The sequence below is a fragment of the Nonomuraea sp. B12E4 genome (assembly GCF_039871825.1).
Lineage (GTDB): Bacteria > Actinomycetota > Actinomycetes > Streptosporangiales > Streptosporangiaceae > Nonomuraea.
In genome coordinates this window covers 169,291-381,992 of record NZ_JBDPME010000007.1, presented here as the reverse complement: position 1 = coordinate 381,992, position 212,702 = coordinate 169,291, and the positions used below count along the sequence as shown (strand labels likewise).

The 212,702-nt window shown below is 71.9% G+C and carries 194 protein-coding genes and 5 pseudogenes (1 of these 199 running past the window's edge); 88 read left to right on the top strand and 111 right to left on the bottom strand.

Annotated elements, in window-relative coordinates; all coding sequences use genetic code 11:
- The 4 genes from ABGB18_RS19540 to ABGB18_RS19525 all read left to right on the top strand — a co-directional run.
- Positions 1 to 841 (top strand): SLC13 family permease (locus ABGB18_RS19540; protein WP_347696948.1); only part of this gene is annotated, 841 nt, incomplete at its 5' end.
- 54 nt (positions 842 to 895) lie between these two features.
- Positions 896 to 1,078 (top strand): hypothetical protein, encoded by a 183-nt coding sequence (locus tag ABGB18_RS19535; protein ID WP_347696947.1) that lies wholly within the window; start codon positions 896 to 898, stop codon positions 1,076 to 1,078.
- 119 nt (positions 1,079 to 1,197) lie between these two features.
- Positions 1,198 to 2,679 carry an FAD-dependent oxidoreductase gene (locus tag ABGB18_RS19530; protein ID WP_347696946.1) on the top strand — a complete coding sequence of 494 codons (1,482 nt, stop codon included), beginning with the start codon at positions 1,198 to 1,200 and terminating at the stop codon, positions 2,677 to 2,679.
- A gap of 19 nt (positions 2,680 to 2,698) precedes the next feature.
- Positions 2,699 to 3,313: a TetR/AcrR family transcriptional regulator gene (locus ABGB18_RS19525; RefSeq protein WP_347696945.1), complete on the top strand. Its 615-nt coding sequence runs from the start codon at positions 2,699 to 2,701 to the stop codon at positions 3,311 to 3,313.
- Positions 3,314 to 3,759: 446 nt separating this feature from the next.
- On the opposite strand, the gene ABGB18_RS19520 is transcribed toward ABGB18_RS19525, so the two are convergent.
- Both ABGB18_RS19520 and ABGB18_RS19515 read right to left on the bottom strand, forming a co-directional pair.
- Positions 3,760 to 5,316, bottom strand: coding sequence for a hypothetical protein (locus ABGB18_RS19520; protein ID WP_347696944.1), 1,557 nt, complete (start codon positions 5,314 to 5,316; stop codon positions 3,760 to 3,762).
- Positions 5,313 to 5,588 (bottom strand): hypothetical protein, encoded by a 276-nt coding sequence (locus ABGB18_RS19515; RefSeq protein ID WP_347696943.1) that lies wholly within the window; start codon positions 5,586 to 5,588, stop codon positions 5,313 to 5,315. The genes ABGB18_RS19520 and ABGB18_RS19515 overlap by 4 nt, the downstream gene beginning before the upstream one ends.
- 83 nt (positions 5,589 to 5,671) lie before the next feature.
- Here ABGB18_RS19515 and ABGB18_RS19510 point away from each other — a divergent pair, with 83 nt between their 5' ends.
- From ABGB18_RS19510 to ABGB18_RS19490, 5 genes are all read left to right on the top strand, one after another.
- Positions 5,672 to 5,929 (top strand): hypothetical protein, encoded by a 258-nt coding sequence (locus tag ABGB18_RS19510; protein WP_347696942.1) that lies wholly within the window; start codon positions 5,672 to 5,674, stop codon positions 5,927 to 5,929.
- Between the two features lie 234 nt (positions 5,930 to 6,163).
- Complete coding sequence (locus ABGB18_RS19505) at positions 6,164 to 6,646, top strand: metallophosphoesterase family protein (protein WP_347696941.1); 483 nt, start codon at positions 6,164 to 6,166, stop codon at positions 6,644 to 6,646.
- A gap of 309 nt (positions 6,647 to 6,955) precedes the next feature.
- Positions 6,956 to 8,218 (top strand): FAD-binding oxidoreductase, encoded by a 1,263-nt coding sequence (locus ABGB18_RS19500; protein ID WP_347696940.1) that lies wholly within the window; start codon positions 6,956 to 6,958, stop codon positions 8,216 to 8,218.
- A 205-nt stretch (positions 8,219 to 8,423) separates the two neighbouring features.
- A complete protein-coding gene (locus ABGB18_RS19495) occupies positions 8,424 to 8,693 on the top strand; it encodes a hypothetical protein (protein ID WP_347696939.1) in 270 nt (89 codons plus the stop codon).
- An 88-nt stretch (positions 8,694 to 8,781) separates the two neighbouring features.
- Complete coding sequence (locus ABGB18_RS19490) at positions 8,782 to 9,327, top strand: hypothetical protein (RefSeq protein ID WP_347696938.1); 546 nt, start codon at positions 8,782 to 8,784, stop codon at positions 9,325 to 9,327.
- A 31-nt stretch (positions 9,328 to 9,358) separates the two neighbouring features.
- On the opposite strand, the gene ABGB18_RS19485 is transcribed toward ABGB18_RS19490, so the two are convergent.
- The 3 genes from ABGB18_RS19485 to ABGB18_RS19475 all read right to left on the bottom strand — a co-directional run bounded on the left by ABGB18_RS19485 (position 9,359) and on the right by ABGB18_RS19475 (position 13,828).
- Entirely contained in the window at positions 9,359 to 10,156 is a 798-nt protein-coding gene (locus tag ABGB18_RS19485) for an FHA domain-containing protein (RefSeq protein WP_347696937.1), read from the bottom strand.
- A 68-nt stretch (positions 10,157 to 10,224) separates the two neighbouring features.
- Complete coding sequence (locus ABGB18_RS19480) at positions 10,225 to 11,616, bottom strand: serine/threonine-protein kinase (protein ID WP_347696936.1); 1,392 nt, start codon at positions 11,614 to 11,616, stop codon at positions 10,225 to 10,227.
- Between the two features lie 13 nt (positions 11,617 to 11,629).
- Entirely contained in the window at positions 11,630 to 13,828 is a 2,199-nt protein-coding gene (locus tag ABGB18_RS19475) for a PQQ-binding-like beta-propeller repeat protein (protein WP_347696935.1), read from the bottom strand.
- Between the two features lie 350 nt (positions 13,829 to 14,178).
- On the opposite strand from ABGB18_RS19475, the gene ABGB18_RS19470 reads away from it, so the two are divergent.
- On the top strand, positions 14,179 to 14,673 hold the full coding sequence (locus ABGB18_RS19470) for a hypothetical protein (RefSeq protein ID WP_347696934.1): 495 nt from the start codon (positions 14,179 to 14,181) through the stop codon (positions 14,671 to 14,673).
- Between the two features lie 514 nt (positions 14,674 to 15,187).
- On the opposite strand, the gene ABGB18_RS19465 is transcribed toward ABGB18_RS19470, so the two are convergent.
- Together ABGB18_RS19465 and ABGB18_RS19460 are read right to left on the bottom strand one after the other, a co-directional pair.
- Positions 15,188 to 16,273 carry a lysophospholipid acyltransferase family protein gene (locus tag ABGB18_RS19465; protein WP_347696933.1) on the bottom strand — a complete coding sequence of 362 codons (1,086 nt, stop codon included), beginning with the start codon at positions 16,271 to 16,273 and terminating at the stop codon, positions 15,188 to 15,190.
- 50 nt (positions 16,274 to 16,323) lie between these two features.
- Complete coding sequence (locus ABGB18_RS19460; protein WP_347696932.1) at positions 16,324 to 17,055, bottom strand: GNAT family N-acyltransferase; 732 nt, start codon at positions 17,053 to 17,055, stop codon at positions 16,324 to 16,326.
- A gap of 400 nt (positions 17,056 to 17,455) precedes the next feature.
- Between ABGB18_RS19460 and fusA the strand changes: the two genes are divergently transcribed.
- A complete protein-coding gene (gene fusA / locus ABGB18_RS19455; RefSeq protein WP_347696931.1) occupies positions 17,456 to 19,528 on the top strand; it encodes an elongation factor G in 2,073 nt (690 codons plus the stop codon).
- A gap of 128 nt (positions 19,529 to 19,656) precedes the next feature.
- Here fusA and ABGB18_RS19450 read toward each other — a convergent pair whose 3' ends face one another.
- The 4 genes from ABGB18_RS19450 to ABGB18_RS19435 form a co-directional block, all read right to left on the bottom strand.
- Positions 19,657 to 22,221: a M14 family zinc carboxypeptidase gene (locus ABGB18_RS19450; RefSeq protein WP_347696930.1), complete on the bottom strand. Its 2,565-nt coding sequence runs from the start codon at positions 22,219 to 22,221 to the stop codon at positions 19,657 to 19,659.
- Between the two features lie 98 nt (positions 22,222 to 22,319).
- Positions 22,320 to 24,299 (bottom strand): M14 family zinc carboxypeptidase, encoded by a 1,980-nt coding sequence (locus ABGB18_RS19445; protein ID WP_347696929.1) that lies wholly within the window; start codon positions 24,297 to 24,299, stop codon positions 22,320 to 22,322.
- A gap of 125 nt (positions 24,300 to 24,424) precedes the next feature.
- Positions 24,425 to 25,225: an IclR family transcriptional regulator C-terminal domain-containing protein gene (locus ABGB18_RS19440; protein WP_347696928.1), complete on the bottom strand. Its 801-nt coding sequence runs from the start codon at positions 25,223 to 25,225 to the stop codon at positions 24,425 to 24,427.
- A gap of 93 nt (positions 25,226 to 25,318) precedes the next feature.
- Positions 25,319 to 26,779: an amidohydrolase family protein gene (locus tag ABGB18_RS19435; protein ID WP_347696927.1), complete on the bottom strand. Its 1,461-nt coding sequence runs from the start codon at positions 26,777 to 26,779 to the stop codon at positions 25,319 to 25,321.
- Positions 26,780 to 26,940: 161 nt separating this feature from the next.
- On the opposite strand from ABGB18_RS19435, the gene ABGB18_RS19430 reads away from it, so the two are divergent.
- The 5 genes and pseudogenes from ABGB18_RS19430 to ABGB18_RS19410 form a co-directional block, all read left to right on the top strand.
- Positions 26,941 to 28,107 carry a CoA transferase gene (locus ABGB18_RS19430; RefSeq protein WP_347696926.1) on the top strand — a complete coding sequence of 389 codons (1,167 nt, stop codon included), beginning with the start codon at positions 26,941 to 26,943 and terminating at the stop codon, positions 28,105 to 28,107.
- Positions 28,100 to 28,900 (top strand): citryl-CoA lyase, encoded by an 801-nt coding sequence (locus tag ABGB18_RS19425; protein WP_347696925.1) that lies wholly within the window; start codon positions 28,100 to 28,102, stop codon positions 28,898 to 28,900. Before ABGB18_RS19430 ends, ABGB18_RS19425 begins: the two co-directional genes overlap by 8 nt.
- On the top strand, positions 28,893 to 29,762 hold the full coding sequence (locus tag ABGB18_RS19420; protein WP_347696924.1) for an extradiol ring-cleavage dioxygenase: 870 nt from the start codon (positions 28,893 to 28,895) through the stop codon (positions 29,760 to 29,762). The genes ABGB18_RS19425 and ABGB18_RS19420 overlap by 8 nt, the downstream gene beginning before the upstream one ends.
- Positions 29,759 to 30,118 (top strand): hypothetical protein, encoded by a 360-nt coding sequence (locus ABGB18_RS19415; RefSeq protein ID WP_347696923.1) that lies wholly within the window; start codon positions 29,759 to 29,761, stop codon positions 30,116 to 30,118. Before ABGB18_RS19420 ends, ABGB18_RS19415 begins: the two co-directional genes overlap by 4 nt.
- A 737-nt stretch (positions 30,119 to 30,855) precedes the next feature.
- Positions 30,856 to 32,002: pseudogene (locus ABGB18_RS19410) on the top strand (rhamnogalacturonan lyase); the annotation flags it as partial.
- A gap of 49 nt (positions 32,003 to 32,051) precedes the next feature.
- Here ABGB18_RS19410 and ABGB18_RS19405 read toward each other — a convergent pair.
- From ABGB18_RS19405 to ABGB18_RS19390, 4 genes and pseudogenes are all read right to left on the bottom strand, one after another.
- Positions 32,052 to 32,134: pseudogene (locus ABGB18_RS19405) on the bottom strand (hypothetical protein); the annotation flags it as partial.
- A gap of 290 nt (positions 32,135 to 32,424) precedes the next feature.
- Positions 32,425 to 33,003 carry a site-specific integrase gene (locus ABGB18_RS19400; protein ID WP_347696922.1) on the bottom strand — a complete coding sequence of 193 codons (579 nt, stop codon included), beginning with the start codon at positions 33,001 to 33,003 and terminating at the stop codon, positions 32,425 to 32,427.
- Between the two features lie 99 nt (positions 33,004 to 33,102).
- A complete protein-coding gene (locus ABGB18_RS19395; protein ID WP_347696921.1) occupies positions 33,103 to 33,411 on the bottom strand; it encodes a hypothetical protein in 309 nt (102 codons plus the stop codon).
- A gap of 58 nt (positions 33,412 to 33,469) precedes the next feature.
- On the bottom strand, positions 33,470 to 34,054 hold the full coding sequence (locus ABGB18_RS19390; protein ID WP_347696920.1) for a helix-turn-helix domain-containing protein: 585 nt from the start codon (positions 34,052 to 34,054) through the stop codon (positions 33,470 to 33,472).
- 88 nt (positions 34,055 to 34,142) lie between these two features.
- On the opposite strand from ABGB18_RS19390, the gene ABGB18_RS19385 reads away from it, so the two are divergent.
- Both ABGB18_RS19385 and ABGB18_RS19380 read left to right on the top strand, forming a co-directional pair.
- Positions 34,143 to 34,775, top strand: coding sequence for an NAD(P)H-binding protein (locus ABGB18_RS19385; protein ID WP_347696919.1), 633 nt, complete (start codon positions 34,143 to 34,145; stop codon positions 34,773 to 34,775).
- A 2-nt stretch (positions 34,776 to 34,777) separates the two neighbouring features.
- A complete protein-coding gene (locus tag ABGB18_RS19380; protein WP_347696918.1) occupies positions 34,778 to 35,584 on the top strand; it encodes a GDSL-type esterase/lipase family protein in 807 nt (268 codons plus the stop codon).
- 390 nt (positions 35,585 to 35,974) lie between these two features.
- On the opposite strand, the gene ABGB18_RS19375 is transcribed toward ABGB18_RS19380, so the two are convergent.
- Positions 35,975 to 36,133, bottom strand: a complete 159-nt coding sequence (locus ABGB18_RS19375) for a hypothetical protein (protein ID WP_347696917.1) — start codon at positions 36,131 to 36,133, stop codon at positions 35,975 to 35,977.
- Between the two features lie 19 nt (positions 36,134 to 36,152).
- Between ABGB18_RS19375 and ABGB18_RS19370 the strand changes: the two genes are divergently transcribed.
- Together ABGB18_RS19370 and ABGB18_RS19365 are read left to right on the top strand one after the other, a co-directional pair.
- Positions 36,153 to 36,749 (top strand): hypothetical protein, encoded by a 597-nt coding sequence (locus tag ABGB18_RS19370; RefSeq protein ID WP_347696916.1) that lies wholly within the window; start codon positions 36,153 to 36,155, stop codon positions 36,747 to 36,749.
- Positions 36,750 to 36,842: 93 nt separating this feature from the next.
- A complete protein-coding gene (locus tag ABGB18_RS19365; RefSeq protein ID WP_347696915.1) occupies positions 36,843 to 37,010 on the top strand; it encodes a hypothetical protein in 168 nt (55 codons plus the stop codon).
- A gap of 58 nt (positions 37,011 to 37,068) precedes the next feature.
- Here the strand turns inward: ABGB18_RS19365 and ABGB18_RS19360 are convergent, their stop codons facing one another.
- Positions 37,069 to 37,641, bottom strand: a complete 573-nt coding sequence (locus ABGB18_RS19360) for a hypothetical protein (protein WP_347696958.1) — start codon at positions 37,639 to 37,641, stop codon at positions 37,069 to 37,071.
- Positions 37,642 to 38,103: 462 nt separating this feature from the next.
- Between ABGB18_RS19360 and ABGB18_RS19355 the strand changes: the two genes are divergently transcribed.
- Positions 38,104 to 38,766 carry a response regulator transcription factor gene (locus tag ABGB18_RS19355; protein WP_347696914.1) on the top strand — a complete coding sequence of 221 codons (663 nt, stop codon included), beginning with the start codon at positions 38,104 to 38,106 and terminating at the stop codon, positions 38,764 to 38,766.
- 90 nt (positions 38,767 to 38,856) lie between these two features.
- On the opposite strand, the gene ABGB18_RS19350 is transcribed toward ABGB18_RS19355, so the two are convergent.
- The 3 genes from ABGB18_RS19350 to ABGB18_RS19340 form a co-directional block, all read right to left on the bottom strand.
- Positions 38,857 to 39,840 (bottom strand): nucleoside hydrolase, encoded by a 984-nt coding sequence (locus tag ABGB18_RS19350; RefSeq protein ID WP_347696913.1) that lies wholly within the window; start codon positions 39,838 to 39,840, stop codon positions 38,857 to 38,859.
- 74 nt (positions 39,841 to 39,914) lie between these two features.
- On the bottom strand, positions 39,915 to 40,919 hold the full coding sequence (locus tag ABGB18_RS19345; protein WP_347696912.1) for a substrate-binding domain-containing protein: 1,005 nt from the start codon (positions 40,917 to 40,919) through the stop codon (positions 39,915 to 39,917).
- A 71-nt stretch (positions 40,920 to 40,990) separates the two neighbouring features.
- Positions 40,991 to 41,134 carry a hypothetical protein gene (locus tag ABGB18_RS19340; protein ID WP_347696911.1) on the bottom strand — a complete coding sequence of 48 codons (144 nt, stop codon included), beginning with the start codon at positions 41,132 to 41,134 and terminating at the stop codon, positions 40,991 to 40,993.
- A gap of 18 nt (positions 41,135 to 41,152) precedes the next feature.
- On the opposite strand from ABGB18_RS19340, the gene ABGB18_RS19335 reads away from it, so the two are divergent.
- Both ABGB18_RS19335 and ABGB18_RS19330 read left to right on the top strand, forming a co-directional pair.
- Positions 41,153 to 43,177, top strand: coding sequence for a beta-galactosidase (locus ABGB18_RS19335; protein ID WP_347696910.1), 2,025 nt, complete (start codon positions 41,153 to 41,155; stop codon positions 43,175 to 43,177).
- 206 nt (positions 43,178 to 43,383) lie between these two features.
- Positions 43,384 to 43,641: a hypothetical protein gene (locus ABGB18_RS19330; protein WP_347696909.1), complete on the top strand. Its 258-nt coding sequence runs from the start codon at positions 43,384 to 43,386 to the stop codon at positions 43,639 to 43,641.
- On the opposite strand, the gene ABGB18_RS19325 is transcribed toward ABGB18_RS19330, so the two are convergent.
- The 4 genes and pseudogenes from ABGB18_RS19325 to ABGB18_RS19310 form a co-directional block, all read right to left on the bottom strand.
- Entirely contained in the window at positions 43,634 to 44,401 is a 768-nt protein-coding gene (locus tag ABGB18_RS19325; RefSeq protein WP_347696908.1) for a class I SAM-dependent methyltransferase, read from the bottom strand. The two genes, ABGB18_RS19330 and ABGB18_RS19325, sit on opposite strands and share 8 nt — an antisense overlap.
- A gap of 88 nt (positions 44,402 to 44,489) precedes the next feature.
- Positions 44,490 to 45,392: pseudogene (locus ABGB18_RS19320) on the bottom strand (RNA polymerase sigma factor); the annotation flags it as partial.
- Between the two features lie 362 nt (positions 45,393 to 45,754).
- A complete protein-coding gene (locus tag ABGB18_RS19315) occupies positions 45,755 to 47,221 on the bottom strand; it encodes a wax ester/triacylglycerol synthase family O-acyltransferase (protein WP_347696907.1) in 1,467 nt (488 codons plus the stop codon).
- Positions 47,222 to 47,262: 41 nt separating this feature from the next.
- Positions 47,263 to 48,243 carry a winged helix DNA-binding domain-containing protein gene (locus ABGB18_RS19310; protein WP_347696906.1) on the bottom strand — a complete coding sequence of 327 codons (981 nt, stop codon included), beginning with the start codon at positions 48,241 to 48,243 and terminating at the stop codon, positions 47,263 to 47,265.
- Positions 48,244 to 48,324: 81 nt separating this feature from the next.
- Here ABGB18_RS19310 and ABGB18_RS19305 point away from each other — a divergent pair, with 81 nt between their 5' ends.
- From ABGB18_RS19305 to ABGB18_RS19295, 3 genes are all read left to right on the top strand, one after another.
- The gene (locus tag ABGB18_RS19305; RefSeq protein WP_347696905.1) at positions 48,325 to 49,584 is read left to right on the top strand and encodes a cysteine desulfurase-like protein; all 1,260 of its coding nucleotides are present in this window, start codon (positions 48,325 to 48,327) and stop codon (positions 49,582 to 49,584) included.
- A 247-nt stretch (positions 49,585 to 49,831) separates the two neighbouring features.
- Positions 49,832 to 51,487, top strand: coding sequence for an acetolactate synthase large subunit (locus ABGB18_RS19300; RefSeq protein ID WP_347696904.1), 1,656 nt, complete (start codon positions 49,832 to 49,834; stop codon positions 51,485 to 51,487).
- 40 nt (positions 51,488 to 51,527) lie between these two features.
- Positions 51,528 to 52,508, top strand: coding sequence for a tyrosine-type recombinase/integrase (locus tag ABGB18_RS19295; RefSeq protein WP_347696903.1), 981 nt, complete (start codon positions 51,528 to 51,530; stop codon positions 52,506 to 52,508).
- A 96-nt stretch (positions 52,509 to 52,604) separates the two neighbouring features.
- Here ABGB18_RS19295 and ABGB18_RS19290 read toward each other — a convergent pair whose 3' ends face one another.
- The 3 genes from ABGB18_RS19290 to ABGB18_RS19280 all read right to left on the bottom strand — a co-directional run bounded on the left by ABGB18_RS19290 (position 52,605) and on the right by ABGB18_RS19280 (position 56,024).
- Positions 52,605 to 54,227: a SulP family inorganic anion transporter gene (locus ABGB18_RS19290; protein ID WP_347696957.1), complete on the bottom strand. Its 1,623-nt coding sequence runs from the start codon at positions 54,225 to 54,227 to the stop codon at positions 52,605 to 52,607.
- Positions 54,228 to 54,512: 285 nt separating this feature from the next.
- A complete protein-coding gene (locus ABGB18_RS19285) occupies positions 54,513 to 55,109 on the bottom strand; it encodes a TetR/AcrR family transcriptional regulator (RefSeq protein ID WP_347696902.1) in 597 nt (198 codons plus the stop codon).
- Between the two features lie 54 nt (positions 55,110 to 55,163).
- Positions 55,164 to 56,024, bottom strand: a complete 861-nt coding sequence (locus tag ABGB18_RS19280; RefSeq protein WP_347696901.1) for a hypothetical protein — start codon at positions 56,022 to 56,024, stop codon at positions 55,164 to 55,166.
- A gap of 103 nt (positions 56,025 to 56,127) precedes the next feature.
- On the opposite strand from ABGB18_RS19280, the gene ABGB18_RS19275 reads away from it, so the two are divergent.
- Positions 56,128 to 57,207 (top strand): ATP-binding domain-containing protein, encoded by a 1,080-nt coding sequence (locus ABGB18_RS19275; RefSeq protein ID WP_347696900.1) that lies wholly within the window; start codon positions 56,128 to 56,130, stop codon positions 57,205 to 57,207.
- A gap of 87 nt (positions 57,208 to 57,294) precedes the next feature.
- Complete coding sequence (locus ABGB18_RS19270; protein ID WP_347696899.1) at positions 57,295 to 57,600, top strand: hypothetical protein; 306 nt, start codon at positions 57,295 to 57,297, stop codon at positions 57,598 to 57,600.
- A 132-nt stretch (positions 57,601 to 57,732) separates the two neighbouring features.
- On the opposite strand, the gene ABGB18_RS19265 is transcribed toward ABGB18_RS19270, so the two are convergent.
- Positions 57,733 to 57,993 carry a M24 family metallopeptidase gene (locus ABGB18_RS19265; protein WP_347696898.1) on the bottom strand — a complete coding sequence of 87 codons (261 nt, stop codon included), beginning with the start codon at positions 57,991 to 57,993 and terminating at the stop codon, positions 57,733 to 57,735.
- A 197-nt stretch (positions 57,994 to 58,190) separates the two neighbouring features.
- Positions 58,191 to 59,194, bottom strand: a pseudogene (locus tag ABGB18_RS19260) (transposase).
- A 22-nt stretch (positions 59,195 to 59,216) separates the two neighbouring features.
- Between ABGB18_RS19260 and tnpA the strand changes: the two are divergent.
- Positions 59,217 to 59,633: an IS200/IS605 family transposase gene (tnpA, locus tag ABGB18_RS19255; protein WP_347696897.1), complete on the top strand. Its 417-nt coding sequence runs from the start codon at positions 59,217 to 59,219 to the stop codon at positions 59,631 to 59,633.
- A 49-nt stretch (positions 59,634 to 59,682) separates the two neighbouring features.
- Here the strand turns inward: tnpA and ABGB18_RS19250 are convergent, their stop codons facing one another.
- The 6 genes from ABGB18_RS19250 to ABGB18_RS19225 form a co-directional block, all read right to left on the bottom strand.
- Positions 59,683 to 59,895 carry a hypothetical protein gene (locus ABGB18_RS19250; protein WP_347696896.1) on the bottom strand — a complete coding sequence of 71 codons (213 nt, stop codon included), beginning with the start codon at positions 59,893 to 59,895 and terminating at the stop codon, positions 59,683 to 59,685.
- 219 nt (positions 59,896 to 60,114) lie between these two features.
- Complete coding sequence (locus ABGB18_RS19245; RefSeq protein WP_347696895.1) at positions 60,115 to 61,002, bottom strand: MerR family transcriptional regulator; 888 nt, start codon at positions 61,000 to 61,002, stop codon at positions 60,115 to 60,117.
- A 52-nt stretch (positions 61,003 to 61,054) separates the two neighbouring features.
- Positions 61,055 to 62,629 carry a penicillin-binding transpeptidase domain-containing protein gene (locus tag ABGB18_RS19240; RefSeq protein WP_347696894.1) on the bottom strand — a complete coding sequence of 525 codons (1,575 nt, stop codon included), beginning with the start codon at positions 62,627 to 62,629 and terminating at the stop codon, positions 61,055 to 61,057.
- A gap of 30 nt (positions 62,630 to 62,659) precedes the next feature.
- Positions 62,660 to 63,412, bottom strand: a complete 753-nt coding sequence (locus tag ABGB18_RS19235; protein WP_347696893.1) for a lysophospholipid acyltransferase family protein — start codon at positions 63,410 to 63,412, stop codon at positions 62,660 to 62,662.
- Between the two features lie 253 nt (positions 63,413 to 63,665).
- Positions 63,666 to 64,262 (bottom strand): CoA pyrophosphatase, encoded by a 597-nt coding sequence (locus tag ABGB18_RS19230; protein WP_347696892.1) that lies wholly within the window; start codon positions 64,260 to 64,262, stop codon positions 63,666 to 63,668.
- Positions 64,263 to 64,632: 370 nt separating this feature from the next.
- Positions 64,633 to 64,911, bottom strand: coding sequence for a DUF3040 domain-containing protein (locus ABGB18_RS19225; protein WP_347696891.1), 279 nt, complete (start codon positions 64,909 to 64,911; stop codon positions 64,633 to 64,635).
- 134 nt (positions 64,912 to 65,045) lie between these two features.
- Between ABGB18_RS19225 and ABGB18_RS19220 the strand changes: the two genes are divergently transcribed.
- The 5 genes from ABGB18_RS19220 to ABGB18_RS19200 all read left to right on the top strand — a co-directional run bounded on the left by ABGB18_RS19220 (position 65,046) and on the right by ABGB18_RS19200 (position 70,968).
- Positions 65,046 to 66,077 carry an Rv2578c family radical SAM protein gene (locus tag ABGB18_RS19220; RefSeq protein WP_347696890.1) on the top strand — a complete coding sequence of 344 codons (1,032 nt, stop codon included), beginning with the start codon at positions 65,046 to 65,048 and terminating at the stop codon, positions 66,075 to 66,077.
- 307 nt (positions 66,078 to 66,384) lie between these two features.
- On the top strand, positions 66,385 to 68,250 hold the full coding sequence (locus ABGB18_RS19215; RefSeq protein ID WP_347696889.1) for a translation factor GTPase family protein: 1,866 nt from the start codon (positions 66,385 to 66,387) through the stop codon (positions 68,248 to 68,250).
- A gap of 88 nt (positions 68,251 to 68,338) precedes the next feature.
- On the top strand, positions 68,339 to 68,488 hold the full coding sequence (locus ABGB18_RS19210; RefSeq protein WP_347696888.1) for a hypothetical protein: 150 nt from the start codon (positions 68,339 to 68,341) through the stop codon (positions 68,486 to 68,488).
- A gap of 279 nt (positions 68,489 to 68,767) precedes the next feature.
- Positions 68,768 to 70,207: a glycosyltransferase family 4 protein gene (locus tag ABGB18_RS19205; protein ID WP_347696887.1), complete on the top strand. Its 1,440-nt coding sequence runs from the start codon at positions 68,768 to 68,770 to the stop codon at positions 70,205 to 70,207.
- 542 nt (positions 70,208 to 70,749) lie between these two features.
- Complete coding sequence (locus ABGB18_RS19200; protein WP_347696886.1) at positions 70,750 to 70,968, top strand: DUF1524 domain-containing protein; 219 nt, start codon at positions 70,750 to 70,752, stop codon at positions 70,966 to 70,968.
- Between the two features lie 18 nt (positions 70,969 to 70,986).
- Here ABGB18_RS19200 and ABGB18_RS19195 read toward each other — a convergent pair whose 3' ends face one another.
- A complete protein-coding gene (locus tag ABGB18_RS19195; protein ID WP_347696885.1) occupies positions 70,987 to 71,820 on the bottom strand; it encodes a GDSL-type esterase/lipase family protein in 834 nt (277 codons plus the stop codon).
- Between the two features lie 219 nt (positions 71,821 to 72,039).
- Between ABGB18_RS19195 and ABGB18_RS19190 the strand changes: the two genes are divergently transcribed.
- On the top strand, positions 72,040 to 73,269 hold the full coding sequence (locus tag ABGB18_RS19190) for an isochorismate synthase (protein ID WP_347696884.1): 1,230 nt from the start codon (positions 72,040 to 72,042) through the stop codon (positions 73,267 to 73,269).
- 13 nt (positions 73,270 to 73,282) lie between these two features.
- On the opposite strand, the gene ABGB18_RS19185 is transcribed toward ABGB18_RS19190, so the two are convergent.
- Positions 73,283 to 73,903, bottom strand: a complete 621-nt coding sequence (locus ABGB18_RS19185; RefSeq protein ID WP_347696883.1) for a YigZ family protein — start codon at positions 73,901 to 73,903, stop codon at positions 73,283 to 73,285.
- Between the two features lie 80 nt (positions 73,904 to 73,983).
- Here ABGB18_RS19185 and ABGB18_RS19180 point away from each other — a divergent pair, with 80 nt between their 5' ends.
- From ABGB18_RS19180 to ABGB18_RS19170, 3 genes are all read left to right on the top strand, one after another.
- Positions 73,984 to 74,334 carry a hypothetical protein gene (locus ABGB18_RS19180; RefSeq protein WP_347696882.1) on the top strand — a complete coding sequence of 117 codons (351 nt, stop codon included), beginning with the start codon at positions 73,984 to 73,986 and terminating at the stop codon, positions 74,332 to 74,334.
- 66 nt (positions 74,335 to 74,400) lie between these two features.
- Complete coding sequence (locus ABGB18_RS19175) at positions 74,401 to 76,428, top strand: hydantoinase/oxoprolinase family protein (protein WP_347696881.1); 2,028 nt, start codon at positions 74,401 to 74,403, stop codon at positions 76,426 to 76,428.
- Positions 76,425 to 78,053, top strand: a complete 1,629-nt coding sequence (locus tag ABGB18_RS19170; RefSeq protein WP_347696880.1) for a hydantoinase B/oxoprolinase family protein — start codon at positions 76,425 to 76,427, stop codon at positions 78,051 to 78,053. The genes ABGB18_RS19175 and ABGB18_RS19170 overlap by 4 nt, the downstream gene beginning before the upstream one ends.
- Positions 78,054 to 78,379: 326 nt before the next feature.
- Here ABGB18_RS19170 and ABGB18_RS19165 read toward each other — a convergent pair whose 3' ends face one another.
- From ABGB18_RS19165 to ABGB18_RS19125, 9 genes are all read right to left on the bottom strand, one after another.
- The gene (locus ABGB18_RS19165; protein WP_347696879.1) at positions 78,380 to 80,119 is read right to left on the bottom strand and encodes a helix-turn-helix domain-containing protein; all 1,740 of its coding nucleotides are present in this window, start codon (positions 80,117 to 80,119) and stop codon (positions 78,380 to 78,382) included.
- Positions 80,120 to 80,246: 127 nt separating this feature from the next.
- On the bottom strand, positions 80,247 to 81,281 hold the full coding sequence (locus ABGB18_RS19160) for a DUF917 domain-containing protein (RefSeq protein WP_347696878.1): 1,035 nt from the start codon (positions 81,279 to 81,281) through the stop codon (positions 80,247 to 80,249).
- On the bottom strand, positions 81,278 to 82,216 hold the full coding sequence (locus ABGB18_RS19155) for a hypothetical protein (RefSeq protein ID WP_347696877.1): 939 nt from the start codon (positions 82,214 to 82,216) through the stop codon (positions 81,278 to 81,280). The genes ABGB18_RS19160 and ABGB18_RS19155 overlap by 4 nt, the downstream gene beginning before the upstream one ends.
- A complete protein-coding gene (locus ABGB18_RS19150; RefSeq protein WP_347696876.1) occupies positions 82,213 to 82,335 on the bottom strand; it encodes a hypothetical protein in 123 nt (40 codons plus the stop codon). Before ABGB18_RS19150 ends, ABGB18_RS19155 begins: the two co-directional genes overlap by 4 nt.
- 385 nt (positions 82,336 to 82,720) lie before the next feature.
- A complete protein-coding gene (locus ABGB18_RS19145) occupies positions 82,721 to 83,476 on the bottom strand; it encodes an ATP-binding cassette domain-containing protein (protein WP_347696875.1) in 756 nt (251 codons plus the stop codon).
- Entirely contained in the window at positions 83,473 to 84,504 is a 1,032-nt protein-coding gene (locus ABGB18_RS19140; protein WP_347696874.1) for an ABC transporter permease, read from the bottom strand. The genes ABGB18_RS19145 and ABGB18_RS19140 overlap by 4 nt, the downstream gene beginning before the upstream one ends.
- Positions 84,501 to 85,475, bottom strand: coding sequence for a sugar ABC transporter substrate-binding protein (locus ABGB18_RS19135; RefSeq protein WP_347696873.1), 975 nt, complete (start codon positions 85,473 to 85,475; stop codon positions 84,501 to 84,503). Before ABGB18_RS19135 ends, ABGB18_RS19140 begins: the two co-directional genes overlap by 4 nt.
- Positions 85,476 to 85,760: 285 nt before the next feature.
- Positions 85,761 to 86,606: a CoA ester lyase gene (locus tag ABGB18_RS19130; protein ID WP_347696872.1), complete on the bottom strand. Its 846-nt coding sequence runs from the start codon at positions 86,604 to 86,606 to the stop codon at positions 85,761 to 85,763.
- Positions 86,603 to 87,790, bottom strand: a complete 1,188-nt coding sequence (locus ABGB18_RS19125; protein WP_347696871.1) for a CoA transferase — start codon at positions 87,788 to 87,790, stop codon at positions 86,603 to 86,605. The genes ABGB18_RS19130 and ABGB18_RS19125 overlap by 4 nt, the downstream gene beginning before the upstream one ends.
- Before the next feature lie 79 nt (positions 87,791 to 87,869).
- Here ABGB18_RS19125 and ABGB18_RS19120 point away from each other — a divergent pair, with 79 nt between their 5' ends.
- Positions 87,870 to 88,571: a GntR family transcriptional regulator gene (locus ABGB18_RS19120; protein WP_347696870.1), complete on the top strand. Its 702-nt coding sequence runs from the start codon at positions 87,870 to 87,872 to the stop codon at positions 88,569 to 88,571.
- Between the two features lie 66 nt (positions 88,572 to 88,637).
- On the opposite strand, the gene ABGB18_RS19115 is transcribed toward ABGB18_RS19120, so the two are convergent.
- Entirely contained in the window at positions 88,638 to 89,537 is a 900-nt protein-coding gene (locus tag ABGB18_RS19115) for a Scr1 family TA system antitoxin-like transcriptional regulator (protein ID WP_347696869.1), read from the bottom strand.
- Positions 89,538 to 89,791: 254 nt separating this feature from the next.
- Here ABGB18_RS19115 and ABGB18_RS19110 point away from each other — a divergent pair, with 254 nt between their 5' ends.
- From ABGB18_RS19110 to ABGB18_RS19065, 10 genes are all read left to right on the top strand, one after another.
- The gene (locus tag ABGB18_RS19110) at positions 89,792 to 90,475 is read left to right on the top strand and encodes an HAD family hydrolase (protein ID WP_347696868.1); all 684 of its coding nucleotides are present in this window, start codon (positions 89,792 to 89,794) and stop codon (positions 90,473 to 90,475) included.
- A gap of 47 nt (positions 90,476 to 90,522) precedes the next feature.
- A complete protein-coding gene (locus tag ABGB18_RS19105; protein WP_347696867.1) occupies positions 90,523 to 91,263 on the top strand; it encodes a GntR family transcriptional regulator in 741 nt (246 codons plus the stop codon).
- Positions 91,264 to 91,493: 230 nt separating this feature from the next.
- Entirely contained in the window at positions 91,494 to 93,527 is a 2,034-nt protein-coding gene (locus tag ABGB18_RS19100; protein WP_347696866.1) for a beta-L-arabinofuranosidase domain-containing protein, read from the top strand.
- Between the two features lie 16 nt (positions 93,528 to 93,543).
- Positions 93,544 to 95,232 (top strand): ABC transporter substrate-binding protein, encoded by a 1,689-nt coding sequence (locus ABGB18_RS19095; protein ID WP_347696865.1) that lies wholly within the window; start codon positions 93,544 to 93,546, stop codon positions 95,230 to 95,232.
- The gene (locus ABGB18_RS19090; protein WP_347696864.1) at positions 95,233 to 96,162 is read left to right on the top strand and encodes an ABC transporter permease; all 930 of its coding nucleotides are present in this window, start codon (positions 95,233 to 95,235) and stop codon (positions 96,160 to 96,162) included.
- Positions 96,159 to 97,157 (top strand): ABC transporter permease, encoded by a 999-nt coding sequence (locus ABGB18_RS19085; protein ID WP_347696863.1) that lies wholly within the window; start codon positions 96,159 to 96,161, stop codon positions 97,155 to 97,157. The genes ABGB18_RS19090 and ABGB18_RS19085 overlap by 4 nt, the downstream gene beginning before the upstream one ends.
- Entirely contained in the window at positions 97,154 to 97,966 is an 813-nt protein-coding gene (locus ABGB18_RS19080) for an ABC transporter ATP-binding protein (RefSeq protein ID WP_347696862.1), read from the top strand. The genes ABGB18_RS19085 and ABGB18_RS19080 overlap by 4 nt, the downstream gene beginning before the upstream one ends.
- The gene (locus ABGB18_RS19075) at positions 97,963 to 98,778 is read left to right on the top strand and encodes an ATP-binding cassette domain-containing protein (RefSeq protein ID WP_347696861.1); all 816 of its coding nucleotides are present in this window, start codon (positions 97,963 to 97,965) and stop codon (positions 98,776 to 98,778) included. Before ABGB18_RS19080 ends, ABGB18_RS19075 begins: the two co-directional genes overlap by 4 nt.
- Positions 98,775 to 100,070 carry an alpha/beta fold hydrolase gene (locus tag ABGB18_RS19070; RefSeq protein ID WP_347696860.1) on the top strand — a complete coding sequence of 432 codons (1,296 nt, stop codon included), beginning with the start codon at positions 98,775 to 98,777 and terminating at the stop codon, positions 100,068 to 100,070. The genes ABGB18_RS19075 and ABGB18_RS19070 overlap by 4 nt, the downstream gene beginning before the upstream one ends.
- Entirely contained in the window at positions 100,063 to 101,415 is a 1,353-nt protein-coding gene (locus ABGB18_RS19065; RefSeq protein ID WP_347696859.1) for an aminopeptidase P family protein, read from the top strand. Before ABGB18_RS19070 ends, ABGB18_RS19065 begins: the two co-directional genes overlap by 8 nt.
- Before the next feature lie 64 nt (positions 101,416 to 101,479).
- On the opposite strand, the gene ABGB18_RS19060 is transcribed toward ABGB18_RS19065, so the two are convergent.
- Genes ABGB18_RS19060 through ABGB18_RS19045 form a run of 4 tightly spaced genes read right to left on the bottom strand, consistent with a single transcriptional unit; the run spans position 101,480 to position 107,324 of the window.
- On the bottom strand, positions 101,480 to 102,664 hold the full coding sequence (locus ABGB18_RS19060) for a hypothetical protein (RefSeq protein WP_347696858.1): 1,185 nt from the start codon (positions 102,662 to 102,664) through the stop codon (positions 101,480 to 101,482).
- On the bottom strand, positions 102,661 to 104,496 hold the full coding sequence (locus ABGB18_RS19055; protein WP_347696857.1) for a ferritin-like domain-containing protein: 1,836 nt from the start codon (positions 104,494 to 104,496) through the stop codon (positions 102,661 to 102,663). The genes ABGB18_RS19060 and ABGB18_RS19055 overlap by 4 nt, the downstream gene beginning before the upstream one ends.
- A gap of 12 nt (positions 104,497 to 104,508) precedes the next feature.
- A complete protein-coding gene (locus ABGB18_RS19050) occupies positions 104,509 to 105,930 on the bottom strand; it encodes a radical SAM protein (RefSeq protein ID WP_347696856.1) in 1,422 nt (473 codons plus the stop codon).
- Positions 105,927 to 107,324, bottom strand: a complete 1,398-nt coding sequence (locus tag ABGB18_RS19045; RefSeq protein WP_347696855.1) for a hypothetical protein — start codon at positions 107,322 to 107,324, stop codon at positions 105,927 to 105,929. Before ABGB18_RS19045 ends, ABGB18_RS19050 begins: the two co-directional genes overlap by 4 nt.
- 164 nt (positions 107,325 to 107,488) lie before the next feature.
- On the opposite strand from ABGB18_RS19045, the gene ABGB18_RS19040 reads away from it, so the two are divergent.
- Positions 107,489 to 108,475: an NAD-dependent epimerase/dehydratase family protein gene (locus ABGB18_RS19040; protein ID WP_347696854.1), complete on the top strand. Its 987-nt coding sequence runs from the start codon at positions 107,489 to 107,491 to the stop codon at positions 108,473 to 108,475.
- A gap of 26 nt (positions 108,476 to 108,501) precedes the next feature.
- Here the strand turns inward: ABGB18_RS19040 and ABGB18_RS19035 are convergent, their stop codons facing one another.
- A complete protein-coding gene (locus ABGB18_RS19035) occupies positions 108,502 to 109,914 on the bottom strand; it encodes a pyridoxal-dependent decarboxylase (protein WP_347696853.1) in 1,413 nt (470 codons plus the stop codon).
- Positions 109,915 to 110,101: 187 nt separating this feature from the next.
- On the opposite strand from ABGB18_RS19035, the gene ABGB18_RS19030 reads away from it, so the two are divergent.
- Genes ABGB18_RS19030 through ABGB18_RS19015 form a run of 4 tightly spaced genes read left to right on the top strand, consistent with a single transcriptional unit; the run spans position 110,102 to position 114,527 of the window.
- Positions 110,102 to 111,184, top strand: coding sequence for a hypothetical protein (locus ABGB18_RS19030; protein ID WP_347696852.1), 1,083 nt, complete (start codon positions 110,102 to 110,104; stop codon positions 111,182 to 111,184).
- Between the two features lie 22 nt (positions 111,185 to 111,206).
- Positions 111,207 to 112,349 carry a toxic anion resistance protein gene (locus ABGB18_RS19025; RefSeq protein WP_347696851.1) on the top strand — a complete coding sequence of 381 codons (1,143 nt, stop codon included), beginning with the start codon at positions 111,207 to 111,209 and terminating at the stop codon, positions 112,347 to 112,349.
- Positions 112,346 to 113,920, top strand: coding sequence for a VWA domain-containing protein (locus ABGB18_RS19020; protein WP_347696850.1), 1,575 nt, complete (start codon positions 112,346 to 112,348; stop codon positions 113,918 to 113,920). The genes ABGB18_RS19025 and ABGB18_RS19020 overlap by 4 nt, the downstream gene beginning before the upstream one ends.
- The gene (locus ABGB18_RS19015) at positions 113,907 to 114,527 is read left to right on the top strand and encodes a hypothetical protein (RefSeq protein ID WP_347696849.1); all 621 of its coding nucleotides are present in this window, start codon (positions 113,907 to 113,909) and stop codon (positions 114,525 to 114,527) included. The genes ABGB18_RS19020 and ABGB18_RS19015 overlap by 14 nt, the downstream gene beginning before the upstream one ends.
- Here the strand turns inward: ABGB18_RS19015 and ABGB18_RS19010 are convergent.
- The 3 genes from ABGB18_RS19010 to ABGB18_RS19000 all read right to left on the bottom strand — a co-directional run bounded on the left by ABGB18_RS19010 (position 114,524) and on the right by ABGB18_RS19000 (position 119,712).
- On the bottom strand, positions 114,524 to 116,596 hold the full coding sequence (locus ABGB18_RS19010; RefSeq protein ID WP_347696848.1) for an alpha-galactosidase: 2,073 nt from the start codon (positions 116,594 to 116,596) through the stop codon (positions 114,524 to 114,526). The genes ABGB18_RS19015 and ABGB18_RS19010 overlap by 4 nt on opposite strands.
- Positions 116,597 to 116,993: 397 nt before the next feature.
- Positions 116,994 to 118,439 carry an RICIN domain-containing protein gene (locus tag ABGB18_RS19005; protein WP_347696847.1) on the bottom strand — a complete coding sequence of 482 codons (1,446 nt, stop codon included), beginning with the start codon at positions 118,437 to 118,439 and terminating at the stop codon, positions 116,994 to 116,996.
- Between the two features lie 505 nt (positions 118,440 to 118,944).
- Complete coding sequence (locus ABGB18_RS19000) at positions 118,945 to 119,712, bottom strand: hypothetical protein (RefSeq protein ID WP_347696846.1); 768 nt, start codon at positions 119,710 to 119,712, stop codon at positions 118,945 to 118,947.
- 705 nt (positions 119,713 to 120,417) lie between these two features.
- On the opposite strand from ABGB18_RS19000, the gene ABGB18_RS18995 reads away from it, so the two are divergent.
- Both ABGB18_RS18995 and ABGB18_RS18990 read left to right on the top strand, forming a co-directional pair.
- Positions 120,418 to 120,741, top strand: a complete 324-nt coding sequence (locus ABGB18_RS18995) for an STAS domain-containing protein (protein ID WP_347696845.1) — start codon at positions 120,418 to 120,420, stop codon at positions 120,739 to 120,741.
- 26 nt (positions 120,742 to 120,767) lie between these two features.
- Positions 120,768 to 122,189: an RNB domain-containing ribonuclease gene (locus ABGB18_RS18990; RefSeq protein ID WP_347696844.1), complete on the top strand. Its 1,422-nt coding sequence runs from the start codon at positions 120,768 to 120,770 to the stop codon at positions 122,187 to 122,189.
- A 64-nt stretch (positions 122,190 to 122,253) separates the two neighbouring features.
- Here the strand turns inward: ABGB18_RS18990 and ABGB18_RS18985 are convergent, their stop codons facing one another.
- Together ABGB18_RS18985 and ABGB18_RS18980 are read right to left on the bottom strand one after the other, a co-directional pair.
- Positions 122,254 to 122,829, bottom strand: a complete 576-nt coding sequence (locus tag ABGB18_RS18985; RefSeq protein WP_347696843.1) for a helix-turn-helix domain-containing protein — start codon at positions 122,827 to 122,829, stop codon at positions 122,254 to 122,256.
- A 230-nt stretch (positions 122,830 to 123,059) separates the two neighbouring features.
- Positions 123,060 to 124,898 (bottom strand): ABC transporter ATP-binding protein, encoded by a 1,839-nt coding sequence (locus ABGB18_RS18980; protein WP_347696842.1) that lies wholly within the window; start codon positions 124,896 to 124,898, stop codon positions 123,060 to 123,062.
- A gap of 345 nt (positions 124,899 to 125,243) precedes the next feature.
- On the opposite strand from ABGB18_RS18980, the gene ABGB18_RS18975 reads away from it, so the two are divergent.
- The gene (locus tag ABGB18_RS18975; protein ID WP_347696841.1) at positions 125,244 to 125,435 is read left to right on the top strand and encodes a hypothetical protein; all 192 of its coding nucleotides are present in this window, start codon (positions 125,244 to 125,246) and stop codon (positions 125,433 to 125,435) included.
- A gap of 18 nt (positions 125,436 to 125,453) precedes the next feature.
- Here the strand turns inward: ABGB18_RS18975 and ABGB18_RS18970 are convergent, their stop codons facing one another.
- The 6 genes from ABGB18_RS18970 to ABGB18_RS18945 all read right to left on the bottom strand — a co-directional run bounded on the left by ABGB18_RS18970 (position 125,454) and on the right by ABGB18_RS18945 (position 132,751).
- Positions 125,454 to 128,177, bottom strand: coding sequence for a DEAD/DEAH box helicase (locus tag ABGB18_RS18970; protein ID WP_347696840.1), 2,724 nt, complete (start codon positions 128,175 to 128,177; stop codon positions 125,454 to 125,456).
- A 93-nt stretch (positions 128,178 to 128,270) separates the two neighbouring features.
- A complete protein-coding gene (locus ABGB18_RS18965) occupies positions 128,271 to 129,167 on the bottom strand; it encodes a YegS/Rv2252/BmrU family lipid kinase (protein WP_347696839.1) in 897 nt (298 codons plus the stop codon).
- A gap of 16 nt (positions 129,168 to 129,183) precedes the next feature.
- Positions 129,184 to 130,038 carry a twin-arginine translocase subunit TatC gene (tatC, locus tag ABGB18_RS18960; RefSeq protein ID WP_347696838.1) on the bottom strand — a complete coding sequence of 285 codons (855 nt, stop codon included), beginning with the start codon at positions 130,036 to 130,038 and terminating at the stop codon, positions 129,184 to 129,186.
- Between the two features lie 94 nt (positions 130,039 to 130,132).
- Complete coding sequence (gene tatA / locus ABGB18_RS18955) at positions 130,133 to 130,489, bottom strand: Sec-independent protein translocase subunit TatA (RefSeq protein ID WP_347696837.1); 357 nt, start codon at positions 130,487 to 130,489, stop codon at positions 130,133 to 130,135.
- A gap of 227 nt (positions 130,490 to 130,716) precedes the next feature.
- Positions 130,717 to 131,688 carry a WYL domain-containing protein gene (locus tag ABGB18_RS18950; RefSeq protein ID WP_347696836.1) on the bottom strand — a complete coding sequence of 324 codons (972 nt, stop codon included), beginning with the start codon at positions 131,686 to 131,688 and terminating at the stop codon, positions 130,717 to 130,719.
- 100 nt (positions 131,689 to 131,788) lie between these two features.
- Positions 131,789 to 132,751, bottom strand: a complete 963-nt coding sequence (locus ABGB18_RS18945; RefSeq protein ID WP_347696835.1) for a WYL domain-containing protein — start codon at positions 132,749 to 132,751, stop codon at positions 131,789 to 131,791.
- Positions 132,752 to 132,789: 38 nt separating this feature from the next.
- On the opposite strand from ABGB18_RS18945, the gene ABGB18_RS18940 reads away from it, so the two are divergent.
- A complete protein-coding gene (locus ABGB18_RS18940; RefSeq protein ID WP_347696834.1) occupies positions 132,790 to 133,863 on the top strand; it encodes a DUF3866 family protein in 1,074 nt (357 codons plus the stop codon).
- Here ABGB18_RS18940 and ABGB18_RS18935 read toward each other — a convergent pair.
- The 9 genes from ABGB18_RS18935 to prcB form a co-directional block, all read right to left on the bottom strand.
- On the bottom strand, positions 133,809 to 134,297 hold the full coding sequence (locus ABGB18_RS18935; RefSeq protein WP_347696956.1) for a DUF3291 domain-containing protein: 489 nt from the start codon (positions 134,295 to 134,297) through the stop codon (positions 133,809 to 133,811). The genes ABGB18_RS18940 and ABGB18_RS18935 overlap by 55 nt on opposite strands.
- 23 nt (positions 134,298 to 134,320) lie before the next feature.
- A complete protein-coding gene (locus tag ABGB18_RS18930; RefSeq protein WP_347696833.1) occupies positions 134,321 to 135,001 on the bottom strand; it encodes a helix-turn-helix domain-containing protein in 681 nt (226 codons plus the stop codon).
- Between the two features lie 10 nt (positions 135,002 to 135,011).
- A complete protein-coding gene (locus ABGB18_RS18925) occupies positions 135,012 to 135,320 on the bottom strand; it encodes a hypothetical protein (protein WP_347696832.1) in 309 nt (102 codons plus the stop codon).
- A gap of 57 nt (positions 135,321 to 135,377) precedes the next feature.
- Positions 135,378 to 136,289: an FKBP-type peptidyl-prolyl cis-trans isomerase gene (locus tag ABGB18_RS18920; RefSeq protein WP_347696831.1), complete on the bottom strand. Its 912-nt coding sequence runs from the start codon at positions 136,287 to 136,289 to the stop codon at positions 135,378 to 135,380.
- Between the two features lie 76 nt (positions 136,290 to 136,365).
- Positions 136,366 to 137,298 carry an FKBP-type peptidyl-prolyl cis-trans isomerase gene (locus ABGB18_RS18915; protein ID WP_347696830.1) on the bottom strand — a complete coding sequence of 311 codons (933 nt, stop codon included), beginning with the start codon at positions 137,296 to 137,298 and terminating at the stop codon, positions 136,366 to 136,368.
- 289 nt (positions 137,299 to 137,587) lie between these two features.
- Positions 137,588 to 138,946: a Pup--protein ligase gene (gene pafA, locus ABGB18_RS18910; protein ID WP_347696829.1), complete on the bottom strand. Its 1,359-nt coding sequence runs from the start codon at positions 138,944 to 138,946 to the stop codon at positions 137,588 to 137,590.
- A gap of 153 nt (positions 138,947 to 139,099) precedes the next feature.
- On the bottom strand, positions 139,100 to 139,609 hold the full coding sequence (locus ABGB18_RS18905) for a hypothetical protein (protein WP_347696828.1): 510 nt from the start codon (positions 139,607 to 139,609) through the stop codon (positions 139,100 to 139,102).
- Between the two features lie 261 nt (positions 139,610 to 139,870).
- The gene (gene prcA / locus ABGB18_RS18900) at positions 139,871 to 140,671 is read right to left on the bottom strand and encodes a proteasome subunit alpha (protein ID WP_347696827.1); all 801 of its coding nucleotides are present in this window, start codon (positions 140,669 to 140,671) and stop codon (positions 139,871 to 139,873) included.
- Positions 140,672 to 140,692: 21 nt separating this feature from the next.
- Entirely contained in the window at positions 140,693 to 141,541 is an 849-nt protein-coding gene (gene prcB, locus ABGB18_RS18895; RefSeq protein ID WP_347696826.1) for a proteasome subunit beta, read from the bottom strand.
- A 196-nt stretch (positions 141,542 to 141,737) separates the two neighbouring features.
- Here prcB and ABGB18_RS18890 point away from each other — a divergent pair, with 196 nt between their 5' ends.
- The 3 genes from ABGB18_RS18890 to ABGB18_RS18880 all read left to right on the top strand — a co-directional run bounded on the left by ABGB18_RS18890 (position 141,738) and on the right by ABGB18_RS18880 (position 145,103).
- Positions 141,738 to 143,108, top strand: a complete 1,371-nt coding sequence (locus ABGB18_RS18890) for an extracellular solute-binding protein (RefSeq protein WP_347696825.1) — start codon at positions 141,738 to 141,740, stop codon at positions 143,106 to 143,108.
- 318 nt (positions 143,109 to 143,426) lie between these two features.
- Complete coding sequence (locus tag ABGB18_RS18885; RefSeq protein ID WP_347696824.1) at positions 143,427 to 143,954, top strand: TOBE domain-containing protein; 528 nt, start codon at positions 143,427 to 143,429, stop codon at positions 143,952 to 143,954.
- A gap of 72 nt (positions 143,955 to 144,026) precedes the next feature.
- Positions 144,027 to 145,103, top strand: a complete 1,077-nt coding sequence (locus ABGB18_RS18880; protein ID WP_347696823.1) for a DNA polymerase IV — start codon at positions 144,027 to 144,029, stop codon at positions 145,101 to 145,103.
- Here the strand turns inward: ABGB18_RS18880 and ABGB18_RS18875 are convergent.
- Complete coding sequence (locus ABGB18_RS18875) at positions 145,087 to 145,932, bottom strand: endonuclease domain-containing protein (protein ID WP_347696822.1); 846 nt, start codon at positions 145,930 to 145,932, stop codon at positions 145,087 to 145,089. The genes ABGB18_RS18880 and ABGB18_RS18875 overlap by 17 nt on opposite strands.
- Before the next feature lie 185 nt (positions 145,933 to 146,117).
- Positions 146,118 to 146,327, bottom strand: a complete 210-nt coding sequence (locus tag ABGB18_RS18870) for a ubiquitin-like protein Pup (RefSeq protein WP_347696821.1) — start codon at positions 146,325 to 146,327, stop codon at positions 146,118 to 146,120.
- A 145-nt stretch (positions 146,328 to 146,472) separates the two neighbouring features.
- On the opposite strand from ABGB18_RS18870, the gene ABGB18_RS18865 reads away from it, so the two are divergent.
- Positions 146,473 to 146,877, top strand: a complete 405-nt coding sequence (locus ABGB18_RS18865; RefSeq protein WP_347696820.1) for a hypothetical protein — start codon at positions 146,473 to 146,475, stop codon at positions 146,875 to 146,877.
- An 8-nt stretch (positions 146,878 to 146,885) separates the two neighbouring features.
- On the opposite strand, the gene dop is transcribed toward ABGB18_RS18865, so the two are convergent.
- From dop to ABGB18_RS18840, 5 genes are all read right to left on the bottom strand, one after another.
- A complete protein-coding gene (dop, locus tag ABGB18_RS18860) occupies positions 146,886 to 148,406 on the bottom strand; it encodes a depupylase/deamidase Dop (protein WP_347696819.1) in 1,521 nt (506 codons plus the stop codon).
- An 86-nt stretch (positions 148,407 to 148,492) separates the two neighbouring features.
- A complete protein-coding gene (locus ABGB18_RS18855) occupies positions 148,493 to 149,581 on the bottom strand; it encodes an acyltransferase (RefSeq protein WP_347696818.1) in 1,089 nt (362 codons plus the stop codon).
- 321 nt (positions 149,582 to 149,902) lie between these two features.
- On the bottom strand, positions 149,903 to 152,122 hold the full coding sequence (gene hypF, locus ABGB18_RS18850; RefSeq protein WP_347696817.1) for a carbamoyltransferase HypF: 2,220 nt from the start codon (positions 152,120 to 152,122) through the stop codon (positions 149,903 to 149,905).
- 191 nt (positions 152,123 to 152,313) lie between these two features.
- On the bottom strand, positions 152,314 to 154,077 hold the full coding sequence (gene arc / locus ABGB18_RS18845; RefSeq protein ID WP_090941012.1) for a proteasome ATPase: 1,764 nt from the start codon (positions 154,075 to 154,077) through the stop codon (positions 152,314 to 152,316).
- Positions 154,078 to 154,281: 204 nt separating this feature from the next.
- Complete coding sequence (locus tag ABGB18_RS18840) at positions 154,282 to 155,133, bottom strand: tRNA (adenine-N1)-methyltransferase (protein WP_347696816.1); 852 nt, start codon at positions 155,131 to 155,133, stop codon at positions 154,282 to 154,284.
- A 55-nt stretch (positions 155,134 to 155,188) separates the two neighbouring features.
- On the opposite strand from ABGB18_RS18840, the gene ABGB18_RS18835 reads away from it, so the two are divergent.
- The 4 genes and pseudogenes from ABGB18_RS18835 to ABGB18_RS18820 form a co-directional block, all read left to right on the top strand.
- Positions 155,189 to 156,283, top strand: coding sequence for a GNAT family protein (locus ABGB18_RS18835; protein WP_347696815.1), 1,095 nt, complete (start codon positions 155,189 to 155,191; stop codon positions 156,281 to 156,283).
- Positions 156,284 to 156,472: 189 nt separating this feature from the next.
- Positions 156,473 to 156,970: a hypothetical protein gene (locus tag ABGB18_RS18830; RefSeq protein ID WP_347696814.1), complete on the top strand. Its 498-nt coding sequence runs from the start codon at positions 156,473 to 156,475 to the stop codon at positions 156,968 to 156,970.
- A 950-nt stretch (positions 156,971 to 157,920) separates the two neighbouring features.
- Positions 157,921 to 158,067 carry a hypothetical protein gene (locus tag ABGB18_RS18825; RefSeq protein ID WP_347696813.1) on the top strand — a complete coding sequence of 49 codons (147 nt, stop codon included), beginning with the start codon at positions 157,921 to 157,923 and terminating at the stop codon, positions 158,065 to 158,067.
- A pseudogene (locus ABGB18_RS18820) lies at positions 158,046 to 158,450 on the top strand (NAD-dependent epimerase/dehydratase family protein); the annotation flags it as partial. The gene ABGB18_RS18825 and the pseudogene ABGB18_RS18820, both read left to right, overlap by 22 nt.
- A 63-nt stretch (positions 158,451 to 158,513) precedes the next feature.
- Here ABGB18_RS18820 and ABGB18_RS18815 read toward each other — a convergent pair.
- Together ABGB18_RS18815 and ABGB18_RS18810 are read right to left on the bottom strand one after the other, a co-directional pair.
- Positions 158,514 to 160,004 (bottom strand): FHA domain-containing protein, encoded by a 1,491-nt coding sequence (locus ABGB18_RS18815; protein WP_347696812.1) that lies wholly within the window; start codon positions 160,002 to 160,004, stop codon positions 158,514 to 158,516.
- A 338-nt stretch (positions 160,005 to 160,342) separates the two neighbouring features.
- Positions 160,343 to 161,479: a site-2 protease family protein gene (locus tag ABGB18_RS18810; protein ID WP_347696811.1), complete on the bottom strand. Its 1,137-nt coding sequence runs from the start codon at positions 161,477 to 161,479 to the stop codon at positions 160,343 to 160,345.
- Between the two features lie 116 nt (positions 161,480 to 161,595).
- On the opposite strand from ABGB18_RS18810, the gene ABGB18_RS18805 reads away from it, so the two are divergent.
- The 3 genes from ABGB18_RS18805 (at position 161,596) to ABGB18_RS18795 (ending at position 164,507) form a co-directional block, all read left to right on the top strand.
- The gene (locus tag ABGB18_RS18805) at positions 161,596 to 162,456 is read left to right on the top strand and encodes a RecB family exonuclease (RefSeq protein WP_347696810.1); all 861 of its coding nucleotides are present in this window, start codon (positions 161,596 to 161,598) and stop codon (positions 162,454 to 162,456) included.
- A gap of 195 nt (positions 162,457 to 162,651) precedes the next feature.
- Complete coding sequence (locus ABGB18_RS18800) at positions 162,652 to 163,827, top strand: sensor histidine kinase (protein WP_347696809.1); 1,176 nt, start codon at positions 162,652 to 162,654, stop codon at positions 163,825 to 163,827.
- Positions 163,824 to 164,507: a response regulator transcription factor gene (locus tag ABGB18_RS18795; protein WP_347696808.1), complete on the top strand. Its 684-nt coding sequence runs from the start codon at positions 163,824 to 163,826 to the stop codon at positions 164,505 to 164,507. Before ABGB18_RS18800 ends, ABGB18_RS18795 begins: the two co-directional genes overlap by 4 nt.
- A gap of 7 nt (positions 164,508 to 164,514) precedes the next feature.
- On the opposite strand, the gene ABGB18_RS18790 is transcribed toward ABGB18_RS18795, so the two are convergent.
- The 8 genes from ABGB18_RS18790 to metH all read right to left on the bottom strand — a co-directional run bounded on the left by ABGB18_RS18790 (position 164,515) and on the right by metH (position 175,582).
- Positions 164,515 to 165,513 carry a dipeptide ABC transporter ATP-binding protein gene (locus ABGB18_RS18790; RefSeq protein ID WP_347696955.1) on the bottom strand — a complete coding sequence of 333 codons (999 nt, stop codon included), beginning with the start codon at positions 165,511 to 165,513 and terminating at the stop codon, positions 164,515 to 164,517.
- A gap of 32 nt (positions 165,514 to 165,545) precedes the next feature.
- Positions 165,546 to 166,571, bottom strand: a complete 1,026-nt coding sequence (locus tag ABGB18_RS18785; RefSeq protein ID WP_347696807.1) for an ABC transporter ATP-binding protein — start codon at positions 166,569 to 166,571, stop codon at positions 165,546 to 165,548.
- A complete protein-coding gene (locus ABGB18_RS18780) occupies positions 166,568 to 167,581 on the bottom strand; it encodes an ABC transporter permease (protein ID WP_347696806.1) in 1,014 nt (337 codons plus the stop codon). Before ABGB18_RS18780 ends, ABGB18_RS18785 begins: the two co-directional genes overlap by 4 nt.
- Positions 167,582 to 167,666: 85 nt before the next feature.
- Positions 167,667 to 169,430, bottom strand: coding sequence for an ABC transporter substrate-binding protein (locus ABGB18_RS18775; RefSeq protein WP_347696805.1), 1,764 nt, complete (start codon positions 169,428 to 169,430; stop codon positions 167,667 to 167,669).
- A 50-nt stretch (positions 169,431 to 169,480) separates the two neighbouring features.
- Positions 169,481 to 170,473, bottom strand: coding sequence for an ABC transporter permease (locus tag ABGB18_RS18770; RefSeq protein ID WP_347696804.1), 993 nt, complete (start codon positions 170,471 to 170,473; stop codon positions 169,481 to 169,483).
- 240 nt (positions 170,474 to 170,713) lie between these two features.
- Complete coding sequence (locus ABGB18_RS18765) at positions 170,714 to 171,211, bottom strand: cellulose synthase (protein ID WP_347696803.1); 498 nt, start codon at positions 171,209 to 171,211, stop codon at positions 170,714 to 170,716.
- A gap of 186 nt (positions 171,212 to 171,397) precedes the next feature.
- Positions 171,398 to 172,042 (bottom strand): HAD family phosphatase, encoded by a 645-nt coding sequence (locus ABGB18_RS18760; RefSeq protein WP_347696802.1) that lies wholly within the window; start codon positions 172,040 to 172,042, stop codon positions 171,398 to 171,400.
- Between the two features lie 75 nt (positions 172,043 to 172,117).
- The gene (gene metH, locus ABGB18_RS18755) at positions 172,118 to 175,582 is read right to left on the bottom strand and encodes a methionine synthase (RefSeq protein ID WP_347696801.1); all 3,465 of its coding nucleotides are present in this window, start codon (positions 175,580 to 175,582) and stop codon (positions 172,118 to 172,120) included.
- A gap of 315 nt (positions 175,583 to 175,897) precedes the next feature.
- Here metH and ABGB18_RS18750 point away from each other — a divergent pair, with 315 nt between their 5' ends.
- Both ABGB18_RS18750 and ABGB18_RS18745 read left to right on the top strand, forming a co-directional pair.
- Positions 175,898 to 176,752, top strand: a complete 855-nt coding sequence (locus tag ABGB18_RS18750) for a PAC2 family protein (RefSeq protein ID WP_347696800.1) — start codon at positions 175,898 to 175,900, stop codon at positions 176,750 to 176,752.
- Positions 176,753 to 176,994: 242 nt separating this feature from the next.
- Complete coding sequence (locus ABGB18_RS18745; protein WP_347696799.1) at positions 176,995 to 177,507, top strand: hypothetical protein; 513 nt, start codon at positions 176,995 to 176,997, stop codon at positions 177,505 to 177,507.
- 110 nt (positions 177,508 to 177,617) lie between these two features.
- Here the strand turns inward: ABGB18_RS18745 and ABGB18_RS18740 are convergent, their stop codons facing one another.
- Together ABGB18_RS18740 and ABGB18_RS18735 are read right to left on the bottom strand one after the other, a co-directional pair.
- Entirely contained in the window at positions 177,618 to 178,439 is an 822-nt protein-coding gene (locus ABGB18_RS18740; protein WP_347696798.1) for a CbiX/SirB N-terminal domain-containing protein, read from the bottom strand.
- Entirely contained in the window at positions 178,436 to 179,602 is a 1,167-nt protein-coding gene (locus ABGB18_RS18735) for a uroporphyrinogen-III synthase (protein ID WP_347696797.1), read from the bottom strand. Before ABGB18_RS18735 ends, ABGB18_RS18740 begins: the two co-directional genes overlap by 4 nt.
- 268 nt (positions 179,603 to 179,870) lie before the next feature.
- Between ABGB18_RS18735 and ABGB18_RS18730 the strand changes: the two genes are divergently transcribed.
- Positions 179,871 to 180,383: a peptide deformylase gene (locus ABGB18_RS18730; protein WP_347696796.1), complete on the top strand. Its 513-nt coding sequence runs from the start codon at positions 179,871 to 179,873 to the stop codon at positions 180,381 to 180,383.
- Between the two features lie 13 nt (positions 180,384 to 180,396).
- Here ABGB18_RS18730 and ABGB18_RS18725 read toward each other — a convergent pair whose 3' ends face one another.
- From ABGB18_RS18725 to ABGB18_RS18715, 3 genes are read right to left on the bottom strand one after another with little or no spacing between them, the layout of a single operon-like run.
- Positions 180,397 to 180,642, bottom strand: coding sequence for a WhiB family transcriptional regulator (locus tag ABGB18_RS18725; protein WP_347696795.1), 246 nt, complete (start codon positions 180,640 to 180,642; stop codon positions 180,397 to 180,399).
- A gap of 30 nt (positions 180,643 to 180,672) precedes the next feature.
- Positions 180,673 to 181,593, bottom strand: coding sequence for a glycosyltransferase (locus ABGB18_RS18720; protein ID WP_347696794.1), 921 nt, complete (start codon positions 181,591 to 181,593; stop codon positions 180,673 to 180,675).
- On the bottom strand, positions 181,590 to 182,180 hold the full coding sequence (locus ABGB18_RS18715; protein ID WP_347696793.1) for an HAD-IIIA family hydrolase: 591 nt from the start codon (positions 182,178 to 182,180) through the stop codon (positions 181,590 to 181,592). Before ABGB18_RS18715 ends, ABGB18_RS18720 begins: the two co-directional genes overlap by 4 nt.
- Before the next feature lie 173 nt (positions 182,181 to 182,353).
- Here ABGB18_RS18715 and ABGB18_RS18710 point away from each other — a divergent pair, with 173 nt between their 5' ends.
- From ABGB18_RS18710 to ABGB18_RS18670, 9 genes are read left to right on the top strand one after another with little or no spacing between them, the layout of a single operon-like run.
- On the top strand, positions 182,354 to 183,994 hold the full coding sequence (locus ABGB18_RS18710) for a carbamoyltransferase C-terminal domain-containing protein (protein WP_347696792.1): 1,641 nt from the start codon (positions 182,354 to 182,356) through the stop codon (positions 183,992 to 183,994).
- Complete coding sequence (locus tag ABGB18_RS18705) at positions 183,991 to 185,001, top strand: glycosyltransferase (protein WP_347696791.1); 1,011 nt, start codon at positions 183,991 to 183,993, stop codon at positions 184,999 to 185,001. Before ABGB18_RS18710 ends, ABGB18_RS18705 begins: the two co-directional genes overlap by 4 nt.
- Positions 184,998 to 186,074, top strand: a complete 1,077-nt coding sequence (locus ABGB18_RS18700; RefSeq protein WP_347696790.1) for a glycosyltransferase family 9 protein — start codon at positions 184,998 to 185,000, stop codon at positions 186,072 to 186,074. The genes ABGB18_RS18705 and ABGB18_RS18700 overlap by 4 nt, the downstream gene beginning before the upstream one ends.
- Positions 186,071 to 187,258 (top strand): glycosyltransferase, encoded by a 1,188-nt coding sequence (locus ABGB18_RS18695; protein WP_347696789.1) that lies wholly within the window; start codon positions 186,071 to 186,073, stop codon positions 187,256 to 187,258. Before ABGB18_RS18700 ends, ABGB18_RS18695 begins: the two co-directional genes overlap by 4 nt.
- 2 nt (positions 187,259 to 187,260) lie before the next feature.
- Entirely contained in the window at positions 187,261 to 187,809 is a 549-nt protein-coding gene (locus tag ABGB18_RS18690; RefSeq protein ID WP_347696788.1) for an SIS domain-containing protein, read from the top strand.
- Positions 187,806 to 189,137: a PfkB family carbohydrate kinase gene (locus tag ABGB18_RS18685; protein ID WP_347696787.1), complete on the top strand. Its 1,332-nt coding sequence runs from the start codon at positions 187,806 to 187,808 to the stop codon at positions 189,135 to 189,137. Before ABGB18_RS18690 ends, ABGB18_RS18685 begins: the two co-directional genes overlap by 4 nt.
- Positions 189,134 to 189,817, top strand: a complete 684-nt coding sequence (locus ABGB18_RS18680) for an SDR family oxidoreductase (RefSeq protein ID WP_347696786.1) — start codon at positions 189,134 to 189,136, stop codon at positions 189,815 to 189,817. The genes ABGB18_RS18685 and ABGB18_RS18680 overlap by 4 nt, the downstream gene beginning before the upstream one ends.
- Positions 189,808 to 190,680, top strand: a complete 873-nt coding sequence (locus ABGB18_RS18675; RefSeq protein ID WP_347696785.1) for a glycosyltransferase family 9 protein — start codon at positions 189,808 to 189,810, stop codon at positions 190,678 to 190,680. The genes ABGB18_RS18680 and ABGB18_RS18675 overlap by 10 nt, the downstream gene beginning before the upstream one ends.
- The gene (locus tag ABGB18_RS18670) at positions 190,677 to 191,639 is read left to right on the top strand and encodes a UDP-glucuronic acid decarboxylase family protein (RefSeq protein WP_347696784.1); all 963 of its coding nucleotides are present in this window, start codon (positions 190,677 to 190,679) and stop codon (positions 191,637 to 191,639) included. The genes ABGB18_RS18675 and ABGB18_RS18670 overlap by 4 nt, the downstream gene beginning before the upstream one ends.
- Before the next feature lie 7 nt (positions 191,640 to 191,646).
- Here the strand turns inward: ABGB18_RS18670 and ABGB18_RS18665 are convergent, their stop codons facing one another.
- From ABGB18_RS18665 to ABGB18_RS18640, 6 genes are all read right to left on the bottom strand, one after another.
- Entirely contained in the window at positions 191,647 to 192,594 is a 948-nt protein-coding gene (locus tag ABGB18_RS18665; RefSeq protein ID WP_347696783.1) for an NAD(P)-dependent oxidoreductase, read from the bottom strand.
- A 157-nt stretch (positions 192,595 to 192,751) separates the two neighbouring features.
- Entirely contained in the window at positions 192,752 to 193,975 is a 1,224-nt protein-coding gene (gene mshC, locus ABGB18_RS18660; protein WP_347696782.1) for a cysteine--1-D-myo-inosityl 2-amino-2-deoxy-alpha-D-glucopyranoside ligase, read from the bottom strand.
- Positions 193,976 to 193,985: 10 nt separating this feature from the next.
- Positions 193,986 to 194,633 carry an NRDE family protein gene (locus tag ABGB18_RS18655; RefSeq protein WP_347696781.1) on the bottom strand — a complete coding sequence of 216 codons (648 nt, stop codon included), beginning with the start codon at positions 194,631 to 194,633 and terminating at the stop codon, positions 193,986 to 193,988.
- Between the two features lie 140 nt (positions 194,634 to 194,773).
- Positions 194,774 to 195,538 (bottom strand): SCO1664 family protein, encoded by a 765-nt coding sequence (locus ABGB18_RS18650; RefSeq protein WP_347696780.1) that lies wholly within the window; start codon positions 195,536 to 195,538, stop codon positions 194,774 to 194,776.
- Complete coding sequence (locus tag ABGB18_RS18645) at positions 195,535 to 196,083, bottom strand: DUF3090 domain-containing protein (protein WP_347696779.1); 549 nt, start codon at positions 196,081 to 196,083, stop codon at positions 195,535 to 195,537. Before ABGB18_RS18645 ends, ABGB18_RS18650 begins: the two co-directional genes overlap by 4 nt.
- 9 nt (positions 196,084 to 196,092) lie before the next feature.
- A complete protein-coding gene (locus ABGB18_RS18640) occupies positions 196,093 to 196,779 on the bottom strand; it encodes an MSMEG_4193 family putative phosphomutase (RefSeq protein ID WP_347696778.1) in 687 nt (228 codons plus the stop codon).
- Positions 196,780 to 196,843: 64 nt separating this feature from the next.
- Here ABGB18_RS18640 and ABGB18_RS18635 point away from each other — a divergent pair, with 64 nt between their 5' ends.
- A complete protein-coding gene (locus tag ABGB18_RS18635; RefSeq protein ID WP_347696777.1) occupies positions 196,844 to 197,791 on the top strand; it encodes an aldo/keto reductase in 948 nt (315 codons plus the stop codon).
- A gap of 127 nt (positions 197,792 to 197,918) precedes the next feature.
- Positions 197,919 to 198,752, top strand: a complete 834-nt coding sequence (locus tag ABGB18_RS18630) for a hypothetical protein (protein WP_347696776.1) — start codon at positions 197,919 to 197,921, stop codon at positions 198,750 to 198,752.
- A 172-nt stretch (positions 198,753 to 198,924) separates the two neighbouring features.
- Here ABGB18_RS18630 and fabI read toward each other — a convergent pair whose 3' ends face one another.
- Both fabI and ABGB18_RS18620 read right to left on the bottom strand, forming a co-directional pair.
- Positions 198,925 to 199,686, bottom strand: a complete 762-nt coding sequence (gene fabI / locus ABGB18_RS18625; protein WP_347696775.1) for an enoyl-ACP reductase FabI — start codon at positions 199,684 to 199,686, stop codon at positions 198,925 to 198,927.
- Positions 199,687 to 199,688: 2 nt separating this feature from the next.
- On the bottom strand, positions 199,689 to 200,384 hold the full coding sequence (locus ABGB18_RS18620) for a beta-ketoacyl-ACP reductase (protein ID WP_347696774.1): 696 nt from the start codon (positions 200,382 to 200,384) through the stop codon (positions 199,689 to 199,691).
- A 77-nt stretch (positions 200,385 to 200,461) separates the two neighbouring features.
- Here ABGB18_RS18620 and ABGB18_RS18615 point away from each other — a divergent pair, with 77 nt between their 5' ends.
- A complete protein-coding gene (locus ABGB18_RS18615; RefSeq protein ID WP_347696773.1) occupies positions 200,462 to 201,955 on the top strand; it encodes a TldD/PmbA family protein in 1,494 nt (497 codons plus the stop codon).
- A gap of 62 nt (positions 201,956 to 202,017) precedes the next feature.
- The gene (locus ABGB18_RS18610) at positions 202,018 to 203,373 is read left to right on the top strand and encodes a metallopeptidase TldD-related protein (RefSeq protein WP_347696954.1); all 1,356 of its coding nucleotides are present in this window, start codon (positions 202,018 to 202,020) and stop codon (positions 203,371 to 203,373) included.
- A 78-nt stretch (positions 203,374 to 203,451) separates the two neighbouring features.
- Here ABGB18_RS18610 and ABGB18_RS18605 read toward each other — a convergent pair whose 3' ends face one another.
- The 3 genes from ABGB18_RS18605 to ABGB18_RS18595 are packed head-to-tail and all read right to left on the bottom strand — an operon-like array spanning position 203,452 to position 205,318.
- Positions 203,452 to 204,027, bottom strand: coding sequence for a hypothetical protein (locus ABGB18_RS18605; protein WP_347696772.1), 576 nt, complete (start codon positions 204,025 to 204,027; stop codon positions 203,452 to 203,454).
- A gap of 10 nt (positions 204,028 to 204,037) precedes the next feature.
- On the bottom strand, positions 204,038 to 205,063 hold the full coding sequence (locus ABGB18_RS18600; RefSeq protein ID WP_347696771.1) for a linear amide C-N hydrolase: 1,026 nt from the start codon (positions 205,061 to 205,063) through the stop codon (positions 204,038 to 204,040).
- Positions 205,064 to 205,105: 42 nt separating this feature from the next.
- Positions 205,106 to 205,318 carry a dodecin gene (locus ABGB18_RS18595; RefSeq protein WP_347696770.1) on the bottom strand — a complete coding sequence of 71 codons (213 nt, stop codon included), beginning with the start codon at positions 205,316 to 205,318 and terminating at the stop codon, positions 205,106 to 205,108.
- A gap of 98 nt (positions 205,319 to 205,416) precedes the next feature.
- Between ABGB18_RS18595 and ABGB18_RS18590 the strand changes: the two genes are divergently transcribed.
- Positions 205,417 to 205,731: a DUF3099 domain-containing protein gene (locus ABGB18_RS18590; protein ID WP_347696769.1), complete on the top strand. Its 315-nt coding sequence runs from the start codon at positions 205,417 to 205,419 to the stop codon at positions 205,729 to 205,731.
- Positions 205,732 to 206,045: 314 nt separating this feature from the next.
- On the opposite strand, the gene ABGB18_RS18585 is transcribed toward ABGB18_RS18590, so the two are convergent.
- Together ABGB18_RS18585 and moaA are read right to left on the bottom strand one after the other, a co-directional pair.
- Entirely contained in the window at positions 206,046 to 206,303 is a 258-nt protein-coding gene (locus ABGB18_RS18585; RefSeq protein ID WP_347696768.1) for a DUF6457 domain-containing protein, read from the bottom strand.
- Between the two features lie 73 nt (positions 206,304 to 206,376).
- A complete protein-coding gene (gene moaA / locus ABGB18_RS18580; protein WP_347696767.1) occupies positions 206,377 to 207,366 on the bottom strand; it encodes a GTP 3',8-cyclase MoaA in 990 nt (329 codons plus the stop codon).
- Between the two features lie 139 nt (positions 207,367 to 207,505).
- On the opposite strand from moaA, the gene ABGB18_RS18575 reads away from it, so the two are divergent.
- Positions 207,506 to 207,802: a hypothetical protein gene (locus ABGB18_RS18575; protein WP_347696766.1), complete on the top strand. Its 297-nt coding sequence runs from the start codon at positions 207,506 to 207,508 to the stop codon at positions 207,800 to 207,802.
- 63 nt (positions 207,803 to 207,865) lie between these two features.
- On the opposite strand, the gene ABGB18_RS18570 is transcribed toward ABGB18_RS18575, so the two are convergent.
- From ABGB18_RS18570 to ABGB18_RS18560, 3 genes are all read right to left on the bottom strand, one after another.
- The gene (locus ABGB18_RS18570) at positions 207,866 to 208,339 is read right to left on the bottom strand and encodes a hypothetical protein (protein WP_347696765.1); all 474 of its coding nucleotides are present in this window, start codon (positions 208,337 to 208,339) and stop codon (positions 207,866 to 207,868) included.
- Positions 208,340 to 208,499: 160 nt separating this feature from the next.
- The gene (locus tag ABGB18_RS18565) at positions 208,500 to 209,564 is read right to left on the bottom strand and encodes a hypothetical protein (protein ID WP_347696764.1); all 1,065 of its coding nucleotides are present in this window, start codon (positions 209,562 to 209,564) and stop codon (positions 208,500 to 208,502) included.
- A 130-nt stretch (positions 209,565 to 209,694) separates the two neighbouring features.
- Positions 209,695 to 211,536, bottom strand: a complete 1,842-nt coding sequence (locus ABGB18_RS18560) for an AMP-dependent synthetase/ligase (protein WP_347696763.1) — start codon at positions 211,534 to 211,536, stop codon at positions 209,695 to 209,697.
- Between the two features lie 176 nt (positions 211,537 to 211,712).
- On the opposite strand from ABGB18_RS18560, the gene ABGB18_RS18555 reads away from it, so the two are divergent.
- Positions 211,713 to 212,321, top strand: coding sequence for a trimeric intracellular cation channel family protein (locus tag ABGB18_RS18555; protein ID WP_347696762.1), 609 nt, complete (start codon positions 211,713 to 211,715; stop codon positions 212,319 to 212,321).
- 60 nt (positions 212,322 to 212,381) lie between these two features.
- On the opposite strand, the gene ABGB18_RS18550 is transcribed toward ABGB18_RS18555, so the two are convergent.
- Positions 212,382 to 212,702, bottom strand: the end of a protein-coding gene (locus ABGB18_RS18550; RefSeq protein ID WP_347696761.1) for a PLP-dependent aminotransferase family protein. 1,110 nt of this gene lie beyond the right edge of the window; the window shows 321 of its 1,431 coding nt (coding positions 1,111-1,431); its start codon lies beyond the right edge, outside the window — the gene reads right to left on this strand; it ends in the stop codon at positions 212,382 to 212,384.

Genomic DNA, 212,702 nt, shown 5'->3' with positions numbered 1-212,702 from the left:
CGGCGCGGCCACCCTGGTCGGAGATCCGCCGAACATCATCATCGCCAGCCGTGCCGGGTTGAGCTTCAACGACTTCCTGGTGCACATGGCGCCGATGGTCATCGTGCTGATGGCGGTGTTCGTCGCCTTGTGCTGGCTGATGTTCGGCCGGACGTTCCGCTACGACCCAGAACGCGCCGCGGCCATCATGACGCTGAACGAGCGGGAAGCCATCGCCGACCGGCGGCTGCTGTGGCAGAGCCTGGCGGTTCTCGGATTGGTGATGGCGGCGTTCGTGCTGCACCCGGTGCTGCACTATGAGCCGTCGGTGGTGGCGCTGCTCGGCGCCGGGGTGCTGGTGGCGGTCACCAAGGTGACAACCGAGCAGGCGCTGGCCGAGGTGGAGTGGCCCACGCTGGTGTTCTTCGCCGGGTTGTTCGTCATGGTCGGCGCCCTGGTCAACACCGGCGTCATCGGCCAGTTGTCCCAGACTGCGGTCGCGGCGACCGCCGGACGGCCCGAGCTGACCACGATGGGGCTGCTGGGCGGCTCGGCGGTGTTGTCGGCCATCGTGGACAACATCCCCTATGTAGCCACGATGAGCCCGATCGTGGAGCAACTGGTGCAGTTCCAGGGCGGCCACGGGGGCGGGCAGGTGCTGTGGTGGGCGCTGGCCTTCGGCGCCGACCTGGGCGGTAACGCCACCGCCGTCGGTGCCGCCGCCAACGTGGTCGTGCTGGGCATCGCCGCCCGCAACGGCACCCCGATCAGCTTCTGGCAGTTCACCAAGTACGGCCTGATCGTCACCGCGGTCACCGTCGCCCTGGTCGCCCCGTACCTGTGGCTGCGCTACCTCATGTGATCTATCTCCGGCACCACACCTACATCCCTCCGGCAGACAGGCAGGCAGGAGACCATGATGGGCCGCGACATTGCCGTCCGGCCGGGGGTTTTCGCCGCCTTCGTCATTGGCTGGCTGGCCGCCGGCGGATCGGCGACGCTGCTGTGGCCGGCGGTCATCGTGGTCGCCGCCGGCCTGGCCCTGCACGCCTGGGCCAGGCACCGCTCGCGTAACGGCGTTGAAGGCGACCCCTCCTAGCTGAACCGCGCAGACGTGGGCGCTCGCTCGTAGCTCGGGCCGACCCCTCTGGACACGGGGGAGCGATCAAGGGCATTATTTGTTTACGATACCGTTTCGATAATTAAAGGAGGGTGAGCATGGAGAGCGATGTCCTGGTGGTCGGAGCCGGGCCGGTCGGCCTGGCGCTGGCGTGCGCCCTGCTGCAGCACGGCGTCTCGGTCCAGGTGATCGACAAGGCCGCGGGGCCGGCCACCACGTCCCGGGCGAACTTCGTGCACGCCCGTGGCTCGGAGGTGCTGGACCGCCTGGGCGCCCTCGGCGATCTGCCGCAGGAGTCGGTACGGGCCATGACGATCACCACCTATGCCGGAGACCGCCCGATGATGAAGATCCGGTTCGGCGACCCAGGCCTGGGCACCGCCGCCCCGCCGATGGTGATCTCCCAGGCCCGCGTCGAGGAACGGCTGCGTGCCCGGCTGGCCGAACTGGGCGGCCGGCCGGAATGGAGCGCCGGGCTGGTCAAGGCGCAGCAGGACCCCACCGGCGTCACCGCGACGCTCGCCGACGGCCGTACCATCCGGGCAGGCTGGCTGGTGGGCTGCGACGGGACCGCCAGCACGGTCCGCAAGCTGGCCGGCATCGGCTTTCCCGGCGTCAAGGTCAGCGAGCGGTTCCTGCTGGTCGACGGCAGACTCGACGGCGATCCGCCGCTGGACCGCTCGGGCACCAGCGGCTGGATGCACCCCGACGGCGTGTTGGGCGCGATGCCGATGCCCGGCGATCAGTGGCGGCTGCTCGCCTACGACGCCGCCTTCACGGGCGACAAGCCCGGTGAGGAACAGATCGCCGAGCGCATGCGGCGCATCCTGCCCGCGCGCACCGGCCTGACCGGCCTGCGCCTGACCGACGTCACCTGGGCGTCGCTGTTCAGCGTGCACCGGCGGCTGGCCGGCACCTACCGCAAAGAGCGCATCCTGCTGGCCGGGGACGCCGCCCACGTACACGCTCCGTTCGGCGGGCAGGGCATGCTGACGGGGCTCGGCGACGCCGAGAACCTTGCCTGGAAGCTCGCCCTGGTCGTGCAGGGCAGGGCCGGACAGGCGCTTCTCGACACCTACCAGGCCGAACGCCGCCCGCTGGCCACCGCGGTGTTGCGTGGCAGCACCGCCGCCACCAAGGTCAACATCGCGGGTAGCCCGCTCGGCCGGCTGCTGCGCGACCAGGTGCTGATGCGGGTGTTCAACCAGGCCTGGATTCAGCGCTGGACCACCTACACCACCTCGCAGCTGTGGGTGAGCTACCGGCGCGGCCCGCTCGGCGCAACGCTGGGTGGGCGCGGGCGCAAGCCCCGTCCCGGTGACCGCATCGACGACCTGGCCTGCGAGCGCCCCGACGGCAGCCGCACCCGGCTGCACGCCGAACTGCGCGGCCGTTGGGCCGTGCTCGGCGATCAGGCCGCCTTCGATGCAGCCGGGCAGCGGCTCGGCGACCAGGTGATCCGGCTCCGCGCCGCAGGGCCTGCCGCGGGGCCCGCTATGCTGCTGCGCCCGGACGCCCACGTGGCTTGCAAGGGCGGTCCTGCCGATATCACCCGCTGGCTGGACGGAGCCCTGCGATGACCGCCCCAGGACGACCGGGATGACCGCCGCCCGCGGTCGCGGACGCCCGCGCGACCCCGAGACCGATACCGCGATCCTTTCCGCCGCGCTGGCGTTGTTCGTCGAGCGCGGCGTGGAGGGCACCAGCATCGAACAGGTCGCCAAGCGCGCCGGGGTGGGAAAGCTGACCGTCTACCGTCGCTGGAGTACCAAGGAAGACCTGATCGCCCAGGCCATCGAGCAGTGGGTCAGCGCCGAGGTCACACCGTCTGCCGCCGACGTGTATGCCCTGCCTCCGCAGGACCTCGTCGAACACGTCCTGCCCGCGGCGGCCGAGATGACCGCGAGCCCCGACTTCCGGGCGCTGGTCGCCCGCATTATGGGCTCGGCGGTGAGCCATCCCGCTCTGATGGCCGTCTACTGGAAGCACTACATCCTGCCTCGCCGCGAGCTGGCCGCCGCGATGCTCCGACGCGCCCAGCAGGACGGCACGGTGGCCGCCGACGCTGACCTGGACGTGCTGATCGACATGATGGCCGGGGCGGTGACCTACCGCGTGCTGCAGCCTGATCCGCCGGACACCGCCGAGATGCTGCGCTACCTCACCGCCGTCTATCGCCAGGCTGGCCTGTATCCGCCGGCTGAGGAGGGCTGACCGCTCAGGTCGGAGGAGGCGGCCAGGAGCGCACCGGCAAGGCGGCCAGCGCCCGCTGCCGCCTCGGCCACCAGCCGAGCCGGTCGGTCGGCACGGCGACTTCCACCGCGGGCAAGCGGCGCAGTAGCGTTGTGAGCGCGATCCGAGGCTTTGCCCCGGGCAGGCGTGGCGCCCAGGTAGTAGTGAATGCCGTGGCCGAAGTCCAGGTGCGCGTTGTCCGCGCGGGCAGGGTCAAGGACATCCGGTCGAAGCGACACGGCCCGCGGTTGGCTGCGGCCTACACGACCTGACCCGCTCCGGCGTCGATCGCGCAAGGCTTCGAAGTAGGCAAGCTCTACTGCCGGGCGGTGGCCACCGAACCCGTCCCGGCCCTCGTCCGGCGTACGGCGGCCACCAGATTCGCGCAGTCGTCCACGACGCTCGGCGGTTCCCCCCGAGCCAGCGGGTCATAGGGCCAGATCGCGGCGGCGGAGCCCGTACAGGCCCACCGCCACAAAACCGGCCGCCACAAGGGTGAGGCCGAGCAGCGTGCCCGGTCCGGGGTCGGCCAGCGTGGAGTAATGGACGTGCGCGAACGGCGAGATCATGAAAAGCGAGTCGCTCACCAGGCCAACCTCCCAGCCGATTTCCAGGGCGATCGTCAGCGCCAATGCGGCCCACCCCACGACTGCTCCGGCCCGCTGGAACAGCCCGAATGCCGCCACGGCGATCCCGGCCATCACCCAGATACCGGGCAGGACGACCATGGTGAGGGCCAGGCCACCGGCGTAGTCCCCGCTGCCGAGGCCCAACGCCAGACCGGCGGTCACCAGCACGACGACGGGCACCGCCACCGCGAACACGAGATGGCTGAGTGCCCAGTACGCCCTGTTCACCGGGTGGGACAGGAAGAGTTCCGTGGCCACCTCGCCGCGCAGGCGGAGAACCGTCGTGATCGCGTACGGCGAGACGGAATAGACGGCCGGCTCGTACACGACGAGCTCGAAGAATATCTGGGCGGGATCACCTGTACCCGTCCGCCGGGCCCAGAAGGCCGGTCCTCCGCTCTGACCGAACTGTTCGAGAGCGCCCTGCCCGCCCAGCCCGATCGCCACACCGATGCAGGCTGCACCCGCAATCCACGCCAGCGCCATGCCCCGGTGAATCCGCCACGCCAGCCCGAGTGGTCCGCGCAGAACGTTCGGCGCATCGGAGGAACCGAGCCACGGGGGCACAAGGCCGGTGCCGATGTCCCGGCGGGCCGACAGTACGTAAGCCACTGCGACCAAGGCCGCGACGAACGCCGCAACCAGCAGGAACACCCACCACTGCTCGCCACCGAAGGCGCGGGCACGCAGCATCCAGCCGTTCGGCACGAGCCAGCCCAGCCAGTGCATGCCTGGGCCGCCCAGGTCGCTGAGGCCTCGGATCAGGTAAGCGGCGAAAAACACGGTGAAGGCCACGGCTCCGGCCACGCGGGCGCTCTGGGCCACCTGTACGGCGACCGCGGCCAGTGCCGCGCCGACCCAGCCGCCGGAGGCCGCCATCAGCCCCCAGGCGAGGGATCCAGCCAGGGGGAGTCCGGCGCTCACGCCGACCATGGTGATCAGCACGGCCAGTACGGCGTTGGCGGCCAGCACGACGATGAGGGCGGCGGTCAGCGGGGCGTGCCGCCCTACGGGGGCCGAGCCGACGAGTTCCCGCCGCCCCCTTTCCTCGTCGGAGCGGGTGTGCTTGACCAGGAGGATGACGCTGACCAGGGCGGCGAAGATGGTGGTGGCGGCGCCCCGCTGCTGTGCGGCGGCCGCGCCGAGGCTGTCGCCGTAGGTCGGTCCCTGCAGCAGCAGGATCACCGGATTATCCGCGATCTCGTCGGCGTAGTGCAGGCGTGCTTCGAAAGTCGGGAGCAGCTGCCCGATGGTGGCCACCGTGGTCGCGACGAAGAGGGTGACCGAGCCGATCCAAAGCGGCTGCCAGACGCGGTCGCGGCGCAGGATCAGCCGGATCAGTGCTGCGGTGTTCATCGGTAGTGCCTCATGAACAGCTCTTCCAGGGTGGGGGGCTGGGCGGTGATGTCGCGGACGCCGTATTCGGTCAGCCTGGTCAGCACGTCGCCGATGTGGTCGGTGTCGGCCTGGAAGCGCACGCGATCGCCGTCGATGGTGAGGTCGTGGACGTGGGGCAGGCCGTTGTCCGGAATTCTGGTGAGTGCGGCCGTGACCGAGGTGCGGGTGAGATGGCGTAGCTGCGTGAGCGTGCCGGCCTCCACGAGCCGGCCGTCCCGGATGATGCTCACCCGGTCGCAGAGCGCCTCGACCCAGGCGAGGATGTGGCATCTCGGGCGGCAAGAAAGGCCGAGCCCCAGGAGGAAAGGCGAACATGGATCGCCCCTACTCGGCGCGAACCCTGATGAGCACCGGCAAGGTGCACGAGATCGCAGAGGCCCGTACGGAGACCCAGGCCGCGGCGGTCGTGTTCGTCAACGACCTGACAACCAGGCAGCGAACCGTGCTGAGCGAGGCCCTTGGGTGCCCCGCATTGAGCCGCAGCGACCTGCCACGCTCACCAGCTTTTCCCTCGGCAAGGTGGCCCCTGGCCACCGGCTTGCGATGCCAGTCATACCAACTCCGCTGCTGACACCGACCCTGCACATCCTTGGACCGGGCCGAACTCAGTTGCCGTACAGCAGCCTGATACGGCAACGCCGACGCACCTGGGCGCGCGCTGCCAGCCACCATCTGCCGCGCACCTGCTGTTCGAGGAGGACGGCGGCCGGAAGCCGATCTGGCGGGCCCGCCTGGCGGACCTCTACGACTGAGGCCGTCACCTCCCCCAAGGTGAGGCCGCCGGCCGGCCGGGCAGGATGGCAGCGTGGAGATCGTCGTCCTGTCCGACACGCACGCGCCGCGGCGGTGGCGGTCGTGCCCGCCCCGGGTGGCCGAGCACCTGCGCGGCGCCGACGTCATCCTGCACGCGGGTGACGTCTGCGTCGCCTCGGTCCTCGACGAGCTGGCCGCGTACGCGCCCGTGCACGTCGTCAAGGGCAACAACGACGGCCCGGACGTGGTGGCGCCCGAAACCCTGGAGCTGACCCTGGACGGGCTGCGGATCGGCATGATCCACGACAGCGGCCCGGCCAAGGGGCGGCCGGCCCGCCTGCGGCGCCGGTTCCCTTACGCGGACCTGGTGGTCTTCGGCCACTCGCACATCCCGCTCGACGAGTCGGACGGCGGGCTGCGCATCTTCAACCCGGGCTCCCCCACCGACCGCCGCCGCCAGCCGCACGGCACGCTGGGCCTGCTCACCGTCGAACGCGGCACCCTGACCCGGGCCGAGATCGTCCCCGTGACGTGACGCGGCCGACCGGGCCCGTACCGCGGAGGGCGGCCCCCGGCACCTCATTCGCCCGCCCCTGATCGTCCACCTCTACGCCGGAGGGCGGTCCGGCACGTCATGCGCCCGGCCCAGAGGGTGGTGGCGGGCGGCGGAATTTACCACCGGCGGCGTACCCGGGACGGCGACGAGCGGCCGATGCCCGGGCACCGGTCGCGGCCGGATTCTGGGACCCGTAAGGAGCTTCAGGGCGACGGTAAGGCGACGGGAACATTGCCGTAAGCGCCCTCCAGCACAGTGATCTCAGATCGCACAGAGAAGGGCCTGACGATGAGCCAGCCGTACACCCTCCAGGACCAGATCACCCTCCCGGGTTTCGCCGGCACCACGCACCTGCCGGGCTCGGCGGGATACGACGAGCTGCGCCGGGCCGTGAACCCGGCCGTCGACTCCCGGCCCGGGGTGGTGGCCGAGGCGCACACGGTCGCCGGCGTACGGGCGGCGCTGCTGGCGGCGCGGCGGCACGGGGTGCCGTTCGCGGTGCAGGCGACCGGGCACGGCACGCACACCGCCTGCGACGGCGGTGTCCTGGTCAGGACGTCGCCGATGGCGTCGGTGCTGGTGGACCCGGCGCGCCGGATCGCCCGCGTGGGGCCGGGCGCGCTCTGGGGCGAGGTGCTCGCCGCCGCCGCGCCGTCCGGGCTGGCGCCGCTGTCGGGCTCGTCGCCCACCGTCGGCGTCACCGGCTACACGCTCGGGGGCGGGCTGGGGTGGCTGGCCCGCAAGCACGGCTTCGCCGCCGACAGCGTGGTGCGGGCCGAGGTGCTGCTGGCCGACGGTAGCAAGGTCACGGCGAGCGCCGACAGCCACCCGGAGCTGTTCTGGGCGCTGCGCGGGGGCGGCGGCGGGTTCGGGGTGGTCACCGCGCTGGAGTTCCGGCTGTACCCGGTGTCGGAGGTGTACGCCGGTTTCGCGTACTTCCCGATCGAGGCGGCGGGCGAGCTGCTGAGCGCGTACCGGGACTGGATCGAGGACGCGCCCGACGAGATCAGCACCGCCGTCGTGCTCAAGCGCGACGAGCGCGTGGCGATGGTCAAGGTCCTGCACGCCGGTCCGGCCGCCGAGGCCCGGCGGCTGCTCGCCCCGCTGTGGCGGGCCGCCGGCCCGGCGCTGAGGGACGAGACCGGACCCACCACGTACGCGGCCGCGGCCATGGGCGGCACGCCCAACCGTCACATGGACATGTTCGAGAAGGCCCCTGACGAGGTGCTGGACACGCTGGTGCGGGCCGCCGAGGTGGCGCGGACGGTGGAGATCCGGCACTGGGGCGGCGCGATGAGCCGCCCGGGCCCGGACGCCGGACCGGTCAGCCACCGCGACACCAAGCTGTCGGCCATCCTGGACACGCCGGTGCCGGGGCTGGCGGCGGCGCTGCGACCGCACGCCGGCGGCGGGGCGTTCCTGAACTTCCTGTCCGACCCCTCCCGCACGGCCGCAGCCTACTCGGCCGCGGACTACCGGCGGCTGCGCGCGGTCAAGCGCGCCTACGACCCGGACGGCTTCTTCCGCGTCGGCCACGTCATCCCCGCATGACGGCCCCGCATGCCAACCCTCTCGTTATCGCTCGGCCCCCGGCCCCGCGGAGTGGGTCGCCCTGCTCGGCGTCACCGGGTCATGACCGAGGCGGAACCGAAGAACCTCGCCCGCGAACCCGAGCGCGGCGTCCACGCGTCCAAGCAGACATCAAGAAAGCCACTCCAGCGGCGGTGAGCGTGTCGGGGCGGCCGTCGGCGGGACGGTGTGCGGGCTGAGGGCCCCGTCGCGGAGATCCCACGGCCCGAGCACGGCGAAGGAGCTCTCCACCACCGTCAACGCCAAGCGGACGCGGAGGGCCGACGGCGGGTGCCGGTCCGGCCGGGCTCCCTTCGCGCATCTCGTCTTCCGCTACGCCCAGGGCCCTCCCGCCGACGTCACGGTCTGGGGCGAGGAATGCGGCCTGGACAACCGGTACCTCGAGTCCGCCCTGCCGGCCGGACTCATGCGGGACCTGTCCCGGCTCCTCGGCTGAGCACGCGGGGAGACGCGCGGCCCCCGTCCGCGCGTCGCCCCCGGGCTGCCACCGCGATGCGGAGCGCCCCAACAGTAAAGTGCCCTGTATGCGGCGTTTGAGCAGTACGGTGGTCGTGGTGGCGGGAGACGGGGCCGCGGACGTGGTCGCGGGCCTGAGCGGGTTGCACAACGTACGGGCGATCCCGCGGGGTGAGCGCGGGCCGGCCGAGGTGATGGAGATCGCGGGGCGGTCCTCGGCGACGTACGTGGTGCACGACGCCGACCCGCTGGCCGAGGTGGCGGCGGCGTGGACGGCGTTCTTCGACGGCACGGGGGTGACCGGCGCCCTGGAGGTGGCCGTCGAGACCGCGCTGGGCGAGCTGCGCGCCGACCGGCTGGTGCTGCCCGACTACTACCTGGTGCTCGACCCCGACGGGATGGCCACGACGGTGCGGCACTGGTGGCTCGGGGTGCTGGCCGGGGCCGCGCCCGCCCGGGTCGTGCCGGTGCAGGCGGCGACGGTCGCCGAGGAGCTGGGGCGGCTGGCGGCCGGGCGGTGGTGGCCCGCGGACCTGGAGGGGTGGCTGCGGGGGCTGCCCCGGGTGGTACCGGACCAGGCCGGGCTGCCCGGTTCGGGCGCGGTGGTGGTCTAGCCACCGCGAGCTCGGCGGCTGACCTTCCGGTTCAGCCGGGGCCGTCGAGCAGCAGCAGATCTTCGGGGACGAGGGTGGCGGTGACCAGCAGCTCGGTGATCAGGTTGTGGTTGAGCGCGTTGCCCAGCGGCGGCGGGATCTCCTCCTCCAGGAGCCCGGCCACCGAGGCGCTGAGCCGCTTGCGCGTTTCGGTGACGATGTGGGCGGCACGCTTGGGGGTCCACTGCTCCCCCGGCCGCAGGCGGCCGAGGTCGTCGGCGACCTGCGCCCAGGTGACCGGCTGCGGCCAGGGCTCCTGGCGCAGGTAACGCTGGGCGAGGGAGACGAGCACCAGGCGCTCCACCGGGCTCAGGTCCCACGCCTCCGGATCGGGCGTCTCGACCTGGCACAGCTCCCCCGGCGGCCCGGCCGGCGCGCTCGCGGCCACCCGTACCTCCAGCAGGTGCTCGCGTTTCGGCCCGATGATGAACAGCGGCGAGTACGCCACCGGCAGCTCCGCCCAGTGCCCGCCGAGCACGAGGCGCGATCCGGGAAACCGGATGGCCAGCCGGCCGAGGTTGTGCAGCACCCATCCCGAGCCCTCGTGGCTGATGCGGCCGTGCCGCCTGCTGACGTGCGGATCGTCCCGGCCGACGCACACGTGGACGTCCAGCTCGGCGCGCCCGAACACCACCTCGAACCCGGCGTCCGGCGAGACGCTCAGCCCTCCGTTCGCCCCACGGACGAAGAGCGTGCCCGGCCGGGCCGCCGGGAGCCCGTGGGCCAGGCTCGTGGTGTCCCTCGGCAGCAGGTGGACCTTGCTGAGCGGCCCCTGCGTCCCCGCGGTCATGGTGTGCTCCTCTCCGCCCCGCACTGGGCGTCACGGTAACGGCCGCCGTCCGGGAGGGGTCCCGGCCCTCACCAGGTGCCGTCCTCGTGGATCGTGGTGGACCGGCTGGTGTCGGAGGACGTCCGGGTCGAGACGGCCTGCCCTCCGGCCTCCACCATGTGGCTCACTTCGCCGGGCGGGAACCGGTAGGTGAGCCTCCAGGAGCTCCGCGGCGGCCAGCCGGGCAGCTCGATGACCTTCCGCCACGGCAGCTTGACGTTCTTCAGGGTCGTGGGCTCGTTGTTCACGGTGTAGGTCAGCGAGGTGAGCCTGACGTCGCCGGTGAGGGAGAACCTCAGCTCGCGGGTCTCGCCCTCCGGTGGCGAGGCGGCCGGGGTGACCTCCGGCGGCGTGGGTGGGAATGTGGGGAGGGCCAGAGGGTCGGGGGGCGGCGCCTGCGGCTCGGGCCGGGTGGCGGTCCAGAGTGCGACCGCCAGCCCGACGACGGCGACGGCGACGGCGACGTACCAGAACGCCCGGCCGCGGCCGGGCGCCGTCGCGGGGGCCAGGTCCGGGACGGCCGGCGGGTTCTCCGCCTCGTTCCGGCGCCTGACGATCTCGGCCAGGACCGGTGGCGGTGGCCAGGAGGCGTGGCCCCCGTGCCGGCTCATCGCGGACAGGCGCTCGGCCAGCTCTTCGGCGGTGGGGCGGCGGGACGGGTCTCGCTCCATGCAGGAGGCGATCACCGACCGCAGCTTCTCGTCGGCGATCCCGTCCAGCCGGGGCGATTCGTGCTGGATCCGGAACATCGTCACGTGCCACGGTGCCTCGCCGAACGGCTCGGCCCCGGTGCAGGCGTACGCGAGCGTCGACCCGAACGAGAAGACGTCGCCCGCGGGCCCGGCCGGGGCGCCCTCGACCTGCTCGGGCGACATGAAGCCCGGCGACCCGGCCTGCGACCCCGGACGGGTCACCGTGGCGGCGTCCACCGCCCGGGCGATCCCGAAGTCGATCACCCGTGGCCCGTCCGCGGTGAGCAGCACGTTGGCGGGCTTGAGGTCGCGGTGCACGACACCGGCCCGGTGGATCGACACGAGCGCCTCCGCGATCCCGGCCGCCACCGGCCGGACCGCGCCGGCGGGAAGCGCGCCGAGGTCGCCCACGGCCTCGCGCAACGACACCGACGGCAGATATTCGGTCACCAGCCACGGGATCGCGGCATCCGGGTCCGCGTCGATCAGCGGCGCGGTGAACCCGCCGCCGACCAGCCGCGCCACCTCCACCTCGCGCCTGAACCTGGCCCGGAACTCCGCGTCCTCGGCGAACTCGACGTGCACCGTCTTGATCGCGACGGTGCGCCCGCCGGCGGACCGCCCGAGGTAGACCACGCCCATGCCGCCGGAACCGATGCGCGCGAGGACGCGGTAGCGGCCGCCCGCCGCCTCGATCGAGCGGGGGTCGTCTGGCTCGAGTGTCAGCATGTCCGCGCCTTCTTCAGACCGGCGGGTCCACTGCCCGGACGTGCTCGTCCATGGTGCTGAAGAACACCGCCCCGTCCAGGGTCACCGGCGGGGTGTGCTGCTGGCTGTCGCCGCCGTAGGTCCATCGGATGTGGCCGTCGGCCGCGTCCAGCGCGTACAGGATACCGTCGACGCACGAGACGTGTAGCGTGCCGCCTGACAGCTCCATCGCGGTCGCCTGGGCCCGCGGGTCGTTCTCGAAGTCGCCCAGCCGGCGCCGCCAGATGGTGTTGCCCGTGGCCAGTTCGAGGGCGAGCACCTCGCCGACGTTGGTCTCGGTGTAGAGGCGGTCGCCGCCCGCCTGGGCCCCGTAGCCCTTGACGTCCTGTCTCTGCCAGACGCGCTCCCCGTCGTCGGCGCGGATCGCGTGCACGGTGCCGAATCTGTCGTAGGCCAGGACCAGCCCCTCCGCCATGAGCGGGTTCGTCCCGTAGTCGATCGGGTACGTCCACCGCTTCCGGCCGCTGCGGGCGTCAACGGCGACCAGTTCGTCGGACGACACCGCCACCACCACGCCCGCGTCGGCGATCAGCTCGTATTTCGCGTCCGCCTTGGAGACCCATCGCCGCCGCCCGTCGTCCAGGTCGAGCGCCAGGATCCCCCGCTCGTCGCCGTTGCAGACCACCGGCCCGGTCACGGCGTGCCACATGGTGATGCCGCCGGGCCGTATGTCGTCGTACGTCCATCGGATCTTGCCGGAGGCGGCGCGGATCGCGCACACCCGCCAGTTGTCCGGGCGGCCGATCGTGTAGACCATGTCGCCGGAAGCGTAGTACCGGGTGATACGGCGCTTCCACAGGACCTTGCGGGTGCGCGGGTGGATCGCTCGGACCTCCTCGCTCCCACCGGCCATCAGTACGCCGCCGGCGGCGGCCAGCTGCACGCTGCCCGGCACCCGCGCCCGCCACCGCGAGGTCGCCTCCGGCGGTGGGGTCGTCCGCCGCTCGGTCGGTGCCGCCGCGGAGGCTGGCCGGGTGGGCGGCGGGCTCGGACTCCGCTCCGCGCCGCTCGCGTTCCGCTCCCATGCCAGCGCGCCCGCCCCGGCGGCGGCCAGCAGGCCCGCGGCGGCTCCGGCGAGGAGCGTGCGACGGCTCGGCCCGCGCGAGAGTGCCCCTTCCGACGTGGCCGCGTCCCCGGCCGGCAGCTCACCGGACGCGAGGTCGGGGTCACACGTCGGAAGCGCGTCCACCGGCCCGCCCACCCGGCCGCCCGCCGCACCGCCCACCGCCTCGCCCACCCGGCCGTCCACCGCTTTCGCTTCTTCGCCGGGCGGCTCCGGGGGCTCGAACGTCCGGCCCGCGCGGCGGTCGATCTCCTCGGCCACCTCCGCCGGCAACCACGTGGTGCCCTGCAGGCTCAGCTCGTCCTCGCCCGCCGCCGCCACCCGCGCCAGCACGTCGGCGGCCGTGCCGCGCTCCTCGGGTTCGCGGCGCAGGCAGGACGCGATCAGCTCGCGCAGCCATCCCGCCGGGACCTCGCCGAGGTCCGCCTCGGCCCGCAACGCCCGATACAGCCTGGACTGCGGCGCACCGGATCCGAACGGCTCGGCCCCGGTGGCCGCGTACGCCAGCACCGCGCCCAGCGCGAAGAGGTCGCAGGGCGGCCCCGCCTGCCCGGCCATGATCTGCTCGGGAGCCATGAACCCGGGCGTGCCGATCGGCCGCCCGGCCCGGGTGAGGGTCGCGGCGTCGTGCGGGCGGGCGACCCCGAAGTCGATCACCCTGGGGCCGCCGGAGGTGAGCATGACGTTCTCCGGCTTCAGGTCGCGGTGCACCACGCCGGCGCGGTGGATCGCGACCAGCGCCTCGGCCAGCCCGGCGGCCAGCGCGCGGACCGACTCCGGCGGCATACGCCCGTGCGCCTCGATCGCCTCGCGCAGGGACAGCCCCGGCAGGTACGCGGTGGCCAGCCACGGCGCCGGGGCCCCGGGGTCGGCGTCCAGCACCGGCGCGGTGAAGGTGCCGTTCACGTCGCGAGCGGCGCGGACCTCCCGTTCGAACCGGGCGCGGTAGCGGGGGTCCCCGACGAAGCGCCTGCGTACGACCTTCACCGCGACCAGCCGGCCACCCGGCGACCGCCCCAGGTAGACGACCCCCATCCCGCCCGCGCCCAGCCGGCCCAGCAACCGGTACGGGCCGATCTCGGGCGGGTCGTCGTGCTGGAGGGGCTGCAATCCGTATCCCCCCGTCGACATCATCCGAACGTCCCGTCACGACCCATCGGAGCAGGAGGTTAGAAAATCCTCGCAGCCTCGTCCAGCGCTTCCCGTCACGCCGACATCACAATGTGTCAAGACCACCGGGTCAACCCCCGTTTCCCGGGCGATCGGACGCCCCACCTACGAACATCGCCGGATAAGTGCTCAATCAGTGAGCACTTACGCGGGACGATGGCCGCAGAACCCGTCGGAAGGAATCGGAACGATGCACGAGGGCTCACCACCGCCGCCTTCTGCTCCCGGCTTGGCGGCGAGGTCCTGGCCTTCCTGAAGGACGGGTCGGGGACGAGCTGAAGGCCGCGGGCGTGGCCCACACGCACGCACTGAGCTTCGCCGGATCCGTGGTCACCAAGCGCTACGTGTCGTGGGACCGCGGCGAGCAGCACCGGGAGTGGGCCGTGCTGCGGCATCTCCATCGGTACGCGGCCGGCCTGGCGCCCCGCCCGCTGGCGAGCGATCTCGACGCGGCGCCGCCCAGCGTCACCATGACCGTCCTGCCCGGCCGCCCGCTCGCCGGAGCCCCCACCGCCCCGCAACTCGATGCCCTCGCCACGGCGGTCACGGCCCTGTGGGCGGTGCCGTGCGACGGGCTGCCGGACGTCTGCCGGTGGCGGGAGGACCTCCGCTTCGCCGGGCGGCTGACCGCGCTGCCACGGCCCGCCGGCGGCCCCACCGCCGTGGCCTCCGACGCCGCCCTCGCATGGTGGGATGGCCCGGATCCGGCGCTGCTGCGGACCGAACCGGAGGTGCGGGCCCTGCTTGGTCGCGGAAGTGGCGGAGCGTCCGTGGACCCGCCGTAGTGGTACGACCGACCCTTGCGCCGGCCGTACCACCCGTGGACCCCATCCCGGCCCGTGGCCGGGACGGATCACCTATGGGCGCGGGGTGCGATTGGACATGTGCTCGGAAGTCCCGACACCGCGCGGTCGGCGCATCCCTGCGAAGCCGAGCAGGCCAAGCAGGCCCAGCAGACCCCACAGACCGGCGCCGCCGCCACCGTCGTCCCTTGTGTCGTTCTGCTGCGGTCCTGGTGTGACCTGGCTGTGTGCGACCGGTGCGACCGGCGCTTCAGCCGTCGCAGCAGCGGCCGGGACTAGCGTCAAGAAGAACGCCAGGCCCAGCCCGGTGAGCGTCTTGCGCATTGGGTTCCCCCGATCCGGCGGTCTCAGCAACCGCGGAGACCGCCTATCACACCTTCCACGCGGAAGGCTTCCGATAGCGGGGCGATCTCCATTTCCCCTGCTAGGTACGCACCTACCATCGTCCTGCCGCCTCAAACGCCCGCTCGTGCCGACCGGCGATCCGTTGACGCGCTTAACCAGGGTGGCCGTCGGCGATGCCGGTGCGGACCTGGGCCTCGGCTATCTCGGCCAGCACCGCGCGGGCCATGGGGCGCGGGGCCGGGGACGTGAGGCGTACGGGGGCGGAAATCGTCACCTGGACGACCAGGCGGCGGGTCGCGGCGACGCGGAGCGCGGAGGCCAGCAGGGAGTCGTCACCCACGTAGCAGGCGCGGGTGGAGGGGACCTCCGCCCTGCCCTCGCGGTAACGCAGCGTCACCGGGCGTACCGGGGCGTTCGCGTCGATCGCCGCCTGGAACACCGCCGGGCGGAACCGGCCCATCCCGCGTCCGCACCACGTGGTGCCTTCGGGGAAGGCGACCACCGTGTCGCCTGCGCCGAGGGCGTCCGCGATCGTCTTGACGGCGGCGGGAAGCTGGGAGAGGCGCTCCCGGTCGATGAGCAGCGCTCCAGAACCGGCCAGCAGCGTCTTGATGATCGGCCAGCCGGCTATCTCGCGCTTGGCCAGCGCCCGCGACGGGATGGTGGCGGCGAGGACGAGCGGGTCCAGCCAGGAGATGTGGTTGGCCACCACGAGCGCTCCGGTGCCCGACGGGGCCGAGGTGCGCGATGGGGTCGCCGTCGTGGAGGTGTCGGCCGCGCTCAAGGAATCCGCGTCGGCGGGGCCCATGCCCGCGGCGGCCGTCGTGCCCGCGGCGCCGGAGCCGGTCGCGGCGCCAGATGGGCCGAACGGGGTGAAGATGGCCTCGATCCTGATGCCGAGCGCGCGCAGCAGCAGCCGCGCCCAGCGTCCGGTGATCCGCGCCCGCCGGGCCGCGCTCAGCCGGGAGGCCAGGAAGGCCACCGGCAGGCCCGTCAGCACCATCAGGACCGCTGTCAGCAGCCGGACCGTGCGGCGGACAGGCCCGGCGACGGCGACGGCATCCTGCACGCAGGCATCCGTGGAGCAGGCGCTCACCGGGCGCCAGGGGTTGATCGGCGTAACGGGGGCGCTCACACCGCCAGGTACGGGGGCACTCGCCGCGTCGCCCACGGCGGCGCCCCCGGGTGGGGCGCCGTCGGCCCCGTCGCCCACGGCGGCGCCATCGGGTGCGGGCACAGGCGCGGCGCCTCTCACGGGGGCGCCCGAAGCAAGGTCGACAGTCGCGGTCACAGGGGCTCGCCAAGGAAGTAGCGGAGGTAGCGGGCGTTCACGTTGGCCATGGACAGCAGCACGAAGAAGTCGGCGGTGCCGAAGTCGCGGTCGTGCGCGGGCGGGCCGCACACCCAGGCGCCCAGCCTCAGGTAGCCGCGCAGGAGCGCGGGCGGTACGAAGCGGTCGGCACGGACCGTGGACCGGCTCCGCCACGGGGTGTGCGGTGTGACCCGGTGTTCCTCCGGGCCGAGCGGCACCTGGTCCACGACGGACGCGGCCAGGGCGCCCCGGTCGTCGAGCGGGACCGAGCAGCAGCCGCCGAGCCACTGGTGGCCGCTGTCGACCATGTAGCGGGCGATGCCCGCCCACATGAGGGCCACCACGGCGCCGTTGCGGTGGTCGGGGTGCACGCAGGTGCGGCCGGCCTCGACCATGTCCTTCCTGATGGGGGCGAGGCCCGCCAGGTCGAACTCGCCGTCGGAGTACAGGCGGTCGACCCGCCCGGGCGGCAGCAGCCGGTAGGTGCCCACGGCCTCGCGGCCGTCACGTACGAGGAGGTGGTCGCAGTAGGCGTCGAGCCTGTCCACGTCGAGGCCGGAGACCGGGCTGTCGAGCCGCGCCCCCATCTCGCCGGCGAAGACGTCATACCGGAGTCGCTGGGCGGCCTGGACGTCGGCGGCGGTGGTGGCCATGCCGACCGAGTAGCGACCGGTGTCGAGAGACCTGGCGTGAAGAGAGGTCGTCATGCGCGCGCGTCCTTCCCTGAAAGCTTCTCACGCCTATGTCGACATCCCGAAATGACAACTGTCTCTCTCATCGGGGGCAGCGAGGCGTCCGCGTGATGAACCTCCCTCCTGGGGCCCCCGAATAATCGGTTTGCAGCGCGGACGATCTTCACTACACTCGCCCCCGGACACCGATTGATGAGGGAAGGGAGCCGGCCGTGCGCCACCACACCGCTGTCGTCGTCCCTTCCTCCCGTTACGAGGTGATCCTGGTGTCTTCGTCGTCCCGATGCCGGCTGCGCGGCCGCCATCGGATGCTCTGACGGACACTTCTCCCCCGGCCTGACCTGAGGCCGCCGGACCGCTCCGTCGGGGAATCGCGCTGTCCTGTGCCGAGAACGACCCGAAAGGGCCATGGGCTGTGCGTACTCGACTTTCCAACCCCCTCACTTCCGTCCGCAACCTGGGCATCCTCGCTCACGTGGACGCCGGCAAGACCACCGTCACCGAGCGGATGCTGTTCCTGGCCGGCGCCACCTACAAGCGCGGCGAGGTGCATGACGGGACGACCGTCACCGACTTCGACCCCCAGGAGCGCGACCGCGGGATCACCATCTTCGCCGCGGCCGTGAGCTGCGCCTGGGACGGCCACCGGATCAACCTGATCGACACGCCGGGCCACGTCGACTTCACCGACGAGGTGGAACGTTCCCTGCGGGTGCTCGACGGCGCCATCGCGGTGTTCGACGGCGTCGCGGGGGTCGAACCGCAGAGCGAGTCCGTCTGGCGGCTGGCCGACCGGTACGGGGTGCCGCGCATCGCGTTCGTCAACAAGCTGGACCGGGCGGGCGCGGACCTCGACGCGGCGGTCGAGTCGATCCGTCGGCGGCTGCACAAGGCGCCGCTGGTGGCGCAGATGCCGATCGGGCGCGAGGGCGGGTTCACCGGCGTGCTGGATCTGGTGCGGATGCGTTCGCTGGTGTGGCCGGGCGACGGCGGCTGCCAGGTGGGGCCGGTGCCGGACGGCCTGGCGGCGGAGGCGTGGCGGCGGCGCCGGGCGCTGGAGGAGGCGGTGGCCGAGCTGCACGCGGGCGCGCTGGAGGAGTTCTGCGCCACTCCGGAATCACGCCAGACTGCCGAGATGCGGGCGATCTCCGACGCGACGCTGGCCGCCGTGCTGCGTGACCTCACCCGGTCCGGGGAGGGCGTCGTGGTGCTGTGCGGCTCGGCGTACCGCAACCGCGGGATCGAGCCGCTGCTGGACGCCGTCGTGGCGTACCTGCCCTCGCCGCTGGACGTGCCGCCGGTGCGCGGCGAGCGGGACGGGGCGGAGCAGGAGCGCGCCGCCGATCCGGCGGCGCCGCTGGCCGCGCTGGTGTTCAAGGTGAGTTCGACCGCCACCGGGCGGCTGACGTACCTGCGGGTGTACTCGGGAACGATGCGGAAGGGGGAGGCTGTGCTGGACGCCGGTACAGGGCGCGCCGAGCGGATCGCCCGGATCCTGCGGGTGCGGGCCGACCGGCACACCGAGGTGGACCGGGCGGTGGCCGGGGACATCGTCGCGGTGGTCGGGCCGAAGGCGGCCCGCACCGGGGCCACCCTGTGCGCGCCCGGCGCTCCCCTGCTGCTGGAGCCGCCGAACGTGGCCGCGCCGGTGGTGTCCGTGGCCGTCGAGGCCCGCAGGAGCACCGACGCCGACCGGCTGGCGACGGCGCTGGCGCGGCTGGCCGAGGAGGATCCCTCGCTGGTCGTCAGGGCCGACGCCGAGACCGGGCAGACGGTGCTGTCCGGGATGGGCGAGTTGCACCTGGAGGTGGCGGCGGAGAAGCTGCGCCGCGACCACGGGCTGGACGTCGGCGTCGGGCGGCCCCAGGTGGCCCACCGGGAGACGGTCGTACGCGGGGTGTCGGGGCTGCTGTACCGGCACGTCAAGCAGGAGGGCGGCGCGGGCCAGTTCGCGCACGTCGTGCTCGCCGTGGAGCCGCTGGACGGCGCCGGTGCCGGTGGTGCCGGGGGTTTCGTGTTCGGCTCGACCGTCGTCGGCGGCCGGGTGCCGCGCGAGTACGTCCGGGCGGTCGAGGCCGGGTGCCGCGACGCGCTGGCCGGCGGGCCGCTCGGCGGTCACCCGGTGACCGGGTTGCGGGTGACGCTGACCGACGGGGCGACGCATTCGAAGGACTCCTCGGAACTGGCGTTCCGCACGGCCGGGCGGCTCGGGCTGCGCGAGGCGCTGCACGCCTGCGAGATGGTGTTGCTGGAGCCGGTGGCCGAGGTCACCGTCACCGTGCCGGACGACGCGGCCGGCGGGGTGCTGGGAGACCTGGCCGCCCGGCGTGGCCGCATCTCGGGCTCGACGGCGCGGGGCGGCACGGTGGTGATCACCGCGATCGTGCCGCTGGCCGAGGTGTTCGGGTACGCGACCCGCCTGCGCAGCCGCACCCAGGGCCGCGGCACCTTCACCACCCGGCCCGCCGGCTACGCCCCCGCCCGGTAGGTGCCGGGGGGCATGCACGGTCTTGGCCCTTGAGCGTTTCGCGCATGCGGCTCAGGCTGTGGCATTGGGGGGCGACGGTCCGAGGGGTGGGTGGGGTTCGGCTCACCCACCCCTCGGGCCGGGCAGGGTTACGGGGTGGTGACGGTTGCGCCGGTGGCCGCCGCTGACCAGTAGACGGCCTTGGCCACCTGCGGGAACAGGCCCTTGGGGTGGTTGCGGAACATCGGCTCGGTGCCGAACAGCACCACGGCCGCGCCCCGCTCGTCCCGCCCGCTGACCACGGCCGCCTGGCCCCGGGCCGCGTCCTGGCCGCCCATTCCGCGCTCGTCGGGCCGCCAGTGGCCGGCGACGAGCGGCCCGTCGGCCGCGTACGACTGCTCGACCTTGACCTCGGTCCCGAGGCCGGTGAACCAGCGCGGCGAGTACACGAACGAGTGGTCGGGCGACCCGCTGCCGACGGGGCCGTCGGTGGAGGTCACCCGGACCACGCCGTTGGCGTCGTCGCGCCCGGCGACGGCGGTCACGGTGAGCAGCCCGGCGGCCGCGTTGAAGGCAGCGCCCGTGCCGCCCCGGGTGATCACGCCACCGGTGGGGAGGAACGCGTCCAGTGCCGCCCTGGCGGCCGGGTTGAGCGCCGTGTAGCTCAGCCCGCTGGAGACGAACAGCACGTCGGTCGCACTCCAGTCGAAGCCCGCGTTCAGCGTCGCCGTCGAGACGGGCGTGACGGCGAAGCCCAGCTCGCGCAGCGTGAACAGCTCGTCGGCGGACGCGGCGGCGGCCATCCGCACCTGCGCCAGCGGCACGCCGGTGGCCTGGCCGGCCGGGGCGAAGGCCACGCCGTAGCGGTCGGACACGGTCTCGGCGGCCCGCCGCGCGGACGCCGGGACGATCGCGGTGCCGTCCGCCCAGGTCACCTCGACGCCCTGGCGCAGCAGGTCGTTGAGCGCCTGGACCTCCTTGCCGTCGGTCACCTTGAGCGCGAGCGGGCCGCGCGTGCGCGGCACCGAGCCGGTCGGCGCGGCGACCCCGACCAGTTCGACGGTCATGTTCGGGGCGGACGTGACGCTGTCCACGGTGGCGCCCCAGAGCAGGCTGTGGCTCCAGCCGGAGATGTCGTACATGGCGTCAACCTTGTCGGAGATGTCCGCCCCGGGCTCCAGCATCACGTTCGCCAGCCCGCGCTTGGGCTGGTGCATGTCCACGATGTACGACCCGGCCGGGTACGTCTTGCCGGACACCCGGAACGGCTTCCTGGCCCGATCGACCCGCACGTCGTTGGCGATCAGGTGGTCCACCAGCCGCGCGGCCGCGGTGGCCGACCGCTCGCCGGTGATGACGTAGGCGCGCGGGTAGGTGGTGTTGTAGACGTCCTCGGGCCCGAACCCGGGCACGATGCCGAGCGGCACGGGCCTGGACGGCTCGCCGGCGCTGCCCCGGCGGAACACCTCGATCTGGTCCGCGATCAGCTTGTCGTGCCTGGCCCGCACGAAGGAGTACGTGGCCCGGATGGCGGCGGCGACCACGTCGGTGTTGATGGCGGACCGGCGGCGCAGCTCCTCGACGGGCAGCCCGCTGTAGTCGGCGTTGTTGACCCGCAGCGGGATCTCGACGGTGTGCGAGGCGACCGCGCCGTGGAAGGGCGCGTACTGCGGGGTGAAGATCGGCGGCCAGTCGTCCCAGCCCTCCGCGTCGTCACGGAAGGGGATCTGCGCCGGGTGCACGCCGTCCTTCTCGAACGTGTAGCCCAGCGCGTTGACCGCGGCCTCCATGCCGAGCCCGTTGGCGTAGGTGTTCTGGATGAACAGGTCGTACTCGTAGTTGGCGCCGTGCGGCGGGGTGGTGGGCTCGATGAGCGTGCCGTTGACGTACCCGTGCAGGTCGATCATGGTGACCGGCTGGGTGTCGATCATCACCTGGCGCATCGCCCGTACCTCGGGCTGGGAGGCGGTGATGAAGTCGCGGTTCATGTCGAAGCCGTTGCCGTTCTGGCGCGTGTTGCCCGCGCGGCCGTCCGGGTTGGCGGTGACGTTGAAGTACAGCCTGGTCCGCGCGAGCAGGTCGGCGACCTTCGGGTCCTTGCTGGTGGCGAGTTCCTCGATGACGCGCAGGGCACCGTCGGTGCCCTCCCACTCGTTGCCGTGGATGTTGTCGTTGATGAAGACCGGAGCCTTGTACCGCCTGGCGAGGTTCCTGTCGCGGGCGGCGCCTACCGGGTCGTTCTCGATGCGCTCGCGCATCCTCGCCTGCTCATGGGCCTCGTGGTCGCTCTCGGGCGCGGTGACGGTGACGAGGTAGAGGTCGTGGCCTCCGGCGGAGCGGCCGATGATCTCGGCGCTGACGCGCTCGCTGCGCTTCTGCAGTTCGTTCAGCTTGGGCGCGATGCCGTGGTAGGGCATCAGGCCGAGCTTGACGGCGGCGTCGGCCGGGTTCTCCGCGGGCACGGGGAGCTTGGTCTGCCTGGGGTAGCCGCGGTCGCGGGAGTGCCCGTAGGCGGCCGCCTGCTCGCCGGGGGCGGCGCGCAGCGTCTGGGCCTGCTCGGAAATGCCGGCCGCGACCTCGTTCCGCTCCGGGCCGTTGCCGAAGTCCCGCGTGGGGGACGCGGGTGGCGCCACGGGGTCGGCGACCGCGTACTGCGGGACGACGAGGAGTGCGGCCGAGACGGCCACGCCCAGCAGGGCAGTGGGTAAACGCAAGAGATCCTCCATGCGGTGGTGCACTTTCAGGGGTGGCGGCAGCCGGCCGCCGACCGGTCGTGTGCACCGGTCGGCGGCCGTCCTGCGGTCGATGTCGATCAGCGGTCGCGGTAGTCGGCGGCCACCCCGATCAGCGAGATCAGGCCGGCGGCGAACTCCATCGCCTCCTGGTGCCCCTCACTGAACGGCGGCTGGAAGCCCACGCCCTCCCACCGCTGCGTGGTGGCGTTCCACAGGTCGGCGCCGACCTCGAAGTCCCAGCCGTAGATGCCGAAGTCGTACCAGAGCTCGTCGGCCGAGTTGCCGGCCGCCGAGTACAGCACGTCCGTCACGGGACCGGTCTGCTGCGGCCAGGTGACGGTGCCGCGCTCGGCCGCGATGGCCGTCTCGATGGTCTGGGCGGAGCTCAGGAAGTAGCCCTCCTCCTTGGCCGTCGGCCGGGGCAGGCTGACGCGGCCGTCCTGCTTGTACGCGCCGGGAGGCCACATGAAGTAGCCGCCGTAGCTGTGCACGTTCATCGCGAACTTGATGTTGCGGAACTTCTGCGCCAGCCAGATCACGTTGCGGCTCTCGGGCTCGGAGTGCTCGGCCGGACCGGCGAACGTGCCGCTCTGGCAGTTGGCCGAGGCGCCGAAGTACCCGTCGTGCAGCGAGCCGACGGCGTAGTTGCGGTTGACGTCCACGCCCCACTGGTTGCGCAGCGCCGGGTCGGACTGCTCGGCGGGGCAGTGGTTGGTCATGTTCTTACGCTGGCTGTTGAAGTCGTAGAAGCTGTAGTTCGCGCCGTCGGGGTTGACCACCGGCACGATGAAGATCTCGGTGCGCTCCAGCAGCCTCTTGGTGGCCTTGTCGCGGTCGTAGTTGCGCAGCAGCCGCTCGGCGGCCTCGATCGTGACCAGCGGCGTCACCCACTCGCGGGCGTGCTCCTGGGAGTAGGCCAGCACGCCGGTACGCGAGCCGTCCCGGCGCGTGCCGATGCGCAGCGCCAGCACCTCGGCGGGCTTGCGCGAGACGTCGGCGGGGGCGTTGAGGAAGTCGTCGAGCTGGGTCGCCGGGGCGGGGGCCATGACACCGGCGCCCGCGTCGGTGCGGTAGGTGGTGGCCTTGACGCCGAGGCCGGTGTTGGCGTTGATCGCGGCGGCGACCTGGGCGGCGGTGCTGGTGACCGCGCCGGAGCCGTCGGTGGCCAGGCTGACGGTGATGAGCTTGCCGTTCAGGCTCGCCTGCAGCGGCCGGTCGGCGGCGCCGGGATCGACCAGCTCGACCGACAGGTCGTTGCCGCCCTCGGAGCCGTAGGCGTTCGAGGTGACGACGACCGCGGCGGCCGGCGGCGTGCCGATCAGGGCCTGGGCGTGACGCCGGTAGCCGTTGGTCCGGTTCGGCAGTGTGATGATGTCGGTGAGCTTGGGGAAGCGCTGGTGCAGCGACTTGACCCGCTCATTGAGCTGCGCCGGCGGCATGTACTGGGTGATGAAGTCCTTCTGGTATCCGCGCCCGTTGTGGTCGGGGCGCTCGCCGCCGGGCCACTCCTTGACGCGGGCCTCGGCCTTGCCGCCGCCCGCGGAGGTGACGGTGACCCACTGCGGTTCCCTGTCCGTGGGGGCGGGGGTGTTGAACTGGTGGCCCAGGTACGCGCCCGCGTCCACGTACGGGACCATGGCCACCTGGCCGGTCGAGCCGTGCTTGCCCTTCCACGTCACGTTGAGCGTGGCGGCCTCACCGGCGCTGCTGGAGGCCTCGACGGACAGGAAGTAGCCGTCGCGGGACTCGAACCACACCGCCCGCTCGATGACGATCTGGTCCTTGGCCGCGGCGCCCTTCCGTGTCTGGGCGGGGGCCGGTGTTTCCGGGGCCATGGTCGCGCCGAGCGGCTGTAACTCGGCGAGCTGGCTCTGTGTGACGACGGCGTCCACCTGGATGCTGCCGTCGGCTTGGGGGCGCACTCGTTCGGTGAGGTCGGCGCCCGAGGCGACCAGCCGCTCCATGGCGGCGAGATCGGGAACAGACAACGTCACCAGCGAGGCCGGCTCGGGATCGGCCGGCCCGGCCACGGCTGGGACGGATGGCTCTGAAGCCACGAACGTCGTGATGACCATCGTTAAGACGACTGCGGACGCCCGTAAACCACGCATTTAACCCTCCTGGATCACCCGTATTGGGATCATTCAAGGCGGACTTATGCATACGGGCAAGACCTAGACGATCACGACGCCGTGACGTGCGGGACCGCCTCATACAGCGCCCAGTCGGCGCTGATCGCGCTCGCCGTCTTCAGCAGCAGCGGGAGATGCTCCTCGGTCAGCTTCTCGACGGAGGTCTCGGCGGCGTGGGCGTTGACGTTCACGGCGGCGATGACATTGCCCAGGCCGTCCCGCAGCGGCGCCGCCACCGACCGGATCCCCAGGGCGAGTTGCTGGTCCGTCACCGCCCAGCCCTTGGCCCGCACCGTGCGCAGCACCGCCTCCCGCTCCATGGCCTCGGGCCGCCACCTGGGCTCGATGCCCGAGCGGCCGGGCTCGGCGAGCACCCGCTCCACCTCGGCGGGCGGCAGCGCGGCCAGCAGCACCTTGCCCAGCGAGGTCTGCAGCGCCGGGAAGCGGGTGCCGATCTGCACCGACAGGGCGACGATCTTCGGCACCGACACCCTGGCGACGTAGACGATGTCGGAGCCGTCGAGCTGGGCGATCGAGGACGACTCGTGCGTCTGTGCGACGAGCCGCTCCAGGTGCGGCCGGGCCACCTCCCACAGCCCCATGGAGCGGACGTAGGTGACGCCCAGCTCCAGGATCCGCGGAGTGAGGGCGAAACCTCCCTGTTCCGCCCTGGCGTAGCCCAGCTCCTGCAGGGTGAGCAGGATGCGGCGGGCCGTCGGCCGGGCCAGCCCGGCCGCGGTCGCCACCTCGGTCAGCGACATGACCGGGCGTCCCGGCCGGAAGACCCTGATCACGTCGAGGCCGCGGGCCAGCGCCTCGATGAAGTCAGGTCCGGTGTCACCACGTGCCATGTACGCCCTCACTCGTTCGGATTCGCTCGGTCCGACTGTAAAGCCTCGTTCGCACACAGCAGTCGAGCCCCGTTCGCACGCAGCGGGTAGACGTCATCCGCCCGTGGAGCGGCTGTGGGTGGAGGAGCTGCGGTAGTCGGTGTACGTGTACGGATTGTCGAGGATCTTCGTGGCCGGGATGTCCGGGTTCATACCGCGCTGCCACGCCTCCTCCCCCATCTCCGAGCGCAGATACTCGACCGTGCGCTCGACCTGGCGGCGGGCGGCGGCCAGGTCCACCCCGATCAGGCGGTGCTCGTGCTTGACCACGCGGCCGTTGACCAGCACGGTGTGCACGTCACCGCGCTGCGCCTGGAACGCGATGTGGCCGAACGGGTTGAGCAGCGGGAACGACACCGGTGAGTGGTCGTTCTTGACGAGCACGAGGTCGGCCTTCCGGCCGGGCTCGACCGTGCCGAGGTCGTCGCGGCCGAGGGCGCGGGCGCCACCCCGGGTGGCCCACTCGACGACCTGGTCGGCGCGCAGGCCGCAGTGCGTGACGGTCTCGCCCTTGGCGTGCGCCTCCAGGTGCTCGCGCGAGCGGTCGGCGCCGAGGGTGGCGCGCATGGCGGAGAACAGGTCTCCACTCCACCAGACGCTGGTGTCCATGGACAGCGAGACCGGGATGCCGTGGGCGCGGATGGCCCAGGTGGGCGGGTAGCCCTGCCCGGCGCTCTGCTCGCTCTCCGTCGAGACCGAGACGGAGCCGCCGGTGGCGGCGATGCGGTGGTAGGAGTCGGCCGACAGCGAGGCGGCGTGCACGTAGACGGTCTCGGGGGTCATGAAGCCGTGGTCGTACATGAGCCGGATGCCGTCGTCGCCGGTGGCGCCCCACACGCCGGCGTGCGTGGTGACGGCGACGCCGAGCTCCCTGGCGACCTCGAAGGCGGGCTTCTCCGGGAAGGCCGGGTCGCCGAGCACGTCGAAGGCGAGCTGGAAGCCGAGCAGGTCGTCGCCGGTGCCCCGCCTGCGCACGAAGTCGCGGAACCCGGGCGTGGCGGTCCACTCGGCGGGCGGCTGCTGGATGTTGCCGTAGGCGAGCACGTACCGGCCCGGCACGGACTGCAGCGCGTCGGCGGCGGCGTCGGCGTGCTCCACCGTCCGCAGGCCGTGCGACCAGTCGACGACGGTCGTCACGCCGGCGTCGAGGGCCTCGATCGCGGCCAGGGTGTTGCCCGCGTGCACGTCCTCGGGCCGGAACAGCTTGCCGTGCTCCAGGTAGAACCAGACGAAGTACTGAGTGAGGGTCCAGTCGGCGCCGTAGCCGCGCATCGCGGTCTGCCACATGTGCCGGTGGGTGTCGATCATGCCGGGCATGACGATCCCGCCGGTGGCGTCGATCTCGACGGCGTCCGGCGGCGCCTCCAGCTCGGGGCCGACGGCGGCGATCCGGTCGCCGGTGACGAGGACGTCGGTGCGGGGCAGCACCCGCCCGCCGTCCGTGGGTAACCCGCCGACGGGCAGCACCGTGCCGCCGCGCAGCACCACGGGCCGCCCGGCCTCGAACTCGTTCATGGGACGCTCCTCGCTTGCGAACAACTGTCCGCTCTACGGTCAACGTCACTCTGAACAGCGTGCCAGCCTCTGTCAAGGTGTTGACGAGGAGTCGCGGTGGATGCTGGGATCACGGTCAGGCGGACATTCGTCCGCTGGACGGACGCGAGGAATGGAGCTCGATGACTGAGGCCAGGGCGCAGGGGCCGCTGTCGGGCGTGCTGGTGGCCGACTTCTCCAGGATCCTGGCCGGGCCGTACGCCACGATGCTGCTGGCCGACCTCGGGGCCGACGTGGTCAAGGTGGAGGGCCCCGGCGGGGACGACACCCGGTCGTGGACGCCGCCCGCGCGGGACGAGGTGTCCACCTACTATCTCGGGGTCAACCGCGGCAAGCGCTCGATCGCGCTCGACCTGCGGGACGAGACGGACGCGGGGCTGGCCAGGGAGCTGGCCCGGCGCGCGGACGTGCTGGTGGAGAACTTCCGGCCCGGCGGGCTGGCCAAGTACGGCCTCGACCACGCCACGGTGGCGGCCGGCAACCCGGGTGTGGTCTACACGTCGATCAGCGGGTTCGGGTCGGGCGCCGGGGCGCGCGTGCCGGGATACGACCTGATGGTGCAGGCCATGTCGGGGCTGATGAGCCTGACCGGGGAGCCGGACGGGCCGCCGTACCGGGCCGGGATCTCGGTGTTCGACGTGATGGCGGGCAACCACGCCGTGATCGGCATCCTGGCGGCACTGCGTCACCGGGAGGCCACCGGGCAGGGGCAGCACGTCGAGGTGAACCTGCTGTCGTCGGCGCTGACGGGGCTGGTCAACCAGAGCTCCGCGTACGTGGCGGGGGACGTGGTGCCGTTCCGGATGGGGAACGCGCATCCGAGCGTGTTCCCGTACGAGCCGCTGCCGACGGCCGACCACGAGCTGATCGTCGCCGCCGCCAACGACGGGCAGTTCAGGAAGCTGTGCGAGGTGCTCGGCATTCCCGAGGTGGCGGGCGACCCGCGGTTCGCCAGGAACGCCGCGCGGACCGCCAACCGGGCGGAGCTGCGGCCGCTCCTCGTCGAGCGGCTCGTCACCCGGCCCGCGGACGAGTGGTTCGAGCTGCTGGTCGACGCCGGGGTGCCGAGCGGGCCGATCAACACGATCGACGGCGGGTTCGCGGTGGCGGAGCGGCTCGGGCTCGATCCGGTCGTCGTGGTGGGCGAGGGCGAGCGGGCGACGCCGACCACGCGGCACCCGATCCGGTTCTCCGAGACCCCCGCCGGGTACGCGCTGCCGCCGCCCGACCTCGACGAGCACGGGACCGAGCTGCGCGAATGGCTGGCGCGGGAGAGCGGGAATGGCTGACTACCCGACCGCCCTGGGGGCCTCCACGCCCACGTCGATCACGCTGCTCGGGCAGGACCTGGCCACCGATGTGATGGGGGAGGTGGGCTTCGGCGAGCTGGCCTTCTGGCTGGCCACGCAGCGCCGCCCGGCGCCCGGCGAGACGCGGGTGTTCGAGGCCGTGCTGGCCGCGCTGGCCGACCACGGGTTCACGCCCACCGCGATCGTGACGCGGCTGACGTACCTGTCGGCGCCCGACTCCGTCCAGGGGGCGCTGGCGGCGGGGCTGCTCGGCGGCGGGTCCCGCTTCCTGGGCGTGACCGAGGACTGCGGCCGGTTCCTGCACGACGTGGTCGCGGCGTGCGATCCGGTGCCGGCCGACGAGGCGGGCTGGGACGCGCTCGCGCTGGAGACCGTACGCGGGTGGCGAGAGTCGGGGCGGCGCGTCCCCGGGCTCGGCCACCACGTGCACAAGGACGGCGACCCGCGCACGCCGCGGCTGTTCCAGATCGCCCGCGAGGAGGGGCTGGCCGGGCCGCACCTGTCGCTGTTCGCGGCCATCGGCCGGGTGCACCCGGCCGTCCTGGGCCGCACCCTGCCGCTCAACGGCGCCGGCACGTGCGGCGCGGCGCTGGCCGACCTGGGGCTGCCGCTGGAGCTGCTGCGCGGGTTCGCGCTGCTGGCGCGCACCGCGGGGCTGATCGGGCAGCTCGCCGAGGAGCTGCGCCGCCCCGTGGCCAACGAGATCTTCCTGTCGGTGGACCTGAACAACCGGTCCGTCCCGCCCGAGCCCAACGGAGGTTCGCATGGCTGAGGTCGTCGCGGTCATCGCATCCACCCACCATCCCTTCTACTACCGTGCCAGCACCTCCACCGGGGAGGACCGGCCGCCGTTCGCCGACGAGTGGGTACGCAAGGTGGAGGCGTTCCGGCAGACGCTGACCAGGGCTGATCCCGACGTGCTGGTCATGGTCGGGTCCGACCACTTCCACCAGTTGTGGCTGGACAACATGCCGCAGTTCCTGGTCGGCAAGGCGCCCTTCTACGACGCCAACTTCCACAACGAGGAGCGCGAGTTCGGCCTGCCCCGGATGCTGTTCGAGGGGCAGGAGGACCTGTCGGCGTACATCCTGCGCGAGGGCCTGGACGCCGGCTTCGACCTGGCCTTCTCCAACGAGCTGCGGATCGACCACTCGATCACGTGCCCGATCATCACCCTGCGCCCGCAGAACGACCTGCCGATCGTGCCGGTCTACACCAACATCTTCGCCCCTCCCCTGCCGCGGCCCGGCCGGTTCGTGGAGCTGGGGCGCACGATCCGGCAGCTCGTCGAGTCCTGGCCGGCCGACCGCCGGGTGGCGATCATCGGCACCGGGCACCTGTCGCTGGAGCTCGGCGGGCCGCGCCAGTTCGGGCCGCACGGGCCGGACCCGGAGTTCGACCGCAAGGCCGTCGAGTGGATCTCGACCGGAGACATCGAGGGATGCCTGTCGGAGGTGACCCTGGACAGCCTGTGGGAGCCGGGCAACGCCACCCACGGGTTCATGGACTTCATGCTGATGATGGGCGTGGCGGGCGAAGGGCGTAAGGCCGACTACGTGGACACCTACGACCTGTTCCACACCATGGAGGCGTACTTCACCTGGTACCCGGCGAGCGGAGGCGGCCGCGCATGAGCAAATACCTGCTGAACAAGTTCCTGTTCACCGTCGATCGCGATCCCGAGCTGGTCGAACGCTACCGGGAGGCGCCGCGGGCCACGGTGGAGATGTGGGAGTCGGAGTACGCCAACCGCATCCTCGGCTGCCACGCCGGCGAGTCGTCCACCTGGCTGCGCTTCGACGACGTCGAGCGCGAGGCGCTGGCCGCGCACGACTATCCCAAGCTGTTCGAGCTGGGGGCGCATCCGTTCCTCACGCTCACGCTGTTCATCGCGATGTTCGAGCGCGACCATCCGCCGCTGGGCTTCCAGTTGGAGTACGCGCGGCGGTTGTCCCACGTGCGGCTGCCGTATCCGGACATCGCCACCTGATGCGCCCCGTGATGCGCCCCGTGATGCGCCATGTGATGCGCCACGTGATGCGTGCTGCCGGGATCTCCACATGATGCGTGCCGCCCGGATCTCCGCGTGCGGCCGGCCGCCCGAGGTCGCCGACGACCGGCCCGAGCCCGTGCCCGGCCCCGGCGAGCGGCTGGTCCGGGTGCTGGCCGCGCCGATCACGCCGCTGGACCTGCTCTGCGCCACCGGCACCTCCTACTTCGGCGCGCCCGCGCTCCCCTACGTGCCGGGCGTGCAGGGGGTCGGGATCGCGGACGACGCCCTGGTGTGGTTCCCGACCCCGGCCGGGGATGGCGCCGGGGGACGGGAGCATGGCGGCCTACGCCCGCGTGCCCGCCGCGGACCTCGTGCCGCTGCCGGCCGGCACCGACCCGTTCGCCGTGGCCGCGCTCGGGCTGTCGGCCGTGGCCGCCCACCTGGCGCTGACCTGGCGCGGCGAGCTCGCGGCGGCGGCGTTGCGGACGCTGCGCCAGGGCGGGCGGCTGGTGAACCTGGGCGGATCGGGGTCCGAGACGTGCCCGATCGACTCGGCCACGCTGCGCAGCCGGTCGCTGCGGGTGCTCGGCTACACCAACAACGAGCTGACCCGGGAGCAGCGGGCCGCGGCCGTGACGCTGGTGGCGGAGCAGGCGGCGCTCGGGCGGTTGACGGTGGCGCACGAGGTGCTGCCGCTGGCGGAGGCGGGCCCGGCCTGGGAGCGGGCGGCCTCGACCGGCGAAGGAGTGTTCCTGAGCTGGCGGCTGCTCGGCGACGAGGTGTCCGGACACGGCGTGACGGGCATGACGGGCGCGGGCACCGCCGCCTCCGAATACCGTGTCGCGCCGATCACCAAGGGCCAGGAAGGCCGGCGCAGCGCTCCGGCCACGCCGTGGATTGAATCGTTTTATGATCTGAAGCTGCGTAAACCCGCCGACCGGGGTGACGCCGGCCGGTGAGGCCTACACCTACGCGGCCAACGACCTCAGCGTCGGCGACATGGACGGCGACGGCCAGTACGAGTACGTCGTCAAGTGGGACCCGTCCAACTCCAAGGACGTCTCCCAGCGCGGCTACACCGGCAACACCGGCAACACCTACGTGGACACCTACGTGGACACCTACGCGCTGGACGGCACCCTGCGCTGGCGGCTCGACCTCGGCGTCAACATCCGCTCCGGGGCCCACTACACCCAGTTCCCGGTCTACGACTTCGACGGCGACGGCCGCTCGGAGATGATGCTCAAGACCGCCCCCGGCACGAAGATCATCCGCTACGGGAGCCGCGGCCAGGTCGTCTCCGAGCGCTACATCACCATGCCGAAGCAGGACGTCAAGGCCGGCTACGCGCACACCGCATGAGCGCGGCGGACTACTTCGACCACGTCGTCGACATGTTCGAGAGCTGGCACAAGCATCCCGAGGTGGTCGCCGGGCACTGGCCGGCCACGCTTGAGCAAGCCTTCGGCATCGAGCCGACGCACGAGTACCCGCTGTCCCACGACGACGCCGTGGAACTCGCCGACTATTTCATCGACGTCTACGCCCCCCAGCCGCAGCGCCAACAACCGGCTGCGCGAGTTCGCCGGATTCGTCGTCAGCGGCCCCGAATACCTGTCGGTGCTGGAGGGCGCCACCGGCAAGGAGTTGCAGACGGTCCCGTACATGCCGGGCCGCGGCGACGACGGCCTGATGTGGGGCGACTACGCGATGGCTCGCATCGAGCCGGGCAACCGCGTCGACAGGTTCCTGTCCTCCGTCGCCTACCTCGACGGCGGGAACCCGTCGGCGATCTTCGCCCGCGGCTACTACACGCGCACCACGCTGGCCGCCTACGACTGGGACGGCAGGCGGCTCAAGCAGGTCTGGTGTCTCGCCGATCTTCTTGGCCGCCGCGGCCTGCGCCTTCACCTCGGTGGGGAAGGAGGTGACCTTCGTCTGGCCTGCCTCGCCGATGCGCCCGTAGGTGATCGTGACCTGCGTGCCCACCGCGGTCACGTCGTACACGCTCATGCACGACCCCCAGTAGGCCCCCCACTCGGGTCGGCGCGACCAGCCCAAAGTAACTCTCTGTAGTTGTCGTTACCGTATGTGTCTGAAGCTGCTGAACCGAACGGCTGGCAGGGGAAGTAGTCCCGCAGCAGCCTGCTGGCCGTAGGAGGGTTCCAGGCCTTGCCGAAGTTTTTGATCACGCTGTCTCCTCTCTGAGCTCGCCGTCGGGTACGGCCACGGGCATGAGCAAGCACACACCGATGGACAAGGCCCGGGACTCCTGTAGCTCCGGCGAGCCGCCACTCAATTGATCAGTGGGTGCGGCGGCGGGGCGCCAGGACCTCGGTGACCTTGGCGATGGCTTCTGGGCCGGGTTTGACGTAGCGCATGGCGGTGCGGGGGTTCTTGTGGCGGGTCTTGCCCATGATGAGCTGCAGCGGTACTTCGGCGTCGCCGAGGTGGGTGGCAGCGCTGTGGCGCAGCTGGTGCAGGTCGAGCCCGGCGTATTTGTCCAGCAGGACGCGGGCGCGGTCGTAGCCGAGGCGGGCGCGGCCGGTGTGCGGGCAGATGTCGCCGGCGGCCGGACGGCGGGCGGGGACCGGGCGGCGTTCGGACAGGAACAGCGGACCGTGCGTGCGCGTGCTGCCGTCCGGGAGCCGGAGGAGCCGGGGCAGCAGGTGGGCGGTCCCGGTGTCCCAGTACACCCACTCGGTGGCGCCGCCCTTGGAGCGGACGGGGGCGCGCCGGTGCTCCAGGTCAAGGTCCTCGACATTGAGTGCCAGGATCTCGGCGGCCCGGGCTGCGGTCTCGTAGAGCATCCGCCACAGCGTCTTTTCGCGCAGCGGGATGTCGCGGCGCGACAGCAGCCGGTGGATGGTGGTCCTGGCCACGGCGCGAGTCTCGTCGGCGGGCGTTCGCACAGCGCGCGGGCGACCGACAGGACGGGCGGGACGGCTCCGCCGCCTGCCCAGGTGGCGAACAGGAAGTTCTCAGGCATTGTTTCTCTTTCGTGGGTCGATCGAGGTCAGCAGGTCGCGCATGGCGCGCTCGGCATCCTCGCCGCGCCCGCTCAGCTCGGCCCGCTGGGCGGGGTCGTTGAGATAGGCCAGGCTGGTGTCGTCGAACTGCAGGTAGGTGCAGCCCAGCTCGCCGATCCTGCGAACCTGCTCGGCGTAGGCGGCGCTGAGGTCGTGCCAGAACTCCTCGATGTCGGGGTAGATCGCCGGGTCGATCGCGGCGGTAGTGGGGGTTCCCGGCCATCGAGCTCCCCGGCTCGCCACCGCTGAGCGGCGGCCCACAGTTCTGGCGCCTCGAGATCGGGTCGCCGGGACAACCGCGCCCTGGGGGCACCCGATCTCAGGGGGCGAGGGACGTGTACAGGGTGCGGGCGAAAGCGGCGGCCGCCTCGTGGGGGTCGGGGTGTGCGGGGGTGGACATATGGCCGAGGAAAGCCTGCTGGAAGCAGGCGCCGATCAGGAGACCCGCGGCGGCCTGGGCGTCCGCGGCCGGGTTCAGGCGGCCCTGTTGCTGTTCGGCGCGCAGGTATGCGGCGATCGCTTCGTTGACCTTGTGGGGGCCGACGTCCTTGCGCCGTATCTCGGCCTTGTGCGCGGCGAGGGTGTCGGGGTCGGCGAACATCGAGGCGAACATGGGGAAGCCGCCGCTGTAGAAGGTGATCGCCGCCGCGGCGATGGCGGTGAGGGTGTCCACGACGTCTCCGGTTCCGGCCTTGCCGTGCAGCGCCTCGGCCAGCCAGCCGAAGCCGGGTGAGCGTTCGCGCATCACTGCGACGAGTAGGTCGGCCTTGTTGGTGAAGTGCTTGTAGAGGGCGGCCTCGGTGAATCCGGCGGTGCGGGCGATCTGTCGCGTGGTCACGTTGGCCAGGCCTTGCTCCGCCATGACGGCGGCGGCCGCGTCGAGGATCGCGTCCCTGGTGCCCATTGCTGCTCCTTCGCACTTGACGGAGTTAGTAAACGCTCGCTAACGTCACTCTATCAGTTAGCGAGCGTTTACTAACCAGGAGTCCCTGATGAAACTTGCCATCTTCGGCGCAACCGGCGGCACCGGACAGCAGCTGCTCGACCAGGCACTCGCCGCCGGCCACCATGTCACCGCGATCGTCCGCGACCCGACCCGGCTGCGCCGGCCGGACCGCCCCAGGCTCGACGTGGTGACCGCTGAATTGATGGACGCCGACGCGATCGGCGCCGGCGTGACCGGCCGGGACGCCGTAGTGTCTACCCTGGGGCCCAGGCCGGGCGCGGGCGGGTCGGTGTGCGCCGAAGGCGCCCGCGCGATCATGACGGCGATGCGAGCCACCGCAACCCGCCGCCTGATCGTCGTCACCGCCAGCGGGCACATCGTCGACGAGGGCGACGACCTGCTGAACCGAGCCCTGGTCAAACCTCTGCTACGCCGTTTCCTGCGGGAAGGATTCGCCGACTTCGCCCGCACCGACGAGGCCGTCCGCTCCAGCGGCCTGGACTGGACGATCATGCGGCCTCCGCGCCTGACCAACGGCGAACGCCGCCCCTACCGCACCGCCATCGACCGCAACGTGCGCCGCGGCATCACCATCGCCCGCGCCGACCTGGCCCACGCCATCCTTGCCGCACTCGCCGACCCTGCCACCGTCGGCCACAGCATCAGCCTGGGGTACTGACCATGAGAAGACGGATCGTCATCTCCGTGATCCTGCTGCTGTCCGTCGTGCTCACCGGCACCGGCGCCGTGGCCTATCTCACCTTCCTCCGCCCGCCCGACAAGTCCCCGGCCGACCTGTGCGCTCAGGGCCGGCCGGGCGAGCGTCCCCGCGTGGTCGCGGCGGGCGCCAGTATGACCCAAGGCACGCTCGGCGCGGACTGGGTGGCGGCCCTGCGCGCACGGCCCGAACACCGCGCATACGAGTTCGTCAACGCGGGCATCAACGGCAACACCACCGCCGACCTGCTACAGCGCCTCGACACCGACATCCTGGCATGCCAGCCGGCCGCGGTCCTGATCCTGATCGGCACCAACGACGTCCGCAACGACGTGGCGCTGGAGCGCTACCGGGCCAACCTCAGCGCGATCATCGCCCGCATCCAGACCCGTACCGCCGCGCGGATCGCCGTGATGTCCCTGCCGCCACTCGGCGAGGACCTGGACACAACGATCAACCGATCGCTCGCCGGATACAACGCCGCGATCAAGGAAATCGCCCACCGGGCACAGGTCCACTACCTGCCCGTGCATGAGCACATGGCCGACCACCTGCGGACACAAGGCACACGGCAGTCGTACGCCTTCAGTTTCCCGCTGGCCTTCGCCATCGCCGCCCAGCACTACCTGCTTGGGCGCAGCTGGGACGAGATCGCCCGCGACAACGGGCGCGACCTCCTCGTGGACCACGTGCACCTCAACGACCGCGGCGGAGCGATCGTCGCCGATCTCGCTTCTCGCTGGCTGTCCGAGCGGCCCGCCGCCTTCTAGCTTAGCTAGTGCGACAGCCGCATCAGCCCGTCCACGTGACCAGCGCGCCGGGCCGAACCCTGGCCACCCGAGTACCACGAAATCCTCGAAAGGCCCCAGGGCGGCGGCCCGGTCGCCCGCCACGGGGACGCCTTCGAGGCAGGTGTGTAACAGGCGGCGCAACCCGGCCACGTCCCCGAACACGCTGACCTGCCCGTCGGCGCAGGTGATGAGGTGGAAGCATCAAGAGCGCCCGCGCTCTGGCGCGGGCACCTCTGATGCCCTCGACTTCTCCGCCCGGGCAGGTCGTTAGCGACGACACCACAACCAGCGCCGCGACCGCCGGGGGCTGGCAACCCATCCGCCGCATCACCCGGGTTCCGACTCCCGCCTGACCAGTGTTGCGCTCGATTAGCCGGGCGGGCTGAGCGCGACGCCGTCCAACTCCAGGTGGCGGTTCATGTCGAGCTCGAAGCGTCCGTACAGGTTCAGATGGGACCAGAACAGCGCGGTCAGCCCGCGCCGGTCGGCCGCGCTCAGCCGTTTTCGCCAGGCCGCATCGCGCAGCACGATCTGGATCAGGTGCGTGTTGGAGAAGGCGAACCCGACGATTGAGGCGCCGTGGGTATCGGTGTACTGGCGATCGATCTTGCTGGGCCGTCGCGGCGGTGAACTCCCGCTCGAACAGCGCCTCGGCCGCGCCCGCCAGCCGTTCGATCTGCTTGGGCGTGGGAGGATCAGTCCGTTCCTCCCGGCAGCGGGCCAGCAGCGCGGCACGCAGCCGCTCCCGCGACGTCTCCACTGGGCAGATCTCGTCGGCCAGCCAGAACGTCAGCTTGTCCTCGTCGGCGACCGTCGGCTCACGAAAGCCGTGAAACCGGCGGATCTGCGCCCGGTGATATTCGATCGTGCTGCCCGACCAGCGGTACTCGGCGAACAGCGCCGCATCGACCTTCACCTGGCCCGCCATGTAGTCGACCGCGGCCTTCGGCACGTCCTCCCGGCGCGGGAAGCGGCCCTCAAGCTCGAAGTACTTCAGCATCAAGCCGAACCCGAGACGGGTGGCGCCGCTCTTGTTCGCCAGCAGTTCGGCCTCGGCCTCATCCAGTGTCCAGCACTCGATGAGGTCCTCCAGCTCCCACTCTCTGCGCATCGGCAGGGATCCCTTCTCCCCCGATCGCTTTGAAGATTCGAAAGCACCCTGCTCGCACCGATGCCGCAACGGTTCGGTACCGCCCATCTGCGACCGTCACGTATCAGACTTGAGACATTACAAAGAGTGACTTGGGGGCTGGTCACACCGACCCGAGTGGGGGCCCAGTACCGGGTGGACGTGGCCAGGCAGCAGACCTCCTACAACCAGCCGGCGTACCCGAGGTTCTACCTCGGCTCGGACATCGACTGGTCCAAGGTGCCGGTCCCGGACATCCGCACGTCCAGGGACTGACCGGCGGCGACGCAAGAAGGGCGCCCCGGCACCGGGGCGCCCTCCACGATGTCCGGGGTCAGCGGGACGGCGGCTTCACCAGCACCGGCCGGACCGGGACCGTGTCCCTCCTGGCCCAGGCGCCGGTGGAGAAGGCGACCGGGTAGCCCTTCAGGCCGACGCCGTCCCCCCACCTGGTGATCACGTAGTCCACCTTGATGTGCCCCTCGCCACCTACCCCTTCGACCTGCAGCGACTCGGGGTCGAAGGTGCCGCCGGTCAGCTTGGCGAAGGTCTTGGCGTCCAGGTCGAGCATCACGCCCCGGCTGGAGGGGTTGCCGGGGCCGCGGTCGCCCACGAAGAACGGCATCTTCCTGCCCTTGTAGACGACATAGCCCTGCGTCATGAGCGGCCAGCTCGGGCTGGCCACCAGGCCCTCCTGCATGGGCTTGCCCACCGCCGGCAGGCCGGTGTCACCGGCGCGGCCCGAGGCGTCGTCCCAGAAGTAGGACGCCGTCGTGGTGCCCTGCAGCATGACCTGCTGCCCGACGGCCGCGGCGTCGGCGTGTGTGTGGGTGGTCGCGACACCGGCGGTCACGGCGCCGAGAGTACAGGTGGCCAGCACGACAAGGGAACGCAGGCGGGCGGTCATCGTCACGTGAGATCCTTCGGGCAGGGAACGTGGACTTGGCGCTCGCTTTGATGAACAGGAAATCGGGCGGCCGGCGTGGGACGCCTCGGTGGAGCGCTGTCGGCGGTCGGCTCCTTCCGACCGAGCCGGGGTTCAGCCGCCGATGAGACCCCAACATAAACCTCAAACTGGACATATCCAAATAAAAAGACATAAATCCGGCAAAGATCTACCGGGGCGGGTAAAGGGCCCGTGCAGACCACGGCAAGCCCACTGGGGCCTCTCGGACGGCTGGGCGAGACCAGCCGGCGATGGGCCTCCCCGCTTCCGGCAGGGCCTGCTGGGCGGTCGATGCGCGCCAGGGCGCGCAGGCGGGCGCCGCCGGTCACACCGTCCCGGCCGGGTGTTTTGTCTTGAATGGCGAGCCGCCGTGGGAAGCTTTACCTCGTGACCAGGGCCCGGTTGGCTCGGGAGGAGCAGAGCTTGTCAGCAGCGCCCGTGATTCGTGTGGTGATCGTGGACGACGACCCGATGGTCCGTACGGGGCTGCGCCTCATCCTCGGCGGCGAGCCCGACCTGGACATCGCCGGAGAGGCCCCGGACGGCAAGCGGGCCATGGCCGTGGTCCGCGACCTCGCGCCCGACATCGTGCTGATGGACATCCGGATGCCCCAGCAGGACGGCCTGACCACCACCGAGCGCCTGCTGGCCCGGCCGTCACCGCCGCGCATCCTGGTGCTGACCACGTTCGACGCCGACGACCTGGTGCTGCGCGCCCTGCAGCTCGGCGCGCACGGCTTCCTGCTGAAGGACACGCCGCCGCCGCGGATGATCGCGGCGGTGCGGGCCGTGGCGCGGGGCGAGCCGGTGCTGTCCCCGACCGTCGCCCAGCAGGTCATCGCCGCCGCGACCGGCCGCTACGAGCCGCACCGCCCCGAGGCCGTGCGGGAGCTGGCCCGGCTCACCGAACGCGAGCGTGAGGTCGCGATCGAGGTGGCCAGGGGCAGCTCCAACACCGAGATCGCGGCGGCCCTGTCGGTGAGCGTGGCGACGGTGAAGGCCAACATCACCCGCATCTTCACCAAACTCGGCACCGACAACCGCGTCCACGTCGCCATGAGGGTCCGCGACGCCGGCCTCCTGTGACGCCCGCCCACCACCACGGATGAGCCGCCGCTACGGCCAGTGACGGCCACGCCGGGCGCCGCGGCCGCAAGGTATGCACCGAACCGTCCGCTACGGATGCCCCACGCCGGCCGGCACCGTGCCCGCCAGGGTGTCCAGGAACAGCTTGCGGTAGCGGGGAGCGTCCACGCCGAGCGCGACATCGATCCCGCGCGCGGACTCGGCCAGCCCGTGCGCCACGTCCTCCCCCGGGATGATCCGCCGGTCCACCAGCGTCTGCCCCCGGCTGCGGCCGGGCGCGAGCTCCACGCTCACCGGCAGCCGCTCGGTGGTCAGCCCCTCCGGGTCGGCCAGCGCGCACAGCGCGCCCGCGTCGCCGAGCAGCCCGTCCCCGGCCACCCGCGGATCCACGCCGCAGATGGCGATCTGGTGCAGCAGCAACCGGCCCGCCAACCGCGTGCCCGGCTCCTCGTGCCCGGACAGGGCCTCGCACGTGGCCGCGTCCACCGAGACGTGGTAGTAGACGTCCAGCCCGTACATCGTCACCGGGACGCCGGAGTCCAGCACGATCGCCGCGGCCTCCGGGTCGTGCCACACGTTGAACTCCGCGACCGGCGTGGCGTTGCCGATGGAGGCGCTGCCGCCCATGACGACCAGCCGCTCGATGTTGCCCGCCACCTCGGGGTGGGCGCGCAGCAGCAGCGCCAGGTTGGTGAGCGGCGCCAGCCCGGCGATCATCACCGGCTCGGGGGCGCTCAGGATGGTGTCCCGCAGCAGCTCCAGGGCGGGCCGGGAGCTCGCCGTGCGGGCCGGGGCGGGCAGGCCGAGGTCGGCCAGCCCGTCCGCACCGTGGATGTGCCCGGCGTCGCGGGCCCGCTCGACCAGCGGCCGGGTGGCCCCGGCGCTCACCGGCACGTCCGCCGGTGCCCCGGCCGCGTCCAGCACTTTCAGGGTGTTGGTCACCACCTGGTCGAGCCCGGCGTTCCCGGCCACGCAGCTCACCGCCCGCAGCCGCAGCCCCGGGTGGCGTACGGCGAAGATGATGGCCAGCGCGTCGTCCACACCGGTGTCCACGTCCAGAATCAGGTCTTTCATCCCGTCCCTTCCTCAACAGGGGATGTACCCGAGCCATCCCACCACCCGGCATCCGCCGGGCCCCGATCGGGGTGTCATGGTTTGCCGGTGCTGGCCCTGATGATGAGGGTGGTGGCCAGCTCGATGCGGGTGCCCGCCGGGCCGCGCGGGTGGGTCAGCTCCTCGGAGACGAGCCTGACGGCCTCGTTGGCCATGTCGTCGAGCGGCTGGCGGACGGTCGTGAGCGGCGGCGAGAGCATCTCGCACAGCGGCGAGTCGTCGAACCCGACCACCGACAGGTCCTCCGGCACGCGCCCGCCGCGCTCCGTGGCCGCCTGGTAGACGCCCGCGGCCTGCAGGTCGTTGCCCGAGAAGATCGCGGTGGGCGGGTCGTCGCGGTCCAGCAGCGCGGCCCCGAGCGTCTTGCCGCCGTAGATGAGGAAGTCCCCGTAGGAGGTGAGGGTCGGATCGGGGTCGATTCCGAACGTACGGTGCGCGGCCAGGTATCCCTCGTAGCGGTCGAGCGTGCACTGCGTGTCGAGCGGCCCGCCGATGAACCCGATCCGCGTGTGCCCCAGCTCCAGCAGATGGGTGGTGGCCATGACCCCGCCCAGCCAGTTGGTGGCGCCGACCGTGGAGATGCGCGGGTCACGCTGCCCGACCGGATCCAGCAGCACCAGGGGGACGTGCAGCAGCTCCTCGATGGCCGCGATCTCCTGCTGGTTGGCCCGGGAGAGCACCAGCACCACCCCGTCGGTGCTGCGCTTGCGCACCATCCCGATCCAGCGCCGCAGGTCGAAGTCGGGCCGCGCGGACGAGGTCACCACCAGCGAGAACCCCCATCGGGCCGCCGCCTTCTCCGCACCCCTGATGAGCACCTGCGCCCACGGCGAGCCGAGCCCGTCGATGAGCAGGTCGACCAGGCCCACCCGGGGCGTGCTGGGCGGGCGCGGGGCCTCGTAGCCGAAGGCGCGCACCGCCTGGAGGACCTTGTCCCTGGTGGCGGCGGAGACGTGTTTCTTGCCGCTCAGAACCTTGGAAACCGTCGGCACCGACACTCCGGCGGCTGCCGCGACGTCGGCCAGAGTGGTGCGAGGCACAGGTCCTCCCTTTGCGTTTTCGGAAAACCGCGCGAAACAGGACCGCCCGCATCACCTGCGGGGCGAGCGAATCAATCCAGCACTGTTGACAGCACCGCCGGGCCAAGCCTAGCGTAACGCCTCGGCAATGTCACCGTAATTTTTCCGGAAAGCCAACCAGAAACTTTCTGGTCGAATGCCGTTGGCATATCCACGAAACCGGCCTCATCTTTCATGCCCTGGGAGCTCCGCAAATGACTCGCATGGACGCGTTCCGGAACCGTGTCGGGGGTTTCGCCTTCGGCGGTGACTACAACCCCGAGCAATGGGATCCGGCCGTGTGGCGGGAGGACGTCCGGCTCATGCGCGAGGCCGGGGTCAACACCGTCTCGCTCGGCGTCTTCGCCTGGGCCTCGCTGGAGCCGGAGCCGGGCAAATATGAGTTCGGCTGGCTGGATGAGGTCATGGACCTCCTGCACGCGGGCGGCATCAGCGTCAACCTGGCCACCCCCACGGCCGCGCCGCCCGTCTGGCTCACGCACCTGCATCCCGAGGTGTTCCCCGTCATGGCCGACGGGCAGCCCTTCGGATTCGGCAACCGGCTGCATTACGACCCCTCGTCGCCCATTTACCGGGAATACGCGGCCCGCATCACGACCCGGCTCGCGGGGCGTTATTCCTTCCATCCGGCGCTCGCGATGTGGCACATCAGCAACGAATACGGGCCGACGGCGTACAACGAGGCCAGTTCGGTGGCCTTCCGGGCCTGGCTGCGGCGCAAATACGGCGACCTGAAAACCCTGAACGACGCCTGGACCACCCATTTCTGGGGCCAGACCTACACCGACTGGGACCAGATCGAGGTGCCGAACATCCCGCGCACCTGGATGAACCCGGCCCGCAAACTCGACTTCAAGCGCTTCACCTCGGACGCCCTGCTGGAATGTTTCCTGGCCGAGCGGGACATCGTGCGCTCCTTCCGCGACGACATCCCGGTCGTGACCAACTTCATGCGGTTCTTCCGGCACGCCGACTACTGGCGGTGGGCGCCGGAGGAGGACGCCGTCGCGCTCGACATCTACCCCGACCCGGCCGATCCCGACTCGCACGTGTCGGCGGCCTTCCAGTACGACCTGTTCCGCTCGCTCAAGGGCGGGCAGCCGTGGCTGCTGATGGAGCAGGCGGCGAGCGCGGTCAGCCAGTGGCGGCTCAACGTGGTCAAGGAGCCGGGGCGGATGCGGCTCGGCTCGCTGCAGGCGGTGTCGCGGGCGGCCGACTCGGTGATGTTCTTCCAGTGGCGGGCCGGCCGGGGCGGGCACGAGCGGTTCCACTCGGCGATGCTGCCGCACTCGGGACCGGACTCGCGCACCTTCAAGGAGGTCCTGGACCTGGGGCGGGAGCTGAGGCTGCTGGCGCCGGTGGCCGGGACGACCTCCCGGTCGGAGGTCGCGATCCTGTTCGACTGGGACGGGTGGTGGGGGCTGGAGGAGACGGCGGGGCTGCCACGGGCCGACTTCAGCTATCCGGACACGGTCATGCGGCACTACACGCCGTTGTGGGAGCACCACCACCCGGTGGACGTGGTGGCCTCGGCGAGCGAGTTGGGGGCGTACAAGGTGCTGGTGGTGCCGAACGCGTACCTGATCGACGACGACGGCGCGGAGCGGATCCGCGCGTTCGCCCGCGACGGCGGGACCGTGCTCATGTCGTTCTTCTCGGGCGTGGTGGACGCGTGCAACCGGGTGCGGCCGGACGGGTACCCGGGGGCGTTCCGCGAGCTCATCGGGGCCAAGATCGACGAGTACTGGCCGGCCCGGCCGCACGAGGAGTTCGCCGTGGAGTTCGCCGACGGGAGGCGGGCCACCGCCACCTGGTGGCGCGACGACCTGCACCTGGAGACCGGGACCGCGCTCGCCACCTACGCCGACGGCCTGCTGCGGGGACGGGCCGCCGTCGTGGAGAACCGGTACGGCGCCGGCCGGGTCGTCTACATCGCGACCCTGCTGGAGCGGGCCGCCTTCGACGCCCTGCTGCTGGAGACGGTGGCGGCGGCCGGCGTGCGCGCGCCGTTCGACGGCCTGCCCGCCCACGTGGAGTGCGCGGTGCGGGAGTCGGCGGCGCACGAGTACGTGTTCCTCCTCAACCACAGCGCCGAGGCGGGCGCGTCCGTCCCGGTGACGGGCACGGACCTGCTCACCGGCCGCGAGGTGACAGGAGAGGTCGAGCTCGCCCCACTCGGCGCGGCGGTGATCCAGCGCCCCCACCCCCAGGCACCCTAGGGCGATCCAGCGCCCGCCTCCAGGCACCCAAGAGCGATCCAGCGTCCTGCCCGCGGGCGCTCCAGGGTGGTCCAGCGCCCCCCGCCCTCAGGCACCCCAGTAGGGCAAGGGCTCGGGCAGCAGGATGATCAGGAAGGCGCGCGCCCTGCGGCTCCCCGGCTTCGGCTGCCCCCGCCCCGCGGGCTTCGGCGCCACCAAGGAGGACTATGTCGCGTGGCTGGCCGCCGAGCTGGAGTCGATGGCGGGCGACCGGATCGACCTGGTCGGCCAACGTCCCCGTGCCCGGGCTGGCGCTGCTGCCGTCGCAGGACCCGTTCCTGGTGGTGGAGCTCGGCCCCGCGGCGGCGGCCCGGGCGGGCGCGGAGGTGGCCCACCTGCCGGGGCTCGGCCACTGGTGGATGCTGCAGGATCCGGCGGCGGGCGCGGCGAAGCTGGCGGAGTTCTGGAGCCGGTCGGCTAAGTGAGGGCGGCCCTGGCGACCCGGATCTTCGACTGCTTGTGCGGCAGCCGTTCCCAGTCCTCCATGAACACCGCGTGCAGCCCGTGCCGGGCGGCCAGCGCGATCAGGGTCTCGGTGCGGTAGTAGAAGTCCTCCCGCAGGACGTGGTGCTCCCTGCCCTCGGTCCGGTCGAAGGTGAAGTCGAACCACGCGCCGGGCTTCATGACCCGCCCGACGTGGGCGAGGCACTCCTCGATGACCTCCAGCGGCGAGTGCGAGAAGACGCTGTGCGCGTGGACGACGTCGAAATGCCGGTCGGGCAGGAAGGCGAAGCGCAGATCGCGTACGGGGGTCAGGTGCGGCAGCTTGTCCCCCAGCCCGTGCGTGACCAGCGTGTCCTGGGCCGCCATGAGGATATCGGGTGAGATGTCGATGCCGTAGTAGTTGCCGGTGTGCAGGTAGTCGATGAACAGCCGACCGGCCCGCAGGTTGCCGCACCCGATCTCCAGCATCCGGTGCTCCGGCTTGAGCCCGTGCTCGACGAGGTAGTCGAACTGCATCCGGCCCAGCGCCAGCCAGCGCTTGTGGGTGTGGGAACCGACCGCGCCCTCGGGGTCTCGGGCGGTGTCGGACTTCATGACAGCGCGGTAGTAGGAGACGTGGTCGCGCGTACGCAGCCTGAACCACGTGTCGCGGGCCAGCCGCCGCAGGTGGGGGGCGATCTTGTGCGGGTGTCTGAAGGCGTACGTCGCTTGGTGGACGAGGCTCGAACGGGAGCGATTCACGCCTCGGAATCTAGGTCACCGGCGCGGGCGAACCCATGCCCTTGGCGACAACCTTGCATTCCCGTTGGCGCAGCCTTTCTCGCCTGCCTCAGCTCAGATAGTCGCGCAGCGCCATGGCCCGGGACGGATGGCGCAACTTGGACATGGTCTTGGCCTCGATCTGCCGGATCCGCTCGCGGGTGACGCCGTAGATGCGGCCGATCTCGTCCAGGGTCCTCGGCTTGCCGTCGGTCAGGCCGTAACGCATGCTGATCACGCCCGCCTCCCGCTCGGAGAGCTGGTCGAGCAGGCTGTGCAACTGCTGCTGGAGCAGGGTGAACGAGACCGCGTCGGCCGGGGAGACGGCCTCGGTGTCCTCGATGAGGTCGCCGAACTCGCTGTCGCCCTCCTCGCCCAGCGGCGTGTGCAGGGAGATCGGTTCGCGGCCGTAGCCCTGGACCTCGATGACGCGCTCAACGTCGAGATCGCTCTCCGCGGCGATCTCCTCCGGCGTGGGCTCACGGCCGAGGTCGCTCTGCAGGCGGCGCTGCACGCGCGCGACCTTGTTGATCAGCTCCACCATGTGGACGGGGATGCGGATCGTCCTGGCCTGGTCCGCCATGGCCCGGGTGATGGCCTGCTTGATCCACCAGGTGGCGTAGGTGGAGAACTTGTAGCCGAGCTGATAGTCGAACTTCTCGATCGTCCTGATCAGGCCCAGGTTGCCCTCCTGGATCAGGTCCAGGAACAGCATGCCGCGCCCGGTGTAGCGCTTGGCGATGGAGACGACCAGCCGCAGGTTGGCCTCCAGCATCCGCTGCTTGGCCCGGGTGCCGTCGTTGGCGATCCACTCCAGGTCGGCGCGCAGGTCGGCGGGCATCGCCGGCTCGGTGTCGAGCCGCTCCCTGGCGAACAGGCCGGCCTCGATGCGTTTGGCCAGCTCGATCTCCTGCTCGGCGGTGAGCAGGGGCACCCGCCCGATTTCCTTCAGGTACGTCTTGACCGAGTCGGCGCCGACGACCAGGCCACCATCGGCGCCGACGTCGTCCAGCTCGAGAACCTCTGCTGCTTGGGACAAATCAATCTCCTCGCTCGCGTGGAATGATCGGGAAGGCCGGCGGATTTGACCATGGACACCTGGACGTCGGACACGGTAGAAGCGAGCGACCGGACGGTCACCCTTACCACGCTACCTAACGGTTGCCGATGCCCGGCTCAACCCGGGCGTCCCTCGCCGTGCCGTGCCAGGTCACGCGGTGCCCACCCGGACGAAAGCTCCCCTCCTCCGGCCCGCGCGCCCTCGGCGTGCCGGCACCCCCGTCGCCGGCACGCCGTAATCAAAGTCCCACACGCCACCGACAGTTTCCGGGGAGGCTACTGAGGCGGGGAGGACTCGGCGTCGCGCAGCTCGTCGAGGGAGTCTCGCAGATGCACGGTCAGCTCCCAGGGGTCCGGCACCATCTCCCGGTCGGTGACGACGCCGATGTCGAGCGAGCCGTCGTAGGAGAAGGCGGTGATGTTCACGCCGCCGCTCACGTCCGTGATCACCGACACCGGATAGTGGGTCAGCAGCCGGACGCCGCACATGTACAGGGGGAACTGGGGGCCCGGCACGTTCGAGATGGCCACGTTGATCGGCGGCGCGGTCTGGCCGACGAGCGAGAACGCCGAGCGCGCGGCCAGCCCCATGAGCGCGGCCGGCATCGACTCGCTGAACTCGCGCAACCACCGCGCGGGCGCCAGGGAGAACCGGTCCTTGATCCGCTGCATCGCGTGCCGCACGTGGTGCAGCCGGGCGACGGGGTCGTCGATGTGCACGGCGAGCGGCGCCGTCATGATCGTCACCTGGTTGCCGGGGCCCGCCACCCCGGCGGCGCGCAGCGAGAACGGCACGCCCGCCACCAGTGGCTGGCGCGGGATGCCGCCGTGCGCGGCCAGCCACCGGCGCAGCGCGCCCGCGCACACGGCCATGACCACGTCGTTCACGGTCACCCCGAACGCCTTGCGGACCTGCTTGATCTCCTCCAGCGGCAGCGACACGAACGCGAAGCGCCGGTGCTCCGACACGGGCCCGCTGAAGGGCGTCTTCGGCGCGGGCAGCACCGGCAGCTCGGGCAACTGCCCGGCCCCGGCCAGCCTGCGGGCCAGCCCGGAGACCAGCCGGGTGCCCGGGATCCGGGAGGCCAGCGGGATCTCGTCCAGGTGGGGCACGGCCCTGGCGACGAAGCGCACGGCGGCGGCGGGGTTGCCGGCCAGGTGGGCCAGCCCGCGCGCCACCATCTCCGCCGGCCCTGGGGGCGGCTCGTCCCGCTCGGGCTCGACGGCGGGCCCAGTGGTGGGTCCTGTGGCGGACACGGTGAGGGGCACAGCCGCGGGCTCGGGGCCGAGGTCGAGCAGCGCGGCCAGGACGTCGGCGCCCCCGATCCCGTCCACGGCCGCGTGGTGGATCTTGGTGTAGAGGCCCATCCGGCCGCCGCGCAGCCCGTGGATCAGGTAGATCTCCCACAGCGGCCGGCGGCGGTCGAGCCGGCGCGGGTGCAGCCGCGAGACCTGCTCGGCGAGCTGCCGGTCGTCGCCGGGCGGCGGCAGCCCGATCTCGCGTACGTGGTAGTCGAGGTCGAGATCGTCCTCCTGCATCCAGTACGGGTGGTCCAGCCCGAACGGCACCGGGGCGAGCTTGCGCCGCAGCGCGGGCACGTACGGGAGCCGCTGTTCGAGCAGCGCCTGCAGGTCGGCACGGTTGACGTCACCGTCGAGGATCGCCAGGCCCGCGATGTTGGCGACGTTCGTGGCGGTCTCGAAATGGAGGAACTGCGCGTCCAGCGCGGTCAATTGGGGCATCTACCAGCACCTCCCTTCAGCATCGATCAGACACGAACCGGTCATGCTCCGTCCATCGCCACTTCGAGGGACGCCGACGTGGCATCGGGCTCGGCGAACGCCAGCAGCCGCAGCCCCTCCTCCTCCAGCAGGTCCAGTGAGGTGGTGGTGAACGGGCTGACGAGCAACCTGGCCTGCTTCCCCGTACGTTTGATCTGCCAGGTCCCGGCGGCGAACCCGTCGACCAGGTAGACCGCCTTCACCCGCAGGTTCTTGGTGGCGACCCGTCCCTTGAACTCCTCGGCCAGCACGCGGGTGCGGTCGGCGTGTCCCAGGATCAGGGTGTCGAAGTCGGGCAGGAAGCGCACGGGCGCGGGCACGTCCCCGCCCGGCCGGGGCGCGTCCGGCAGGTCGAACAGCTCCCTTCCCGCGACGTCGGTGAGCCTTTCCAGGTCCATGCCCTTCATGAGGGGCTTGATGCCGCTCAGTCCCGACCAGGTCTGCACGTCGGCGGGAGTGGCGGGGCCGAACGCGGCCAGGTACCGCTCGATCAGCGTGCGCGGGTCGGCGGGCGCCAGGTCGAAGCCGGGCAGTGCGAACGCCGGGTCGCGCGGGAAGCTCCACCGGTCCTCGGTGGGCACCATGACCAGCGGGGTGAGCATGCGTACGGCGTACCCGAGGGCCCGGTCGTACGCGCCGGGGAACTCCTCGAGGAGCCGCGGCCGCAACTCGTTGAACGTCATGGGCCCCCGCGCCAGCAGCCGGTCGGCGGCGGCCACCACGGCGTCGAAGTCGATGCCCTCGAAGCGGCGCGCGGCGGCGGCCAGCACCGGCCGCAGCACCGGGCGGAACGCGGCGAAGTCCGCGGCCGTCACCAGGTGCAGCGTGGCCCGCCACATGGTGGCCCGCACCAGCGTGCCCGCCCGCAGCGCCGCGTGCAGGCCGTCCCGCTCGAACCCCTCCAGCCGCGTCCAGATCCCCAGGTACGGGGGCCGCGGCTCCTGCGCCTGCAACCCGGCGAGCCGGTGCACGACCTCGGCCATATCGCCTTTATGGCGTGTGAGAAGGTGCTGGCGGGCCAAAGTGGCCCGGTTGAGGTCTAGAAGGGTGAGCATTTACCTATCATGCTCGATTCGCCGGAATTCCCCATCGCACGCGTTCGCGCCTCTTACCCTGCCCTCTCCGATGGTTACGCCTACCTTGACGGTGCGGCCGGCACCCAGGCTCCGCGGTCCGTGATCGACGCCATCTCGGCCGCCTACCGCGCCGGGATCGGCAACGTCGGCGCGGCGTTCCCGGCCAGCCACCGCTCCGACGCCATCGTGGCCGCCGCCCGCGCCGCCGTGGCCGACCTGGTCGGCGGGCATCCGGACGGGGTGATCCTCGGCCCCAACATGACCACCCTCACCTACCGGCTGTCCCGGGCGCTGGTGGGCCCCGGTGACGAGGTGGTGCTGTCCAGGCTGGACCACGACGCGAACGTGCGCCCGTGGACCCAGACCGGCGCCACCGTCCGCTGGGCCGACGTGGATCCGGTCACCGGGGAGCTGCCGGTCGAGCAGTACGCCGAGCTGATCAACGAGCGCACCAGGCTGGTGGCGGTGACGGCGGCGAGCAACATCCTCGGCACCCGGCCCGACGTGGCCGCGATCACCGAGCTGGCGCACCGGGCGGGCGCGCTCACGTACGTGGACGGCGTGCACTCCACCGCGCACGGCCCGGTGGACATGCGCGAGCTGGGCGCCGATTTCTACGCCACCAGCGCGTACAAGTGGTCGGGCCCGCACATCGGCGCGGTGGTGGCCGACCCGGCGCTGCTGGAGGCGATCAGGACGGACAAGCTGGCCTCCTCGCTGGACACGGTGCCGGAGCGTTTCGAGACGGGCACGGCCTCCTTCGCGGACCTCGCGGGGGTGACGGCCGCCGTCGACCACCTGGCCGCGATGGTGCCGGACCCGGGCACGGACGGACCGGTGCCGGACCCGGGCACGGACGGACCGGTGCCGGACCCGGGCACGGACGGACCGGGCACTCGCCGGGAGCGTCTGCTGGCCTCGATGGCCGCGGCGGAACGGCACGAGCTGGAGCTGTTCGGCGTGCTGCTGGCGGGCCTGGAGACGATGCCGCACGTCACCCTGTACGGCAAGCCGGCCAGGCGCACCGCCACCGTTTACTTCAACGTGGCCGGGCGCGCCCCGCGCGAGGTCGCCGACCACCTGGCCCTGCTCAAGGTCAACGTCTGGAACGGCCACAACTACGCCTGGGAGCTGACCGCCGCCCTCGGCATCCGCGACTCGGGCAGCGCCGTACGCGCGGGTCTGGTCCACTACAACGACCGCTCGGACGTGGACCGCCTGCTCGACGGGGTGGCCAGGCTGGGCTGAACCAGCGCATCCCGCCTCAGGGCGGTATCGATCGCCCTGGCGTCCGTTGCCCTGAGCCCGGCGGGGGCTCAGGGCAGGGCAGCGCGGACAGACCGGGATGAATATGGGCAGGGATACGGTTACTGACCCTGGAACCTTGACGTGGGCCGCCTGCGGGCCGTCGGACTACGTGAACCTGTGGAAAGTCCACTGGAAAGTCCACGTCACTCCACACAAACGGCGCCACACACGGAAGAAGGCGTTTCACATGTCCCGGCAGGCCGACGCGGCCCGTCTCATCGTGCAGGCTCTGGAGGCGGAGGGCGTCGAGTACGTCTTCGGCATCCCAGGTGAGGAGAACATCCACTTCGTCGACGCGCTCAAAGACTCCTCCATCCGCTACGTCCTGGTTCGCCATGAACAGGGCGCGGCGTTCATGGCCGAGATCTACGGCCGGCTGACCGGCAGGGCGGGGGTGGCCTCGGCCACGCTCGGCCCCGGCGCGATCAACCTGCAGCTCGGCGTCGCCGACGCCACCACCAACAGCACCCCGGTCGTGGCCATCACGGCGCAGGTCGGGCTCGACCGCATCTACAAGGAGTCGCACCAGGTGGTGGACCTGGTGTCGTTGTTCAGGCCGATCACCAAGTGGGCGGAGCTGACGCCGTCGGCGCAGGCGCTGCCCGAGATGATCCGCAAGGCGTTCAAGACCGCCCAGACCGAGCGCCCCGGCGCCGTCTACCTGGCCATCCCCGAGGACGTCGAGGCCGCCGAGGTGCCCGGCGACCTGCGCCCGCTACCGGTGAACCGGGTCCGCCCGCAGGACCCCTCCCCCGCGCAGATCGCCCGCGCGGCCGACGTACTGGCCACCGCGCAGCGGCCGATCGTGCTGGCCGGGCACGGCGCGACCCGCGCCGGGGCGTCGGCCGCCCTCGTACGCTTCTCGGAGCGGCTCGGGCTGCCGGTGGCGACCACGTTCAACGGCAAGGGCGTCTTCCCCGACGACCACCGGCACGCGCTCGGCGCGGTGGGGTTCATGCGGCACGACTACGTGAACTTCGGGTTCGACGAGGCCGACGCGCTGATCACCGTCGGGTACGAGCTGCAGGAGTTCGACCCGGTCAAGATCAACCCGAACCGGGACAAGAAGATCATCCACGTTCATCAGTTCCCCGCCGAGGTGGACGACCACTATCCGGTGGCGGTCGGCGTGCAGGGGGACATCTCCCGGTCGCTGCACGCGCTGGCGGACGCGGTGCACCGGCGCTTCGAGGTCAACGGCACCGGCGAGCGGATCCGGCGCATAGTGCGGGAGGAGCTGGAGCAGGGACGTACGGAGGACGGGTTCCCGCTGTCGCCGCGCCGGGTGGTGGCCGACATCCGGGACGCGATGGGACGCGACGACATCGTGCTGGCCGACACGGGGGCGGTGAAGATGTGGATGGCCCGCATGTATCCGACGTACGAGCCGAACACCATGCTGGTCTCCAACGGGCTGTCGTCGATGGGCTTCTCGGTCCCCGGCGCGCTGGCCGCCAAGCTGGCCTTCCCGCAGCGGCGGGTGCTGGCCGCGACGGGTGACGGGGCGTTCCTGATGAACTCGCAGGAGCTGGAGACCGCCGTCCGCGAGCGGGTGCCGTTCGTGGTGCTGGTGTGGGTGGACGACGCGTACGGGCTGATCGAGTGGAAGATGGACCTTGAGCTGGGCCGCAACTCCAACATCGCCTTCGGCAACCCCGACTTCGTGAAGTACGCGGAGAGCTTCGGGGCGCGCGGCTACCGCGTCACCAGCGCGGACGAGCTGCTGCCGACGCTGCGCAAGGCCCTGGCCGACGACGTGGTATCGGTGATCGCGGTCCCGGTCGACTACTCGGCGAACCTGGAGCTGACCAGCAAGCTGGGCGACCTCACCGGCCCCTTCTGACCTGGACGGCCCGGCACCCCCGAGTCGTAAGATCAGCCTGGTGAGCCTGCCTGTCGTGCCCGAGAGTCCCGCGTCGGCGGCGGTGCCGGTCGAGCCGGCGCGCGACCCGTACCACGTCTATCTCGACTCGCTCACCAGCCAGGAGTCGCGCCGCACGATGCGCGGCTGCCTCGACCGGCTGGCCCGTCTGCTCACCGGCGACGAGACGGCCACGGGCGCGGGCCAGCCGTGGCACCTGCTGCGTTACGAGCACACGGTGCGCATCCGCACGATGCTCACCGACCAGGGCTGGTCGGCGGCCTACGTCAACAAGCACCTGGTGGCGCTGCGGCGGGTGCTGAAGGAGGCCTGGCGGCTCGGCCAGACCAGTGCCGAGGACTTCGCCCGCGCCTCCGACCTGGCCCCGGTGCGCCAGAGCCGCCTGCCGACCGGCCACCACGTGCCGCCCGAGGTGGTCGGAGCCGCCCTGTCGGCGTGCGACGACTCCCCGGCCGGGATCCGCGACGCCGCGCTGATCGCCGTCCTGTACTCCACCGGCTGCCGCCGCGCCGAGCTCGGCGGCCTGCTCCTGTCCGACTACGACCCGGGCACCCGATCGCTGCGGGTGCGCGGCAAGCGGGACAAGGAACGCCTGGTCTACCTGACCGCGGACGCGATCGGCCTGGTCGAGCGCTGGCTGGCGATCCGCGGCGCCGTGCCCGGCGCCCTGTTCAGCCCGATCAGCCGCTCCGGCCACCTGCGCGAGCGCGACGGGCGCCCGGTGGGCCTCACCGGGCAGGGCATAGCCGACATCCTGTCCCGGCGCCTGAGCGAGGCGGGCGCCGCCCGACGTACGGCCCACGACTTCCGCCGCACCTTCATCGGCGAGCTGTTGGACGCGGGCGTGGACCTGGCCACCACCCAGGCCCTGGTGGGCCACTCGTCCCCGGCCACCACGGCCCGCTACGACCGCCGCCCGGAGAAGACCCGCCGCGACGCCGTGGACCGCCTGCGCTTCCCCACCGCCCGCCCCCTGACCTGACCGCCCCGACCCTGACCTGACCGGCCCTGACCTGACCGGCCCCTGGACCTGGGCCTGACCGCCTCCATGGCTTGGCCGCTCCCGGCCCGGCTGGGGTCAGCCCGCCAGGCGGGGCAGGATGCCGGTGCTGTGGAGGCGGTCGCGGGCGGCCGAGATGGCCTCCGTGGTCGTGGTGAACACCTGGCCCGCCCGATCGAGCCGGGCGATCACCCCCAGCGCCTCCAAGGGCTGGTGGTGCCCGTCCGGAATGCCGGAGACGTAGACGAGGATGCCGCGCCGCTCCAGCCGCCCGATGGCGTCCCCCAGCACCAGCGCCCCGCTGGCGTCGATGGTGGTGACCCGGGACATCCGCAGCACCACCACCGACACGTCGGTCACTTCCGACAGCTCCAGCAGCAGCCGATGGGCGGCGGCGAAGAACAGCGGCCCGGCCAGCCGGTAGGTGACGATGTGCTCGGCGAGCAGGGCGTGCTCGTCCTCGGTGTGCTGCGGCTGCAGGTCGTGGCGCAGCGGCTCGGGGTCCAGGCGCGCATGGCGGGCGATGGCCTGCAGGGCCAGCGCCCCCGCCGCGACCAGCCCGAGGACGACGGCCAGCACGGTGTCGAGGGTCAGCGTCGCGACGGCCGTCAGCACCAGCACGAGGGCGTCCCCCCGAGTGGAGCGGAACATGGCCCGCACCGAGTCGACCTCCACCATGCGCACCGACGTGGCGAGCAGCACCCCGGCCAGCGCGGCCAGCGGGATCCGGGAGACGAGCCCGGCGGCGGTGTAGACGATGGTGCCCAGGATCAGCGCGTGCGCCAGCGCCGCCAGCCGCGACTGGGCGCCGGAGCGCACGTTGATCGCGGTACGGACGATGGCCCCCGTGCCGGGCATGCCGCCGAACATCGGGGTGACGAGGTTGGCCAGGCCCTGCCCGAACAGCTCCCGGTCGGGGTCGTGCCGCCGCCCACCGGTCAGGTTGTCCGAGACGGAGGCCGACAGCAGCGACTCCAGCGCGGCCAGGGCGGCCACCGCCACGGCGGGTGCGGCCAGAACCGGCAGCGCCGCGAGGTCGAGGAAGCCCAGCGACGGCGCGGGCAGCCCGGGGGGCAGGTCGCCGATCCTGGCCAGCGGGAGCCCGGCCAGCTCGGCGCCCACCGTTGCGAGGGCCACGGCGACCAGCGAGAAGGGGACGTTGGGCCGCACGCTCGCGCCCAGCAGCAGCATCGCGGCCACGACCAGGGTGACGGACATGGCCCACCAGTGCGGCCTGGCGAGAAAGTCGATCAGCGCGTGCCAGGCCACGATGGCGACCTTGTCACCGTCGCGGGCGGGCACGCCGAGCGCGTGCGGGATCTGCTGCAGGCCGATCACGCACGCCATGCCGACGGTGAAGCCCGCGACGACCGGAGCCGGGATCAGGGCGATGTAGCGGCCCGCGCGGGCCAGGGCCAGCAGGATCAGCAGCAGCCCGGCCAGGACTCCGACCATGAGCACGCCGGTGGCGCCGTGGTCGCTCATGATCGGCAGCAGGATGACGGTCATCGCGCCGCTCGTGCCGGAGACCTGCACCCGGGACCCGCCGAACACCGCGGCCAGCGACCCGGCGACCACGGCCGTGGCCAGCCCGGAGGCGGCCCCCATGCCGGAGGAGATGCCGAACCCGAGCGCCAGCGGCAGCGCGACGATGGCCACCGTGAGCCCGGCGAGGAGGTCCTGGCGGGGCTGGCGGCGCATTTCGGCGAGCGAGGCGCGTTCCGGCAGCAGCGAGCGCAGCCGGGCCCAGCCCAGGGCCCGCACCCCCGTCACCTTCCGCAGTCCTTCCGCGACCGTCCGTAATCGAATATGCGCGTGAAAAACCCGCCCACCATCACTCCTTCAGGTAAAGCCAACCCCACAATGTCCCAAATTGCATAACTCTGCAATTGGCGAAGAGGTGCTCAGAATATCAAAGCGACAAGCGCTCTCAACTGGCCGAACGTCATTAATCCCGCGGGGCGTGAAACAGTGCCATTGTGTGAATTACCCGGTGGACAGCAGGGCGAAAGCGCGCTCAGCGGCGCGCACCGCCTCCGGTTCCACCTCCGCCAGCGGCCTTCCCTCGGCCAGCGACGCCCAGTTGCGCCGCGCGAGCACCCGCTGGGTGGCCAGCACCTGCCCCGCCACCAGGGCGGCCGTCAGGTCGTCCATCCGCTCGGCGAGCGCCTCGGCCAGGGCCCCCTCGTCGAGCGACATGTGATGGAACAGCCGCGCCACCAGGCTCGGTGTGCCGAACACCATCCGGTGGTAGGCCACCACCTCCGGATCGTCGTTGAGCCCCGTGACCGGATCGCGCCGGGCGAGCCCGTCGAGGAAGTGGCGGCGCAGCGCCTCCAGCGGCGGCCCGGGCGTCCCCCGCACCACGCGGGCCGCCTCCCCCTGGTGGTCGGCGATCCGGTGCAGCACCAGGTCCTCCTTGGTGGCGAAGTATTTGAACAGCGTCGGCTTGGAGACCTCCGCCGCCGCCGCGATCTCCGCCACCGGCACCTCGTCGAAACCCCGTGCCAGGAAGAGCCGGATGGCCGCCGCCGAGATCGCCTCGTGCACCCGCTGCCGCTGGATCTGCCGTAGTCCCGCCACGAGCACAGTCTAGCAAAGTGTTAACCTGGTCAATCTCTTAACCAAGTTAACGCTTCAGGGGATGTCATGGACACGCTCGAGGACGAGCGCCGGTACGTCGAGCGCTGCCGGGCCGGCCTGCGCCGGATGCTCGAAGGCGCGCGGAACAACGTGATCGTCGGGGAGACCGTGGCGGGCGACCGCTACAGCGCAGAACGCCTCGGCCGCCACCTCAAGAGCCTGGCCAAGGAGCTCAGCGAGGAGCCGGACGGGCCGCCGTTCTTCGGCCGCCTGGACTTCGGCGGGCCTGGCTCCCGCGGGCCCGAGGAGGGCTGGGCCGAGCATCACGGCCGCTCGTACCACATCGGCCGGCGGCACATCAGCGGCGAGCACGGCGGACCACCCGTGGTGATCGACTGGCGCGCGCCCGTCTCGCGTGCGTTCTACCGGGCCGGCGCCCGCGACCCCCAGGGCGTCGCGGTGCGCCGCCGCTTCGGCTGGTCGGGCACCACGCTGACCGGGTTCGAGGACGAGCGGCTGGAGCAAGGCGAGGAGGGTGGGAGCAGGCTGCTGGCCGCCGAGATCGAGCGCCCCCGCGTCGGCCCCATGCGCGACATCGTGGCCACCATCCAGCCCGAGCAGGACGACCTCGTACGCGCCGGCCTGGAGGTCTCCCTGTGTGTGCAGGGCGCGCCCGGCACCGGCAAGACGGCGGTCGGCCTGCACCGCGCCGCCTACCTGCTGTACGCGCACCGCGCCCGGCTGGAACGCGGCGGCGTGCTGGTCCTCGGTCCCAACCGGGCCTTCCTCGGCTACATCTCGGCCGTGCTGCCCGCGCTCGGCGAGTTGGAGGTCGAGCAGACCACGCTGGAGCGCCTGCTCGCCACCGTCCCGGTCACCGCCGTCGACAGCGAGGAGGCTGCGGCCGTCAAGCACGACGTCCGGATGGCGCGGGTGCTGCGCGAGGCCCTGTACGGGCGGATCCGTAAGCCGGTGGAGCCCGTCGTGGTGGCCGACGGCTCCTACCTACCGGTGGCGGGTGCCCGAGGACGAGTTGCGCCGCATCGTGGACGACACCCGCCGCGATTCCCTGCCGTACGGGGCCGGCCGGGAGCGGGTGCGGGCCCGGCTCGTCTCCGCCGTCCAGCGCCAGGCCGAGGCCCGCGGGCAGACGGCGAACGCGGCCTGGATCCGCAAGGTCGGCCGCGCCGTCACCCCGTCCCTGGACGCCGTCTGGCCGGCCGTCAGACCGGAGGCGGTCCTGTACGAGGTGCTGCGCGACCCGCCGGATGGCGTGCTGACCCCGGCCGAACGCCGGGCGGTCGCCTGGGCCAGGCCGCCGCGCGGCGTCCGCGGTGCCCGGTGGAGCGCCGCCGACCTGGTGCTGCTCGACGAGCTGGCCGCGCTGATCGAGCGCCCGCGCGGCTACGGCCACGTCATCGTGGACGAGGCCCAGGACCTGTCCCCCATGGAGTGCCGGGCGGTGGCCAGGCGCAGCGAGCACGGCTCGATCACCGTGCTCGGCGACCTGGCCCAGGGCACCACCCCGTGGGCGGCCACCTCCTGGCCGGAGCGCATGGAGCTGCTGGGCAAGCCCGACGTCCGGCTCGTGGCCCTGACGACCGGCTTCCGCGTCCCGGCCGCGGTGGTGGAGCTGGCCAACACGCTGCTGGCGGCGCTGGCGGCGGACGTGCCCGTGACCCGCTCGTACCGTACGGACGGCAAGGTGCGGGTGACCGAGGTGGCCGAGCTGGGCGCGGGGGTGGCCGCGGCGGTGCGCGAGGCGCTGGCGTTCGAGGGCTCGATCGGAGTGATCGCGGCCGACACCGACGTGGAGTCCCTCAGGACCGCCCTGCGCTCCGCGAACCCGGCCGGCCCCGGCACGGGCGCCGACGTCACCGCCGAGTTCGGCGGGCGCCTGACCGTGCTGCCCGCCTCGCTGGCCAAGGGCCTGGAGTACGACCACGTGATCGTCGCCGAGCCCGCCGCCATCGCCGCCGCCGAGCGGCGTGGCCTGAACCGGCTGTACGTCGCTCTCACCCGCGCCGTGTCCCGCCTCGACGTGGTGCACGCGAGGCCCCTCCCGCCACAGCTTTGTCCCCCGATAGAACCCGCCTGAAATGGGCAGATGTCCCATTTCATGCGGCTCGACAGGGTAGCCGCACCGGTGTGTGATGTGGTTCTCGTCACGAGAGGGGAGTCGTCCGTGACCTCTTCGCAGGATCCGCCCGGGGGCGAGGACCCCCGCGCCGGCGAGACCCGGTGGTCCCAGTCGCCGCCTCCCCCTTACCGGCAACCGCCGAGCGCCCAGGTGCTGTCGATCATCGGGTTCGTCTGCGCCGCGGTGGCGCTGCTGTTCGTGCCGATCCTCTTCGGCCTGGCCGGCATCATCCTGGGCATCGTGGGCCACGCGCGGGGCGAGCCACTGGGCAAGTGGGCCGCCGGCGTCGCCGGCGCCTTCATGGTCGTCGGCATCGTGCTCGGCATCCTCGCCAGCGGCCTCCGCCCCTGACCCGGGCCACCGCCCCGCTGAGCCGGGTCACCGCCGGGCCTCCCGGGACACCGCCACCCGACCCGTGACACCGCCGCCCCCTGAGCTGGGGCATCGCCGCCGCCGAGCCGGGCGCCGCCGGTCGGCCTCCTCTCACGGGCCGGGGGTGACGACCTCGGGCCCGGCGTCGGTGACGATGATCACGTCCTCGTGGGCGGCGCCGCCCACGGAGGGCATGGCGATCCGGTGTCCGAGGGCCAGGCACATCCCGGCCGCGATCCGCATCCCCGAGTCCGGCCCGTCGCAGGCCACCCAGGGCGGCTCGAACGACAGCCCGAGCCCGTGCCCCCACCCCCCGCCCTGTTCCCGCGGGGGCAGCCCGTGGTGGGCGACGAAAGCCGAGCGTTCGAACACCCCCTGGCACCGCCGCCCCGACCCGCTGCCCGGCCCGGACCGCCTCGATCCCCGCCAGCGCGCTGTCCCGCACCACGGCGAGCAGCCGCCGCTGCTCGATGGTCGGCTCGGCGCCGACGACCCACGTACGCGCGAGGACGAACAGTTGACACGCTCTTCGGGCTGAAGCCCGAAGATTCTGGCCTGTGCCGCCCCGTTCACGCGGCGGCACTTCCGTGGCTTCCTGCTTCGCGGGGCTGCGCCATCCCGAAGGATGGCCTGACCGGCCCTCCACAGCCGTTTAGCCTGTCCGCCCGTCCAGCGGCCAGGATGTTGATCGCAGCATTGATATCGCGGTCGTGAACCGCGCCACACCCGCAGGTCCACTCCCGGACGTGCAAAGGCATCGCCTCGGTTACGGCTCCACACGCTGAACACAGCTTGGAGGACGGAAACCATCGACTGACCTTGGCGAATGTCCTGCCGTACAGTCTCGCTTTGTACTGCAGCATGTTCACGAACGCCGACCACCCGGCATCGTGCACACTCTTGGCCGGCCTCCTTGGCCAGCCTCGTGCGCGCCAGTCCGCCCACCGCCAGGTCCTCCACGAACACCGCTTGGTTCTCGCGGATGATCTGCGTGGAGAGCCGGTGGTGGAACTCGCGGCGGGCGTCGGCGACCCGTGCGTGCGCGCGGGCGACCTTGTGCCGGGCCTTGTCGCGGTTGCGGCTGCCCTTCTCTTTCCGGGACAGGGCGCGTTGAGCTTTCTTCAGCCGTTTCTCCGCCCGGCGCAGGAAGCGCGGAGAGTCGATCTTCGTCCCGTCCGGCAGGACGGCGAAGTGCCCAAGCCCGAGGTCGATCCCGGTCTCGGCTTCGACGGCGGACAGCGGTTGCACGGTGACCTCGACCACGAAGCCGGCGAAGTACCGGCCCGCCGCGTCCTTGATGACCGTGACCGAGGACGGGCCGGCAGGCAGGTCCCGCGACCAGCGCACCGCGACCTCGCCAATCTTCGGCAGGACAAGTTCCCATTCCGGCTCACCTTGAACCGGGCATTCTTGGTAAACCGGATCGCCTGCCGGTTGTCCTTGCGGGACCGGAACCGAGGCGGGGCGATGCGCAGTGCGTCGTTGAACACCGTCCGGGCGCACCCGAACGCCCGGCCCAGCGCGACCCGCTGGGTGGGGGCGGGTCGATCCGGTAGTTGTACCGCAACTGCACTCGATCACCATAAAGTTGGGTTATGGCCGAGTACAGCGATATCAGAACCGGCAGGCACTGCGTTTTCGTGCTCCACGCTCATTTGGTCTTCGTGACGAAGTTCCGGCATCGGGTGTTCACCGACGCGCACCTGACCCGTCTGGAAGAGATCATGCGGGCCGTCTGCGCCGACTTCGAGACCGGCCTGGCCGAGTTCAACGGCGGGCACAACCACGTCCACCTGCTGGTCAACTTCCCACCCAAGATCGCCCTGTCCAAACTGGTCAACAGCCTCAAAGGTGTGTCCTCGCGGCGGATGCGACAGGAGTTCCCCGAACTGACCGCCCATTACTACCGGGCGAACAAACTGTGGTCGGGCTCCTACTTCGCCGGTTCGGTGGGCGGCGGGCCGATCAGTGTCCTGCGCGAGTTTATCGAACAGCAGAACCGGCCCATCTGAGCGGATGGACACCGGTCCGCCTGGCGGCGAATCGGCTGTTCTTGCCCCGCTACGCGGGACGGTCGGCTTCACCCCCGGGCTGAAGCCCGGAGCACTGCCGACAATTCTGGTAGCAGCCCGTGAGGTGGTAGACGTCGGCGTAACGGTCCTGCGCCGCCCCGCCGCGCGACCAGGCCACGACGCCCTGCAGCCCCGAGCGCGCGGCCAGCCTCCGCATGGCGGCCTGCCGCTCGTGATACTCCCCGACGCCGATCCCCAGCACACCCGCCCCCTGCCCATCACGCCCACCCGGTCACCTCATCCCGGACCACACCCGCCCCAGCCGCCGCGCCGCACGCAGCCCAGCGGCCCGGAGCCGTGGCAGACCCCCGGGCTCGGATGGCGGGCCCCGGCTCGGGTGGCGGGACTCCCGGGCTCAGGTGGCGGCGCCCCCAGGCACAGGTGGCGGCGCCCCCGGGCACAGGTGGCGGCGCCCCCGGGCTCAGGTGGCGGCGCCGTCGTGGGCGCGTAGGGCGGCGATCAGCCAGGTGAAGGCCGGCACCGCGGGTGGTGCCTGCTGGTGTCCGTTGAGCGCCGCCAGCAGCGCCCAGTAGCGCTCCACCCGGGCGTCCGCCACCGTCTCCAGCCATTCGAGCAGCTCACCCCGGTCCGCCACGGGCCCGACGACCACGTCCAGCACCTGCCGCCCGGCCGCCGAACCCGGCGGCACCCCGCCCGCCAGCGCGGGCGCGGCCTCGGCCAGGACGCGCGCCCGCAGTTCGTACGCGGGGAGCGGCCCCGGCCCGCTCAGCGCGATGCGGCGCAGCCGCTGCCTGAAATCCTCGTCGGCGATCAGTTCGGCCAGCTCCACCCACGCGTCGAACTGCGCGGGCGAGGGCGAGTCTGGCAGCTCGCGCATCCACTCCGCGATGACGGCCGCATCGGCGTCCAGTTCGATCCCGGCGAAGGTCCCGGCCACGAACTCCTCGACGATCCCCCGCCGCTCGGCGGCCGACAACTGGGCGAGTTTGTGCAACATCAGCATCTCCTCGGTCGTAGCACCGCGTTCGGAGATCAGGCTCAGCACGGCCCGGCGCGCCCGCAGCGCCCGGATCTCGGCGTCCACGGCCCGTACCTGCACCCGCGCCACCTCGGCCACCGTGACCCGCCGCGCCAGGATCCGCTGTACGGCCTCCAGCCCGATGCCCAGCTCGCGCAGCATGCGCACCAGGTCGAGCCGGGCCGCGGCGGCCTCGTCGTACAGGCGGTAGCCGCCGGCGGACCGCCCGGTCTCCGGCAGCACACCGCTGTCGGACCAGAACCGGATCGTGCGCACCGGCAGGCCCGTACGCCGGGCCAGCTCGCCGATCGTGTAGAGCCCTTCACTCACGGCCCGCAGCCTGCACCTTCCACCCGCTGGAGACTCAAGCCCCGCGTGAAAATCACAGCGCCTTGAGGAACTTCGCCGCCACCGGGGCCGCGACCGAGCCGCCGCCGCCCCCGCCCTCGACGACCACGGCGAACGCCACGTCGTCCTTGAAGCCCATGAACCAGGCGTGCGTGTCGAGCTCCTCGCCGGTGCCGTATTCGGCGGTGCCGGTCTTGCCGTACGTCCCGGCGGGCAGCCCCGCCGCCTTGGCGGTGCCCTTGGTCACCACGGCCGCCATCAGCTCGTGCAGCGGCGTCTTGACTCCCTCGGGCAGCGCGCGTTCCTTGGCCTTCTGCTTCAGGGACGGCACCAGCGTCGGGGGCCGCCAGGTGCCGTCGGCGATGGCGGCGGCCACCGAGGCCATCGAGAGCGGGCTGGCGGTGATCCGGGCCTGCCCGAACGACTCGGCGCCCAGCTCGGCGTCGGACTGCGCCTTGGGGAAGCTGGCCTTGGCGGCCGGCACCCCGATGTTGAGCGGCTGGTTGAAGCCCACGCCCTCGGCCGCCGCCAGCAGCTTGTCCGCGCCCAGCCGCTGCTGGGCCAGCGGCGCGAACGTCGTGTTGCACGAGTGCGCGAACGAGTCGAGGAACGACAGCGACCCGAACTGTTCCTTGTCGGAGTTGCGGATCTTCAGGCCGCCGACGGTGGCGTACATGGGGCACGTCACCTGGTCCTCCGGCGCCATCCCTGCCGCGAGCAGCCCGATCGCCGTGACCGCCTTGAACGTCGAGCCGGGCGGGTAGCGGCCGTCCAGTGCCCGGTTGAAGCCGCCCCTGTTGTTCACCACGGCCAGGATCGCGCCTGTGGACGGCTTGATCGCCACCATGGAGGTGGGCTTGTCGTGGTCCTTGACCGCGGTCACGGCGGCGGCCTGCACACGCGGGTCGAGCGTCGTCTGCACGGGCTCGCCGTCGGTGCCCTCGATGGTCTCCAGCGTCTTGCCGCCGAGCTGGATCTCGGTGGCCGGGGTGCCCGCCAGCCGCTCCTGGAACGTCTCCTGCAGCCCGCCGCGCCCGATCGCCTGGCCGACCTCGTAGGAGGAGCCGAGCTTGTCCAGGTCCTTCTTGGTCGCCTTGTCGAGATAGCCGACGAGCTGCTGCACCGAGCCGCCCACGGTGCCGGTGTCGATGCGGTCGCCCTCGGCGTCGGTGATCTCGGCCCGGTCGGGCCAGCGCGTCTTGAGCCCGAACTTGGCGCCCGCGGTCATCGAGGGGTGCAGCGTCTGCGGCTTCCAGTCGACCTTCCAGGTCCGGTCGGCCACCACGAGATCGATCTGGCCCTGGTAGGACCACGTGCCGAGGTTCTTCAGGGTCAGGGTGGCGGTGTAGGGGGCGCGTGCCCGGTCGTCACCCTCGGTGATCTCGCCGAGTTTGATCGAGGACGACTCCACCGCGAGCGCGCTGCGTTGCTGCTCGTACGCGCCGAGTTGCTGCGGCGTGGCGAGCTGGGCCCCCATCGCGGTCCAGTCGCCCGCCTGCCAGGCGGCGACGAAGCGCTGCGCGGTCCCGGCGGGTGTGCCCCTGGTGTGCAGCACGTAATAGGCGCCGCCGGCCGCGGCCCCCACCGCGAGCACGCCGGCGATCGACACGATCGCGATGGTCCGGCCCCGTGGCACTGATCAGCCCTCTCGATCCTCGTCCTTGGACACGCCGCCGGCCCTGCTCACGCCGCCTGCCTTGCTCACGCCGTCGGCCTTGACGGCGCCGCCGGCCTTGACCGCGCCGTTCGCCGCCTTGACGCTGGCAGCGTACGCGGGCACGTATTCCTGACCCGACAGCCGCTGGATGGCCTGCATGACCTCGTCGGTCACCCGCCGCCGGTCGCGGGCGCTGGAGTGATCGCCCGTGAAGCGCAGGGGCGCCCCGATGGTGATGCCGATCCGCGCGGGCCTTGGCACCTTCGAGCCGGGGGGCAGCACCCTCTCGGTCCCGCTGAGCGCCACCGGCAGCACCGGCGCGCCGGTCTTGAGCGCCAGCCAGGCCACGCCCACCTTGCCGCGGTAGAGGCGGCCGTCGGGCGAGCGGGTGCCCTCGGGGTGGATGCCGAACAGCTCGCCGCGCTCCAGCAGTTCGGCGGCGGCGTCGAGCATGGCCTGCGCGGCGTGCGCGCTCTCCCGGTCGATCGGCAGGCTGCCGCCCAGCCGCATGAAGAAGCCGGAGACGGGGTTGCCGTCGAAGTACTCGTTCTTGGCGGTGAACGTCACGCGCCTGGGCAGCAACGCGGGCAGCAGGAACGAGTCAAGAACCGACAGGTGGTTGGCGGCCAGGATCGCGGGCCCCTTCCTGGGCACGTGCACCGCGCCGGTGATGTGCGGGCGGCACATCGCGTGGGCGAGCGGCGCGGCGGCGAACTTGACCACTTGGTACAGCAACTAGCGCTCCTGGATCTTCGGGCAGTCAGCCACCCCACCATAAAGCAGGCGCCCCGCACTCGTGCGGGACGCCTGCGAAAAGCCGTTTAGGCCGATGTGGCGGTCGCCTCCTCGGCGAGATGCACAACACGGCTCCAGCCGAACGGTATTCCGTGAAGGCGGTAATTTGCGGCCCGGGGGACACAGACCACATCGGCCATTCGATGCTAACGGACATCGGGCGACGCATATTCCATCGCCTCCCAAGAATCGGTCAGGTTCTGGTCCAATGTGGCTGGACCACGTCGAATACCCGCTGCTCACGGCCACGAAGCGCCACCTCGGCAAACTGCCACAAAATCGCCCCAGTCGGCGCGTGGATGACGATGGACGGCCCCAGCGGCATCTGCAGCAGCTCCCCCTGCCAGCGCGGCACCCCGGGCGCCAGGAACCGCTCCAGCGGCACCGCGTGCACCGAGGCCACCTCCCGCGGGTCGGCCACCGGCTCCTGCCGGCCACCGAACGCCACCACCGGCGTGATCACGAACCCGGAGTCGGTGACGAAGTCGTCGAGCAGCCCGGCCACCTCGACCCCGGTGACACCGGTCTCCTCGGCCAGCTCCCGCAGCGCCGCCTCCACCGGCTGCTCACCGTCGTCCAGCCGCCCGCCGGGCAGCGCCCACTGCCCGGGGTTACGGCCGCGGGAGGCCCGCCTGATCAGGACCGCGTACGGGGCACGCTCGGCGTCCTCCAGCACACACACGGTGACGGCGGCCCGGCGCACCCCTTCGGCGGGTGGCACCTCCCGGCGGTGGAAGGCGGCCAGATTGGCGATGATCTCCTGACGGAGCACGTCGATCGGCGACAACACACGTACAGAATCTCACGCCGCCTCCACCACCCCCCGGACCGCAACCCCCATCCCACCGAACCATTCGGGCTGGGCCGCCAAAGGCGGCAGCGGACGCCGACCCCCTGCGCGCGGCCGGGTGGGCCGGCCGAGTGGGGTCGCGTGTCCGGGCCGGGCCGCCGGGTGTGTGGGCCGTCGATCGCCACGGGGCGCAGCGGAGACCGCGCGTTGCTCGGCTTGGCCGGGGCACGCGAGTCGACCCGCGCGGGGCGGGCGTCGTCGTGATCGGTTACGGAGCGCTGCGGAAGGCATGAGCAAGCGCGTGACGTGCGGCGGCCCGTACGTCACGGGACCGGGAAATCGGACGTGACCTGGACGTCACCCCGTGTCGTCAGAAAGCGGTGGCCAGCGCCATAGCGGCGGCCTCGTGGCGGAGAATCATGATCAGCAATGTGGCGACCAAAGTGGCGATCAGCAGCCAGCTGATCAGGATGATGACCGTCGATCGACGGGGCCGCCGACGACCGCCATGCGCCTCCTTCGACCTCGCCTCGCTGCGACGAACCCGCTCGTTGAACGACTCGAGCCGTGCGACGAGTCGCGGATCGTCGTCGACGAGGTGCTGCTCGATCTGTGCCAGCAACCGCTCCTCGTCCTGCGACCAGGCCATAGGTGCACCTCCCGAACGCAAGCTCCGTGGCGTCTATCTGCCCAACCCTGAAGATCATTAGCCCCGGGCTGACCAGGTAATTGCAACCTCTTTTCGGTTTGCGATCAAGACCGAACTCTTGTTCTAATCATGGGATGCGCTGGGACAACCTGCGCCTGACCGGCCCCGGTCAGGGCGATCCGGCCGTGCCCTTGTTCGCTCGCGGCGCGGTCACCCGCACGTTCGACACGCCCGGGTTCAGGGGGATGACCTTCTACGAGATCCGGGCCCGATCCATCATCAACCGGGTGCCGGCGGCCAGCCGGGTGCCCTTCGAGCACACGATCAACCCCTACCGCGGATGCAGTCACCGGTGCGTTTACTGCTTTGCCCGAAAATCACATGAATATCTAGATTTGGATACCGGGGCGGACTTCGACTCGAAGATCGTGGTCAAGGTCAACGCCGCCGAGCTGGCCCGCAGGGAGCTGGCCGCGCCGCGCTGGGGCGGCCACCACGTGGCCATGGGCACCAACGTCGACTGCTACCAGCGCGCCGAGGGCCGCTACCGGCTGATGCCCGGCATCCTGGCCGCGCTGCGCGACGCCGCCAACCCGTTCTCCATCCTCACCAAGGGCACGCTGATCCTGCGCGACCTCGACCTGCTGACCGAGGCCGCCGAGGTGACGGAGGTGGGGGCCAACGTGTCGGTCGGATTCCTCGACGCGGAGACGTGGCGCTCGGTGGAGGCGGGCACCCCCGACCCGCGCCGTCGTCTGGAGGTCTGCGCCACGCTCAACGGCAACGGCATCGCCTGCGGGGTGCTGATGGCGCCCATCCTCCCCTACCTCACCGACTCTCCCGCCCAGCTCGACCGCACGGTCAAGGAGATCGCCGAGTCGGGCGCCACGCACATCGCCCCGATCGTGCTGCATCTGCGGCCGGGGGCGCGGGAGTGGTGGCTGGCCTGGCTGGCACGCGAGCACCCCAGGCTGGTGCCGCGTTACCTGGAGCTCTACGGCCGCGGCGCCTACGCCCCGAAGTCCTACCAGCGACGCATCACCGGCCAGGTCAGGGAGCTGGCCGAGCGGCACGGGGTCGGGCGCGCCACCCCGGCCATGGCCCGCCGCCTTCCGCCCCGCCGCGACCCCCGCCCCGCCCAGCCGGAGCAACTCCGCCTCCTCTGACGCCCCGAGCTCCGAGGGCTCAGCACGCCGGGTCACGAACCCATACGAGCGACGAGCCGGGATGGGAGGCCCCGGCTCCGGGCAACACTCTCCCCACACCCCGGGCCCACAGCCGGGCCCGCGACACGTGGGGCCGCGCGGATCCCCGGTGCCCAGGGGCGCGTAAATGGTTGGCCCGGGGGTGACGCGCGGTGGCAGGATGGGCGGGCAGTTCTGCCGGCCGACGATCAGGAGCTTGAGATGCGGCGCCGCCTCGGAATCTCCCAGCGCCCCATTGGCACGAGAGTTCTCGAGGGCTCCTGCACGCATGCACATCCTGAACATCGGCATCCTCGCGCACGTAGACGCGGGCAAGACCAGCCTCACTGAGCGACTGCTGTTCGAGACCGGCGTCATCGACCGGCTCGGCAGCGTGGACCAAGGCAGCACACAGACCGACAGGGGCGAGATCGAGCGCCGCCGCGGCATCACCATCCGTACGGCCGTCGCCTCCTTCTCCCTGGGCGACCTGCGGGTCAACCTGGTGGACACCCCCGGCCACGCCGACTTCGTGGCCGAGGTCGAGCGGGCGCTCGGCGTGCTCGACGGCGCCGTGCTGGTGCTGTCGGCGGTCGAGGGCGTCCAGCCGCACACCCGGGTCCTGATGAGGACCCTGCAAAAGCTACGCCTGCCCACGTTGATCTTCGTGAACAAGATCGACCGGGCCGGCGCCAGGGAGCGGGAGCTGCTGGCCGACATCCGGCGGCGGCTGTCCCCGCACGTCGTCGCGCTCAACACCGTGCGCGACCTCGGCACCCCCGCGGCCGCCACCCGCTCCGTCGCCCTCGCCGAGGAGGCGGCCGAGGTGCTGGCCGAGCGCGACGACGGCCTGCTGGAGCTGCTCGTGGACGGCAAGGTCCCGGACGGCGAGCGAGTACGGGCGGCGCTGGCGCGGCAATGCGCCGACGGGGTGACCTACCCGCTGCTGTTCGGCTCGGCGATCACCGGGCAGGGCGTCGCCGAGCTGCTCGACGGCCTCGAACTCCTGCCCGCCGTCCCCCAGCCCGGCTCCCCTGAGGGGGACGCCGAGGGGGCGGCGTTCGCGATCGAGCGGGGGCCGTCCGGGGAGAAGGTGGCCTACCTGCGGCTGCGCGCGGGCACCCTGCGGGCGCGCGAGCCCCTCACGTTCCACCGCCGCCATCGGGGCGGTGCCGTCCACACGTACGAGGGCCGCCTGACAGCGCTCTCCGTCGCCGGCGCCCCGGACCGGCGCCAGGCGGTGGCCGGCGACATCGCCAGGGTGTGGGGCGTGCCCGGGATCCGGGTCGGCGACCACCTGGGCGGGCCGGGCCCGGACGGGCAGGCCCACTTCACCCCGCCCAGCCTGGAGACCGTCGTACGCCCCCGCGTCCCCGGCCAGGAGCCCCGCCTGCACGCCGCCCTGCTCACCCTCGCCGAGCAGGACCCGCTGATCGGCACCCGTACGCTGGCGGGCGGCGAGACGTCGGTCCTGCTCTACGGCGAGGTGCAGAAGGAGGTCATCGCCGAGACCCTGGCCGGGGACTTCGGCGTCGAGGCCGAGTTCGAGCCGAGCCGCCCGGTCTACTTCGAACGTCCCGCGGGCACCGCGGAGGCCGTCGAGGAGATCCTGCGCCACGGCCGCAACGACTTCATGGCCACGGTGGGCCTGCGGGTCGGGCCGGGCGCCCCGGGCTCGGGCGTCGGCTACCGGCTGGAGGTGGATCTCGGGTCGCTGCCCCTGGCCTTCCATCGGGCGATCGAGGAGAGCGTGCGCCTGGCGCTGAACGAGGGACCGCACGGCTGGCCGGTCACCGACGTCGTGGTCACGCTGACCAGGACCGGCTACGACCCTCCCGTCACGGTGGCGGCCGACTTCCGCGGCCGCACCCCGATCGTGCTCGGGCGGGCGCTGCGCCTGGCGGGCACCACCGTGTACGAGCCCTGCCACCGGTTCGAGCTGGAGGTGCCGGCGGAGGCGTTCAACGCGGTCAGCGCCGGGCTGGCGACGGCGGGCGGCGTGCTGCGCGACACGGTCAGGCGCGCCGACACGTGGGTGCTCACGGGAGAGCTCCCGGCGGCGGCGGTGCACGGGTTCGAGCAGCGGCTGCCGGGCCTGTCACACGGAGAGGGCGTCTGGTGGTCCGAGCCGTCCGGGGACCGGCCCACCCGATAGGCGGTATGTCGGTTTTTGCGTGAGATGGGTATTACACGCGTAGGTGTACCAATCAGGTGCATCTCGTTCGTTTCAGGGGGGAATTCCGATGGCAGACACGAAGAAGAAACCTGCCACCAAGACTGGCAAGTCCAAGAAGCAGGCCATCAAGACCAGCCGGCAGGCCAAGGACACCAAGCGGGATGTCAAGCGGCCGGACGAGGGTGTGACCCGGGCTCCGGGCCAGACGGCGGTCTGACCGGTTGACGTGGTCGGACAGCCGAGGCCCCGGGCCCGGCTGTCCGATCGGTGATCCCTCGCCGGCGGCACCGCCGAGTGCGCTGAATATCCGGTTTCGCGGAGGCTTGCAACCTTAGCGACCTTACGGGCGTCTAAAGATCATAGGTGGGGATAGCGCACCGGGGATGAACGGCGTATGTCCACCTATGGCAAGGCAATGGCCGGTGGTGAGGCACGATCCACACCACCGGCCATATGTGTTGTGACAAATTCCGACGACCAAAAGGGGAACCGTCAGGTGCGCGCACTGGCACGCAAGGGCAGGTCGGCCGCCGTCCGGCTGTACCGTGGGTACAACCGGCGCAAAGCAGGCAAGGCCCCGGCGCCCTCGACCAAGCAGGTACGAATCCTGCTGCTGCACGCCCACGGGATGGGCGGCACGATCAGGACCGTGTTCAACCTGGCCGGTCATCTGGCAGAGAAGCACGACGTCGAGATCGTCAGCATCCTGAAGGAGGCCGAGGAGCCGTTCTTCCCGATCGACCCGCGGGTGAAGTTCCGCTTCCTGGACGACCGCCTCCGGCCCGGCCTCAACCCGCTGCGCGCGCTCCTGTCGAAGAAGCCGAGCCGGTTGATCCCCGAGGGCGAGTCGGCACACCACCGTTTCAACCTGTGGACCGACCTCAAGCTGGCCCGCTACATCCGCTCGCTGGACGGCGGCGTGCTGATCGGCACCCGGCCGGGGCTCAATCTCGCGATGGCCCAGTTAGCGCCGCCCAACGTGATCACCATCGGGCAGGAGCACGTGGCGCTGCGTACCCAGGCCGAGCCGATCCAGGAGCTCATCAAGTGGCGCTACCGCCGCCTGGACGCCCTGGTCACGCTGACCAAGGCCGACCTGACCGACTACCGGAACACGCTGCCGAAGAAACCGCGCAAGCTGACCCGGATCCCCAACGCCGTGCCGCCGATGACCGGCGGCGTGGCCAAGCTCGACGCCAAGGTCGCCGTCGCGGTCGGCAGGATGACCCGCATCAAGGGCTTCCACCGGCTCATCACCGCCTGGCAGACGATCGCCGAGGCCCACCCCGACTGGAAGCTGCGCATCTTCGGCACCGGGCCGCAGGAGGAGACGCTCGCGGAGCTGATCGTGGAGCTGGGCCTCGAAGGCAAGGTCGAGCTGCCGGGGCCCACCTCCGACGTGGGGGCCGAGCTGGAGCGGGCATCGATCTACGTGCTCAGCTCGCGGCACGAGGGCTTTCCCATGACGATCCTGGAGGCGATGGCCAAGGGGCTGGCCATCGTGAGCTTCAACAGCCCGCACGGTCCCAAGGAAATGATCACGAACGAGGTGGATGGGCTGCTGGTGAAGCCGCGTACCAACGCGAACCTGGCGGCCTCGATCATCCGTGTCATCGAGGACGACCGACTCCGCCGTGACCTGGCCGCCCGGGCGGTGGAGACGGCGCGCACCTACGACGTGGACGCGATCGGGCGGCGCTGGGACGGGCTGCTGGAGGAGCTGCTGGCCCGCCGCAACGGCACGTACGTCAAGCCCGAGGGCCGCCCCGCCGAGCCCGCCGAGCCCGCCGAGACGAGCGAGACCGCCGAGACGACCGGGACCGCCGGCACCGAAACGACCGCGACAACCGACGCCGAGGCCGGGTCGGCCTGGGCGTCGGAGGCGGCGTCGGAGGCGGAGGCCGAAGACCGGAGGGTCACACACCGGAGCCCGTGAGCTCCACCGGCTCGGCGATGACGTCCACGAGCGCGCCGTTGCGATAGACCGTGATCGGCAACGGCCGCCCGATCGCTCGGCGAACATCAGCCGCTGCAGGCTCTGGGCGTCCGCCACGGGGCTGCGGCCTGCGCTCAGCACCAGGTCACCCGCGCGCAGGCCGGCCTGGTGCGCGGGCGAGCCGGGCACCACCTCCACAACGCGCAACGCCCCGTCCTGCCCGGTACGCCGCCGCAACTGCTCGGGCAGCGGCGCGGGCGAGGTCACCAGCCCCAGGAACGCCCGCCTGACCCGGCCGTCCCTGATCAGCGCGGCGATGATGGAGCGGGTGGTGCCGTTCATCGGCACGGCCAGCCCGACGCCGAACCCGGCGACGGCCGTGTTGATCCCGACCACCCGCGCCCGCGCGTCGGCCAGCGCGCCGCCCGAGCTGCCCGGGTTGAGCGCGGCGTCGGTCTGGATCACGTCCTCGATCAGCCGGACGGCCGAGCCGGACCGGGCGGGCAACGACCGGGTGGCGCATGGGCGCGCGGAGCTGGCCCATGGCCAAGCGGCTGGACTTCGCCAACGACCCGCTGAACCTGATGCCCGTGGACGGGGAGGCCAACGAGCAGAAGGACGCCTCGGGGCCGGCGCACTGGCTGCCGCCGCAACGCCGCGTCCGCTGCGCCTACGTCACCTGCTTCGCGCAGGTGGCGCTGAAGTATGGCGTGCCCGTCACCGCCGCCGGCAAGAAGGCCATGCTGGCCCAGTGCCGTTAGCCCGGCGGACGGGCCGCGCTAACGCGAGTCGAGCCACTCGAAGCCGCGGGTGAACGTCTCCTCGGCGAGGATCCGCTGCCCGGCCGTGTTGGGGTGGAAGTAGTCCCAGCGGCTGACGTGGCGGATCGTGAACGGGTAGGAGAACACCGCTCCCCCGTCGGTGACGCAGGCGGGCCCGAACGCGGCGCAGGCCTCGGCCGCCGCCCGGTTGTAGGCCATCACCCGCGCCCGCACCCTGGCGCGGCGCTCGACGTCGGCGGTCTTGGCGGAGGTCGGCCGGACCAGCATGCTCTGGCAGACGCGCCCCGCCGTCCAGAACGTGCGGGCCAGCGGGTTGTCCTTGGCCACCTGCCACAGCCGCCGCACGTCGGGGATGCTGGCGATGAACACCCTGGCCTGCGGCATGCCGGAGCGCAGCTCGGCGAGCGCCGCGTCCATCCGGCGCCGGTAGGTCTGCACGGGGGTCATGGCGTCCTCGGTGCGCACGCAGGCGTCCTGGGCGCCGATGAGAATCGTCACATAATCGGCCTTGGCGGCGACCGCCTTCCTCATCTGGCCGAGCAGGTCGGCGCTGGTCGCTCCGGGCGCGGCGAAGTTGAGGTTATGCTTCTGGAGCGTTCCAGGCAAGTCGGACAGACGCGCGTAGTGGCTGGCGACCTCTCTGTTGTCACCGGCGGACCAGGAGCGTGTCCTGCACGAGACGTAGAAGCCGCAGGCATTGAAGCCGGTCGAGATCGAGTCGCCGAGTGCGGCCATGATCTCGGGCACGGCCTGGGCCGAGGCGGCCTGGGCCGGGACCGGCGGAGAAAGGACAACCACTGCGGTGAGGACGGACCCCAGGCGACCGATCATGGCCCTCAAGGTAGGGAGTCGATCAACGGCTCACTATGGCGCCACGGCAAGGTCTGCCATTTCAGGACCGCTTTCATATCAGTGCTTGACAGGCGGCGGCCGATCAGGTTGTTTCCTAAACCCCTGTAAGGTTCGGGTTTTTCGGGGTTCATCGGCGGTTGCCCCGCATTCACGGGGGTCCGAGTCGAACGTGTTCAGTTCCCGCATAGAGTGTCTTGAGTGAGTGTCGCGCTCGGAACAACCCGCCCGCTACCGGTTCGCACCACCCCTGTCGGCGATCCCGGTGACCTGCTGGCAGCCCTGCCCCGGACTTCCCCCTACGCCTGGATCCGAAACGGTGAGGGGCTCGTCGGCTGGGGCGAGGCCGCGAGGGTGGACATCCCCCCGGGTCCCGGCAGGTTCGGCTGGGCCAGGGAATGGCTGGCCACCGTCTTCGGCGAGTCCCACGTCGAGGACGCGGTCCGCGTCCCCGGCTCCGGCCCGGTCGCCTTCGGCAGCTTCACCTTCGACACGGACGCCCACGGCTCGGTGCTGGTCGTGCCGCAGGCCGTGCTCGCCCGCCGCGGCGGCCACGCCTGGCTGACGACGATCGGCGACGTGCCGCTGGAGACGTTCTCCCCCATCCGCGATCCGGGCCGCATCAGCTACGGCGACGGCAGCCTGAGCGCCCCCGAGTGGGAGCACGTGGTGGCCCGCGCCGCGCGGCGCATCCGCGAAGGCGAGCTGGAGAAGGTGGTGCTCGCCCGCGACCTGGTCGCCACCACCGAGCGGCCCATCGACGTGCGGCTGCTGCTCACCCGGCTGGCCCGGCGCTATCCCGAGTGCTACACGTTCTCGGTGGCGGGCCTGGTCGGCGCCACGCCCGAGCTGCTGATCCGGCGCACGGGCCAGGAGATCGAGTCGCTCGTGCTGGCCGGCACCACCCCGCGCGGCACCGGCCCGGCCGACGACCTCGCGCGGGGGGCCGCGCTGCTCGCCTCGCCCAAGGACCGGCACGAGCACGAGTGCGCGATCGCCTCCGTACGCCAGACGCTGGCGCCGCTCTGCTCCTCCCTGGAGACGCCGGACGTGCCCGAACTGCTGACGCTGCCCAACGTGCAACACCTGGCCAGCCACGTCACCGGGCGGCTGGCCGACGGGGCGTCGGTGCTCGACGTGGTCGCGGCGATGCACCCGACGGCGGCCGTCGGCGGCACCCCCACCCACACCGCGATCGAGGTGATCCGCGAGCTGGAGGGCATGGACCGGGCAGGCTACGCCGGTCCCGTGGGGTGGATCGACGCCCACGGGGACGGCGAGTGGGGCATCGCGCTGCGCTCCGGCCTGGTGGAGGGCCGCCGGGCCCGGCTGTTCGCGGGCGGCGGCATCATGGGCGACTCCGACCCGGCCGCCGAGCTGGCCGAGGCTCAGGCCAAGTTCCGCGTCATGCAGTACGCCCTGGAGGGCTGAAAGGGCGCCGGGGTCATTCCGGGACGTGGATGCCCTCGCCCACGGTCACCCGGGCCCGCCCGGCCGTCAGCGTGGCCAGCCAGTCGGTGAACGCGGGCACCTCGTCACCGGCCACCGCGACCTGGAAGGCGACGTCGCTCGCATAGGTGACGTCGCGCACCGCGTACCGGGAGGCGCGCAGGTCGTTCTCCACCCGGCCGGCCTGGTCGTGCGCGACCGCGACGGCGACCAGCCGGGCCGGCACCATGCGCACCGGGTCGGCCCGGTCCAGGGTCTCGGTCACCGCCGAGCCGTAGGCGCGCACCAGGCCGCCCGCGCCCAGCAGGGTGCCGCCGAAATAGCGCGTCACCACCGCCACCACGTCGCTGAACCCCCGCCCCACCAGGGCCTGCACCATCGGCGTGCCCGCGGTGCCGCCGGGCTCCCCGTCGTCGTCGCCCTTCTGCACGCGCTCCCCGATGACGTAGGCGGTGCAGTTGTGGCTGGCGGCCGGATGCAGGCGGCGGCGCTCACCGATGAAGGCCTGCGCCTCCTCGACGGTGCGCGCGGGCGCCAGAGCGCAGATGAAGCGCGAACGCCGCGCCTCGGTCTCGTGCTCGATGCTTGACGTGAGAGTGAGAAACGGCGCGGACACATTCGACAGGGTATGCCCTTGCCGCCCGCCCCACGGGAGCTACCATCTCGTCATTCCATAAGGACGGACGGGAGGGCCTCATGGAAACCGCGGACGCTGTCATGCCCTTTGTCACCGCGGCCATCGGCGCCTATGGCGGTGCCGTGCTGACCAGGACCGCGGAGCTGGCCGCCCGCACCCCTGACGCCCGCGGGGCGCGCATCCTGCAGCGGGTGTTCGGCCGCGGCGACCCTTACTCCCGGCGGGTGATCGAGGAGGTGGCGGTCGCCAAGCCGGATGACGAGCCCAGCCGCACGGCGCTGAAGTTGGCGATCATGAAGGCGTTCGAGGCCGATCCGGTCCTGGCCACGGAGGTCGCGGCCATGCTCCCGCGGCCCGCCGCCACCGCCGCCGATCACCGGCGGGAGCCGGCGGGCGGCGGGATGCACTGAGCGCATGAGCCACCCTGTGCGGCCGGCACATGCGCCCGGGGCCTCGCGCGGCATACGGTGCTGCGCATGAGGTATCGCGTCGCCATGGACATCGGCGGCACCTTCACCGATGTCGTCTGCTACGACGAGCGGACCGGGGCCGTCAGCGCCTCGAAGGCGCCCACCACTCCGGGAGACCTGGCGGAGGGCGTCTTCGACGCGCTGGACCGGGTCGTGGCCGAACCGGCCGCCATCTCGTTCTTCGTCCATGGCACCACGCAGGGGCTGGACGCGCTGCTCGAGCGCAAGGGAGCCCGCGTGCTGCTGCTGGCCGGCGAGGGCGGCCGGGACGTCTACCAGATCGCCAGGGGCAACCGGGACCGCATGTTCGACCTGCGTTATCGCAAGCCGCCACCGCTGGTCCCGCGCCAGGACGTGATGGAGGTGGGCGGCCGGCTGGACTACCGGGGGCGGGAGCTCACGCCCCTGGACGAGGAGTCGGTGCGGCGGGCGGCGCGGCGAGCACGGAAGGAGCGTTTCGATGCGGTGGCGGTGTGTCTGCTGTTCTCTTACGTCAATCCTGCGCACGAGATCCGGGCGGGCGAGGTCCTGCGGGCCGAGCTGGGCGGCGACGTGCTGGTGGTGCTCTCGCACGAGGTGGCGCGCGAGTGGCGCGAGTACGAGCGGACGTCCTCGGCGGTGCTGGAGGCGTACACGGGGCCTGTCGTGCGCCGCTACCTGGGCCGGATCGAGCGGCGCTTCGCGGAGCGTGGCCTGGCGGTGCCCGTGCATGTGATGCAGTCGTCGGGCGGGCTGGTGAACGCCTCGTACGCGATGCGCCGGCCGCTGCAGACGCTGCTGTCCGGGCCGGTGGGCGGCACGATGGGCGGGGTGGCGGTCAGCCGCCTGCTGGCCGGGCGCCGGCACGCCATCTGCGTCGACATGGGAGGCACGTCGTTCGACGTGTCGCTCGTGGTGGACGGGCGGCCGGACGTGAGCGCGGAGGCGAGCATCGAGGGTCACCCGGTGCTCATGCCCATCGTCAACCTGCACACGATCGGCGCGGGTGGCGGCTCGATCGCCTACACGGAGGCGGGCGCGCTGCGGGTGGGGCCGGAGTCGGCGGGCGCCGAGCCGGGGCCCGCCTGTTACGGCCGGGGCGGCACGCGGGCCACGGTGACCGACGCGAACGTGGTGCTCGGCCGGGTGGATCCGGCGTGGTTCGCGGGCGGGCTGATGACGCTGGACGTGGAGGCGGCGGGGGTGGCCGTGGCGACCCTGGCCGAGGAGCTCAGCTTCGATCCGCTGCGGCTCGCCGAGGGCATCTGCGACGTGGCGAACGCCAAGATGGCGCAGGCGATCCGCACGCTGACCGTGGAGCACGGGGTGGAGCCGCGGGAGTTCGCGCTGGTGGCGTTCGGCGGGGCGGGGCCGATGCACGCCGCGTTCATCGCCCGCGAGCTGGGGATCAGCGAGGTGGTGGTACCCCGGTTCCCCGGGGCGTTCTCGGCGTGGGGGATGCTGGAGGCGGATGTGCGGCGGGATCTGACGCATCCGTATTTCCGGCCGCAGGACGTGCTCGATCATGCCGACATGTCCGGCAATCTTGTGACTTTGGAGGAGGCGGCGCTCGACGCGCTCCACTCCCAGGGCGTCCCGGAGGAGCGGCGCCGGGTGGAGCACGCCGTGGACATGCGGTACGAGGGCCAGGACTACACGCTCACCATCCCGCTGCGCGACGCGTACGAGCCGGCCGAGCCCGGGTTCACCGAGACGATCGCGGCCCGCTACGCCGAGGCGCACACCAGCCGTTACGGGCACGCCACGCCCGAGGCCCCGGTGGAGTTCGTCATGCTGCGCAGCACCGGATTCGGCTCGTTCCCGCGCGCCGGCGCCGCTCCCCCGGCCGGATCCGGGAGCCCGGCGGGGCACGTACGGGATGTGATCTTCGACGGCGTGGCGCACAGCACCCCCGTGCTGCGCCGCGCGGGCCTCGACGGCGAGCTGGCCGGGCCCGCGATCGTGGTCGAGGAGACCGCGACCACCGTCATCCCGCCCGGCTGCCTGGCCACCGTCGACCGCAACGGCTTCCTCATCGTGAAGGTGAACGCGTGATCGACCCCGTCACAACGGAGATCATCCGCTGCGCGCTGCTGCAGGCGGCCGAGGACATGAACACCACCCTCATCCGCAGCTCCTACACCCCCGTCATCTACGAGGCCAAGGACTGCGCGGTCGCGCTGCTCGACCGGGACCACAACGTGCTCGGGCAGTCGTCCGGGCTGCCGATCTTCCTGGGCAACCTGGAGGTGTGCACCCGCGAGACCGAACGGATGTACGGCCCGCGGGTCTGGCAGGAGGGCGACGTGTGGGCGCTGAACGACTCCTACATCGGCGGCACCCACCTCAACGACGTCACCGTCTACGGCCCGATCTTCGTGGACGGGTCGCTCGCCGGGTTCGCGGCGTCGCGGGCGCACTGGCTGGACGTCGGCTCCAAGGACCCCGGCGGCTCGATGGACTCCACCTCGATCTTCCAGGAGGGCCTGCGGCTGGGCCCGGTGAAGCTCTACGCCGGCGGTGAGCCCTGCCTCGACCTGCACGAGCTGATCGCCCGCAACGTACGCTTCCCGCACGCCACCCTCGGCGACATGCGGGCCCAGGTGAGCTGCGCCATGACGGGGCAGCGGCGGCTGAAGGAGATCGTCACCCGGTGGGGTCAGGAGACCGTGCTGGCGGCCCGCGACCAGATCTTCGCGCAGACCGAGCTGCTGGAGCGGGCGGCCATCGCGGCCATCCCCGACGGCGTCTACGAGGCCTCGGGCTTCCTCGACAACGACGGCATCGACCTGGACACGCCGCTGCCGGTCAACGTGACGGTCTCGGTGTCGGGCGAGTCGATGCACGTGGACCTGACCGACTGCGCCGACCAGACCCTCGGCCCGGTCAACTGCGGCGCGGCCCAGGCGGTGGCGGCCGTCCGGGTCGGCTACAAGCTGCTGGTCTCCGGCGACGTGCCGCTCAACGGGGGCTCGTTCCGGCCGCTGACGGTGGAGACGCGGCCCGGCTCGATGCTGGCCGCCGAGTCGCCGGCCGCCTGCCAGTACTACTACTCCCATCTGGGGCTGCTCATCGACCTGGTGGTCAAGGCGCTGGCGCCGGCGCTGCCGGGCAGGTCGGCGGCGGCCTCGTACGGGGACTCGATGATCGTGCAGTTCACCGGCACGGACCCGCGTACCGGCAAGCTGTACGTCTCCCAGGAGGCCACGGTCGGCGGCTGGGGCGCCTGGGACGGCGGCGACGGCGAGTCCTGCCTGATCAACAACGTCAACGGCGCCCTGCGGGACATGCCGATCGAGGTGCTGGAGACGCTGTTCCCGGTGCGCGTGCGCCGCTACGAGATCCGCCCGGACACCGGCGGGGCGGGCCAGTGGCGGGGCGGCAACGGGGTGATCCGGGAGTACGAGTGCTGCGGCGACGCCATGCTGTCCCTGTGGTTCGAACGCTCGGTCACCCCCGCCTGGGGGCTGGCGGGCGGCGCCGCCGGCGCCCCGCCGCGCGTCCTCCTGAACCCGGGGACGGCGGGCGAACGCGCGATGCTCAAGGTCAACGCGCTGCCGGTCAAGGCGGGTGACGTGCTGCGCTGCGAGTCGGGCGGGGGCGGCGGCTACGGCTCGCCCCACCGCCGCTCCCCCGCGGCCACGGCCGCCGACCTCATCCAGGGCATGACCACCCACTGACCCCCGGCCACCCGCCGCACCAGCACGTCCCCCCGGTGCTGGTGCGGCGGGACTCCCCACCACCTCCCGATCCGGCCCTGCCGTCCACCGGCACGAGCGGGCGACTCCCGTCGTCTGCCGGCACCACCGAGGGCTTCAGCCGCCGCGAGCACCCCCGCTTCGGCACGGGCCAGGAGGATCAGTGCGCGGCCGCGCGGACAGCCCGAGGCCGCGCGGGCAGCGCGTGAGCACACTGACAGCGCGAGGCCGCGCGAACCGCATGGATGGCGCGAGGGCATGCGGGCAGCGCGAGGTACCGATTCTGGGTCGCGCGAGGGCCCGGGGGCTCAGCGCAGGATCACGTGGCAGGCGAGTTGCAGGGCCAGGCGGGTGGCGGTGTCGTCCAGGTCGAACCCCGCCGACTTGATGCGCTCCAGGCGGGTGGTGACCGTGTTACGGTGCACGCCCAGCCGTTCGGCCGCCTTCAGCGCCCCGCCCTCGTCCAGGACCGCGGCCAGGGTGCCCAGCAGCGTGCCGTCCTTGTCGATCTCCAGCAGCGGCCGCAGCACGGCCTCCGCGGGGGCGCGCAGCACGCCTGCCGGGAGCGCGCCGAGCAGCTCGGCCGGGCCCATGCGATCAGCGCGCGCCACCGCCCCCGGGCTCGCCACGAACGCCGCCGCCTCGGCGCCCAGCAACGACTCCCCCACCACGGCCAGCCCCTCCACCGGCGCGCCCACGCCGCCCGCGCACGGCCACGGCATCGTCTCCAGGCAACGCTCCAGGCGTCCCGCCAGCCGGCCGGGGTCCAGCGCGGCCCAGCCCGCCCACCCGCCACCCCTGGGCAGCACCGGCACCTGTCCGATGGCAGCCGTGATCAGCGCCCGAGCGAGCGGCGCGTCCTCGACGTGACCCACCGGACGGATGTGATAGCCGGTCATGGTCCCCTGCACGGGCCAGCCCAGCGCGACCGCCTCCGCACGAGCACCACCCACGCCACCCACGCCACCCACACGATCCGCGCCGATCCCGCGCGCCCGGCTCGCGTCCGCACCACCGGAGTCAGCGCACACACCGCCCCCGCCGGCGCCGCCCGAGCCGGCGCCCGCAGATCCGCCCACCTCGGGTTCGTCCGCCCCGAGGCCGGTCGTGTCGAGGCCGGTCGTGTCGAGGCCGGTCGTGTCGAGGCCGAGGTCTGCCGTGTCGGATTCATCCGTTTCGAGGTCGGCCGCCTCGGAGACGGCCCGACCCGTGACCGGTCCCGGCTCGTGCTCCTCTGCGGCGGCCTCGGTGAGGAGGCGTTCGGCGAGGGTGTACTGCAGGGCGAAGTCGCGGGCGACCCGCAGGCGCTCCTGGGCGGCCCAGGCGGTCAGCGGGGCGACCGCCAGCCCCAGCACCGTACGCACCACCGCCGGCCACCCCGGCGACCGCGACGAGCCGCCGGCCAGCAGCGTGCCCAGCACCGCCCCCTCCTGGTCCGGCACCTCCACCTCGGCCGACCACCGCCCGCCCGTCGTATAGTCCCCCACCGGCCCGCCGACGCTCTGCCGGCCCGCCAGGTAACGGCCGTACCGGTCCAGCAGGGTCACCGACGTGCCGGGCAGCTCGGCGTTCAGGACGCCCAGCACGCGCCGGGCCGAGGCGCCCGCGTCCGCGAGCCGGGTGGCGCAGCGGGCGACGAGCTGCGTACGGGCGGCCTCGGGGCGCGAGGCGGCCGAGGCGACCCGGACCGCGAGGACGAGCGGGTCCTCGTCCACGAAGAGCAGTGTGACGCCGAGCCGCTCCGCCAGCACCTCGCCCGAGCCCTCGCTCAGGCCGCTCGACGGCGCGATCACGCACGCCGCCGCCTGCTCCCAGGCCCGGCGCATCGCCATCTCGACCGCCCAGCCGCCGCTGGCCGCCGCCCCGATCAGCACCACCGCCGTGTGCGGCGCCACCGCCGCGAACACCGACAGCCGGTCCACGATCCGCACCTGGTGCACCGGCTTCTCCCCGGTGCCGTACATCCGGGCCCCGGCGAGCGGCCCGGCGTTGACCAGCTCGGCCACCGTGACCGGCGCCGCCCACCCCGACCCGCGCACCGCGCTCACGGCCGGGCCCCGTTCGTTCGCACCGCCGTCACGGCACAACCCCCTGCACTCATGCCCGCGCACCAGCACCCCTTCACAGCGGCACCCCGCCGACATCCCCTCACAGCGGCACCCCGCCGGCGCCCGGTCACAGCGGGATCCCGAACGCGCTCAGCCCGCCCAGCGCCAGCCCTCGCTCCGTGTGCCACACCGGTGCGGCCTTCAGCACCATGACCTCCACCTGCAGTCCGGGCTCCGCCTTGTCGACGTCGACCACCATCCCGTCGGTCGTCGAGATCAGGCAGATCTGGTCCGGCGCCATGGCCACCGCCGCCCCGTCCGCCAGTGCCAGCGCGATCTCGTTGTGCGCCTCCAGTCGCACCAGCCGCCGCAACCCCTCCGTCTCCTGCACCACGATGCTCGACGGCGACGACGGCAGCGCCAGGTCGGACTCGGGCCGCATGCTGCCCTCCACCGCCTGGATCTCCCCCCGGCACAGGGTGCGCACCCCGTACGGTGCCGCCACCGACCGTGGCGCCCCCGGCACGCCGGCCCGCAGCAGCAGGCTCACCGTGCCGGGCACCAGGACCCTGGCCAGGTCACCGGCCGGCATCGGATAGCACGCCGCCACCGCCCACCCGCCGACCGACAGCACCACGGGGCGCAGCAGCTCCTCCACCCGGTCGGACGCCGTCTCCAGCAGCACCAGCTCGCCCGAGGCCCCCGCGAGCGCCAGCGGGGTCGGGCTCATGCCGCCCAGCGCGTACGTGGTCTGCTCCACCAGCGGGAACACCCGCCCGGACCCGTCGCCGTCGATCATCGGCACCCCCAGCTCGGCCGCCCCGATGAACGGGATCAACGCGTTCTCCGCCGCCAGGTTCAGCGCCGTCACCGCGCCGGCCCGCTCGCCCAGCCGGCGCTCCAGGGCGCGCACCGCCCGCGCCGGCTCCTCCCCGCCCGGAAGTTGCTCCCCGAGCGCGGTCGTGGACCCCGCCAGGCTGATCGCCACGCACAACGTGCCGGACGGCAGCTCCTCCGGCGCCACCAGCGTGACGCCCGCCCCGGCCACGCTCCCCGCCCAGTCCCGGGACAGGTTGTACGACGACTCACCCGCCCCGGCCGCGAACAACCGCGACCCCTCAGCCAGCCAAGCGAGCTCCTCGGTGCCCATCCGCAGACTCATGCCGTCGCCCCCTCCGCCGTCACCCGGATCCGGTAGAGCCCGTGCGGCAGGTACGACAGCGGGTTCACCGTGGTCTCGGCCACCCGGGCCGACCCGGGCGCGGCACCCGCGCTGACCACCCGGGTGAGCACCTCGTCCCTGACGCCCTGCAGCTCCCGGTCCAGCTCGGCCCGCCCGCGCGCCTGCACGATCCGCTCCACCTGCGCCTCCGGCCTCCCCAGCGCCGCGCCGTAGGCCGCCGCCACCTCGTCGGGGGCCTGCGAGCGGCCCAGCGCCGCCCGCCCGCCGGCCAGGCTCGCGGTCCGGCCCAGATAGCAGGCGTACGGGTAGCGCCGGAAATAGGGCGTCGACACCAGCCCGCGTTCCGAGCGGGCGAAGTAGACCGGCACGCCCGGCAGCTCCCGGGCCGCCTCGTCGGCGATCCGCCCCGCCTCGGGACAGAGCGCCGCGTTGCGGATGGTCTCCTCCTCCCGCTCGCGCAGCCCCGGATGCCCGAACTCGTACGACAGCGTGATCCGCGCACCCGGCACCTCCGCCGCGATGACGGCCGCGACCTGCAACTCGTGATCGGCCAGCATGGGCGACCCGGTCGCCGTCACCGCGAAGTCCATCAGCCCGCACGAGCCGGCGAAGCGCCGCACCGCCTCGGTGTCCAGCGGCGCGAGCGGCCGTCCCGTCAGGCTGTGACCGCCCCGTACGATCGTGGCCACCCCGGCCTCGTCCGGCCGGCCGGCCAGCGGGCGCAGCACCTCGGGGCACGGCCCGCCCACCCGGATCGCCGCCACGGGTGCGGTGGGCGCGTCGTCCAGGTCCACCGCCAGGCAGGCCCGCGTCGCCGTCCGGGCCACCGCGCGGCCGACCGGCCAGTCGAGAACACCGTCCTTCAGCGCCACCACGACCGGCGGGTGGCATCCGAGGACGACGCCGAGAATCACGCCGGCTCGCGCCCTTCCACCCCCACCAGCGCGACGGCGGGGATCCGGTGCCGGCGAGTGAGCGGCATCCGGCCGGAGGCCGTGCCGAAGGGGACGGCCGGGGACGCGACGGCGGTCACGGGCGCTCCCCCCGGCAGGGCGCGCGGTGTCGCCGCACCATACGGCGGCCTCCCTTCCGCGCCCCTGTGCGCCCGCGCCCGAACTGCTTCCTGTGCTGAAAGTGCGGATGGTGCGGATAGCGCAGATGGCGCAGCCAGAGCGGACGGTGCTGATAGCGGTGACAGTGCTGATAGCGGTGCCCGCGCGGGCAGTCCCGCCCGCCCGGAGGCTCCCTGCCTCCGGACGAGTGGACGTCACGGTAATAACGGTCCCGGAGGCGTTTCCGACCACAGCGCCTTTACATTGTAGATCAAGAGCATTCTCCCGGCTCCTGAGTTCACTGTGGGGTTTTTGCCCCATACATCCGGCTAGCCGACCAGCGAAACCGTCAAATTACCGCCAAGCTCATTCCCGCTGCAGTTCATGAGCCAGCTCCTCCAGCTCCGCCCCGCCCGCCATGAGCGCGGTCAGCTCCTGGGGAGTGATGTCGGCCTTGCCGTACTCGCCGACGCTCGCCCCACGGTTGAGCAGCAGGAACCGGTCGCCCACCGGGTAGGCGTGATGCGGGTTGTGGGTGATGAACACCACGCCGAGCCCCCGGTCGCGGGCCCGGGCGATGTAGCGGAGCACCACCCCGGCCTGCTTGACACCGAGCGCCGAGGTGGGCTCGTCGAGGATGAGGACGCGGGCACCGAAGTGGACGGCCCTGGCGATGGCCACCGACTGCCGCTCGCCACCGGACAGCGTGCCGACCGGCTGGTCCACGTCGCGGATGTCGATGCCCATCGCCCGCAACTCCTCGCGGGCCACCTTCCTGGCCCCGGCCACGTCGAAGGCCAGGCCCTTGCGGGGCTCGGAGCCGAGGAAGAAGTTGCGCCACACCGACATGAGGGGGATCATCGCCAGGTCCTGGTAGACGGTGGCGATGCCGCGGTCGAGCGCGTCGCGCGGGCTGGTGAGGCGCACCTCCTCGCCGTCCACCAGCAGCGTGCCCGCGTCGTGCTGGTGCACCCCGGCGAGGATCTTGATGAGCGTGGACTTGCCCGCGCCGTTGTCGCCGAGCACGCAGGTGACCCGGCCGGCCTCCACGCCCATCGACACCTCGCGCAGCGCCAGCACCGAGCCGAACGTCTTGCCGATGCCGCGGGTTTCCAGAATCAATGCTTCACCTCCTCGGCGTACCGCCTGACCAGGCGGTTGGCCAGCGTCGCCAGCAGCAGCATCGCGCCCAGGAAGAACTTGAACCAGTCGGCGTCCCAGCCCAGGAACACGATGCCCTTGTCGGCCATGCCGAAGATCACCGCGCCGATGGCGGCTCCGATGGCGGAGCCGTACCCGCCGGTGAGCAGGCAGCCGCCGATCACGGCCGCGATGATGTAGATGAACTCCTGCCCGATGCCGATGTTGGCCTGTACGGACGTGTAGCGCAGCGCCAGGATCGAGCCCACCAGCCAGGCGGCGAACGCCGTCGTCATGAACAGCGCGATCTTCGTACGGGCGGCGGGCACGCCCACCGCGCGGGCCGCCTGCTCGTTGCCGCCCACCGCGAAGATCCAGTTACCGGCCCGGGAGCGCATCAGCACCCAGGTGGCCAGGGCCGTGGCCAGGACCCACCACAAGATCGCCACCCGGAACGACGTCCCGCCGATCTGGATCGTGCCCGCGAGGACCGCGCTCGCGCCCTCGAACCCGGGGGCCCGGCGCAGGCCGCTGACCTGCACGGTGCCGGTGATGGCCTTGGTGACGCCGAGGTTGACGCCCTGCAGCATGAGGAACGTGCCGAGGGTGACGATGAAGCTGGGCAGCCTGGTCCTGGTCACGATCAGGCCGTTGGCGTACCCGACGGCGAGCGCCACGACCAGCCCGGCGAGCATCGCCGCCCACACGTTGAACCCGTAGCGGGTGGCCAGGGTGACCAGGATCAGCCCGCTGGTGCCGGTCAGCACGCCCGCCGACAGGTCGAACTCCCCGCCGATCATCAACAGCGCGACCGCGACCGCCATGATGCCGAGCGTGGCCGCCGGGTCGAGCCAGTTGGCGATGCCGTCAGGCGAGCGGAACACCGGCGACTGCACGGCGAAGAACACGAACACCACGACCAGCCCGACCACCGCGCCCAGCTCGGGCCTGATCAGCAGGCGGCGGGCCGGCCCGACGGAGGCCACCCGCTCGTCCGCCGCGACGGTCATCGCGTGCCCGCCTCGGCGAGCCGGGCCACCTGCGCGGCGTTGTCCTTGGTGACGAAGCCGGGCCCGGTGTTGACCGGCAGCCCGCCGCCGACGGTGTTGAGGTTGCCCTTGTACAGGTTGAGGAAGGTGATCGGCAGGTAGCCCTGCAGGTACTGCTGCTGGTCCACGGCGAAGAGGATCTCCCCGTCCTGGATCGCGGTCACCACGTCGGCCGACAGGTCGAAGGTGGCCAGCTTGGCCTGCGAGCCCGCGTCCCTGATCGCGTCCCTGGCGGCCACGGCGACCGCCGGGTTGAGCGCCAGCACGCCGTTGACCTGCTGGTCGGACTGGAGCTTGGCGGTGACCTTGGAGGTCACGTCGGCCAGGTTGCTGACGTCGGCCTGCAGCCGCTCGACCGTGCCGCCCAGCGTCTCCTCGGCGCCCTTGCAGCGCTGGTCGAGGCCGACGTTGCCGGCCTCGTGGATGACGCACAGCAGCTTGGTGACGCCGGCGGCCTTGAGCTGCTCGCCCGCGCCGCGCCCGGCCACGTCCTCCGACTGGCCGACGTGTGTGATGGCCCCGAACGCCTTGGAGGAGTCGGCGCCGGAGTTGATCGTCACCACCGGGATCTTCGCGGCGACGGCCTTGCCGATGGCCTCCTTCAGCGCGTCGGGGTTGGCCATGGAGACCACGATGCCGTCCACCTTCTGGGAGACGGCCTGGTCGATGAGCTGCGACTGCTTGGCGGGGTCGCCGTCACCCTGGTAGGTGACCGTCACGCCGTACTGTTCGCCCGCGGCCTCGGCGCCGTTCTTGACCACGTCCCAGAAGGAGTCGCCGGGGGCTCCATGGGTGATGACGGCGAAACCGGCGCCGCCCGCGGCCGGGGCGGAGGCCGCCGGGGGGCTCTGCGCGCTCTGCCCGCCCGAGGATGAGCAGCCGGTCAGGGCCAGCGCGCCCAGCAGGGCCAGCACGATCGGGGTACGTCTCATAGGACACCTCCAAGACCAACGGGCTAGCCCTGGTTGTACCTCAATGTCAATTCTTTGTATAGACATGCGGACCAATGGCCCCGCGGCGCGGCCAGTCCTCGCCGGTCTTCCAGCGGAACAGGTACGACATCGCGAACCCGGGCAGCCCGGTCACCCCGGCCGCCCACGGTCATGGCCCGGCCGAACCGGAAGCGACCCTGCGCGCTGTCAACGCGGCCGCCGGCCTGGTCTCCGCGGTGGCCTCGCCCAGCGGTGCCTCCGCAACTACGACGGGCGGAAGCACACCTATGATCGAAGAGAAGCCGACCACTCCGTTCCAGGCGCGGCGAGTTGTCGGGCCAGGGCCAGGGTGCGGCGCGCCCTGGCCACGATCGGGGCGTCCACGAACCGGCCGTCGGGCAGCGCGACCGCGCCGATGCCGGTCCGCTCGGCCCGCTCGGCCGCCTCGACGATCTCGGCGGCCCTGGCCGTCTCCTCCTCCGTCGGCCGGAACGCCTGCCTGATCACGGGGATCTGGCGGGGATGGATCGCGGTCCTGCCGAACAACCCGAGCGCGCGGCCCGCCCGGCAGGAGGCGAGCAGGCCGGCCTCGTCTTTGACGTGCGGGTAGACGGACATGGGCACCGGGGGCAGCCCGGCCGCCGCGGCGGCCAGCACGACCTGGACCCGGAGCTGGTTCAGCGCGCCCTCGTCCGTGATGGCCAGCTCGGCGGCCAGATCCTGCTCGCCGAGCGCGACTCCGGCCACGCGGGGGTGCGCGGCGATCTCCCGGGCGGCGACGATCCCGGCCGCCGACTCCAGCAGCGCGTACGCGGGCGCCCCGCTGACGGCGTCGAGCGTCTCCGGCGACTCGACCTTGGGCACCCGTACGGCGTCGGCCAGGTCGCCGACCGCCTCGAGATCGGCCCGGCCGCGCCCGGTGGCCAGGTCGTTGATCCGCACGTGCACCGTGCTCCCGGCGGGGCGGTCGCGCAGGTAGGCGGCGGCGTTGGCGCGGGCCTCGTCCTTGCGCGCGGGCGCGACCGCGTCCTCCAGGTCGATGATGACCACGTCCGCGCCGGACGCGAGGGCCTTGGCGAAGCGCTCGGGGCGGTCGCCGGGCACGTACAGCCAGGTCACGACGGGGTTCACGCGATCACCCCGGCCTCGCGCAGCTCGGTGATCCGCTCGCCGCCGTAACCGAGCCCGCCGAGCACCTCGTCGGTGTCCCGGCCGAGCGGCCGGCCCGGCCAGCGGATCTCGCCGGGGGTGTCCGACATGCGGAAGACCACGTTCTGCATGGTGACCGAGCCCAGCTCCGGGTCCGGCACCTCCACGAACGTGCCCAGCGCCGCGTACTGCGGGTCCTCGGCCAGGTCGGAGACGTCGTGGATGGGCGCGACCGCGGCCTGTGCCTCCTCGAAGGCGGCGATGACCTCCGCGGCGTCCCGCTCGGCGATCCACCCGGCGACCGCCGCGTCGAGCTCGTCCACGTGCTGGACCCGCCCCGCCCCGCTGCCGAACCACGGCTGCTCGACCAGGTCCGGCCGCCCGACCAGGGTGACCACCCGCTCGGCGATCGGCTGGGCGCTGGTGGAGATCGCCAGCCAGCGGCCGTCGCGGGTGCGGTAGGCGTTGCGCGGCGCGTTGCTGTTCGACCGGTTCCCGGTGCGCCGCGGCACCACCCCGAGCGCCTTGTACGCGCTCATCTGCGGTCCCAGCAGGCCCAGGATGGGTTCGATGATCGCCATGTCGATGACCTGGCCGCGGCCGGTCCGCTCGCGGGCGTGCAGCGCCACCATGATCGCGTACGACAGGGCCAGGCCCGCGATGCCGTCGGCCAGGGCCAGCGGCGGCAGCGTGGGCGGCCCGTCCGGCTCCCCGGTCATGGCCGCGAACCCGCTCATGGCCTCGGCCAGCGTGCCGAACCCCGGCCGCCCGGCCATCGGCCCGAACTGCCCGAACCCGGTCATCCGCGCCACGATCAGCCTTGGGTTGCGCGCCAGCAGGCCGGCCGGATCCAGGTTCCAGCGTTCCAGGGTGCCGGGGCGGAAGTTCTCGATCAGCACGTCGGACCGGTCGGTCAGGCGGCGCAGGATCTCCTGGCCCTCCTCGCGTGACAGGTCCACGGCCGCCGCGCGCTTGTTGCGCGACAGCGTCTTCCACCACAGCCCCACCCCGTCCACGGCGGCGCCGTGCCCGCGCGAGGGGTCGCCGCGCCGCGGATGCTCGATTTTGATCACGTCGGCGCCGAAGTCGCCCAGCATCATCGCGGCGGAGGGGCCGGCGAACAGGGTCGCCGCGTCGATGACCCGCAGGTCGGCGAGGCTTGTCATGGCAATGTAACTTATAAGAAATATGTCATAGGTCAAGACTTAGCATGATTAACGACGAAATTGCGGGACACTTAGCGACATGTCCACCACCGGACCCCGGCCACCCATGAGCAAGGCCGAATACGTCTACAGCGTGCTCCTCGACGAGATCCGCAGCTCGCGCATCCCCGGCGGGACGGCGCTGCGGGCCGGGGAGGTGGCCAGGCGGCTCGGGGTGTCGGTCACGCCCGTACGCGAAGCGCTGCGCAGGCTGGAGAAGGACCGGCTGATCAGCTACGAGGCGCACCACGGCGCGACCGTGGTGGACCTGGGCGGGGAGGCGGTGGCGGAGTACTACGGGCTGCGCGCGGTCGTCGAGGGCCTGGGCGCGCGGCTGGCGGCGGCCCGGATCACCGCCGACGACCTGGCCTGGCTGCGCGAGCTGCACGCCGCGATGGCCGACGACGCCGCGCGGGGCCGCCACGACCGGCTGGGCGAGCAGAGCAGGAGCTTCCACCTGCGCATCGTGGACATCGGCGGGCCGGCGTTCCTGGGCGGGCACGCCAGGTCGGTACGCGACAACTTCCCGGTGCCCGCCGAGGCGTCACTGTGGCTGGACGAGACGCAGGTCGGACTCCAGCTTGAGGCGCACGAGGGCATCCTGGCCGCGCTGGAGGCGGGCGACGCCGACACCGCGGAACGCATCATGATCGACCACGTACGGCAGGCCGGCGGCTACCGCGCCCACCACCCGGCACCCCCGGCCACCGACCACAGCCGCGGGACGCGACCGGTCCGCTGATTTCGGCACCTGGTCACCCGATCTACCAGGTTCATCCTGTCAGCCGGGGCGGACGGCCGGAAAACCTCAGCCGGAGATCAGCGGGCGGAGGCCGTCCAGCACGCCGGGGGTCGCGTCCACCGGGAACGACGACAGCGACAGCCGCGCGAACGCCTGCTGGTGGTCCTCGATCCGCCGCCGGTCCTCGACCACCACCGGCGCGTGCAGCAGGTGCAGCACCAGCACGTCGGGCCGGGCCAGGCCGGCGAAGCGCAGCAGCGTGAACGGCGGCCCCTGGTAGAGGTAGCCGGTCTCGGCGCCCGGCCGGGCGATCTGCACGGCGATGTGCGGCTGCTTGGCGGCCAGCGCCAGCGCGTCGAGCTGGACCAGCCGGTCGTCCGGGCGGGCCAGCGGCGGATCGAGCAGCGCCTGCCTGTCGAGCACCGCCCACAGGTGCGGCCCCTCGTGCCGGTCGAGCCCCTCCTGCCGGCGGGCCACCAGCTCCACACCGCGCTCCACCCGCTCGGGCGGGGTGCCGGGCGGGAGCGCGGCGCGCACGGCCGCCTCGGCGTAGGCCGGCGTCTGCAGCAACGGCGGCACGGAACGCGGGCCGTAGGTGTAGATCACCTGTGCCCGGGCCTCCAGCTCTAGGAACTCCGACTGCGGCAGCGGCACCGCGGGCGCGTCGTACCACCCGGGCACCCGCTCCTCCCGCAGCAGCGACAGCAGCCGGGGCGCGTGCTCGCCCTCGCCGTAGAGGTCCAGCAGGATCCGCACCGTCGACTCCCGTGGCGCCACGAGGCCGTGCTCGATGCGGAAGATCGTGGACGTGTTGAGTCCCGCCGCCTGCGCGGCCGAGGCCATCGACAACCCGCATTCGGCGCGCAACGCCGAGAGCCGGACCGCCACCACACTCAACTGCATACGTATGTCACAGCGCCCGATGACCACGATGATGACAAAAAGCAGCCTTGAGACCTGGTCCATCGCAACAGAGTGACGAGTGATGCACGATGGCCACCCTAGTGGCTGGGCATACCTGTGCATACGCAATTCCGAAAGGGCCGAGGCCGTGGCGGACGCGTGGATCCCGGCCACCGGACACCCTCGCTCCCCACCGGCTTGACCGCGGCCCGCTTCGCCGCCACCGACCGCCCTTCCTGACCGGCGCGATGCCCGGTGCCCGCCACCCCCTATCCTGATCAGGGACGATCCCCTCTTTTCCACCACCGAGGCGCCGCATGATCAAGGGCATCCTGTTCGACCTGGACGGCACCCTGCTCGACCACCGGGGCGCCGCCGACAGCGCGATCATCGCCTGGTTGTCGGCGCACCATCCCGGCCACCCCCTGCTGGAGCGGGCGCCCGCGCTCTGGGCCGCGCTGGAGGGTCCCCACCTGGCGATGTGGCAGGCGGGCGAGTGCACGGTGGAGGAGCAGCGGCGCCGCCGCCTGCGTGCCTTCTGCCGGGAGCTGTCCGTGGCCGAGCCCGCCGACCTGGACACCGCCTACACCGAGTTCGCGGAGCGTTACCGGCAGTGCTGGGCCGCCTTCCCGGACGCGGCGCAGGCGGTGGCGGCGCTGTCCGGGTTCGCGTTCGGGGTGCTGACGAACGGGTCGCAGCGCATGCAGGAGATGAAGATGCGCGCGATCGGGTTCGGCGGCCTGCTCGGGCCGGTGCTGACGGGCGAGGTGCTGGGCGGCCACTACAAGCCGTCGCCCGCCGCCTACACCGGGGCCGCCGCGGCCCTCGGGCTGCCGCCGGAGGAGGTGCTGCTGGTCGGCGACGACGTGCGCAACGACGTGACGGGACCGGCGGCGGCGGGGATGCGCTCGGCCTGGCTCGACCGGCTCGGCGCCGAGCCGGCGCCCGCCGGCTACCCCCGCATCACGTCACTGGCGGATCTGCCCGCGCTCGTCCGCTGATCGACGGCATTTGTCAGGACATTCTGACCTGAGTTAAGCTGATCAGCATGACCGCGAACCTGGCCATCGACCTGGACCGATCCAGTCCCGTGCCGCTCTACTTCCAGGTGGCCGAGCAGATCGCCGAGGCGATCCGGCGCGGTGACCTGGCGCCCGGTTCCCGGCTGGACAACGAGATCCTGCTGGCCGACAAGCTGGGCCTGTCGCGGCCGACGATCCGCCAGGCCATCCAGTACCTCGTGGACAAGGGCCTGCTGGTGCGCAAGCGCGGGGTGGGCACGCAGGTGGTGCACGGGCAGGTCAAGCGCTCGGTCGAGCTGACGAGCCTCTACGACGACCTGCGCCGGTCGGGCCAGGAGCCGGCCACGCAGGTGCTGGCCCTGGAGACGCGGCCGGTCGAGGAGGAGGTCGCCGGCATCCTGGGCGTGGAGACGGGCGCCCAGATCCTCTATCTGGAGCGGCTGCGCTTCGCCGCCGGGGAGCCGCTGGCCGTGCTGCACAACTGGCTGCCGCCGGCCCTGGCCCCGCTCACCGCCGCCGACCTGGAGGGCCGCGGCCTCTACGAGCTGCTGCGCGGCGCGGGCGTGCGCCTGCGGGTGGCCAACCAGCGCATCGGCGCCCGGGCCGCGACCCAGGCCGAGGCGCGGCTGCTGGCCGAGCGCCGGGGCGCGCCGCTGCTCACCATGGTCCGCACCACCTACGACGACCAGGGCCGGGCCGTCGAGCACGGCTCGCACGTCTACCGGGCCTCGCACTACTCCCTGGAAGTCACCCTCATCGAGCGCTGAGCGCGGCGTGGCGCCGCCTCAGCGCCTCCGCTCGATACCTCCGCACGTCACCGGCGCCGGCCGGTGACGTCCGCGCGCCTCACCCGAACCTGTCGGTCATACCCAGGTATGAGCTTGGGTCACATGTTCCGTACGCATTACGGTCCATTTACGTCGGGCCCGAACCCTTGGCAATCCACCTACCGTGCACCTAAGGTTCAGTGCAATGCCACACATTACTGGGAAGGCTCATGACGTCTAAGCAGGTCAAGCCCCGTTTCGGCGCCGTACGCACTGCCTCTGGGGCCGTGCGCCCGCTGGCCGGGGTGCGCATCACCGGCGGATTACTGCACGACTGGCAGCGCCGGAACAGCCTGGCCACGATCCCGCACACGGTCGGTCAACTGCGGGCCGCGGGCAACGTCACCAACCTGAGCCGCCTCCTGGACCAGGACCCCGCCCCCTACCGGGGCCGCTACCCGTTCCTGGACACCGACCTGTACAAGACCCTCGAAGGACTGGCGTACGAGCTGGGCGAGGACCCCGGCAGCGAGCCGGCCAGGGAGCTCTTCGAGGAGGTCGTCGGCCTGCTGGAGCGGGTGCAGGCGAAGGACGGCTACCTCAACTCCTATTTCCAGGACCCGGCGGCCACCAAGCGGCCGTGGGAGGACCTGGCCTGGGGGCACGAGCTGTACACGCTGGGCCATCTCGTCCAGGCCGCCGTCGCCGCCAACCGGCGGATGGGCGACGACCGGCTGCTCCGCGTGGCCAGGCGCTTCGCCGACCTGGTGGTCCGCGGGTTCGCCGAGGACGGCCTGTGCGGGCATCCCGAGGTGGAGATGGCGCTGGTCGAGCTGTACCGGGAGACCGGCGAGCGCGCCTACCTCGATCTGGCGGCGGCGTTCGTGGACCGCCGTGGCACCGGCCGGCTCCGGCACAGCATCTTCGCCGGCGACTACTTCCAGGACCACGTGCCGTTCCGGGAGCTGGATTCGGTGACCGGGCACGCGGTGCGCATGGCGTACCTGGCGGCGGGCGCCACCGACGTGTTCCTGGAGAACGGCGACCACTCCCTCTTCGAGGCGCTGGAGCGGCTCTGGGACGACATGGTGGCGACCAAGCTGTACATCACGGGCGGGCTCGGCAGCCGCCACGCGGACGAGGCCGTCGGCGACCGGTACGAGCTGCCGTCGGAGCGCGCCTACACGGAGACCTGCGCCGCCATCGCCGTCATGCAGTGGGCGTGGCGGATGTTCCTGGCCACCGGCGGCGCCAAATACCTCGACGTGTTCGAGCGGGTGCTGCTCAACGCCTACGCCGTGGGCCTGTCGGCGGACGGCAGGGCGTTCTTCTACGACAACCCGCTGCAGCGCCGCCCCGACCACCGGCAGCGCAGCGGCGCCGAGCCGGACGGGGAGCCGCTGCGCCGCGCCTGGTTCGGCTGCGCCTGCTGCCCGCCGAACATCGTGCGCTGGATGGCCCAGCTCGCCGACTACGTGGCGGCCGAGCGGGACGGCGCCGTGCTGATCGCCACCTACACCCCGGCCACGATCGAGACGGCCGAGCTGGACCTGACGATGGAGACCTCCTACCCGTGGGACGGCGAGGTGCGCCTGACGGTCGGGCGGGCGCCGGACGGCCCGTACGGGCTGCTGCTGCGCGTGCCCGGCTGGGCCCGCGAGGCGAGCGTCACCGTCAACGGCGAGGCTCAGGACGTGGCGCCCGCCGGCGGCTGGATCGCCCTGGAGCGGCACTGGGCCGCCGGCGACGTGATCGGCCTCACCCTGCCCATGCCGGTCCGGGCGCACGGCTCGCACCCCTACCTCGACGCCACCCGGGGCGCGGTCAGCCTGGCCCGCGGCCCGCTGGTCTACTGCGTGGAGCAGCAGGACAGCCCGGCCGCCGCCGTGGACGACCTGCTGCTCGCCGTACCGGACATCGCCGCCGCCCGCACCGGCCGGGCCGGCGCGACCGCCCAGGCCCAGGAGACAGCGCGCCCGGACTCCCGAGGGGCGGTCCCCTCGGAGTCCCCAGCGGCCGCCTGCCCGGAGTCCCGGGAAGCGGTCCGCTCGGTCTTCGAGGAGGCGGTCGTGCTGCACGTCGAGGCGGCCGCCGCGCCCCCTCCGCCCGCCGAGCTCTACCCCAGGATCCATCCCGAACCGCCGCTGGAAGAGACGCTCCCGGGGGTGGGGGTGGCCACGACTTTCATCCCCTACTTCCTCTGGGGCAACCGCGGCCCCGAAGCCATGCGGGTCTGGGTCAGGACCCCGACCCCCCGGAACTGATCGGAAAGAAGGCGACATGAGGAGATCGGCGGCGTTCGCTAGCGTCACCATGACCGCCGTGCTGGCGCTCACCGCGTGCGGCGGGGGCGGCGGCGCGGGACCCGGCTCCGGTGGCGGCCCGGGCGGCCCGGGCGGGACCCCGGCGAAGGGCGGCACCGTGCACTTCCTGACGAACGCGGATTTCTCCCACCTGGACCCGGCCCGCGGCTGGGACGGCGGCGTGAACAACTTCTACCGGCTCATCTACCGGGGTCTGACGACCGTCGGGGCGGGCCCCGGCGCGGAGAGCACGAAGATCGTGCCCGACCTGGCCACGGACACCGGCAAGCCGTCGGAGGACCACAAGACGTGGACCTACACGCTCAAGGACAACATCTTCTTCGAGGACGGCACGCCGATCACGAGCGAGGCTGTCAAGTTCGGGTTCTCCCGGTCGTTCGATCCGGAGGCCGGGATCGGCTCGCCCTACGCCAAGCTGCTGCTGGACGCGCCGAAGGACTACAAGGGCCCCTACCTGTCCGGCGATCTCGACACGATCGACACGCCCGATGACAAGACGGTCGTCTTCCATCTGAAGAAGTCGTTCCCCGACTTCCCGAGCGCGCTGACGCTGCCGAACTTCGTGCCGTTCCCCAAGGGCACCGGGGCGGCGGCCGCGTTCGACACCAAGCCGATCGCCGGCGGGCCGTACAAGGTCGAGAGCTACCAGCACGGCGCCTCGCTCAAGCTGGTGCGCAACCCGTACTGGAAGCCGGAGAGCGACCCCGTGCGGGCGGCCAAGCCGGATGCCTGGGAGTGGACGACGGGGCTGGACCTGGCCACCATCGACGAGCGCATGCTGGCCGGGCAGGGCGCCGACAGCGACGCGATCATGGGCATCATCCAGAGCGCCACCGTGGCGCGGGCGCAGGCGCCGCAGGTCAAGGCGCGCACGCTGAGCGGGCTGACCGGCTGCACCACGTACATGTCCATGAACATGACCAAGAAGCCCCTGGACGATCTGCGGGTCCGCCAGGCGATCAACTACGCGGTGGACAAGGACACCGTGGTCGCGGGGCAGGGCGGCTCGGCGCTGTCGGCCAAGGCCACCGCGATCCAGCCGCCGACGATCGCCGGGCGGGTGGAGTACGACCCGTATCCGCGCAACCTCGACACCGCCAAGAAGCTGCTGGCCGAGGCGGGCCTGGCGAACGGGTTCTCCATGACGCTCGACGCCCGCAACGACACGAAGATGCAGGCGATGGCGGTGGCGGTCCAGGAGGCGCTCAAGCAGGTGAACATCGACGTCAAGATCAACGTTGTGGACGTCTCCACGTTCTACGAAGTGATCGGGACCCCGAAGCAGCAGCACGACGCCGCCATCACCGGCTGGTGCCCGGACTGGGCGTCCGGGGCGACGTTCCTGCCGCCGCTGTTCGACGGTCGCAACATCGTCGACAAGGGCAACCAGAACCTGGCGCAGATCGACGACAAGGACATCAACGCGCGCATTGACGAGATCGCGGCCATGCCCGACGTCCAGCAGGCCAACGCCGCCTACGGCGAGCTGGACAAGCAGATCATGGAGAAGGCCCCGATCGTGCCGCTCACCTACGAGAAGCACTTCACGATCACCGGCTCGAACATCGCGGGCGCGTACCTGTCGGACTCGTTCTCCGGTGGCGTCGACCTGGTCTCGGTCGGCCTGGCGGATCCGACGAAGTAGATGACCGTCGCAGCTCAGACAGAGGTGGCGGCCCCGCCCGTCACCTCGGGCCGCCGGATCGCGAGCGTGCTGCTGCACGACATGGGCGCCCTCATCAGCGCCGCGTTCCTGGCGCTGATCGTGCTCATGGCGATCTGCGCGCCGCTGATCAGCGCGATCACCGGCCACGGCCCGAACGACTTCGATCCCGCCGCGATCGACACCGACCTCGGCGGTGTGCCCCGCGGTTCGCTGGGCGGCATCGGCGCCGAGCACCTGCTGGGCGTCGAACCGCAGAACGGCCGTGACATCCTGGCGCGCATCGCCTACGGGGCACGCGTGTCGCTGCTCATCGCGACCGCCGCCACGGTGCTGACGACCCTGCTGGGCGTGGTGCTGGGCATGCTCGCCGGATTCCACCGGGGCTGGGCCGACCAGTTGATCTGCCGTCTCATGGATTTCCTGATGGCCTTCCCCGCGCTCATCTTCATGATCGCGATCCTGTCCTCGCTGCCGCAGGGCAACAAGCCGGTGCTGCTGGTCGTGGTGATCAGCGTGTTCGGCTGGCCCTACCTCGCGCGGGTGGTACGCGGGCAGACGATGACCCTGGTCAACCGGGAGTTCGTGGAGGCCGCGCGGGCCTCCGGCGCGTCCACCGGGGCGCTGGTGTTCAAGGAGATCCTGCCGAACCTGCGCAGCTCCCTGGTCGTCATGACCACCCTGGCCGTGCCCGGATACGTCGGCACCGAGGCGGGCCTGTCCTTCCTCGGCGTGGGCGTGACGCCGCCGACGCCGTCGTGGGGCCAGATGATCGCCAACTCGGTCAACTGGTACGCCGTCGATCCGATGTACTTCGCGATCCCCGGCGCCTTCCTGTTCGGCACCGTGCTGTCGCTGACCGTGCTCGGCGACCGGCTGCGGGCCGCCTTCGACGCGGGGGACGCCTCATGATGGCGCGTTACGTGGCCGGACGGCTCGCCGGGATGGTGCTCATCCTCTTCCTGGTGTGCCTGTTCACGTTCATCATCTTCTTCACGCTGTCGCCGGACCCGGCGGTGCTGATCTGCGGCAAGACGTGCACGCCGGAGCGCATCGACCAGATCCGCGCCGTGCTCGGCCTGGACCAGCCGTTCCTGACGCAGTTCTTCGGCTTCCTCGGCGGCGTCTTCGCCGGGCGGGACTACGGCGAGGGCGCGAACCTGGTGCACTGCGCCGCCCCGTGCCTGGGCTACAGCTTCCAGACCAACCAGTCCGTCTGGGACATGGTGGTCGAACGGCTGCCGGTCAGCGCCACCGTGGCGGTCGGCGCGGCCGTGCTGTGGCTGTTCTTCGGCGTCGCCGCCGGGCTGCTCAGCGCGGTCAAGGAGGGCACCTGGTGGGACCGCACCGCGATGGGGCTGGCGCTCGGCGGCTCCAGCATCCCCAACTACGTGCTGGCGCTGGCGCTGCAGTACGTGCTGGTGGTGCAGTTGCAGGTGCTGCCGTTCCCGCAGGCCGTGGCCTTCGGCGACGACCCGGTGCTGTGGTTCGACTCGTATTTGATGCCGTGGATCGTGCTGGCCACCGGCTACGCCTGCCTGTACGCCCGGCTGACCAGGGCCAACGTGATCGACACGCTGGCCGAGAACTTCATGCGCACGGCCCGGGCCAAGGGCCTGAGCCCGGCGCTGACCATGCGCAGGCACGCGTTGCGGCCGGCGCTGACCCCGATCACCACGATCTTCGGCATGGACTTCGCCGCGCTGCTCGGCGGCGCGCTCATCACCGAGAAGGTGTTCGGCCTGAACGGGGTGGGCAAGATGGCCGCCGACTCCATCGCCAAGAACGACCAGCCGGTGATCATGGCGGTGACGCTGCTGGCGGCGTTCTTCGTGGTCATCGGGAACCTGGTGGTGGACCTCGTCTACACGACGCTCGACCCGAGAGTGAGGATCACGGCGAGATGAGCGAGCTGCTGGTCGTTGAGGACCTCACCGTCACCTTCCCCACCACGCGCGGCCCGGTGGACGTGGTCAAGGGCGTCTCCTTCACGGTCGGGCGGGACGACACCGTCGGGATCGTCGGCGAGTCGGGCTCCGGCAAGTCGATGACCAGCCTGGCGATCATGGGGCTGCTGCCCCGGGGCGCCAGGACCAGCGGCAGCATCCGGCTGGACGGGGTCGAGCTGCTCGGCGCCGCCGACCGGGACCTGCGTAAGCTGCGCGGTGACCAGATGTCGATGATCTTCCAGGATCCGCTGTCGTCGCTGAACCCGTACTACACGGTCGGCCTGCAGATCGAGGAGGTCTACCGGGCCCACCGCGGCCGCTCGCGCAGGGCGGCCCGGGAGGTCGCGATCAAGGCCCTGGAGCAGGTCGGGCTGCCGGACGCGGGACGCCGGGTGGACCACTACCCGCACCAGTTCTCCGGCGGGCAGCGGCAGCGCGTCATGATCGCGATGGCGCTGGTGTGCTCGCCCGCGCTGCTCATCGCCGACGAGCCGACCACGGCGCTGGACGTGACCGTGCAGGCGCAGATCCTGCGCCTGCTGGCCGACCTGCGGCAGCAGAGCGGCACCGGGATGATCTTCATCACCCACGACCTGGCCGTGATCAGCTCGATCGCCACCCGGGTGCTGGTGATGCGCCGCGGCGAGCAGGTCGAGTACGGCACCGCCGAGCAGGTCTTCGCCGAGCCGCGCCACGACTACACCCGGATGCTGCTGGAGAGCATCCCGCGCATCGACGATCCGACGAACGACGGGGTGAGCGCATGAGCGAGCTGCTGCGCGCCAGGGAGCTGACCAAGCGCTTCGTCTCCCGCGGCCCGCTGGGCGCCAGGACCGACTTCACCGCGGTGGACCGGGTCAGCTTCGGGGTACGGCTGGGCGAGACGCTGGCCGTGGTCGGCGAGTCGGGCTCGGGCAAGTCCACGACCGCCCGCATGGTGGCCAAGCTGACGGAACCGAGCGGGGGCACGCTGGAGTTCGACGGCGAGGACGTCACCCACGCCAAGGGCGCGGACCTGGCCCGCTTCCGCGCCGACGTCCAGGTCGTCTTCCAGGACCCGTTCTCCTCGCTCAACCCCCGGCACACCGTCGAGCGCATCCTCATGGCACCGCTGGTCTACCAGGGCATCGCTCCCAACGGCAGCCGGCGGGCGCACGCCAAGGAGCTGATGGAACGGGTCGGGCTGAACCCCGACCACTCGCTGCGCTACCCCGCGCAGTTCTCCGGCGGGCAGGCGCAGCGCATCGGCATCGCCCGGGCGCTGGCCGTCAACCCGAAGCTGGTGATCTGCGACGAGGCGGTCTCCGCGCTGGACGTGTCGGTGCAGGTGCAGGTGATCGAGCTGCTGCGGCGGCTGCAGCGGGAGAGCGGATTCAGCTACATCTTCATCGCCCACGACCTGGCCGTCGTGCGGCAGATCGCGCAGCGGGTCGCGGTCATGAGCAAGGGCAGGATCGTCGAGCTCGGCCCGGTCGAGCAGGTGTTCGACGATCCGCAGGACGAGTACACGCGGACGCTGCTGGCGGCCATCCCCCGCATCAACCCCGAGTGGGACCGCCGCAGGAGGGAACTGCAATGATCACAGCGAGTTACACGATCCCCGGGATGCGGGTCCGGGACCACGTCGTGGAGGTGCCGCTCGACTGGACCGAGCCCGGCTCCGGCGCCACGATCTCGGTGTTCGCCCGGGAGCTGGCCGACCCCGTCCGAGACCGGGACGACCTGCCGTGCCTGCTCTACCTGCAGGGCGGCCCCGGTGGCAAGGGACCGCGCCCGGTCGACACCTCGGGCTGGCTCGGGCACGCGCTGAAGACGTACCGGGTGATCCTGCTGGACCAGCGGGGCACCGGGCGCAGCTCGCGGATCGACGGGCGGGTGATGAGCGCGCTCGGCCCGGCCGAGGGCGCGGCCTACCTGGCCCGCTTCCGCGCGGACTCGATCGTGGCCGACGCCGAGCACCTGCGCACGACCGTCTTCGGCGGGAAGCGCTGGTCCACGCTGGGGCAGAGCTACGGCGGCTTCCTCACGCTGACGTACCTGTCGCGCGCCCCCGAGGGTCTGAGCGCCTGCTACGCGGCGGGCGGCCTGCCGTCCGTGGACCCGGACGCCGCCGAGGTCTACCGGCGCACCTATCCCCGGGTCGCCGCCAAGAACGCCGAGTTCTACCGCCGCTACCCGCACCACGTGGACACCACGACCCGGCTGGCCGACCGGCTGGCCGCGGGTGACGTGCTGCTGCCGGACGGGGACGTGCTGACCGTGCGGCGGCTGCAGTCCCTCGGCATCGACTTCGGCATGAAGCCCGGCTACGAGCGCATGCACTGGCTGCTCGACGAGGCCCTCCCCGAGGGGGCCGCCGAGCCGTCCGACACGTTCCTGCACCAGGTGCTGGCCCGCTCCTCCTACGCCGACAACCCGCTGTTCGCCGCGCTGCAGGAGAGCATCTACGGCTCCGGGCCCGGCGCGACCGCGTGGGCGGCGCAGAGTGAGCGGGCCCGGCATCCGGCCTTCGCCGAGGACGCCCGGCCGCTGCTGTTCACCGGGGAGATGATGTATCCCTGGATGTTCGAGGAGATCCGCGTGCTGCGCCCGTTCCGCGCCGCCGTGGACCTGCTCGCCGAGCGCTCCGACTGGCCGCCGCTCTACGACCTGGACCGGCTGGCGGCCAACGAGGTGCCGGTCGCCGCCGCCGTCTACTTCGACGACATGTACGTCGATTCCGGCCTGCAACTGGACACCGCTTCCCGGGTGGGCAACGCCCAGGCCTGGGTCACCAATGAGTACGAGCACGACGGCATCGGCCAGGAGCGGGTCTTCGCCCGGCTGACCGGGCTCGTACGCGACATAGGAGGAGGAATCACCGGTGAGTGACGGCAAGCTGCCCAAGCTGTCGGAGATCCCCGCGTTCACCGAGTACATCGCCCAGGGCTGGGACTCCCCCGCCCGCACCCCCGAGCTGGTGCCGGGGGCGGCCGAGGCCGCCGCCTCGCACCGGGTCCGGCTCGGTGCCGCCCTGCCCGGCCGGACGGTCGTGGTACCGGCCGGCCGCGCGCCGGTACGCAGCAACACCACCGCCTACGAATTCCGCGTCGACAGCGACTTCTACTGGCTGACGGGCTGCGCGGTGGAGGGCGCCGTGGTGGTGGTCGGCGATGCCGGCGCCCGCCTGTACCTGCCCGCCCCGGCCCGGCCGGGAGAGACGGGCTTCTTCGCCGACGCCGCCCACGGGGAGCTGTGGGTGGGGCCGTCGCCGTCCCCGGCCGAGTGGTCGGCCGCGCTGGGCATCGAGGTCCGGCCGCTGGCGGACTACCCGGGCCCGCCCGCCGGCGCCCTGCTGGCCGGGCCGGGCCACGAGGAGTCCGAGGAACTGCGGCAGGTGCTCGCCGAGCTGCGCATGATCAAGGACGAGTGGGAGATCGCCCAGCTCCGCGAGGCCGTGGACCGTACGGTCGAGGGGTTCGCCGCGGTGCTGGCCGAGGTGCCCACGGCGGTCGAGGGGCCGGGCGAGCGCTGGCTGCAGGGCACGTTCGACCGTTACGCCAGGGCGTACGGCAACGGCCCCGGCTACGCCTCCATCGTGGGCAGCGGCGCGCACGCCCCCACCCTGCACTGGGTGCGCTGCGACGGCCCGGTGCTGCCGGACGAGCTGCTGCTGCTCGACATGGGTGTGGAGACGCGCAGCCACTACACCGCCGACATCACCCGCACCTTCCCCGCCTCGGGCACCTTCTCCCCCGCCCAGCGGCAGGTGCACGACCTGGTGGAGCGGGCGCACCAGGCCGGGCTGGCGCAGGTCGGCCCCGGCCACCGCTTCACGGACTTCCACCACGCGGCCATGGAGGTCATCGCGCGCGGGCTGCACGACTGGGGGCTGCTGCCGGTCTCGGTGGACGAGGCCCTGTCGGACCACGGCCAGCACCACCGCCGCTATCTGATCTGCGGCATCGGCCACCACCTGGGCCTGGACGTGCACGACTGCGCCAAGTCCAGCCGGGAGGCCTACCACGGTGCGCTGATGGCGCCCGGCATGGTGCTGACCGTCGAGCCCGGGCTCTACTTCCACGCCCACGACCGCACGGTCCCGCCGGAGCTGCGCGGGATCGGCGTGCGCATCGAGGACGACCTGCTGGTCACGAAGGACGGCGCGGAGATCCTCTCCTCCGCCCTGCCCATCGACGCGAGCGGGCTGGAGCGGTGGAGCCGGGACCGGGCCTGACCTCCCCGTGCCACACGGGCCCGCCTGCCACGGGCCCGCGTGGCACCCGGCCCGCGGCCGTGCCTCAGCGGTCGTCGGTGAGGACGAGGCCGAGCCCGCGAAGCCGGAGCCCGGCGGGCGGTGGGGCGGCGGGCAGCGCCGCGCGCATGGCGGCGAGTTCGTGGCGCCAGTCCGCCGAGTCGAACGCCTCCCCGTAGAAACGCAGGCAGCTCAGGACATGCCGGCGGAACACGTCGCGCAGGCGGCCCGCATAGTGATCGTGCAGCCGCTCCCACCGGCCCTCGTGCGGGCTGTCCCAGCGGCCCTCCTGCGGGCTGTTCCACCGGCCGTCAAGCCCGCGCCCCGGGGCGTAGTCCTGCCCACGCCCCGGGGCGCGATCGTCGCCGCCGTCCGGCCGGGCCCCGGTCTGGGCGTCGATCACGGCGGCGGCCAGGATCGCCGTCCTGAGCGCCTGCGCGGTCCCGGATCCGGCGATCGGGTCCAGCCGCAGGGCGCCGCCGCCGACGGTCAACCGGCCGGGCTCCGCGGGAGCGGGGTGCAGCCGGGGCGCGGCCGGGATCGCGACGGCGTCATCGGGCGGCTCGGCCAGCCGGGCCCCGATGCCGCTCCCGGCCAGGAGCTCCGCCAGAAGCGCGCCCGGCCGGCCGGCGGGACCGGGCACCATCGCCTGGGCGACGGCTCGCCCGCCGCCCAGCGGGAACAGGTGCACCCAGCCACCCGGCACCGTCTCCAGGAAGCTGACGTCCTCCTCCACCCCGCGCGCCAGCCGCAGCCCCGCCGAGCTGAGCAGATGGCGCCGCCCCGCCACGACCAGCGCCGGATCCTCCGGCGGCACCCCCGAGACGACCCGCCGGCCGGGCGCCGCACCCGCGACTTCCGTCCCACCCAGCCACAGACCCCTCTCAACCGCCCCGGCGGGCGGCGTGGCGCCGGTGAGGACGGGGTGCTGGGTCAGGCGGTGCAGCATCGTGGTGGCCAGGGCGGCGCCGTCGATGACCACGGCCGCGCCGGGCGCGCGGACCTCCGGCGCCCGCCCCCACCGGACCTGGCGAGCCCGCAACCGCCAGGCCCGCGCGAGCAGGCCCGGCCCCCAGAGCTCGTCGAGCAGCGCGACGGTCTCCGCGTTGAGGATCAGCGGGCGGAAACCGGCAGCCGGCGGGGCGTCCAGGCGGACCCGGTGGCCGCGGCCGAGCAGGAGCCGGGCGCAGGTCAGCTCGGCCAGGCCGGAACCGCCTACCGTGACGATCACCCTCCGGCCCGGTCCTGGAGCGCCGCGATGAGCGTCTGCGCGTCGGCCTCCTGGCGGAGCATCGCCTCCCGCTGCTCCGGGCCGCCCAGCTCCGCGACCCGTCGGCGCAGCTCCGTGCCGGAGTCGCCCGCCTCCAGGACCGGGTCCAGGGGCAGGGTGAACCGCGGGGCCACCCCGCGGGCCGACAGCGCGTGATGGGTCTCGTGCAGGTTGAACATCGCCCGCCGCGACTGCTCGATGAGCAGCCCGCCCGCCGCGTCGCCCAGCGCGAACGTCGCCCGCAGGGCATCCAGCAGCAGCGCGTAGTTCTGGTCGGCGAGGTCGAGCAGCGAGGTGTCCAGCCCGGGAGCGGGCTTGTGGTCCAGCCGGCGCAGGTATTCGGCCTCGGACAGTCCGGCGAGGTGCGTCTTGACGGCGGTGAAACGCCGGAAATGGTCGGCGCCCTCGTCGATGATCAGCTTGATCAGGTGCGCGAGCCGGTCCGCCTCGGGGAAGGCGTCCGGGTCGCCGGTGAGGGCGGCGTGCAGGCGTACGTACATGCCGTCGATGCCGCCGCCGCTGGCCTGGCTGGGCCGTTCCACCTCGATGAACCAGTCGAGCTGCCGCGGGGTGAGGGGTTGCAGGGAGAAGGGCGTGCGGAGCTGCCGGTGGATGGTCTCCGCGCGGCCGAGCACCGGGGCCCGCCCGAGCACCCCGAGCGCCTCGTTGGCCCACCGCAGGTGGCGCATCTCGTCGATCGCGATGCCGAAGATCTCCTGCGCGGCGGCGTACACCCGCCGGGTGCGGGAGTCGGCGCCGGCCGGCAGCCGCATGGGCGCGTCCAGCGAGTAGTGGGCGAACAGGTATTGGACGCACAGCGCGTGCTCCACTGTGGCCAGGTAGGCCAGTTCGTCGGCGACCTGCTCCGGGGTGAGCGGCTCCACGCCGGGATGTGCGGGGGCAGGCCGGCTCTCGCCCTCCCGGTCGTTGAGGACGACGGGCAGTACGCCCCAGTCTGCGATGAGCTCGTGGTAGTCGAGTTCGAGCTCCCTGCGCCCGGCCAGCCGGGGCCCGTCCTTGGGCGGCGGGTCGGAGACGCGGTCCCTGCGCTGGAAGTTCAGGTCGGCGTGCAGCCCGTCCGCGCTGGTGACGATGTCGGGCTTGGAGGCCGCCCAGTAGAAGCAGCCGCAGTCGCGGAAGTCGTACTGCCAGGGTGCGCACAGGCTGCGGGTCAGCTCGCCCGGTTCGTACGCCTCCGGCTCGATCACCCCGTCGTCGTCGAGGTAGCGAGCGCGGTCGGCGACCAGCACGCCCACCTGCACGGAGCCGTCGGGGGCCCGCTGGAGGATGCTGGTGCCGCGCCGCCGGAAGCCGTTCAGGTCTCCCCTGACCGGGTCGGAGCCCGGCGAGGTGATGCCGGGACCCGGGCCGATGAGCAGGGCCACCGTGCCGGGAAGCAGGTCGTGCACGGCCCGCCACACCTCCAGGCCGTTGCGGTCGTCGCAGCCGATCGTCGGGGCCGCCTCCTCACCCTGGTCCACCGTGGTGCGCCCGCACACGGCCCAGATGTCCAGCGGCAGGTCGGCCGCCGTGAGGCCCTGCGCGGGCGCGGGGCCGCCGCCGGTGAGGGCGACGATCCGGGCGCCGTCCGGGCGGTGGAACTCGACGACGAGCCCGGGGAAGAACGCCTTGTCCAGGTTGCGCTGGTCGAACTCCAGGCCGGGATAGCAGTTGTCCACCCCGCTCTCCGGCCGCGACCCCGCGGGGTTGCCGCGGACGACGTGGTCGGCCCTGGCCGTGAGGTTCCGCGGGTAGATCTTTCCGAGCGGGACTCCGGAATCCTGATCGGGCATGGACGCCTCGTTTCATCGTCCGACGGTGGTCGGGGGGCTTTCCAGGTGGGCCGGCGGCGGCTGCCGGAAGTAGCCCGGCACCGCCTGGGCCAGTTCGACGTACGCGCGCAGGCAGAACGCGAGCCAGCCGCGGATGTAGTCGCAGCCGGGCCTGCCCCGGCTGCTCACCTCGTGGTAGCAGCCGCCCCCGCACAGGTAGCGCGCCCAGCAGCCGCGGCACGGCTCCATGCGGTCGACGTGGCCGCGCTCCAGGTGACGGCGGCGCGCCCGCTGGTCGGGGCCGTCCCGGACGGATCCCATGGCGAAGGCGGGGTCCCCGACCAGCCGGTGGCAGGCGTAGAGGTCGCCGCCGGCGGACGCGCTGAGATAGCCCGCGCCCGCCCCGCACGGGTAGGGCCGGTGGGTGCCGCGGTGCAACTGGTGCATCGCGGTCTGGAAGTTCCCGAACGGGTACGGGCGCCCGGCGGCCAGCTCGGCCAGCGCCCGCTCGCCGCATTCGATCATGCCGTCGAGGAACCGCGTGAAGCCGTCCCCGGCGATCTCCAGGGCCGGGTCGGGCGCGCTGACCACGGCGGCGAAGCCGACCTCGTCGAAGCCCAGGCCGATGCCGTGCTCCAGCAGGTCGAGCAGCCGCGTGGTGCGCGGGGTGACGCTGACCCTGGCGGCGAGGTGGCGGGGCCGGCCGTGCCGTTCGAGCACGCGCAGCCCATCCCGCATGAGGTCGTAGGCGCTGGCGCCGCCCCGGGCCCGGCGCAGCGCGTCGTGGCCGGCGCGGTCGCCGTCGAGGCTCACCGACACCGTGAACGGGTGCTCGGCGAACAGCCGGGCGTCGGCCTCGGTGACGGTGGTCAGGTTGGTGGTGACGGCGAACCTGACCCGGTGCCCGGTGGCCTGGCCGGCCGCCGTGGCGTGGCGTACCACCTCGTGGACGAGCCGGCGGGCGAGCAGCGGCTCGCCTCCCATGAAGCCGACCACCACGTCCGCGCCGGGCGCGGCCTCGGCCAGCAGCCGGTCCACGGCGGCCAGCGCGGTCGCGACCGGCATGGCCCGCGCGGGACCGCCGAATCGGCCCTCGTCGGCGTAGCAGTGCCCGCAGGTGAGGTTGCACGCCTGCATGACGTTGAGCGAGAGGGCGGTCAGGGGCGGCGCCTCCATGGGGGCGTCGCCGATGTAGCGGGGCCGCGCCCCGGCGGCCTCCCACACGGGCAGGCCCAGCTCGCGGGCCAGGTCGGCGTCGTCGTCGCTGGAGTGGCGGCCGGCCAGCCACCCCTCCAGCCGGTCGGCGACGCCGGGCGGGACGTCGTAGACCCTGCTGCCGTCGGCCAGGAACAGGTGCGCGCCGTGCGCGCTGCGGAAGACCTTCAGCTCGGCGGCCAGGCCGGGCGGGCCCTGAGCGGGTTCGGGGCGGGGCCCGATCCGCAGGAAGACGGTCATGTCCCGCCCGCCGTCCCGTCGCGCAGCGAGCGCGCCCAGCCCAGGATCAGGTCGTACTGGCGGCGGGTCAGGTGCAGCGGGTAGCGGTCGGAGCCGCGCATGGCGACCGGCATGCGGCGGTCGTAGAAGCGCTCGTGGGTCGCCGGCTCGCGGATCACCTGGCGGAGCAGGTCGGGCCGTTCGCGCAGCAGATCCTCCAGCACCTCCAGCGCGACGAACCGGCGGTGGCGCTGCCGCGCGTGACCGGTGAGCGGCAGCGTCAGCGACGTCAGCGGCTCCGGAGGGGGGAACGCCTGGTCGCGGGCCGCCTCTGGGGGCAGGCCGCGGGCTCGGGCGGTGGCCCCGTTCTCCAGCCCCGAGCGCTCGTTCTGCACGTCGAGGTTGATCGCGTCCATCGTCTCCAGGACCCGTTCGAGCAGGTCGCGGACCTCCAGCGCGGTCTGCTCCCGGTCCGCCAAATACGCCGGCTCGCGTACGTCGCCGCGCCGCACGCGGTCGGTGAGCCCGTCGGCCAGGGACACGAACGGCCTGCGGTCGGGCGCGAAGTGCGGCGGGCCGACGACGATGCGGGCGGTGGCCGAGTGGCCGCCGGGCAGCACGAAGCTGACCAGGCCGTCGCACACGTCGTCCACCAGCCCGAGGCTCTCGTTCTCCTCGGCGCCCGCGAACAGCCCGCCGGGGTTGGTCCGCGGGTCCTCACCCTCCAGTGAGAAGCCGCACCAGGCTGCGGCCGGGTTGAGGATGAGCTGCCCGGCGGGCAACCGGTAGAGGCTGGTGCGGGCGGCCAGGTCGGTCGGCCCGTAGACGAGCCCGGCCGCGGGGGTGAAGCGCAGCCGCAGGCCGGCGAGCTCCGTGTCCGGCCGCGGCGCCTGCACCGAGCCGAGCGGGAGCATCGCGTCCGGCGGCACGAGCGGGTCGGGGGCACCCTGCGGGGCGCGGCCGGGAACGGCGTGCCTGGTGTGGTCGTCGCCGGCCACCTCGACCCGGGCCTCGACGCGGTCGCCGGCCCGCTGGGTGTACTGGAACGCCTTGAGGTTGGCCACCCGCACGACCCAGCGCACGTCGCCGAGCGTGATGCCGGACTCCCGCAGCACCTCCGGGGTGACGGGCCCGGTGCGGGTGGTCCCGCCGGCCTTCCAGGTCCCGAACAGCTCGAAGAACGGCGCGACCGGGCGGAAGCCGTGCTCGTCCTTGAACCGCACCTCGTCGGGTGTCCGGCGCGTGATCGTCCCGTCCGCCGCGACGTCCAGGGTCTCCTCGGGGACCACCGTGGTCTTCCCAGTGCCGCGCGGGGTCAGATCGCTCGGACCCCAGCGGTAGTTGTCGCACGGGGCCGGGGAGGGACCCAGCCGGGCGATGGCCAGTGGGGGGTGGAGCCACAGGCGTTCGATCATCCGGACCTCCAGTGCCTTGGGACCGGTCCCATAGACAGATTCGAGCACGAAGCGGGGCCGCCGTGTAGCCCTCAAAAATGAGGACGAGATCGCAGGCCGGGGGGTTTGTTACGCCCCATGCGAACCATGGGCTTTCTCGCCGTTAGAGCTGATTGAGTGCTTTCATGCAAATTCTTGTTCTGGGTGGCACGGCCTGGCTGGGCCGCGAGGTGACCCGGCAGGCGGTGGAGCGCGGGGACGCGGTGACCTGCCTGGCGCGCGGCGAGAGCGGGCCGGTGGCCGACGGCGCGGTGCTGGTCTCCGCCGACCGGCGGGCGCCGGGGGCGTACGAGCAGGTGCGGCACCGCGACTGGGACGCGGTCGTCGACGTGTCGTGGCAGCCGGGAATGGTCCGCGGCGCGCTGGCGGCGCTGGGCGAGCGGGCCGGGCACTGGACCTATGTCTCCTCCGTCAACGCCTACGCCTCCCATGGCGTGCCCGGCGCCGACGAGAGCACGCCGCTGCTGGAGCCCACCGATCGCGACGAGGTGGACCGGGAGCTCTACGGCGAGGCGAAGGTCGCCTGCGAGCGGGCCGCGGCCGCGGCCGCGGGCGACCGGCTGGTCATCGCGCGGGCCGGGCTGATCGGCGGGCCGGGCGACCACACCGGCCGCTCGGGCTACTGGGTGGCGCGGGCCGCGCGCGACCAGCGGGGTCCGCTGCTGGTGCCGGGCCCGCCGGAGGCGCCGACGCAGGTGATCGACGTGCGGGATCTGGCCGCCTGGCTGCTCGACTGCGCGCGGGCGGGGACCACCGGCACCTTCAACGCGGTCGGCCCGGTGGTGCCGTTCGGGGAGTGGATCGAGCAGTGCCGGGCCGCCGGCGGCCACACCGGGCCGGTCGTCGAGGCGGATCCGGGCTGGCTGCTCGACCAGAAGGTCAACGAGTGGATGGGGCCCGAGTCGCTGCCGATGTGGGTCGCCGAGCCGGGCTGGGAGGGCTGGTCGGCCCACTCGGGGGAGGCGGCGCGGGCCGCCGGGCTGCGCCACCGCCCCCGCGCCGAGCTGCTCACCGACCTGCTGGCCTGGGAACGCGACCAAGGGCTCGACCGGCCCAGGAGAGCCGGCCTCAGCCCCGCCCGCGAGCAGGAGCTCCTGGCCCTCCTCCCCTGACAGCGGCCCGGCCCCGGGCCCGCCTGTCAGCCGGTCACCGCGCGGGCGCGGGCGCGGATGAGGTCCAGGGCTGCGCGGGTCTCGGCGGCGTGGGTGCGGTGGCTGGTGGGGTTGATCCGCACGAAGAACCGCCCCTCGACGACGGTGCTGGACAGGAAGACGCGCTCGGCGGCGTTGACGCGTTCGAGCAGCGCGCGGCTGAGCGCGTCGTCCCCGCGCAGCCGGAACACCACGACGGTCAGGTCCGGCTCCCAGGGCACCTCGAAGAGCGGGTCGGCGGCCAGCTCCCGGTGGGCGAGCGCGGCCAGGTCGAGCTTCTCGTCCAGGGCCGCGCGGAAGGCGGCCACACCGTGCAGGTGCAGCGGCAGCCACAGCCTCAGCCCGCGGAACTCCCTGGTCAGCTCCACGCCGTAATGATTGAAGTCCGGCAGCCCGCCCACCGTCCGCAGGTCCTGGAGGTAGTCGCCGCTGTCCGCGTGGGCGGCCGCCAGCGTGCCGGGGTCCCGGGCCAGGACCACGCCGGTCCCGTACGGGAGGAACAGGCTCTTGTGCGGGTCCACGACGACGGAGTCGGCACGTCCGATCCCGGCCAGCCGCGCCCGGCCGCGGTCGGTCAGCGCCAGCCCGCCACCGTAGGCGGCGTCCACGTGGAACCACAGACCTTCCCGCGCGGCCAGCTCGCCCAGCTCCGGCAGCGGATCCACGGTCCCGGTGCTGGTCGTACCCCCGGTCGCGACGAGCAGGAACGGGCGCAGGCCGAGGGCGCGGTCCTCCTCGATCATCCGGGCGGCCGCGGCCGGGTCCATGCGCAGCCCCCGGGTCGGCACGGTCCGCACCGCCGACGCCGGCAGGCCGGCGACGCGCGCCGACTTGGCCACGCAGTAGTGGGTGTGCTCGGTGACGTACAGCCGGGCGCCGGTCAGGTCCTCGCCGAGCCGGTCGTGGCGGGCGGCGACGACCGCCGTGAGCGTGGCCGCGGACCCGCCCGTGGTCACCAGCCCGCCCGCGCTCTCCGGGAGGCCGAACAGACCGGCCAGCCAGCGCAGCACGCCGTGCTCCATCGCGACCAGCGCGGGCGCGAGGTCGGCCACGGTGGTGAAGCGGTTGTGCACCTGCGCGAGGGCGTCCGCGAGCGCCGAGGAGACCAGCCCGCCGGCCGGGAAGTAGGCGAGGTAGCCGGGGCTGGACGTGTCGAGCCCGTAGGAGGCGGCCTCCTGGAAGTCGTCCAGCAGCCGGTGGAACGTGCCGGGCGCGTCGGGCGGCGGCAGCAGCATGCGCGCCACGGCGTCCTCGGCGCCGCCGAACCGGCTGACGGGCGCCTTGGGCAGGCTCCCGACGTAGTCGGCGATGCGGGAGACGAGCTCCCGGCCCATCGCCTCGACGGCCTGCCGGTCCGGTTCCAGGCCGTTCGCGATCGCGGGGCCGTTCCCCTCCATCATGAGACCTCCTCGGGTACGGGTTTCGCCCCGCCACCCTACGAAGCCCCCGCCCCACGCCGCCCACCGGCTCGGCCACCCGTGAACGCGGCGTGAATTCTGCCGTACGGTCGGCTTTCCGCCCGCGCGATTCCGGCAAGCGTCATTCCATAATTCCAGCCATGGGGGTTTATTCAGGAAACGGAGTCCGATGAAGCGGCGGGTCGGCGTCATTCTGGCCGTGATTCTCGCCGGGGTGGCGGTGGCGGCGATCTTCCTGGGGAACCGGGAGCCGGACAAGCCGCAGATGACCCTGGTGAGGGGGGTCATCGGGTCGGAGAAGAAGCCGTTCTTCGACGATTCCCGTGTCAAGGCGGCGTTCGCCGAGCACGGGCTGCGGGTCGAGGTGGACACCGCCGGGTCGCGGCAGATCGTGACCGACGTGGACCTGAACCGCTACGCCTTCGCCTTTCCCTCCAGCGTTCCGGCGGCCGAGCAGATCAAGAGTGACCGGGGGGCGACGACCACGTACTCGCCGTTCTACTCGCCGATGGCGGTGGCCACGTTCGAGCCGATCGCGGCCCTGCTGACCAAGGCCGGGCTGCTGAGCGATTCCGGCAAAGGCTACCAAACACTGGACATAAAGAAATATCTGGACATAGTGGCTAAAGGCACTCGTTGGGACCAACTTCCGGATAATTCGGATTATCAGGCTCGCAAGCGGGTGCTGCTCACCACCACCGACATCCGTACCTCGAACTCCGCCGCCATGTACCTGGCGGCGATCGGCTACGTCGCCAACGGCGACGACGTGCCCACCTCCGACGCCCAGATCGCCAAGATCGCCCCGATGCTCGCGCCCGCCGTGCTCGACCAGGGCTTCGCCGAGTCCTCCAGCGAGGGGTCGTTCGAGGACTACCTGGCGCTCGGCGCGGGCAAGACGCCGATGCTGGTCGTCTACGAGGCCCAGTATCTGGCGCACGTCTTCGCCGGCGACGGCGCGATCAAGCCGGACATGCGGCTGGTCTACCCCTCGCCGACCGTGCTGAGCAAGCACACCCTGGTCCCGCTAAAGGGGGCCGGCGACCGCGTCGGCGAGCTGCTCACGAAGGACCCGGAGCTGCAGGCCCTGGCCGCCGCGTACGGGTTCCGCACCACCGACCCCAAGGCGTTCGCCGACCTGGCCGCCAAGACCAGGGCGCCGGCGGCGGCCTCCCTGGTGAACGTCGTCGAGCCGCCCGCCTACGCCCGGCTCGACCGGCTCATCACCACCATCGACTCCGCCCGTCCCTGACTCCGAAGAGGAGATCCCGCACGTGTCCGATCTGGTGCTCACGCCGCCCGAGCCGGTGTCCCCGGTGCCGGCCGAGACGGCGGCCACCATGTTGCCGATCGACGGCGAGCGCGCCGCCGAGCTGACCGCCAAGGCGCGCGACTTCGCCGGCGAGCTGAGCGGGCTCGACCCGCGTTCCCCGGACTTCTCCCGCAAGGTGCACGACATCGCCTCGATGGGTGACACCGAGATCAGATCCGCCTCCCAGGCCGCCAACCGCATGCTGAAACGACCGGTCGCCGCGCTGGACGCGGCCCGGGGCGAGGGCGCGGACGCCCAGGCCAGGGTCGGGAAGGAGCTCGTCGCGCTGCGCCGTACCGTCGTGGACCTGGACCCGAAACAGGCCGCGAGCGGGACCCGCAAGCTGCTGGGCCTCATCCCGTTCGGCGACCGGCTGCGCGACTATTTCGCCAAGTACCACTCCGCGCAGAAGCACATCGACGACATCATCCGCGCGCTGAGGTCCGGCCAGGACGAGCTGCTGCGCGACAACGCCGCCATCGAGGGCGAGAAGGCCCGCCTGTGGGAGACGATGATCCGGCTGCAGGAGTACGCGGTCATGGCCCAGGCCATGGACGCCGCCCTGGAGGACCGCATCGCGGAGACCGACGAGGAGCGGGCCACGGCGCTGCGCTCCGACGCCCTGTTCGCCGTGCGCCAGCGCCACCAGGACCTGCTCACCCAGCTCGCCGTCTCGGCCCAGGGCTACCTGGCGCTCGACCTGGTCCGCAAGAACAACCTGGAGCTCAGCAAGGGCGTGGACCGCGCCACCACGACCACGGTGGCGGCGCTGCGCACGGCGGTGACGGTGGCGCAGGCGCTGGCGAACCAGAAGCTGGTGCTCGACCAGATCACCGCGCTCAACGCCACCACCGGCGACCTGATCCTGGCCACCAGTGAGATGCTGCGCACGCAGGCGGGAGCGATCCAGAACCAGGCGGCCGCCACCACCGTGGACCTGGACACACTGCGCAAGGCCTTCGACAACGTCTACGCCACGATGGATCTCATCGACACCTTCCGCGCCAAGGCCGTGGAGAACATGGCGGTCACCGTGGACAGCCTGTCGGCGGAGCTGGGGCACGCGCGGACGTACCTGGAGCGTGCCCAGGAGAGCTCCTCATGAGACGAGCCCTCAACAGAACGCTGACGGCCGTCCTGCTGACGCCCGCACTGCTGCTGGCAGGCTGCGGCACCGGCGCCGACTCCGGCGAGGCGCCCGCCGACGGCCCCGACGTGCTGCGGGTGCTGGCGGGCAGCGAGATCAAGGACCTCGAGCCGCTGCTGCGCCGCGCGGAGACCGAGGCCGGCGTCAAGGTGCGGCTCACCTACACCGGCACGCTCGACGGCGCCGAGCAGGTCGCGACCGGCCGCGCCGACGGCGGCGTGGACGCGACCTGGTTCTCCTCCAACCGCTACCTGTCCCTGATCGACGGCTCCGCGAGCCGGCTGTCCACCCAGACCAAGATCATGGTCTCGCCGGTGGTGCTGGGGCTGAAGCCCGCCAAGGCGAGCGAGCTCGGCTGGGACGGCAAGCAGGTCACCTGGGCCGACATCGCGCAGGCCGCCAAGGACGGGCGCTTCAGCTTCGGCATGACCAACCCGGCCTCCTCCAACTCCGGCTTCTCCGCGCTGGTGGGCGTGGCCGCGGCGCTCGCGGACGCGGACGGCGCGCTCACCGCGGAGCAGGTGGCGGCGGTGACCCCGCGGCTGAAGGACTTCTTCTCGGCGCAGCGGCTGACGGCCGGCTCCTCGGGCTGGCTGGCCGACGCCTACGCCCGGGACCAGCGGGTGGACGGCCTGGTGAACTACGAGTCGGTCCTGCTGGGCGTGCGCGACCCGCTCACGCTCATCTACCCGGGCGACGGCGTGGTCAGCGCCGACTACCCGCTCACGCTGCTCGCCTCCGCCCCGGACGCCAAGAAGGCCCTGTACGACAAGCTCGCCACCTGGCTGCGCACCCCCGCCGTGCAGAAGGAGATCATGGCGGGCACCCACCGGCGGCCGATCGTGCCCGGCGTCACCCCCGACGCCCGCTTCGGCGCTCACCAGTTGATCGAGCTGCCCTTCCCCAACCGGCGCAGCACCGCCGATGAGCTGATCTCCACCTACCTCAACCGGGTGCGGGTCCCGGCCGAGGCCAGGTTCGTGCTGGACACCTCCGGCTCGATGGGGGGCGAGCGCATCTCGTCGCTGCGGCAGGCCCTGACCGCCCTGACCGGCGCCGACGGCTCGGCCTCCGGCGTGTTCACCCGCTTCAGCAACCGCGAGACCGTCACCATGGTCCCGTTCAGCGGCGCGCCGGAGCAGCCGGTCCCGTTCACCGTGCCCGAGCGCGACCCGGCGCCCGTACTGGCCGACATCAAGCGGTTCGCCGAGGGGCTCGACGCGGCCGGCGGCACCGCGATCTACGACAGCCTGCGCGCCGCCTACGACCTGCCGCCCGCGCCCGGCCACTACGTCTCGGTCGTGCTCATGACCGACGGCGAGAACACCGACGGCTCCGACTACGCCGCCTTCGAGGCCTACTACCGGGCGCTGCCGCAGGACCGGCGGGCGCCCGCGTTCGTGGTGCTGTTCGGCGAGAGCGACGTCGAGGAGATGCGCAAGGTCGCCGAGCTGACCGGCGGCGCCGTGTTCGACGCCCGGTCCACGTCGCTGAGCAGCGCGTTCAAGGAGATCCGTGGCTATCAGTGAGCGGGTGCTGCGCTACCTGGGCTCGACCAGGAACATCGTCGGGTCCTGCCTGGCGCTGCTCGGCCTGCTGGCCCACTTCCTGGGGCTGGCGGGCACGTTCTGGCCGCTGGTCGTGGTCGCCCTGTACGGGGCGGGCGCGCTGCTCGCCCCGCCCGACCGCATCCGTCTGACGATCTCCAACGCCGAGATCGAAACCCGGGCGCTGCGCGCCGACCTGGACGGTCTGCTGCAGCGCGTCGCCGGGCGGTTCCCCGGCGACGCGCACGCGGCCGTGGACGCGCTGGCCGAGGTGCTCAGGGGCGTGCTCGACCGGGCCGAGCAGCTCACCTCCTCCCCCGACCAGCTCCACGTGGTGTCGCAGACGATCCGCCAGTACCTGCCCGCCAGCCTGCAGGCGTACGCGAACCTGCCGCGCGGCTACGCCCTCACCCGCGGCAAGGGGCGCGAGCGCAGCGCGCACGAGGAGCTGCTCGCCCAGCTCGCGCTGCTGGACGCCCAGCTCCGCCAGGTCGCCGAGGCCATCCACCGGGGCGACGAGCAGGCGCTGCGCGACCAGGGGCGGTTCCTGCGCGACCGGTTCGGCGGCTCCGAGCTGGATCTCGGCTAGCCCCGCTCGAGCTCGATCAGCACCACGGACGCGGGCCGCAGCGCCGGCGCCGGCAGGCCCAGCTCGGCCAGCGCGGCGCCGGGCAGCCGGATCGGCTCGTCGCCCCACCCGGGCACCGCCGCGTTCGGGGGCAGCGGACCCACCTGCTGCACCACGTATTCGGCGGCCGGATCCAGCCCGGGCAGCCGCAGCGGCGCGGGACCCGAGTCGACCCGGCTGGTGAGCTGCACGAACGCGAACAGCGCGCGCTCCGGCAGCACCACCCCGTGCAGCAGCGCCGTCGGGTCGGGGTGGTCGGCGCGCACCACCCGGCCCGCGTGCAGCAGCGGCCTGTACCGCTTGTGCAGCGCGATCCAGGAGGCCAGCTCCTCCAGCTCGGCCTGGCTCGCCGAGGTCAGGTCCCACTCCACGCCCATGTGCCCGAACATCGCGGTCGCGGCGCGGAAGGCCAGTGGCAGCATCCGGCCCGTGATGTGGTCGCGCGGCGCGCCCACGTGGGCGCCCATCCGCTCCGGCGGCACCAGGAGGCCGGTCCAGCGCTGGATCGCCTGCCGGTCGAGGGCGTCGTTGGTGTCGGAGGTCCACACCCGCTCGGTGCGGGCCAGCACGCCGTAGTCGACGCGCGCGCCGCCCGACGAGCACGACTCGATCTCCAGCCGGGGGTGGCGGCGGTGCAGCTCGTCCAGCAGCCGGTAGGTGGCCAGGGTCTGGGCGTGCACGCCGGGCACGCCGGCGTGCACGGGCTCGGCGATGTCACGGTTGTGGTCCCACTTGATGTAGTCCAGCCCGTACTCGGTGACCAGCGCGTCCAGCCGTCCCAGCACGTAGTCGTAGGTCTCGGGCCGGGCCAGGTCGAGCACCTGCTGGTGGCGCTGCGGCGGCGGCATGCGCTCGGGCAGGCCGAGGATCCAGGACGGGTGCTCGCGGGCCAGGTCGGAGTCCGGGTTGACCATCTCCGGCTCGAACCACAGGCCGAACTGCATGCCCAGCTCGCGCACCCGGTCGGCCAGCGGGTGCAGGCCCTGCGGCCAGACGTCCTCGTCGACGTACCAGTCGCCGAGCCCGGCCCGGTCGTCGCGGCGGTGCCGGAACCAGCCGTCGTCCAGCACGAACCGCTCGATCCCGGCCTCGGCCGCCCGGCCGGCCAGGCCGAGCAGCCGGTCCAGGCTGTGGTCGAAGTAGGTGGCCTCCCAGTTGTTCAGCGTGACGGGCCGCTCCGGCAGCGGGCGGGTCTCGCGCAGGTGGTCGTGCAGCCGGCCGCTCGCCTCGTCGAGCCCGCTGCCCGACCAGGTGAAGTACACCGTCGGCGTCTGGTACGTCTCCCCCTGCTCCAGGGTGATCTCGCCTGGTTCGAGCAGCTCGCCCCCGGCCAGCAGCGCCGTGCCCTCGTGCAGCCGCTCGGCGTAGTGCAGGTGGTCGCCGCTCCAGGCGGTGTGCACCGCCCACACCTCGCCGGTACGGAAGCCGAACCCCTCGGTGCCCGCCACCAGCAGCCCGGTGCCGTCGTGCCCGGTGCGGCCCCGCCGATTCTCCCTGGACCACACGCCGTGCTCGAACACCCTGCGCTGCGGCACCTTCTCCAGCGACCACCGGCCGGTGAAGTCCAGCAGCTCGCCGGCCCGCGCCGGCACCGGGATCGCGCACGTCAGCCCGGCCAGCCGGTAGGGCGTCGCGGCGACGTTGAGCAGCGTGTGCCGCATCGTCACCAGGCCGCGCGCGTCCATGGCCACCTCGCTGACCAGCTCCAGCCCCGCCTCGGGGTCGGAGGAGGTGACGGTGACCGTGCCGCCGGAGCCGGGGGTCGCCTTCACGACGAGGTCCTCCAGGTTCCACCGAACCGGCCAGTGCTCGCCCGCCCTGCTGCCCGACAGGCCCGGCCTGCCGTACCAGGCGTCGGCCTGCGCGGGCACCAGCCGCGGCACCGCGGCCACGGACTCCAGCACGGGCAGCAGCTCGATCACGTCGGCGGGACCGATGTCGGCGCCGAAGTGGCGGACCCGGGGCAGCCCGGGGCCGGAGCGGTCGAGCACCAGGGCGACGCCCGCGGCGGAGAGGATCAGGGGGGACAAGTAGGCGCTCCTTACTCGCGCAGGCACGGGCCTGCGCCTGTCGTGGCTCTGCTCGACGATGATGTTGTCCCGGCCGGGAGGGACCGGGACCGGGGGCAGGATGTGCGGCGAGGGGCGCGCTTCGGCACGCGGAAATCCACGCGGCGCCGGCGGATCCGCCGAAGCATTCCCGCACCTCCCACCAGCACCGGCGAAACTCGAACACTTTATCAGGCGATCACGGGCTCACCAGGGTGAACGCCGGCACCGCGGGCACGCGAAACCGGTCACCGGCGGGACGCGCGCCCACCGGCAGCTCACCCGCCGCACGACACGACCCCCCTGGCTGCCGCCAGGGGGGCCGTGTCGGGTCGCGATCGGGCGGAGAACCGCCCGGCGCCCTGCCGGAGGTCGTGGATCAGACGGAGATCCGTCCCGCGCCCGCGCCCGCCGTCACGATGGACTTGACGCTGGAGGCGGTGTCGAGCCGGTAGGAGTAGGGGATGGAGGCGACGCTGCCGCCGGTCTGACCGCTGCCGGAGTTGACGAAGTGGTTGCTGCGCGCGACCAGGGTGCCGGGGCCGGAGTCACCCTCGCCGAGGTGGTACGGGTCCTCGGTGTTCTCGAAGTAGTTGCCCTCGACCAGCACGCCCGCGCCTTCCGTGGAGGCCACACCGTAACTGGTGACGCCGCCGTAGAAGTTGTTGAAGACGTGCACCGGGTTGCCGAACCGGACGCGCGGGTGCCGCTGGCCGGTGCCGTCGAACCAGTTGTGGTGGTAGCTCACCCGCAGGTGCCCGCGGTCCTCGCTGGCGTTGCCGTCGTCGTGCCCGAGCAGCATGGTCTTGTCGTGGTCGAAGACCCTGTTCCAGGAGATCGTGACGTAGTCGCTGGCCCGCTTGACGTCCACGGCGCCGTCATTGCCGTTGCTGAAGGTGTTGTGGTCGATGAACACCCGGGTGGAGTACTGGACGTTGATGGCGTCGTCGTTCCAGTTGCGGAAGGTGAGGTTGCGGACGATCACGTTGGAGGCCTCGGAGATGTTGAGCCCGCAGCCGGTGAGGGTCGCGCCCGAGTTGCCCAGCACGCTCTTGTTGGATGCCACGCGGAGCATGCCGGAGCAGGAGATGTTGCCGGACACCCGGATCACCGAGGCGCCGCTGGAGGACAGGGCGCTGGTCAGCGCGGAGGCGCTGGTGACGGTCACCGGGGAGGCGTTGCCGCCGCCGGTGGTGCCGCCGCCCTGCGTGGCCCAGCCGACCAGGCCGGTGGGGTTGCCGCCGGGAGGCGGCGTGACGGTGGGGGTCACGGTGGGCGTCACGGTCGGGGTCGGGCCGGGGCCGCCGCCGGCGGGGACGAGCCGCCACTGCTTGGTGGCCACCGAGTCACAGGAGTTCTGCTGCACCAGGGCGCCCGACGAGGTCGAGTTGTCCGCGATGTTGAGGCACTTGCCACCGTTGGAGTTGACGAACCTGACGGTGGCGCCCGACTCGGAGACCGTCCAGTTCTGCGACGACGCGCCGGTGCAGCTCTCCTGCTGCACGGCCTTGCCCGCGGAGGTGCTCGCGTCCCGCACGCCGGCGCACTTGCCGCTGTGGGCCGCCCTGAGCGTGTAGCCGCCGCTGGCCGACAGGGTCCAGGTCTGCGCGGCACCGCCACAGCCGGACTGCGTGAGCTGGACGCCGTCGGACGAGCTGGATCCCGGTACGGTCAGGCACAGGCCGCTGCCGTTGTTGACCACGGAATAGTTGCCCGGCGCCGGTGCGGCGGCCTGGGCCGCGGAGACACCGGCCACCGCCGTGGCCGACAGGGCGATGACGCCCCCGATGATCGCAGCCGTTCTGCCGTTGATTCTGAGTCGCACGATTCAAGCTCCTTGCTGGCCCAGGCGGGCCCTGTGCGGGCCTGCGACGTGGTGTCCCCCCAGCGAGCACTCGTTCACATATGTGATCGCCATACGTGTGAGCGAACAGCGCCAACATAGGTAAGCGCTTTCCCGCTGTCAATCGAACGTGAAACTTTCATCACGACCCCGATTTCCCGCTGTGCGGCCGCCATTTGACCTGCACATATCCCGATTTATGCAGCAATGCAGTGACTCTGAGTGATGAGGCCGGCGATCTGCGCCGTCCTCGAACGCCTCCCGGCCGGGCCTGACGGGCCACGCGCTGATGGAGGTGCCCGGCGAGGACGACGTCCTTCCGGTGGACGGGCGCGGCACGGTCGAGGTCGGCCGGCGGGCCAGGAACGGCGCGCGGTGGCCTTCATGGACTACTGGCGGCAGGGCCGCTCGGAGCACAACACGTCAGCTCCCCGGCCGTAAACGTAAACGCCCGGGGTTCCACGCCGGATTCCGCTGAACCCCGGGGTCAGCCCGGCTGGAGCGAGCCCGCCACCACGGCCTTCAGCTCCTCCTCCGTGGGCGGCTTCGTCCAGGTCAGGCCGGGGCCGCCGGCCTTCACCAGCGCCGGTGCGACCTCGCGCAGCAGCGCCTCGGCGGAGGCGTCCGGGCGCCCGTCGCGGGCCTCCCGGTAGCGGTCGAGCACCCGGGCCAGGTCCAGCATCATCGTGGCGGCTTCGGCCGCCGGTCGCACGCCGGCGATGGTCACGTGCGACGCTCCAAGGCCGGCATCGCCCGCCCACTCGCCCTCCGCGTACAGGATCTCGCGCACGGCGGCGGCGAAGCGCGTGCTGTCCATGCCGTCCACCTCGCCGTCCAGCCAGTCACCGCGCAGGTGCAGCACACCGGGCCGCTCGGCCCCGGCCAGGCGCTCCACCAGCGCCGCGACCGTGCCCTCGGGATCGTGCAGCGCGGCCTCTCCCCGGGCCGCGAAGGCGTCCGCGAGCAGGTAGAGCGAGATCAGCCGCGGCGGGTCGTACGTCGTGAGCACCCCCCGTTCCGCGCCGGCCGGCAGCGAGTCCCCGCCGCCTGACCAGGCCCGCAGGCCCTCCATGAACGCGGCCCCCGCCTCGGGCGTGAGCCGGAGCGCCCAGCCCTGCACGCCGTCCGTCCCGGGTGCCGGGCCGGTGTCCCGGTCCTGCTCCGCCTCCGCCGCGGCCGGGCGGCGGCGGAGCCACCGGATCGCCGCGCCGGCGACGGCGGCGGCCAGCACTGCGACTGTGACTGCGATCCACACGATGCGCTGCTTCTCCCCTGCGTTCCTGATGGGCGCTAGCAGCGTAGTGTGATCTCCCCCCGCGAATCCGCATATTTCTGTAAAAAAGCCCGTCGCCGCCACCGAAAGTAACCGCCAGGACCCCCTTTTCGAACGCACCCCGCCCAGGGCGCACACCCCGGCCCCGGGCAAGCACAGAATCAGCGACCGCGGGAGAGTTCCACCGCCGCCGGCCCGCGCGACGACAGCGCCCGGCGAAATCCCCCGCCGCCCGAACAATGGCAAAAACCACTCCAACTCCGCCGCATCACCACCGACCCCGCCCCGGGCCGTCCCGCGCGGCGCCGCCTTCCGCTCCCGGCGCCCGCATGGCCCGCTGTCCACCGCTTTTCCGCCCCCGACCACCTCACCGGGCATACATTTCCGACCACCCGCGCAAGCCCGTCAACTCACAGTCCGCACGCATTTCTGTCCGAAAACCCCGCCCTGGGTGTGATTTCTTCAAACTCGAAATCGGAAATGTTTTCTCGAGTAATCTTCCTGTCTACCGAACAACCTGCTCACGCCGGAACGCGACCCCGCAGCCCTGTACACTCCATTACGGAAGCACACAGTCGCTCAAAGTGACACGGGCGCGACATCTGGTGCCCACGGCAGGGGCCGGTTCGCGTCATCATCGATATCTTCCCGGCCCATGACCCAGCTGACTCAGCGCGGAACCGGAGCATGGATCCACTGCACCTGACCACCACCCGCCACGAGGGAACCCTGACCGTCCGGGTGGCCGGAGAGCTCGACATCGCCACCACCGAGCTCCTCCGCGGCCACCTGCTCGACCTGCTGCAGGAAGCCGGGCGAGCCCGGCACACCCCGGCCACCCTGGTCGTCGAGGTGAGCCGGCTGTCCTTCATCGACGCGGCCGGCCTCGGCATCCTGATCTCCGTACACAAGCACGCCCTGCGCCAGCGCACCCCGATGCGGATCGCGGGCGTGCCGCCGCGCATGCGGCGGCTGCTGCGGATCACCGGCCTGGACGGCCAACTCACCTGATTGACCGCGCCGGTAGGTTGTCAGGCGTGCCCAGGATTCAGGTTCCCGATGAGATACCCCTCAAGCTCGATGACGGGTTCGCCCGGATCAGGCGGGAGTTCCGGCTCCCCGGTGACTTCCCACGCGCCGTGCTCGACGAGGCCGCGTGGGTGGCGCGGGTGCCCAAGCTCGACGCCAGGGACCTGACGGACGTGCCGTTCGTGTCCATCGACCCGCCCGGCTCGATGGACCTCGACCAGGCCGTGCACCTGGAGCGGCTGCGCGCCGGCTACCGCGTCTGGTACGCCGTCGCCGACGTCGGCGCGTTCGTACGCCCCGGCGGCGTGATCGACGCCGAGGCCCGCGCCAGGGGCGCGACCGTCTACCTGCCGGCGGACACGGTCCCGCTGCACCCCCGGGTGCTGTCGGAGGGCGCGGCCAGCCTGCTGCCCGGCGCGCTGCGGCCGGCCGCGGTGTGGCGTGTCGATCTCGACGCCGAGGGCCGCACGGTCGGCGCCGACGTGCAGCGCGGCCTCGTACGCAGCCGCGAGCGCCTCGACTACGCCTACGTCCAGGCGGCCGTCGACACCGGCACCGCCGACGGCGTCCTGGGCCTGCTGGCCGAGATCGGCGAGCTGCGGCTGGCCCTCGAACGCGAGCGCGGCGGCGTCACCCTGCCCACGCCCGAGCAGGAGGTGGTGCCCACCGGCGACGGCGGCTACCGGCTGGAGTTCCGGCTGCCGCTGCCCGCCGAGGCGTGGAACGCGCAGATCTCGCTGCTGGCCGGCATGGCCGCGGCCGCGATGATGCTCGACGCCGAGATCGGCGTGCTGCGGGTGCTGCCCCGCCCGCACGCCGACGCCCTGGCGAAGGTGCGCAGGGTGGCGGCGGCGCTGGACGTGCCGTGGCCCGACGGGGCCGGTTACGGCGCGGTGGTGCACGACCTGGACGCGAAGAACCCGCAGCAGGCGGCGTTCCTGCACGAGTCGAAGGTGCTGCTGCGCGGCGCCGGATACGTGGCCTTCGACGGCGCGCCGCCCCGGCTGGCCGAGCATTCCGCGGTGGCGGCCCCGTACACGCACGTCACCGCTCCGCTGCGACGGCTGGTCGACCGCTACGCGACGGAGGTGTGCCTGGCGGTCGCGGCCGGCGAGCCGGTCCCCTCCGACGTGCGGGCCGGGCTGGCGGGCCTGCCGGACATCATGTCGGTGACCGGGCGGCGGGAGAAGGCGGTGGAGCGGGCGGGGGTGGACCTGGTGGAGGCGTTCCTGCTGCGGGAAAGGATCGGGCAGGCGTTCGCGGCGGTCGTGATCGACGTGGACGGGCACCACGGGGGCGGGCAGGTGCAGCTCGCCGACCCGGCCGTGATCGCCCGCTGCGACGGCGACCTCCCGCTCGGGGAGCAGGTCACCGTACGCCTGGCCCAGGCCGACCCGGCCACCCGCGAGGTCCGCTTCACCCTCGCCTGATCCCACCCGTCACCGCGCTCCACCTCGTGCCCGTCACCCCGCCACCGCGCCCGTGGTCATCCCCTCACCGCGGCCGCATCCCGTCGCAGATCACCTGCGCCATCCGGCCGCCCGCCCCCCTGGCGCGCGCCCGCCGCTCGGCCGTCAGGCAGCCGCGCAGCAGGTCGTACACGTCCTGCTGGCTCAGGTCGCGGCGCACCGAGCCGGCCCGCTGCGCCCGCGCCAGCAGCCGGCCGAGGGCCTGGACGAAGTCGGCCTCCAAAGTGGAGCCCGGCCGGAACCCCATCCCGGAGCCGCTGTCCAGCATGTCGCAGAGCGCCTGATTGGCCGAGGCCTGCTCGACCACCCCGGCGAACCAGCCGAAGAACGCCTCGCCCGCGTCCTCGGCGGTGGCCTTGGCGCGGGCGTCGGCCACGAACCGCTCGATCCGGCCCAGCAGCACCGCCTCGAACAGCGCCTCCTTGGTCGGGAAGTGCCGGTAGACGGTGCCGACCCCGAACCCGGCCCGGCGGGCGATCTCGTCGAAGGAGATGGTCAGGCCGTCGCTGGCCAGGGCCTCCTGGGCGATCCGCAGGACCTGCTCGCGGTTGCGCCGGGCATCGGCGCGCAGCGGCCGGGCCGAGGTGTGATCATCCCCCATGACATGCAACCTGCCTTACCTGACAACGCCGGCGCCAAGCGGAGAGAGCTCTCCGATTCTATCGAGAACATGTCATGACATACACCCCCAACAGCGGCACCCGCCCCGGTTGAGGGCGGGTGCCGGCCGCGGCCGCCGTCCCGGTTCGGGCGTGCGGATCGCGGCCCCTGGAGGGGGCCGGTCTGGAGGCGGGGCGCCCCCGGAGGGTGGGTGCCGCCTCTGGAGGCCGGTCAGGGCGGGGTGGACAGGCGGGGCGGGCGGGCGGACACGCCGCAGCGCTTCAGCGGCACCCGCTCGGTCCGCGCCGGCGTCTCCAGCACGATCGTGCGCGCCCCCTCCGGCACGTGCCGCAGATCGTGCGTGATCATCAGCGTCGTACGCCCGGCCATGAGCCGCCGCAACGGCCCCATGACCTGCCGGGCGGTGGCCTCGTCCAGCCCTGTCATGGGCTCGTCGAGCACCAGCACCGGCGCGTCACGCAGGATGGCCCTGGCGATCGCGACGCGCTGCCGCTGCCCGCCGGACAGCAGCCGGCCGCGCTGCCCCACCGGCGTGTCGTACCCCTGGGGCAGTTGTGTGGCGAAGCCGTGCACCCCGGCCGCCTCCGCCGCCCTGACGATCTCGTCGAAGGAGGCGTCCGGGCGGCCGTAGGCGATGTTCTCGCGTACGGACCCGGAGAACAGCAGCGTCTCCTGGTGCAGGATGGTGACGCGTTCGCGCAGCGACTCCCGCGTCATGTCCCGCAGGTCCACGTCGTCCAGCAGGATCCGCCCGGCGTCCGGATCGTAGAAGCGCAGCAGCAGCTTGGCCAGCGTCGACTTGCCCACGCCGCTCGGCCCGGTGAAGACGACGACCTCGCCGGGTTCGGCGGTGAACGACAGGTCACGCAGCGCCGCCCGCGACCGCCCCGGATAGGAGAACCCGACCCCGTCGAACCGCACCCGGCCGCCGCCCGTCCCCGCGGTGACGGCGCCGGGGGCGTCGGTGACGACGGGCCTGGCCCGCAGGATCTCGATGACCCGGTCGGATCCGGCGCCCGCCTCGGACGCGGTCAGGGCCAGCTCGCCCAGACCCTGTACGGCGGGGTAGAGCAGGGCCAGGTACGCGGCGAAGGCCAGCAGCCCGCCGAGCGTCAACCGGCCGGCGGCGATCTCCCACGCGCCGACCCCGAGGATGATGATCAGGCAGATGGTCTCGATGACCTGGACGGCTGGACCGTACAGGCCCGACAGCCACGCCTGGGCCATGTTGGCCCGCAGCCATCCGCGGCCCTCCCGGTGCAACCGCCGCGACTCGGCCCCCTGCCGGTTGTAGGCCTGCACCAGCGGCTGGTTGGCCAGCCCCTCCTCCAGGACGCTGTTCATGGCGCCGTTGCTCGCCCGCTCGCGCGCCGCGGCCGTCCTGAACCGGCCGGCGAACAGCTTCGACACCACCAGGAACGCCGGGATCAGCGCCATCGTGATGAGCGCGAGGTCCCAGCGGATGAAGAAGGCCGCCCCGGCGAAGAAGACCACGCTGGCGGCGGTGGTGATGGCCTTGACCAGCCCGGAGCCGACGAGCTCCTCGATGGCCTCGATGTCGTCGGTCAGGCGGGCCATCAGGTCGCCCAGCCGCCGCTTCTCGGAGAAGTCCGGCGCGAGCGTCTGCAGGTGGGCGAACACGCGGTCCCGCAGGACCAGCAGGAAGCGTTCGCCGCCGAGCGCGGTGACGTACGCGCCGGCGAAGGAGGCCAGGCCGGCGATCGCGGCGAGCCCGAGCCAGCTGAACGCGGGAATCCAGAACGCCTCCAGGTTCCTGGTGGCCAGCACCTCATCGGTGATGTGGCCGAACAGGCGGATCGCGGCGACCTCACACAGCGCGGCCAGGACGGCGAAGACCACCCCGGCCCCGAACAGCAGCCGCAGCCCCCGGGTGTCCGGCCAGAACTCGCGGAAGGTGCGGCGGAGCGTGACCGCCGGCGCGAGTTCGGGACCCGGGACGTTCAGGGAGAGCCGGCGGCCGGGCCGCCGGCTCTCGTGTGGCTGACTTACCACCACCACCCCCCACGGCAGCAGCAGCAGCGACAACAACGGCGACGCCTTCGGCAGCCTCCCCGTCCCTGCTTGAAGCCGATCCGAGACAGTTGCGTGCTAGCCATGTGTCCTCCCCCGTTGGCTGACAGCGCACAAATCGGACGCTAGCATCCGAATTGCAACAAAGCACGCGATATTCTTCGATTTCAAAGAGACTTGACCGGTGAATCCAGCAGGGAAAGGCTTTTCGGCACGCCGGTCAGCTCGCCCTGTGCACGGAGTAAAACGATTGGTTAAGGTCTGGTAAGCGTCAAGAATGCTTCTGCCGACCGCTTTCTTGGTGTATGTCGGCGGATACTTTGGCCGGTTGCCGCCCGGCATCCCGCCGGAGACCATCGAGACATGGCATTCTTCGGCATCCTGTTCATGATCCAGGGCTTCGGCGGCCTCATCGCCCGCTTCGTCTTCAAGGCCGACTTCGGCCTGCTGCACAGGTTTCTGGACGGCGGCACGCCGACCGCCGCGAGCGCCGCGATGGGCATCGTGGGCCTGGCCATGCCGGCCTACGGCATCCGCGCCGAGAACCGAGCATGACCAGGCGGCCCGCCCCGCTCAGGCGAGCGACGAGTAGGCCACCACGCCCCGGCGCATCGCGTCCATGGCCTTCACCGCCGTCTGCTTGATCTTGCTGCCCGGCGGCGCCGCGTTGCCGAGCTGACCCAGCAGGTCCATGAGCTGCTTGATCCACCGGACGAAGTCACCGGCCGCCAGCTCGTTGCCGTTGATGCCCTCCATGAGCACGGCGTCCAGGCTGTGCCCCTTCGTCCAGCGGAACGCCGCCCAGGCGAACCCCAGGTCCGGCTCCCTGATCGTGGACAGGCCGTGGTCGGACTCGATGCCCTCCAGCTCCCCCCACAGCCGCATCATGGCCGTCAGCGCGTCCTGCGTCCGCCCGGCCGGGATCTTGGGCCGGCGCGTGTCGTCGGACGCCCGCGACTCGAACACCAGCGCCGACACGCACGCCGCCAGCTCGGCCGGGTCGAGCTCCTCCCACAGCCCGCCCCGCAGGCACTCGGCGGTCAGCAGGTCGAGCTCGGTGTAGAGGCGGCCGAGCCGGCGGCCCTCGTCGGTGACCGTCTCGCCGTCCAGATAGCCGAGCTGCTCCAGCACCGAGCAGATGCGGTCGAACGTGCGGGAGATGACGTGCGAGCGGCCCTCGACGCGGCGGCGCAGCCCCTCGGTCTCGCGGAGCAGCTTGTAGTAGCGCTCGGCCCAGCGGGCGTGGTCCTCCCGCTCGTCGCAGCCGTGGCACGGATGCTGGCGGATGAACCGGCGCAGCTCGTTGACCTCCTCGTCCTCCACCGCGTGGTCGCGCGCCCTGGCCGGCTTGCCCAGGTCGCGGTCGCCCATCTTGGCCAGCAGCGTGGAGACGAGATTGGCGCGTTCCTTCGGCGAGCGGCCGTTGAAGTTCTTCGGGATGCGCAGCTTCTCCAGCGGCTCGACCGGCACCGGGAAGTCGGCCGGGTCGAGCTTCTTGACCTGCTTGCCGATCGTCAGCACGAGCGGGCTCGGGCCGTGGCCGCGCGGGTTGCGGCCGGGGTCCAGCACGATCGCCAGGCCCGCCCGGCGCCCGCCGGGCACCCGGATCACGTCGCCCGGCTGCAGCGCCTCCAGCGACCGCACGGCGGCGGCCCGGCGCGCCGCCCCGCGCTGCTTGGCCAGCTCCGCCTCGCGGTCGGACAGGCGGCGGCGCAGCGCGGCGTATTCGGTGAAGTCCCCCAGATGGCACGTCATGGCCTCCTGGTAACCCTCCAGGGCCTCCTCGTGCTTGCGGAGCTGCTTGGCCAGCCCGACCACCGCCCGGTCGGCCTGGAACTGCGCGAACGACTCCTCCAGCAGCGCCCTGGCGCGCTCACGGCCGAACTGGCCGACCAGGTTGACCGCCATGTTGTAGGAGGGCTGGAAGCTGGAACGCAGCGGGTAGGTACGGGTGCCGGCCAGCCCCGCCACCGACAGCGGGTCCATGCCCGGCTGCCACAGCACCACGGCGTGGCCCTCGATGTCGATGCCGCGCCGCCCGGCCCGCCCGGTGAGCTGGGTGTACTCGCCGGGGGTCAGGTCGGCGTGGGTCTCGCCGTTCCACTTGTCGAGCTTCTCGATCACCACGCTGCGGGCCGGCATGTTGATGCCCAGGGCGAGCGTCTCCGTCGCGAACACGGCCTTGACCAGCCCGCGGGTGAACAGCTCCTCCACGACCTCCTTGAAGGCCGGCAGCATGCCCGCGTGGTGGGCCGCCAGCCCGCGCTCCAGGCAGTCGCGCCACTCCAGGTAGCCCAGCACCGCCAGGTCCTCGTCGGGCAGATGCGCGGTGCGCTCGTCCACGAGCTGCCTGATCTCGTGGCGCTCGCGGTCGGTGGTGAGGCGGATGCCGGCATACAGGCACTGCTGGACGGCCGCGTCGCAGCCGGCGCGGGAGAAGATGAATGTGATCGCCGGCAGCAGCCCCTCGGCGTCGAGCTTCTCGATCACCTGCACCCGGTCCGGCGGCCGGGAACGCTGCGGCCGGCCGTAGCCGCGCCGGCCGCGCCCGCTCACCAGCCGCTCGGCGTCGCGCGTCACCCGCATCAGCGTGGGGTTGATGCGCGGCGTCAGGTCGTCGGTCACGAAGATGTCGTAGATGCGGTGGCCGACCATCATGTGCTGCCACAACGGCACCGGGCGGTGCTCGTCGACGATCACCGTGGTGTCGCCGCGCACCTCGCCCAGCCACTCGCCGAACTCCTCGGCGTTGCTCACGGTCGCCGACAGCGCCACCAGCCGGACCGACTCCGGCAGGTGGATGATCACCTCTTCCCAGACCGCGCCGCGGAAGCGGTCGGCCAGGTAGTGGACCTCGTCCATGACGGCGAACCCGAGCCCGGCCAGCGTGGCCGAGCCGGCATAGAGCATGTTGCGCAGCACCTCGGTGGTCATGACCACGATGGGGGCCTCGCCGTTGACGCTGTTGTCGCCGGTCAGCAGGCCGACCTTGGCGGTGCCGTAGCGCTTGACCAGGTCGTTGTACTTCTGGTTGGACAGCGCCTTGATGGGGGTGGTGTAGAAGCACTTGCGGCCCTGCTCCAGGGCGAGGTGCACGGCGAACTCGCCGACGACCGTCTTGCCCGACCCGGTGGGCGCCGCCACCAGCACCCCGTCTCCGGCTTCCAGGGCGCGGCAGGCGTCAAGCTGGAAGTCGTCCAGCGCGAAGTCGTAGTGACCTCGGAACGATCTCAGTGCGGCCCCGTCGTCTGCGTGCTTCTGACGGAAGGCCGCGTAGCGTTCCGCTGGCGTTGTCATAACCGCCAGCCTACCGAAATCGCCATTCCGGTCCGTCCGCCCATTCCAGCATCCGGACCTCAATCCCGGCCCGGCGCCTTTACAATGTAGACTTCAGACGATGACGTGCAGCGCCCCGGGCATCACCTCGGCGTGCAGCGGCACCGGGCCCACTCGTTCGCCGTCAGCGTAGGCCACCGCCTCATGCTCCGGAACCGTCTCCAGGCGCACGCTGCGGGCCCGCCGCACCGTCACGGCCCGGTGCCCCACGTGCCGCCCCCGGTAGACGCTGGGGAACACCCGCAGGAACTCGGACCTGGACAGCGCGTCCACCATCACCACGTCCAGCAGGCCGTCGTCCGGCCGGGAGTGCGGGCTCACCCGCATGCCCGCCCCGTACGAGCCGGTGTTGGCCACGGCCACCAGCATGACCTCCCGCTCGACCACCTCGGCGTCGTCGAAGGTGACCCGGAACGGGATGGGCCGGAACGAGCGCAGCTCCTCCACCGTCGCCACCAGGTAGCGGGCCATCCCCGGCGGCCAGGTGCGCCGGTTGGCGCGCTCGTTGACCCGCGAGTCGAACCCGCAGCACATCACTCCGGCGAACACCTCGTCGGTGCTCCCGGCCCGGACGCGGGCGGCGTCCACGGTGCGCGACTTCATGCGCAGCACGGTGCGGGCCGCCGCGACGGGATCCTTGCACGGCACGCCCAGCGCGCCGGCGATGTCGTTGCCGGTCCCGGCGGGGATGATGCCGAGCGGCACGTCGGTGCCCGCCACGGCCTGCGCCGCCAGGTGGACCAGCCCGTCGCCGCCGAAGGCCACGAGCGCGTCGGGGCGCTCGGACACGGCGGTGCAGGCACGTTCGAGGGCGTCGGCGGGATCGTCGCCGACGATCACCGACAGCTCGGCGCCTCCCGCGCGCAGCCGGCGCGCCACGGGTTCGAGCAGGCGCAGCGTACGGCCGCCGCGGGCGGCGGGATTGACCAGCAGGGCGAGTTGAGGGGACACGCCCGGAACTTATCGCCTAACGGCTGGAACCGGAATCCTCCCCGGGGCGCGCGGGATCGGAGTCGTCGTCGAGCGGCGTGGTGTCCTCGGGCAGCGGCGGGTCCTCGGCCAGCGGCGAAGCCTCGTCATCGGACAGGTGGGAGAAGTCCTCCGTCGCGGGCGATCGCCTCTCGCGCATGAACATGAAGAACTCGGCCAGGAAGTAGAGCACGATCATCGGCATGGCCAGGGCCATCATCGTCAACGGGTCGCCACCGGGCGTGATGACCGCGCCGAAGACGAACATGATGAAGATGACCGTGCGGCGGTGCTTCTTCACCGTGGCGTGGGACAGCACGCCGATGATGTTCAGGAAGACCAGCAGCAGCGGCAGCTCGAACGAGACGCCGAAGATCACGAGCATGATCAGCACATAGCTGAGATACTCGTCGATCTGGATCGTGGCCACGGCGTCGCTCGGCGCGAACCCCAGCAGGATCGCCAGGCTGGTGTCCATGATGAAGTAGGCCAGCAGGGCGCCGCCCACGAACAGCGGGACCGCCAGCCCGAGGAAGGCGATCGAGTAACGCTTCTCGTTGCGGTAAAGAGCGGGCGTGACGAACGCCCAGATCTGGTAGAGCCAGACCGGCGAGGAGATCACCACGCCGACCATCGCCGAGACCTTCAGCGTCAGGAAGAAGCCCTGGAAGATGCCGCCGTAGGTGAGCGTGCACTCCCCGGGACGCAACTGCATGGCCTGCGGCGTCTCGCAGAAGGGTGCCTTGAGGAACGCCCACACCGGATCGAAGACGATCCAGCCCACGATGATGCCCACGACCACGGCGGCCACCGCGATGAGCAGCCGGTTGCGCAGCTCACGCAGATGCTCCATGAGGGGCATGCGGCCCTCGGGGTCAGGTGCGGCTTGGCTCGACCGTTTCAGCAGCGCCATCTAAGCGGTCCAGGTGAGGAGGAGGGACGGGGGGTCAGACGCGCTTGTCGGCCTGGGCGGCGGCGCTGGCGCGCAGCCTGGCGGCCTCCTCCTCCAGCCGGCGGGCCTGCTCCTCGGCCGACAGCGCGGGCGCCGGAGCCGGAGCGGCGTTGATCGGCTGCGGCTGCACGGGCTGCGGCTGCGGCTGCGCCGGAGGCTGCGCCTGCGTCTGGACGGTGTGCGTGGCCCTGTCGTCGTCGTCATCATCCTCGCGAAGCTTGGCGGTCTCCGACTTGAAGATGCGCAGCGACCTGCCGATGCCCCGAGCCATGTCGGGCAGCTTCTTCGCACCGAACAGCAGAACGAGCGCCAAGAGGATGATCAGAAGTTCGGGAACTCCGAGTTGCGACATGAAACGCCCTTTTCTAGCGAGTGCCTCTTTTCAGCCACGATCGTACGCTGCCGGGGGCGCGGACTCATCCCCCTGGCCCGCCAATCTGGCCCGCCGCGGCTGAAGTTGCTCATTCGCCCCGGCGATTTCACTCTTCAGACTACGTGCGGCCACCACCAGTCGGGCACCCGCCACCCCCAGCACGCCCAGCCCGGCCACGCCCAGCGCCGCGCTCAGGTATATCAACGTCATGACTGGTGAGCGTAGCGGGCCAGGGCGCGCTCGGCCTCCTGGCGCACGGTCTCGGCCATCTCGGGAGGTGAGACGACCCGGCCGGTGTCGCCCAGGCGCAGCGCCAGCTTGAGGATCCAGTCCTCATCGCGGGCCCGCAGCGCCACCCGCAGCCGGCCCTCGCCGAGCTCGGTCACCTGCTCGCACGGGTAGTACTCGGCCACCCACCGGCCGGCGGCGCTCACCTCCAGCTCCACCAGCTCATCGGTGGGCGAGGGCCGGAAGACGCCCCGGGTGACGTCGATGGGCTCGGCCTCGGCGGGCGGGTCGGCGGGCACGTCGAGCACGTCCACGCCGAGCACCCGATCCAGCCGGAACAGCCGCATCGCCTCGGCGCGGTAGCACCAGCCCTCCAGGTAGGCGCGGCCGTCGACGACCATCAGCCGCATGGGGTCCACCTCGCGCGGCGTCACCTCGTCCCGCCCGGGCACGTAGTAGCGCAGCGACAGGCGGCGGCCCCTGGTCAGCCCCTCGCGGACCCGGGGCAGCGCGTCGGGCGCGGCGTCCACGTCGACCGCGACCTGGCTGCTGACGGTCGCGGCGCCCTCCCCCGCGGCCCGCTCCAGCTTGGCCATCACCCGGGGCAGCGCGTCGCTCGCGGTCTGCACCGCGGCCAGCTCCGGGGTCGCGGCCAGCACCCGCAGCGCGACCAGCAGGGCGCTGGCCTCGTCGATGCCGAGCCGCAGCGGCCTGGCGATGGTGTCGGCATTGTCGATGACGATCTCGCCACCGTCCCAGGACACGTCGATGAGGTCGCCAGGGGTGTGCCCGGGCAGCCCGCACATCCACACGAGCTGCAGGTCGTCGATGAGCTGCTTCTCGCTCAGCCCGAACACCCCGGCCACCTCGTCCACCTGCGCCCCGGGATGGGACATCAGGTACGGCACCAGCGCCAGCAACCTGGGCAGCCGGTCAGCGGACCCGCTCATGCGCCCTCCTCCGCCGGCCGCACGACCGGACCACTGCCGTGTCCGATGGCTCGCCCGCTTCGCTCGCTGCTGTGTCCGATGGCTCGCCCGCTTCGCTCGCTCACGCGATCGCCCCCTTCAGTCGGCGGATGACGGCCTCGCGGGCGTCCGGCGGCTCGACCACCTCGACGTCGGCGCCGAGGCTGGCCATCCACCCGGCGAGGCGTTCCGGATCGGTGAAGGCCAGCTCCGCCTCGTCCCATCCGTCGGTGCCCGGATGCACGGCCCTGGCCAGCTGGCGCACTCCCTCGCACGCCCCCTGGCGTACGCGGACCACCGCCACCCGCTCGTCGGCCGGCTCGTCCGGGAAGCCGACCATGGCCCGCAGGTCGAGCTCAGCGGGCACCTCGACCGTGCCCGGCCTGCCGACGGTGGTGACCTGCCCGGTGATGCGGCTGACCCGGAAGGCCCGCGGCGCCTCCCGGTCGCGGTCGAACCCGGCCAGATACCAGCGGCCGCGGCGGCTGACCACGCCCCACGGCTCCACGGTGCGGCTGCGCACGGTCTCGCTGCCCGCGCCGCGGTAGTCGAAGCGCACCGGCCGCCGGTCGCGCACGGCGTCCCACAGCGCCGGGAAGGCCGGGTCGCGGGTGTCCACGCGCAGCTCCAGCGCGCTCCCGGCGATCGTCCCGCCGACCGGCTGGTCGGTGGCCACGCCCCCGGCCCGCAGCTTCAGCAGCGCCCCCGAGGCGGCCTCGGCCAGGCTGGCGCGCTGCCACACCTGGGCGGCCAGGCCCAGCACGGCGGCCTCGTCGGGCTCCAGGGTGATCTCCGGCAGCTCGTACGACTCCCGCTCGATCCGGTAGCCCGGCTCGTCCTCCCACGGATCGCGCACCACGTCGATGGGGATGCCGATCTCGCGCAACTCGTTCTTGTCCCGCTCGAACATGCGCTGGAACGCCTCGTCGCCGTCCCGGTCGTAACCCGGCACGGCCTGGCGGATCTGCTCGGCCGACAGCGGGCGCCGGGTGGCGAGCAGGCAGATCACCAGATTGAGCAACCGTTCCGTCTTCCGGCGCGACATCTGCCTCACTCCTCCTTCATCGACGCTACCCTGCCCCCGTGATCAGATGGCGCAAGGGCGAAGTTGTCCGGATCCGACGCGAGTGGCCGGGAGCGGTCGAGCTGGATGTCACCGTCCCCGAGGGTGAGTGCCGGGCGCTGGCGTATCCGCCCTTGGTGGGCCGCCCGGAACCCGGCGACGAGGTGCTGCTCAACACGACCGCGCTCGCGATGGGTCTCGGTACGGGAGGTTACGCCATGGTGGTGGCCGTCCCGAACCGTTTGCCGCAAGATCCCACCGGTCCCGGGCACCTGGTGAAGGCCCGGTACACGCCGCTGCAGGCCACGGTGCTGGGCGCGGACGAGCAGGACTCCCCGCATCACGACGTGTTGCGCGAGGCCGACTCCCTGGACGGGATGCCGGTGATCGTGGCGGATCTGCACTCGGCGCTGCCGCCGATCCTGTGCGGCCTGTACGCGGGCGGGTCCCCCGGCACCCCGCGGGTGGCGTACGTGATGCAGGACGGCGGCGCGCTGCCCGCCTGGTTCTCGATGGCGGCGGCCCGGCTGCGCGAGCTCGGCTGGCTGGCGGGCGTGGTGACGGTGGGCCAGGCGTTCGGCGGCGACGTCGAGGCGGTCACCGTGCACACCGGCCTGCTGGCGGCCCGGCGCGTGCTGGAGGCCGACGTGGCGATCGTCGCGCAGGGGCCGGGCAACCTGGGCACCGGCACCCGGTGGGGCTTCTCGGGGGTGGCGGCGGGCGAGGCGGTGAACGCGGCCGCGGTGCTGCGCGGGCGGCCGGTGGCGGCCCTGCGGGTCAGCGAGGGCGATAAGCGCGAGCGCCACTACGGCATCTCACACCACTCGCTGACCGCCTACGGCCGGGTCGCGCTCGCCCCGGCGGACGTGCCGGTGCCGGTGCTGCCGGGCGAGTTCGGCGAGCGGGTCAAGGACCAGGCGGAGCTGCTGGCCGTCCGGCATCGCCTGGTGCCGGTGCCGGTGGACGGCCTGCGCGAGGCCCTGGCGGACTCGCCGGTGCGGCTGTCGACCATGGGACGGGGCCTGACGGAGGACCTGGCCTACTTCCTGGCCTCGGCGGCGGCGGGCCGGCTGACGACCTCGCTGCTGTCGTAGGAGTCCTTGAACGTGAACGCCTCGGGGCTCGGCCCCTCGGCCCTGAGGCGCCCCAGCCGGTCCATCGCCTCCGCCAGCGAGGGGATGTGGCCCTCGGGGATCCACCACATCACCATGTACGGCTCCGCGATCCGCAGGAACCACTCCCTGCGCCGCCTCAGCACGGCCAGGTGGGGGCTGCGGTAGACGTAGTTCCAGAGCGAGTCCAGCGACTCCCACACCGAGAAGTTGAGCAGCAGGTGGTCGCCGTAGTCGTGCGCGACGGTGGCGGTGGGGTCGGTCTCGCTCTCCTTGAGCCGCCACACGAACCCGGGAGCCGCGTCGGCGAGGGCGTTGACGGGCTCGAGTTCGGCGACGAATCCGGCGAGTTCGGCGCTGTCGATGGGGGCGCGCAGGTGGGCGATGTTGAGCTCGGCGAGGTGCATACCAGACAGCACAGCATCACCCACCTTCTATGTCAAGAATCATTTGCTTTAGAAGGACCCACCTTCCCCGTTCCCGAGCCGTGCGCTTTCAGCACGACGCAGCACTCCCCCGGCCGCGGGTCCAGCGCGGCCCGGCCCGGGTCCTCGCCGAGCCCTTCGAGCAGCCCCTGGCACAGCGCCAGGTTCATGGAGCACACCAGCAGCGGCTGCTCCTCGGCTATTACGTGGAACGGGCAGTTGCGCAACCGCAGCACCCCGTCCTCGGCGTAGGGCTCGTAGCCGCTCCCGTCCAGCACCCGCCCGACCGGCTCGCCCGCGTTCCGGGCCGCGATCCCGGCGCCCGCCGCCCGCGCCGCCCGCTCGGCCCGCTCCTCGGCGCCGAGCTCCGCCACCACGTCGGCCAGCACGGAGGCGAGCGTGGTGTAGTCGCGCGGCGGCAGGCTCACCGACCGCTCTCCCCCGGCCCGGCGGTAGATCTTCGCGGGCCGGCCGCTGCCCGGGCCCTTCCTCTCCTGCTGCCGGAAGCCGCTCTCCAGCAGGCCGGCCTCGACCAGCTTGTCCAGGTGGTGCCCGGCGAGCGTCCTGGACACGCCCGCCGCCTCGGCCGCCTCGCCCCTGCCCACGTCGCCACCGCCGGCCACGACGGCGGCGTAGAGGCTGCGGCGGACGGGGTCGTGCAGCAGGGCCAGCGCCTCCAGGTCGTCACTCCTCACAGGGGCGAGTCTATGAGAGCTTCTTCAGCACGTGCTCGTACGCGCAGGCGCGGCTGGGCGGGCGGTGGCCGTACGTGCGCCGGCACGAGCCCTTCTTGATCACGTGGATGTTGATCCACCGCGGCGCCCCGTAGCCGCGGTGCACCGCCTTGGCGTTGCTCAGCAGGCGGGCGGCGATGGCGCGGCCCTTGGCCGCGGAGGAGGCGGGGGCGTTCACCCAGGTCTGGCCGGCGTCCCCGCCGAAGGTGCAGGACTTCACGCCCTTGCAGAACGGGGGATTGGCGGTCGCCGCGGAGGCCGCGGGGGCCAGACCGAGCATGACACATAAAGCGGTGCAAATCGCCACAAAAACACGGATCATGCCTTTCATGCTGCCTCAGTAGGCGGCGATCACGTCGACCACGAAAACGAGCGTGTCGGCGGGCCTGATGCCGAACGCCGTGTTGCCGGCGGCCCCGTACCCGTAGGCGGGCGGGACGATCATCACCACGCGGCTGCCCACCGGCACGCCCACCAGCGCCCTGTCCCAGCCCTTGATCACGCTGCCGTCGCCGATCCGGAACGCCTTGGGCCGCCCCGCCGGCCACGTCGCGTCGAACATCCCGCGGCGGCCCCACACGGCGCCCTCGTACTGGGTGACCACGAGCTGCCCCGCCTGTGTCCTGCGCCCGTCGCCCCTGGCCAGCACCTTGGCCTCGAACCGGGCGGGCGGCGTCCCGGCCGGCACGGCCAGCCTGGGACGGGCGCCGCCGGAGACCCGCACACCCGCCAGCGAGCCGCCGCGCCCCCCGACCGTGACGCCCTTGGCGTGCGCGCCGATGATGTCCACGACGTAGAAAAGCTCCTCGCCCGCGCCGATGCCGTGCGGCGGGTTGGCGCCGAACCCGTCCCCCGGCGGGATGGCCGCGATGACCCGGCTGCCCACCGTGCGCCCCCGCAAGGCCCGGTCCAGGCCCGGCAGCAGCTCCCCCACCGGGAACGCCGCCGGGGTGCCGCGGTTGAAGCTGGAGTCGACCAGGCGGTTCTCGCCGCCGTCCCACACGTGCGCGGTGTACTGCACGATCGCCACGTCGTCGGCGGCCAGCCGCCGGCCCTTGCCCGTGGCCAGCTCGTCCACCTGCAGGCCCGCCGCCGGCTTGCCGCCGGGGAAGACGATCGCCGGCCGCGCGCCGAACGCCCCGCCCACCTTCAGGTCCAGGGCGCCGGCCGCCCCGCCCGTGCAGCCCCCCGCCGGCAGCCCGGCCAGCAGGGCTGCCAGCAGCGGCAACACGGCGGTACGGCGGCGCATCGGCGGTCCTCCCCACGCGGAGCGGGGCCCGGCGGACGCCGGGCCCCGCGATGCTACCGCGCCGCTGGATCGCGCGTCAGTAAGCCGCGAGAACGTCCACCACGAACACCAGCGTGCTGTTCGCCGGGATGCCGTTCTGCTCCTGGGAGCCGTAGCCCAGGTCCGGCGGGATGCTCATCACGACCCGGCTGCCCACGGGCACCCCGGCCAGGCCCTGCTGCCAGCCCTGGATCACCCCGGAGAGCGGGAACTCGGCCGGCTGGCCCCGCTCCCAGCTGGAGTCGAACTGCTTGTCGGTGCCCCAGATCTTGCCCGTGTAGTGCACCGTCAGCGTCTGGTTGGCCGTCACCTTCGGGCCGGTGCCCTGGATGAGGGTCTTGACGACGAGCTTCTTGTCCGGCTTCGCGTCCGTCTTCGTGGTCAGCGTGGGCGCCTTCTCCCCGCCGGGGTCGCCGACCTTGACGCCCTTGAGGCTCTCGCCGGTCTCCTTGCCGGTGGCGGCCTTCAGCGGCGCCGGCTGGGTGCCGACGACGTCGAGCACGAACACCTTGGTCGGCTCGTTCGGCGCCGTCTGCTGCCCCGGCGCGACCGAGTCGTTGGCCAGCACCGCCAGCAGCCGGCCGCCGTGCTTGACCTTGGTGAAGCCCTCCTGCAGCACCTGCGGGAGCTGCTCGTCGACGGGGATCGTCTCCGGTGTCTTGGTGTCATAGGAGGAACCCTGAACGGCGTTGCCCTTTCCGTCCCAGTTGTAGACGGTCAGGTTGACGACCACCCGGTCGCCCGACTTGACCACCGGGCCGTTGCCCGGCTGGATCACCTCATAGGACGACTTCGTCGCGGGCGAACCGGCGGGGAAGGTCACCGTGGGCTTGGCGCCCACGTTTCCGGCGACCTTGACCCCGGTGGCCCCGCCGGTCGTGGCGCCGGTGGTCGAGCCGTCGTCGGAGCCGCAGGCGGCGGCAAGCAAGATCAAAGGCACGGCGGCCAGTACGGCCAGAGCGCGGCGCATGGGTTTCCCTCGGAAAGACATCAGTTCGCGTCACCCTACCCGAGATCCGGGTAGGGCCGAGGTAAGCCATCACCGGCCCGGCGCGCCGCACCACCCCGCCCGACATTCCGCACAGGAACCCCCCTCTTCCAGGGGGAGGGCGGGGCGAGCACGGGCAGGTACGCACCGCCCCGCGCCGCACCCACATGCCCGCGGCACAGCCTTGATCGCGCCCGCGACAAGACCTCCCGCACCCGCGGCCCCGTGGCAGGGCCTTGATCGCGTGCCCGCGGCAAGACCCCGCCGCCGCCTACATGCCGGCGATGAGCTTGTCCACCCTCTCGTCCACGCTGCGGAACGGGTCCTTGCACAGCACCGTGCGCTGCGCCTGGTCGTTGAGCTTCAGATGCACCCAGTCGACGGTGAAGTCGCGCCGCTTCTCCTGCGCCTTGCGGATGAACTCGCCGCGCAGCCGCGCCCTGGTCGTCTGCGGCGGCACCGACTTCGCCTCGAAGATCTTCAGGTCGGAGGCCACCCGCTCCACCGAGCCGCGCTTCTGCAGCAGGTAGAACAGGCCCCGCTTGCGGTGCACGTCGTGGTAGGCCAGGTCGAGTTGCGCCACTCGCGGCGAGGACAGCGGCAGGTCGTACTTCTTGCGGTAACGCTCGATCAACTGGTATTTCGTCACCCAGTCGATCTCCCGCGACACCAGGTCCAGGTTGCCGGTGTCGACCGCCGTCAGCGTACGCTCCCACAGCTCCAGCACCCGGTGCGCGATGGCGTCGCCGCCGCGCCGGTCGACGAAGTCCTTCGCCTTCGACAGGTATTCCTGCTGGATCTCCAGGCTGGAGGCCTCGCGCCCGTTGGCGAGGCGCACCCGGCGCCGGCCCGTCATGTCGTGGGAGACCTCGCGGATCGCCCGGATCGGGTTTTCCAGCGACAGGTCCCGCATCACGGTGCCCGACTCGATCATCCGCAGCACCAGGTCGGTGGCTCCGACCTTGAGCAGCATCGTGGTCTCGCTCATGTTGGAGTCGCCCACGATGACGTGCAGGCGGCGGAAGCGCTCGGCGTCGGCGTGCGGCTCGTCCCTGGTGTTGATGATGGGCCTGGAGCGGGTGGTGGCGCTGGAGACGCCCTCCCAGATGTGCTCGGCCCGCTGCGAGACGCAGTAGACCGCGCCGCGCGGCGTCTGCAGCACCTTGCCCGCCCCGCACACGATCTGCCGCGTCACCAGGAACGGGATCAGCACGTCCGCCAGCCGCCCGAACTCGCCGTGCCGGCCGACCAGGTAGTTTTCGTGGCAGCCGTAGGAGTTTCCGGCCGAGTCGGTGTTGTTCTTGAACAGGTAGATGTCACCGGCGATGCCCTCCTCGCGGAGCCGTTTCTCGGCGTCCACGAGCAGACCTTCCAGGATGCGCTCGCCCGCCTTGTCGTGGGTGACGAGCTCGATGACGTTGTCACACTCGGGGGTTGCGTATTCAGGATGGCTGCCCACGTCGAGATAGAGACGTGCGCCATTGCGGAGAAAGACGTTGCTCGATCGGCCCCAGGACACGACCCGCCGGAACAAGTAGCGCGCGACCTCGTCGGGGGACAACCTGCGCTGGCCCCTGAACGTGCAGGTCACGCCGTACTCGTTCTCCAGCCCGAAGATGCGACGATCCATCACCTCACACTATGCCCACGGATCGGGTAGCGGGAGAGATCTTCCACGTGTTTTCCCGCGTGGCCTGTTCGAGCACTCCCCCGTTACTCCGATTTCTCCGGATTCGCGGCCCCGCGCCCGCCCCCACGGGGCACGGGGACCTCGCGGTACGGGTCAGGGAGTCCAGATTTCCTGAACCCGGGTGATATGCCCCTTGCGCACCGTGATGAGCGACGGCATCCGGTGACCCGCGTGCCGCTTGATCAGTACGGACCTGGAGCACTTCCGGTCGCCGAGCCCCGTCTTCCGGCCGACCGTCATCCCCGACGGCGACGTGCCGCAGCCGTACGCCGACAGGAACGCCACGTGCCCGGCGATCGGCGAGGCGTAGGCCATGGAGTCGCCCTCGGGCAGGCCCACGAACCTCCCCTCGGCCCGGGTGCCCTTCTGCCACTTGACGGGCTCGTACTCGGCCACGCCGTCGCCTACGTAGGTGATCCAGCCACGCAGCACCCCGTCGTGGCGGGAATGGATCCCCCGGGTGAAGTCATGCCCGGGATCGGGCTGAAAGGAGGTGCCGAACGGAGCGGGCGCCTTGTCCTTCGGAGCCACGGCCGCCTGCGCCCCCGCGCCGGAGGCCCCCAACACGGCCGCGGCGGCACCGGCCGCCAGAAGAGTCCGCATCGCAATGTTCACAGATCCTGAGATCCCCGATCACCCTACGAAGTTCGACCGCCTCCGAGTGAAACAGATCACATCCCCCGCAACCCCACAGACCCCGCATCCCCCAAAAAACCCACCGCAACAGCCCCAACCCACACTCCCGACACGCCCGTGGGAGCCACCCGGACGCCCCCTGGAACGCCAGCGGCAGCCACCGGCGGCCCCGGAGACGCCTGTGGGGACCGCCGTAGCGGCCCCCACAGAATCAAGCCGGAAAAATCCCTACAGTGGCGAGGACCCGTCGTCCACGTCGCCCTCAGGCCCCGTCGGAGGCGGCGTGTCGCCACTCGGCGGCGTCGCCGTCGCGGGAGGCGGCTCCGCCGGGGCGGCCGGCGGGGTGGAGGTCTGGGCGAGCAGCCGCTCCAGCCGCGCGCCCGTCAACCGCAGGAACTTGCGGTTCTCCCGGTTGCGGTCGAGCACCGCCACTTCGAGCTGCGCCACGGGCGGCCGCTCCCCGCCCGGCTCGGTCAGCGCCGTCAGCGCCACCTCCAGCGCGTCGGCCAGCGACATCGACTCCCGGTAGCGCTCCTTCAGCCGCCCCGCCACCGCCTCCGCCTGCCCGCCCATCGCGGCGAAGCCGTGCTCGTCGAACACCGACCCGTCGAACGTCAGCCGGTAGATCGCGTCGCCGTCCTTGGTCTCGCCCACCTCGGCGACGACGACCTCCACCTCCAGCGACTTGATCGACTCGGTGAAGATCCGGCCCAGGTTGGAGGCGTAGAGGTTGGCCAGGCCGCGCCCGGTCACGTCGGACCGGTCGTAGGTGTAGCCGTTGACGTCGGCGTAGCGGATGCCGCCCAGCCGCAGCTCCTCGAACTCGTTGTAGCGCCCGACGGCCGCGAACCCGATCCGGTCGTAGATCTCACTGATCTTGTGCAGGGCGCGCGACGGGTTGGGCGCGACGAACAGGATGCCGTCGACGTACTGAAGGACCACGACGGAACGGCCGCGCGCGATGCCCTTGCGGGCATAGTCGGCCTTGTCCCGCATGATCTGCTCAGGGGAGGCATATCCAAAAGGCATGGACACCGGTGGTGGTCCTTTCTAGCGCAGCGGGGCGATGGGGCCGTCGGGCGAGCTCAGGCGGGCTTCGAGGATCTGCTCGACGAAGCCGGACACCTGCTCCTCCGACAACCGGCGGTGGCCGTCGGCGTCGATCACGGACACGATCGGCCAGATCTTCCTGGTCACGTCGGGCCCGCCGGTCGCCGAGTCGTCGTCGGCGGCGTCGTAGAGCGCCTGGATCAGCGTCATCACCATGTCGTCGGCCGACGAGCCGTCGCGGTAGAGCTTCTTCAGCGCCCCGCGCGCGAAGATCGAGCCGGACCCGATCGCGTCGAACCTGTCCCGCTCGTAGGGGCCGCCCGCCACGTCGTAGCTGAAGATCCGCCCCTCGTCCTTGTCCGGATCGTACGCGGCGAACAGCGGCACCACCACCAGCCCCTGCATCGCCATGGCCAGATTGCCCCTGATCATGGTGGCCAGCCGGTTGGCCTTGCCCGCCACCGACATCGTGCGGCCCTCGAGCTTCTCGTAGTGCTCCAGCTCCACCCGGAAGAGGCGGGCGAACTCGATGCCCGTGCTGGCCGTGCCCGCGATGCCCATGCATGAATAGTCGTCGGCGCGGAACACCTTCTCCACGTCACGCTGCGAGATGATGTTGCCGGACGTCGCCCGCCGGTCACCCGCCATGACGACCCCGCCGGCGAAGGTGGCGGCCACGATCGTGGTCGCGTGCGGCACCTGGTCGCCGATCGGGGTGGCCAGCACCTCGTCCCGCTGCGGCAGCAACTCAGGCGCGTACGAGCCGACAAACTCGGTGAACGAGGAACTTCCGGTGTTGCGGAAAAGCTGGTCCACCAAGCCGACGGGCAGATCCCTGTGCGATGCCACGCGACTCCCTCCAAACGTCAGTGTTCCTAGGGCGACCCTACTCATGTTGCGTTGCTGTCTGCACTTCCCACGATCAGCTCACGGCGAACCATCCCCCGCCCGGCGGGCCGCGAGCCCGTGTTCAGATCGTTCCTTTACGCCCGCCACCGCCCATGCGATTGTCGGTATGTCTGCACGTCCTGAACAGGAGGCCGACATGCGATTCCCCAGCCGACCTGCGGTGATCGGGGTCATCACCGTCCTGGCGCTCACCTCCTGCGGCACCGCCCGGGAGCCCGGCGGAGACGACGTCACCCTCACGATCGCGGCCAACTCGATCTCCGGCGGCAAGAACTCCGAGTCGGCCGACTGGATCACCAAGTGGGTCATCCCCGAGTTCCAGAAGACCCACCCGGAGGTCAAGGTGCGGTTCCAGGCCAGCGGCGTCGACGACGAGCAGTACAAGACGAAGATCGCACTCGACCTCAAGTCGAAGACCGGCGCCGACGTCATCGACCTCGACGGCATCTGGGTCGGCGAGTTCGCCCAGGCGGGATACATCAAGCCGCTCGCCGAGGTCGGCGGCGCCGCCGCCGCCGACCAGTGGGAGGGCTGGTCACAGATCCCGCAGGCCGTGCAGGGCCTGGGCATCTTCGACGGCAAGAAGTACGGCCTGCCGCAGGGCACCGACGGCCGCGTCCTGTTCTACAACAAGACCCTGTTCAAGAAGGCCGGCCTGCCCGAACCGTGGCAGCCCACGAGCTGGCAGGACATCATCGACGCCGGCACCAAGCTCAAGGCCGCCGGCGTGCCCACCCCGATCCAGATCAACGCCGGCACCGCCATGGGCGAGGCCACCACCATGCAGGGCATGCTGCCGCTGCTCGCCGGCGCCGGATCGGAGATCTACGCCACCGGCAAGTGGACCGGCGACTCCCAGGCCATGAAGGACGCGCTCGGCTTCTACCAGCAGATCTACGGCGGCAGCGGCCTCGGCGACCCCCGGCTGCAGCAGGAGGCCAAGGGCCGCGACAAGTCGTTCGCCCAGTTCGCCGAGGGCGGGATCGGCATCCTGGCCGAGAGCGACTACTTCTGGCGCTCCGTCGTCGAGCCCACCGCCGGGGTCGCCCCGATGCGGGACCGCGACCAGGTCGTCGGCTACGCCAAGATCCCCGCCAAGCAGGCCGGCGCCGGCATCCGCGGCCAGGACCACGTCAGCATGTCCGGCGGCGCCGTACGCGTGCTCAACCCGTTCTCCGAGAATCCCAGGCTGGCCTGGGAGTTGCTGGCGTTCATGCACTCGGCGGCGGCGACGAAGTCGCAGCTCGCCGGGCAGGTGCGGATCAGCTCCCGCACCGACGTCAACAGCGAGGTGCTCACCGCCGACCCCATGCTCCGCTACGTCGCCGACGAGGTGCTGCCCATCACCGCCTACCGCCCCGGCGTGGCCGTCTACCCGCAGGTGTCCACCGCGCTGCAGGAGGCCACCGCCGCGGTCGTCAGCGGCCGCAGCGCCGCCGAGGCCTCTTCCGCCTACCAGGCCAAACTGGAGGCCCTGCTAGGCGGCGCGGCCAACATCGGCGGGTGAGGGAGCGCCTGTGTCTGGACTGAGGAACGCAGGAAGCGAAGCGACCGGAGAGACGAGGGAAGACACAGGCCCCCAGCGACCGAACCGCGATCCGAAGGATCGCCATGAACAGGTGAGGGAGCGCCTGTGTCTGGACTGAGGAACGCAGGAAGCGAAGCGACCGGAGAGACGAGGGAAGACACAGGCCCCCAGCGACCGGACCGCGATCCGAAGGATCGCCATGAGCGCTGATGCCGCCGGGCTCGGCAAGGGCAGGGCGACCGCGTTCGTCCTGCCCGCCCTCGTCCTCATCGCCGTCTTCCTGGTCTTCCCCGCGCTGTGGACCATCTACCTTGGGGCTCACCGACTACCGCCTCACCGGCCTGTCCGCCGCCGACCCGCGGGTCGTCGGGCTCGACAACTACACCGGCGCGCTCGGCGACCCCCGCTTCCGCACCAGCCTCTGGCTCACCCTCCGTCACCACCAACATCGCCTACCCGCTGCGCATCAAGAAGGTCCCCCGCGCCCAGCGCACCGCCAAAGCCGCCGAGGTCGCCGCCCGCCTCGGCCTCACCGAGCTCCTCCGCGCCGGGCTCACGCCCGACGACCACCTCACGTACGGCGTACGCCCGGAATACATGGACCTGACCCGCACCGAACGCCCCGACGCCTTCCCCGGCGTCATCTCCGTCCTGGAGAGTCTCGGCACCCACACCCTCGTCACCCTCGAAAGCCCCGGGGCCCTCATCCAGCTCGTCGTCCCCGAAGGCGACGAACCTCCCCTCGGCACCCACGCCTGGGCCGTGCCCCGCCGCGCCCTCCTCTACCGCGGCCAGACGCTCCACACCCGCGCCCCCGACCCCTGACCGCTCCCGCCCTCGGCTCGGACGTCCGCGGCCTCCACGAAGACACCGGCCGCGCAGGCCATACTGGACACCATGTCCACCAGGGACTGGATCCTGCACGTCGACCTCGACCAGTTCATCGCCGCGGTGGAGCTCCTCCGCCACCCCGAACTCCGCGGCAGACCCGTCGTCGTCGGCGGATCAGGCGACCCCACCCAGCCCCGCACCGTGGCCGCCACCGCCACCTACGAAGCCCGCGAGTTCGGCATCCACTCCGGCATGCCACTGCGCACCGCGCTCAAACGCTGCCCCGAGGCCGTCTTCCTGCCCAGCGACCCACCCGCCTACGAAGCCGCCTCCGCCCTCGTCATGGCCACCCTCCGCGAATTCCCCGTCCGCGTCGAAGTGTGGGGCTGGGACGAAGCCTTCGTCGGCGCCACCACCGACGACCCAGAAGCCCTCGCCGCCGAGCTCCAGCAGGCCGTACACGCCCGCACCCGGCTCACCTGCTCCGTCGGCATCGGCGACAACAAACACCAGGCCAAACTCGCCTCCGGCTACGCCAAACCCGCCGGAATCCACCGCCTCACCAGTGACACCTGGGCCCAGGCCATGAACCCCCGCCCCACCGACGCACTCTGGGGCATCGGCGCCAAAACCGCCAAAAAACTCGCCGACCTCGGCTACCACACCGTCGCCGAACTCGCCGCCGCCGACCCCGCCCACCTGGCCGCCCGCTTCGGCCCCACCAACGGCCCCTGGTACCGCTACCTCGCTCTCGGCAAAGGCGAAGCCGAAGTCGTCACCACCCCCTGGATCGCCCGCGGCCACAGCCGCGAGACCACCTTCCAGCACGACCTCACCGACCCGGAAGACATCGCCCGGCACATCGCCGCCCTCGCCCACCACGTCGCCCAGGACGCCGCCGAAGCCGACCGCGAAATAGCCCGGGTCACCGTCAAGGTCCGCTTCACCCCGTTCCTCACGCGGACCCGCCAGTCCACACTCCCCGCCCCCACAACGGACCCCGCCACCATCACCCGAACGGCCGGCGCCATCCTCGACCGCTTCACCCTCAACCGCCCCGTACGCCTCCTCGGCGTATCCGTCGAATACACCATGCCCGATGAAAACAGCGGACCCGCGAAAAACGTCACCCCACCCGGTTGACCCTGGAGTAGAACTCGCCCCGGAGCCGCTCCTCGGCCGCGATCAACTCCCGCAACTCCTCCTCCGACACCACAACGTCGTCATACTCCTCAACCGTCGCCTCGATGTACGAAAGCGCCCGCCGCACCACCCCGGCATCATCCCGGAACTGCCCGATCCCCGTATTACACGGCAGGCACAACGCATAACGCACATCACCCGAACGATGACAATGATCGACATGCTCGGGCGCCCGATCCCAGCACACCACGCACAACCCGTGCTGCAACGCCACCATCCGCTCCACATCCCCCTGCCGCAGCCCATAACGCTGCGCCAGGTGATATGACCGCGTCGGCGCCACCGGCCCGACCTCACGCCGCTCGGGAAGCACCACGAACTCCGGCCAGAGCACCTCCCCCTCCAGATAGAGAGCGGCCAACTCCAGCAACACCGTGTTGTCCGTGAAGTGCCCGAGCCCGTTGTTGCAGTTGAAACAGAGCACACCCCGGACCAGCCCGGTCTCGTGACTGTGATCCACGAACGTCCCCGGCACCACCCGGCAGATGGCGCAGAGCCCGCCCTGCCGGGCGAGCATGCGCTCAAAATCATCCTCGGTGATGCCATAACGGCGTTTCAGGTGGTAGTTGCGCGTGCTGCCGTGCTTCCTGACCCGCTCCTCCCGCATCACATTGTTGTGACACGGCTTGCAGTAGGCGGTCAGCCCTGACTTCTCCGCGCGATTGCGCCCGAACTCCGTTACAGGCTTCACCTCCTCACAGCGCGGACAGTATTTGTGCCCCTCAGGAATGGAGAGCGCCTCGCGCACGGTTTTGCCCTGCTCCGCCATGCGTCTGCGATAGCTCTGAGTGGACCGCCGCCGAAAGCAGACCTTGCAATATCGCGCCCGCCCATCGGACATGCGCTTGTTGAGCCCGAACTCAGAGACGCCTTTGACCTCCCCACAGTCCGGGCACCGCTTAGTTTCCTCCGGCGTTTCCACCCGATTTACCCCTTTTGCCTGTCCGTTTTGCCCTACTCTCCGCCCTTTTGTACATAGCTGCGCACGAATTCCTCTGCGTTCTCTTCGAGAACTTCGTCTATTTCGTCCAGAATTGCGTCGACGTCGTCCGTGAGCTTCTCCTGCCGCTCCTGGACGTCGGGCGCCACCGAGGCCTCGGTCTCCTCAACTTCGGCCTCACGTCGGCCGGCCTGCTTCTGGCCGCCGGTGTCCTTGGTTGCCATGTCCTACCTCCGCTTGGGGGACTGCCTCTCTTCATATCTTCCCCGAACCGGGCGACATTTCGCGCCGATCGCCCAGTGATCTTGCGGGCTTGACCGGATAGCGCTCCTATCCAATACTGGACCCACGTTCCCACCGGAGGTTGAGATGTCCCCTTCGTCCCTGAGCACGGCCGGTGTGCTCCTCATCACAGTCCCGCTGGTGGCCTTCGGCGGCGTCTCGCTGCTGTCGTTCCTGATGAGGAACGTCCCGGGCTACCTGGACAACCCGGTCCGCCGCGGCCTGTGGCGCGCGGGGCATGCCCATGCGGGCGTGCTGGTGCTGTTCGGCCTGGTGGCGATGCTCTATGTGGACCAGGCGAGCCTGCCGGACGGCGTGAAGGCACTGACCCGCACGCTCATCGTGGCGGCACCGATCCTGATGCCGCTGGGTTTCTTCCTGTCAGTGGCACGCCCGAGGGACACGAAGCCGAGCAGGCTGATCTGGCTGACGGTGGCGGGCGGGGCGTGCCTGGCCGTGGGCACGCTGACGCTGGGTGTGGGCCTGCTGTGACGGTGGTGTTACCCGGCGCCGCCGCCGGTGAGGGCGGCGACGAGGTCGGCGGCGGTGTCGCAGCGGTCGAAGAGCTCTCCGACGTGGGCCTTGGTGCCGCGGAGCGGCTCCAGGGTGGGTACGCGCTGGAGTGACTCCCTGCCGGGGATGTCGAAGATGACGGAGTCCCAGGAGGCGGCGGCGACGGATTCGCTGTATTGACGCAGGCATCGGCCGCGGAAGTAGGCGCGGGTGTCGTTGGGCGGGTTTTCCACGGCGCGCTGGACTTCTTCCTCGGTGACGAGGCGTTGCATGCGTCCGCGGGCGACGAGCCGGTTGTAGAGGCCGCGGTCGGGCCGGATGTCGGAGTATTGCAGGTCGACGAGCTGGAGCCGGGGGTGGGACCAAGGGAGGTTGTCGCGGGTGCGGTAGCCCTCGAGGAGTTCGAGTTTGGCGACCCAGTCGAGCTCGCGGGAGAGTTGCATGGGATCTTCGGCGAGGCGGGTGAGGACGGATTCCCACCGGTCGAGGATGTCCTTGTTCATCTCCTCTTGGGCGGTGCCGCGCTCTTCGACGTATTTGCGCGCTTGTTCGAGATATTCCATCTGGAGCTGGACGGCGGTGAGCTTGCGGCCGTCGCGCATGGGGATCTCGTAGCGGCAGCCGGGGTCGTGGGAGACCTGCCGGAGGGCCTGCACGGGGTTCTCGACGGCGAGGTCGCGGGTGAGGAAGCCCTCTTCGATCATGGCGAGGACGAGGGCGGTGGAGCCGAGCTTGAGATAGGTCGAGATCTCCGACATGTTGGCGTCGCCGATGATCACGTGCAGCCGCCGGTATTTCTCGGGGTCGGCGTGCGGCTCGTCGCGCGTGTTGATGATGGGCCGCTTGAGTGTGGTCTCCAGTCCCACCTCGACCTCGAAGAAGTCGGCCCGCTGGCTGATCTGGAAGCCTTCGCCGCGGGAGTCCTGGCCGATGCCGACCTTGCCGGCGCCGACGACGACCTGCCGGGAGACGAAGAACGGGGTGAGGTGCCTGACGATGTCGGCGAACGGGGTGGCGCGCCGCATCAGGTAGTTCTCGTGGCAGCCGTAGGAGGCGCCCTTGGCGTCGGTGTTGTTCTTGTAGAGCTGGATGGGGGCGTTGGAGGGAATGGCGGAGGCGCGGGTGGCCGCGTCGTACATCACCCGCTCCCCCGCTTTGTCCCAGATGACCGCGGCCCGGGGGTTGGTGCATTCGGGCGAGGAGTATTCGGGGTGGGCGTGGTCGACGTAGAGCCGGGCGCCGTTGGTGAGGATGACGTTGGCCAGGCCGAGGTCCTCGTCGGTCAGCTGGCTGGGATCGGCCACCTCTCTGGCCAGGTCGAAGCCGCGCGCGTCGCGGAGTGGGTTCTCTTCCTCGAAGTCCCATCGTGCTCTGCGCGCGCGGGCCGCCGAGGCGGCCAGGTAGGCGTTCACGACCTGTGAGGAGGTCACCATCGCGTTGGCGCCTGGCTGACCTGGTACGGAGATGCCGTACTCGGTCTCGATGCCCATCACCCGACGCACCGTCATGCAACACCCTCTGTTCGTCCGGGTCTGTCTATCCGCCGTTTATATGCCCGAGCCTATGCCCTTCACAGTGCCCCAGGGCCACAGAGTTATGGCACCGACGCCTTTTCAACCTGTACGGCGGGAGCTGATGGGGTTTGCTGCGGTCTGCGGGGCTTGAGTAGCCGCTGGATGGGGCGTTCGGCAAAGGAGTACACGAGATACGACAGCAGAATCGCGGTCAGCGTCGTGATCGTGACCACGGCCCAGGGGGGCAGGCCGCCGGTGAGGAGCGGGATGAGGGCCACCGCGACGATGCTATGGAACAGGTAAAGCGGGTATGTCGTGCCGCCGAGCGCGGTGAGCGTCCTGGAGGGTTTGAGCCGGAGCAGGCCGAGTGCGACGAGAGCCGTCAGGATGAAGATCAGCGTGATGGTGATGATCACGCTGAGGTCGGTGACGGGCATGTTCTTGAAACCCGCGGCCTCGACGCGCCGCCCGACCCGGCCGAGCGCGGAGGGGATCGCCAGGCCGTATCCGCCGGCGACGTAGAGCCAGGGCAGGAAGGCGCTGCCGTGCTTGTGGATGAGGTACAGGGCCATGCCGGCGATGAAGTACGGGGCGTAGTCGGGCATGACGATCTCGCCGATGACCGTGGGCACGTTGTCCTCGAGCAGTTTCACGGTCAGGGTGGCCACCAGCCAGGTCCCGGCGAACACCAGGACCCGCCGGTACGTGACGCCGACGATCACGAGGATGGCGATCAGGAGGTAGAAGCGCAGCTCGGCCCAGAGCGACCAGTAGACGCCGCTGGCGTCGGTGACCTTGAACAGCCGCTGGAACATGGTGGCGTTCAGCAGGTAGTCACCTGGTGAAAGTTTTGGGTTGAGCGCCTTGGCGCCGGTGAGCCCGTAGAGGGCGGCGATGGCGGCCAGGCTGAGCCAGTACGCCGGGTAGAGGCGGACCAGGCGGGAGCGGGCGAAGGCGCCGAGGCCGCGTCCCCAGACGGTCATGAGGATGACGAATCCGCTGATGATGAAGAACAGCTCGACCCCGAGGATGCCCAGGCCCGCGACGGGCGCCAGCGCGGGGAACAGCTCCGCGGGCCGGTCATCCCAGACGGAGGCGTAGGCCACCAGGAAGTGGAAGGCCACCACGGCGAGCGCGGCGAGGAATCGCAGGAGGTCGAGTTCGGCCAACCGGCCGTCTCCCCGAGCATGCTTCGGCCGGTTTGGTTGATGCACGGCCCTTAGACGTCACGTAGATCACTTCGGTTCCATGATCCTCTCCTGTCACGTCCGTAACCCTGAGGCGGGCATGTCCGATACATGTGACTCGGCCCGCCAAGGCACCAGAAGCTCGGCCGCGACCGGGCGCGCCTCCATGCCGGGTCCATGCCGGCTCCATGCCGGCTCCAAGCGGCGAAGGCGGCCCCAAGGCCCTCCGGAGGCGCTGTGGAGGCGCTGTGGAGGCCGCTGCGCTCTTCCTGGGGCCGGCCAGGCGGCGGGGAGCCGGAATGGTCAGGCGCGGGGGCGGGCGGCGGCGACGGCGGCCTGGCCGAGGCTGAGGCCGCCGTCATGAGGTGGCACGCGCACGTGTCTCAGCACCCGGAAGCCGGCCGCGCGCAGCCGCCGTACCGTGCCTTCCAGCAGGAAGGCGTTCTGGAAGACGCTGCCGGACAGCGCCACGGTGGACAGGCCGGTGGCCTGCCGGAGGGTGGCGCAGGCGGCGGCGACGGCGGCGGCCACGCCGTTGTGGAAGCGGGCGGCGATGACGTGGGTGTCCACGCCGCCGGCCAGGTCGGTGGCGGCGGCGCGCACGAGGTCGGCGGCGGTGACGACGAGCGGGTCGCCGGGGGTGAGGGAGGCGGGGTAGGCGCCGGTTTCGGCGGGGTCGGCGTGTTGTTCGAGCTCGGCGCCGGCCTGCCCCTCGTACGTGATCTTGTCGCGGAGGCCGAGCAGCGCCGCGACGGCGTCGAACAGCAGGCCGGCGCTGGTCGTGTCCGGTGGGCCGGAGAACTGGCCGGCCCACTCGCCGGCGTGGCGGCGTACGACGTCGAGGTCGGGGTGGTCGTCGCGCAGGTAGGCGGCGGCCATGCGCCAGGGCTGCCGGACGGCGGCGGCGGGCATGGGCACGGCAGCGAGGTGGCCGAGGCGCCGGCAGCCGGTCAGGTCGGCCCGCAGGAACTCGCCGCCCAGGCCGGCGCCGTCGGGGCCGTCGAGGACGACGCCGAGCACGGGTCCGGGGACGCCGTTGTCGGCGAGGCAGGCGGCGATGTGGGCGTGGTGGTGCGGGACGGGGACGAGTTCGGCGCCGGGGATCTCCAGGGCGTGCCGGGTGGAGGGGTAGCCGGGGTGCGGGTCGTGGGCGACGAGCTGGGGCCGCAGGTCGAGCAGCCCGCAGTAGTGGTCGATGCTCTCGACGTACGTGCGGAGCGTGTCGGGGTGTTCCAGGTCGCCGATGTGGTGGGAGACGAACGCCCGCCGGCCCTGCGCGAGGCAGAAGGTGCTCTGGAGCCGGGCGCCGCAGGCGAGCACCGGCCGGGGCGCGGGGCGGCGCAGGACGAGCGGTTCGGGCGCGTATCCGCGGGCCCGCCGTAGCACGGTCATCTCCCCGGCCATGGGCCGCAGGACGGAGTCGTCGGTGCGTACGTGGATGGGCCGGTCGTGGACGAGGAAGGCGTCGGCGATGCCGCCGAGCCGGGTGAGCGCGTCGGCGTCCTCATGGGCGACGGGCTCGTCGCGGACGTTGCCGGCGGCCAGGGCGAGGGGTTCGCCGAGTTCGGCGAGCAGGAGGTGGTGCAGCGGCGTGGCGGGCAGCATGATGCCGAGGCCGCGGTCGCCGGGGGCGACGGAGCCGGCCACAGGGGCGCCGGCGCGGCGGGGCAGCACCACGACGGGGCGGGCGCGGCTGGTGAGGAGGTCGGCGGCGCCGTCGTCGACGTCGCACAGCAGACGGGCCTGTGCGAGGTCGGCGGCCATGATCGCGAACGGCCTCTCCTCGCGGTGCTTGCGGCCGCGCAGGGTGGCGGCGGCCTGCTCGTGCGCGGCGGGGACGGCGAGGTGGTAGCCGCCGGGGCCCTTGACGGCGACGACGCGCCCGGCGCGGAGCAGGGTGGCGGCACTGGTGATGGGGTCGCCGCACAGTTCGGTGCCGCGGGCGTCGTGCAGCCTGAGCCGGGGTCCGCAGGCGGGGCAGCAGGTGGGCTGGGACTGGAAGCGGCGGTTGCCGGGGTCGTCGTATTCGGCCGCGCAGGCGGGGCACATGGCGAACCCGGCCATGGTGGTGAGCTGCCGGTCGCAGGGGGCGCCGCGCACGATGGTGAAGCGGGGACCGCAGCGGGCGCAGGTGATGAACGGGTGGCGGTGCCGCCGGTCGGCGGGGTCGGCGAGTTCGCGCAGGCAGTCGTCGCAGGGGGCGCTGTCGGCGCGGACGAGGGCGCGGCACAGCCCGGAGGGGTCGCCGGCGGCGATGGTGAAGCCGCTGTGCCCGGTGGGTTCGGCGCTGACGATGGTGACGTGTTCGATCTCGGACAGGGCGGGGGCGTCGCGTTCGAGGGCGGTGAGGAATTCCTCGACTCCGGCGAGGGCTCCTTCGACTTCGATGAACACCCCGTCGGCGTCGTTGCGTACCCGGCCCGCCAGGCCCAGCCGGTTGGCGAGGGAGCAGACGAAGGCGCGGAAGCCCACGCCTTGGACGAGGCCTTCGACGTGCACGTCTATCCGTTTGAGCGGGGCCACAGCGTCAGTGTGCGCCTCATCGGGGCGTTGCGCATGCCTTATCCGCGGCATGGGCCGTCCCTTCCGCCGCCGGGCCCTCTCGCCGTGCTCCGGCCGGGGTCTTTTGCGGGGAAGGGGGTGTTTTCTCCCTGAGAGGGAGTGCGCGCAGCGGAACGGGAGGGCCCGGGGCGGGCCCTCCCGTTTTCCGTGGATCAGAGGTACTGGCCGGTGTTGGCGACGGTGTCGATGGAACGGCCGGCCTCGGTGCCCTGCTTGCCGGAGACGAGCGTACGGATGTAGACGATCCGCTCGCCCTTCTTGCCGGAGATGCGGGCCCAGTCGTCGGGGTTGGTGGTGTTGGGCAGGTCCTCGTTCTCGGAGAACTCATCCACGCAGGCCGTGAGCAGGTGCTGCACCCGCAGGCCCTTCTGGCCGCTCTCGAGGAACTGCTTGATGGCCATCTTCTTGCCCCGGTCGACGATGTTCTGGATCATCGCGCCGGAGTTGAAGTCCTTGAAGTAGAGGACTTCCTTGTCGCCGTTGGCGTAGGTCACCTCGAGGAAGCGGTTTTCCTCGCTCTCGGTGTACATCCGCTCGACGACGCTCTGGATCATGCCCTGGATCGTGGCCCCGCGGGAGTTGCCGTGCTCCGCCAGGTCATCGGGGTGCAGGGGAAGGTCCGCGATGAGGTATTTGGAGAAGATGTCCTTGGCCGCCTCGGCGTCCGGCCGCTCGATCTTGATCTTGACGTCCAGGCGGCCGGGCCGCAGGATCGCCGGGTCGATCATGTCCTCGCGGTTGGAGGCGCCGATGACGATGACGTTCTCCAGCCCTTCGACGCCGTCGATCTCCGACAGCAGCTGGGGGACGATCGTGTTCTCGACGTCGGAGGACACGCCGGAGCCTCGGGTGCGGAAGATCGAGTCCATCTCGTCGAAGAACACGATCACCGGGGTGCCTTCGGAGGCCTTCTCACGGGCACGCTGGAAGACCAGGCGGATGTGCCGCTCGGTCTCGCCGACGTACTTGTTGAGAAGCTCGGGGCCCTTGATGTTGAGGAAGAAGCTCTTGCCGGACTGACCGGTCTTCTCCGCGACCTGCTTGGCCAGGGAGTTGGCGACGGCCTTGGCGATGAGCGTCTTGCCGCAGCCGGGCGGGCCGTAGAGGAGCACGCCCTTGGGGGGCCGCAGTTTGTGCTCGCGGAACAGGTCGGCGTGCAGGTAGGGCAGCTCGATGGCGTCCCTGATCTGCTCGATCTGCCGCATGAGCCCGCCGATCTCCTCGTAGGAGATGTCAGGGACCTCTTCGAGCACGAGCTCTTCGACTTCGGACTTGGGTATGCGCTCGTAGACGTAGCCGGAGCGCGGCTCGAGCAGGAGCGAGTCGCCCGCCCTGATGGGCTGGCCGACCAGCGACTCGGCCAGTCGCACGACGCGCTCTTCGTCGGCGTGCGAGATGACCAGGGCCCGCTTTCCCTCGTCGAGCAGTTCTTTGAGCATCACGATCTCGCCGACCTCTTCGTAGCCGAGGGCTTCGACCACGTTGAGGGCCTCGTTGAGCATGACCTCCTGGCCACGCCGCAGCGAGTCGACGTCAACGGCAGGGCTGACGTTCACCCGGAGCTTGCGGCCGCCGGTGAACACCTCGATCGTGCCGTCTTCTCGGGCCTCGAGGAAGGTGCCGAAGCCGGATGGCGGCTGCGCCAGCCGGTCGACCTCCTCCTTGAGGGCGACGATCTGGTCCCTGGCCTCCTTGAGGGTTGCCACCAGGCGCTCGTTCTGGCCTGTCACGGCCGCGAGATTCGCCTGTGCCTCATGGAGACGCTCTTCGAGGACCCTGGCCTGACGGGGTGACTCGGCCAGTTTCCGCCTCAGCGCGGTGATCTCCTCCTGGAGGAAGGAGACCTGTGTTGAAAGATCAGCGACCTCCCGTTCGCGCTGCGCGGCTCGAGCCTCAGCATCATCGCGAGCTGCCACGCCCCGTCACCTCCTTCCCAGTCGAGGGCGACTACTTAGGACCTTACCTATCTCGGGCCCCTCCGTAACCTGGCCGGGCAGTGTTCGTCGAGTGACATTCAGTGTTCGTTGAATAATCCCTAATAGTGCGTTTAATACTCCCAGCATATGAACACGGCGATCTGTTCCCGTGTCACGCACGAACGCACCCTCGTGGCCAAATTGTCATAGTTCCTCGGTCGTCCCCTTCGGTCGGCGACGGCGCGGCGGCGGGGTCACGCCGTCGGCCATGCGGCGGGCGGTGACGAGGAACCCGGTGTGACCGATCATCCGATGATCGGGTCTCACCGCGAGACCTTCGACATGCCAGTCGCGAACCAGGGTCTCCCACGCATGCGGCTCGGTGAAACACCCGTGATCACGAATGACCTCGACCGTCTTTGACATCTGGGTGGTGGTGGCCACATAACAGCAGATCACCCCGCCCGGGGTGAGGGCCTTGGCGGCGGCGTCGACGCACTCCCAGGGGGCGAGCATGTCGAGGATGACGCGGTCGACGTCGATCTCGTCGATGGAGCCCACCAGGTCGCCGACGACCAGCCGCCAGTTGTCCTCCATGGACTCGCCGTAGAACTTCTCCACGTTCTTGCGCGCCACGTCGGCGAAGTCCTCGCGCCGCTCGTAGGAGGTGACGTGGCCCTCGGGGCCTACGGCGCGCAGCAGGAAGCAGGTCAGGGCGCCGGAGCCGACGCCGGCCTCGACGACGCGGGCGCCGGGGAAGATGTCGGCCATACCGACGATCATCGAGGCGTCCTTGGGGTAGATGACGGCCGCGCCGCGCGGCATGACGAGCGTGTAGTCCTGCAGCAGGTGGCGGAAGGCGAGGTACTGGGTGCCGCCGGAGGAGCGCACGACGGAGCCTTCGGGCTGCCCGATCAGATCGCTGTGCGGGATGGCGCCCTTGTGGGTGTGGAAGACGCCGTCCTCTTTGAGCGTGATCGTGTGGCGTTTGTTCTTGGGGTCGGTGAGCTGCACCTGATCCCCCGCCCGGAAAGGCCCATGCCTGCGGAAACCCATGGCGGCAAGGGTATAGGGCTTTCGGGTGCCTCCGGACGCGCGATATCTATGGGGGATGCTCCCGCGCGATGTGATCTCCACCGGCTCCCTGATCCTGCGGCCTCCCCTGGTGGGGGACGCCGAGGCGATCGCGCGGATGTGCGCGGATCCGGTGACGGCCAGGTTCATGCCGCTGCTGCCGGTGCCGTACGCGCCGGAGCACGCACGCGACCACCTCCAGGGCGCGGCGGCGCGGTGGGACGGCGGCGGGGCGGAGTTCGCGATCACGGAGAGCGACCGGGTCGTCGGCCTGGTCTGGGCGCGGCCGCCGGACCAGTGGGGCGTGGCGGAGCTGGGCTTCCTGGTGGCGCCATGGGCCCGGGGCAAGAACGTGGCGGGGACGGCGGCGCGGGCGGTCTCGGATTGGCTCTTCGACCAGGGGGTGCGCCGGGTCGAGCTGCAGGCCGAGGTGGAGAACGTGGCGAGCCTGCGGGTGGCGTACAAGGCGGGGTTCCGGGAGGAGGGGCGGCGGCGGGACGCCGTCCGGCTGCGGGACGGGCGGTGGACGGACCTCGTCACCTTCGGCCGGCTGGCGGGGGACGCGGTGGACGGGGCGGAGCCGTACCTGCCGTTCTTCGACGGCGGGGAGTTGGGCGACGGCGTCGTACGGCTGGCGCCGCTGACCGTGGGGGACGCCGGGGACTACCACCGGATGCTGACCGACCCGAGCGTGGCGGCCTACTTCATGGGGACCCCGGGCACACTGGAGGACGACGAGCGGCGATGCCGGTACACCGGTTACTGGTGGGTGTCGGGCCAGCGGGTCGAGCTGGCCATCAGGGACGCGGGGTCGGCGGCGTTCGCGGGGCATCTGCAGCTCACGCAGGTGGTGCCGGCGCTGGGGCAGGCGATGATCGGCTATTCGCTGCTGCCGGAGTTCCGGGGGAGGGGGTTCATGACGCGGGCGGTGGGGCTGCTGCTGGAGTGGGCCTTCGCCCGTACGCCGCTGCGCCGCGTCGTGGCGGGGACCGAGGCGGGGAACACGGCCTCGCACGGGGTGCTGGAGCGGGCCGGGTTCCAGCGGGAGGGCCTGCAGCGGGAGTTGTTCCCCAAGGGGGACGGCACGTGGGCGGACGACGTGCAGTGGGCGCTGCTGCGGCCGCGGTCGTAGGCTCCGGCCCCCGAGACCGTGTCCATGGTGCTGCGGCTGCGGTAGGGGCTGGCTGAAATAGGCAAAAATCCTGATTTCCAGTTGAGGGCTGGTCAAGAGCCGCGGCGGGGGTGATAGTCAGGGCACCCGCACTTGAGTGTCGCGTGATCGGGTCGCGCGATCTCGTTCCCTCCGCAGCAGGGCCACCGCATGCCGCATAACCGTGCCGGCATCGCCATGCGCGAACTCATCGCCGTCTTCTCCTGCCTGGAGACCGCGGACCTGGTCGATCGGCTGGCCCGGACCGCCGCCGCCGTCGCGGGAACCACCTACGCGGGGCTCGTCCGCGTGGACGCGCTGCGGCGGGAGGCGCACTGCATCCACCTCCACGCCCCAGCGGGGGATCCGCTGCGGGTGCGGCGGTGGCTGGCCGAATCCGGGGTGCTGAAGGAGCTCGCGGCCGGGTCGGTCACGGTACGGCTGGTGCGGGACCCGTCCATGGGCGAGCCGGGGTTCCTGGCCACGCCTGTGCCGGCGGCGATGCTGGATCACACCTTCGTGTGGGTCGCGGGGCGGGCGTTCGGCGACGGGGACGAGCATCTGCTGAGCCGGTTCGCGACGGCCGCGGGGCGGGCGCTGGAGGCGGCGAGCGGGCTTGAGGCGGCGGTGCGCCTGTTACGGGGCGTACGGGCCTTCCGACCGGCCTAGGGACGGGGATCCGGTATGCGACCGGGCCGGATCTCTGGATTATGGACGGCCCGATAAAGCAGCGAATTTCGCGGGTCGCCCCCACTGGCCGGCCGCTCCATCGAGCCCTTCCGAAGATTTTTCGCCCATTCAGCGGCTTATACTTTAAAATTGCTATTTTTCGGGAGAAGGCGTAATGCAGCCTGCCCCGCCCTCCCGCGCCGGCCGCCCTCGCCTCCCCGGTGTCTCGGCCGCCTCCATCGAACCCCCGGTGGACTCGCGGGGCCGACGCGCTCCCTGGCGCCCTGGGAGAATCCTGAGCCGCCCATGCGAGATTTCCGGTGTTGCCGTCCGGCGTCCGTGGAGCCGGCGGTCCGGCGTCCGCCTTCGCCTTCGCCGGGCACGGAAACGGAAGGCAGGCGATCGGCTTTTCGCATCATCGGCGTAACCCCCGGCGCCCACCGCCTCGTCACCGAACGCGACCACGACGCCCCGCTCCCCCGACAGGCCGCGTCCGGCCGGGACGCCCCGCCGAGGCGCCGCATGCGACCGGGACGCCGTACCCCGCTGGGACGGTGGAGTGGTCGTACGGCCGGCGCACCCCCGGTACGGTGACGCGGCTCGGGAACGTCGCCCCGGGACCCGGCGTCGCGCCCGGTATGCGGGCCTCACGGCCGCCCTGGAGGCCGCTGGGGCGCGCAGGGGTGCCGACCGGCACGGATCACGGGATGGCGGCTGGCGGGCGCGCTGGCGGCCGATCCGGAGCCGCCGGTGGAGGCGGCCGCGGGTTCGGGCCCGGGCGGTGGAGCTGGCGCTCGCTCACGCGGAGCGGTGCCGGGCGACCGGGGCTGTGGCGTCCGAGGCGGTCGCGTCGCACGACGCCGTACGCCTGGGCGCTCCCCCACCTGACGGAGCCGGCGACGCTCCACGAAGTCCCCCGCGTACGGCTCGCCGCACAGCACGCGCGAGCCGTGGCCGAGGCGGACCCGTCGAGACCGCTCGCGGTCGCCTCGGATTTCGACGGCCTCGGCCTGCGGCTGTTCGCGGACGAGGCCAGGAGACAGGCCGTGCGGCCACCGAACGGAACCCTGCCGGAGTGGCGCCTCAGCCTCCTGTGACACGAGCCGCCTCCCACCGGAACACCGATCTCAGCCCATGCGGCACAGGCCGTCGGGAAGGAGGGCTTGGGGTAGCGTGGCGGCTCGTGAAAGTTCTCATCGTCGGTGGGAGCGGGTTTCTCGGCGGCGAGCTCGTACGCCTGTGCGCGGCGGCGGGGCATGAGGTGGGCGCGACCTATCTGCGCAGGCCCGGTGGGTGCCCCGGGGCGGCCTGGCTGGCTCTGGACGTGCGGTCGCGGACCGCGGTGGAGGAGTTGTTCGAGAAGTTCCGGCCGGAGGCGACGGTCAATGCCGCTTACCGTCAGGCGGACTGGGCGAGCACGGCGGACGGGGCGGCGTACGTCGCCCTGGGGGTGTCGCGGGTGGGCGGGCGGCTGGTGCACGTGTCGAGCGACGCGTACGCCCGCGCCCCGCTCAGGGACGCGGGCGTTCGCCGGAGGAAGTGCCTACCCCCGGTGCGCCTCGAAGCGGAGGGTGCGGGAGACGCCCACACGGACGGTCGTCCCCGGGGCGATGGTGACGGGCTCGTTGGGTGGGATGTCGTAGAAGTTCGGGTCGCCGGGCGGCTGGATCTGGGTGCCGTTGACCGAGCCCAAATCGACCAGGTTGACGTCCCAGCCGTCCAGTGCCACCCGCAGGTGCCGGCGGGACACCGAGCCGTCCGGGCTGGTCACCTTGGCGGGCCTGGCGCTGCCGCCGGCCACCTCGGGGGCCCGCTCGGGGTCGCGGCCCAGCAGGTAGTCGCTCTCCAGGGGCAGCGCCGTGCCGTCGTCCAGGATGAGGACGCCGAGCGACGGGCGCGGGCCCTTGTAGGGGACGAGGGTGCGGTGCACCAGGGCGATGCCGCAGACCGCGCAGTAGGGCGAGCGGGGGTCGTTGAAGTGGTCGTTCTTGCAGTCGACGCCGTAGACCAGGGGGCGGTCGCCGTGCTCGGACGGCTGGTCCTGCGGCTGGCCCGGGTGGTCGAAGTGGTCGGGTGGCCCGAGCACGGGCGGCGCGGCGTGGTCGTAGGGCTCCGGCGGGCCCAGGTGCTGCTGGGCCTGCTGGTCGGCGACGCCGTTGCCGGAGGACTGCGGCTCGTCGAAGGACGGGAACTGCGACTCGGGGTGCGGAGGCTGCTCCTGCGGCCCCGGGAAGAGCGGCTGCTCCTGCGAGCCCGGGTAGGGGGGCTGCTCGGAGGGCTGGTGGAAGGAGGGCTCCGGCGAGGGAAGGTAGGGAGCGGCCTGCTCCGGGGGCGTGTGGTACGGCTGCTGCTCCGGCGGGGTGTGGTACGGCGGCTGCTCCACGGGCGCGGGCTGCGGGCCGGAGGGCGGGCTCTGCGGGGCCTGCGGCTGGTCGGCCAGCGGGTAGGGCGGCCGCTCCGCGGGCGGGGGCGGCGGGATCAGGTCCGGCTCGATGTGGAAGGCCGTGTCCGGCATCTCGCTGGTCAGCGGCCTGGACGGGGCGGGAGCGGGGACGGCGGGACGGTCGGTGAGATCGCCGACGAGGCCGCCGCCGTGCACCACACCGCTTTCGAGGCGGACCGCGGGGTGCGGGTTGCCGGCGCCGGGCAGGCTCAGCTCGACCCGCTCCACCGGGCCGGCGACGAGCCGGTCGGCCCAGGTCAGGGAGTCGCTGCCGGCCAGCCGGGTCTCGCCGGCGGGGGTGCCGATGGTGGCCGCGGCCGAGCCGCTGACCAGGACGGCCACGCCGCCGCCGACGGGGCCGGCGACCGCGCAGGTGGCCGGATCGCCCGCCATGTTGGCCGCGAGCACCTGCGCCGCGCGGCGGGCCAGCGCCCGTCCGTCGCCGCCGGACGCGGCCGTCTCGCGCAGGGCGCCGAGCAGGTCGTCGGCCGCGGCCTCGTTGGCGTCACAGACCAGCAGCAGCCCGCCCTCATAGGCGACGAGCCCGTTTCCAGGAAGCGGACGCACCACTCCGAAGCCCAGGTCGGTCATGCGTCCTCCCTCAAGACGACCGTGCCGCGCTCAACAGTGCCTTCGCTGCGCTCGGTCACTCAAATCTCCTCCCCGGAAGCCGGCGATATGACGGCACCCGCACTGCCGTGCCGGCCACCAGCCGTACGTACCCAGACGACGAGGCCCTGTTGCGGCCCTCTTGTCTCGATTCGGTGAACCGGTGGACCGCCACAAACCCCTCAACTGTGCAACTTTGGCCAAACAGCACACTATCGGCCAGTCGTCGCATCGCAGAAATCGCCGGAGGCGGCTCCGGCCACCCGAAACTGCTGGACACGACCCTATCCGGGGGCCGCCTCATAAACGAGTGGGACATATCAGACGCCGGTGAAGACCCTGTTGACGTCGGCCGTGGCGAGCACGCCGAAGATCTCTCCGCCGTGCTCCACGAGCAGGTATTCGCTGCCCGGGGCGTCGCGCATCGCGTCGATGAGGGGCTCTCCCACCAGGTCGGCCTGCAGCACCATGGAGGGCTCCAGGGATTTGGCGAGGGAGCCGACGGTCACCCAGGGGCGGCGGTGCTCGGGGGTGGCCTGGACGGCGGCCTCGTTGACGATCGCCAGCGGCCTGCCGTCGTGGCCGACGACGACGAGGGCGCCCGCCCGCTGCTCGGTGGCCTGCCGCAGCGCCTCGGCCAGCGGTGTCTCGGAGGTGACCGGGATCGCCCTGCGGGCCAGGGAGCGGGCGTTGACCTGCGGGATCCTGGCGCGGATCTTGGCCGAGCGCAGCGCCTGGCTGGCCCCGAGCCAGATGAACGACGCCAGCACCAGCGGCCACACCAGATCGAACGGGTCGGACGAACTCCCGCCCGACAGCATGCTCGCCACCGGGAACACCACCAGCAACACGGCCAGCACCCGCCCGCCCCAGCCGGCCACGACGGTGCCGGAGCTGGGGTTACTGGTCAGCTTCCACACCCCGGCGCGCAGCATCCTGCCGCCGTCGAGCGGCAGCCCCGGCAGCAGGTTGAACACGGCGACGATGAGGTTGGCGACCCAGAGCTGCCAGACCAGCACCTCCAAAATGCCGCGGTTGTTGATCACGTAGACGTCGGCGGCCAGGCCGATGCCGGCCAGCCCCAGCGACAGCGCCGGCCCCGCGGCGGCGACCAGGAACTCCTTGCCGGGCGTGGGCGGCTCCTTCTCGATCTCCGACACGCCGCCGAGCAGGTAGAGGGTGATCCTGCGCACCGGCAGGCCGAACCCCTTGGCCAGCACGCTGTGGGCGAGCTCGTGCAGCAGCACCGACACATAGAGCAGCACCGCGAACACGAACGCCACGGCGTAGGCCGCCGTGCTGCCGAGGTCGGGCAGCATCTGCCGCATCTGCGGCCCGAACATGATCGTGATGAAGGCTGCGACGATGAACCAGGTCCAAGAGACGTAGACCGGAATGCCGAAGGGCCTTCCCATCCTCAGACCGGAGAACTCCTGACGCGGGCTCTGCTCGCTCACCGCACTCCTCGAACGTCCATTACGTGCTGTTGCTGCCTTGATGCTACGCGCCCGATCACGCGGATCCTCGTCCCGCCGGCGTTATTCTGTCGGGGCCTTGACTTAGAGTGCGGTGCATGACTTTGACCGAACCGGTGATCATCGGAGCCATCTCCCCCTCCCGGGCGGGCGATTTCATGACCTGCCCACTGCTCTACCGGTTTCGGGTGATAGATCAGCTTCCCGAGAAACCCTCGCAGGCCGCCGTGCGCGGCACGGTGGTGCACGCGGTCCTGGAGCGGCTCTACGACCTGCCGGCGCCGCGGCGCTCGGTGCGGGCGGCGCTGGAGCTGCTGGAGCCGCAGTGGCAGCGGCTGCTGGCCGAGGACGCGCAATACGCGGAGATGTTCGCCGACGAGGCCGACCAGGCGGAGTGGCTGGCGCAGGCGCGGGGCATGCTGGAGCGCTATTTCACTCTGGAGGACCCGACGCGGCTGGAGCCCGCCGAGCGCGAGCTCTACGTGGAGGCGGTGCTGGACGGCGGGCTGATGCTCCGGGGCTACGTCGACCGGCTCGACGTGGCGCCGACGGGCGAGGTCCGGGTGGTGGACTACAAGACGGGCACCGCGCCCGGGCCGGACTTCGAGACCAAGGCGCTGTTCCAGATGAAGTTCTACGCGCTGGTGCTGTGGCGGCTGCGCGGGCAGGTGCCGCGGCTGCTGCAGCTGGTCTACCTGGGCGGTCAGGGCGAGGTGCTGCGCTATGCGCCCGACGAGGCCGACCTGCTGGCCACCGAGCGTAAGGTGATGGCGTTGTGGGCGGCCATCGAGCGGTCGCTGGAGACGGGCGAGTGGCGGGCACGCCGGAGCCGGTTGTGCGACTGGTGCGATCACCAGGCGCTGTGCCCGGAGTTCGGCGGCACCCCGCCTCCGGTGCCCGACCGCCAGCCGGGCGACACGCTACGCGCCAACCGCCGCGCGGCAACCGACGAGCTCTGACCCACCGGCCCGCCGCTCCGGACGGCTCGACGGCCAAGCGGCCCACTCCCCTGGGTGGTCCCGGCGAACCGGAGCGTCCTGGGCGCCGCACCGCTCCGGCCGGTCGGCGGGCGTCGGCCGGGTAGGGGCGGTGTGCGCAGGCTATCCTCCCGAAGTAGGAGGTTTCGGGCTCTGAGCTGAGCCTACAGTGAAGCGGTGCGCATAGACCGAAGCAGGCTCCACGACACGGTGCTCGCCGGGGTGGTGGCCGCCGCATCGGTGGCGCTGTTCCTGCTCAACGGTCCCGACCGGCTCCAGGCCGAGGGGCTGACGGTCGAGGGCATGCGCGACCCCGACCCGATCGGCGCCGCGCTCGTGGTGCTGGCCTGCGCCCCGGTGGCGCTGCGCAGGCGGTGGCCGCTGAGGGCGTTGTGCCTCGGCGCGGTGCCGGAGGCGTTGCTGGGCGTGCTCGGCTACGGCACCGGCAGTTCCAGCCTGGCCGGCCTGGTGCTGCTCTATTCGGTGGCCGCCCACCGCGGCCTGGCGGTGGCGCTGTGCGGGCTGCTGATCTCGCTGACGACGTACGCGCTGGACGCCGCGGCGGGCCCGGCCCAGGCGGCAAGCTGGAGCGAGCACGTCGTGGTGGCCATGGTGCTGCTGGCCGCCTGGGGGGCGGGCCGGAGCCTGCGGCTGCGCCGGGCGTACCTGGAGGAGCTGCGGGACCGGGCGGACCGGCTGGAGCGGGCGCACGCGGCCGACACGCGGGCGGCGCGGGCCGAGGAGCGTTCGAGGATCGCCCGCGAGCTGCACGACGTGGTCGCCCACCACGTCAGCGTGATGACGGTGCAGGCGGCGGCGGCGCGCCGGGTGCTGGCCTCCGACCCGGACCTGGCGCGGGAGGCGCTGTCGGCGATCGAGCACACGGGCCGGCTGGCGATGACGGAGATGCGCAACATCGTGGGCGTGCTGCGTACCGACGCCCGCGCGGAGCTGGGCCCGCAGCCGGGCATGCAGGACCTGCCGCTGCTGGTGGAGCAGATGCGGGAGGCGGGGCTGCCCACCCGGCTGCTGGTGGAGGGCGAGCCGCGGCCGCTGCCCGCGGGGGTGGACCTGGCCGCCTACCGGCTGGTCCAGGAGGGCCTGACGAACAGCCTGCGGCACGCCGGCTCGGGGGCGGAGGCGGTGGTGACGGTCCGTCACGAGCCGGGCGAGCTGGATGTGGAGGTGGCCGACGACGGGGTGGGCGCGTCGGGGCTGCCCGCCCGGACAGGGCACGGTTTGGTGGGGATTCGCGAACGGGTCGCCCTCTATGGTGGAATCCTGAGCATCGGTCCGCTGCCGGGGGGCGGCTTCGGGGTGCGGGCGAGGTTCCCGTTGAAGGACGGCCAATGACGATCAGGGTGCTGCTGGTGGACGACCAGCCGCTGCTGCGCACGGGATTCCGGCTGATCCTGGAGGCCGAGCCCGACATCACGGTGGTGGGCCAGGCCGGCGACGGCAAGGACGCGCAGGAGCAGACGCGGGCGCTGCTGCCCGACGTGGTGCTGATGGACATCCGGATGCCCGGGGTCGACGGCATCGAGGCGACCCGCAGGATCGTGCGGGAGGCGGCCCCGTCGGCGCACGTGCCGAAGGTGCTGGTGCTGACGACGTTCGACCTGGACGAGTACATCGTGGAGGCGCTGCGCTCGGGCGCGTCCGGGTTCCTGCTGAAGGACGTGCCGCCGGACGAGCTGGTGCAGGCGATCCGGGTGGTGGCGGCCGGCGACGCGATCGTGGCGCCGAGCGTGACGCGGCGGCTGCTGGACCGGTTCGCGACCCGGCTGCCGTCGGCGTACGAGCAGGCGGCTCCCGCCCGGCTCGACCGGCTGACCGAGCGGGAGCTGGAGGTGCTGCGGCTGATCGCCAAGGGCATGTCCAACGCCGAGATCGCCGCCAAGCTCGTGGTGAGCGAGACCACGGTCAAGACGCATGTCGGCAACGTGCTGACCAAGCTGGGGTTGCGCGACCGCGTGCAGGCCGTGGTGCTCGCCTACGAGACGGGGTTGATCACGCCCGGCGCTCTGTCCTGATCGGCCCTCACTCGGCTTCCGTGGCGGCCGCGGCGGCGGGTTCCGGGACCGTTGCGGGGGCGTTCTCGGGGAAGTGGCAGGCGACGCGGTGGCCGCCGGCCAGCTCCTCCAGGGGCGGCTCGACCGTCTTGCAGATGTCCTGCGCCTTCCAGCAGCGGGTGTGGAAACGGCAGGCGGGCGGCGGGTTGAGCGGGCTGGGCACGTCACCGGCCAGCGGGATCCGCTCCCGGTTCTTGCGGCCCTTCGGGTCGGGCACGGGCACGGCCGACAGCAGGGCGTTGGTGTAGGGGTGCATGGGCGAGCTGTAGAGCCGCTTGCGGTCGGCGATCTCCACGATCTTGCCCAGGTACATGACGGCGACCCGGTCGCTGATGTGCCGCACCACCGACAGGTCGTGGGCGATCACGACGTAGGTGAGGTCCAGCTCGTTCTGCAGGTCTTCGAGCAGGTTGACGACCTGGGCCTGGATGGACACGTCGAGCGCGGAGACCGGCTCGTCGGCGATGATCAGCTTGGGTTTGAGCGCGAGCGTACGGGCGATGCCGATGCGCTGCCGCTGCCCGCCGGAGAACTCGTGCGGATAGCGGTTGTAGTGCTCGGGGCTGAGCCCGACCATGGCGAGGATGTCCTGGACGGCCTTCTTGATGCCGCTCTCGGTCTTCACACCCTGGATGCGGAACGGAGCCCCGACGATGGCGCCGACGGTGTGGCGGGGGTTGAGCGACGAGTAGGGATCCTGGAAGATCATCTGCATGTCACGGCGGAGCGGGCGGAGGTTGCCCTGGCTCATGTGCGTGATGTCCTGACCCTCGAAGACGATCTTGCCGCCGGTGGGTTCGAGCAGCCGGGTGACCAGCCGTCCCGTGGTGGACTTGCCGCAGCCCGACTCGCCCACCAGGCCCAGCGTCTCGCCCTTGAACACCTCGAAGCTGATTCCGTCGACCGCCTTGACGGCGCCGACCTGCCGCTTGAGCAGGCCCTTGGTCACGGGGAAGTGCTTCTCCATGTTCTCCACGGAAAGCAGCAGCTCGTTCTCACTCACTGGGTCTCCAGCACTGGCTTGATCTCGGTCTCCCACAGGTTCCGGCGCTCGTCCTTGCTCATGTGGCAGCGCACCAGGTGGCCTCCCTCGGTCTCCGCCAGGGCGGGCACCTCGGTCCTGGCCTTGTCACCGGTCCGCTCGGCGTACGGGCAGCGCGGGTGGAAGGCGCAGCCCGGCGGCACGTTGATCAGCGACGGCGGGGAGCCCTTGATCGGCAGCAGCCGTTCGGTGGGCTCGCGGTCGAGGCGGGGCATGGAACCCAGCAAACCCCAGGTGTAGGGGTGCTCGGGCCGGTAGAAGATGTCGTCGGCGGTGCCGAACTCGACGCATTTGCCGCCGTACATGACGAGGATGTCGTCGGACAGCTCGGCCACCACGCCCAGGTCGTGCGTGATGATGATCAGCGCCGAGTTGAACTCCCGCTGCAGGTCGCGCATCAGGTCGAGGATCTGGGCCTGCACGGTCACGTCGAGCGCGGTGGTCGGCTCGTCGGCGATGAGCAGCTCGGGGTCGCAGGACAGCGCCATCGCGATCATGGCGCGCTGCCGCATGCCGCCGGAGAACTCGTGCGGGTAGCTGTCGACCCGCCTGGCGGGCTCGGGGATGCCGACCCGGCCGAGCATGTCGATCGCGTGCTTGCGGGCGACCGCCTTGGAGACGCTGTGGTGGATCCGGTACGCCTCGATGATCTGGTGGCCGACCGTGTAGAAGGGGTGCATCGAGGACAGCGGATCCTGGAAGATCATCGCCATCTTCTTGCCGCGCAGCCCGCGTACGTGCTCGGCGCTGGCGCCGACGAGTTCCTCACCGTCGAGCCAGATCTCGCCGGAGATCCGGGCCCGGCCGCCCTTGTGCAGGCCGAGCACGCCGAGGCTGGTCACGCTCTTGCCGGAGCCGGACTCGCCCACGATGCCCAGGGTCTTGCCGCGCTCGACGCCGAACGACAGCCCGTCGACGGACTTGACCAGCCCGTCGTCGGTCGGGAAATGGATTTTCAGGTCCTTGACGTCAAGGAAGCTCACGACAGCCTCACCCTCGGGTCGACCACGGCGTACAGGAGGTCGACGATCAGACTCGCCACCACCACGAAGGCGGCGGCGACCAGCACCACGCCCATGACCTGCGGCAGGTCCTGGTTCCTGATCGCCAGGATGGCGAACTGGCCCAGGCCGGGCAGGGTGTAGGTGGTCTCGGTGAGGACGGCGCCACCGATGAGCAGGCCGAAGTCAATGCCGAACAGCGTCAGGAGCGGCGTCAGCGCGGCCCGCAACCCGTGTTTGACCACGACGTCACGCTCGCTCAGCCCCTTGGCGCGGGCGGTGCGGATGTAGTCCTCCCCCATGGTCTCCAGCATCCCCGCACGCGTGAGCCGGGCATAGGTGGCGGCGAACAGGAACGCCAGGGTGATCCACGGCAGCAGCAGGTTGTAGGCCCATTGCGCGGGGTTGACCGTGATGTCGGTCCAGGCGCCGCCGGGCGGCGTCCAGCCAAGGCCGTAGCTGAAGATGACCAGCGAGATCATGCCGGTGAAGAAGATCGGCAGGGACACGCCGGCCAGCGCGGTGCCCATCGACAGCCGGTCGAAGAAGCTGCCCCTGCGCAACGCGGAGAGGACGCCCACGCTCACGCCGGCCAGCACCCACAGGACGGCGGCGCCGATGGCGAGGGAGAAGGTCACCGGCATGCGGTCGACCAGGTCCGGCCAGACGGGCTGGCCGCTGATGAAGGAGTAGCCGAAGCAGGGCGCCGGGCACTGCTCGACGCCCGCGCCGTAGTCGTACTGGGCGCCGGCGAAGATGCCCTTGACGAATCTCCCGTACTGCACGACCACCGGGTCGTTGAATCCGAGCCGCTCGGTCACGAGGGCGACCGTCTCGGGTGTCGCCGCGCGCCCCACGTAGCGCGAGGCGAGGGCCTCGGGGGACGCCCCGGCCCACTGCGGCACGACGAAGAAGATGCCGAAGGTGACCATGCTGATCACGATCAGCATCGCGAACGCGCCGATCAGTCGTCTGATGATGTATGTGAGCACCGCTTCCGGCCGAGTGGCCCGTCCGTCTCCGGCCGGGCCACTCCTGCCTTCACCTGCCTTCGCTAGATCCCCGAACCTCGCCTGGTCACTCGACGCCGAGCAAGATGTAGTCGTACATGCTCTGGCCTTCGTTGTATGCGACGTTCGTCAGGCCCTTGCCACGCAGCAGCAGCGTCTTCGCCCACACCACGGGAAGGATGGAGGCGTCTTCCATGACCTTCTTGTCGACCTCGACCCAGAGCTTGTTGCGGGCGTTCGCGTCGAGCGTGGACGAAGCCTGGTCGATCAGCTTGTCGACCTCGGGGTTCATGACGCTCAGGTTGTAGTTGCCCGCGGGGCGGATGGTCCGGCTGTCGACGATGGCCTGCAGGAAGCCGTAACCGTCGGGCCAGTCGGAGCCCCAGCCATGGGCGGCCAGGCCGATGCCGTTCTTCTTGACGTAGTCGACGTTACCGGCGTACTCGGAGAAGTAGCTGGAGCCCGGGAAGCCCTTGAGCGTGAGCTTGATGCCGACCTTGGCCAGCGCCTGCTCCATGGCCTCGGCCAGCGCCTTCTCCTTGGGGCGGTCGGCGCGGTAGGTCATGGTGGTGGAGAAGCCGTTCGGCTGCCCGCAGGCGGCCAGCGCCGCCTTGGCCTTGGTCAGGTCGCCCTTGTTGCCCGCGGAGGGGTACAGGTCGAACTTCTCCTGGCCGACGATGCCCGGCGGCATGACGTTCGTGGCGATCTCGCCGCCGGCCAGCTCACCGCCGAAGGCGGTCTGGTTGGCGACGCGGTCGGCGGCGAACTGCACGGCCTTGCGGCACTCGATGTTGTCCAGCGGCTTGTTGTACGGGATGACCGACACGTACCAGAGCCTGGGGATGGTCGGGTTGTCCGTACGCGCCTTCATCGCCGGGTCCGGCAGGATCCGGCCCAGGGCGGCCGGCTGCACGCCGGTGCCGACGATGTCGAGCTGGATGTCACCGGCGATGAGCTGGTTGTCCAGGTCGTCGGCGTTGACGTTGAGCTGGACCTCGATCCGGTCCGGCAGCGCGGGCCGGTTGGGGTCGGTCTTGGGGTCCCACTGGTCGTTGCGGACCAGGGTGAAGCGCTTGCCGGCCTCGTTGGTCTCGAACTTGTACGGGCCCGAGGAGACCACGTGCTCCCGGTACTTCGCACCCGTGTCCTTGTCCTTGGGCACCGGCGCCGTCATCGCCAGCTGCACGATGTAGTCCATGGACGCGAACGGCTTCTTCAGGTGGAAGACGACCGTCGTGTCGTCGGGCGCCTCGACGGCCGAGGAGTAGTCGACGTCCGGGGTCTTGTAGACGCCCTTGAAGTCCTTCGGCCACTCGAGCAGCTCGTTGAGGTAGGAGGGGCCGTGCGCGAAGATCTCCTTGTCGAAGGAGCGCGCCACCGCGTAGGCGACGTCCTTGGCGGTGATCGGCGAGCCGTCCTCGTACTTCAGCCCGCTCCTGAGCTTGTACGTCCAGGTCTTGCCGTCCGCGCTGGGCGTGCCGAGCCCTTCGGCGAGGTCGGGCACGACGGTGTTGCCCTCGGGGCCGGGACCCGGCTTGTACATGGTGAGCGTCCGCCAGTAGAAGCGGCCGAAGTTGAACGAGTAGCCGTAGTAGGTGTCACCGGGGTCGAGACTGTCCCAGTCGGCCTGGTGGGCCGCCTTGAGCGTGCCGCCCTTCTTGGTGGACGGGTTCCACACCTGGGTGAGACCGGCGTTGAACACCGCTTGCGCGCCGCCGCCGGCGGCGGACTGCGCGGGTTGCTGTGTTCCGCCGCCTCCGCCGCCACAGGCGGAGAGCACCAGGGCGAGCGCCGCTGTCGCGGCTCCTGCCAGTGCGTGTTTCCTTCTCATGTACTAACCCCTTGATTAGTGAGATGCGGGGGACGAAGCCTGTGCGGAGTTCAGTGAGCCCGCGGGTCGAAGGCGTCCCTCAGTCCGTCGCCGAACAGGTTGAACGCCAGGACGGTGACGAAGATCGCCAACCCTGGGAAGAGCACGAAGTGCGGCAGCGTGTAGAAGCGGACCGCTTCGGAGAGCATGCCGCCCCAGGTCGGGGTGGGCGGGTTGATGCCGACCCCGAGGAAGGAGAGCGCCGCCTCGAACAGGATGTTGGTCGGAATGAGCAGGGTGGCGTACACCAGGATCGGCGCCATCAGGTTGGGCATGATCTCGCGGAACAGGATGTAGCCGTTGCGCGCCCCCAGGCTGCGGGCCGCGTCGACGAACTCGCGCTCGCGCAGGGAGAGGGTCTGGCCCCGGACGATGCGGCCGATGCTGGGCCAGCTGAAGAAGCCGATGATGAAGATCAGCATCGCGATGCGCAGCCCGTTGCCCTCCAGGCCGAACCCCTTGTCGGGGATGACGCCCGCCAGCGCGATGGCGAAGACCAGCAGGGGGAAGGCCAGGAAGACGTCCATCAGGCGGCCGATCACCTGGTCGACCCAGCCGCCGAAGTAGCCGGCGATCACGCCCAGTACGGTGCCGATGACGACCGACAGGACGGTGGCCAGGAAGCCGATCAGCAGCGAGACCCAGGCGCCGGCCACGATGCGGCTGAAGATGTCCCGGCCGTTGACCGGCTCGACGCCGAGCAGGTAGTCGCCGCTCATGCCGCCGAAGGTGCCCTTGGGCAGGAGCGTGGCCGGGTCGATCCGGTCCTGGTGGAACTCCAGCGGCGGGTGCCCGAACAAGGAGATGATGGGCGAGGAGAAGATCGCCACCAGGATGAGCAGCAGCACGACGACCCCGCCCGTGAGGGCGACCTTGTCGCGCCTGAGGCGCATCCACGCGATCCGGGTGAGGGATCGGCCCTGGATCGCCTTGCCCGCTCCCGCGAGCACCGACTCCGGTTGAGCTTCTGATGCGGAGCCGGAAACGTCTAGCGGTGCGGTCATGCCGAATTGCCCCCTGGTACCAGACGACGGCCGTCGTTGAACTACGTACTTTAGACCGCGAGTCGCGACCTCAGGAGGCAGAATCTATGGCCTGAGCTGGTATGACCAGTCCCTCGGAGTGCTATGTGGCTAATCTGTGATTGATGCGAAACTCATTCGTATCGATCTTGTAGAGATTGTCTAGACAGCGTTCCGGTTGCGTCTCGGAACTGTGACACAGAGTCCGGCTCGGCCACGAAATCAGCTGATGCCGCGCCGCTTGAGAAGCTCCTCGATGTCGGCGAAGTCGTCGTCGCCCTTGGCCGGCTTCTGGGCGCCGACGGCGGGCTGCGGCTTGGCCGCCGCGGCCGGCTTGTTCGCTGAAGGCTGAACGGCGGGCCCCTGCGCGGGTGCCTTGGCGGGCTCCTTGGAGCTCTTGCGCCTGCCGATCGACAGCGTCCTGCCGCGCAGCACCCCGGACACCATGAACAGCACCACCGACAACCCCGCGACGGCCACCCCGGCCCACACGAGCGGGTTGAACACCAGGCTGGTCACGAAGGTCACGATGCTGGCGCCGATGGTCCACAGGGTCTGCAGCGCGTTGGTCAGGTAGGCCGCCAGCGGCAGCAGCGCCCACGCCGCCACCCTCGTCCCCGCCACCGCTCCCCTGCGCCTGAACGCCAGGAAGCTGAGCACCAGGCCCACCGCGGTCGCCCCGCCGCACAGCGGTAGCCAAGCGATCGTGTTGAAGTCCATCGTGCCGCCCCTCGTCGTCGCTCCTGACTCCATCCTGGCACGCGAATCCGCGCCCGCCCCTCCTCCGCGAGGACCACTTGTCCCCTAGGGGATCACCAGGGGTCCCCCGCGGGCGCGGACGACGTGGCGGCCTCTGTCAGAGGGTGGGTCGGATCCGGCGGATGGTGCCCGCCCACCTCATCGCTGTCAGACGGTGATGAGGGCGCGCAGGTCGGCGACGCCGACGTCCTGGAGGGAGGAGACCACGAGCCGCCCCGGCGCGGAGTCGATGGCCAGCAGGCTGGGCACGGCCACGACCGCGCAGCCGGCGGCCGTGGCCGCCGCGACGCCGTTGGGCGAGTCTTCCAGCACCACGCAGCACATCGGCTCGACGCCCAGCAGCCGCGAGGCCGTCAGGTACGGCTCCGGGTCGGGCTTGGTACGGGAGACGTCGCCCGCGGTGACGATGACGTCGAACCGGTCGCGGCCCACGCCCTTGAGCACCGCGTCGGCGATCTCCTTCAGCGACGAGGTGACCAGACCCACGGGCACGCCCTCGCCCCGCAGCGCGTCGAGCAGTTCGGCGGCGCCCGGCATGACGCTCACCCCCCGCGACAGGCGCTCCACCATGCCCGCGACCATCCAGCCGGCCACGGTCGCGGCGCTCTCCCGCGAGCCGGACACGGCCAGCATGTAGCCGACCGTGCGCTCCATGGACCCGCCGACCAGGTGGAGCTGGTGCTCGGACGTCCACTCGGCGCCGAGCCTGGCCATCACCTCGGTCTCGATCTCCAGCCAGACTCTCTCGCTGTCGACCAGCAGCCCGTCCATGTCGAAGAAGACCGCCTGCATCCCCGCCCCCGATCGGTGCTCACGTGCTTGCCGTTGTCATCGCCCGCCGGTGAACGGCGGGCGGCCGGTGGCGGGTCAGACGTTGAAGTATTTCGCCTCGGGGTGGTGGGCGACGAGGGCGGAGGTGGCCTGCTCGGGGTGGAGCTGGAACTCCTCCGAGAGCGTGACCCCGATGCGCTCGGGGGCCAGGAGCTGGAAGAGCTGCTGCTGGTCCTCCAGGTTGGGGCAGGCCGGGTAGCCGAAGGAGTAGCGGCAGCCCTGGATGTTGACCTTGAGCATGTCGTCGAGCGACTCCTCGCCGCCGATGCCCCACTCCGAGCGCACCCGGGCGTGCCAGTATTCGGCCAGCGCCTCGGTGAGCTGCACCGACAGGCCGTGCAGCTCCAGGTAGTCGCGGTAGGCGTCCTTGGCGAACAGCTCGGCCGTGGCCTCGGAGATCTTCGAGCCCATGGTGGCCACCTGGAAGCCGACCACGTCGACCTCGCCGGAGTCCTTGGAGCGGAAGAAGTCGGACAGGCACAGGTGGCGGTCGCGGCGCTGGCGCGGGAAGGTGAAGCGGGTGCGCTCGCCGCCGTCGTCGTCGAGCACGATCAGCGTGTCACCGTCGGAGACGCACGGGAAGTGGCCGTAGACGACGGCCGCCTCCAGCAGCCCCTCGGTCTGGATGCGGTCCAGCCACATGCGCAGCCGCGGCCGGCCCTCGGTCTCGACCAGCTCCTCATAGCCGGGCCCGTCGCTGCCCCTGGTGGGCTTGAGCCCCCACTGGCCGAGAAAGAGGGCCCGCTCGTCGAGGAAGGCGGAGTATTCGGTCAGGGAGATGCCCTTGACGACGCGGTCGCCGTGGAAGGGAGCCCGCGGGACGGGGTTGCCGGCGGCCACGTCGGAGCGGGCGGGCAGCTCCTCGACGGGCGTGCGGACCAGCACGGCGCCGGTCTTGACGCGGCGCTCGCGCAGCGGCGGCAGCGTCGCCCCGGCGACGCCGCGCTTGACCGCCATGAACGCGTCCATCAGCCGCAGCCCCTCGAACGCGTCGCGGGCGTAACGCACCTCGCCCGAGAACAGCTCGGCCAGGTCCTGCTCGACGTAGGCGCGGGTCAGCGCGGCACCGCCGAGCAGCACGGGGTATTTCTCCGACAGGCCCCTGGAGTTCATCTCCTCCAGGTTTTCCTTCATGATGACCGTCGACTTGACCAGCAGCCCCGACATGCCGATGACGTCGGCCTTCTGCTCGTCGGCGGCCTCCAGGATGGCCGAGACCGGCTGCTTGATGCCGAGGTTGACCACCTGGTAGCCGTTGTTGGACAGGATGATGTCGACGAGGTTCTTGCCGATGTCGTGCACGTCGCCCTTGACGGTGGCCAGCACGATGCGGCCCTTGGACTCGCCCTCGACCCGCTCCATGTGCGGCTCCAGGTAGGCGACGGCGGTCTTCATCACCTCGGCCGACTGCAGCACGAACGGGAGCTGCATCTGCCCGGAGCCGAACAGCTCGCCGACCGTCTTCATGCCGTCGAGCAGCACGTCGTTGATGATCTCCAGGGCGGGCCGCTGCTCCAGGGCGGTGTCGAGGTCGGTCTCCAGGCCCTTCTTCTCACCGTCGATGATGCGCCGCTTGAGCCGCTCCCACAGCGGCAGCGCGGCCAGCTCCTCGGCCTTGCCCGCGCGCAGGGCGGCGGCGTCGACGCCCTCGAACAGCTCCATGAACCGCTGCAGCGGGTCGTAGCCGTCGCGGCGCCGGTCGTAGACCATGTCGAGGGCGACCTGGCGCTGCTCGTCGGGAATGCGGGCCATCGGAAGGATCTTGGAGGCGTGCACGATGGCGGAGTCGAGCCCGGCGTTGACGCACTCGTTGAGGAACACCGAGTTGAGCACCATCCGGGCGGCCGGGTTGAGGCCGAAGCTGATGTTGGACAGGCCGAGCGTGGTCTGCACGCCCGGGTAGCGGCGCTTGAGCTCGCGGATGGCCTCGATGGTCTCCAGGCCGTCGCGCCTGGTCTCCTCCTGGCCGGTGGCGATGGGGAAGGTCAGGCAGTCGACGATGATGTCCTCGACGCGCATGCCCCAGTCGCCCGTCAGGTCCTCGATGAGGCGGCTGGCGACGCGGACCTTCCACTCGGCGGTGCGGGCCTGGCCCTCCTCGTCGATGGTGAGCGCGACGACGGCCGAGCCGTGCTCGCGCACCAGCCGCATGATCTTCTGGAAGCGGGAGTCGGGACCGTCGCCGTCCTCGTAGTTGACGGAGTTGACGGCGGCGCGCCCGCCGAGCATCTCCAGCCCGGCCCGCAGCACCGCGGGCTCGGTCGAGTCGAGCATGACCGGCAGCGTGGAGGCGGTGGCGAAACGGAAGGCCAGCTCCTTCATGTCGGCCACGCCGTCGCGGCCGACATAGTCGACGCACAGGTCGAGCATGTGGGCGCCGTCGCGGGCCTGGTCGCGGGCCATCTCGACGCAGTCGTCCCAGCGGCCCTCCAGCATGGCCTCGCGGAAGGCCTTGGAGCCGTTGGTGTTGCAGCGCTCGCCGATGGCCAGGTAGGAGGTGTCCTGCCGGAACGGCACGGTCTGGTAGAGGGAGGAGGCGCCCGGCTCGGGGTGCGGGCGGCGCTGCGCGACCTCGTTGCCGCGCACCCGCTCGACGACCTTGCGCAGGTGCTCGGGGGTGGTGCCGCAGCAGCCGCCGACCAGGGACAGTCCGTAGTCGCGGGTGAACGTGGAGTGCGCGTCGGACAGCTCCTCCGCCGACAGCGGGTAGTAGGCGCCGTCGGAGGTGAGCACCGGCAGGCCGGCGTTGGGCATGCAGGACAGCTTGAGCCGGGAGTGGCGGGCGAGGTAGCGCAGGTGCTCGCTCATCTCGGCGGGGCCGGTGGCGCAGTTGAGGCCGACGACGTCGACGCCGAGCGGCTCGATCGCGGTCAGGGCGGCGCCGATCTCGGAGCCGAGCAGCATCGCGCCGTTGGTCTCGATCGTCACCTGCGCGATGATCGGGATGTCCCGCCCGGAGGCGTCCGCGGCCCGCCGGGCGCCGATGACGGCGGCCTTGACCTGGAGCAGGTCCTGGCAGGTCTCGATGATCAGCGCGTCGGCGCCCCCGGCGATCAGGCCCGCCGCGTTGTCGCGGTACGCGTCGCGCAGGCTCGCATAGGGCAGGTGGCCGAGGGTGGGCAGCTTGGTGCCCGGCCCCATCGAACCGAGCACGAAGCGCGGCTGGTCGGGCGTGGACCAGTGCTCCGCGGCCTCCCGCGCGATCCTGGCACCGGCCTCGGAGTATTCGTATACCCGATCGGCGATGTCGTATTCGCCGAGGGCGGCCAGATTGGCGCCGAAGGTGTTGGTCTCCACGCAGTCGACGCCGACGGCGAAGTAGGCGTCGTGCACGCCGCGCACGATGTCGGGCCGGGTGACGTTGAGCACCTCGTTGCAGCCCTCGTGGCCGTGGAAGTCGTCGATCGTCGGGTCCTGGGCTTGGAGCATCGTGCCCATCGCCCCGTCGGCGACGATGACGCGCTGGGACAGTACTTCTCGGAAGGACGGGGAGATGCTCATGGGGTAGAGCTTATCGGGTGTCACCCGGACGGCCTTCTCGCCAGTGGCTCGATCGGCCATAGCCGGGATGGGGCTTGCGGCGGGGTGCGGGGTGCGGAGGCGTTCGCGGCGGGGCCGTCGCGGGGGTGCGGAGGCGTTCCTGGCGGGTCCGCCGGGGGGTGGCGGGGCCGTCGCGGGGGTAGGCCGCCATCGGCGGCCGCCGAGCACGGGAACGCCCGTGTGACAGGCGGTCCCGGGGCTTCGGGGGGAGATCAGTGACGCTGATGCCTGCCGACCGCATAGGCTTAGCTGGACGATGGAGAGAGGAGGCGACACGTGATAGAGCTCGAAGGGCTCCCCGAGCTCGTCGACCCGGTGCTCATTGCCGCGTTCGAGGGGTGGAACGACGCGGGAGAGGCCTCCAGCGGTGTGATCGCCCATCTCGAGTCCGCCTGGAAGGCCGAGCCGCTGGTGGCGCTCGACCCCGACGACTACTACGACTTCCAGGTGACACGGCCCGTCGTCGAGATGAGCGACGGGCTCGCCCAGTCGATCGTGTGGCCGACGACCCGGCTGCTGCGGGCGCGGCCGCCGGGCAGCGAGCGCGACGTCGTGCTGCTGCGCGGCATCGAGCCCAACATGCGCTGGCGCTCCTTCTGCGCCGACATCATCGAGGTCTGCCGCGAGCTGGGCGTGGAGCTGGCGGTGATGCTGGGCGCGCTGCTCAACGACTCGCCGCACACCCGTCCCGTGCCCATCCTCGGGGGTGCGACCAACGCGGCGCTGGCCCGCTCGACCAATCTGGAGCTGAGCCGTTACGAGGGCCCGACGGGCATCGTCGGGGTCTTGCAGCACTCGTTCGGCGCGGCCGGGCTCGACGCGATCTCGCTGTGGGCGTCGGTGCCCCACTATGTCGCCCAGCCGCCCAACCCGAAGGCCACGCTGGCGCTGCTGCGCCGTCTTGAGGACGTGCTGGAGGTCCCGATGCCGCTGGGCGACCTCGACGAGGAGGCCCGGGCGTGGGAGCGCGGCGTCGACGAGCTCGCCTCGCAGGACAGCGAGGTCGCCGAATACGTCAAGGAGCTCGAGGAGCGCAAGGACGCCGCCGAGCTGCCCGAGGCCAGCGGGGATGCCATCGCCGCCGAGTTCGAGCGCTACCTGCGCCGGCGGGACAGGGACACCGACAGCTAACGATCAGGGATTGAATTCAACAATTTTTCGCGATTTCGAGTAATAATCGGGGACCATACACGATCGCCCGAAGTTGGGCCCCCAGATCCGCGCCGCTGAAACTGCGAAACCCATTCGGCTCCGTGCCGTGACACCTGCTTCACTCACTGGCTTGACCGACCGCGCACGTTAGGCACGCCATGGCTACTTCCCAGGTAGACCCACATCAGAGGAGTCAGGACACACGACGGCGCATCCTGGAGATGGCCGTCTCCGTCAGGGAGGACCGCGCCGGCGGCTCGGTCGACCACTACCTCGCCCTGCTGCAGGACCGGCTCCCGCTCTGGCTCAGCATCCTCCACGATCTCTCCCACCGCGCCGGCAAGGGGCGCGTGACGGACAACCTCCTGCCGGTGGCGCGCGCGGGGATCGACTACTACCTGGAGGTGCAGGGCGCGGCGCTGCCCGCCTTCACCTCGCCCAACGTGACCGTCCGCTTCCGCGAGGCGATCCGCGACACGGGCCTCGGGCCGCCCGCGGAGACCGCGCCGCTGGCCGCGTATCTGGCGGCCGAGCAGCGGCTGGGGCGGATCGCGGCCGGCGTGGACCCGGAGGCGAGCGCGCGGCTGCTGATCGCGGGCTGCTTCCACCGGGCCTACATCGAGATGTTCGTGGGCGCCGACGCCGGACCGACGCGCGACGCGAGCGCCCGGGAGATCGTCCGCGAACTACGCCTGGAGCCCGTCCCGGAGCTGACGGGCGACCCGGCCTCCTGAATCCGCCCGCGACCGGTCTCCCCCGGGTCTCGCGTCTCCCTGGATCTCGTGTCTCCCCGGGTCTCGCATCTCTCCGGGTCTCGCATCTCCCCGGGTCTCGCGGGACCGGACTACCGGGTCCTGAGTGACCGGCCGCCGGGGCTGGAGTGCGGCGTTGCCGGGGTGGAGGGGCGGCGGGGGGCCTGGTGCGGGGCCGGCGTCGCGGGCAGGGCGGTCAGTGCCTCGTCGTAGCGGTGCCAGATCAGTGCCGCGACGTCCGGGTCGGCGCCGAGGGGGTCGCTCACCAGCCCCGCGCCCGCGGTGGCCAGGCGGTCGTGGAAGTGGCCGGGCGCCAGCACGTACGAGGCGATGGCCACCCGTGGGGCAGCCGGGGTCGAAGCGAGCCGTTCCATGGCCTCCGGCAGCGACGGGGTGCCCGAGGCGGCGAAGGCCGCCGTGACGGGGCGCGCCAGCCGTACGGCGAGTCGGTGGGCGGCGGCGCGGACGTCGGCGAGGGCGGCCGGATCGGCCGAGCCCGCGGCCCCGAGCAGGACCGCGTCCGTCGCGCGCAGCCCCGCCCCGGCCAGCCTGCGGGCCAGCGCCGACGTCAGCAGCCGGTGCGGGCCCAGCCAGCGAGCCACCACCGCGTCGGGCCGGTGCTCGGCGACCACGGCGGGCAGGTCGACATGGGCGTGGAAGCCGCCTGCCAGCAGCAGCGGGACGACGACCACGGGACCGCGCACCGCGGGCAGGACCGCGGACAGGAGGGGCGAGCTGATCTCGAGGTAGCCCAGCTCGACGCGGCACCCGGGGCGGGCCGCGGCGGCCGCCTCCGCCAGCGCCGCCAGCGTGCGCTCCCCCGCGCCGCTGCGCGTGCCGTGCGCGGCCAGGAGGAGGGTGGGAGATCCGCCGGGGATGGGGGCGCCGGGGGTGGCCGGGTGGGGCAGGGTCACAGGGTGGCCTCGTACCGGCAGGCGAGGCGGTAGCCGCGTTTGACGACCGTCTCGACGATCCCGCCCGGTCCGAGGGCGCGGCGCAGGCGGGTGATGGCCATCTCCACGGCGTGCTCGGCCGAGTCGCGGGCGGCGCTGCCCGGCAGCACGGTACGCAGGTCACCGCGCGACACCACGTGCCCCGGCTTGTCGGCCAGGCGCTTGAGCACCGCCATCGGGGCCGGCGGCAGCGGCCGCAGCTCCCCGTCCACGACCACGGCGTGGCCGCGGATCTCCAGCCGGTGCTCGCCCGCCACCAGCCGGGTGACGCCGTGCTCGGGCAGGTGCCGGGCCAGGGCGCGGGCCAGCGCGCCCAGCCGCGAGCGGTCCGGCTGCAGCGTCGGCACGCCGCGCGAGGTCAGCGGCCCGGCGGTGACCGGCCCCACGCAGGCGGCCACCACGGGCCCGCCGAACGCCGACAGCAGCGCCTCCTCCAGCCCCTCGGCGCGGGCCATGCCCAGCATGGCGTGCACCGCGGGCGCGCTGGTGAAGGCCACCGCGTCCACGGATCCGGAGGTCGCCTGGCTGATCAGCCGGCGCAGCGGCGAGACGTCCCGGTACGGCAGCCACCGATAGACCGGGATCTCGATCACCTCGGCCCCCGCCTGGCGCAGCTCGGCCACGAAGTCGTTGAGCGGCTCGCCGTGCTGCTGCACCGCGATGCGCCGGCCGCGCAGGTCCTGGGCCAGCAGGTACTCCTTGACCTCCTCGCACGACTCGGTGGCCGGGGTCCAGTGGTCGTTCAACCCGGCGGCGCGTACCGCTCCCCTGGCCTTGGGCCCGCGCGTCAGCAGGCGGGACCTGGACAGGTGCTCGCTCAGGTCGGCCGACAGGCCCCAGCCCTCGGCGGCGGCCATCCAGCCGCGGAAGCCCACACCGGTGGTGACCACCACGTCGTCGATGGGGCCCGCCAGGCTGAGCCGGGTCGCGGCCAGCAGGTCGGCGTCCTCGGCCAGCGGGACGAGCCGGATCGCCGGGGCGCTCACCACCCGCGCGCCGCGTCGCTCCAGCAGCGCGCCGAACTCCTCGCGCCGCCTCGTCGCGGTCACGCCGATGGTGAAACCCGACAGGGCGTCCGGCGCCGTCTCCGGCGACGGGCCGCCCTCGGAGGCGAGCACGCTCATGGCGCCCCCGCCGGCCGGCCACTTGTTTCCGCTCGCACGGACACCTCCAGGTCGTCCCAGGTCGTCGGTGTGATGCCGGGCCGGGCCCCGAGCTCCCGGCCCGGCATCACAGGCGCGTGTGACGCAAGTGAGATCACCCTCCGATACTGCTTTCGGGTGGTTTCGCCGCTGGGTCTCCTTTGTTACCGCTGTGCTACAAGGCCGGTCCGGCATGCCACAAGGCCGCCGAAGCGCGATTGGCGGGGCGCGGTCGCGGGAAACGTCCATCATGACGACGCCGCCTATCGGGGAGTTGCGGGTGACGGTCCGGCCTATACGCGTGTTCGATGATCCGGTGCTCCGCGAGATCGCGGAGCCGGTCCAGGAGTTCGACCGGGAGCTGCGGCTGCTGGTCAAGAGCCTGACCGCGACGATGCGGGCGGGAGCCGGCCGGGCCGGTCTGGCGGCCCCGCAGATCGGCGAGCCGGTGCGGGTGGTGGTCTACTCCTACGACGGCAAGTCGGGCCACCTGGTCAATCCGCGGCTGGAGCTGTCGGAGCGGCGGGTGGTGGCCGACGAGGCGTGCCTGTCGGCGCCTGGTGTGTGGTGGCCGCTGGAACGTTCCTACCTGGTCACGGCCCGTGGCCGTGACATGTTCGGCAAGCCTGTGACCGTGCGGGCGCTGGGTGTGCTGGCCAGGGTGCTGCAGCACGAGGTCGATCATCTCGACGGCGTGCTGTTCAGCGATCATCTGGCGGCGGACGAGCGGGCGCGCTTCCTCGAGGCGGCCCTGCCGGGCTGACCCCGCAAGCAGGCTAGGCCGCCGGCAGGTGGCGGGCGAGCTCGCGGCGTTGGGCCGGGTCGGTGCCGCCCCACACACCGTCCGCCTGCCTGGTGGTGAGCGCGTAGTCGAGGCACGGGCGGCGTACGGGGCACTCGTGACAGACGTGTTTGGCCCGCTCGACCTGCGACCGACCCGGGCCCTCCAGAGAGATCGGGAAGAACAGTTCCGGGTCCAGGTCGAGGCAGGCGGCCCTGCGAGTCCAGTCGAGCGTCATCATGCTCCTCACGCTTACCCAGGTGTCCGGGCGTCATGCCCCCGAAAGCAGCCGGTCCCAGTCCGCGAGGAACCGGCCGAGCCCGTAGCGGGCCAGCGCGGCGGTCCTGGCGGCCTTGCCGGCCTGGCTCGCGCGCTCGTGGTCGGTCACGAAGTCGTGCAGGGCGCCGGCGAGCACGTCCACCCGGGTGGACAGGACGCCCGCCTCCGGCGGCACGGCCTCGACCGCCTCGGTGGCGGCCAGCGCGACCACCGGCAGGCCCAGGGTCATGGCCTCGATGAGGGCCAGCCCGAGCGAGGTCCAGCGGTAGGGGTGCAGATAGACGCGGCGCCGGGCGAGCTCGGCGTGCATGGCGTGCTGGGGCAGGTCCTCGTACGTGGTGTACGGAAGCCCGGCCACCTTCATCCCGAACACGTCGAGGGGCACCCGCGCGGCGAAGCGCGGCAGCAGGTCGGTCCCCGCGACCCTGGCGCGGCGTACCGGCTCGTTGACCACCACGCCGGCCCTGGGCAGTTCGCCGGTGTAGAGGTGGCCGGGGTCGGGCACGCCGTGCTCGACGACGCGCGTGCGGGCCCGGCCGTTGTCCCAGTAGACCTCGTTGAAGTGGGTGACGTGCACCAGCGCGAGGTCGCTCTGCCCGGCCAGCGGATGCCGGGTGCGCGGTACGTCGCCCGCGGGGGTGTTGTGCTCGACGTAGACGCCGGGCACGTCGCGGCCGAGCCACTCGCGGGCCAGCTCCGGCTCGTGCGGGCGCTGGTAGACGGCCACGTCGACGGTTTCGTCGCGGAGCCGGTCCCACGGCACCTCCCGGACCGACACGGGCCAGTCGTATGTACGCGCCCGCCCCCGGCCGTCGGGACCACGGCCGGGGACGAGCGGAAGCGTGTAGTCGTGCCCGCCCTGGACGAAGGCGTTGGTCCACGAGCCGTGGACGTGCCACAGGAGGATCCTCACCACCGGCTCCAGCCCATGGCCCGGGCCCAGGGCGCCGACACGGCCGGCACCGGGCCCGCCACGTCGCTCAGCACCCGGTCCACGACGTCGATGAGATCGTCCGCCACCTCGGCGGCCTCCTCGATCTCCTCCCGGCGCGTCTGCGGTGTCGGCACCAGGATGCCGCGGGCCCCCGCCGCCCTGGCCGCCTCCATGTCCCTGCCGATGTCGCCCACGACCACGCAGTCGCGGGGGCTGACGTCGAGCACGGCGGCCGCCCTGATCACGAGCCCGGGCGCGGGTTTGCGGCACGTACAGCCGTCGTTGTCGTCGTGCACGCAGATCGCCCACGCGTCGAACGGCCCGAGCAGCTCCTCCACCCTGGCGTTCACCTGGTCCATGTCGTCCGGCGACAGCAGGCCCCTGGCCACGCCGGACTGGTTGGTGACCACGGCCACCGGCACGTCGGCCCTGCGCAGCCGGCCCAGTGCCTCCGCGGCGCCCGGCATGGGCTCGACCAGCCTCGGGTCACCGTTGTAAGGCACGTCCCTGATCAAGGTCCCGTCCCGGTCGAAGAGCACGGCGCCGGGACGTCGCTTCTCGAACAACTCTCACCTCCGTCGCGTGCCGGGCCAGCTACCCGGGGGCCGACCCGGCAAACAACTACCCAGAGTGACCAAACGATAGAAGCATGGCGCATTTCAGCAGGTCAGTCAGTACGTCAGGTTTGAGCACCGCTTCTCTCGGTAGCGGTTCTCGGCAGTGTGTGAGGGAGGGGATCATGAGGTTTCTTGGCATCAACGCGATCTTTCACGACCCGGCCGCCGCACTCGTGGTCGACGGCGAGATCGTGGCCGCGGCGGAGGAGGAGCGCTTCAGCCGCCGCAAGCACGGCAAGCGGCCGCTGGCGTTCTCCGCGTGGGAGCTGCCGGAGCAGGCCGCCGCGTGGTGCCTGCGCGAGGCGGGGCTCGGCCCGGAGGACATCGACGCCGTGGCCTACTCCTACGACCCGGCGCTCGTGACCGGCCGGCCGGACGGCGACTGGGAGGACCTGCGCACGAGGTACGCGGTGCGCGCCCCCGCCTTCCTGGCCACGGCGCTGCCGGGGCTGGATCCCGCCCGGGTCTCGTACGTGCCGCACCACGTGGCGCACGCCGCCTCGGCCGGGCTGGCCGCCCGGTGGTCGTCGGGGCGGGACTGCGCGGTGCTGGTGTGCGACGGGCGCGGCGAGAGCGTCTCCCACCTGGCGGGCCGCTACCGCGACGGCGAGCTGGAGGTGCTGGCCGCCCAGGAGCTGCCGCACTCGCTCGGCCTCATGTACGAGGACGTCACCGAGCACCTCGGCTTCCTGCGCTCCAGCGACGAGTACAAGGTGATGGCGCTGGCCTCCTACGGCCGGCCGCGGCACCTGGAGTCGCTGCGCGAGCTCATCTACCCGACCGGCGACGGCGGGTTCCGGGTCGAGCCGATCGACTGGGGCGGCTACGCCAAGGCCCTGCCCAAGGACGCGCCCTGGACCTCCGACCACGCCGACCTGGCCGCCAGCGTGCAGGCGCGGCTGGAGGAGGTGCTGCTGGAGCTGGCCCGCTGGCTGCACGAACGCACCGGCGAGCGGCGGCTCGCGCTGGCCGGCGGGGTGGCGCTGAACTGCGTGGCCAACACCCGGCTGCTGGCCGAGGGGCCGTTCGACGAGGTGTGGGCGCAGCCTGCCGCGGGCGACTCGGGCACGGCGCTGGGCGGGGCGCTGCACCTGGCCCAGGCCCACGGCGAGCCGGCCGGGCCGATGCCGGGCGCGGCGCTCGGGCGCGGGTTCACCGACGAGGAGCTGGGGGCCTGGCTGGACGTGGCCCGGGTGCCGCACACGCGGCCCGCCGACCTGGCCGCCGCCGTGGCCGCCGAGCTGGCCGCCGACCGGATCGTGGCCTGGTTTCAGGGGCGGTCGGAGTATGGGCCGCGCGCGCTCGGGCACCGGTCGCTGCTGGCCCATCCCGGGTACGCGCACAACACCGAGCGGCTGAACGACGTCAAGGGGCGCGAGCAGTTCAGGCCCGTCGCGCCGATGGTACTGGAGTCGCGGGCCGCCGGGATCTTCGGGCGGGGGCCGGTGCCGTCGCCGTACATGCTGTTCGTGCACGACGTGCATCCGGACTGGAGGGACCGCGTTCCCGCGGTGGTGCACGTGGACGGGACGGCGCGCGTCCAGACGGTCGCGCCGGCGGAGGAACCGCTGATGGCGCGGGTGCTGGCCGAGTTCGAGGCGCTGACGGGGCTGCCCGTGGTGGTCAACACCAGCCTGAACACGGCCGGGCGGCCCATGGTGGACGATCCCCGGGACGCGCTGGAGTGTTTCGGGTCCGCGCCGGTGGACGTGCTGGCGCTGGGGCCGTACCTGGTGCGGCGCGGGGAGGTGTTCGCTTCGTGATCACCGTGGTGATCCCCACCGTGGGGCGGCAGACGCTGCGCTCGACGCTCGCGGCCGTGGGCGCCGGGCTGCCGGTGATCGTGGTGGACGACCGGCCGGCCGGCGACGCCCTGGCGGGACTGCCCGAGCACGTGCGGGTGGTGCGGTCGGGCGGCCGGGGGCCGGCGGCGGCGCGCAACGCCGGGTGGCGGGCCGCGGACACGCCCTGGGTGGCGTTCCTGGACGACGACGTGGTCCCCATGGCCGGGTGGGCCGAGGCGGTCTGGAAGGACCTGGTGGACCTGCCCGGCGACGTGGCGGGCAGCCAGGGGCGCATCGTGGTGCCGCCGCCCGCCGGCCGGGCGCCCACCGACGCCGAGCGGCACACGGCCGGGCTGGCCTCGGCGCTGTGGGTGACCGCCGACATGGCCTACCGGCGTTCGGCGCTGGAGTCGCTGGGCGGGTTCGACGAGCGGTTCCCCCGGGCGTACCGGGAGGACGCCGATCTCGCGCTGCGGGCCCGGCGGGCGGGGCACCGGCTGGTCAGGGGCCGGCGGGTGACGGAGCATCCGGTGCGCCAGGACGGGTTCTGGGCGAGCGTGCGCTTCCAGCGGGGCAACGCCGACGACGCGCTCATGCGACGCCTGCACGGCCCGGGCTGGCGGGCGGACATCGGCGGGGTGCCCGGCCGGTTGCGGCTGCACGCGCTGACGACCGCCGCGGGCCTGGCGGCGGTGGTCCTCGCCCTGACCGCGGGCGCCTCGCGGGCGCGCGGCGGCGGGCTCCCGCTGAGCGGATCGCCGGGGCAGGCAAGGCCGGCGGGCGGGTCGCCGGGGCGGGGGACGGCGGTCGCGGCGGGGCTGCTGGCGGGCGTGTGGGGGGTGTCGACCGGCGAGTTCGCGTGGCGGCGGATCGCGCCGGGGCCGCGTACCGCCGGTGAGGTGGCGCGGATGGTCGTCACCAGCGCGGTGATCCCGCCGGTCGCCTGCGCGCACCGGCTGTGGGGGGAATGGAGGGCGCGGAGATGAGAGCTCGCACCGGCGCACCCGCGGCCCGCCGTGGTGCCGGGGATCGGGGGCGGGTGCTGGTGGCGCGGCTGGACGACGCCGGTGACGTGCTGCTGGCCGGGCCCGCCGTCAGGGCCGTGCGTACGCTGGCCCGCGAGGTGGTCTTCCTGGCCGGTCCGAACGGCAGGGCCGCCGCCGAGCTGCTGCCCGGCGTGGACCGCGTGATCGAGTGGCGGGCGCCGTGGATCGACCACACTCCGCCGCCCGTCACCGGCGGCCAGGTCGCCGCCCTGGTGGCCGGCCTCGGCGGGGTGGACGAGGCGGTCGTGCTGACCTCGTTCCACCAGTCGGCGCTGCCGCTGGCGCTGCTGCTCAGGCTGGCCGGGGTGAGCCGGATCACGGCCATCAGCAACGACTACCCGGGCTCCCTGCTCGACGTCCGGCACGTCGTGGACGAGAGCGCCGACGTGCCGGAGGCGGAGCGCATGCTGGCGGTCGCCGGGGCGGCCGGGTTCGGGCTGCCGAAGGGCGACGACGGCAAACTCGCTGTTCAGCGGCCATTGCCGGATATATCTGGATTTCTCGGGCACCACCTAGGCGTCGGCACCGATGCCGGCAAAGGCACGTATGTCGTGGTGCACCCAGGGACCTCGGCCCCCGCCCGCACCTGGCCCGCCGACCGGCATCGGCAGACCGTACGGGAGCTGGTCGAAGACGGGCACCAGGTCGTCGTGACCGGAACCGAACGTGATCTCACCGCCTACGTCGCCGGCGCCCTCGCCGCCGACCTCGGCGGCATGACCACATTCGCCGAACTGGCCGCCGTGATCGAAGGCGCCGATGTGCTCGTGGCCGGCAACACGGGCCCGGCGCACCTTGCCGCGGCGGTCGGCACCCCGGTCGTGAGCCTGTTCGCCCCGGTCGTCCCGGCAGCGCGGTGGGCCCCGTACGGCGTGCCCTTCACGTTGCTCGGCGACCAGCGGGCGCCCTGTCGAGGAAGCAGGGCGCGCGACTGCCCGGTGGCCGGGCATCCGTGCCTGTCCCAGGTGACCAGTGAGCAGGTGGTCAAGGCAGTGAGGGAGCTGACTCAGTGAAGGTCGATCTCATCTCCGAGCACGCGGACCCGCTGGCCGTGGTCGGCGGCGTCGACTCGGGCGGCCAGAACGTGCACGTCGCCGCACTCGCCGTCGCGCTGGCCGAGCGCGGGCACACGGTCGTCATCCACACCCGGCGTTCCTCGGCGTCCCAGCCCGCGTCGGTGCCCCTGGCGCCGGGCGTCACGGTCGAATACGTCACGGCCGGTCCCCCGGTCTCCCTCTCGAAGGACGAGCTGCCCCCGTACATACCGGAGTTCACCGCCCGGCTGGCCGACCGCTGGGCCGCGCGCCCGCCCGACATCGTGCACGCGCACTTCTGGATGAGCGGGCAGGCGGCGCTGGGGGCGGCCGGCGGGGTGCCGGTGGTGCAGACCTTCCACGCGCTCGGCACGGTCAAGCGGCGCTGGCAGGGCGCCGCGGACACCAGCCCGGCGCACCGGATCGGCGCCGAGCGCGAGATCGGCAAGCGGGCCGACGCCGTGCTGGCGACCTGCAGCGACGAGGTACGCGAGCTGTGCGCGATGGGCATCCCCGAACGGCGCGTCTCGGTGGTGCCGTGCGGGGTGGACCTGTCGGTGTTCCGCCCGGAGGGGCCGGTGGCGCCGCGGCCCGGCGGGGCGACGGTGCTGAGCATCGGCCGGATGGTGCCGCGCAAGGGCGTGGACACCGTGATCAGGGCGCTGCGCCTGCTCCCCGGCACCGAGCTGGTGGTCGCGGGCGGGCACCCGGACGACGCCGAGGCCGTCAGGCTGCGCGAGCTGGCCGTCGCGAACGCGGTGGAGCGGCGCGTGCACCTGATCGGCAGCGTGCCGCGCGAGCACGTGCCCGCGCTGATGCGCGCGGCCGACGTGGTGGTGACGGTGCCCTGGTACGAGCCGTTCGGCATGGTGCCGATCGAGGCGATGGCGTGCGGCGTGCCGGTCGTCGCCTCGGCGGTCGGCGGGCACCTGGACACGGTCGCGGGCTGCGGCGTGCTGGTGCCGCCACGCCGCCCGCGGGCCCTGGCCAGGGCGCTGCGGGAGGTGCTGGGGGATCCGGGCAGGCGCGAGGAGCTCGGAGCGGCGGGAGCCCGGCGGGCCCGCGAGCGGTACGGCTGGGCACGCGTGGCCGAGCTGACCGAAGCGGTGTACACGCAGGTCATCGATGGCAAGGTCTGCCGTCTGGCGGCCCTGGGGGGTTGATCATGGATGCTCATCTGGAAAAGCTCTGGAACGCCTTGGAGAAGATCGATGACCACGTGGTCACCGTCAGGGCCTGGGGCGGCAAGCTGGCCGGCGTACTGACCGCCGGGGGCAGGCTGCTGGCCTGCGGCAACGGTGGCTCGGCGGCCGAGGCGCAGCACCTGACGGCCGAGCTGGTCGGCAGGTTCAGGGACGACCGGCGGCCGTACGCGGCCATCCCGCTGCACGCCGACGGCTCGTCGCTGACGGCCATCGCCAACGACTTCGGCCCCGAGGAGATGTACGCCCGCCAGGTGCGGGCGCACGGCCGCCCGGGGGACGTGCTGCTGTGCCTGTCCACCAGCGGTGGCAGCCCGAACGTCCTGGCGGCGGCCCGGGCGGCGCAGGAGCTCGGGATCGTGTCCTGGTCCATGACGGGTCCCGCGCCGAACCCGCTGGCCGACCTCTGCGACGAGGCGGTCGCCGTCCCGGCCGAGGAGACGGCCACCGTCCAGGAGGTGCACCTGGCGATGATCCACCTGCTCTGCGACGCGCTGGAGGATGCGCTGTGACGGATCCGCTGGTGATCGTCGGCGACACGTTGCTGGACGTGGATGTCGAGGGGCCGGCTGAGCGGCTCTGCCCGGACGCGCCGGTGCCGGTGGTCGACGTGGCCGCCGAGCAGGCGCGCCCGGGCGGGGCCGGGCTGGCCGCGCTGCTGGCGGCCCGCGAGGGCGCCGACGTCGTGCTGATCACGGCGATCGGCGACGACGCCGACGGGCACCGCCTGTGCGGGCTGCTGTCGGAGGAGGTCGAGCTGGTACGGCTGCCGCTGCAGGGCCGTACCGTGCGCAAGGCCAGGGTCAGGTCGGGCGGCCAGACGCTGCTCAGGCTGGACACCGGCGACGGCCTGGCCCGGTACGCCCCGGCCCAGGAGGCCCGCGAGGCGATCGGCCGCGCGGGCGCGGTGCTCGTGTCGGACTACGGCAGGGGCGTCGCCGGGATGGCCGGCGACCTGCTGCGCGAGGTCTCCGTACCGGTGGTGTGGGACCCGCATCCCCGGGGCGAGCGGCCGATCCCCGGGTGCGCGCTGCTGACGCCGAGCGAGGCGGAGGCACGTGGCTGGTGCCCGGCCTGCCGGGGCCCCGACCAGGCGGCCCGCCGTCTGGTGCGGGACATGCGGGCCGGAGCGGTGGCCGTCACGACGGGGGCTCGCGGGGCCGTGCTGGCCGTCGAGGGCGGCCCGCTGACCAAGGTGCCACCGCCGATGACGGCCGCCGGCCGGGACGCGTGCGGCGCGGGCGACCGGTTCGCCGGCGCCGCGGCGCTGGCGCTGCGTGACGGCGCCGGCGCCGTGGAGGCGGTCACCGCCGGCGTGGCCGCGGCCTCGCGGTTCGTGGCGCGCGGCGGGGCCGCCGGGGTCCGGGTCCAGGAGCAGCGGCTGGGTGACCGGCCGCGCACGGCGCTGGAGGTGGCCCGGCTGACCCGCGGGTACGGCGGCCGCCTGATCGCCACCGGCGGCTGCTTCGACCTGCTGCACGCGGGCCACGTGAGCCTGCTGCGGCGGGCCAGGGCGCTGGGCGACGCGCTCGTCGTCTGCGTCAATTCCGACGACTCGGTACGCAGGCTGAAGGGCCCCGCCAGGCCCATCGTGGACGTGCGCGACCGGGTCGAGGTGCTCAGGGCGCTGAGCTGCGTGGACGCGGTGCAGGTGTTCGAGGAGGACACCCCCGCGGCCGTGATCGAGCTGCTGCGCCCCGACGTATGGGTGAAGGGCGGCGACTACGAGGGGGAAGTGCTGCCCGAATCCGAGATCCTCGGCAGGCTCGGCGCGGAGACCGTCGTGCTGAGCACGCTGCCGGGGCGTTCGACCACCAACCTGATCAGGGAGATCCGATGAACATATTGATCACCGGCGGCGCCTCCGGGCTCGGCCGGGCCACCGCGGAGGCCGTGGAGAAGGAGGGCTGGCGTCCGCTGGTCGTCGACGTCCGGCAGCCCGACCAGCGCTCGAGCTCCGTCGATCACGTCACAGCCGACCTGGCCGACCGGAGGGAGGCCGAGCGGGCGGTACGCGAGCTCGCCGAGCGGGCCGGCGGGCTGGACGGTGTGGTCACGGCCGCGGGCATCGACGCGTGCGGCCGCCTGGAGGACGTGCCCGCCGCCGACTGGGAGCGGGTCATCCAGGTGAACCTGCTGGGCACCGCCGCGGTCGTCCGGGCGGCGCTGCCGTACCTGAAGCACACCCGCGGCAAGGTCGTCACCTGCGCCTCGACGCTGGGGCTGCGGCCGCTGAGCGACGCCTCGGCGTACTCGGCGTCGAAGTTCGGCGTGGTCGGCTTCACCAGGGGGCTGGCCATCGAGCTGCGCGGGGAGGTGGGGGTGACGCTGCTCATCCCCGGCGGCATGCGGACGAGCTTCTTCGACGGCCGGCCCGAGCAGTACAAGCCGGGGCCGGAGGCGGGGCTGAACGACCCGGCGGACGTGGCGCAGGCGGTGGTGTTCGCGCTGCGGCAGCCGGCCGGATGCGAGGTGAGGGAGCTGGTGGTCTGCCCGTCCACGGAGACGTCATGGCCCTAGACCTGCTCGTGCTGCGCGGGCTCGGCCTGGGCGACCTGCTCACGGCCGTGCCCGCGCTGCGGGCGCTGCGCCAGGAGTTCCCCCGGCACCGGATCACGCTGGCGGCACCGCGGGCGCTGGAGGCCCTGCTACCGCTGACCGGCGCGGTGGACGCGCAGGTGGACGTGCGGGGACCGGGTCCGGTGCCGTTCGAGCGGCCGGACATCGCGGTGAACCTGCACGGGCGCGGCCCGCAGAGCACCGACGCGCTGCGGCGCGCCGGCCCGGGGCGGCTGATCAGCTTCGGCACCGGGCCGCCGTGGCAGGACGGGGTGCACGAGGTGCGGCGCTGGTGCGGCCTGCTGGAGTGGTACGGCATCGCCGCCGACCCGGCGGACCTGACGCTGGGCGTCTCGGACCGGACGGGTCCGGCGATCGTGCACCCGGGAGCGGCCTTCCCGGCGCGGCGCTGGCCACCGGAGCGTTTCGCCGAGGTCGCCGCCGCCCTGGACGACGTGGTCGTCACGGGCAACGCCGACGAGGTGCCGCTGGCCGAGCGGGTCACCGAGCTGGCGGGGCTGCCGCCGGCGCGCATGCTGGCCGGGCGTACGTCGCTGGCCGGCCTGATCGACCTGGTCAGCAGGTCGAAGCTGGTGGTCTGCGGCGACACCGGGGTCGCGCACCTGGCGACGGCGTTCTGCGTGCCGTCGGTGGTGCTGTTCGGGCCGGTCTCGCCGGCGTTGTGGGGTCCACCGCCCGGCTGGCGTCACGTGGCGCTGTGGGCGGGGCGGAGCGGGGATCCGCACGGCCGGCGGGTGGATCCCGGCCTGCTGCGGATCGAGGTTTCCGAAGTGGTCGACGCTGCCTTGGAGGTCACGTCATGAGGGCTCTGGTCACCGGAGGCGCCGGGTTCCTGGGGTCGTACCTGTGTGAACGGCTGCTGGACGCGGGGGCGGAGGTGGTCTGCATGGACAGCTTCCTGACCGGCGGGCCGCGCAACGTCGAGCACCTGCTCGACCGGCCGGCGTTCCGGATCGTCGAGTGCGACCTGACCGGCTACGTACACGTCAGCGGGCGGCTGGACCTCGTGCTGCACTTCGCCTCGGCCGCCTCCCCCGCCGACTACCTGCGCTACCCGATCGAGACCCTGCGGGTGGGCAGCGTCGGCACGCTGCACGCGCTGGGCCTGGCCAGGGAGAAGGGCGCCAGGTTCGTGCTGGCCTCCACCAGCGAGGTGTACGGCGACCCGCTCGAGCACCCCCAGCGCGAGACCTACTGGGGCAACGTCAACCCGGTCGGCCCGCGCAGCGTCTATGACGAGGCCAAGCGCTTCGCCGAGTCCCTGACCACCGCCTACCGCCACTCGCGCGGCACCGACACCGGCATCGTACGCATCTTCAACACCTACGGGCCCCGCATGCGGCCCTTCGACGGCCGGGCGATACCGACGTTCATCCGGCAGGCGCTCACGGGCGAGCCGATCACCATCACCGGGGACGGCTCGCAGACGCGCTCCATCTGCTACGTCGACGACACCGTGTCCGGCATCCTGGCCATGGCCCGGAGCGACTTCATGGGCCCGGTCAACATCGGCAACCCCAACGAGCTGACGATGCTGGAGCTGGCCACGATGGTCAGGGACCTGGCGGGGTCGGCGTCGGAGATCGAGTTCATCGACCGTCCGGCCGACGACCCGAAGGTCCGGCGGCCGGACACGTCGCTGGCGGCGGAGCGGCTGGGCTGGCAGGCCCGGGTGCCTGCCACGGAGGGGCTGAAACGCACGATCGAGTGGTTCGCCGCCGAACTCGCCACGGCCGACGGCCTCGAAAAGCTGCGGGTCTGAGGGGGTTTCAGAGCGGGTTGCCCGCGCGCAGCCAGGCGAGGTAGTCGGCGGTGGCCCGCTCGGTGTCGTAGGCGGGCTCATAGCCGGTGTCCGCGCGCAGCCGGCTGATGTCGAGACAGGTGAGCGGGGCGTCGCGGCCCTCCGGCAGGTCCACCCGGGCGTCCGGGACGACCCTCCGGATCGCCGCGGCGACCTCGCCGTTGGTCGTGGCCCGCCCCGAGGCCACGTTGTACGTGCGGTGCCGCAGCCGGCCGGCCAGTTGCAGCAGCGCGATGGCCCGCCCGCAGTCCTTGGCGTAGCACAGGTCGATCCCGTCGCCCGCGCGGCCGCCCGCGAACCCCGTGGACAGGTCGGGGGCGGTGCCACGGGCCGCCGCGTGCACGAGCTGGGGCGCGGCGAAGAACGGCGACGGGGTGTGGCCGAGCGGGCCCCAGATGGCGCCGATGCGGTAGTTGACCACGTCGAGGCCCATGGTGCCGGCCAGGTGGTCGGTGATCAGCTCGCCGATCTTCTTGAAGGCCGGGATCGGGTGGCCGGCCGTCATCGGCAGCGGCACGTCCTCGGGCAGCGGGCCGCCGGCGGTGACGCCGCCGTACACGCCGATCGTGCTGGCCACGCCGACCCGGCCCACCTGCCATTCCCGGGCGGCCTCGAACACGTTGAACAGCGTCTCCAGCGCCCTGCGCGCACCGTCGAGCGGCTCGTGCGCGCCGGGCGGCCAGGGCATGGATCCGGCGAGGTGGACGATGCCGGTGATCTCGTGGCGGCGGCCGATGTCCAGGAGCGCCTTCAGGTCGGCGAGGTCGGCCTGCTCGGCGAAGACGCGGCCGGCCGGGAGGTGGGCGGGCGTCGCGGCGGACCTGCGCTGGACGAGCACGCAGGACTCGCCCAGGTCGAGCAGGGCGCGGGTGGTGTGCGTGCCGATGAAGCCCAGCCCGCCGGTGATCAGAATCATGGGACCCATCCATCAGTCGTTAAAATCATCAGTAAAGCTGACAATCAGCATAGCGACCGGCATCGGCGATGTCCATCCGCGAGCGGTTCGTCCTGGGGATGACAAAGCCCCGCGCCACGAGGTGCGCGGGGCCTGAAGGTGGGTCTCGGTGGGTGGGTCAGAGGGCGATGCCGAGCAGGGCGTCGGCCAGATCCTTGACCAGGGTGGGGGCGGACGGGTCGGGGCCGCCCTCGGACAGGGCCCGCTCGGCCCAGGCGTCCACGGCGGCCAGCGCGCCCGGCGCGTCGAGGTCGTCGGCCAGGCGCTCGCGCACCTCGGCCAGCAGGTCCTCGGCGCGCGGCCCCGAGGGCAGCGCGACGGCCGAGCGCCACCGCTCCAGCCTGCGCTCGGCGGCCTCGATCAGCGCCGGCACGTATTCCCAGTCCGCGCGGTAGTGGTGGGCCAGCAGGACGAGCCTGATGGCCATCGGGTCGTGCTCCTGGCGCAGCTTGGAGACGAAGACCAGGTTGCCCTTGGACTTCGACATCTTCTCGCCGTCGAGCGCCACCATGCCCGCGTGCACGTAGAACTTGGCGAACGGCCACTCGCCGGTGGCGGCGTGCCCCTCCGAGGCACCGCACTCGTGGTGCGGGAAGACCAGGTCGGAGCCGCCCCCGGCGAGGTCGTAGCCGGCGCCCAGGTGGTCCAGGGCGATGGCGGTGCACTCGATGTGCCACCCGGGACGGCCCCGGCCCAGCGGGGTGTCCCAGACGGGCTCGCCGGGCCGCTCGGCCCGCCACAGCAGCCAGTCGAGCGGGTGCCGCTTGTCCGGCCGCTCCGGGTCGCCGCCGCGCTCGGCGAACAGGGCCGGCATCTCGGCCTCGTCGTAACCGGACACCTGGCCGAACTTGGGGGCGTCGGCCACGCTGAAGTAGACGTCGCCGTCGAGGTCGTAGGTGACGCCCTTGGCGGTGAGCTTGGAGATCAGATCCGCGACCCGGTCGACGACCTCGGTGACGCCGACGTAGTCACGCGGCGGCACGATCCGCAGCGCCTCCATGTCCCTGCGATAGAGCTCGATCTCCCGCTCGGCCAGGTGCCGCCAGTCGACGCCCGTCTGGGCCGCCCGCTCCAGCAGGGGGTCGTCCACGTCGGTGGTGTTCTGTGTGTAGTGGACCTCGTGGCCCGCGTCACGCCAGATCCGGCCGACGAGGTCGAAGGCGAGGTAGGTGTTGGCGTGGCCGAGGTGGGTGGCGTCGTAGGGGGTGATGCCGCAGACGTACATCCTGGCGGTCGGGCCGGGGTCGGTCTGCCTCACCTGCTTGGCGGAGGTGTCGTAGAGCCGCAGTGGAACGCTCTCACCGGGGAGCTTCGGGATGTTCGGGGCAGACCACGATCTCATGTCCTTGAGCCTATCTATCCTGATCAGCGGTCAGGTCGGTGAAGTCGTACGTCACACCGTCGGGCGCGAGCGTCACCTCCATCACCGCCAGGGAGGCGAAGACGCGGCCGTCGGGCAGGTCGTGCCGGACGATGAGGGCGCCCGGTTCGGACGACGGCTCCACCGTGATCAGCTCCTTCCAGGGCTCGGCCTCGAACCTGGGCAAGTAGGCGATCACCCGCTCGCTCGCCGGGTCCAGTCCCGAGTTGACCACCATGCTGGTGCCCTCGGGCAACTCGGAGACAGCCGTCCGCCTGCCGTCCCAGCTCAGCATGCGGACCCGCGCCGGGTCGGCGACCACCAGATGGAACGGGTCATAGCGGGTCAGGTCGGCCGAGGGCAGCTCCCCCGTGTACGCCGCCCGCAGCGCCAGGTCGCCACGCGAGACCCTGCTCACCTCCGCGGCGGCCGCACCGTGGCCGTTGAGCAGCGCGGCGGCGCGCGAGGCCGCCGGGTTGACGGCCAGCCAGGTGCCGCCCGCCTTGAGGTCACGCCCGCCGATCACGCCCGGGTATTCCGGCCAGTGCTCCCCCGGCCCCTCCCACGGACGGTCGGCGAACTCGTCCCTGACGCCCATGAGCGTCAACGGCCGCCCGGTTCTCACGATCAGCGTGCACATGGGCAAAGAGTAATAAAAGCGTTGGAGCCAGCCGACAGCGGATGCCCCTCAGGAGGCAGCGGGTCCGCCTGACGGCCGGACGGAGGGCCGGCGCCGACGGGGCGGCGCCGACGAGGCGGGGTGGGACGGGATCGGGCGGGTCAGATGGGGGGCCAGGGGATGGCGGGCCAGCCCTCCGACGGGTACGGGTGCACGCCGGTGTCCAGCAGCTTCCTGACCCGTTGCCAGGTGGCCTCCACCTCGGCCGGCGACAGCAGCTCGCGCAGCCTGCGCCCGAGCGCGCCCGACTCAAGGTCGCGCTCCAGCTTGGCCAGCACCGCCACCGCCTCGCGGGACAGCGGCTTGCCGCGCCACTGCCAGAGCACGGTGCGCAGTTTGTTCTCGACGGAGAAGCAGACACCGTGGTCGACCCCGAAGACGTGGCCCGTGGGCAGCGGCAGCAGGTGCCCGCCCTTGCGGTCGGCGTTGTTGACCACCGCGTCGAACACGGCCATCCGGCGTACGACCGGGTTGCGGCTCCTGACCAGCCGCATGAGGTCGATCTCGCGTTCGGTGTCGATCCAGAGCTGGCACATGCCGGGCCCGAAGGGGCCCTCGCGGTAGACCGTGGGGGGCACGATGCGCCAGCCGGTCGCCTGGGACACCTCGAACGCGGCCACCTCGCGGGCGGCGAGGGTGCCGTCGGGGAAGTCCCACAGCGGCCGCTCGCCGCGTACCGGCTTGTAGACGCAGGCGACCGAGCGGGAGCCCAGTTTGACCGAGCAGTAGAGCGTCATGTTGGTGGCCTCGACGAGGCGCCCCGCCACCTCCAGGCGGCCGTCACGCAGGAGTGTGAGGGCGTCCTCGTCCGTGGGGGCCGACGGGTGGGCTGGCTTGATGGCCGGTTCGCTCTCCGGAGCGGTCATGAAGCCGCCTCACCTCCGCGGTAGCCGTTGAGACGGACACAGACGTGCCCGGTGGCGTCGAGCGGCTGTCCGCAGAGGGGACACGGCGGGCGGCCCGCCGCGACGATCTGGAGGGCCCGCTGGGTGAAGGCACGCGCCGCGCCCGCGCTGATGCGCACCCGCAGCACCGCGGGGTCGGGGCTCTCGAGGTCGTCCTCGTCGACGACCTCCTGTGCCTCTATCACCACCTGCGATTTCTCCGCGTCCCAGGCCAGCGCCATGGTGCCGACGCGAAACTCCTCCGCGACAGGCGCGTCGAGAGGTGCCTCGTCGTTCAGGTCGGCGGGGGCCATCGCGGGCACGCCCGCGGTCCCCCCGCTCAGCCGCAACACCTCGTCGAGCAGCTCGTCGAGCCTGCCCGCGAGTGCGGCGACCTGCAGCTTCTCCAGCGCCACCGTGGTCAGTCTGCCCTCGGCCCTGGCCTGCAGAAAAAAGACCCGTGCGCCTGGCTGCCCCAAGGCACCGGCGACGAACCTCTCTGGTGGGTCGTAGTCGAAGACCGGCATAGCCTGACCTTACGTGGTTCCGGGTCCGCCGCCGACGGCGGCATCGCTCCCGGTGATGTTTTCTCCCCCGTCTTTCTCCTCCGAATCCTCGGGAAGCCGCAATTCCCCCATGTCGTTAACCCTGAGAACAAAGGGACGCAAGGGGGCATAGCGAATGACGGTGAGAGCCGCCGGATCAGCTGTTATCCGTTGAAAGTGATCGAGGTGGAGGCCCAGAGCGTCCGCGACGATCGCCTTGATGACGTCGCCGTGGCTGCAAACCAGGTAGACAGCCTTCTCCCCCAGACGCTGATTCCACCCCCGGACCGCCGCGACGGCCCGGTGCTGCATCTCGGCCAGCGACTCCCCTTCCGGAAAGGTCGCGGCGCTCGGGTGGGCCTGTACGACCTGCCACAACGGCTCCTGGGCGAGCTCCTTCAACGGCCGTCCGGTCCACGTCCCGTAGCCGCACTCGATGAAGCCCTCGTCGATCTCCACCCGCGTGTCGCGGTCCGCGGCGACCGCCTCGGCGGTTTCCCGGCAACGTTCGAGCGGGCTGGAGACAATGGCGTCGAGCCTGACGCCCGCGACGCGCCCGGCGAGCGCGGCGGCCTGCGCCCGGCCCGCCTGGCTCAGATGCACCCCCGGCGTGCGGCCGGCCAGCACCGGCCCGGTGAGATCCGTCAGCCCGTGCCGGGCCAGAAGCAACGTGGTCACCCACTTAGTGTCGCAGGCGTCGATCACAACGTTTCATCCACCTGAACGGTAACCTGGCGGGATCATGGAGCAGCGCTATGTCGGCCACAGCGGACTGTCGGTGTCCAGACTGGGGCTCGGCACGATGACCTGGGGGCGTGACACCGACGGGGACGAGGCGGCGGCCCAGCTCCGCACGTTCCTCGACGCGGGTGGAAACCTCGTCGACACGGCCGACGTCTACACCGGCGGCGACTCCGAGCGGCTCCTGGGCCGGTTGCTGCGCGACTCCGTGCCGCGCTCGGAGCTGGTGATCTCCACCAAGGCCGTGGTGACGCCCAACGGCCGCAGGCCGCGCGACGCCTCCAGGCGCCATCTGATCGCCGCGGTGGACGACTCGCTCAACCGGCTCGGGCTCGACTACGTCGACCTGTGGCAGCTGCACACGTACGATGCCGAGGTGCCCCTGGAAGAGACCCTGGCCGCGCTGGACGCCATCGTCTCCTCCGGCCGGGCCGTCTACGCGGGCGTCTGCGACTACGCGGGCTGGCAGCTCGCGGCCGCCGCGGTCACCCAGAGGATGATCCCCGGCCGCATCCCGATCACCTCGGCCCAGGTCGAATACTCGCTGCTGGCCCGCGAGCCCGAACGCGAGCTGCTGCCCGCCGCCGACCACCTGGGTGTCGGCGTGCTGGCCTGGTCGCCGCTGGGCCGGGGGGTGCTGACCGGCAAATATCGCACCGGCATCCCCTCCGACTCACGCGCCGCCACCCCGCACTTCGCCGACTTCGTCCGGCCCTACCTCGACGAGCGCAGCCGCAGCGTCGTCGAGTCCGTCATGACCGCCGCCGACGGGCTCGGCGTCTCCCCCCTGGCCGTGGCCCTGTCGTGGGTGCGCGACCAGCCGGGGGTGGCCTCGGCCATCGTCGGAGCCCGTACGCACGCGCAGCTCACCGGAGCCCTCCCGGCCGAGGACGTCGTGCTGCCCATAGAGATCCGAGAGGCCCTCGATGACGTGTCGTCGCTCGACTGACCAGGAAGAGGAGAGACTCTCGCGTATCACTACTCGATACCGAATCGCAACTTTACCTGGCAAACGCCTGCGTCTGACGTGCGATGTCCATAAAGATTTCCCCCGGAAGCGACGCAGGAGGGGACGGATGGGGAGCAGGACCGCGATCTCGGCTGGAGTTCTCGCGGTGGCGCTGGCGGCTGTCCCGGTGGCGGCTCCGGCCGCGTCGGCGGCCGCGCAGGACTGCACGCGCGACGGAGGACTGCTCTCGGGGGTGACCAACGCCCTGTGTGACGTCGTGAACGCGGTCACGGGGACGGTGGACAACCTCACCGGCGGGACGACCGATCCGGTGACCAAGGGCGTGGACAAGACCACTGACGAGGTGCTGGGGCGGGTCGGCGAGGCCGTGCCGACGGACAAGGACTCCCCCACACAGCAGGCCGATCCCTCGCCCAGGCCGACGACCGGCGCCGACGGGCTGGTGCCCGAGACGCTCAGGGATGTGTGCCTGCCGGCGGTGCTGGCCTGCGACGGGCGGGAGCCGGCGGCGACCGACACGCTCTCCCCCACCCCCTCGGCCGGGCACTCGCGGCGGCCGCCGCGCGAGGGGCGCGTCGAGCCGTCGCCGCCTTCCGCCACCCGGACGCCGGCGCGGCCGGAGAGCCGGCCGCAGCTCATCGAGACCAGGCAGCCGGTACGGGAGAAGGAGACGGCCTCGGCGGATGAGCCTCGGGTGGATCTGCTGTGGCCCAATCCGTTCGCGCACGAGCTGACGGTGCCGATGCAGGACCGGCGGGTGGTCCGGCCGAGCCCGCCCGCCTCTGACGTGCTGGGGACGGCGCTGACGATCGCCCTGCTGGGCTCGGCGGTGCTGGCCACCCGGATCGTGCAGCAGCGGCGCCACCAGGCGGAGCCGGCGGAATCGATCCCCTTCGAACCGGCCCGCGCCGGCAACGGCCGCCACCGCCTGGCCTCCTGACCCGCGCCACGCCCGGCCCGGACCACCGCCTGGTCCGGGCTGCGGGCGCCGCGTCCCGCCGAATCCCGGCCACGGGACCCATCCGGGTCGGCCCAGGGAGGCCCTGCCGGGCCCACCCTGCCCCCAGGGGTCGTGAGCCCCCGTTTGCGCACCGGCCGGGTGCGGGAAGGGGTCAGCCGATGGCGTGGAAGCCGCCGTCCACGTGGACGATCTCGCCCGTCGTGGCGGGGAACCAGTCGGACATCAGGGCGACGCAGGCCTTGGCGGCCGGGGTCGTGTCCGACAAATCCCAGCCCAGGGGGGCCTTGTCCGGCCAGCTGTCCTCGAAGTCCTTGAAGCCCGGGATCGACTTGGCCGCCATCGTACGCAGCGGACCGGCCGCCACCAGGTTGACCCGGATGTCGTGCGGGCCCAGGTCGCGGGCCAGGTAGCGGTTGCAGGACTCCAGGCCCGCCTTGGCCACGCCCATCCAGTCGTAGACGGGCCAGGCCTTGGTGGCGTCGAAGTCGATGCCGACCACCGAGCCGCCCTCCTTCATCAGCGGGAGGCAGGCGACCGCCAGGGACTTGAAGGAGTAGGTCGAGACCTGGAAGGCGGTGGCGACGTCCTCCCACGAGGTGTTGAGGAAGTTGCCGCCCAAGGCCGTCTGCGGCGCGAAGGCGATCGAGTGGACCACGCCGTCGAGGCCGTCCACGTGCTCGCCCACCCGGGCGGCCAGGGTGTCGAGGTGCTCGGTGTTCTGCACGTCGAGCTCCAGGACGGGCGCCGGGGTGGGCAGGCGCTTGGCGATGCGCTCCACCAGGCTCAGGCGGCCGAAGCCGGTGAGCACGACCGTGGCGCCCTCCTCCTGGGCCAGTTTGGCCACCGAGAACGCGATCGAGGCGTCCGTCAGCACGCCCGTGACCAGGATCCGCTTGCCTTCGAGAATTCCCACCGTCAGTGCCCCATTCCGAGTCCGCCGTCGACCGGGATCACGGCCCCGGTGATGTAGGAGGCGTCGTCGCTCGCCACGAAACGGACGACGCGTGCCACCTCTTCGGGCGTGGCCTGCCGCCCGAGAGGGATGTTGGAGACGATCGCGTCGTGGTCGAGCTCCGCCGTCATGTCGGTGGCGACGAAGCCGGGCGAGACCACGTTCACCGTGATGTTGCGCGAGCCGTATTCGCGCGCCAGCGAGCGGGCGAAGCCGACCAGACCGGCCTTGGAGGCGGCGTAGTTGGCCTGTCCCGCCTGGCCGGACAGGCCGATCACGGAGGAGATGAGGACGATCCGGCCGCGCTTGAGCTTCATCATCGGCCTGATCGCCCGCTTGGCGACGCGGTAGGCGCCGGTCAGGTTGGCGTCGATCACGTCGGTGAAGGTGTCTTCCTTCATCATCGCCAGCAGCGTGTCCTTGGTGATGCCGGCGTTGGAGACCAGCACCTCGACCGGGCCCTGCTCGGCCTCGACCTTGTCGAAGGCGGCCTCGACGTCGGCCATGCTGGTGACGTCACAGCGCACGCCGAACAGGCCCTCGGGCGGCTCCCCCGATCGGTAGGTGACGGCGACGGCGTCGCCGTTCGCGGAGAGTTCACGGGCGATGGCGAGGCCGATGCCCCGGTTGCCCCCGGTGACGAGTACTGAACGTGCCATGGAACCTGACGCTATCTCCTACCGGCGGGTATCCGCTTGTCCGGGAGGCACAAGATCACAGGGTTAGGATCGTGGACATGCGCCAGATCGATCCCGACTTCCTGGAACTGCCGCTGCGGCGGCTCGCGGACTCCGCCCTGCAGCGCGCCCGCGACCTCGGCGCCGAGCACGCCGACTTCCGGCTGGAACGTGTGCGAGCGGAAACGCTCAGTCTCTATGACGCCCGGCTCGAAGGCGCCATGGACGCCGACGACCTGGGCTATGCGGTCCGCGTCGTCAAGGGAGGCACGTGGGGCTTCGCCGCGGGCATCCACCTGACGGCCGAGGCCGCCGCGACCGTGGCCGAGCAGGCGGTACGCGTGGCGGAGGTGAGCGCGCCCGTCAACCGGGAGCCCATCGAGCTGGCCCGCGAGCCGGTGCACGCCGAGGCCGTGTGGGTGTCGGCCTACGACGTGGACCCGTTCGACGTGCCCTCGGCCGACAAGGTGAGCCTGCTGGCGGAGTGGTCGGCCGGGCTGCTGAAGGGCGCCGACCACGTCTCCGCGCGGCTGCTGCAGGTCAAGGAGCAGAAGTTCTACGCCGACACCGCCGGCACGGTCACCACGCAGCAGCGGGTGCGGATCCACCCCAGGCTCAACGCGATGAAGGCGGCCGGCAACGGCTTCGACGACATGTCGACCATCGCGCCGCCGGTCGGCCGCGGCTACGAATACCTGACGGGCACCGGCTGGGACTGGCCGGCCGAGCTGGCCAGGCTGCCCGAGCTGCTGGCGGAGAAGCTGGCGGCGCCCTCGGTCGAGGCGGGCGACTACGACCTGGTGGTCGACCCGTCCAACCTGTGGCTGACGATCCACGAGTCCATCGGCCACGCCACCGAGCTGGACCGGGCCCTCGGCTACGAGGCGGCCTACGCGGGCACCAGTTTCGCCACGTTCGACCAGCTCAACGAGCTGGTCTACGGCTCGCCGGTGATGAACGTGACCGGTGACAGGACGGTCACGCACGGCCTGGCCACGGTCGGGTTCGACGACGAGGGCGTGCAGGGGCAGAGCTTCGACATCATCAGGGACGGCGTCCTGGTGGGCTACCAGCTCGACCGGCGGATGGCGCTGATGAAGGGGTTCGGGCGGTCCAACGGGTGCGCGTTCGCCGACTCGCCGGGGCACATGCCGATCCAGCGCATGGCCAACGTGTCGCTGGCCGCGGCGCCCGGCGGGCCGTCGACCGACGAGCTGATCTCGGGGGTCGAGCGCGGCCTCTACATCGTCGGCGACAAGAGCTGGTCGATCGACATGCAGCGCTACAACTTCCAGTTCACCGGGCAGCGGGCGTACCGGATCCTGAACGGGAAGCTGGCCGGGCAGGTCAGGGACTTCGCCTACCAGGCGACGACGACGGATTTCTGGCAGTCGATGGAGGCCGTCGGCGGGCCGGACACCTACGTGCTCGGCGGCGCCTTCAACTGCGGCAAGGGCCAGCCGGGGCAGGTCGCGCCGGTGAGCCACGGCTGCCCGGCGGCGCTGTTCAGAGGCGTGCGGATCCTCAACACCGTGCAGGAGGGTGGGAAGTGAGCGAGCTCAGCGAGCGCGGATTCTCCGGAGGCGGGTCCGGCGTCCAGACCTCTCCGCAGGAGATGGTGGAGAGGGCGCTGGAGCTGTCCGCGAACGACGGTTGCGTGGTGCTGGTGGACGAGGGGTCCACGGCCAACCTGCGGTTCGCGGGCAACACGCTGACCACCAACGGCGTCGCCCGGTCCGCCCGGCTGACCGTGATCTCGATCGCGGGGCAGGGCGTCGGGGTGGTGTCCCGGGCGGCCGTACGCGACGAGCAGCTCGCCGACGTGGTGGCGGCGGCCGACGCGGCGGCGCGCGCGGCGCAGCCCGCCGAGGACGCCCGGGCGCTCGTCGAGGGCGGGCCGGCCTCGCCGCACTGGGACGAGGAGGTGCGGCCGACCGACATCGGAGTGTTCGAGGGGTTCGCGCCCGCGCTCGGCGAGGCGTTCGCGGCGGCGGAGTCCGGCGGCGGGAAGCTGTACGGGTTCGCCGAGCACTCGCTGACCTCGACGTTCCTCGGCACGTCCACGGGCCTGCGGCTGCGGCACGACCAGCCCACCGGGCGGCTGGAGCTCAACGCCAAGTCCTCCGACCTGAAGCGCTCGGCGTGGACGGGCGTGTCCACGGAAAACTTCACGGACGTGGACGTGACCGCGCTCGGCTCCGCGCTGGCGCGGCGCCTGGAATGGGCCAAGACCCGGGTGGACCTGCCCGCGGGGCGCTACGAGACGCTGCTGCCGCCGAGCGCGGTGGCCGACCTGATGATCTACCTGTTCTGGTCGGCGGGGGCCAGGGACGCGCTCGACGGGCGTTCGGTGTTCGCCAGGCCGGGCGGGGGGACGCGGGTGGGCGAGCGGCTCGCCACGTTGCCCGTGTCGCTGTCCAGCGATCCTGGCGCGGCCGGGATCACGTGCGCGCCGTTCGTGACGGCGCACGCCTCCAGCAGGGAGAGCTCGGTCTTCGACAACGGGCTGGCGCTCGGGCCGACCGACTGGATCAAGGACGGGCGGCTGGCGGCGCTGCTGCAGACGCGTTACTCGGCGGAGCTGAGCGGGCTGGCGGCGACACCGGGGATCGACAACCTGATCATGACGGGTCCGGCCGGCGGGCGGTCGCTGGAGGAGATGGTCGCCTCCACTCGGCGCGGCCTGCTCGTCACCTGCCTGTGGTACATCAGGGAGGTCGATCCGCAGACGCTGCTGTTGACCGGGCTGACCAGGGACGGGGTCTATCTGGTCGAGAACGGCGAGGTGGTCGGCGAGGTGAACAACTTCCGGTTCAACGAGAGCCCGGTGGACCTGCTCGGGCGGATGACCGAGGTGGGGGCGAGCGGGCGCACGCTGCCCCGGGAGTGGAACGACTACTTCCAGCGCACGATCATGCCGGCGGTGCGGGTGCCGGACTTCAACATGTCGACGGTGAGCCAGGCGAGCTGAGCGCGCCACGGGCGTGCCCGCCCCCGAGCGCGGGGGCGGGGGCGGCCGTCGGGGTCCGCGCGGGAGCGGGGGCGGCCGTCAGGGTTCGCGAGGGGTCGGGTGAGGGCCGAGGAGGGCGCCGAGGGCGTGGCTGAGGGCCTCGCCGAGTTCCTTCGCGCACACGTCGTAGCCCGCCGGCGGCCCGCCGTACGGGTCGCGGACCTCCGGCACCCGGCGCGGGCGGCGGCGCCCGGCGGCCGACAGCACGATCGCCCGCGCCCGCTCGGCCGTGTCCGAGCGGTGCCTGCGGTGTCCCTCGGCCGCCGCGAGCGCGGCGAACTCGGGCAGCGTGAACGTCCTGCGCTCGGCCGCCGGATCGAGGCCCACGGCCACGTCCCGGTGCCGGGCCTCCATCGTCAGCAGCAGGTCGGCCGACCTGACCAGGTCGAGGTCCAGCATCCTGGCCCGGTGCGCCCTGCCGTCGAGCCCCAGCCGGTCCAGGGTCGTGACCGCGTGCGGTGCCATCGCGTGGCCGACCAGCGCGGACACCCCGGCGCTCGCCGCCACCATGGGCATAGGTGAGGAGCGGAGCATCGCCCGGGTGATCACCTCCGCCATCGCTGAGCGGCAGATGTTCGCCGTGCAGACCAGCAGAATGCGGAACTCGTCGCTCACACCCGCCAACCTAGCCGCTCCCGTCCGCCGCCGAGAGGCGTACGTCGTGCACGCGGTCCCATTTCCGCGCCGTGACGATCCGGGCGGTGAGGTCGTCCTGGTCGTAGACGATCGACCACCGGGTGTGCACCTGGGCGACCCTCCTGAGCAGTTCCAGGGCCTCGGTGCCGGCGCCTTCGGCGAGCCTGCGGTAGCGGGCGTCGGCCAGCTTGGCGGCCCGGCCGGCCCCGGTCATCGTGATGTTGGTGAGGTAGCGGTCGTCGATGACGTTCATGCGGCCCTGGCCGTACTCGACGACCGCGGACCTGCCCGCCCGGTCGGCGATCAGGTAGTGCAGTTGGGGGCCGCCGGTGAAGTCGAGGTCGTAGCGGCGCATCAGGGCGATCGCCTCGGGCACGGTGGCGGCCCGGTCGAGCATCAGCCTGATGATCCGCACGCCGCTCACGGTGACGCGGCCGGGGGTCGGCTCGGGTAACCGCGCGTCGGGCGCCTGGGCCAGGCCGACGGCGAGCCCCTTCTCGTTCAGGCCGTCGAACGGGGTCAGCACCGCGTGCGCCAGCCGCCGCCGGTCCTGCGGGGCGTCCAGGTCCGGCCGGGCGCCCGGCGGGAACAGGTAGGAGACATCGGCCACGGAGACCGAGGCGTAGCCGTCCCGCGGGCTGTTGTGGACGATCATGGCGGGGTTGGGGTCCCAGTCGAAGTTCCTGCCGAACTCGCCGGGACGGTGGAACAGCGAGCACGCCCAGCCCTCGCCGCGCCTGGCCAGCTCGGCCTCGGTGAGCGGGGCCTCGGCCTGGTAGCCGCCGTGGTAGGTCATCTCGTACAGCGGCAGATCGTCCACCTGGCGCAGGCTCGCCGCCGTCCGGGTGATCTGGTCCCGCGTCTGGCTGAGAACCTCCTGGACGGCCGCGGAGGGGGGCGCCGGCGGCGCGGAGCGGCTCAGCGGCACCGGCGCCTCAGGGGCGCTCTCAGGCGCGCACGCCGCCGCCGAGGCCAGCGCCAGGGCCGACAACACCGCCACCGCAGGGGTCCGCATGGTCGTAGTGTGCCTTCCGGCGCCCGCCGTGTCACCGGTGGATCACGCGTCCTCGAGACGGAAGCCCACCTTCATGCCGACCTGGAAGTGCGCGACCTCGCCCGCGTCGATGTATCCGCGGATCTCCGTCACCTCGAACCAGTCGAGGTGACGCAGGGTCTGCGAGGCCCGCTTGACCCCGTTGCGGATGGCCTGGTCGACACTCTCCGCCGAGGTCCCGACGATTTCGGTGACCCGATACGTACGATCCGTCATCTCTACATCCTCCTTACTAGAAGGCCATGATCGCATGACCGCCGCCGTCGCCCAGGGGCCCCGTCGCGGGCCGCCCATCCGAGGTCTACCGTGGAGGTATGAAGGGGTGGCGTAAGAAGCAGGCTGTCCACCAGGTCACGGACGCGGGGCCGTCGCTGTCGGACGACATCCGCAAGCGCGAGGTCAGCTACCTCATCAAGATGGGCATCCGGACGATCTGCCTGATCCTGGCGGTGGTGGTGCCGTTGCCGTGGCCGTACCGGCTGCTGTTCATCGGGGCTGCGGTCTTTTTGCCATACATAGCCGTAATCGGGGCCAATGAGAGGGGCAAGCCTGCCCCGCCTCCTACCTTTCAGTCGCCTGAGGCTAACCAAACCGAGATACCGCTGCATCGACGCGAGATCGGGTCGTGACTAAGTCTTGACGCATCCCATGGGTTGTAGGTGTACGCTTTAGCCAAGCGCTCCGGTCCCCCGTCGGAGTGCTGGTGCCGGCGTTCCGGGCCCCCGTCGGAACGCCGATGAAGCGACGCCGGGTGGTTTGCCCCCGTAACCACCCGGCGTCGCCCTTTCCCGGCGAACCCTCAACCCGCGACGATCAAGAGCGCGCTTGGGCCGGACATCGGATAGGACCGCTTTCCCGAAATCGTTTACACTCCCTCCCGCCTCGTTATTCACAGGAAATCTTCAGGCGGGCGGGAGCTTGACTTCAAGAGTTCGTTCGAGTGTCAGCGGTCGGTCAGCGTCTCCGTAGTCGCCTGTCCCCAGTTCTTCGCCAATGTGGTCAGTCTGGCCACGGCGTCCTCGGGCGCGCTCCCCGAGCCCTGGGCGAGCCCGAGCAGGTAGGCGGTCAGCGGCGCGGCCGGCCTGGCGACGCCGTGGGCCACCTCCTTGGTCAGGTCGAGGATCTTGTCGCGGTCCACGGTCGCAGGGTCGATGCCCAGCTCCTTGCAGGCCAGGGCGGTCCATTCGTTGAGCACGTGCATATGAGCCTCCTCCAGGTCGTGGTCCATTGTGTCGCAGCCCGGCCACGGCCTGCCCGGCCCGCCCCCGCGCGGCTCAGCCGCCGATGGCGGACATGGGCCTGGAGGGCTGGAGGAAGGCCGGGTCGTCGATGCCGTGCCCGGCGCGCTTGCGCGCCACGGCCGCGATCCAGCGCGCGGCCAGCTCCTCGTCCGACGCGCCCGCGCGCATCGCGGACTTCAGGTCGGACTCCTCGGTGGCGAACAGGCAGTTGCGCACCTGGCCGTCTGCGGTGAGGCGGACCCGGTCGCAGGCGCCGCAGAACGGGCGCGTCACCGAGCCGATCACGCCCACCCTGGACGGGCCGCCGTCCACCAGGAACCGCTCGGCGGGCGCGCTCCCCCGCTCCTCCAGGTCGTCGGCCGCGAGGCCGAATGAGCCGGACAGCAGGTCGAGGATCTCGTCGGCGGTGACCATGTCCGCGCGGGTCCAGCCGTGCTGGGCGTCGAGCGGCATCTGCTCGATGAACCGCAGCTCGTAGCCTTCGTCGAGGCACCACCGCAGCAGCGGCACCGCCTCGTGGTCATTGATCCCGCGCATCAGCACGGCGTTCACCTTGACCGGGCGCAGGCCCGCGGCGTCGGCGGCGGCCAGCCCGGCGATCACGTCGGCGTGCCGGTCGCGGTGGGCGAGCCGCTTGAACGTGGCGGGGTCGAGGGTGTCGAGCGAGACGTTGACCCGGTCCAGCCCGGCCTCCGCGAGCGGCTGGGCCAGACGGGCCAGCCCGATGCCGTTGGTGGTCAGCGAGAGCTGGGGCCTCGGGGTGAGGGCGGCGGTGCGGGCGACGATGTCGACCAGCTCGCGCCGCAGCAGCGGCTCGCCGCCGGTGTAGCGCACCTCCGTGATGCCGAGGCGCTCGACGCCGATCGTGACCAGGCGGATGATCTCGTCGCTGGTGAGGAGCTGGGCGTTCGGCAGCCAGTCGAGACCCTCGGGAGGCATGCAGTATGTGCAGCGCAGGTTGCACTTGTCCGTGAGGGACACCCGCAGATCCGTCGCCACCCGTCCGAACGAGTCTCGCAACATGGCGTCACCTCCTGTTCGCTTGGCCCGAGGGCCAGACTACGGCGGCCTTCGTCCGGCACTCAAAACCGCCCATCTAGCCACAACACATTTATCCTAGATCGATTCCCCGGCAGGCCGTCGGCGCGGTTGTGGCTACGGGGTGCGGCTGATCGACACGCCGGGCTTCCCGGCCGAGGCGCGCGCGTTCTCGCTGGGGCACGCCGTGGAGCTGGCGGTGCTCGCGGAGTCCGGGCTGGACTGGGTGGTGCTGGCGCCGCCGCCGGTGATCCTCGACGCGGAGGCCGCCAGGACGGGGCGCTACCGGTTCGGCGACGGGCGGGTGCCGGAGCGGGGCCCGGCGGACCCGGTGTTCTCGTACGCGGACCTGGCGGTGGCGCTGGTCGAGGAGGCCGAACGGCCGCAGTGGCATCGGGTGCAGGTCGCCGTGTCGTACTGACAAGGGGAACCGGCCGGACATGCCGAACGCCCGGCCTGGGTGGCCGGGCGTTCGGGTGTCGCGTCAGTGGCGGCCGAGGACCTTGACCCAGTCGGTGGCCTGCGACGGCGACAGCGGGCCGGAGCCCTCGAAGACCGCGCGCCACGTACCCGACGTGCGAGCGGGCACCTTCGCCGCGAAGTAGCCCCGGCTGCTGGTCGTGATCGTGTCGACGTACTCCCACTTGCCGTGGCCGCGCGGCTGGAAGAGGATCACGATCCGCTTCCAGCCCAGCCGGTGCCAGCGCTCCGAGCGCTTGCAGTGGTCGGCCTTGTGCACCGAGACGATGCCGCTGATGTAGTCCTTGTCACACTCCACGGACAGCTTGCCGCTGAGGGTGATGGCCCTGCCGCGCCACACGGGCTCGGGGCCCGCGTCGAACTGCAGCGTCGTGTGGCCCCGGCCGGAGTCCGCGAGCGCGGGCGAGGCCGCGGTGGCCAGCACCGTGGCGCCCAGGGCGGCGGCTGCCACTCCGGCGGCTAGGCGTCGCATCTTCACAACAAATTTCCTTTCCCCGTCTAAAAGCCCCCGAGTCGGGGCACGTCACCGGCAATGACGCGTAAGGGTAAGGAAAAGTTGCGACAGAATTGATCACGATTTCGCAACAGCAGCGACGGCGGTGTCGCTCAATGCATTTCGCTTATACCTATTTATGACATTATGTAGCGATTTGTAGTGATTTTGAGCTGTCCGGCGCGTAGTGTTCGGTTCCTCGGTAGCGGGCGCGCCAGAGGCCGTCCGCCGGGCCGGGGATCGTGCTGACGAACGCCCCGGCGCCGTCGGTCCTCGCGTCACCGACCTTCTCCCAGGCCGAGTCGGCGTCCGGGCGCCAGAGGATCTCCAGCGACTGCTTGGCGAAAGGCCCGAAATCGGTGAGGCCGCGCGGGTCGACTCTCGTCAGGGCGCCGTGCACGCGTACGCCGGCGGCCGGGTCCGGGCTCTTTTGCACCCGCACCGACGAGAGTTTCGTCGCGCGTTTGAACTGGAACGACGCATATTCGGTGACCGACGTCCCGTCCCGGCCCTTTGCGGTGGCCGCGATCGTCCAGGTGCCCGTCGGGTAGAACCGGTTCAGCTTCTTGTCCGGGAGGAAACGCCAGGTCTCCCAGCCCGTGGCCGGGCTCGCCGGCGGGACCGTTCCCTGGCGCCGGACGAGGAGCGGCGGCGCGGCGGCCGCTCGGCTCTCCGCGTGGACGCCCTCCCTGAGGTCGGTCCGGGCGGGCTCCGGCGCCTGCGCTCCCGGGGCCGGGACCTCGGCCTTGACCAGGGCCGGGGCCAGGGCAGGGGCCAGGGCCGGGGCGCCGACCTTGACCGGGTCGGGTTGCGGGTCGAGGAAGGGCACCGGTCCGGCCTGCCCGGCCGGCCGGCCGCCGACCGGCCGCCATGGCGAGTCCGGCCTGATGTCCGGGGCCGGGGCCGGGGCCGGGGCCGGGGCCGGCGGGGGCGGGGGCGGGGGCGTGGCCGGGGCGTCCGTGAGCGGCGGCTTGTCCGACAGGAGAGGACCGGGCGGGCGGCCGGGCTCCACCGTGACGGTGACGCCGTCCCGGCCGCGCGCGCCCTTGGCGATCACATCGATCACCAGCCGGACGGAGTCGTGCGCCCCCACCACGGGGGTCGCCGGGCGTACGGTGATCGCACGGATGACTGGCTCGGTCGCGGTGGGGGGTACGGACGCCGGGAGCGGCCCCGCCGCGAGCGAGACGAGAAGAAGGCTTCTGGTCATGATCGAGACGGTAGGAACCATCCGGTAATGGCCAGGACCACAACACACACCACGAATGGCAAAGCCGGGGAGCGGCCGCTCGGCGCGGCGCGCCCCCGCCTCAGGGCCGCCCGGCGCGGGGCCCGGTGGATCAGCGGGGGCCGGTGTAGAGGGCCTCGATGGCGTCGCCGTACTTGGCGTGGATGACGCGTCTCTTGAGTTTGAGGCTGGGGGTGAGTTCGCCGGTTTCCGCGGTCCACTCGGTACCTAAGAGAACCCATTTCTTGACCTGCTGCACCCGGGCCAGTTTGGCGTTGGCGGCCCGGACCGCGTTCTCCACCTCCTTGCGGATCGCGGGGTGCTCGGCCAGCTCGGCCAGCGAGCCGAACGTGATGCCGCGCGCCCGCGCCCAGCCGGGCGCCACCTCGCCGTCCAGCGTCAGCACGGCCACCGGGTGCGGCCGCCGGTCGCCGTAGGCGAGCGCCTGGCCGATGAGAACGTGTTCCTTGAGGTGGTTCTCGATCTCGGCCGGGGAGATGTTCTCGCCGCCCGCGGTGATGATCAGCTCCTTCTTGCGGTCCACCACCCGGTAGAAGCCGTCCTCGTCGACCGAGCCGATGTCGCCGGTGTGCAGCCAGCCGTCCGCGTCGAGGAGCTCGGCGGTGGCCTCGGGACGGTTGAGGTAGCCGCGGGTGTTGAGCGGGCTGCGGGTGAGGATCTCGCCGTCCTCCGCGATGCGGACCTCGACGCCGGGCTCGGCCCTGCCGACGGTGCCCAGGCGGTAGCAGGTGGGGCCGTTGCCGGTGAAGGCGCCGGTGGTCTCCGTCATGCCGTACACGTCGATGACCTTGAGCCCCAGCCCGGCGTAGAAGTGCTGCACCTCGGCGGGCAGCGGCGCGGCGCCGGTGGCGGTCCACCTGGCGCGGTCGAAGCCGATCAGGCCGCGGATGACCGACAGCAGGGACGCGTCGGCCTGGTCGTAGGCGGCCCGGATCTCGGGGGTGACGGTGCCGCCGTATTGGCTCGCCTCGATGTAGGCGGCCCCGGCCCGCATCGCCTCGCGCACGGCGGCCTGCTGCTCCTCCGGCTGGGTGGCGAGCAGGGCCAGCAGGCGGGCCATCATCTTCTCCCACACCCGCGGCACCCCGAAGAACATCATCGGCTTGACCTGTCCCAGCGTGGTGCCCAGGTTGGCCAGGTCGGTGCAGAAGTGGACGTGGGAGGCCTTGACCAGCGGCAGGTACAGGCTGAGCACGCGCTCGGCGATGTGCGCGTAGGTGAGGTAGGAGATCTGCGTGCCCAGCGCGGGCAGCCCGGTGATGCGGTCGGTGGAGGCGACCTCGTAGAGGACGTTCGCGTGGCTGAGCGGGACGCCCTTGGGGGTGCCGGTGGTGCCCGAGGTGTACAGGACGGTGACCATGTCGCCGGGGGTGACGGCGCGCCAGCGGGCCTCGACCGGGGCCGGGTCGGCGGCCAGCCGTTCCCGGCCCAGCTCCAGGAAGTCCGCCCAGGTCATGAACCGGTCGCCGGCGGGGGCGCCGTCCAACACAATGATCTTGCGCAGGCCGTCCAGCCGGTCGAGCACCGGCTGCCAGCGGGCCACGTCGGCGGGGCCGCCGAGGACCGCGTACTTGGCGTTCACGTCGGAGACCACGAACGCGATCTGGTCGGCGGCGAACGTCGAGTAGACCGTGCAACCGACCCCTCCCGCGTGCACGGCGCCCAGGTCGGCCAGTACGTGCTCGCTCCGGTTGACCATCATGAGGGCCACGGAGTCGCCCGGTTCGAGCCCGAGCGCGGCGAACGCGGCGGCGATCTCCAGCACGCGCCGCCGCGCCTGCGCGTAAGTGAGGGTGCGCCAGCCGCCGTCTTCGGGGTCGGAGTAGGCGGGGGCGTCCGGGTGCTCTTCGGCTACGTCTCTGAGCTGCTCACATACGGTGCGGCCGGCGATCTGCTGCTCGATCTCGGCACGGACATCGAGGACTTCGGTCATGGACCCGCCTCCAGTCAGTATTCACTTGCGCGAGTGGGATGCATCGCACCACACCCTCACGAAGGCTTCAAGTCCCGGTCACCACAGAGCCATGTCCGCCACGCCGGGTGGTCACCCGTTCACCCGCAGCTTCGCGACGCGCGCGACCGGCTCAGGATGAGGTAGACATTTCGAACGTGTCTCAGCTTCTCGATCTGGTCGGCATCTTCGTCTTCGCGCTGTCGGGGGCGCTCATGGGCGTGCGCAAGCGGCTCGACGTGGTCGGGATGCTGGTGCTGGCCGAGATGACCGCCCTGGGCGGGGGCGTCGTGCGGGACCTGATCCTGAACGTGCGGCCGGCCGCCTTCCAGAGTGTCGGCTACGTGGTGGTGCCGGTGGCCGCGACGATGATCGTGTTCTTCTGGCATCCGCACGTGGCCCGGGTGATGCCGGCCATCCTCGTGCTGGACGCGGCGGGGCTCGGCCTGTTCTGCGCGGTGGGCACGGAGAAGGCCGCCGAGTACGGCCTGAGCCCGCTGCACGCCGCCCTGCTGGGTGTCGTCACGGGCATCGGCGGGGGCATGCTGCGGGACGTGCTGGCCGGGGAGATCCCGACGCTGCTGTACGACCGGCAGCTCTACGCCGTGCCCGCGATGCTGGGCTCGGCCGTGATGGCCGGGCTGGCCTGGCACGGGGAGCACGGATGGCCGGCGACGCTGGCGGCGGCGGTGCTGGCGTTCGCGCTGCGGATCGCGGCCATGCGGCGCCGGTGGCGGGCGCCGCTGGCCAGGGGCGTGGAGGAATAGGCGGCTCCGCGCAGCCAGGGGCGTGGGCGAACCGGCCAGGGGCGCGGGCGAAGAGGCGGCTCACACCATCGCGATCAGCGGGTCCGGGGTGCGCGGGATGCCGGCGGGGCCGTGGTCGCGGGCCGCGCGCAGGCGGATGACCACGTCCGCCAGCACCTGGGGCGGCTGCGTGTAGGGCAGGCGCAGGTAGCTTTCGAGGGTGCCCTCCAGACCGAACCAGGGGCCGGGCGCGAGGCGCACGCCGTGGGTGAGCGCGGCCTCGGCGAAGGGGGTGGCGCCGCCGCCGTCCAGGCGTACCCACAGGGTGCCGCCGCCGCGCGGGACGGCGAACGTCCACTCGGGCAGGTGCGCGCGCAGGCCCGAGACCAGCGCGTCGCGGGA

Excerpts from the sequence above, each read along its gene's own strand:
- ABGB18_RS19050 (WP_347696856.1), bottom strand. The coding sequence starts at position 105,930 with ATGACCGTCTTCCTGCGGATCGGGCCCCGCCCCGAACCCGCTCAGGGC.
- ABGB18_RS19525 (WP_347696945.1), top strand. The coding sequence starts at position 2,699 with ATGACCGCCGCCCGCGGTCGCGGACGCCCGCGCGACCCCGAGACCGAT.
- ABGB18_RS18725 (WP_347696795.1), bottom strand. The coding sequence starts at position 180,642 with ATGATGACGCTCGACTGGACTCGCAGGGCCGCCTGCCTCGACCTGGAC.
- ABGB18_RS18645 (WP_347696779.1), bottom strand. The coding sequence starts at position 196,083 with ATGCCGGTCTTCGACTACGACCCACCAGAGAGGTTCGTCGCCGGTGCC.
- ABGB18_RS18635 (WP_347696777.1), top strand. The coding sequence starts at position 196,844 with ATGGAGCAGCGCTATGTCGGCCACAGCGGACTGTCGGTGTCCAGACTG.
- tnpA (WP_347696897.1), top strand. The coding sequence starts at position 59,217 with ATGGCCGAGTACAGCGATATCAGAACCGGCAGGCACTGCGTTTTCGTG.
- ABGB18_RS19035 (WP_347696853.1), bottom strand. The coding sequence starts at position 109,914 with ATGATGGAGGGGAACGGCCCCGCGATCGCGAACGGCCTGGAACCGGAC.
- ABGB18_RS18880 (WP_347696823.1), top strand. The coding sequence starts at position 144,027 with ATGTCCACCAGGGACTGGATCCTGCACGTCGACCTCGACCAGTTCATC.
- dop (WP_347696819.1), bottom strand. The coding sequence starts at position 148,406 with ATGACGGTGCGTCGGGTGATGGGCATCGAGACCGAGTACGGCATCTCC.
- ABGB18_RS19105 (WP_347696867.1), top strand. The coding sequence starts at position 90,523 with ATGACCGCGAACCTGGCCATCGACCTGGACCGATCCAGTCCCGTGCCG.
- ABGB18_RS18840 (WP_347696816.1), bottom strand. The coding sequence starts at position 155,133 with ATGGGTTTCCGCAGGCATGGGCCTTTCCGGGCGGGGGATCAGGTGCAG.
- ABGB18_RS18710 (WP_347696792.1), top strand. The coding sequence starts at position 182,354 with ATGAGGTTTCTTGGCATCAACGCGATCTTTCACGACCCGGCCGCCGCA.
- ABGB18_RS19530 (WP_347696946.1), top strand. The coding sequence starts at position 1,198 with ATGGAGAGCGATGTCCTGGTGGTCGGAGCCGGGCCGGTCGGCCTGGCG.
- ABGB18_RS19420 (WP_347696924.1), top strand. The coding sequence starts at position 28,893 with ATGGCTGAGGTCGTCGCGGTCATCGCATCCACCCACCATCCCTTCTAC.
- ABGB18_RS18865 (WP_347696820.1), top strand. The coding sequence starts at position 146,473 with ATGTCCCCTTCGTCCCTGAGCACGGCCGGTGTGCTCCTCATCACAGTC.
- ABGB18_RS19330 (WP_347696909.1), top strand. The coding sequence starts at position 43,384 with ATGTCGCGTGGCTGGCCGCCGAGCTGGAGTCGATGGCGGGCGACCGGA.
- prcA (WP_347696827.1), bottom strand. The coding sequence starts at position 140,671 with ATGCCTTTTGGATATGCCTCCCCTGAGCAGATCATGCGGGACAAGGCC.
- ABGB18_RS19080 (WP_347696862.1), top strand. The coding sequence starts at position 97,154 with ATGAGCGAGCTGCTGGTCGTTGAGGACCTCACCGTCACCTTCCCCACC.
- ABGB18_RS19140 (WP_347696874.1), bottom strand. The coding sequence starts at position 84,504 with ATGACCGTCGCGGCGGACGAGCGGGTGGCCTCCGTCGGGCCGGCCCGC.
- ABGB18_RS18560 (WP_347696763.1), bottom strand. The coding sequence starts at position 211,536 with ATGACCGAAGTCCTCGATGTCCGTGCCGAGATCGAGCAGCAGATCGCC.
- ABGB18_RS19075 (WP_347696861.1), top strand. The coding sequence starts at position 97,963 with ATGAGCGAGCTGCTGCGCGCCAGGGAGCTGACCAAGCGCTTCGTCTCC.
- ABGB18_RS19225 (WP_347696891.1), bottom strand. The coding sequence starts at position 64,911 with ATGGCCTGGTCGCAGGACGAGGAGCGGTTGCTGGCACAGATCGAGCAG.
- ABGB18_RS19485 (WP_347696937.1), bottom strand. The coding sequence starts at position 10,156 with ATGACCGCGGGGACGCAGGGGCCGCTCAGCAAGGTCCACCTGCTGCCG.
- ABGB18_RS18565 (WP_347696764.1), bottom strand. The coding sequence starts at position 209,564 with ATGACCAGAAGCCTTCTTCTCGTCTCGCTCGCGGCGGGGCCGCTCCCG.
- ABGB18_RS19040 (WP_347696854.1), top strand. The coding sequence starts at position 107,489 with ATGCAAATTCTTGTTCTGGGTGGCACGGCCTGGCTGGGCCGCGAGGTG.
- ABGB18_RS18650 (WP_347696780.1), bottom strand. The coding sequence starts at position 195,538 with ATGACCGCTCCGGAGAGCGAACCGGCCATCAAGCCAGCCCACCCGTCG.
- ABGB18_RS19100 (WP_347696866.1), top strand. The coding sequence starts at position 91,494 with ATGACGTCTAAGCAGGTCAAGCCCCGTTTCGGCGCCGTACGCACTGCC.
- ABGB18_RS18870 (WP_347696821.1), bottom strand. The coding sequence starts at position 146,327 with ATGGCAACCAAGGACACCGGCGGCCAGAAGCAGGCCGGCCGACGTGAG.
- ABGB18_RS18680 (WP_347696786.1), top strand. The coding sequence starts at position 189,134 with ATGAACATATTGATCACCGGCGGCGCCTCCGGGCTCGGCCGGGCCACC.
- ABGB18_RS18795 (WP_347696808.1), top strand. The coding sequence starts at position 163,824 with ATGACGATCAGGGTGCTGCTGGTGGACGACCAGCCGCTGCTGCGCACG.
- mshC (WP_347696782.1), bottom strand. The coding sequence starts at position 193,975 with ATGAGATCGTGGTCTGCCCCGAACATCCCGAAGCTCCCCGGTGAGAGC.
- ABGB18_RS19200 (WP_347696886.1), top strand. The coding sequence starts at position 70,750 with ATGGCCAAGCGGCTGGACTTCGCCAACGACCCGCTGAACCTGATGCCC.
- moaA (WP_347696767.1), bottom strand. The coding sequence starts at position 207,366 with ATGTTGCGAGACTCGTTCGGACGGGTGGCGACGGATCTGCGGGTGTCC.
- ABGB18_RS18790 (WP_347696955.1), bottom strand. The coding sequence starts at position 165,513 with ATGGAGAAGCACTTCCCCGTGACCAAGGGCCTGCTCAAGCGGCAGGTC.
- ABGB18_RS18920 (WP_347696831.1), bottom strand. The coding sequence starts at position 136,289 with ATGCGCCGCCGTACCGCCGTGTTGCCGCTGCTGGCAGCCCTGCTGGCC.
- ABGB18_RS18945 (WP_347696835.1), bottom strand. The coding sequence starts at position 132,751 with ATGTCGCGCCGGAAGACGGAACGGTTGCTCAATCTGGTGATCTGCCTG.
- ABGB18_RS18995 (WP_347696845.1), top strand. The coding sequence starts at position 120,418 with ATGGATCCACTGCACCTGACCACCACCCGCCACGAGGGAACCCTGACC.
- ABGB18_RS18615 (WP_347696773.1), top strand. The coding sequence starts at position 200,462 with ATGCGCCAGATCGATCCCGACTTCCTGGAACTGCCGCTGCGGCGGCTC.
- ABGB18_RS19030 (WP_347696852.1), top strand. The coding sequence starts at position 110,102 with ATGAAGCGGCGGGTCGGCGTCATTCTGGCCGTGATTCTCGCCGGGGTG.
- ABGB18_RS18925 (WP_347696832.1), bottom strand. The coding sequence starts at position 135,320 with ATGCTCGGTCTGGCCCCCGCGGCCTCCGCGGCGACCGCCAATCCCCCG.
- ABGB18_RS19045 (WP_347696855.1), bottom strand. The coding sequence starts at position 107,324 with ATGATCGAACGCCTGTGGCTCCACCCCCCACTGGCCATCGCCCGGCTG.
- ABGB18_RS19510 (WP_347696942.1), top strand. The coding sequence starts at position 5,672 with ATGGATCGCCCCTACTCGGCGCGAACCCTGATGAGCACCGGCAAGGTG.
- ABGB18_RS18630 (WP_347696776.1), top strand. The coding sequence starts at position 197,919 with ATGGGGAGCAGGACCGCGATCTCGGCTGGAGTTCTCGCGGTGGCGCTG.
- ABGB18_RS19055 (WP_347696857.1), bottom strand. The coding sequence starts at position 104,496 with ATGCCCGATCAGGATTCCGGAGTCCCGCTCGGAAAGATCTACCCGCGG.
- ABGB18_RS19425 (WP_347696925.1), top strand. The coding sequence starts at position 28,100 with ATGGCTGACTACCCGACCGCCCTGGGGGCCTCCACGCCCACGTCGATC.
- ABGB18_RS19180 (WP_347696882.1), top strand. The coding sequence starts at position 73,984 with ATGGAAACCGCGGACGCTGTCATGCCCTTTGTCACCGCGGCCATCGGC.
- ABGB18_RS19085 (WP_347696863.1), top strand. The coding sequence starts at position 96,159 with ATGATGGCGCGTTACGTGGCCGGACGGCTCGCCGGGATGGTGCTCATC.
- ABGB18_RS18805 (WP_347696810.1), top strand. The coding sequence starts at position 161,596 with ATGACTTTGACCGAACCGGTGATCATCGGAGCCATCTCCCCCTCCCGG.
- ABGB18_RS18600 (WP_347696771.1), bottom strand. The coding sequence starts at position 205,063 with ATGCGGACCCCTGCGGTGGCGGTGTTGTCGGCCCTGGCGCTGGCCTCG.
- ABGB18_RS18835 (WP_347696815.1), top strand. The coding sequence starts at position 155,189 with ATGCTCCCGCGCGATGTGATCTCCACCGGCTCCCTGATCCTGCGGCCT.
- ABGB18_RS19415 (WP_347696923.1), top strand. The coding sequence starts at position 29,759 with ATGAGCAAATACCTGCTGAACAAGTTCCTGTTCACCGTCGATCGCGAT.
- ABGB18_RS18745 (WP_347696799.1), top strand. The coding sequence starts at position 176,995 with ATGGCCGTCTCCGTCAGGGAGGACCGCGCCGGCGGCTCGGTCGACCAC.
- ABGB18_RS18735 (WP_347696797.1), bottom strand. The coding sequence starts at position 179,602 with ATGAGCGTGCTCGCCTCCGAGGGCGGCCCGTCGCCGGAGACGGCGCCG.
- ABGB18_RS19300 (WP_347696904.1), top strand. The coding sequence starts at position 49,832 with ATGTCCCGGCAGGCCGACGCGGCCCGTCTCATCGTGCAGGCTCTGGAG.
- ABGB18_RS19305 (WP_347696905.1), top strand. The coding sequence starts at position 48,325 with ATGCTCGATTCGCCGGAATTCCCCATCGCACGCGTTCGCGCCTCTTAC.
- ABGB18_RS19115 (WP_347696869.1), bottom strand. The coding sequence starts at position 89,537 with ATGGACCAGGTCTCAAGGCTGCTTTTTGTCATCATCGTGGTCATCGGG.
- ABGB18_RS18875 (WP_347696822.1), bottom strand. The coding sequence starts at position 145,932 with ATGGCGGAGCAGGGCAAAACCGTGCGCGAGGCGCTCTCCATTCCTGAG.
- ABGB18_RS19435 (WP_347696927.1), bottom strand. The coding sequence starts at position 26,779 with ATGAACGAGTTCGAGGCCGGGCGGCCCGTGGTGCTGCGCGGCGGCACG.
- ABGB18_RS18590 (WP_347696769.1), top strand. The coding sequence starts at position 205,417 with ATGAAGGGGTGGCGTAAGAAGCAGGCTGTCCACCAGGTCACGGACGCG.
- ABGB18_RS18985 (WP_347696843.1), bottom strand. The coding sequence starts at position 122,829 with ATGGGGGATGATCACACCTCGGCCCGGCCGCTGCGCGCCGATGCCCGG.
- ABGB18_RS19500 (WP_347696940.1), top strand. The coding sequence starts at position 6,956 with ATGAGCCAGCCGTACACCCTCCAGGACCAGATCACCCTCCCGGGTTTC.
- ABGB18_RS19195 (WP_347696885.1), bottom strand. The coding sequence starts at position 71,820 with ATGATCGGTCGCCTGGGGTCCGTCCTCACCGCAGTGGTTGTCCTTTCT.
- pafA (WP_347696829.1), bottom strand. The coding sequence starts at position 138,946 with ATGGATCGTCGCATCTTCGGGCTGGAGAACGAGTACGGCGTGACCTGC.
- ABGB18_RS18730 (WP_347696796.1), top strand. The coding sequence starts at position 179,871 with ATGACGACGCCGCCTATCGGGGAGTTGCGGGTGACGGTCCGGCCTATA.
- ABGB18_RS18610 (WP_347696954.1), top strand. The coding sequence starts at position 202,018 with ATGGTGGAGAGGGCGCTGGAGCTGTCCGCGAACGACGGTTGCGTGGTG.
- ABGB18_RS19490 (WP_347696938.1), top strand. The coding sequence starts at position 8,782 with ATGCGGCGTTTGAGCAGTACGGTGGTCGTGGTGGCGGGAGACGGGGCC.
- tatC (WP_347696838.1), bottom strand. The coding sequence starts at position 130,038 with ATGGAGCATCTGCGTGAGCTGCGCAACCGGCTGCTCATCGCGGTGGCC.
- ABGB18_RS19335 (WP_347696910.1), top strand. The coding sequence starts at position 41,153 with ATGACTCGCATGGACGCGTTCCGGAACCGTGTCGGGGGTTTCGCCTTC.
- ABGB18_RS18665 (WP_347696783.1), bottom strand. The coding sequence starts at position 192,594 with ATGATTCTGATCACCGGCGGGCTGGGCTTCATCGGCACGCACACCACC.
- ABGB18_RS18700 (WP_347696790.1), top strand. The coding sequence starts at position 184,998 with ATGAGAGCTCGCACCGGCGCACCCGCGGCCCGCCGTGGTGCCGGGGAT.
- ABGB18_RS18675 (WP_347696785.1), top strand. The coding sequence starts at position 189,808 with ATGGCCCTAGACCTGCTCGTGCTGCGCGGGCTCGGCCTGGGCGACCTG.
- ABGB18_RS18970 (WP_347696840.1), bottom strand. The coding sequence starts at position 128,177 with ATGACAACGCCAGCGGAACGCTACGCGGCCTTCCGTCAGAAGCACGCA.
- ABGB18_RS19390 (WP_347696920.1), bottom strand. The coding sequence starts at position 34,054 with ATGGGCACCAGGGACGCGATCCTCGACGCGGCCGCCGCCGTCATGGCG.
- ABGB18_RS18585 (WP_347696768.1), bottom strand. The coding sequence starts at position 206,303 with ATGCACGTGCTCAACGAATGGACCGCCCTGGCCTGCAAGGAGCTGGGC.
- ABGB18_RS19350 (WP_347696913.1), bottom strand. The coding sequence starts at position 39,840 with ATGAAAGACCTGATTCTGGACGTGGACACCGGTGTGGACGACGCGCTG.
- ABGB18_RS19125 (WP_347696871.1), bottom strand. The coding sequence starts at position 87,790 with ATGACAAGCCTCGCCGACCTGCGGGTCATCGACGCGGCGACCCTGTTC.
- ABGB18_RS19460 (WP_347696932.1), bottom strand. The coding sequence starts at position 17,055 with ATGACGACCTCTCTTCACGCCAGGTCTCTCGACACCGGTCGCTACTCG.
- ABGB18_RS19215 (WP_347696889.1), top strand. The coding sequence starts at position 66,385 with ATGCACATCCTGAACATCGGCATCCTCGCGCACGTAGACGCGGGCAAG.
- ABGB18_RS19070 (WP_347696860.1), top strand. The coding sequence starts at position 98,775 with ATGATCACAGCGAGTTACACGATCCCCGGGATGCGGGTCCGGGACCAC.
- ABGB18_RS19440 (WP_347696928.1), bottom strand. The coding sequence starts at position 25,225 with ATGGCACGTGGTGACACCGGACCTGACTTCATCGAGGCGCTGGCCCGC.
- ABGB18_RS18890 (WP_347696825.1), top strand. The coding sequence starts at position 141,738 with ATGCGATTCCCCAGCCGACCTGCGGTGATCGGGGTCATCACCGTCCTG.
- ABGB18_RS19135 (WP_347696873.1), bottom strand. The coding sequence starts at position 85,475 with ATGAGACGTACCCCGATCGTGCTGGCCCTGCTGGGCGCGCTGGCCCTG.
- ABGB18_RS19175 (WP_347696881.1), top strand. The coding sequence starts at position 74,401 with ATGAGGTATCGCGTCGCCATGGACATCGGCGGCACCTTCACCGATGTC.
- ABGB18_RS19220 (WP_347696890.1), top strand. The coding sequence starts at position 65,046 with ATGCGCTGGGACAACCTGCGCCTGACCGGCCCCGGTCAGGGCGATCCG.
- ABGB18_RS19520 (WP_347696944.1), bottom strand. The coding sequence starts at position 5,316 with ATGAACACCGCAGCACTGATCCGGCTGATCCTGCGCCGCGACCGCGTC.
- ABGB18_RS19110 (WP_347696868.1), top strand. The coding sequence starts at position 89,792 with ATGATCAAGGGCATCCTGTTCGACCTGGACGGCACCCTGCTCGACCAC.
- ABGB18_RS18765 (WP_347696803.1), bottom strand. The coding sequence starts at position 171,211 with ATGGACTTCAACACGATCGCTTGGCTACCGCTGTGCGGCGGGGCGACC.
- ABGB18_RS18760 (WP_347696802.1), bottom strand. The coding sequence starts at position 172,042 with ATGCAGGCGGTCTTCTTCGACATGGACGGGCTGCTGGTCGACAGCGAG.
- ABGB18_RS18690 (WP_347696788.1), top strand. The coding sequence starts at position 187,261 with ATGGATGCTCATCTGGAAAAGCTCTGGAACGCCTTGGAGAAGATCGAT.
- ABGB18_RS18830 (WP_347696814.1), top strand. The coding sequence starts at position 156,473 with ATGCCGCATAACCGTGCCGGCATCGCCATGCGCGAACTCATCGCCGTC.
- ABGB18_RS18620 (WP_347696774.1), bottom strand. The coding sequence starts at position 200,384 with ATGGCACGTTCAGTACTCGTCACCGGGGGCAACCGGGGCATCGGCCTC.
- ABGB18_RS18775 (WP_347696805.1), bottom strand. The coding sequence starts at position 169,430 with ATGAGAAGGAAACACGCACTGGCAGGAGCCGCGACAGCGGCGCTCGCC.
- ABGB18_RS18595 (WP_347696770.1), bottom strand. The coding sequence starts at position 205,318 with ATGACGGATCGTACGTATCGGGTCACCGAAATCGTCGGGACCTCGGCG.
- ABGB18_RS18915 (WP_347696830.1), bottom strand. The coding sequence starts at position 137,298 with ATGCGCCGCGCTCTGGCCGTACTGGCCGCCGTGCCTTTGATCTTGCTT.
- ABGB18_RS18770 (WP_347696804.1), bottom strand. The coding sequence starts at position 170,473 with ATGACCGCACCGCTAGACGTTTCCGGCTCCGCATCAGAAGCTCAACCG.
- ABGB18_RS18975 (WP_347696841.1), top strand. The coding sequence starts at position 125,244 with ATGGCATTCTTCGGCATCCTGTTCATGATCCAGGGCTTCGGCGGCCTC.
- ABGB18_RS19360 (WP_347696958.1), bottom strand. The coding sequence starts at position 37,641 with ATGACCGCCCGCCTGCGTTCCCTTGTCGTGCTGGCCACCTGTACTCTC.
- metH (WP_347696801.1), bottom strand. The coding sequence starts at position 175,582 with ATGAGCATCTCCCCGTCCTTCCGAGAAGTACTGTCCCAGCGCGTCATC.
- ABGB18_RS19160 (WP_347696878.1), bottom strand. The coding sequence starts at position 81,281 with ATGAGTCTGCGGATGGGCACCGAGGAGCTCGCTTGGCTGGCTGAGGGG.
- ABGB18_RS18905 (WP_347696828.1), bottom strand. The coding sequence starts at position 139,609 with ATGCGGACTCTTCTGGCGGCCGGTGCCGCCGCGGCCGTGTTGGGGGCC.
- ABGB18_RS18815 (WP_347696812.1), bottom strand. The coding sequence starts at position 160,004 with ATGACCGACCTGGGCTTCGGAGTGGTGCGTCCGCTTCCTGGAAACGGG.
- tatA (WP_347696837.1), bottom strand. The coding sequence starts at position 130,489 with ATGTCGCAACTCGGAGTTCCCGAACTTCTGATCATCCTCTTGGCGCTC.
- ABGB18_RS19310 (WP_347696906.1), bottom strand. The coding sequence starts at position 48,243 with ATGGCCGAGGTCGTGCACCGGCTCGCCGGGTTGCAGGCGCAGGAGCCG.
- ABGB18_RS19315 (WP_347696907.1), bottom strand. The coding sequence starts at position 47,221 with ATGCCCCAATTGACCGCGCTGGACGCGCAGTTCCTCCATTTCGAGACC.
- ABGB18_RS19430 (WP_347696926.1), top strand. The coding sequence starts at position 26,941 with ATGACTGAGGCCAGGGCGCAGGGGCCGCTGTCGGGCGTGCTGGTGGCC.
- ABGB18_RS19385 (WP_347696919.1), top strand. The coding sequence starts at position 34,143 with ATGAAACTTGCCATCTTCGGCGCAACCGGCGGCACCGGACAGCAGCTG.
- ABGB18_RS19290 (WP_347696957.1), bottom strand. The coding sequence starts at position 54,227 with ATGCGCCGCCAGCCCCGCCAGGACCTCCTCGCCGGGCTCACGGTGGCC.
- ABGB18_RS19535 (WP_347696947.1), top strand. The coding sequence starts at position 896 with ATGATGGGCCGCGACATTGCCGTCCGGCCGGGGGTTTTCGCCGCCTTC.
- ABGB18_RS19340 (WP_347696911.1), bottom strand. The coding sequence starts at position 41,134 with ATGAAAGATGAGGCCGGTTTCGTGGATATGCCAACGGCATTCGACCAG.
- ABGB18_RS19095 (WP_347696865.1), top strand. The coding sequence starts at position 93,544 with ATGAGGAGATCGGCGGCGTTCGCTAGCGTCACCATGACCGCCGTGCTG.
- ABGB18_RS19210 (WP_347696888.1), top strand. The coding sequence starts at position 68,339 with ATGGCAGACACGAAGAAGAAACCTGCCACCAAGACTGGCAAGTCCAAG.
- ABGB18_RS19120 (WP_347696870.1), top strand. The coding sequence starts at position 87,870 with ATGTCCACCACCGGACCCCGGCCACCCATGAGCAAGGCCGAATACGTC.
- ABGB18_RS18950 (WP_347696836.1), bottom strand. The coding sequence starts at position 131,688 with ATGAGCGGGTCCGCTGACCGGCTGCCCAGGTTGCTGGCGCTGGTGCCG.
- ABGB18_RS19380 (WP_347696918.1), top strand. The coding sequence starts at position 34,778 with ATGAGAAGACGGATCGTCATCTCCGTGATCCTGCTGCTGTCCGTCGTG.
- ABGB18_RS19090 (WP_347696864.1), top strand. The coding sequence starts at position 95,233 with ATGACCGTCGCAGCTCAGACAGAGGTGGCGGCCCCGCCCGTCACCTCG.
- ABGB18_RS18670 (WP_347696784.1), top strand. The coding sequence starts at position 190,677 with ATGAGGGCTCTGGTCACCGGAGGCGCCGGGTTCCTGGGGTCGTACCTG.
- ABGB18_RS18655 (WP_347696781.1), bottom strand. The coding sequence starts at position 194,633 with ATGTGCACGCTGATCGTGAGAACCGGGCGGCCGTTGACGCTCATGGGC.
- ABGB18_RS19480 (WP_347696936.1), bottom strand. The coding sequence starts at position 11,616 with ATGCTGACACTCGAGCCAGACGACCCCCGCTCGATCGAGGCGGCGGGC.
- ABGB18_RS19020 (WP_347696850.1), top strand. The coding sequence starts at position 112,346 with ATGAGACGAGCCCTCAACAGAACGCTGACGGCCGTCCTGCTGACGCCC.